The 229,569-nt window shown below is 71.1% G+C and carries 204 protein-coding genes, 1 tRNA gene, 1 other RNA gene and 5 riboswitches (2 of these 211 cut by a window edge); of the genes, 85 read left to right on the top strand and 121 right to left on the bottom strand.

Annotation, left to right across the window (positions count from 1 at the left end):
* The 23 genes from CK206_RS03735 to CK206_RS03845 form a co-directional block, all read right to left on the bottom strand.
* Positions 1-872 carry the 5' end (the start) of a cation-translocating P-type ATPase gene (locus tag CK206_RS03735; protein WP_096905580.1) on the bottom strand. Its footprint begins 1,876 nt before the window's first position, so only the first 872 of its 2,748 coding nucleotides appear in the window; it begins with the start codon at positions 870-872; the stop codon falls past the left edge of the window.
* A 51-nt stretch (positions 873-923) separates the two neighbouring features.
* Positions 924-1,583, bottom strand: a complete 660-nt coding sequence (locus CK206_RS03740; RefSeq protein ID WP_172812117.1) for an MBL fold metallo-hydrolase — start codon at positions 1,581-1,583, stop codon at positions 924-926.
* Positions 1,580-2,665 carry an S-(hydroxymethyl)mycothiol dehydrogenase gene (locus tag CK206_RS03745; RefSeq protein ID WP_067713998.1) on the bottom strand — a complete coding sequence of 362 codons (1,086 nt, stop codon included), beginning with the start codon at positions 2,663-2,665 and terminating at the stop codon, positions 1,580-1,582. Before CK206_RS03745 ends, CK206_RS03740 begins: the two co-directional genes overlap by 4 nt.
* A 140-nt stretch (positions 2,666-2,805) precedes the next feature.
* A complete protein-coding gene (locus tag CK206_RS03750) occupies positions 2,806-3,519 on the bottom strand; it encodes a M23 family metallopeptidase (protein WP_096905581.1) in 714 nt (237 codons plus the stop codon).
* 173 nt (positions 3,520-3,692) lie between these two features.
* Positions 3,693-5,111: a pyruvate kinase gene (pyk, locus tag CK206_RS03755; RefSeq protein WP_096905582.1), complete on the bottom strand. Its 1,419-nt coding sequence runs from the start codon at positions 5,109-5,111 to the stop codon at positions 3,693-3,695.
* A gap of 46 nt (positions 5,112-5,157) precedes the next feature.
* Positions 5,158-6,066 carry a prolipoprotein diacylglyceryl transferase gene (gene lgt, locus CK206_RS03760; RefSeq protein ID WP_067713993.1) on the bottom strand — a complete coding sequence of 303 codons (909 nt, stop codon included), beginning with the start codon at positions 6,064-6,066 and terminating at the stop codon, positions 5,158-5,160.
* On the bottom strand, positions 6,063-6,854 hold the full coding sequence (gene trpA, locus CK206_RS03765; protein WP_096905583.1) for a tryptophan synthase subunit alpha: 792 nt from the start codon (positions 6,852-6,854) through the stop codon (positions 6,063-6,065). Before trpA ends, lgt begins: the two co-directional genes overlap by 4 nt.
* Entirely contained in the window at positions 6,851-8,146 is a 1,296-nt protein-coding gene (gene trpB / locus CK206_RS03770; RefSeq protein ID WP_096905584.1) for a tryptophan synthase subunit beta, read from the bottom strand. The genes trpA and trpB overlap by 4 nt, the downstream gene beginning before the upstream one ends.
* A 66-nt stretch (positions 8,147-8,212) precedes the next feature.
* Positions 8,213-9,025 (bottom strand): indole-3-glycerol phosphate synthase TrpC, encoded by an 813-nt coding sequence (gene trpC, locus CK206_RS03775; protein ID WP_096905585.1) that lies wholly within the window; start codon positions 9,023-9,025, stop codon positions 8,213-8,215.
* 97 nt (positions 9,026-9,122) lie between these two features.
* Positions 9,123-9,770, bottom strand: a complete 648-nt coding sequence (locus CK206_RS03780; RefSeq protein WP_067713985.1) for a TIGR02234 family membrane protein — start codon at positions 9,768-9,770, stop codon at positions 9,123-9,125.
* Positions 9,767-11,308 (bottom strand): anthranilate synthase component I, encoded by a 1,542-nt coding sequence (locus CK206_RS03785; RefSeq protein WP_096905586.1) that lies wholly within the window; start codon positions 11,306-11,308, stop codon positions 9,767-9,769. The genes CK206_RS03780 and CK206_RS03785 overlap by 4 nt, the downstream gene beginning before the upstream one ends.
* Positions 11,305-11,484: a tautomerase family protein gene (locus CK206_RS03790; protein WP_067713978.1), complete on the bottom strand. Its 180-nt coding sequence runs from the start codon at positions 11,482-11,484 to the stop codon at positions 11,305-11,307. The genes CK206_RS03785 and CK206_RS03790 overlap by 4 nt, the downstream gene beginning before the upstream one ends.
* Before the next feature lie 5 nt (positions 11,485-11,489).
* On the bottom strand, positions 11,490-11,843 hold the full coding sequence (gene hisI / locus CK206_RS03795; protein ID WP_067713976.1) for a phosphoribosyl-AMP cyclohydrolase: 354 nt from the start codon (positions 11,841-11,843) through the stop codon (positions 11,490-11,492).
* On the bottom strand, positions 11,840-12,613 hold the full coding sequence (gene hisF, locus CK206_RS03800) for an imidazole glycerol phosphate synthase subunit HisF (RefSeq protein WP_096905587.1): 774 nt from the start codon (positions 12,611-12,613) through the stop codon (positions 11,840-11,842). Before hisF ends, hisI begins: the two co-directional genes overlap by 4 nt.
* Before the next feature lie 7 nt (positions 12,614-12,620).
* A complete protein-coding gene (locus CK206_RS03805; protein WP_096905588.1) occupies positions 12,621-13,535 on the bottom strand; it encodes an inositol monophosphatase family protein in 915 nt (304 codons plus the stop codon).
* A gap of 65 nt (positions 13,536-13,600) precedes the next feature.
* Positions 13,601-14,356, bottom strand: coding sequence for a bifunctional 1-(5-phosphoribosyl)-5-((5-phosphoribosylamino)methylideneamino)imidazole-4-carboxamide isomerase/phosphoribosylanthranilate isomerase PriA (priA, locus tag CK206_RS03810; RefSeq protein ID WP_067713969.1), 756 nt, complete (start codon positions 14,354-14,356; stop codon positions 13,601-13,603).
* A complete protein-coding gene (locus tag CK206_RS03815) occupies positions 14,356-14,607 on the bottom strand; it encodes a hypothetical protein (protein ID WP_067713966.1) in 252 nt (83 codons plus the stop codon). The genes priA and CK206_RS03815 overlap by 1 nt, the downstream gene beginning before the upstream one ends.
* Before the next feature lie 22 nt (positions 14,608-14,629).
* On the bottom strand, positions 14,630-15,295 hold the full coding sequence (gene hisH / locus CK206_RS03820) for an imidazole glycerol phosphate synthase subunit HisH (protein WP_096905589.1): 666 nt from the start codon (positions 15,293-15,295) through the stop codon (positions 14,630-14,632).
* On the bottom strand, positions 15,292-16,539 hold the full coding sequence (locus CK206_RS03825) for an MFS transporter (protein WP_096905590.1): 1,248 nt from the start codon (positions 16,537-16,539) through the stop codon (positions 15,292-15,294). Before CK206_RS03825 ends, hisH begins: the two co-directional genes overlap by 4 nt.
* 7 nt (positions 16,540-16,546) lie before the next feature.
* Positions 16,547-17,170, bottom strand: a complete 624-nt coding sequence (hisB, locus tag CK206_RS03830) for an imidazoleglycerol-phosphate dehydratase HisB (protein WP_096905591.1) — start codon at positions 17,168-17,170, stop codon at positions 16,547-16,549.
* On the bottom strand, positions 17,167-18,306 hold the full coding sequence (locus CK206_RS03835; protein ID WP_096905592.1) for a histidinol-phosphate transaminase: 1,140 nt from the start codon (positions 18,304-18,306) through the stop codon (positions 17,167-17,169). The genes hisB and CK206_RS03835 overlap by 4 nt, the downstream gene beginning before the upstream one ends.
* Positions 18,303-19,643 (bottom strand): histidinol dehydrogenase, encoded by a 1,341-nt coding sequence (gene hisD, locus CK206_RS03840; RefSeq protein WP_096905593.1) that lies wholly within the window; start codon positions 19,641-19,643, stop codon positions 18,303-18,305. Before hisD ends, CK206_RS03835 begins: the two co-directional genes overlap by 4 nt.
* A 325-nt stretch (positions 19,644-19,968) precedes the next feature.
* Complete coding sequence (locus CK206_RS03845) at positions 19,969-20,304, bottom strand: hypothetical protein (protein ID WP_143337689.1); 336 nt, start codon at positions 20,302-20,304, stop codon at positions 19,969-19,971.
* Positions 20,305-20,616: 312 nt separating this feature from the next.
* Between CK206_RS03845 and CK206_RS03850 the strand changes: the two genes are divergently transcribed.
* Positions 20,617-21,075, top strand: coding sequence for an Hsp20/alpha crystallin family protein (locus CK206_RS03850; protein WP_067713942.1), 459 nt, complete (start codon positions 20,617-20,619; stop codon positions 21,073-21,075).
* A gap of 74 nt (positions 21,076-21,149) precedes the next feature.
* Here CK206_RS03850 and CK206_RS03855 read toward each other — a convergent pair whose 3' ends face one another.
* From CK206_RS03855 to CK206_RS03865, 3 genes are read right to left on the bottom strand one after another with little or no spacing between them, the layout of a single operon-like run.
* On the bottom strand, positions 21,150-22,760 hold the full coding sequence (locus CK206_RS03855) for an NERD domain-containing protein (RefSeq protein ID WP_096905595.1): 1,611 nt from the start codon (positions 22,758-22,760) through the stop codon (positions 21,150-21,152).
* A 59-nt stretch (positions 22,761-22,819) separates the two neighbouring features.
* Complete coding sequence (locus CK206_RS03860; protein ID WP_096905596.1) at positions 22,820-23,509, bottom strand: bifunctional 2-polyprenyl-6-hydroxyphenol methylase/3-demethylubiquinol 3-O-methyltransferase UbiG; 690 nt, start codon at positions 23,507-23,509, stop codon at positions 22,820-22,822.
* Positions 23,493-24,446, bottom strand: coding sequence for an NAD(P)/FAD-dependent oxidoreductase (locus CK206_RS03865; RefSeq protein WP_096905597.1), 954 nt, complete (start codon positions 24,444-24,446; stop codon positions 23,493-23,495). Before CK206_RS03865 ends, CK206_RS03860 begins: the two co-directional genes overlap by 17 nt.
* 109 nt (positions 24,447-24,555) lie before the next feature.
* On the opposite strand from CK206_RS03865, the gene CK206_RS03870 reads away from it, so the two are divergent.
* Positions 24,556-25,140 carry a helix-turn-helix domain-containing protein gene (locus CK206_RS03870; protein ID WP_067713933.1) on the top strand — a complete coding sequence of 195 codons (585 nt, stop codon included), beginning with the start codon at positions 24,556-24,558 and terminating at the stop codon, positions 25,138-25,140.
* A gap of 100 nt (positions 25,141-25,240) precedes the next feature.
* Here the strand turns inward: CK206_RS03870 and CK206_RS03875 are convergent, their stop codons facing one another.
* Positions 25,241-26,500 carry a hypothetical protein gene (locus CK206_RS03875; RefSeq protein ID WP_096905598.1) on the bottom strand — a complete coding sequence of 420 codons (1,260 nt, stop codon included), beginning with the start codon at positions 26,498-26,500 and terminating at the stop codon, positions 25,241-25,243.
* Positions 26,501-26,665: 165 nt separating this feature from the next.
* Here CK206_RS03875 and CK206_RS03880 point away from each other — a divergent pair, with 165 nt between their 5' ends.
* The 8 genes from CK206_RS03880 (at position 26,666) to CK206_RS03915 (ending at position 36,073) form a co-directional block, all read left to right on the top strand.
* Positions 26,666-27,253 (top strand): biotin transporter BioY, encoded by a 588-nt coding sequence (locus CK206_RS03880; protein ID WP_067713928.1) that lies wholly within the window; start codon positions 26,666-26,668, stop codon positions 27,251-27,253.
* On the top strand, positions 27,250-27,954 hold the full coding sequence (locus CK206_RS03885; protein ID WP_096905599.1) for an energy-coupling factor ABC transporter ATP-binding protein: 705 nt from the start codon (positions 27,250-27,252) through the stop codon (positions 27,952-27,954). The genes CK206_RS03880 and CK206_RS03885 overlap by 4 nt, the downstream gene beginning before the upstream one ends.
* The gene (locus CK206_RS03890; RefSeq protein WP_096905600.1) at positions 27,955-28,554 is read left to right on the top strand and encodes an energy-coupling factor transporter transmembrane protein EcfT; all 600 of its coding nucleotides are present in this window, start codon (positions 27,955-27,957) and stop codon (positions 28,552-28,554) included. It abuts the gene before it with no gap.
* Positions 28,555-28,612: 58 nt separating this feature from the next.
* Positions 28,613-30,100, top strand: coding sequence for a DUF3375 domain-containing protein (locus CK206_RS03895; protein WP_096905601.1), 1,488 nt, complete (start codon positions 28,613-28,615; stop codon positions 30,098-30,100).
* Positions 30,100-30,789 (top strand): DUF4194 domain-containing protein, encoded by a 690-nt coding sequence (locus CK206_RS03900; RefSeq protein ID WP_096905602.1) that lies wholly within the window; start codon positions 30,100-30,102, stop codon positions 30,787-30,789. The genes CK206_RS03895 and CK206_RS03900 overlap by 1 nt, the downstream gene beginning before the upstream one ends.
* Positions 30,786-34,106, top strand: coding sequence for an ATP-binding protein (locus CK206_RS03905; RefSeq protein WP_096905603.1), 3,321 nt, complete (start codon positions 30,786-30,788; stop codon positions 34,104-34,106). The genes CK206_RS03900 and CK206_RS03905 overlap by 4 nt, the downstream gene beginning before the upstream one ends.
* A 1-nt stretch (position 34,107) precedes the next feature.
* Complete coding sequence (locus CK206_RS03910) at positions 34,108-35,313, top strand: Wadjet anti-phage system protein JetD domain-containing protein (protein ID WP_096905604.1); 1,206 nt, start codon at positions 34,108-34,110, stop codon at positions 35,311-35,313.
* A 103-nt stretch (positions 35,314-35,416) separates the two neighbouring features.
* Complete coding sequence (locus tag CK206_RS03915; protein WP_227022252.1) at positions 35,417-36,073, top strand: phosphodiesterase; 657 nt, start codon at positions 35,417-35,419, stop codon at positions 36,071-36,073.
* Between the two features lie 6 nt (positions 36,074-36,079).
* On the opposite strand, the gene CK206_RS03920 is transcribed toward CK206_RS03915, so the two are convergent.
* From CK206_RS03920 to CK206_RS03940, 5 genes are read right to left on the bottom strand one after another with little or no spacing between them, the layout of a single operon-like run.
* A complete protein-coding gene (locus CK206_RS03920) occupies positions 36,080-37,018 on the bottom strand; it encodes a siderophore-interacting protein (RefSeq protein ID WP_096905605.1) in 939 nt (312 codons plus the stop codon).
* Positions 37,015-37,896 (bottom strand): ABC transporter ATP-binding protein, encoded by an 882-nt coding sequence (locus CK206_RS03925; protein WP_096905606.1) that lies wholly within the window; start codon positions 37,894-37,896, stop codon positions 37,015-37,017. Before CK206_RS03925 ends, CK206_RS03920 begins: the two co-directional genes overlap by 4 nt.
* The gene (locus CK206_RS03930) at positions 37,896-38,987 is read right to left on the bottom strand and encodes an iron chelate uptake ABC transporter family permease subunit (protein WP_254050466.1); all 1,092 of its coding nucleotides are present in this window, start codon (positions 38,985-38,987) and stop codon (positions 37,896-37,898) included. The genes CK206_RS03925 and CK206_RS03930 overlap by 1 nt, the downstream gene beginning before the upstream one ends.
* On the bottom strand, positions 38,984-40,120 hold the full coding sequence (locus CK206_RS03935) for an iron ABC transporter permease (protein ID WP_096905607.1): 1,137 nt from the start codon (positions 40,118-40,120) through the stop codon (positions 38,984-38,986). The genes CK206_RS03930 and CK206_RS03935 overlap by 4 nt, the downstream gene beginning before the upstream one ends.
* A gap of 5 nt (positions 40,121-40,125) precedes the next feature.
* The gene (locus tag CK206_RS03940; protein WP_096905608.1) at positions 40,126-41,232 is read right to left on the bottom strand and encodes an iron-siderophore ABC transporter substrate-binding protein; all 1,107 of its coding nucleotides are present in this window, start codon (positions 41,230-41,232) and stop codon (positions 40,126-40,128) included.
* Positions 41,233-41,485: 253 nt separating this feature from the next.
* On the opposite strand from CK206_RS03940, the gene CK206_RS03945 reads away from it, so the two are divergent.
* From CK206_RS03945 to CK206_RS03960, 4 genes are read left to right on the top strand one after another with little or no spacing between them, the layout of a single operon-like run.
* Complete coding sequence (locus CK206_RS03945) at positions 41,486-43,027, top strand: pyridoxal-dependent decarboxylase (RefSeq protein WP_096905609.1); 1,542 nt, start codon at positions 41,486-41,488, stop codon at positions 43,025-43,027.
* Positions 43,024-44,403, top strand: coding sequence for a lysine N(6)-hydroxylase/L-ornithine N(5)-oxygenase family protein (locus tag CK206_RS03950; RefSeq protein WP_096905610.1), 1,380 nt, complete (start codon positions 43,024-43,026; stop codon positions 44,401-44,403). The genes CK206_RS03945 and CK206_RS03950 overlap by 4 nt, the downstream gene beginning before the upstream one ends.
* Positions 44,400-46,973 (top strand): GNAT family N-acetyltransferase, encoded by a 2,574-nt coding sequence (locus tag CK206_RS03955; RefSeq protein WP_096905611.1) that lies wholly within the window; start codon positions 44,400-44,402, stop codon positions 46,971-46,973. The genes CK206_RS03950 and CK206_RS03955 overlap by 4 nt, the downstream gene beginning before the upstream one ends.
* Positions 46,970-47,356, top strand: coding sequence for an MmcQ/YjbR family DNA-binding protein (locus tag CK206_RS03960; RefSeq protein WP_096905612.1), 387 nt, complete (start codon positions 46,970-46,972; stop codon positions 47,354-47,356). Before CK206_RS03955 ends, CK206_RS03960 begins: the two co-directional genes overlap by 4 nt.
* Positions 47,357-47,450: 94 nt before the next feature.
* Here the strand turns inward: CK206_RS03960 and CK206_RS03965 are convergent, their stop codons facing one another.
* Positions 47,451-47,969: a hypothetical protein gene (locus CK206_RS03965; RefSeq protein ID WP_096905613.1), complete on the bottom strand. Its 519-nt coding sequence runs from the start codon at positions 47,967-47,969 to the stop codon at positions 47,451-47,453.
* A gap of 366 nt (positions 47,970-48,335) precedes the next feature.
* Here CK206_RS03965 and CK206_RS03970 point away from each other — a divergent pair, with 366 nt between their 5' ends.
* On the top strand, positions 48,336-50,069 hold the full coding sequence (locus tag CK206_RS03970) for an HNH endonuclease signature motif containing protein (protein WP_254050467.1): 1,734 nt from the start codon (positions 48,336-48,338) through the stop codon (positions 50,067-50,069).
* An 88-nt stretch (positions 50,070-50,157) separates the two neighbouring features.
* Positions 50,158-51,303 (top strand): alkaline phosphatase family protein, encoded by a 1,146-nt coding sequence (locus CK206_RS03975; protein ID WP_096905615.1) that lies wholly within the window; start codon positions 50,158-50,160, stop codon positions 51,301-51,303.
* 29 nt (positions 51,304-51,332) lie between these two features.
* Here the strand turns inward: CK206_RS03975 and CK206_RS20240 are convergent, their stop codons facing one another.
* Entirely contained in the window at positions 51,333-52,292 is a 960-nt protein-coding gene (locus CK206_RS20240; RefSeq protein ID WP_254050468.1) for a hypothetical protein, read from the bottom strand.
* Between the two features lie 196 nt (positions 52,293-52,488).
* Between CK206_RS20240 and CK206_RS03985 the strand changes: the two genes are divergently transcribed.
* The 6 genes from CK206_RS03985 to CK206_RS04010 are packed head-to-tail and all read left to right on the top strand — an operon-like array spanning position 52,489 to position 57,519.
* Positions 52,489-53,670, top strand: coding sequence for a zinc-dependent alcohol dehydrogenase (locus CK206_RS03985; RefSeq protein ID WP_096905616.1), 1,182 nt, complete (start codon positions 52,489-52,491; stop codon positions 53,668-53,670).
* Positions 53,667-54,491, top strand: coding sequence for a histidine phosphatase family protein (locus tag CK206_RS03990; RefSeq protein WP_096905617.1), 825 nt, complete (start codon positions 53,667-53,669; stop codon positions 54,489-54,491). The genes CK206_RS03985 and CK206_RS03990 overlap by 4 nt, the downstream gene beginning before the upstream one ends.
* Complete coding sequence (locus CK206_RS03995) at positions 54,488-55,378, top strand: NAD(P)H-hydrate dehydratase (protein WP_096905618.1); 891 nt, start codon at positions 54,488-54,490, stop codon at positions 55,376-55,378. The genes CK206_RS03990 and CK206_RS03995 overlap by 4 nt, the downstream gene beginning before the upstream one ends.
* Before the next feature lie 24 nt (positions 55,379-55,402).
* A complete protein-coding gene (locus CK206_RS04000; protein ID WP_254050469.1) occupies positions 55,403-55,942 on the top strand; it encodes a transporter substrate-binding domain-containing protein in 540 nt (179 codons plus the stop codon).
* A complete protein-coding gene (locus tag CK206_RS04005; RefSeq protein WP_254050470.1) occupies positions 55,939-56,955 on the top strand; it encodes a cation diffusion facilitator family transporter in 1,017 nt (338 codons plus the stop codon). The genes CK206_RS04000 and CK206_RS04005 overlap by 4 nt, the downstream gene beginning before the upstream one ends.
* 39 nt (positions 56,956-56,994) lie before the next feature.
* Positions 56,995-57,519, top strand: a complete 525-nt coding sequence (locus CK206_RS04010; protein WP_096905620.1) for a hypothetical protein — start codon at positions 56,995-56,997, stop codon at positions 57,517-57,519.
* Between the two features lie 36 nt (positions 57,520-57,555).
* Here CK206_RS04010 and CK206_RS04015 read toward each other — a convergent pair whose 3' ends face one another.
* The 3 genes from CK206_RS04015 to nadA form a co-directional block, all read right to left on the bottom strand.
* Entirely contained in the window at positions 57,556-58,080 is a 525-nt protein-coding gene (locus tag CK206_RS04015; RefSeq protein WP_096905621.1) for a hypothetical protein, read from the bottom strand.
* A gap of 64 nt (positions 58,081-58,144) precedes the next feature.
* Positions 58,145-59,050 (bottom strand): carboxylating nicotinate-nucleotide diphosphorylase, encoded by a 906-nt coding sequence (nadC, locus tag CK206_RS04020; protein WP_067713848.1) that lies wholly within the window; start codon positions 59,048-59,050, stop codon positions 58,145-58,147.
* On the bottom strand, positions 59,047-60,132 hold the full coding sequence (gene nadA / locus CK206_RS04025) for a quinolinate synthase NadA (RefSeq protein ID WP_096905622.1): 1,086 nt from the start codon (positions 60,130-60,132) through the stop codon (positions 59,047-59,049). Before nadA ends, nadC begins: the two co-directional genes overlap by 4 nt.
* A gap of 72 nt (positions 60,133-60,204) precedes the next feature.
* Here nadA and CK206_RS04030 point away from each other — a divergent pair, with 72 nt between their 5' ends.
* The gene (locus tag CK206_RS04030; protein WP_069389992.1) at positions 60,205-60,909 is read left to right on the top strand and encodes an NUDIX domain-containing protein; all 705 of its coding nucleotides are present in this window, start codon (positions 60,205-60,207) and stop codon (positions 60,907-60,909) included.
* Here CK206_RS04030 and CK206_RS04035 read toward each other — a convergent pair.
* Positions 60,878-61,516, bottom strand: a complete 639-nt coding sequence (locus CK206_RS04035) for a hypothetical protein (protein ID WP_216824116.1) — start codon at positions 61,514-61,516, stop codon at positions 60,878-60,880. The genes CK206_RS04030 and CK206_RS04035 overlap by 32 nt on opposite strands.
* A 190-nt stretch (positions 61,517-61,706) precedes the next feature.
* Here CK206_RS04035 and CK206_RS04040 point away from each other — a divergent pair, with 190 nt between their 5' ends.
* From CK206_RS04040 to treY, 3 genes are all read left to right on the top strand, one after another.
* Positions 61,707-63,818, top strand: a complete 2,112-nt coding sequence (locus CK206_RS04040; RefSeq protein WP_096905623.1) for an acyltransferase family protein — start codon at positions 61,707-61,709, stop codon at positions 63,816-63,818.
* Between the two features lie 116 nt (positions 63,819-63,934).
* Positions 63,935-66,079 carry a glycogen debranching protein GlgX gene (gene glgX, locus CK206_RS04045; protein ID WP_096905624.1) on the top strand — a complete coding sequence of 715 codons (2,145 nt, stop codon included), beginning with the start codon at positions 63,935-63,937 and terminating at the stop codon, positions 66,077-66,079.
* Between the two features lie 2 nt (positions 66,080-66,081).
* On the top strand, positions 66,082-68,532 hold the full coding sequence (gene treY / locus CK206_RS04050) for a malto-oligosyltrehalose synthase (RefSeq protein ID WP_096905625.1): 2,451 nt from the start codon (positions 66,082-66,084) through the stop codon (positions 68,530-68,532).
* 29 nt (positions 68,533-68,561) lie between these two features.
* Here treY and CK206_RS04055 read toward each other — a convergent pair whose 3' ends face one another.
* Both CK206_RS04055 and CK206_RS04060 read right to left on the bottom strand, forming a co-directional pair.
* Positions 68,562-68,927 carry an RNA-binding S4 domain-containing protein gene (locus CK206_RS04055; protein ID WP_096905626.1) on the bottom strand — a complete coding sequence of 122 codons (366 nt, stop codon included), beginning with the start codon at positions 68,925-68,927 and terminating at the stop codon, positions 68,562-68,564.
* A gap of 196 nt (positions 68,928-69,123) precedes the next feature.
* On the bottom strand, positions 69,124-70,053 hold the full coding sequence (locus CK206_RS04060; protein WP_227022245.1) for a type IV toxin-antitoxin system AbiEi family antitoxin domain-containing protein: 930 nt from the start codon (positions 70,051-70,053) through the stop codon (positions 69,124-69,126).
* Between the two features lie 413 nt (positions 70,054-70,466).
* Here CK206_RS04060 and CK206_RS04065 point away from each other — a divergent pair, with 413 nt between their 5' ends.
* Positions 70,467-71,159, top strand: a complete 693-nt coding sequence (locus CK206_RS04065; protein ID WP_096905627.1) for a nitroreductase — start codon at positions 70,467-70,469, stop codon at positions 71,157-71,159.
* Positions 71,160-71,176: 17 nt separating this feature from the next.
* Here the strand turns inward: CK206_RS04065 and CK206_RS04070 are convergent, their stop codons facing one another.
* Both CK206_RS04070 and CK206_RS04075 read right to left on the bottom strand, forming a co-directional pair.
* Positions 71,177-71,416: a hypothetical protein gene (locus tag CK206_RS04070; RefSeq protein WP_096905628.1), complete on the bottom strand. Its 240-nt coding sequence runs from the start codon at positions 71,414-71,416 to the stop codon at positions 71,177-71,179.
* Positions 71,417-71,420: 4 nt separating this feature from the next.
* Positions 71,421-72,098 carry a YigZ family protein gene (locus CK206_RS04075; RefSeq protein WP_096905629.1) on the bottom strand — a complete coding sequence of 226 codons (678 nt, stop codon included), beginning with the start codon at positions 72,096-72,098 and terminating at the stop codon, positions 71,421-71,423.
* Positions 72,099-72,196: 98 nt separating this feature from the next.
* Between CK206_RS04075 and treZ the strand changes: the two genes are divergently transcribed.
* Entirely contained in the window at positions 72,197-74,026 is a 1,830-nt protein-coding gene (gene treZ, locus CK206_RS04080) for a malto-oligosyltrehalose trehalohydrolase (protein ID WP_096905630.1), read from the top strand.
* 40 nt (positions 74,027-74,066) lie between these two features.
* On the opposite strand, the gene ilvA is transcribed toward treZ, so the two are convergent.
* The 6 genes from ilvA to lspA all read right to left on the bottom strand — a co-directional run bounded on the left by ilvA (position 74,067) and on the right by lspA (position 82,372).
* Entirely contained in the window at positions 74,067-75,341 is a 1,275-nt protein-coding gene (gene ilvA / locus CK206_RS04085) for a threonine ammonia-lyase IlvA (protein ID WP_096905631.1), read from the bottom strand.
* Between the two features lie 43 nt (positions 75,342-75,384).
* A complete protein-coding gene (gene dnaE, locus CK206_RS04090; protein ID WP_096905632.1) occupies positions 75,385-78,933 on the bottom strand; it encodes a DNA polymerase III subunit alpha in 3,549 nt (1,182 codons plus the stop codon).
* A gap of 12 nt (positions 78,934-78,945) precedes the next feature.
* Positions 78,946-79,851: an EamA family transporter RarD gene (gene rarD / locus CK206_RS04095; protein ID WP_096907265.1), complete on the bottom strand. Its 906-nt coding sequence runs from the start codon at positions 79,849-79,851 to the stop codon at positions 78,946-78,948.
* Positions 79,852-79,996: 145 nt separating this feature from the next.
* Positions 79,997-80,785 (bottom strand): hypothetical protein, encoded by a 789-nt coding sequence (locus CK206_RS04100; protein WP_254050471.1) that lies wholly within the window; start codon positions 80,783-80,785, stop codon positions 79,997-79,999.
* Positions 80,782-81,708 (bottom strand): RluA family pseudouridine synthase, encoded by a 927-nt coding sequence (locus CK206_RS04105; RefSeq protein WP_096905633.1) that lies wholly within the window; start codon positions 81,706-81,708, stop codon positions 80,782-80,784. Before CK206_RS04105 ends, CK206_RS04100 begins: the two co-directional genes overlap by 4 nt.
* Positions 81,701-82,372 (bottom strand): signal peptidase II, encoded by a 672-nt coding sequence (gene lspA, locus CK206_RS04110; protein ID WP_096905634.1) that lies wholly within the window; start codon positions 82,370-82,372, stop codon positions 81,701-81,703. The genes CK206_RS04105 and lspA overlap by 8 nt, the downstream gene beginning before the upstream one ends.
* 70 nt (positions 82,373-82,442) lie before the next feature.
* Here lspA and CK206_RS04115 point away from each other — a divergent pair, with 70 nt between their 5' ends.
* Complete coding sequence (locus CK206_RS04115) at positions 82,443-83,453, top strand: hypothetical protein (RefSeq protein ID WP_254050472.1); 1,011 nt, start codon at positions 82,443-82,445, stop codon at positions 83,451-83,453.
* 52 nt (positions 83,454-83,505) lie between these two features.
* Here the strand turns inward: CK206_RS04115 and CK206_RS04120 are convergent, their stop codons facing one another.
* Positions 83,506-84,009, bottom strand: a complete 504-nt coding sequence (locus CK206_RS04120) for a hypothetical protein (RefSeq protein WP_096905635.1) — start codon at positions 84,007-84,009, stop codon at positions 83,506-83,508.
* Positions 84,010-84,171: 162 nt separating this feature from the next.
* On the opposite strand from CK206_RS04120, the gene CK206_RS04125 reads away from it, so the two are divergent.
* Positions 84,172-85,215, top strand: coding sequence for an asparaginase (locus CK206_RS04125; RefSeq protein WP_254050473.1), 1,044 nt, complete (start codon positions 84,172-84,174; stop codon positions 85,213-85,215).
* 293 nt (positions 85,216-85,508) lie between these two features.
* Here CK206_RS04125 and CK206_RS04130 read toward each other — a convergent pair whose 3' ends face one another.
* The 23 genes from CK206_RS04130 to CK206_RS04240 all read right to left on the bottom strand — a co-directional run bounded on the left by CK206_RS04130 (position 85,509) and on the right by CK206_RS04240 (position 113,021).
* Positions 85,509-86,963 (bottom strand): DNA polymerase IV, encoded by a 1,455-nt coding sequence (locus CK206_RS04130; RefSeq protein WP_096905637.1) that lies wholly within the window; start codon positions 86,961-86,963, stop codon positions 85,509-85,511.
* 13 nt (positions 86,964-86,976) lie between these two features.
* Positions 86,977-90,186, bottom strand: a complete 3,210-nt coding sequence (ileS, locus tag CK206_RS04135) for an isoleucine--tRNA ligase (RefSeq protein ID WP_173674761.1) — start codon at positions 90,184-90,186, stop codon at positions 86,977-86,979.
* A gap of 284 nt (positions 90,187-90,470) precedes the next feature.
* Positions 90,471-90,683 carry a hypothetical protein gene (locus CK206_RS04140; protein ID WP_069389112.1) on the bottom strand — a complete coding sequence of 71 codons (213 nt, stop codon included), beginning with the start codon at positions 90,681-90,683 and terminating at the stop codon, positions 90,471-90,473.
* Between the two features lie 180 nt (positions 90,684-90,863).
* On the bottom strand, positions 90,864-91,886 hold the full coding sequence (locus CK206_RS04145) for a DivIVA domain-containing protein (protein ID WP_096905638.1): 1,023 nt from the start codon (positions 91,884-91,886) through the stop codon (positions 90,864-90,866).
* Between the two features lie 132 nt (positions 91,887-92,018).
* Positions 92,019-92,318, bottom strand: a complete 300-nt coding sequence (locus tag CK206_RS04150; RefSeq protein WP_082923774.1) for a YggT family protein — start codon at positions 92,316-92,318, stop codon at positions 92,019-92,021.
* A gap of 72 nt (positions 92,319-92,390) precedes the next feature.
* The gene (locus CK206_RS04155; RefSeq protein WP_096905639.1) at positions 92,391-93,086 is read right to left on the bottom strand and encodes a cell division protein SepF; all 696 of its coding nucleotides are present in this window, start codon (positions 93,084-93,086) and stop codon (positions 92,391-92,393) included.
* Positions 93,087-93,163: 77 nt separating this feature from the next.
* On the bottom strand, positions 93,164-93,892 hold the full coding sequence (locus CK206_RS04160) for a YggS family pyridoxal phosphate-dependent enzyme (RefSeq protein ID WP_096905640.1): 729 nt from the start codon (positions 93,890-93,892) through the stop codon (positions 93,164-93,166).
* Positions 93,893-93,939: 47 nt separating this feature from the next.
* Entirely contained in the window at positions 93,940-94,662 is a 723-nt protein-coding gene (gene pgeF, locus CK206_RS04165) for a peptidoglycan editing factor PgeF (protein ID WP_096905641.1), read from the bottom strand.
* 11 nt (positions 94,663-94,673) lie between these two features.
* Positions 94,674-95,882 (bottom strand): cell division protein FtsZ, encoded by a 1,209-nt coding sequence (gene ftsZ, locus CK206_RS04170; RefSeq protein WP_067713786.1) that lies wholly within the window; start codon positions 95,880-95,882, stop codon positions 94,674-94,676.
* Between the two features lie 206 nt (positions 95,883-96,088).
* Positions 96,089-96,991 carry a cell division protein FtsQ/DivIB gene (locus CK206_RS04175; RefSeq protein ID WP_254050474.1) on the bottom strand — a complete coding sequence of 301 codons (903 nt, stop codon included), beginning with the start codon at positions 96,989-96,991 and terminating at the stop codon, positions 96,089-96,091.
* A 13-nt stretch (positions 96,992-97,004) separates the two neighbouring features.
* The gene (gene murC, locus CK206_RS04180; RefSeq protein ID WP_096907270.1) at positions 97,005-98,456 is read right to left on the bottom strand and encodes a UDP-N-acetylmuramate--L-alanine ligase; all 1,452 of its coding nucleotides are present in this window, start codon (positions 98,454-98,456) and stop codon (positions 97,005-97,007) included.
* A gap of 110 nt (positions 98,457-98,566) precedes the next feature.
* Positions 98,567-99,709, bottom strand: a complete 1,143-nt coding sequence (murG, locus tag CK206_RS04185; protein ID WP_096905642.1) for an undecaprenyldiphospho-muramoylpentapeptide beta-N-acetylglucosaminyltransferase — start codon at positions 99,707-99,709, stop codon at positions 98,567-98,569.
* Positions 99,706-101,421, bottom strand: coding sequence for a putative lipid II flippase FtsW (ftsW, locus tag CK206_RS04190; protein ID WP_096905643.1), 1,716 nt, complete (start codon positions 101,419-101,421; stop codon positions 99,706-99,708). Before ftsW ends, murG begins: the two co-directional genes overlap by 4 nt.
* A gap of 4 nt (positions 101,422-101,425) precedes the next feature.
* Positions 101,426-102,931, bottom strand: a complete 1,506-nt coding sequence (gene murD, locus CK206_RS04195; RefSeq protein WP_096907271.1) for a UDP-N-acetylmuramoyl-L-alanine--D-glutamate ligase — start codon at positions 102,929-102,931, stop codon at positions 101,426-101,428.
* A 5-nt stretch (positions 102,932-102,936) separates the two neighbouring features.
* Positions 102,937-104,031, bottom strand: coding sequence for a phospho-N-acetylmuramoyl-pentapeptide-transferase (gene mraY / locus CK206_RS04200; protein ID WP_067713775.1), 1,095 nt, complete (start codon positions 104,029-104,031; stop codon positions 102,937-102,939).
* Positions 104,028-105,533, bottom strand: a complete 1,506-nt coding sequence (murF, locus tag CK206_RS04205) for a UDP-N-acetylmuramoyl-tripeptide--D-alanyl-D-alanine ligase (protein ID WP_096905644.1) — start codon at positions 105,531-105,533, stop codon at positions 104,028-104,030. The genes mraY and murF overlap by 4 nt, the downstream gene beginning before the upstream one ends.
* Positions 105,530-107,089: a UDP-N-acetylmuramoyl-L-alanyl-D-glutamate--2,6-diaminopimelate ligase gene (locus CK206_RS04210; protein WP_096905645.1), complete on the bottom strand. Its 1,560-nt coding sequence runs from the start codon at positions 107,087-107,089 to the stop codon at positions 105,530-105,532. Before CK206_RS04210 ends, murF begins: the two co-directional genes overlap by 4 nt.
* Before the next feature lie 75 nt (positions 107,090-107,164).
* Positions 107,165-109,063, bottom strand: a complete 1,899-nt coding sequence (locus CK206_RS04215; RefSeq protein ID WP_096905646.1) for a penicillin-binding protein 2 — start codon at positions 109,061-109,063, stop codon at positions 107,165-107,167.
* 29 nt (positions 109,064-109,092) lie between these two features.
* Positions 109,093-109,896, bottom strand: a complete 804-nt coding sequence (locus CK206_RS04220) for a hypothetical protein (protein WP_096905647.1) — start codon at positions 109,894-109,896, stop codon at positions 109,093-109,095.
* On the bottom strand, positions 109,893-110,915 hold the full coding sequence (gene rsmH, locus CK206_RS04225) for a 16S rRNA (cytosine(1402)-N(4))-methyltransferase RsmH (protein ID WP_096905648.1): 1,023 nt from the start codon (positions 110,913-110,915) through the stop codon (positions 109,893-109,895). Before rsmH ends, CK206_RS04220 begins: the two co-directional genes overlap by 4 nt.
* A 170-nt stretch (positions 110,916-111,085) precedes the next feature.
* Entirely contained in the window at positions 111,086-111,562 is a 477-nt protein-coding gene (mraZ, locus tag CK206_RS04230; RefSeq protein ID WP_096905649.1) for a division/cell wall cluster transcriptional repressor MraZ, read from the bottom strand.
* Between the two features lie 460 nt (positions 111,563-112,022).
* Complete coding sequence (locus CK206_RS04235) at positions 112,023-112,439, bottom strand: DUF3040 domain-containing protein (RefSeq protein ID WP_096905650.1); 417 nt, start codon at positions 112,437-112,439, stop codon at positions 112,023-112,025.
* Positions 112,440-112,616: 177 nt separating this feature from the next.
* Complete coding sequence (locus CK206_RS04240) at positions 112,617-113,021, bottom strand: SAV_6107 family HEPN domain-containing protein (protein WP_067713753.1); 405 nt, start codon at positions 113,019-113,021, stop codon at positions 112,617-112,619.
* A gap of 92 nt (positions 113,022-113,113) precedes the next feature.
* On the opposite strand from CK206_RS04240, the gene CK206_RS04245 reads away from it, so the two are divergent.
* Genes CK206_RS04245 through CK206_RS04255 form a run of 3 tightly spaced genes read left to right on the top strand, consistent with a single transcriptional unit; the run spans position 113,114 to position 116,009 of the window.
* Positions 113,114-113,701 (top strand): N-acetyltransferase, encoded by a 588-nt coding sequence (locus tag CK206_RS04245; RefSeq protein WP_096907272.1) that lies wholly within the window; start codon positions 113,114-113,116, stop codon positions 113,699-113,701.
* Positions 113,698-115,284 (top strand): NAD(P)/FAD-dependent oxidoreductase, encoded by a 1,587-nt coding sequence (locus CK206_RS04250; protein WP_096905651.1) that lies wholly within the window; start codon positions 113,698-113,700, stop codon positions 115,282-115,284. The genes CK206_RS04245 and CK206_RS04250 overlap by 4 nt, the downstream gene beginning before the upstream one ends.
* Entirely contained in the window at positions 115,281-116,009 is a 729-nt protein-coding gene (locus CK206_RS04255) for a DUF3153 domain-containing protein (protein WP_096905652.1), read from the top strand. Before CK206_RS04250 ends, CK206_RS04255 begins: the two co-directional genes overlap by 4 nt.
* 27 nt (positions 116,010-116,036) lie before the next feature.
* Here the strand turns inward: CK206_RS04255 and metF are convergent, their stop codons facing one another.
* Entirely contained in the window at positions 116,037-117,014 is a 978-nt protein-coding gene (gene metF, locus CK206_RS04260) for a methylenetetrahydrofolate reductase [NAD(P)H] (protein WP_096905653.1), read from the bottom strand.
* A 96-nt stretch (positions 117,015-117,110) separates the two neighbouring features.
* On the opposite strand from metF, the gene CK206_RS04265 reads away from it, so the two are divergent.
* Both CK206_RS04265 and mptB read left to right on the top strand, forming a co-directional pair.
* The gene (locus CK206_RS04265) at positions 117,111-118,190 is read left to right on the top strand and encodes a polyprenyl synthetase family protein (protein WP_096905654.1); all 1,080 of its coding nucleotides are present in this window, start codon (positions 117,111-117,113) and stop codon (positions 118,188-118,190) included.
* A gap of 3 nt (positions 118,191-118,193) precedes the next feature.
* Entirely contained in the window at positions 118,194-119,765 is a 1,572-nt protein-coding gene (gene mptB / locus CK206_RS04270) for a polyprenol phosphomannose-dependent alpha 1,6 mannosyltransferase MptB (RefSeq protein ID WP_254050475.1), read from the top strand.
* Here the strand turns inward: mptB and CK206_RS04275 are convergent.
* Positions 119,734-120,102 carry an Rv2175c family DNA-binding protein gene (locus CK206_RS04275; protein ID WP_067713740.1) on the bottom strand — a complete coding sequence of 123 codons (369 nt, stop codon included), beginning with the start codon at positions 120,100-120,102 and terminating at the stop codon, positions 119,734-119,736. The two genes, mptB and CK206_RS04275, sit on opposite strands and share 32 nt — an antisense overlap.
* Positions 120,103-120,233: 131 nt before the next feature.
* Between CK206_RS04275 and pknB the strand changes: the two genes are divergently transcribed.
* Entirely contained in the window at positions 120,234-122,456 is a 2,223-nt protein-coding gene (pknB, locus tag CK206_RS04280) for a Stk1 family PASTA domain-containing Ser/Thr kinase (protein ID WP_240341428.1), read from the top strand.
* A gap of 63 nt (positions 122,457-122,519) precedes the next feature.
* Here the strand turns inward: pknB and CK206_RS04285 are convergent, their stop codons facing one another.
* The 5 genes from CK206_RS04285 to CK206_RS04305 are packed head-to-tail and all read right to left on the bottom strand — an operon-like array spanning position 122,520 to position 126,597.
* Positions 122,520-123,926 (bottom strand): class II 3-deoxy-7-phosphoheptulonate synthase, encoded by a 1,407-nt coding sequence (locus CK206_RS04285; protein WP_067713735.1) that lies wholly within the window; start codon positions 123,924-123,926, stop codon positions 122,520-122,522.
* Between the two features lie 36 nt (positions 123,927-123,962).
* Complete coding sequence (locus CK206_RS04290) at positions 123,963-124,460, bottom strand: polyadenylate-specific 3'-exoribonuclease AS (protein WP_067713732.1); 498 nt, start codon at positions 124,458-124,460, stop codon at positions 123,963-123,965.
* 6 nt (positions 124,461-124,466) lie between these two features.
* Positions 124,467-125,207 (bottom strand): 1-acyl-sn-glycerol-3-phosphate acyltransferase, encoded by a 741-nt coding sequence (locus CK206_RS04295; protein ID WP_096907274.1) that lies wholly within the window; start codon positions 125,205-125,207, stop codon positions 124,467-124,469.
* 44 nt (positions 125,208-125,251) lie between these two features.
* Positions 125,252-126,139 carry a hypothetical protein gene (locus CK206_RS04300; protein ID WP_096905656.1) on the bottom strand — a complete coding sequence of 296 codons (888 nt, stop codon included), beginning with the start codon at positions 126,137-126,139 and terminating at the stop codon, positions 125,252-125,254.
* Positions 126,136-126,597 (bottom strand): SRPBCC family protein, encoded by a 462-nt coding sequence (locus tag CK206_RS04305; RefSeq protein ID WP_096905657.1) that lies wholly within the window; start codon positions 126,595-126,597, stop codon positions 126,136-126,138. Before CK206_RS04305 ends, CK206_RS04300 begins: the two co-directional genes overlap by 4 nt.
* Positions 126,598-126,738: 141 nt before the next feature.
* Between CK206_RS04305 and CK206_RS04310 the strand changes: the two genes are divergently transcribed.
* The gene (locus tag CK206_RS04310; RefSeq protein ID WP_096905658.1) at positions 126,739-128,538 is read left to right on the top strand and encodes a long-chain fatty acid--CoA ligase; all 1,800 of its coding nucleotides are present in this window, start codon (positions 126,739-126,741) and stop codon (positions 128,536-128,538) included.
* Between the two features lie 34 nt (positions 128,539-128,572).
* Here the strand turns inward: CK206_RS04310 and CK206_RS04315 are convergent, their stop codons facing one another.
* From CK206_RS04315 to CK206_RS04330, 4 genes are all read right to left on the bottom strand, one after another.
* Positions 128,573-129,706 carry a glycosyltransferase family 4 protein gene (locus CK206_RS04315; protein WP_067713719.1) on the bottom strand — a complete coding sequence of 378 codons (1,134 nt, stop codon included), beginning with the start codon at positions 129,704-129,706 and terminating at the stop codon, positions 128,573-128,575.
* A gap of 136 nt (positions 129,707-129,842) precedes the next feature.
* Positions 129,843-130,766 carry an NlpC/P60 family protein gene (locus CK206_RS04320; RefSeq protein WP_227022238.1) on the bottom strand — a complete coding sequence of 308 codons (924 nt, stop codon included), beginning with the start codon at positions 130,764-130,766 and terminating at the stop codon, positions 129,843-129,845.
* A gap of 432 nt (positions 130,767-131,198) precedes the next feature.
* Positions 131,199-131,810 carry a C40 family peptidase gene (locus CK206_RS04325; protein ID WP_096905660.1) on the bottom strand — a complete coding sequence of 204 codons (612 nt, stop codon included), beginning with the start codon at positions 131,808-131,810 and terminating at the stop codon, positions 131,199-131,201.
* A gap of 12 nt (positions 131,811-131,822) precedes the next feature.
* A riboswitch (cyclic di-AMP (ydaO/yuaA leader) is annotated at positions 131,823-131,971 on the bottom strand.
* Between the two features lie 79 nt (positions 131,972-132,050).
* Positions 132,051-132,269, bottom strand: a complete 219-nt coding sequence (locus CK206_RS04330; RefSeq protein WP_096905661.1) for a hypothetical protein — start codon at positions 132,267-132,269, stop codon at positions 132,051-132,053.
* A 154-nt stretch (positions 132,270-132,423) separates the two neighbouring features.
* On the opposite strand from CK206_RS04330, the gene CK206_RS20650 reads away from it, so the two are divergent.
* On the top strand, positions 132,424-134,055 hold the full coding sequence (locus CK206_RS20650; RefSeq protein WP_268091943.1) for a DEDD exonuclease domain-containing protein: 1,632 nt from the start codon (positions 132,424-132,426) through the stop codon (positions 134,053-134,055).
* On the opposite strand, the gene trpD is transcribed toward CK206_RS20650, so the two are convergent.
* Positions 134,042-135,100, bottom strand: coding sequence for an anthranilate phosphoribosyltransferase (gene trpD / locus CK206_RS04340; RefSeq protein ID WP_096905663.1), 1,059 nt, complete (start codon positions 135,098-135,100; stop codon positions 134,042-134,044). The two genes, CK206_RS20650 and trpD, sit on opposite strands and share 14 nt — an antisense overlap.
* Before the next feature lie 291 nt (positions 135,101-135,391).
* On the opposite strand from trpD, the gene CK206_RS04345 reads away from it, so the two are divergent.
* The 5 genes from CK206_RS04345 to CK206_RS04365 all read left to right on the top strand — a co-directional run bounded on the left by CK206_RS04345 (position 135,392) and on the right by CK206_RS04365 (position 142,314).
* Positions 135,392-136,003: a heme-copper oxidase subunit III gene (locus CK206_RS04345; RefSeq protein ID WP_067713706.1), complete on the top strand. Its 612-nt coding sequence runs from the start codon at positions 135,392-135,394 to the stop codon at positions 136,001-136,003.
* 56 nt (positions 136,004-136,059) lie between these two features.
* A complete protein-coding gene (locus CK206_RS04350; protein ID WP_096905664.1) occupies positions 136,060-136,944 on the top strand; it encodes a c-type cytochrome in 885 nt (294 codons plus the stop codon).
* Positions 136,941-138,131 carry a ubiquinol-cytochrome c reductase iron-sulfur subunit gene (locus tag CK206_RS04355; RefSeq protein WP_096905665.1) on the top strand — a complete coding sequence of 397 codons (1,191 nt, stop codon included), beginning with the start codon at positions 136,941-136,943 and terminating at the stop codon, positions 138,129-138,131. Before CK206_RS04350 ends, CK206_RS04355 begins: the two co-directional genes overlap by 4 nt.
* On the top strand, positions 138,128-139,750 hold the full coding sequence (locus CK206_RS04360; RefSeq protein ID WP_096905666.1) for a cytochrome bc complex cytochrome b subunit: 1,623 nt from the start codon (positions 138,128-138,130) through the stop codon (positions 139,748-139,750). Before CK206_RS04355 ends, CK206_RS04360 begins: the two co-directional genes overlap by 4 nt.
* A 95-nt stretch (positions 139,751-139,845) precedes the next feature.
* Complete coding sequence (locus CK206_RS04365; protein WP_216824117.1) at positions 139,846-142,314, top strand: AAA family ATPase; 2,469 nt, start codon at positions 139,846-139,848, stop codon at positions 142,312-142,314.
* Between the two features lie 34 nt (positions 142,315-142,348).
* Here CK206_RS04365 and CK206_RS04370 read toward each other — a convergent pair whose 3' ends face one another.
* Positions 142,349-143,917 carry an FAD-dependent oxidoreductase gene (locus CK206_RS04370; RefSeq protein WP_096905667.1) on the bottom strand — a complete coding sequence of 523 codons (1,569 nt, stop codon included), beginning with the start codon at positions 143,915-143,917 and terminating at the stop codon, positions 142,349-142,351.
* Between the two features lie 135 nt (positions 143,918-144,052).
* Here CK206_RS04370 and CK206_RS04375 point away from each other — a divergent pair, with 135 nt between their 5' ends.
* Both CK206_RS04375 and CK206_RS04380 read left to right on the top strand, forming a co-directional pair.
* Entirely contained in the window at positions 144,053-144,577 is a 525-nt protein-coding gene (locus CK206_RS04375) for a DUF3253 domain-containing protein (protein ID WP_254050476.1), read from the top strand.
* Between the two features lie 148 nt (positions 144,578-144,725).
* The gene (locus tag CK206_RS04380) at positions 144,726-145,883 is read left to right on the top strand and encodes an acyl-CoA dehydrogenase family protein (protein WP_067713690.1); all 1,158 of its coding nucleotides are present in this window, start codon (positions 144,726-144,728) and stop codon (positions 145,881-145,883) included.
* An 83-nt stretch (positions 145,884-145,966) separates the two neighbouring features.
* On the opposite strand, the gene CK206_RS04385 is transcribed toward CK206_RS04380, so the two are convergent.
* The gene (locus tag CK206_RS04385) at positions 145,967-146,539 is read right to left on the bottom strand and encodes a DUF6512 family protein (protein WP_216824118.1); all 573 of its coding nucleotides are present in this window, start codon (positions 146,537-146,539) and stop codon (positions 145,967-145,969) included.
* 140 nt (positions 146,540-146,679) lie between these two features.
* Between CK206_RS04385 and CK206_RS04390 the strand changes: the two genes are divergently transcribed.
* Positions 146,680-148,314, top strand: a complete 1,635-nt coding sequence (locus CK206_RS04390; RefSeq protein ID WP_096907278.1) for an HNH endonuclease signature motif containing protein — start codon at positions 146,680-146,682, stop codon at positions 148,312-148,314.
* Positions 148,315-148,415: 101 nt separating this feature from the next.
* On the opposite strand, the gene CK206_RS04395 is transcribed toward CK206_RS04390, so the two are convergent.
* A complete protein-coding gene (locus CK206_RS04395; protein ID WP_067714151.1) occupies positions 148,416-148,832 on the bottom strand; it encodes a cytochrome c oxidase subunit 4 in 417 nt (138 codons plus the stop codon).
* Between the two features lie 36 nt (positions 148,833-148,868).
* Positions 148,869-149,936 (bottom strand): cytochrome c oxidase subunit II, encoded by a 1,068-nt coding sequence (locus CK206_RS04400; RefSeq protein WP_096907279.1) that lies wholly within the window; start codon positions 149,934-149,936, stop codon positions 148,869-148,871.
* A gap of 280 nt (positions 149,937-150,216) precedes the next feature.
* Here CK206_RS04400 and asnB point away from each other — a divergent pair, with 280 nt between their 5' ends.
* Positions 150,217-152,142 carry an asparagine synthase (glutamine-hydrolyzing) gene (gene asnB / locus CK206_RS04405; protein ID WP_067714154.1) on the top strand — a complete coding sequence of 642 codons (1,926 nt, stop codon included), beginning with the start codon at positions 150,217-150,219 and terminating at the stop codon, positions 152,140-152,142.
* 18 nt (positions 152,143-152,160) lie between these two features.
* Here asnB and CK206_RS04410 read toward each other — a convergent pair whose 3' ends face one another.
* Both CK206_RS04410 and CK206_RS04415 read right to left on the bottom strand, forming a co-directional pair.
* Entirely contained in the window at positions 152,161-153,138 is a 978-nt protein-coding gene (locus tag CK206_RS04410) for a carbohydrate kinase family protein (protein WP_096905668.1), read from the bottom strand.
* Positions 153,139-153,211: 73 nt separating this feature from the next.
* Complete coding sequence (locus tag CK206_RS04415) at positions 153,212-153,559, bottom strand: iron-sulfur cluster assembly accessory protein (RefSeq protein ID WP_067714160.1); 348 nt, start codon at positions 153,557-153,559, stop codon at positions 153,212-153,214.
* A gap of 166 nt (positions 153,560-153,725) precedes the next feature.
* Between CK206_RS04415 and CK206_RS04420 the strand changes: the two genes are divergently transcribed.
* Genes CK206_RS04420 through CK206_RS04430 form a run of 3 tightly spaced genes read left to right on the top strand, consistent with a single transcriptional unit; the run spans position 153,726 to position 157,008 of the window.
* Entirely contained in the window at positions 153,726-154,427 is a 702-nt protein-coding gene (locus tag CK206_RS04420; protein WP_096905669.1) for a DUF3043 domain-containing protein, read from the top strand.
* A 40-nt stretch (positions 154,428-154,467) separates the two neighbouring features.
* Positions 154,468-156,225, top strand: a complete 1,758-nt coding sequence (gene cobT, locus CK206_RS04425) for a nicotinate-nucleotide--dimethylbenzimidazole phosphoribosyltransferase (protein ID WP_096905670.1) — start codon at positions 154,468-154,470, stop codon at positions 156,223-156,225.
* A gap of 6 nt (positions 156,226-156,231) precedes the next feature.
* On the top strand, positions 156,232-157,008 hold the full coding sequence (locus CK206_RS04430; protein WP_096905671.1) for an adenosylcobinamide-GDP ribazoletransferase: 777 nt from the start codon (positions 156,232-156,234) through the stop codon (positions 157,006-157,008).
* An 11-nt stretch (positions 157,009-157,019) separates the two neighbouring features.
* Here CK206_RS04430 and CK206_RS04435 read toward each other — a convergent pair whose 3' ends face one another.
* Complete coding sequence (locus CK206_RS04435) at positions 157,020-158,111, bottom strand: branched-chain amino acid aminotransferase (RefSeq protein WP_096905672.1); 1,092 nt, start codon at positions 158,109-158,111, stop codon at positions 157,020-157,022.
* A gap of 32 nt (positions 158,112-158,143) precedes the next feature.
* Positions 158,144-159,256 carry a glycine cleavage system aminomethyltransferase GcvT gene (gcvT, locus tag CK206_RS04440; protein ID WP_061229909.1) on the bottom strand — a complete coding sequence of 371 codons (1,113 nt, stop codon included), beginning with the start codon at positions 159,254-159,256 and terminating at the stop codon, positions 158,144-158,146.
* A gap of 142 nt (positions 159,257-159,398) precedes the next feature.
* Here gcvT and CK206_RS04445 point away from each other — a divergent pair, with 142 nt between their 5' ends.
* Positions 159,399-160,910, top strand: a complete 1,512-nt coding sequence (locus CK206_RS04445) for a leucyl aminopeptidase (protein ID WP_096905673.1) — start codon at positions 159,399-159,401, stop codon at positions 160,908-160,910.
* Between the two features lie 29 nt (positions 160,911-160,939).
* Here the strand turns inward: CK206_RS04445 and CK206_RS04450 are convergent, their stop codons facing one another.
* The gene (locus CK206_RS04450) at positions 160,940-161,305 is read right to left on the bottom strand and encodes an oxidoreductase (RefSeq protein WP_096905674.1); all 366 of its coding nucleotides are present in this window, start codon (positions 161,303-161,305) and stop codon (positions 160,940-160,942) included.
* 312 nt (positions 161,306-161,617) lie between these two features.
* On the opposite strand from CK206_RS04450, the gene sucB reads away from it, so the two are divergent.
* From sucB to CK206_RS04470, 4 genes are all read left to right on the top strand, one after another.
* Complete coding sequence (sucB, locus tag CK206_RS04455; protein WP_096905675.1) at positions 161,618-163,945, top strand: 2-oxoglutarate dehydrogenase, E2 component, dihydrolipoamide succinyltransferase; 2,328 nt, start codon at positions 161,618-161,620, stop codon at positions 163,943-163,945.
* A 104-nt stretch (positions 163,946-164,049) separates the two neighbouring features.
* A complete protein-coding gene (gene lipB, locus CK206_RS04460) occupies positions 164,050-164,727 on the top strand; it encodes a lipoyl(octanoyl) transferase LipB (RefSeq protein WP_067714178.1) in 678 nt (225 codons plus the stop codon).
* A gap of 21 nt (positions 164,728-164,748) precedes the next feature.
* A complete protein-coding gene (lipA, locus tag CK206_RS04465; protein WP_096905676.1) occupies positions 164,749-165,765 on the top strand; it encodes a lipoyl synthase in 1,017 nt (338 codons plus the stop codon).
* A gap of 85 nt (positions 165,766-165,850) precedes the next feature.
* Complete coding sequence (locus CK206_RS04470) at positions 165,851-166,606, top strand: DUF4191 domain-containing protein (RefSeq protein WP_096907280.1); 756 nt, start codon at positions 165,851-165,853, stop codon at positions 166,604-166,606.
* 91 nt (positions 166,607-166,697) lie between these two features.
* Here CK206_RS04470 and CK206_RS04475 read toward each other — a convergent pair whose 3' ends face one another.
* On the bottom strand, positions 166,698-167,183 hold the full coding sequence (locus CK206_RS04475) for an RDD family protein (RefSeq protein WP_069389424.1): 486 nt from the start codon (positions 167,181-167,183) through the stop codon (positions 166,698-166,700).
* A gap of 219 nt (positions 167,184-167,402) precedes the next feature.
* Between CK206_RS04475 and glnA (CK206_RS04480) the strand changes: the two genes are divergently transcribed.
* The gene (gene glnA / locus CK206_RS04480) at positions 167,403-168,836 is read left to right on the top strand and encodes a type I glutamate--ammonia ligase (RefSeq protein WP_096905677.1); all 1,434 of its coding nucleotides are present in this window, start codon (positions 167,403-167,405) and stop codon (positions 168,834-168,836) included.
* A gap of 117 nt (positions 168,837-168,953) precedes the next feature.
* Here the strand turns inward: glnA (CK206_RS04480) and CK206_RS04485 are convergent, their stop codons facing one another.
* Positions 168,954-169,358 carry a hypothetical protein gene (locus CK206_RS04485; protein ID WP_096905678.1) on the bottom strand — a complete coding sequence of 135 codons (405 nt, stop codon included), beginning with the start codon at positions 169,356-169,358 and terminating at the stop codon, positions 168,954-168,956.
* A 189-nt stretch (positions 169,359-169,547) separates the two neighbouring features.
* On the opposite strand from CK206_RS04485, the gene CK206_RS04490 reads away from it, so the two are divergent.
* Both CK206_RS04490 and CK206_RS04495 read left to right on the top strand, forming a co-directional pair.
* Positions 169,548-169,964, top strand: a complete 417-nt coding sequence (locus CK206_RS04490) for a hypothetical protein (RefSeq protein WP_067714187.1) — start codon at positions 169,548-169,550, stop codon at positions 169,962-169,964.
* 45 nt (positions 169,965-170,009) lie between these two features.
* Positions 170,010-170,819, top strand: a complete 810-nt coding sequence (locus CK206_RS04495; protein ID WP_069389422.1) for a DUF1206 domain-containing protein — start codon at positions 170,010-170,012, stop codon at positions 170,817-170,819.
* Between the two features lie 46 nt (positions 170,820-170,865).
* Here CK206_RS04495 and CK206_RS04500 read toward each other — a convergent pair whose 3' ends face one another.
* The 5 genes from CK206_RS04500 to glnA (CK206_RS04520) form a co-directional block, all read right to left on the bottom strand.
* Positions 170,866-171,414, bottom strand: coding sequence for a DUF732 domain-containing protein (locus tag CK206_RS04500; RefSeq protein ID WP_096907281.1), 549 nt, complete (start codon positions 171,412-171,414; stop codon positions 170,866-170,868).
* A 15-nt stretch (positions 171,415-171,429) separates the two neighbouring features.
* Entirely contained in the window at positions 171,430-172,395 is a 966-nt protein-coding gene (locus CK206_RS04505; RefSeq protein WP_096905679.1) for an endonuclease/exonuclease/phosphatase family protein, read from the bottom strand.
* Positions 172,392-172,763, bottom strand: a complete 372-nt coding sequence (locus CK206_RS04510) for a hypothetical protein (RefSeq protein ID WP_254050477.1) — start codon at positions 172,761-172,763, stop codon at positions 172,392-172,394. The genes CK206_RS04505 and CK206_RS04510 overlap by 4 nt, the downstream gene beginning before the upstream one ends.
* A gap of 82 nt (positions 172,764-172,845) precedes the next feature.
* Complete coding sequence (locus CK206_RS04515; RefSeq protein ID WP_096907282.1) at positions 172,846-175,935, bottom strand: bifunctional [glutamine synthetase] adenylyltransferase/[glutamine synthetase]-adenylyl-L-tyrosine phosphorylase; 3,090 nt, start codon at positions 175,933-175,935, stop codon at positions 172,846-172,848.
* Positions 175,936-175,946: 11 nt separating this feature from the next.
* Positions 175,947-177,287 carry a type I glutamate--ammonia ligase gene (gene glnA, locus CK206_RS04520; protein ID WP_067714196.1) on the bottom strand — a complete coding sequence of 447 codons (1,341 nt, stop codon included), beginning with the start codon at positions 177,285-177,287 and terminating at the stop codon, positions 175,947-175,949.
* Positions 177,288-177,486: 199 nt separating this feature from the next.
* Here glnA (CK206_RS04520) and panB point away from each other — a divergent pair, with 199 nt between their 5' ends.
* On the top strand, positions 177,487-178,365 hold the full coding sequence (gene panB, locus CK206_RS04525) for a 3-methyl-2-oxobutanoate hydroxymethyltransferase (RefSeq protein WP_067714199.1): 879 nt from the start codon (positions 177,487-177,489) through the stop codon (positions 178,363-178,365).
* Between the two features lie 5 nt (positions 178,366-178,370).
* The gene (gene pip, locus CK206_RS04530) at positions 178,371-179,381 is read left to right on the top strand and encodes a prolyl aminopeptidase (RefSeq protein ID WP_096907283.1); all 1,011 of its coding nucleotides are present in this window, start codon (positions 178,371-178,373) and stop codon (positions 179,379-179,381) included.
* Positions 179,382-179,408: 27 nt separating this feature from the next.
* Here pip and CK206_RS04535 read toward each other — a convergent pair whose 3' ends face one another.
* Positions 179,409-180,227 (bottom strand): SDR family oxidoreductase, encoded by an 819-nt coding sequence (locus CK206_RS04535; RefSeq protein WP_067714319.1) that lies wholly within the window; start codon positions 180,225-180,227, stop codon positions 179,409-179,411.
* A gap of 62 nt (positions 180,228-180,289) precedes the next feature.
* A complete protein-coding gene (locus CK206_RS04540) occupies positions 180,290-181,798 on the bottom strand; it encodes an NAD(P)/FAD-dependent oxidoreductase (RefSeq protein ID WP_096905681.1) in 1,509 nt (502 codons plus the stop codon).
* A gap of 113 nt (positions 181,799-181,911) precedes the next feature.
* On the opposite strand from CK206_RS04540, the gene CK206_RS04545 reads away from it, so the two are divergent.
* Complete coding sequence (locus tag CK206_RS04545) at positions 181,912-183,582, top strand: CYTH and CHAD domain-containing protein (RefSeq protein WP_096905682.1); 1,671 nt, start codon at positions 181,912-181,914, stop codon at positions 183,580-183,582.
* A gap of 30 nt (positions 183,583-183,612) precedes the next feature.
* On the opposite strand, the gene CK206_RS04550 is transcribed toward CK206_RS04545, so the two are convergent.
* The 6 genes from CK206_RS04550 to cobC all read right to left on the bottom strand — a co-directional run bounded on the left by CK206_RS04550 (position 183,613) and on the right by cobC (position 188,044).
* A complete protein-coding gene (locus tag CK206_RS04550; RefSeq protein ID WP_096905683.1) occupies positions 183,613-183,780 on the bottom strand; it encodes a hypothetical protein in 168 nt (55 codons plus the stop codon).
* A 104-nt stretch (positions 183,781-183,884) separates the two neighbouring features.
* Positions 183,885-184,311: RNase P RNA component class A (rnpB, locus tag CK206_RS04555), an RNA gene on the bottom strand.
* A gap of 49 nt (positions 184,312-184,360) precedes the next feature.
* Positions 184,361-185,026: a histidine phosphatase family protein gene (locus CK206_RS04560; protein ID WP_096905684.1), complete on the bottom strand. Its 666-nt coding sequence runs from the start codon at positions 185,024-185,026 to the stop codon at positions 184,361-184,363.
* Positions 185,023-185,754: a zinc ribbon domain-containing protein gene (locus CK206_RS04565; RefSeq protein ID WP_096905685.1), complete on the bottom strand. Its 732-nt coding sequence runs from the start codon at positions 185,752-185,754 to the stop codon at positions 185,023-185,025. Before CK206_RS04565 ends, CK206_RS04560 begins: the two co-directional genes overlap by 4 nt.
* A gap of 11 nt (positions 185,755-185,765) precedes the next feature.
* Positions 185,766-186,923 (bottom strand): Nif3-like dinuclear metal center hexameric protein, encoded by a 1,158-nt coding sequence (locus CK206_RS04570; protein ID WP_096905686.1) that lies wholly within the window; start codon positions 186,921-186,923, stop codon positions 185,766-185,768.
* Positions 186,924-186,925: 2 nt separating this feature from the next.
* On the bottom strand, positions 186,926-188,044 hold the full coding sequence (gene cobC / locus CK206_RS04575) for an Rv2231c family pyridoxal phosphate-dependent protein CobC (RefSeq protein ID WP_096905687.1): 1,119 nt from the start codon (positions 188,042-188,044) through the stop codon (positions 186,926-186,928).
* 86 nt (positions 188,045-188,130) lie between these two features.
* Between cobC and CK206_RS04580 the strand changes: the two genes are divergently transcribed.
* Genes CK206_RS04580 through CK206_RS04590 form a run of 3 tightly spaced genes read left to right on the top strand, consistent with a single transcriptional unit; the run spans position 188,131 to position 190,372 of the window.
* Positions 188,131-188,799, top strand: coding sequence for an HAD hydrolase-like protein (locus CK206_RS04580; RefSeq protein WP_096905688.1), 669 nt, complete (start codon positions 188,131-188,133; stop codon positions 188,797-188,799).
* Positions 188,789-189,280 carry a low molecular weight protein-tyrosine-phosphatase gene (locus CK206_RS04585; protein WP_096905689.1) on the top strand — a complete coding sequence of 164 codons (492 nt, stop codon included), beginning with the start codon at positions 188,789-188,791 and terminating at the stop codon, positions 189,278-189,280. Before CK206_RS04580 ends, CK206_RS04585 begins: the two co-directional genes overlap by 11 nt.
* Positions 189,281-189,331: 51 nt before the next feature.
* Positions 189,332-190,372, top strand: a complete 1,041-nt coding sequence (locus CK206_RS04590) for an SURF1 family protein (protein ID WP_096905690.1) — start codon at positions 189,332-189,334, stop codon at positions 190,370-190,372.
* Between the two features lie 89 nt (positions 190,373-190,461).
* On the opposite strand, the gene CK206_RS04595 is transcribed toward CK206_RS04590, so the two are convergent.
* Positions 190,462-190,534: transfer RNA gene (locus CK206_RS04595), tRNA-Val, on the bottom strand.
* Positions 190,535-190,631: 97 nt separating this feature from the next.
* Positions 190,632-191,066, bottom strand: coding sequence for a DUF3052 domain-containing protein (locus CK206_RS04600; protein ID WP_096905691.1), 435 nt, complete (start codon positions 191,064-191,066; stop codon positions 190,632-190,634).
* A gap of 306 nt (positions 191,067-191,372) precedes the next feature.
* On the opposite strand from CK206_RS04600, the gene aceE reads away from it, so the two are divergent.
* The 5 genes from aceE (at position 191,373) to CK206_RS04625 (ending at position 198,546) form a co-directional block, all read left to right on the top strand.
* Positions 191,373-194,168 carry a pyruvate dehydrogenase (acetyl-transferring), homodimeric type gene (gene aceE / locus CK206_RS04605; protein WP_096905692.1) on the top strand — a complete coding sequence of 932 codons (2,796 nt, stop codon included), beginning with the start codon at positions 191,373-191,375 and terminating at the stop codon, positions 194,166-194,168.
* Positions 194,169-194,173: 5 nt separating this feature from the next.
* On the top strand, positions 194,174-195,418 hold the full coding sequence (locus tag CK206_RS04610) for a CdaR family transcriptional regulator (protein ID WP_096905693.1): 1,245 nt from the start codon (positions 194,174-194,176) through the stop codon (positions 195,416-195,418).
* Positions 195,419-195,573: 155 nt separating this feature from the next.
* Complete coding sequence (locus tag CK206_RS04615) at positions 195,574-196,500, top strand: ACP S-malonyltransferase (RefSeq protein ID WP_096905694.1); 927 nt, start codon at positions 195,574-195,576, stop codon at positions 196,498-196,500.
* Positions 196,501-196,602: 102 nt separating this feature from the next.
* Positions 196,603-196,854, top strand: coding sequence for a meromycolate extension acyl carrier protein AcpM (acpM, locus tag CK206_RS04620; RefSeq protein WP_067714230.1), 252 nt, complete (start codon positions 196,603-196,605; stop codon positions 196,852-196,854).
* A gap of 255 nt (positions 196,855-197,109) precedes the next feature.
* Positions 197,110-198,546 (top strand): acyl-CoA carboxylase subunit beta, encoded by a 1,437-nt coding sequence (locus CK206_RS04625; protein WP_096905695.1) that lies wholly within the window; start codon positions 197,110-197,112, stop codon positions 198,544-198,546.
* 254 nt (positions 198,547-198,800) lie between these two features.
* Here the strand turns inward: CK206_RS04625 and CK206_RS04630 are convergent, their stop codons facing one another.
* The 4 genes from CK206_RS04630 to CK206_RS04645 all read right to left on the bottom strand — a co-directional run bounded on the left by CK206_RS04630 (position 198,801) and on the right by CK206_RS04645 (position 203,031).
* Positions 198,801-199,310, bottom strand: a complete 510-nt coding sequence (locus tag CK206_RS04630; protein WP_096905696.1) for a DUF3145 domain-containing protein — start codon at positions 199,308-199,310, stop codon at positions 198,801-198,803.
* Positions 199,311-199,512: 202 nt separating this feature from the next.
* Complete coding sequence (locus CK206_RS04635) at positions 199,513-200,388, bottom strand: serine hydrolase (RefSeq protein ID WP_096905697.1); 876 nt, start codon at positions 200,386-200,388, stop codon at positions 199,513-199,515.
* Positions 200,389-200,500: 112 nt separating this feature from the next.
* Positions 200,501-202,081: an ABC transporter permease gene (locus tag CK206_RS04640; RefSeq protein WP_096905698.1), complete on the bottom strand. Its 1,581-nt coding sequence runs from the start codon at positions 202,079-202,081 to the stop codon at positions 200,501-200,503.
* Entirely contained in the window at positions 202,078-203,031 is a 954-nt protein-coding gene (locus CK206_RS04645; protein ID WP_096905699.1) for an ABC transporter ATP-binding protein, read from the bottom strand. Before CK206_RS04645 ends, CK206_RS04640 begins: the two co-directional genes overlap by 4 nt.
* A 59-nt stretch (positions 203,032-203,090) precedes the next feature.
* Here CK206_RS04645 and CK206_RS04650 point away from each other — a divergent pair, with 59 nt between their 5' ends.
* The 9 genes from CK206_RS04650 to CK206_RS04690 all read left to right on the top strand — a co-directional run bounded on the left by CK206_RS04650 (position 203,091) and on the right by CK206_RS04690 (position 212,293).
* Complete coding sequence (locus tag CK206_RS04650; RefSeq protein ID WP_254050478.1) at positions 203,091-204,185, top strand: alpha/beta hydrolase; 1,095 nt, start codon at positions 203,091-203,093, stop codon at positions 204,183-204,185.
* Between the two features lie 12 nt (positions 204,186-204,197).
* Positions 204,198-204,376, top strand: a riboswitch (cobalamin riboswitch).
* Between the two features lie 54 nt (positions 204,377-204,430).
* Positions 204,431-205,471, top strand: a complete 1,041-nt coding sequence (locus CK206_RS04655) for an ABC transporter substrate-binding protein (RefSeq protein WP_096905701.1) — start codon at positions 204,431-204,433, stop codon at positions 205,469-205,471.
* A 4-nt stretch (positions 205,472-205,475) separates the two neighbouring features.
* On the top strand, positions 205,476-206,561 hold the full coding sequence (locus CK206_RS04660; protein ID WP_096905702.1) for an iron ABC transporter permease: 1,086 nt from the start codon (positions 205,476-205,478) through the stop codon (positions 206,559-206,561).
* Positions 206,558-207,331, top strand: coding sequence for an ABC transporter ATP-binding protein (locus CK206_RS04665; protein ID WP_096905703.1), 774 nt, complete (start codon positions 206,558-206,560; stop codon positions 207,329-207,331). Before CK206_RS04660 ends, CK206_RS04665 begins: the two co-directional genes overlap by 4 nt.
* A complete protein-coding gene (locus tag CK206_RS04670) occupies positions 207,309-208,397 on the top strand; it encodes a cobalamin biosynthesis protein (RefSeq protein WP_173674766.1) in 1,089 nt (362 codons plus the stop codon). Before CK206_RS04665 ends, CK206_RS04670 begins: the two co-directional genes overlap by 23 nt.
* A riboswitch (cobalamin riboswitch) is annotated at positions 208,367-208,509 on the top strand. It overlaps the preceding gene by 31 nt.
* Positions 208,510-208,629: 120 nt before the next feature.
* Complete coding sequence (locus tag CK206_RS04675) at positions 208,630-209,628, top strand: ABC transporter substrate-binding protein (protein ID WP_096905704.1); 999 nt, start codon at positions 208,630-208,632, stop codon at positions 209,626-209,628.
* 1 nt (position 209,629) lies between these two features.
* Positions 209,630-210,763 (top strand): FecCD family ABC transporter permease, encoded by a 1,134-nt coding sequence (locus tag CK206_RS04680; protein ID WP_371606846.1) that lies wholly within the window; start codon positions 209,630-209,632, stop codon positions 210,761-210,763.
* A complete protein-coding gene (locus CK206_RS04685) occupies positions 210,760-211,542 on the top strand; it encodes an ABC transporter ATP-binding protein (RefSeq protein WP_096905705.1) in 783 nt (260 codons plus the stop codon). The genes CK206_RS04680 and CK206_RS04685 overlap by 4 nt, the downstream gene beginning before the upstream one ends.
* Entirely contained in the window at positions 211,535-212,293 is a 759-nt protein-coding gene (locus tag CK206_RS04690; RefSeq protein WP_096905706.1) for a (2Fe-2S)-binding protein, read from the top strand. The genes CK206_RS04685 and CK206_RS04690 overlap by 8 nt, the downstream gene beginning before the upstream one ends.
* 54 nt (positions 212,294-212,347) lie before the next feature.
* Here CK206_RS04690 and cobA read toward each other — a convergent pair whose 3' ends face one another.
* From cobA to CK206_RS04710, 4 genes are all read right to left on the bottom strand, one after another.
* The gene (cobA, locus tag CK206_RS04695) at positions 212,348-213,184 is read right to left on the bottom strand and encodes a uroporphyrinogen-III C-methyltransferase (protein ID WP_254050479.1); all 837 of its coding nucleotides are present in this window, start codon (positions 213,182-213,184) and stop codon (positions 212,348-212,350) included.
* Complete coding sequence (gene cobF / locus CK206_RS04700) at positions 213,181-213,969, bottom strand: precorrin-6A synthase (deacetylating) (protein WP_096905707.1); 789 nt, start codon at positions 213,967-213,969, stop codon at positions 213,181-213,183. Before cobF ends, cobA begins: the two co-directional genes overlap by 4 nt.
* Complete coding sequence (gene cobN / locus CK206_RS04705) at positions 213,962-217,738, bottom strand: cobaltochelatase subunit CobN (RefSeq protein ID WP_096907286.1); 3,777 nt, start codon at positions 217,736-217,738, stop codon at positions 213,962-213,964. The genes cobF and cobN overlap by 8 nt, the downstream gene beginning before the upstream one ends.
* 17 nt (positions 217,739-217,755) lie before the next feature.
* Positions 217,756-217,950: riboswitch (cobalamin riboswitch) on the bottom strand.
* A gap of 95 nt (positions 217,951-218,045) precedes the next feature.
* Positions 218,046-219,371 carry a M23 family metallopeptidase gene (locus CK206_RS04710; RefSeq protein WP_254050480.1) on the bottom strand — a complete coding sequence of 442 codons (1,326 nt, stop codon included), beginning with the start codon at positions 219,369-219,371 and terminating at the stop codon, positions 218,046-218,048.
* A 91-nt stretch (positions 219,372-219,462) separates the two neighbouring features.
* On the opposite strand from CK206_RS04710, the gene CK206_RS04715 reads away from it, so the two are divergent.
* From CK206_RS04715 to CK206_RS04730, 4 genes are all read left to right on the top strand, one after another.
* The gene (locus CK206_RS04715; RefSeq protein WP_096905709.1) at positions 219,463-220,356 is read left to right on the top strand and encodes a nitrite reductase; all 894 of its coding nucleotides are present in this window, start codon (positions 219,463-219,465) and stop codon (positions 220,354-220,356) included.
* Positions 220,357-220,376: 20 nt separating this feature from the next.
* A riboswitch (cobalamin riboswitch) is annotated at positions 220,377-220,451 on the top strand.
* Positions 220,452-220,524: 73 nt separating this feature from the next.
* Positions 220,525-221,190 (top strand): precorrin-8X methylmutase, encoded by a 666-nt coding sequence (locus tag CK206_RS04720; RefSeq protein ID WP_096905710.1) that lies wholly within the window; start codon positions 220,525-220,527, stop codon positions 221,188-221,190.
* Positions 221,187-222,749 (top strand): precorrin-2 C(20)-methyltransferase, encoded by a 1,563-nt coding sequence (locus CK206_RS04725; RefSeq protein WP_096905711.1) that lies wholly within the window; start codon positions 221,187-221,189, stop codon positions 222,747-222,749. The genes CK206_RS04720 and CK206_RS04725 overlap by 4 nt, the downstream gene beginning before the upstream one ends.
* A gap of 119 nt (positions 222,750-222,868) precedes the next feature.
* Positions 222,869-223,330 carry a MaoC/PaaZ C-terminal domain-containing protein gene (locus tag CK206_RS04730; RefSeq protein WP_096905712.1) on the top strand — a complete coding sequence of 154 codons (462 nt, stop codon included), beginning with the start codon at positions 222,869-222,871 and terminating at the stop codon, positions 223,328-223,330.
* Positions 223,331-223,468: 138 nt separating this feature from the next.
* Here CK206_RS04730 and CK206_RS04735 read toward each other — a convergent pair whose 3' ends face one another.
* Together CK206_RS04735 and CK206_RS04740 are read right to left on the bottom strand one after the other, a co-directional pair.
* Positions 223,469-224,551 carry a cell wall metabolism sensor histidine kinase WalK gene (locus CK206_RS04735; RefSeq protein WP_096905713.1) on the bottom strand — a complete coding sequence of 361 codons (1,083 nt, stop codon included), beginning with the start codon at positions 224,549-224,551 and terminating at the stop codon, positions 223,469-223,471.
* Between the two features lie 92 nt (positions 224,552-224,643).
* Positions 224,644-225,336 (bottom strand): response regulator transcription factor, encoded by a 693-nt coding sequence (locus CK206_RS04740; RefSeq protein ID WP_096907287.1) that lies wholly within the window; start codon positions 225,334-225,336, stop codon positions 224,644-224,646.
* Positions 225,337-225,649: 313 nt separating this feature from the next.
* Between CK206_RS04740 and CK206_RS04745 the strand changes: the two genes are divergently transcribed.
* A complete protein-coding gene (locus tag CK206_RS04745; protein WP_096905714.1) occupies positions 225,650-227,152 on the top strand; it encodes a multicopper oxidase family protein in 1,503 nt (500 codons plus the stop codon).
* A gap of 60 nt (positions 227,153-227,212) precedes the next feature.
* A complete protein-coding gene (locus tag CK206_RS04750; RefSeq protein ID WP_096905715.1) occupies positions 227,213-227,851 on the top strand; it encodes a DUF305 domain-containing protein in 639 nt (212 codons plus the stop codon).
* A gap of 216 nt (positions 227,852-228,067) precedes the next feature.
* Here the strand turns inward: CK206_RS04750 and CK206_RS20705 are convergent, their stop codons facing one another.
* Positions 228,068-228,280 (bottom strand): hypothetical protein, encoded by a 213-nt coding sequence (locus CK206_RS20705; protein WP_143337690.1) that lies wholly within the window; start codon positions 228,278-228,280, stop codon positions 228,068-228,070.
* Positions 228,281-228,319: 39 nt separating this feature from the next.
* Here CK206_RS20705 and CK206_RS04760 point away from each other — a divergent pair, with 39 nt between their 5' ends.
* Positions 228,320-229,569: the 5' portion of a heavy metal translocating P-type ATPase gene (locus tag CK206_RS04760; protein WP_096905717.1), read on the top strand. Its footprint extends 691 nt past the window's final position; only the first 1,250 of its 1,941 coding nucleotides appear in the window; its start codon is at positions 228,320-228,322; its stop codon lies beyond the right edge, outside the window.

Genomic DNA, 229,569 nt, shown 5'->3' on the forward strand with positions numbered 1-229,569 from the left:
GCCAGGGAGACCGCGGACAGGAGCATGTCCTCCCAGGACTGACCGCGCACGAGCCCGATCACGAGGACCAGTCCCACCACGGTCAGCGCGATCCCGGTGAGGACGCGGGCGAGCGTACCGATCCGTTTCTGCAGCGGCGTCGGACCGGCGCCCGCACCGCCCAGCAGGTCCGCGATAGCGCCCATCTCGGTGTGTTCACCGGTACCGGTCACCACGATGCGCGCCCGGCCCCGGGTGACCTCCGTGTTCATGAAGACCATGCCAGCGCGGTCTCCGAGAGGCGCGTCGACGTCCTGTACCGCTCCCGCGGCCTTGTCCACCGGGGCCGACTCCCCGGTCAACGTCGCCTCGGCCACCTGCAACCGGGATCCGGAGAGCATCCGGCCGTCGGCGGGGACCCTGTCTCCGGACTCCACCACCACGATGTCGCCCGGGACGAGCCCACTGCTGTCGATCTCGGCCTCCACGCCGTCCCGCACCACCCGGCTGTGCGGGACCGACATATCGCGTAGGGCTGCGAGACCGGCCTCGGCACGGGTCTCCTGGACGTAGTTGAGGATCGTGTTCAGTGCGACCACCAGCAGGATGACCACGGGGGTCTCCCATTCCCGGGACACCCCCGCGCTCACCGCAGCCGCGACCGCGAGCACGAGGATCATCGGATCCGCCAACAGCCTCGCCACCCGCCGCCACGCGGGCACCCGCTCGGCCTCGGGCAAGGTGTTGGGCCCGTGCCGGACGAGACGGGCGCCCGCCTCGGCGCTGGTGAGCCCGTCCGGGCCCGCACCGAGGCGGGACAACACCTCCGCGGGCGCGAGGGTGTGCCACGGAGTGGGAGGACCGGACTCTGCGGGCGTCCTCGTCGTCGTCATCTCCCCGGCCCCTCCCCCGCGTCAGTCCTCCCCGCGCCCACGGCGGCGGTCTCAGTGCCCTCGGGCGATCCATTCCTCGAGGTGCGGGGATTCGTCCCCGACCTTCGTCCCGTCACCGTGACCGGTGTGCACCAGCGTCTCCGCGGGCAGCGTGAGGATGCGCTCGCGGATGGAGGTGATGATGGTCGGGAAATCCGAGTACGAGCGGCCCGTGGCCCCCGGTCCGCCGGAGAACAGGGTGTCGCCAGAGAACAACACGCCCGCCTCGGGAACGTGGAACACACACGATCCCGGTGAGTGCCCGGGCGTGTTCATCACGTCGATGCGGGTACCCGCGATCTCCAGACGCTGCCCGTCGGAGAGCTCGCCGTGGGAGACGGTGGGATGGGTCTCGTCCCACAGCATCTGGTCACCCGGGTGCACCAGGATCGGCGCATCCAGCTTCTCCGACAGTTCCGGCGCCACGGTGATGTGGTCATTGTGGGCGTGCGAACACAGGATGCCCTTGACCCGGCGGCCCGCCACCGCGTCGATGATCGGCTGGGCAGTGTGCGCGGCGTCGATCACGTACACCTCGGAGTCGTCCCCGAGGATCCAGATGTTGTTGTCGACCTCCCACTCGCCGCCGTCGAGCGCGAAGATGCCGCTCGTGACGACCTTCTCGATACGCAGACCGCCGGCGTGCCCGGCGCTGGTGTGGATCTCGCTCACATCGTCACCACCGATCGGAGGACTGAACCGGACTTCATCGCGTCGAACGCCGCCTCGACGGCCCCGATGCCGATCCGCTCGGAGACGAACTTCTCGAGCGGGAGCCGACCCTGCAGATGCAGATCCACGAGCATCGGGAAATCGCGCTCGGGCAGACAGTCGCCGTACCAGGACGACTTGAGCGAGCCACCACGGCCGAAGAAGTCCAGCAGCGGCAACTCCAACCGCATCTCCGGCGTGGGCACGCCCACCAGGACCACGGTCCCGGCGAGATCACGCGCGTAGAAGGCCTGCTCGTACGTCTCCGGCCGACCGACGGCGTCGATCACGACGTCGGCGCCGAAGCCGTCCGTGAGCTCCTGAATAGCGGCCACCGGATCGGTCGAGGTCGAATTGACCGCGTGGGTCGCACCGAAGTCCTTGGCCCACTCGAGCTTGGTGTCGTCGATATCGACCGCGATGATCGTCGAGGCGCCCGCAAGTCGGGCGCCCACGACCGCGGCGACACCGACTCCACCGCACCCGATGACGGCGACGGACTGGCCACGGCTGACCTGGCCGGTGTTGACGGCCGCGCCGATGCCGGCCATGACACCGCATCCGAGCAGTCCGGCGACCGCCGGGTCCGCCGCCGGGTCGACCTTGGTGCACTGCCCCTCGTGGACGAGGGTCTTGTCGATGAACGCGCCGATGCCGAGCGCGGGGGTGAGCTCGGTGCCGTCGCTCAGCGTCATCTTCTGCGAGGCGTTGTGGGTGGCGAAGCAGTACTGCTGCTGGCCCCTCTTGCAGGCCCGGCACTCACCGCACACCGCGCGCCAGTTGAGGACGACGTAGTCGCCCTCGGCGACATGGGTGACCCGGTCACCGACGGTCTCGACGATGCCCGCGGCCTCGTGGCCCAACAGGAACGGGTACTCGTCGTTGATCCCGCCGTCCCGGTACGCCAGGTCCGTGTGGCAGACGCCGCACGCCTGCACCCGCACGATGACATCGTTCGGTCCGGGATCGGGGACGACGACGTCGACCAACTCGACCTCGGCCCCCTTGCTACGGGCAATGACGCCCTTGACGGTCTGCGACATGGATCGCCTCTCGACTGGTGGTGGACTCTCTCGCCCCACTGTGTCAGAAAGGCCCGACACGTGGCCCGTCAACGCGGTCGCGCCCCGCCTCCTCGAGGGGAGACGGGGCGCGACGGGTGCGTGTCGGGGGCGTCGATCGATCAGACGGCGACGCCGTTGGCGCGGAGCCACGGCACCGGGTCGATCCACTGGCCGGCCGGGTTGCGCACGCCGAAGTGCAGGTGCGGCCCGGTGGAGTAGCCGCGGTTTCCGACCGTTCCGATGACCTGCCCGGCGTTGACCCGCTGGCCGACCGAGACGTGGTTCTGGTCGTTGTGTCCGTACTCGAGCAGGTGGCCGTCGTCGGTCTGGATCCGGATCCACAGTCCGTACCCCGAGGCCGGGCCGGCAGCCACGACGGTGCCGGACTTGGCGGCGAACATCGGGGTCCCGATCGGTGCACCGAAGTCCGTGCCGTTGTGGAACGTTCCCCAACGGGGGCCGAAGCCGGAGGTGATCGGACCGTAGGTCGGGGCGTGGGCGCCACCGACCGAGGGGACACCGAGCGAGCCGAACACAGCCGGGTCGATCGCGTACTCCCGAAGCTGGTCCTCGGTGAGGCCGATGCCCTGGATGACGCCCTGCGCCATCTCAATCAGCTGGTCGGCGTTGATCTCGGCGGACTGGGCGGAGGCTGCGGGGGCGGCGGCCATGGCCATGCCGCCGGAGAGGGCGGCGCCGGCGACGGTGCCGGCAACGAGGCGGCCCATGTTGGACGAGCGGGCGGCGCGGTGGCGCCCGGCGGTCGCGCCGGTGCCCTCGACGCCGAGTCGATCGGCGAGCTCGGCGTAGGAAATGCGAGTGGCGTCGGACATCAGGGAACCTCGGAGACTGGAGCGGGTGAAGCAGGGACGTGACCGGCTTCCCAGTCGACTCCAAGAAGGTAACAGAAGTGTCTCGACTCTGTCACGTCAAAGGCACGAACACAGACGAAAGTGCCGGTGAGCGGCTTGCTCACCGGCGCCTGTCGGTTGTTATCCGATGGTGATCAGTGGTCGACCTCGCCCATCCGGTGGACGAGGATGAAGTTGGTTGACCCCTCGACGCCCGGCACGTTCCCCGCGACGAGCACGATCAGGTCGTCCTCGTTGTACCCGTCGAGCGGGAGCAGCATCTCGTCGGTGACCTTGACGATCTCCGCCGTGTCGTTGACGCGGTCGGTGAGGAAGGTCTCGGTCCCCCACGTCAGCGCCAGCTGGCTGCGGATGCGGGGGTCGCTGGTGATGGCGATGAGCGGCAGGTGGCTGTGCAGACGGGCGAGCCGCCGCACCGTATCCCCCGTCGAGGTGACCGCGACGAGCGCCTTCGCCCCCAGCCGCTCACCGATCTCGCGGGCGGAGTAGGAGATGACACCGCGCTTGGTCCGTGGGATGTGCACCAGATCCGGCGCGGCCGTGGAGTCCGACTCCACCGCGAGTGCGATGGACGACATCGTGCGTACGGTCTCGATCGGGTACTTGCCGACGGAGGTCTCCCCCGAGAGCATCACCGCGTCCGCCCCGTCGAGGACGGCGTTCGCCACGTCGGACGCCTCGGCCCGGGTGGGCCGGGAGTTCGTGATCATCGACTCGAGCATCTGGGTGGCCACGATGACGGGCTTGGCGTTCTCGCGCGCGATCTGGATGGCACGCTTCTGGACCAGCGGCACCTCCTGCAGCGGCAACTCCACGCCGAGGTCGCCCCGGGCCACCATGATGGCGTCGAATGCCAGGACGATGGACTCGAGATTCTTGACGGCTTCCGGCTTCTCCAGCTTGGCGATGATGGGAACGTGGATGCCCACCTCGTCCATCACCTCGTGCACGAGGTCGACGTCCGCCGGCGACCGCACGAACGACAGGGCGATGAAGTCCGCCCCCAGGCCGAGGGCGAACCGGAGGTCGGCGATGTCCTTCTCGCTCAACGCGGGGACCGAGACGTTCATGCCCGGCAGGGACACGCCCTTGTTGTTGGAGACGGTACCGCCCTCGGTCACGACGCACTGGACGTCGTCACCGTCGACGTTTTCGACGGTCAGTCCGATGTTGCCGTCGTCGACGAGGAGGCGGTCTCCCGGGCGGGCGTCGTTCGCCAGCCCCTTGTAGGTGGTCGAGACGCGATCCTTGGTGCCCTCCACCTCGGCGACGGTGATGACGACACGGTCGCCCTCCTCCCACTCGTGCCGGCCCTCGAGGAAGCGGCCGAGTCGGATCTTGGGGCCCTGCAGGTCCGCGAGGACACCGACGGCCCGGCCGGACTTGTCGGAGGCCTTGCGGACCCATCGGTAGTTGGCCTCGTGGTCGGAGTGCTCTCCGTGGCTGAAGTTGAGGCGGGCGACATCCATGCCCGCGTCGACCAGCTCTCGGATTCCTTCCTCCGACGCGACGGCGGGACCCAGGGTGCAGACGATCTTGGTACGACGATTCACTCGTACCAATCTAGTCCCCTCGACCGGCCACCCGGTTAACCCGAGGTCAACGACCGGCCAACGGGGGTGCGTCGCCCGCGGGACCACCCTCCGCCGGGTCGTCCCCGACGTCGTCCGGCGCCCGCAGGTCGGAGGCCTCCTCCCGGCCGCGGCGGGCCCGCCAGAGATACACCAGCGCGGCGAGCATCACCACGAGGGAGACGATGGTGTTGATGCGCAGTCCGAACACCTCCGTGGCGGCGTCCGCGCGCAGCAGTTCCACCCAGAAGCGACCGAAGCAGTACAACGCCACATAGAGGGCGAAGAGCCGACCGTGGCCCAGGCGGAACCGCCGGTCGATCAGCACCAGGGCGATCGCCACGAGAACGTTCCACAGCAGTTCGTAGAGGAATGTCGGGTGAACGGTCGCCAGCACCTGTCCGGTCGACCGCCCGATCGTCTCCGAGTACCCGTAGGACTCGTCGTAGCGCTGGTAGATCTCCAGCGCCCAGGGCACATCGGTCTCGCGGCCGTAGAGCTCCTGGTTGAAGTAGTTGCCCAGTCGGCCGATCCCCTGTGCCAACACGATGCCGGGGGCGATCGAATCGCCCAGCGCCCCCAGCGCCCGGATGCCCTGTTGGCGCAGACCGATGTAGGCGCCGAGAGCGCCGAACGCGACCGCCCCCCAGATGCCCAGGCCGCCATCCCAGATCTTCAACGCGTCGACGGGATCGCGGCCCTCTCCGAAGTAGCGGTACCAATCGGTGGCCACGTGGTAGATCCGTCCGCCGATCAGGCCGAAGGGGATCGCCCACAGCGCCGTGTCGATCACGACCCCGGCCCGGCCGCCACGGGCGACCCAGCGCTTCTCGCCCCACCAGATGGCGACGACGATGCCGAGGATGATCCACAGGGCATACGCACGCAGGGGGAACGGACCGATCTCCCAGACGCCCTGGGGAGGGCTGGGGATCACGACGCTGCTCCGGTTCGATGGACGCCCTCGGCCAACTCGGCGGTCAGCCTCCCGAGGGCGTCGAGCCCCTCGGTCGCCGCCGTGATGAGTGCCGACCCGACGATCACGCCGTCGGCGTACGAGGCGATCTCGGCCGCCTGCTCACCGTTGCGCACCCCCAGCCCGACCCCACAGGCGAGGCCGGAGATCTCACGGACCCGCGCGGTGAGGGTCCGGGGCGCGTCCGAGACGACGTCCCGGGCGCCGGTGACACCCATGACGGCCTGGACGTAGACGAAACCGCCCGTGTGGGAGAGCGTCATCGCGAGTCGCTCGGGGGTCGACGACGGCGCGACGAGGAACACCCGGTCGATTCCGTGGGCGTCCGACGCGGCGATCCAGTCGTCGGCCTCGTCGGGGATGAGGTCGGGCGTGATGACGCCGGTACCGCCGGCGGCGGCGAGGTCGGCAGCGAAACGGTCGACACCGTACTGGAGCACCGGGTTCCAATAGGTCATGACCACGGGGACCGCACCGGCCGCGGCGACCGCGCGGACCACCCCGAAGGTGTCCGCCACGCGGAACCCGGCCTCGATCGCGGTGTCGGCGGCGGCCTGGATGGTCGGCCCGTCCATCATGGGATCGGAGTACGGGATGCCGACCTCGACGATGTCGCATCCGCCCTCGACCATCGTGCGCACGGCGTCGATCGACCCCTCGAGAGTCGGGTAACCCGCCGGGTAGTAGCCGATGAGCGCGGCCCGGTCCTCGCTCCGGCACCGCTCGAACACGTCACTGAGAACGCTCATCCCTCGACTCCTCCGTCCGCGAACTCGCCCGCGCCGTCGTCGGCGCCCTGGCTCGAATCCACCCCGGCCTCGGGCGGGGTCCCCCCGTCCAACAGGCCGAACCACCGGGCGGCGGTGTCGACGTCCTTGTCGCCGCGACCGGAGACGTTGACCAGGATGAGGTCCACGCCCTCCGCGGCGAGCTGCGCGGCACCGGCGATCGCGTGCGCCGACTCGATGGCGGGGATGATGCCCTCGGTGCGGCACAACTGAGCGAACGCGTCCATGGCCTGGGTATCCGTGATCGGGCGGTACTCGGCCCGCCCGATCTCCGCCAGGCGCGAATGCTCGGGCCCGACACCCGGGTAGTCCAGGCCCGCCGAGATCGAATGGGACTCGATCGTCTGCCCGTCGGAGTCCTGCATGAGATGGGCGTACGAACCCTGGAAGACCCCGGGCGTCCCCGCGTTGACGGTCGCCGCGGTGCGTCCGGACCCCACGCCGTCACCCCCGGCCTCGCACCCGACCAGACGAACCGAGTCGTCGTCGATGAACGAATGGAACAACCCGATCGCGTTGGAACCACCGCCGACGCACGCCACGGCGGCGTCCGGCAGCCGACCGGCCTGATCGAGGATCTGCACCCGGGCCTCGGCGCCGACGACGCGCTGGAAGTCGCGGACCATCGTCGGGAAGGGGTGCGGCCCGGCCGCGGTACCGAACGCGTAATAGGTGTCGTCCGCGTGGGCGACCCAGTCCCGCATCGCCTCGTTGATCGCGTCCTTCAACGTGGCCGAACCGATCTCCACGGCCTCGACCTCGGCACCGAGCAACCGCATCCGCGCCACGTTGAGCGCCTGCCTGCGCACGTCCACCGCGCCCATGTAGACCTTGCACTCGAGGCCGAGGAGGGCACACGCCGTCGCCGTGGCCACCCCGTGCTGACCGGCGCCGGTCTCCGCGATCACCCGCTTCTTGCCCATCCGCTGCGCGAGCAGCGCCTGGCCGAGGACGTTGTTGATCTTGTGGGAACCCGTGTGGTTGAGGTCCTCGCGCTTGAGGAACACCCGCGCACCGATCTCCGCACCGAACCGCGTCGCCTCGTACAACGGCGACGGCCTACCCGAGTAGTGGAGCTGCAACCGGTCGAGCTCGTCGAGGTACTCGTCGTCCGCCCGGGCCTTGGCGTAGGCGTCGGTCACCTCGTCGACCACCGCCATCAGCGCCTCGGGGACGTAACGGCCGCCGAACGGCCCCCAGTGGCCCCGCTGGTCGGGCTCATGTCCGGTGGTGGACCGGAGCACCTCTCCCATGGTGGGCAGTGACGGAAAATCCTTGGAGTTCACGTCCCCAGTCTGCCTGAAGCCGGCGGCACCGGACTAGCGGGGTCCCTGCGGGCAGGACGGGTGGGCACCGGCCGTGGCCAGGGCGTTGCAGGCCGCCCGCGGGTCGCCCTGCGTCACCAGTCCCTCGCCCACGAGCACGGCGTCCGCCCCGACGCTGGCGTACGCCAGGAGGTCCGAGGCGTCCCGGACCCCGGACTCGGCGATCTTGACGACGTCGGACGGGAGCCCGGGCGCGATCCTGGAGAACACGTCCCTGTCGACCTCGAGTGTCTTGAGGTTGCGGGCGTTGACACCGATGACCGTGGCTCCGGCCTCCAGCGCGCGGTCGGCCTCCTCCTCGGTGTGGACCTCCACCAACGCCGTCATACCCAGCGACTCGGTGCGATCGAGGAGCGACACCAGGGCGTCCTGCTCGAGCGCGGCCACGATGAGCAGGATCAGATCCGCGCCGTGCGACCGCGCCTCGTGGATCTGGTACGGCCCCACCACGAAGTCCTTCCGCAGAACCGGGATGTCGACCGCGCGGCGGACCGCGTCGAGATCGGCCAGGCTGCCGTTGAAACGGCGCTCCTCGGTGAGGCAGGAGATGACGCGCGCCCCGCCCTCCTCGTACATCCGGGCCAGGACGGCGGGGTCGGGGATCTCGGCCAGGGCGCCCTTGGACGGGCTGGCTCGCTTGACCTCGGCGATGACGCCCACCCCGGGATCGCGCAACGCCTTGAGCGCGTCGAGCGGGTCCGGCGCCGACTGGGCCGCCTTCTTCACGGCCGCCATATCGATGACGGCCTCACGGGCCGCGACGTCCTCACGGACCCCGTCGAGAATCGAGTCGAGCACGGTACCCACCGTGACCTCCCTCTGCAGTCGTAGGGCGGAAAGTGTGATCGAGATCGACAATAGAGGTCCCGGCCGGGGTTCCCGAATCGGGACCACCCTGACCCGGTCAGCCGGTCGGATCCCGTCCGTCGTCCAACTCCTGCCACAGATCCCGCCCGGCGTCGTCCTCCGTGTCCGGTCCGGTCGCCGCACCCTCCCGCCGGGCCGCCGGGGTCACGTACCGGTCGTCACGGCGCACCGGGCGGGCCGGACTGGCCAGGACGACGATCCCCGCCGCCAACAGGGCGACGGCGCCCGCGCCGGTGATCACGGGTCCCGCGGGCCGGGTCGACAACTCGGTGATCTCCGACCACTGCGGGATCGCCTCCGCGCCCTCGGAACCCGGCCCGGCATCGGTCCGGGCCAGGCCCTCGTCACTCGTGATCACCGAGTGGACCCGGTCGGCGTCGACCTCCCCCACCGACATCGCCATGAGGCCCCCGGCGGCCACGCCGAGCAGCGCGATGACGGCGCCCACCGCTCGCGCGGCAGTACCTCGGACCAGGGCCACAGCGGCGATCGCCGCCAGCGCGCCCAGTGCGAGCGGGACGAGGGCGGGTTGCCAGTCCGCTCCGGTCAGGGCCCGTCGGCCCTCTCCCGACTGGTCGTTGAAGGCCACCACGTCGAGCCACACCATCCGCGAGGCGACCCACAGCAGCGCCGCCCCCACCACCAACAGCACGACGGGGACCAGCAGACGGGCGCGGTGGGTCACCGGCCCTCCCCGGCGTCGCGCAGTGTCTCCGCGGCTGCGACGGCCCGCAGGACCGCCATCGCCTTGTTGCGGCACTCCGCATCCTCCGAGGCGGCAACCGAATCGGCGACGATGCCGGCACCCGCCTGGACGTAGGCCGTGCCGTCCTTGATCACGGCCGACCGGATCGCGATGGCCTGATCGGTGTTGCCGGCGAAATCGACGTAGCCGACCACGCCCCCGTACACACCGCGTCGCGTGTCCTCGAGGTCCTCGATGATCTGCAGTGCGCGGGGCTTGGGCGAACCGGACAGCGTGCCGGCCGGGAAACAGGCGGTCACGGCGTCGATGCCCGTCTGCCCGTCGGCCAGGCGCCCGGTCACCGTGGACACGAGGTGCATCACATGGCTGTAGCGCTCGACCTGGCGGAACTCGGTCACCTCCACCGTGCCCGGCACGCAGACCCGGCCGAGGTCGTTGCGACCGAGATCGACCAACATCAGGTGTTCGGCGTTCTCCTTGGCGTCATCCACCAGGTCCTTGGCGAGCAGGACGTCGTGCTCCTCGTCGTCGCCCCTCGGTCTGGTCCCCGCGATCGGATGGGTCGTCGCCGCCCCGTCCTGGACGGTCACCAACGCCTCCGGGCTCGATCCCACGATGGTGAAGGCGGTATCGCCGAACCCGTCCTCCCCGCTACCGTCCGGGATCGTCATGAGGAACATGTAGGGGCTCGGGTTGGTGGTGCGCAGAATCCGGTAGACGTCGCGCGGCGAGGCGGCGGTGTCGACCTCGAACCGCTGACTGAGCACCACCTGGAAGGCCTCGCCCGAGTAGATCTGCTCGATGATGTCGGCGACCCGCGCGTGGTACGTCGACTCGTCGGTGCAGCGACGCACATCGGGGGCGGGAGTGTCGAACACGCTCACGCCGCCCGTCCCCGGGTCGGCTAGCCGCGCCGTCATCGAGTCGACCCGGGCCACCGCGTCCGCGTAGGCCTGCTCGACCCGCTCGTCGCTGCCGTCCCAGTTGACCGCGTTGGCGATGAGATGGATGCGACCCTCGTGGTGATCGAACGCCGCCAGATCCGTGGCCAGCAACTGGACCATCTCCGGCAACTGCAGGTCGTCGACGGTGTCGGGCCGGATCCGCTCGAGCCGGCGCACGATGTCGTACCCGAGGTAACCGACCATCCCCGACGTCAACGGGGGAAGTCCCGGGATCTGATCGGTGCGCAACAGGTCGAGTGTCCTCCGGAGCGCGTCCAGCGGGTCACCGCCGGTGGGCGCGCCCGCGGGCACGTTGCCCCACCACGTCGCCTCGCCCGAGCCGTCGACGGTCAACGCGGCGGCCGCCCCACAGCCGATGAACGACCACCGCGACCACGAGCGCCCGTGCTCCGCCGACTCCAGCAGGAACGTCCCCGGTCGGTCGCCGGCGAGCTTGACGTACGCGGACAACGGGGTCTCGGAATCCGCCAACACCGTGCGCACCACCGGCACGACCCGGTGGCCCGCGGCGAGCGCGCGGAACTGTTCGAACGTGGTCGTCTCGGTGCTCATCCGAAGGCCTTGCCGGCGATCCCGAAGGAATCGTGCGGCATGTCGTGGACGTGGACCCACACCTTCGCCGGGTCCTTGCCCGAGGCCTCGGCGTACGCGGCCGTGACCGCCTCGATGACGCGGGCCTTGTCCGCCGCGGCCATCCCGTCGAGTTGGTTGATCTGGATGAAGGGCACGCCGTTCAGTCCTCTCCGAGCAGGGTTGCGGTGTCGAAACAGCTGGTGGTGCCCCGGTGGCAGGCCGCGCCGGTCTGGTCGACATGGAGCAGGACGGTGTCTCCGTCGCAGTCGATCTCCACGCGACGCACGTGTTGCACGTGGCCGGAGGTATCCCCCTTGACCCACCGTTGCCCACGCGAGCGGGAGTAGTACACACCCCGCCGGGTCGCCAGCGTCTCCGCCAGCGCGGCGTCATCCATCCACGCCATCATGAGCACCCTGCCCGACGTCGCGTCCTGCACGACCGCGGCGACGAGGCCGTCGGCGTTGCGCGACAGCCTCTCGGCGATCGACCGATCCAGGACGTGGGCGCTCATCGGACCGTGATCCCCTCTGCCGCGAGCGCGTCCTTCACGTCGCCAATGGTCATCTCCCCGAAGTGGAAGACACTGGCCGCGAGGACGGCGTCGGCCCCGGCGTGGACCGCCGGAGCGAAGTGCTCGACCGCACCGGCACCGCCCGAGGCGATGACGGGTATCGACACCGCCTCGCGGACCGCCTTCACCATCGCCAGGTCGAAACCCGCCTTGGTGCCGTCGGCGTCCATCGAGTTGAGCAGGATCTCGCCCACGCCGAGCTCCTGCCCGCGCCGCGCCCACTCGACGGCGTCGATGCCGGTACCGCGGCGACCACCGTGCGTGGTGACCTCCCATCCCGACGGGGTCTGCTCGGACCCCTCGGGTACGGTCCGCGCGTCCACGGACAGGACGATGCACTGCGAGCCGAATCGTCGACTGAGCTCGCCGAGCAGCTCGGGGCGGGCGATGGCGGCGGTGTTGACGCTCACCTTGTCCGCGCCGGCCCGCAGCAACTGGTTGACGTCCTCCTCGGTACGCACGCCTCCTCCCACGGTGAGGGGGATGAAGATCTGCTCGGCGGTGCGCTTGACCACGTCGATCATGGTCCCGCGACCCGACGACGACGCGGTCACGTCGAGGAAGGTCAGCTCGTCGGCGCCCTGCTCGTCATAGGCGGCGGCCAACTCCACGGGATCACCCGCGTCGCGGAGGTCGAGGAAGTTGACGCCCTTGACCACGCGCCCGGCGTCCACGTCGAGGCACGGGATGACCCTGGTGGCGAGTGTCATGATCCGGTCACCGCCCGCTCTGTAGCCACGGACGGGGGCTCTCGGGTTCCGGAGTGGCGCGCCGTCGCCCGGCCTCGAAGAAGTTGCTCGGCTCGCCGAGTTGACGGATCGTGTCGAGGACCTCCGCGTGGGCTCGCGGGCCCGCGGCGAGGATGGACTGGGAGTCGGTGGACCAGGGCTCCCCCGTGAGGTCGGTGACCACACCACCCGCTGCGCGGACATGGGAGGCGCCGGCCGCGTTGTCCCACGCGAAGTTGCCGAAGCTGACCGCCGCCGACAGTCGCCCCGACGCGACGAAAGACAGGTCCACCCCGGTGGAGCCGAACTTGCGGGTCCGGGCCGCGTCGAGCGTGAGCTGCTCGAAGACCTCGCGGCGATACGCCGGAGGGTAGGTCGTGCGGGCACCGGTGTTGAGGGAACCCAGCCCCAGTGCGACGTCGCGGATGGAGACGTCGGAGATCTGCGAGACCTCCGCGCCGTTCTCCTTGAGCGGTCCCCCCGCGATCGAGGTGAACGTTATCCCTAGCAGGGGCAACCAGGTCAGCCCCAGCACCGGCTGACGCTCGTGGACCAACGAGACCAGGATGCCGGCGGTCGGGATGCCCAACGAGTAGTTGGCCGTGCCGTCGACGGGGTCCACCACCCAGAGGGTGCCCTCGTTGACGGGCGGACCGCCGTACTCCTCACCGTGCACCTCGAGCCCTGTCCCCTCCCTCAGGGCCTCCGAGATACGGCGTTCCAACTCGAGGTCCAGTTCGGTCGCGAAGTCGTTGCGCGATCCCTTGTTCTGGATGCCCTTCGCGCCGACCCCCTCGACGAAGCGAGGAGTCACCTCGTCGAGCACGCGCGTCGCCAGTGCGAGCGCCTCGGCCGGGTCGACGGGGAGGTCCGTCGGCAGGGCATTTCCGGTCTGATCGTCCATCTCGGGCCTCCTGCTCGAGGTCATGCGGGGTCGGGAAGCTACCTGGCGGTCACGAGGCCGCGTGGTCAGCGTCGGCTGACGGCGGCGAGCGCCTCGGGAAGGGTGAACCGGCCCGCGTAGAGCGCCTTGCCGACGATCGCGCCCTCCACACCCTGCGGAACCAGCGTGGCGATGGCCTCGAGGTCCGCGACCGAGGAGACACCGCCCGACGCCACGACAGGGGCATCGGTGGCCGCGCACACCTGCGAGAGCATCTCGAGGTTGGGCCCGTTCAGCATGCCGTCCTTGGACACGTCGGTGACGATGTACCGGGCGCAGCCGTCCGTGTCCAGACGCTCGAGAACCTCCCAGAGGTTGCCGCCGTCGGAGACCCATCCGCGACCACGCAGCCTGGGCTCGCCGTCGACCACTCGCACGTCGAGTCCCACCGCGATCCGATCGCCGTGCCGGGCGATGGCCGAGGCACACCACTCCGGGTTCTCCAACGCGGCCGTACCGAGGTTCACGCGCGCACAGCCGGTGGCCAGGGCGGCCTCGAGCGAATCGTCATCGCGGATGCCACCGGACATCTCGACCTTGACGTCGAGCGCCCCCACGACCTCGGCGAGGAGATCGCGATTCGAGCCCCGGCCGAACGCGGCATCGAGGTCCACGAGGTGAACCCATTCCGCACCGTCACGCTGCCACTGCAGCGCCGCGTCGAGCGGCGCCCCGTACGAGGTCTCGGTCCCGGCCTCCCCCTGTACGAGACGGACGGCCTGACCGTCTGCGACGTCGACGGCGGGCAGGAGTTCGAGATAATTGGCGTTGGTCACGGCCATCAGCCTAGTCCGTCGTCACCGGGGCGCTCCGCCTGCCCGCCGGGCTCCTCGCCGTACTCGGCGCGGATCGCGCGATCGGTGATGCGGTTGGACACCAGACCCATCGCCGCGACCGCGAGGATCAGCCCGACCAGTGCGACGACGGCCTTGCCGACCGGCGGCACGGGGAGCACGGCCACCGCGATCGCGGTCAGCGCGAGGCCGAGGACTCCCGCCCCGGCCACGCCCAGCGCGAGCACGGCGAAGGACACCGGGGCCCGGTCCCCTTCACCCCTATCGGACAGAACGGATCCAGTTCTCGAGGAGCTGCAGTCCCGCGTCGCCCGATTTCTCGGGGTGGAACTGAGTGGCCGACAGCGGCCCGTTCTCCACAGCCGCGATGAACCTGGTGCCGTGCTCGGCCCAGGTGACGTCGGGGGCTCGGAGGTGATCCGACGGCTCCATCTCCCAGCGCTGCACGCCGTAGGAGTGGACGAAGTAGAACCGCTCGTCGGCGGGCATGCCGGCGAACAGGACGCTGTTCGCCGGCGCCTCGACGGTGTTCCAGCCCATGTGCGGCAGCACGGGTGCGTGCAGCTTCTCCACCACGCCGGGCCACTCACCGCACCCGGGGACCCCCGGGGAGTCCTCGTGCTCCCCGTCCGAGAACTCGGTGCCTCGCTCGAACATGACCTGCATGCCGACGCAGATACCCAGGACGGGCCGACTGCCGGCGAGACGCTCACCGATGATCCGGGGGCCCTTGACCGCTTCGAGGCCCTTCATGCAGGCGGCGAACGCGCCGACCCCCGGCACGACCAACGCCTCCGCCTCGGTGGCGACGCGGGGATCCGAGGTGAGCTCGACCTCGGCGCCGACCCGCTCGAGCGCACGGTGCGCGGACCGCAGGTTTCCCGAGCCGTAGTCCAGGAGTGCTACCCGTGTGGCGGAAGTCGTCATTGGTTCACCTTATCGCCGGTGTCGGTCAGGGTCAGATCGCGCGTGGGCCTGGTGCGTCGGGCGCCCACCGCCGCCGGGCCGCCCACCGCGAGGACGACCCCGGCCGCCACGGTGAACAGCACGACGTAGCCGAAGCCGGCGAACCCGCCCATGACGACGGATCCGAGACCGGTACCGGCGTCGAAGGAGATGTTCCACGACGCGGACGCCGTCCCCAGACGCGAGCGCGGCATCCGTTCGAACGATGCGACCAGGGCTTCGTTCTGAACGGCTCCGAACCCGAGACCGAAGACGACGGTCGGGACGAGGAACCACCAGGGGTTCACCTCCATGGTCAACAACCCCGCGATGCCGAGCATTCCGAGTGCCGCCACCCCGAGACCCGGCCAGACCAGTGCCCCGGGTCCACGTCGGTCCGAGATGAGCCCGGCGACGGTGCGGCCGACGATGACACCGGCGCCCAATAGTCCGAGTCCCACGCCGGCGACGACCGCGCCGCTTCCGGAGACTATGGAATCCAACGCGGGTGACAGGAACGATGCCGCTGCTCCGTAGGGCAGGGTCACCGCCACCATGACCAGGAACGGCCCGGCCAGGAGGAGAACGACCTTCCTGGCGCCGAGCGCCGACTGGTCCGACTCCCCCGGGGGGCTCGGGAACACGTGAGGCAGGCGGGCGGCGGCGACCAGGCCCACGACGCCGAACCCGGTGGCCGCCCAGGCCACCGTGGGCAGGCCGAAGAGGTCGAGCAGCCACAGGCCGACCGGCAGGAAGATGGCTTCGGAGATGCCGACGGCGAGGCCGATCAGTGACGTCGCCCGACCGAGCATGCCGGGTGGCGCGAGTTCTGCCACCAGAGCCGAGCCGGCGACGGTCATCATGCCGAAGCCTGCGCCTCGCACTCCACTGATCGCCAATACCGCGAACGGGCCGTCGAACAGGGCGAGCAGCCCCGAGGGGAGACCGAGCAGCGCGCTGCCGATCCCCAGTACCCAGCGATAGCCGATCGCGGCCGTGACTCTCGGGGTGGCGAGCTGGAACAGGACGGTCACGGTCATGAACACACCGGTGGTGGCGCCCGCGACGAACTCACTCCCGCCGCCACGGACCACGGCGAGCGGCACCACGGGCAGCAGCAGGGAGAACCCCCCGAAGGCGAGCAGGACCAGGACGAACGCGGCCGGGACCCCGGGGGTACGCGCCAGCTTCGAGAACGCCCCCGGGGTGTGGACGCGCGGGGTCACGCCGGCATCACAGCGCGCCCTTGGTCGAGGGGATGCCGGTGATCCGCGGGTCCGGCTCGACGGCTGCGCGCAGAGCACGCGCGACCGCCTTGTACTCGGCCTCGGTGATGTGGTGCGGATCGCGGCCGTAGTGCACGCGGACGTGCAACGCGATCCGGGCGTTGTAGGCGAGGGTCTCGAACACGTGCCGGTTGAGCACCGTTCCGTAGGGCGCGCTGTCGTGACCGATCACGACGTAGCCGACCATCATCTCGGGCTCACCGGTGTGGACGAAGTAGGGCCGTCCGGAGACGTCGACGATCGCCTCGGCGAGCGTCTCGTCCATGGGCAGGGAACACTGACCGAAGCGGCGGATGCCGCGCTTGTCGCCGAGGGCCTGCGCGAGCGCCTGTCCCAGGACGATCGCGGTGTCCTCCACCGTGTGGTGCGCTTCGATCTCGCTGTCACCGGTCGCGCGCACGGTGAGATCGAAGGCGCCGTGCTGGCCGAAGGCCGTCAGCATGTGGTCGAAGAACGGCACCCCGGTCGAGATGTCGGACCGGCCCGTCCCGTCGAGGTCGATCTCCACGACGATCGACGACTCCCTGGTCGACCTCTCGACACGACCCCGCCGCGCGGTCTGTTCACTCATCGCTTCTCCTCGGTTCGGGTCTCGATCTCGTCGACCGCCAATTCGGCGCTCACCCGCAGCAGCCGATCATTCTCGTGCTCGAGCCCGATGGTCGCACGAAGTCGACCCGGGATGCCCACGTCGCGGATCAGCACGCCAGCGTCCAGATAACGCCGCCACGCGCGCGTCGCGTCCACGAACGGCCCGTAGAGCACGAAGTTGGCCTCGCTGGGAAGCACCTCGAAGCCCTGCTCCTCCAGCCCGGCGGTGACGCGCTTGCGTTCCCCGGCGAGCAGCGCGACGGAGGCCAACGTCTCGTCGGCGTGACGAAGCGCCGCACGGGCAGCGGCCTGCGCGATCATCGACAGGTGGTAGGGCAACCGTACGAGCAGTACGGCCTCGACGAAGGACGGGTCGGCCGCGAAGTAGCCGAGCCTGCCACCCGCGAAGGCGAACGCCTTGCTCATGGTCCGCGACACGACGAGCTTGGTCGGATAGTCGGCGAGCAGGGTGCAGGCGCTCGGGGACGGCGAGAACTCCGCGTACGCCTCGTCCACCACCACGATGCCGGGGGCCATGTCGAGCAGGCGTCGCAGGTCGTCGAGGTCGACCACGTGCCCCGTGGGGTTGTTGGGCGTGGTGACGAACACCACGTCCGGCCGGTGCTCCTCGATCGCCGCCACCGCAGCGGCGATATCGATGGACAGGTCGGACCCGCGATCCACCGGGATCCACTCGGTATCGGTTCCGGCCGCGAGGATCGGGTGCATCGAGTAACTGGGGACGAAGCCCATGGCGCTGCGCCCGGGCCCGCCGAACGCCTGCAGCAGCTGCTGCAGGATCTCGTTGGAACCGTTGGCGGCCCAGACCATGTCCACGTCCAGATCGACGCCGGTCTGGCGGGTCAGGTACGAGGCCAGGTCGGTGCGCAGTGCGACGGCGTCGCGGTCGGGATAGCGGTTGAGGTCTTCGGCGGCTGCGGCGACGGCGCCGGCGATGTCGGCGACCAGTTCCGCGCTGGGCGGGTGTGGGTTCTCGTTGGTGTTGAGCTGTACGGGGACCTCGAGCTGCGGGGCCCCGTAGGCGCTCTGTCCGCGGAGATTCTCTCGCAGCGGGAGGGCGCCGAGCCCGACTCCGGGACGTGGGGAATCGGTCATCGTCCGTCCTCTCCCGCGCCGAGGTCCTCAAATCGGGCCCGTACGGCCTCACCGTGCGCGGGCAGCCGCTCGGCGTCCGCGAGTGCGACCACGGTCGGCGCGATCTCCTTGAGGGCGGCCTGGTCGTAGTCGACGACATGGATCCCCCGGAGGAAGGTCTGCACGCTCAACCCCGACGAGTGTCGCGCCGTACCGGACGTGGGCAGGACGTGGTTGGACCCCGCCGCGTAGTCCCCGAGCGGGACGGGCGAGTAGGCGCCCACGAAGATCGCGCCGGCATTGCGCACGCGGGCGGCGTCGGCTGCGGAATTGCGGGTCTGGACCTCGAGGTGCTCGGCTGCGTAGGCGTCGACCACCCGCAGACCGGCCTCGATATCGTCCACCAGGACGATGCCCGACTGCGGACCCTCGAGCGCCTCGCGCACCCGGTCCGAGTTGAGGGTCACCTCGTAGCGCGACTCGATCTCGCGGTCCACGGCGTCCGCCAACGTCTCGGAGTGGGTGACCAGGACGCTCGCGGCGTTCGGGTCGTGCTCCGCCTGGCTGATGAGGTCGTACGCGACGTGGACCGGGTCGGCGGTGTCATCCGCGAGGATGGCGATCTCGGTGGGGCCCGCCTCGGAGTCGATGCCCACGACGCTGCGGCACAGGCGCTTGGCGGCGGTGACGTACACGTTGCCGGGCCCGGTGACCATGTCGACGGGCTCGAGAACGGAGTCATCCGTGTCCTGACCGCCGTACGCGAGCAACGCCACGGCCTGGGCGCCGCCCACCGCCCAGACCTCCTCGACCCCGAGCAGTGAGCACGCGGCGAGAATGGTCGGGTGCGGCCAGCCACCGGAATCCGCCTGGGGCGGAGAGGCCACTGCCAGCGACCCGACCCCGGCGACCTGCGCCGGTACGACGTTCATGATGACGCTGGAGGGGTAAACGGCTTTGCCGCCGGGAACGTAGAGGCCCACGCGTTCGACCGGTACCCACCGCTCGGTGACGAACCCCCCGGGGGCGACCTCGGTGACGGTGTCACCGCGGCGCTGCGCTGAGTGGACGATGCGGGCACGACGGATCGCCTCGGACAGCGCGGCTCGGACGTCAGGGTCCAACTCGTCGACCGCCCGGGCGATGACCTCGGCCGGGACCCGCACCGACGCCGGACGGACCGAATCGAACTTCTCGCCGTACTCGAGTGCGGCCGGGGCCCCGTGCTCGCGGATCGCCTCGACCACCGGGCGGACGGTGTCGACGACCGAGTCGACGTCGGCGGCGCCGCGCGGGAGTGTGCGCCGCAACTCGGCCGTGCCGAGTGAGCGACCGCGCAGGTCGATGCGGGAGAGCATAGTGTGGCCTTTCAGTGGGGTGCCGGGACGGCACGAACGGGCCCGCGAGCACCGCGTTCCGGAGAACGCGGTACTGCGGACGCCGCACGCGACGACCTTTCACCAGTCTAGTAGCGGCCGCGAGCACCGCGATCCGGGCCACCTGCGCGGGTGGATCCCGGGGATCCGGCGCGCGCACCCGCGCCCTGGGGCGGGTCCGGCGTGGAGTCGCCGATCCCGGGCTTCGTCAGCGTCGAAACCCGCCGGGACGAGCGCTTTCCCCGGGAACCTCGTCCGGGAGTAAGGGAGAGCCACGGCGAAGAACGACCAGCCGTGCGACAACGTTTCACGACTCCACGGGGTGGGGACTGTCCCGCCGGTCCCGACGGACGCGGTTCCCGCGCCACTCGCGGACAGTGAAATACAGAATGTAGGCGGTGAACGCCCCCGGCAGGATCGCTCCCAGCGCCCACTCGGACGCCGCGATGAGTGCGAGCGTCGTGGTGGACGTCGCGCCGTACACGATGATCAGTCCCGCCACCGCGGCACGAGTCCTCATGATGGTTCGTTCACTCCACTTCAGATGCCAGAGAAGAATTGCCCCCGTCAGATCGGCCGCGACGAAGAACATCACGCTGAAGGTCAGGAGGACGAACACCTCAGGGGAATCGGACCCCCGCATCGTCTGACCTTCGAACGCGAGGGCTCTCCACCAGGCCATAGCCGAGGCACCCGCCCCGATGTCCGCACACTGTGGACGCCCGTTCTCGGTGGGCGCCCGAGCCTCTCCTACTCGGGGTGACGGCGCGAGGTACCCTCCGGTTCCACCGAAGCCGGCCTTCCCGTGAACCACGTCGGCCTCCGGGCTGAGCGGAGCGGACTCAACCGAAAAATGTCGACCTGAGTCGGGAATACTCAACTCCGCTCGAGGGTTGAACCGTGTGCGACCCCGGAGATACCGGGCGCACACCGATCAGCCCAGAAGGAGACCATCATGGCCACCAGCACCCGTTTCGATCCGTTCCGTGAGCTCGATCGCCTCCTGGGCGAGGGGCTCCGCAGCGCCACCGCCTCGACTTCCCTGCCGATGGACCTCTACAAGGAGGGCGATCGCTTCGTCGGGCTCATCGATATGCCAGGGGTCGACCCCTCCACCATCGACATCGACGTGGAGGACCGCACCCTCACTGTCCGCGCCGAGCGGCGGGCGCCTGCCGAGGGTGACGCGCAGTGGCTCATGCACGAGCGGCAGTCGGGGACCTTCGCCCGGCAGCTCGCCATGGGCAAGGGCCTGGCGACCGACAAGATCGAGGCCGACTACACCGACGGCGTCCTGCGCCTGGTGATCCCGGTGGCCGAAGAGGCCCAGCCGCGCAAGATCGCCGTCTCGCACGGCAACCAGAGGGCCGAGCAAGCCGAGCTCGTCGAGGGCGAGACCGACCTCGGGAGCTGATCCACCACTCCGTCGCGCCCCGGCCGCCCCGGCCTCCCCTCGAGGCCGGGGCGGCCGGTGTCGTCCGCGAGAGCTCAGGTGTCGATCTCCCCCACCACCACGAGTACGTCCGTCGCCCGTGACAGTCCCACGTAGATGCGCTCGCGGAGGCGGTCGATGCCCGCGTAGCTGTTGCACACCAGGACCACGGCACGTCGTTCGAGACCCTTGAAGCCGAGGACGTGACCGTAGAAGATGTCCTCGCCGTCCCAGAACGTCTCCCAGTAGGCGTCGTTGCCGTCCTCCTGGAGCTCGACCTGCATGGGGTGACGCGAGCCGATGGTCAACAGCGCCACATCGCGGGGCTCCCACCCCTCGTCGAGCAGCCGCATCGCCTCGTCGTCACCCACCGCGACGGGATCGGCGCCCTCCGGCACCTCCACGTACCGGACGGCGGGACCTGTGCCGCCGCGCAACTCCATGCGCTGACCCACCAGCGGCATGAACGCGCTGGCGATCTGCCGCGTATTGCGCAGGTTGTGGTCCAGCACGAGCGGCACGAGGTCCACGGGCGGACGGCCGGCACGCTCGAACACACTCTGGCCCGCGTCGCCGACGATCATGAGCCGACCGTTCTCCCTGTCACGCAGCGCTCCGACGACCGGCTGCCACCAACTGTCGGCGAAGTCCTGGGCCTCGTCGACGATCACGGCGTCGAATCGCTTGCCGTCGGGCAGTTCGTCCGCGAGGTCGGACATCAACCGGGGCAGATCCTCCTCCCACCACCGCACCGTCTCGGTGGACCGAATTCGCTCATCCGGCCCCACCGGCGCGCCCCAGTCGACGCCCAGGGCGTGGAACTCACCGACGTACGCGGGCCTCTCCCGGCGCTTCCATCCGCTGGTGACCCGCTTGAGGTAGCTGGCCAGCCCGTGCGAGTAGCAGATCAGTGCGACCCGCTGCCCGTCCCTTGACAACCGTCGTGCCTGTTCCAGGGCCAGATAGGTCTTACCGCTACCGGCGCCGCCCCGGATCTCCACCCGCGGCAGGGCGTCGACCGCCCGCAGGAGCACCGACTGTTCACGGGTGAGCGCGTCGGCGATGTCGGCGTTCTCGGCCGCGCGGGCCACCACGTCGCGCTGGGGTAGCCCCCGACCTCCGAGGATCTCGGACAGCCGGTCGACGGTGTCCGCGGACAGGAACGGACGGTCAGCCGCGCCCGAGTCCCGGGCCAACCGGAAGGCGATCATCGCGAGGTCGTCGAGCTGATCGCGGTCCACGATCCGGTCTCGCGGGATCTCCGGCATCGCGAAGTCCGCGGGGATCGAGGCGTTCGGGAACACCAGCATGTGGGTCCAGCGCTGGAGCTGATCCGGCCACCGCGGATCCTCACTGACGTACCCGCGCAACGCGTAGAGGGCGTCGCGGCACTGGGCGACCGGGTCGATGGTGACCTTCTTGGTGCCGCTGCCCTGAACCCACCGGCCGTCCTCGATCGCGATCTGCCCGGCCTTGACCTCGATCGCCACGATCCCCGCGCCGGGCATCGCCACGAGGATGTCGACCTCGTGATCCTTCTCGTATGTGGACACCCGCTGACCCACGACGATCAGGCTGTCGTCGGAGAGCTGGTCGCGGAGGAGGTCGACCACCTTCTCCTCGGTGGGATGTCCGTAGACGGGGTGAGCGGGGATGACACGGGCCATGTATAAGAACTACCTTCGCCACCGTCGCGCGGGTCGGCCACACGCCGCGACCCACCGCCTCAGGGCCTCCTGGTGGCTGTGACGACGACGTCGTGGACCGTCACGGGCGCGCCGCCGTGGCCCGGCATCTCGCGCGAGGTTTCCTCGGCCGCGACGATCTCCCACCGGTCGGCCTCGAGCCGCGCGGTGACGGACGCCGCGGTGACACCGGCCTCTGCCGGCGGATGGGCGCCGCGATCGTGCCCGGCGTGGGTCACGTGCCCGCCGTGCCGCCCATGCCCGGCGTCGTTCAGGTGCCCGACGATGAGCAGCGTGCCGCGAGGGGCGACCCAGCCGGCGAGCCGCTCGTAGAAGTCCAGCTGCGGAATCGCCGGGTGGGCATAATGGGTGGTGACCAGGTCGTACCGCGCCGGAGGCTCCCAGACGGCGAGGTCTGCCTCGACCCACGACACCCGGCCGGACAGTCCGAGCTCCGCCGAGCGCCGGGCGGCGATCGTCAACGCCTCCGCGGCGATGTCCGCCCCGGTGACCTGCCAGCCCTGCGAGGCCAGCCAGAGCGCTTCGGTCCCGGCGCCGCAGCCCGCCTCGAGCGCGGTCCCGGGGACAAGACGGGAGGCCTCCCGGATCAGGTATGGGTTCGGGGGGTTCGCGGCCATCGCGGCCGGGCGGTCACCGTCGTCGTCTCCGACGCTGCCGCCGGCACCCGCCCAGATGTCGTCCCAGTAGGCGCGGTCAAACTCGTGTGCCATCGCGCACCTCGATCGCCTTCTCGAGGTCGGCCATGATCAGCGAGGCGTTGATCTGCTGCGCGGCGCGGGCCCCATGGGCGGCGGCGGCTCCGACCTGCGCCATGAGATCGGCGCAGTTGCCCGCGGCCCACACCCCCGGCACCGGGGTGGCGCCCATCTCGTCGGTCGGGATGACCGTGCCGACCGGGTGATCGACCGCCTCCAGACCGATGGCCGCGTACGGCTCGACCCCGACCGTCAACCGGGTGGCCACCACCACGGCGTCCAGATCGATCACTTCGTCGTCGTCGACCTCCACGCCGACCACCCGCCCACCGTCGGCCACCACGCCCGAGATCCCCCGCTCCTCGATCGGGATGCCCGGGGCGGCCAGGGCGACCCGATCCTGCTCGTCGATCGGGCGACCGCCGCTGAAGAACGTGATGTCCCGGCTCCACTGGTGGAACAGCATGGCCTGGTGCGCGGACATCGGGTGGATCCCCAGGATGCCGATCCGCTGGTCGCGCACCTCCCAACCGTGGCAATACGGGCAGTGCAGGACGCCGCGCCCCCACTGCTCGCGGACCCCGGGGATGTCGGGGAGTTCATCGCTCACCCCGGTCGCGATGAGCAGTGTGCGGGTGGGCAGCACCGAACCGTCGCGCAGGATGACGTCGAAGCCGTGCCCGGCCGTGAGTGTGTCCACGACCTCGCCGTCGATGACCTCGCCGTCGTACCCCCTGACCTCCGCGCGGCCTCGCGCGAGCAGGTCCGACGGGCTCACGCCGTCCAGGGCGAGCAGCCCGTGGACCCCCTCGGCGGGAGCGTTGCGCGGCTCGCCGGCGTCCACCACCGTCACCCGACGGCGGGCGCGGGCCGACGTCAGCGCGGCGCTCAGGCCGGCCGCCCCGCCACCGACCACCACCACATCCCGCAGTTCCCGATCGTCCGAGTCCATCTGTCGACCTCCGCTCTCCGGGCCACCGGTTCCGGGCCTCGTCCCCCTCGACGATGGTCCCTTCACCCGGATGTCGCAACTAACCTTGCCAGTCTGGCAAACTCGGCGCATGACCGATCCGACCGCCCGCACCCTCGACGCCGTGGGTTCGCGGCTGAGGGCCCTCCGGCAACGCCGCGACCTCACACTGACCGCCCTGGCGGAGTCCACCGGGATCTCCACCAGCACGCTGTCGCGACTCGAGTCCGGGCAGCGCCGACCCACCCTCGAACTGCTGCTGCCGCTGGCGCGGGCGCACGGCGTCACCCTGGATCAGCTCGTCGACGCCCCGCCGACCGGTGACCCGCGGGTGACGCTGCAGCCGATCGCCACCGACCACGGCGCGACCGTGATCCCGTTGTCGCGCCGACCGGGCGGGATCCAGGCGTTCAAGTTCGTGCTCCCCACCGGGAGTGACGACGACGAGCCCCACCTCCACGTCCACGAGGGCTACGACTGGGTGTTCGTCCTGGACGGCAGGCTCCGACTGGTCCTCGGCGAGCACGATCTCGTCCTCACGCCGGGCGAGGCGGCCGAGTTCGACACCCGCACCCCGCACTGGTTTGGCGCCACGAGCGCCGGCCCGGTGGAGTTCCTCAGCCTGGTGGGTCGGCAGGGCGAGCGGGCGCACATCCGGGCGGCACCGGCCCGGTGATCTTCGCGACACGATGTCAGCATCGTGTCGGGCACGAGGGCGAGGGGCGGTTCCGAGCAGGCGAGCCGGTCGCCCTGCCGGGAGTTGTGATCGTCCTCCCCTACCGCCCCGGGACGACCGCCCACCCCGTGGTCATCTGACCGGCGAACTCCGGAAGACGCACCAGGATCCGGTTCTGCTCCGCGCGGGGACGGAATCCCACGTCGAGATACTGCGGCGCCTCGTCGGGGCGGTCGCGGACGAGCGATCGGTACGCGGGCACCAGGTCCTGTTCGATGTACTCCCACCGTGGTTCGCGGTCGGCCCAGTTGAAGGCCGGGAGCGGCGTGTGGGCGACCACCGGCTGACCGCCGACCTCGGCGCGGACCGAGAGTGGTCGGAACTGCCCCAGCGTGCGTGCGCCAGGAATGTCGGGGGCACCGCCGACGGTGGTGATGTAGGTGAGCACCCTGCCGAGGTCGCCGCGGCCGGCGGCGGTGGCGTCCCACTGGTCGGCGATGATCTGGTTCTGCTCCCGGGACGCCATCCGCAGCAGGGCCTCGGACAGGCCGTCGGGGGATCCCGCGTCGAGCATCCGCCAGGACTCCAGCGCGTAGTCGTCGTACGCTCCTCCCGCGGCGAGTTCCTCGACCGCGGACAATCCCCCTGCGGCGTAGGCCTCGTGCACCGGGATCATGTCCGTGAAGATGTGGCGCTGCATGACGAGTAGCCGGTGCATGTACCAGTCGACATCCGGCCGCCGCAGGGTCGGACCGGCCGTGGCCAGCAGGTGCACGTCGCGCGGCATCTCGCGTGCCACCTCCCACGGCACGCCGGCCATCGCCCCTCCGACCCCGAGTCCCACCTCGTGCACGCCCGGCACGGTGAGCAGCCCGCCGACCTCGTCGAGGTCCCAGAATCCGGCGGCGAACGACATCCCCGCGAGCCCGGCCATCCCGGTCCACCAGTACCCGTCGTGGGAGTTGTACAGGCGCAGGTAGTTGACGTACACCTTGTCGACCGTGTCGAGGTTCGCCGCCAACCCCCGGGCGGGCTCCCACTGCCCCAGGTCGATGCCGGCCTTCTCCGCTCCCACTGCCAACCAATACTGGCGCGCCAGGGTCGAGTACCTCTCCGGGGCGACACGGGCGGCCCTCACCACGTCGAGCGCGTCCCGGAGCTCCGCCACGTCGGTGGTCATCCCGGTCGAGACGCCGCCCGCCAGTTCACCGTCGGCGTTGTCGGCCGGGACATCGAGGTAGACCGAATACGGCGCGGCACCGGCGGTCGTCGGCGAGTGGACGACGGACACCACCGCGAGCACCAGAGCGGCGAGCAGTGCGACGATGGGTGTTCCGAGTCCGTCTCGTGCTCGACCCATGACGCACCGCCCCCGCTCGCCCTACTGTGACCTGGATCACTTTATGCGGCATCCCTCCGGCCGGCGACCGCACGCGCCGGAGCCCGATGAGGCCATCCGACGTGACACGCGCGACAATGGACCGGATCAGGCTGTCGAGCAGCACCCGCGGAGCCAAGGAGTCCAGTGAGCACCACCGTCGACCGGGCCCCGGCCCGTAGCGCCACCCGAGACCTCGCCCAGATCGCGGTGTTCGCCGCTCTCATCGTGGTGCTGGGCCTGCCCGGCCAGATCAGCATCGGTTCGGCGGGTGTGCCCATCACCCTGCAGACGCTCGGCGTGATGCTCGCCGGCTCACTGCTCGGCTGGCGCAAGGGCGCCCTGTCGGTGCTCGCGGTCATGGTCATCGGTCTCGCGCTGCCCGTCCTCGCGGGCGGCCGCACGACCCTGACCTCGCTGGCCGGCCCCACCGCGGGCTTCCTCATCGGCTGGATCCCGGCGGTGATCGTGATCGGCCTGCTCACCGCGTGGATCATGCCGCGCTACCGGCTCGTCCCGGGACTGCTCATCAACATCCTCGGCGGCATCGTCGTCATCTATGCCGTCGGGGTGGCCGGCATGCTGCTCCGCACCGAACTGACGCTCGGCGGTGCGATCGCCGCCAACACGGTGTTCCTGCCGGGTGACCTCGTCAAGGCGGTCGTCACGGCGATCGTCGCGACGCAGGTCCACAAGGCACGTCCCGGCCTGATCGCGCCGCTGCGCCGGAAGTGACCAGCACGGAGATCCGCTTCGACGGGGTCGGCCACGCCTACGGTGACCGGACCGTCCTCGCCGACGTCGACCTGACCCTCACCGAGCGACGCATCGGGATCGTCGGCGTCAACGGCGGCGGCAAGTCGACGCTCGCTCGGATGATCAACGGTCTCGTGGTCCCCACCACCGGGACGGTCACCGTCGGCGGCCTCGACACCCGCCGCAAGGGCGCGGCGATCCGCCGCCGTGTGGGCTTCTGCTTCACCGATCCGGACACCCAGATCGTCATGCCGACCGTGGAGGAGGACGTCGACTTCTCCCTGCGCCGGTCGGGTCTGAACCGGGAGGAGCGACGACGACGAGTCGCGCAGGTGCTCGAGACCTACGGCCTGGCCGGCCATGCCGAACATCCGTGCCACCTCCTCTCCGGGGGCCAGAAGCAGTTGCTGGCCCTGGCCGCGGTGTTGGTGATCGAACCCGCCGTGGTGGTCGCCGACGAGCCCACGACCCTGCTGGATCTGCGCAACCGGGCGCTGGTCGCCGAGACGTTCGCCGGGTTGGAGCAGCAGCTCGTGGTGGTGACGCACGACCTGGACCTCGTCGCCGACTTCGACCGCGTGCTGGTCGTCGACGGTGGTCGCGTCGTGATCGACGACGCCCCCCGCCCCGCGCTGGCGGGCTACCGGCGGATCGCGCTGGATTCGGGGCCGGGGGCCTAGGTGTTCGCCACCTATCAACCGGGGAACTCGCTCCTGCACCGACTGCCGGCGGGGTGGAAGATCCTGCTGGTGTGCGTGCTCATCCTCGTCGCCACCCTGGCGATACGCGAGCCCTGGCACGTGCTGCCCGCCCTGGGGGTGACCGCGGTCCTCTACGCGATCGGACGGATCCGTCCGCGAGCGGCGTGGGACCAGGTCCGCCCGGTGCTGCCGATGCTTGTCGCGATTCTGGCACTCCAGTGGATCGTCGCCGACCTCGACACCGCCCTGCGGGTGTGCGGCGCCCTGCTCGTCGCGATCACCGTGGCGGGCCTCGTCGCCCTGACCACCCGCGTCTCGGACATGCTCGACGCCGTCACGCGGGCCGCCCAGCCGCTGCGGCACGTCGGTGTCTCACCGGACCGGATCGCGCTGGTGTTGGTACTGACCATCCGCGCCATCCCCCTGCTCGCGCGTCGGCTTCGCCAGGTCACCGAGGCCCGCAAGGCCCGCGGCCTGGGCATGTCGATCCGCGCGCTCGTGGTGCCGACCGTGCTCGGCGCGCTCACCACCGCCGACCAGTTGGGCGACGCGTTGGCCGCCCGGGGCGTGGACGACTGATCACCTCCGGCGCCACCTCAGGACGAGTGGTGTCGGTGTCGCGTGCCACCATGAACTCGTGTCCGCACTCGCGCGCTACCTCGCGTTCTCCCGCCTCGGCGCCGAGTCGCCTGCTCTGGCGCTGCTGCGGAGCCAGCTGTGGCCGTTGATCGTCGCGGTACTGAGTGAGGTGTTCGAGGGATCGTCCAGGCGTGTCCCCTCGTCCGAGTTCTACGAGTTCCTGGACCGGACACTGACCGCCGTACGCGATGTCGGCACGGAGGCCCCCGGCACTGCGCAGTCCTATGTGCGTACCTGGGTGGACGCCGGATGGATGCTCCGCCGGCCGGGGACTGCCGCGACGGGTGAGACGCTCGAGCCCACCCAGGCCGCGCTGGTGGTGATGGACTTCCTGGACGGCTTGCAGACGCCACGGCGCGGGCTGACCGTGTCCCGGGTGGAGACACTCACCCGGCAGTTGGAGGATCTCGCCCGCGAGACCGATCCTTCGGTCCAGGGCAGATTGGCCGCCCTCCACCGCGAACGGGACCGTATCGATGCCGCCATCGCCCGTGTGGAGGAGGGTGAGGTGGATCTCGCGGGCCCGGAACGGGTCGCGGAGAAGGTGTCGGAGATCCTTCGGGGGGCGGACGACATCCCCGCGGACTTCGCCCGCGTCCGCGCTGAATTCGACTCACTCAACCAGGATCTTCGACGTCGTCTCCTCGACCAGGACGGTGCCCGCGGCGACGTCCTCGACGCAGTCTTCGGCGGGGTCGACCTCATCGGTGACTCCGAGGCCGGCCGTAGCTTCTCGTCCTTCTACTCGGTACTGCTCGATCCCGAGCGCTCCGCCTCCGTCGACACCTGGATCGACGACATCCTGAGTCGGCAGCAGGTCACGGGCCTTCCGGCGCCCGCCCGACGCGGCCTCCGCGGACTGTTCGATGAGATGGAGACCGCTGGCGCCGAAGTCAACGGGGTGCTCACCTCTCTGTCACGCAGCCTGCGACACTTCGTCACGACCGACGCCTACGTGGAGCACCGGCGGATGCTGGCCCTCATCCGGTCCGCTCGCGCCTCCGCGGCCGAGGCCAGCACCGCACGGGCCGTACGGCCGAACACTAGGATGTCCGTGCCGCTGCGCCGGATCGGCATGTCGGTCCGCTCGGTCGGGGCGCTTCGCCTGCGGAACCCGGGCGAGGAACGAGTTGCCACGGAGGTCACGCACCACGACGAGGGGTCGGCGGACCTCGGAGCGCTCACCGCTCTCGTACGCGCCTCGGAGATCGACGAGACCGAGCTTCGCGCGCACGTGCGCGACGTGGTGACGAGGCGTGGCCCGTCATCGATTGCCACGATTCTGAGCGAACACCCGGCCACCCAGGGAGTCGCCAGTATCGTCGGGCTGGTGAATCTGGCCATGGCCAGACGGTCCACGGCCCCTCCCGGTGAGGCGGCTGCGACCGAAACCGTCAGGTGGACTAGTGGCTCCGATGCCGTCCGCAGCGCCCGGATCCCCACACTGGTCTTCACGGCCGATCACGTACTGGAGGACGACCTGTGATGACCCCCGACGTGGGCGGCTCCGACCTTCCACCCGACATCGAACAGGTCGAGCAGGGATTGTGGCCCGGCGATACCGGGACGCTGTCCTTCGCCTCCCGACGAGCGCTGGCCAGGCTGCTCACCGGCCCGCTGGTCCACGCCCACCGCCAACCGGAGATCTGGGCGGCAGTGATCTCCGACGAGCCCGCCCTCCGGTCGCGGCTGGCGGACGTGTTCCTCGACCTCGTGCTGGACCACGACGCCGGGATCGCGTTCACCCGGCAGGTCGACACCGGCGGCCGGGTCGAGGTTCCCGCTGTGCTGCGAACGGAGACTCTGTCCCACATGGACACCGTCCTGCTCCTGCACCTGCGGTCCGAATTGTCGGTGGCGCAGCCGGGCGAGCGGGTGATCGTGGATCGAGAGGACGTCGCCGAACAGATCGACGTCTATCGCTCGGTCATCGACTCGGACCGGACCCGGTACACGCGCAAGTTCGACGCCTCCTGGAATCGGCTCAAGTCCTACTCGCTGCTGTCCGACACCGAAACCGAGAACCGCGCGGAGGTCTCCCCCGTGCTCCGTCACCTGTTCGACGCCGACGTGGTCGCAGGGATCCGCGAAGAGTACCGTGCCCTGATCGAGGCGCGCGACGGGTCTGACGACCAGGGCGAGACGTTGTTCGACGACGACGAGGGGCATCAATGATGACTGAGGCTCTGCGGCTGCCCGGCGCGCCCGAACACCCCGCCCAGATGCGGCTGTCGCGGATCCAGGTGTGCAACTGGGGAACTCTCGACGGCTACCACGACGTGAAGGTGCCCAGGAAAGGATTCCTCGTCACCGGCGGGTCCGGCTCCGGCAAGTCCACCCTCATCGACGCCGTCTCCGCCGTACTCGTGCCGCCGGCGAACCTGCGGTTCAACGCCGCCGCCCAAGAGGAAGCCGGGCGGGGCTCGGGACGGACCCTGGTGTCCTATATCCGCGGTGCCTGGCGGCGGGGTGCCGACGCCGAGTCGGGTGACCTCGCGTCGGTCTACCTGCGGCCCAAGGCCACGTTCTCTGCGATCGCCCTGACCTACTCGGACGGCACGGGGCACAGCGTCACCCTGCTTCTGATGCTCTACCTCCGCTCCGGAGACAACTCCGCGACCGGGGTCAAGCGTCTGCACGGGATCGGCGAACACCCGTACGACCAGCCGCTCGAGCTCCCGGACCTGTTCGGCTACCTCCGCAGCGGTATCGACAAGCGCGCGCTGAAACGCGAGATGTCGCACGTGCGGTTCCACGACAGCTACTCCGCGTTCGCGTCAGCGTTCCGGCGCCGCCTCGGCATCGCCTCCGAGTCGGCCCAGCTCCTACTGCACCGGACCCTGTCCGCGAAGTCCCTGTCCAGCCTCGACCAGCTCTTCCGCGACTTCATGCTGGACGTCCCGGGCACCTTCGCCGTCGCGGACCGCGCGGTGGAGCAGTTCGCGGAGCTTCGCCAGGCGCACCGGTCGGTCGTCGACGTACGCGACCAGATCGCGCACCTCAGTCCGCTGGCGGATCTCAAGGTGTCGAGAGACCGGTTCCGAGACCGGGCCGCCGAGCTGCACGCCGAGAGCGAGTCCTTCCCCGCGGTCCAGGCCGCCGTCACGACGGAGCTGGTCGAGGAGGAACTCCGCGCAGCCCGTGGGGCACTGGTGGCCGCGGAGGCCACCGTGGCGTCCGCCCGCGACCGTCTCGACGCGGAGCGGCTGATGACCGAGGATCTCCGCGCCCGGCTCAGGGGCAGCGCCGGCGCTGGCCGCGACGAGCTCGCCCGAGAGCTGGGCCACGCCCGCGACCGCGCCGCCGACATCTCGGCACGGCGCGAGCGGGCCGCGGCGGACCTCGGGCGCCTCGGAGCGTCTCTCCCGTCAACCGCCGAGGACTTCGCGGAATTGCTCGCGGATCTCGAGCGGGAGGAGGCGGACCAGGAGGCCGAGCGGGAACGCGACCGAGCGACCCTGCGCGACGTGGCCGGTTCTCTCAACGAAGAGCAACGCTCGCTGGACCTGGCGCAGGCGCAGCTGACCGCTCTCCTCCGTCACCGGTCGAACATCGACTCCCGGTTGTTGGCCGCCCGGGAGCTCATCTGCGAGGCCGCGGGCGTCAGCGCCCGCGAGCTACCCTTCGCGGGCGAGCTCCTCGACGTGCCGCCCGAGCATTCCCGCTGGCGGCCCGCCATCGAGCGGGTCCTGTCCGGATTCGCCCGCACGATGCTCGTCCCCGATCACCTGTACGTCCGGGTCGCCGCCGCAGTCGACTCGATCCACCTCGGGGCACGTCTGGTGTACGAGGTGGTCGACCACGGCGACGACTCCGCGGCGCGGCGCAGCGGGCCGGACAGTCTGGTCCGGAAGGTCCGGCCGGCCCGCGGGCCGTTTCTTCACTGGCTCAACCGCCGGGTCGCCACAGAGTTCGACGTCGCCTGCGTACAGACCGCGGCCGAGCTACAGGAACACCCCAGGGCCGTCACTCTGAACGGCCTGATCCGGCGCGGCGCCAGGTACGAGAAGGACGACCGGCGGCGGATCGACGACCCGGCGGCCTTCCAGCTGGGCAGCATGGACGATGCCAAGGTCGAGGCCCTCACCGCGCTCCGCGACGAGATCTCGGCACGTATCGAGGCTCATGAGCGCCGGTGGAGCACGCTCGACACCCGCGACGCCGAACGTCGCGCCCGCGGTCGCGCGGCCTCCGCACTCATGGGGCTGCAGTGGGAGGACATCGACTCGACGACCGCGCAGCAGCGCGCCGAGGCCGCCCACGATCGTCTGGAGCGGTGGCGTCAGGAGCACCCCGAGGTCGCCGAGATGGAACGTGCACTGCGTACTGCCGAGGAGGACCAGACGCGCGCCCAGGACCACTACGACTCCGCTACCGGCCACCGTGCCGTGGCCGCGAGTATCGTGGCTGCCCTGGAGAACCGGCTCGCCGAGCTCGCCCGTCAGGCCATATCCGAGCTCGACGAGGCGGCGGCCCGCCGGATCCGCGAACGGCTGTCGGCCGCGACCCGCCGCCTGAACGCGGACAACGTCCAGGACATCTGCCAGCTCACCGAGCGCGCGATCGCCACCGAGCAGGCGTCCACTGCGGCGGATCTGCAACGTGTCACGCGACGGATCGACACGATCCTCGCCTCGTACCTGGAACTCTGGCCGGCGAAGAAGTCGGACCTCAGGCCGGATTCGGAGTTCGTCGGCGAAGCCGTCGAGTGGCTCGTCCAGCTGCGGCGCGACCGACTGGCCGAGTTCGAGGACCGCTTCCTGGGGCTCATCGGAGACATGCAGACCCGCAACCTGGGTGAGCTCGCCCGCCGCATCCGCCGCGCACGCTCGGAGATCGAGACCAAGATCGGGCCCGTCAACGACTCCCTGCGACGGTCCGAGTTCCAATCCGGCCGGTGGCTGCAGATCCAGGTACGGGATCGACGCTCCGAGACCGTCACGGACTTCCTCGGTGATCTCGAGAAGTCGGTGTCCGGTGCCCTCGACAAGCGAACCGTCGACGCCGCCGAGGCCGGTTTCGCGGTCATGTCCAGGATCCTGGACCGACTCGGTTCGGCCGAGGCGGGCGACCAGCACTGGAGGAAGACGGTGCTCGACACCAGGCGGCACGTGGGCTTCATCGGCGTCGAGGTCGACGAGTCCGGGGCAGCCACCAACTACCACGACTCGTCCTCGGGGCTCTCGGGCGGACAGGCCCAGAAGCTGGTGTTCTTCTGCCTCGCCGCCGCGCTGCGGTTCCAGCTAGCGGAGGTCGACGATGACGTGCCCCGCTACGGGACCGTCGTGCTGGACGAGGCGTTCGACCGGGCCGACCCCGACTACACCCGGCGCGCGATGGACGTGTTCACCGACTTCGGGTTCCACATGGTCCTGGCGACCCCGCTCAAGCTGCTCCAGACCCTGGAGCCATATATCGGGGGCCTGGTAGTGGTGGGGAACGAGGACGGCAGTCGGTCCCGGATCGAACGAGTCACCTGGGACCGGGGCTGAAATGACCGCCCGGACGTCGCCACGTTCACCCGACGACCTCGTACGTGCCTGCGCCACCCGATTCAACCGCCGCTACCGCGATTGGATCGCGCACCCTGGTGAGGGAACCGCCGACGTCGTTCGCGTCACCACCGCGGCCCCGACCGCGACGCGAGCCGCCGAGGACCCCTCCCGCACCTCGGAGTGGATCGAGAGGTGGCGGGACGTCGAATCCGGCTGCGACGGTCCCGATGTGCGCGTCACCTGGGCGGACCGCCGACTGCCCGGGTTCGGGCTGGTCGCCCTCCCCCAGAGCGCCGAGGTCCGAGGCGCCGACGCGATCGCTCGGATCGCCGGGCAGTCCGACCGATGGAAGGAATTACGCCGCCGGGCCGGAGACGTGCTGAAGCTCGGTCCGGACCCCGAAGCGCTCGGGCGTGCCGCGGCCACCACGGCCCCCCTCTGGGAGAAGCTTGCCGACCGGGACATGGAGCGACTGCTCGCCGTGTGTCGATGGGTGCTCGAGCATCCCACCGAGGGGCTGCGAGCTCGCGAAGTCGCGGTTCCCGGCGTCGACACCAAGTGGATCGAAACCCGCATCAGTCTGGTCGAGCAGCTCGTCGACGCCGCCCGGTCGGGTCGCGACAGCGCAGCGCACGACGAATCGACGATCGTCTCCGGGCTGGGACTCAAACGCTCCGACCTCCGCGTCCGGATGCGGATCCTCGACCCCGCGATCCCCTTTCCGCTGCGCGATGTGGAGAGCCCGGTCGATCAGCTGGCCGAGCTCTGGAACGACGGAACGGGACCGCAACACCTCGTCGTCGTCGAGAATCTCACCACGTTCCTCGCCCTCCCGCCTCTACCCGGCGCCGTCGCATTGTTCGGGCGGGGATTCGCAGTCGACGCTGTCGCAGCGCTGCCCTGGGCCCTGACCGCCCGCATCATCTACTGGGGCGACCTCGATTCGCACGGGTTCGCGATCCTCGACCGACTCAGACACCACGCCCCCGACGCGATTAGTGCACTCATGGATGTCGACACGTTCTCCGCCTGGCGACAGTTCGCCGTGGCCGACCCCAGGCCCACCCGTGCTGCGCCCACGCGGCTCACCCCGGACGAATCCGCTGCGCTCGAGGAATTGACAATCGCCGGGGACCTCCGACTCGAGCAGGAACGAATCCCCTGGGACTGGGCCATATCGCATCTCCGCGCAGCCTGGGAGTGACCCGTATCGTGGGGCCATGTCCCGACGCACCCGGAATGCCGGCCGCGACGACGCCGCAGCGAGCTCTCCAGCCGAGCCTTCTTCCCCCCGGTCCTCCGCTCTCGTGCCCACCACGACGGAGTCGAAGGAGGTCGCGCTGCGCTCGGCCCCGCTCTCCAGCCTGGCCGGGTCCGCGTTCGGCGCCGTGGCCGCGGTGGCGCGACTCGCGCGCCCGAAGGCGCTGCACCCCAAGGGTGTGATCGCCGAGGCCACGCTGAGCGTGACCGGGGTCGGTCGCACGGGGTCGTCCCTGCTGGACGTGACGGGCCGCTGGCCGGCGACGATCCGGTTCTCCCGCGCGGTGGGGCTGCCGGACGCGGTGCCCGATATCGGCGGGATGGCCGTCCGCATCCACGCCGAGAGGCCGGTGGACATCCTGCTGGCCAGCACCGGCACGGGCCCGCTGAGCCGATACGTCCTCACCACGGGCTGGCGCACGATGGGCCGCACCATGACGTCCATGTTCCCGGTGCTCATCGCCGGTCGCCCGCTCCTCCTGGCCGCGATCCCCACCGGCGACGGCGGCACGTGGACCCTGCAGCACGCCACACCGCTCGGCAAGTGGAAGACGCTGGGCCGGATCACGGTGGACTCGTGGGAGGACGACGACGAGAACCTCCACTTCGATCCGATCGGGAACCGTCTGCCCGGGTCGCGCTACCCGAATGTCCTCAGGGCGCTGCGGGACCCGTCGTACCCGCCCGCCGACCGCGGCGCCTAGGGCCGATCAGCACTCCGCGGCGCCGCGCCGCCAGTACCCCATGAACGCCACGGCCTCCTTGGGCACCCCGGCGGCGTCCACGGCGAGGCGGCGCATGGCACGGACGAGCCCCGCCTCTCCGGCGAGGAATACATACGGCTGGCCGGCGGAGACGGCGGTCGCCGGCTGCCACTCGCGCTCCGCGGGTCGGCGCCCACCCAGGACGGTCCGCACGCACTCGTCGCCGAGGTCCAGCACGCCCGCCAGCCGACGGGCCACCGCGGTGCCGGGCTCCCCCTCCCTCGGCAGCACCGTGACGAAGTCGGGAGCACTCTCTGCCAATGCCACGGCATCGCGGTGGGTGGGCACCTCAACGATGATCTGTACCCGACGCCGCGTCACCGAGCCGGCTGTGGCCCGTTCCGCGGCGAGTTCCTCGGCGATCGCCAGCAGCGCCGGCGCGGCGGTCTCGTCACCGGCGCACACGACACGCTCGGCGCGGCCGGGCGCCCAGGCCGCCCACGGCGCGTGCCCGCGCCCGGGTCCGGCGATGTGCACGGTGTCGCCCGGACGTACGGACCGCGCCCAGGCGGATCCCGGCCCCTCGTCGCCCCCGGGGTGGACAACCATGTCCACCGTCAGTGCGGGAACATGTTCCCCGTCCAGTTCGACGGTGTCCGCGCGGCGGACGGTGTAGGTGCGCATCCAGCCACGTTCGGCCTCGGGCAGAGCGAGCCAGTCGCGGATCGCGTCGGCGTCGGGGATCGCTCCGCCGCCACCCGGCGGGGGCACGATGACCTTGATGTAGGCATCCCGGACGGTGCCCGGGTCCACCACGTCGGCGGACCACCGCAACAGGCCGGGCCCGGCCACCACGAGGCGGACGAACGACTCCCCCAGCAGACGGGCGTCGATGACGCGGGTCTCCGAGACGACGATCGGTGCCTCTACGGCTATAGCGGTCATGTGGTCCCCTTTCGTCGTCCCCGGGGCAGCACCACGGGGTGGCCGGTGGCCGGATCGGTGATGATGTCGGCGTCCAGGTCGAACACGCGACGCAAGGTCTCCTGGGTGATCACCTGATCGGGCGGGCCCGCGGCGACCACGCCGCCTTCGGCGACCGCCACCAGGTGATCGGCCACCCGCGCGGCCAGGCTGAGTTCGTGCAGCACCGCCACCACGGTGCGGCGGCCGGTGCCGTGGTCGCGGTGGCCGGCCGGCAGCGGCAGGTCGCGTACGAGATCCAGGACGTCGAGCTGGTGCGCCAGGTCGAGGAACGAGCACGGTTCGTCGAGCAGGAGGGTGGGAGTGGCCTGGGCCAGCACGAGTGCGACCCAGACGCGTTGCCGTTGGCCGCCGGACAGCTCGTCGACCCGCCGGTGGGCGAATTCGGCGGTGCCGGTCATCGCCAGCGCCTCGGCGACGGCCGTGTCGTCGTCGTCGCCCCCTCCCCACCACCGACGGTGTGGGTGCCGGCCGCGCGCGACGAGCTCGGCCACGGTGAGTCCCTCCGGCACCAGCGGGGACTGCGGCAGGAACGCCACGGACCGCGCGTGCTCGCGGGCACGGACCTCGGACAACAGATGGCCGTCGGTCTCGATCGACCCGGACAGCGGGCGCAGCTGACGCCCCAGGGCCCGCAGGATCGTGGACTTGCCACAGCCGTTGGCACCGATGAGCACGGTGGTCCGTCCGGCGGGGAGGTCGAGGTCGAGGTCGCGGATAACCGGGGCGGCACCGTAGCCCAGGGTCAGGCCGCGCAGGCGGAAGGCCGGTTCGGGTTCGGGGCCGAGGTCCATGGGCAGGGCCGGGGTCACGGACGCGACGGGCGCGGGGATGCTCATCAGGCCGCCTTTCTCGAACGCAGGAGGATCCACAGCATGGCGGGGGCGCCCAGTGCGCCGGTCACCACGCCGGTGGGCAGGTCGACCGTCCCCAACGCCTCTGAGGCCACGATGTCCGCGGCCACGACGATCACGGCCCCGGTCAACGCGGCCGCCCCGATGCGCGGGCGTCCGCGGCCGAGCGCGGCGGCGACGGGAGTGGACAGCAGGGCGACGAAGGCGAGCGGGCCGGCCACCGCCGTCGCGGCGGCGGCGAGCAGACTCCCCACCCCCAGAGCGGCAGCACGGGTGGGGACCGGGCGGGACCCGAGGCCGACGGCGAGCTCGGGCCCCAGCTCGGCGGGCCGGAGCGCGGCGTGCAGCCACATCCCCGGCGGGAGCAGGACCACCAGCGCGACGGCGAGCCAGGCGATGCGCTCCCCCGACGCCCCGGACAGCGACCCGACGGTCCACACGGCCGCTTCCTGGGCTCCGGTCAGCGGAAGTCGGGCGATGAGCTGGGTGACCACCGCGGTGCCGAGGGCGGCGACGGCCACACCGCCGAGCAGGAAGCGTTGGCCGACGATCCCGGTGCGCCGGCCGGCGGAGGCCGCCAGGACGATCGCGAGCGCGACCGCGGATCCCACCAACGCGGCGGGTACGACCCCCACGCCGCGCAGCCCCCACAGCGCCATCCCGGCCACGGCCCCGGCGGAGGCGCCGTGGGAGATCCCGAGAATGTCGGGGCTGGCCAGGGGATTGCCGAGGACGCGTCGGAACAGCGCGCCGGACGCGCCGAACGCCAGGCCGGCGAGCGCACCGAGGACCGCACGCGGCAGCTTGTCCTCCATCACCACGAACGTGGCGCCGGGGATCGTCGCCCCGCCGAGGATGGCGATGAAGTCGGGGATGGTCACCGTGTAGCGACCCAGCAGCACGCGAACCGCCATCACCGTCACCAGCACGACCGCGAGGCCGACGACGACGAGGCCCGCATGCCTGCGGCGGCGGGACGACAGGTGGCGGACGATCTGCTCGGTCTCGGCGAGCTCGGTGTGGGTCGAGGCGCCGCTGGCGGGGCCGGCCGTTCGGTCGAGGACGTCGGGGCTCACGAGCCGCCCACCCCCCGGTTCGCGCGGAGCAGGGCGATGAGGAACGGCACACCGATCGCCACGGTCATCACCCCGACGGCGATCTCCCCGGGCGGGGCGACCACACGCCCGACCGTGTCCGCGAACAGCAGGACCACCGGCCCCACGATCACTGACAGGCCCAGGACGACGCGGTTGCCCACCCCCACCAGCCGCCGCAGCAGGTGCGGCACGAGCAGTCCGAGGAAGGCGATGGGGCCGGCGAGCGCGGTAGCGACCCCGGACAGGATCACCACACCTGCCAGAACCACGGCGCGCCCGACGACGGGTCCCACTCCCAGCCCGCGGGCCAGGTCGTCGCCGAGCGCGAGGGCGTCGAGGGTGGCCGCGCCGGCCAGGACGAGGACGAGCCCCAGCAGGATGAACGGCGCGGCGGCACCGATCTCGGGTGCGGACGCGCGGGCCACCGAGCCCAGGCCCCAGAAGCGGAACCGGTCCAGGACTCCGGGAAGGGCGATGACCAGCGAGGAGGTCACCGCGGTACACCCCGCGGTGACGGCGGCCCCGGCGAGGACGAGTCCGGTGCCGGAGTCGGCGCCGAGTCGACCGGCGCCGACCACCACCATGCCCGCGGCCAGGGAGCCGGCGACCGCGAACAACGCGACGGCGGACGGGCCGGCGGCCGGCGCGAGGGCCAGCCCCAGCACCACGCCGAGCGCGGCGCCCGCGGTGAGCCCGAGCAGGCCCGGGTCGCCGAGCGGATTGCGGGTGGCGCCCTGGAGCCCGGCGCCCGCCACCGCGAGCGCGGCGCCCACGAGGATCGCGGTGATCGTGCGGGGAACCCGGGCGGCCACCACCACCTCGTCCATCCCGGTGCCCGACCCGGGGGCGAGGGTGGCCGTGAGGTCACCGGCGAACACCTGCGACGGGAGCGCCGCCAACACCGACCACACCACCGTCGGGTCGACGGATCGCGCTCCCACGAACAGCGAGAGTGCCACGCCCGCGACGAGCAACGTCGACGAGGCCACCGTGCCGATCACGACACGGTGGCGCCGCTGCACGGTCGGTACGGCCGGCACCGCCGACCCACCCGCCGACCCGCCCGCCGGGAGGGCGGGCGGGTCGGCGGTGCTCGTCGCTGGGGTGGTCACGCGCGTCAGGCCTGCTGTGCTGCCGCGATGATGTCGGGCACGACGTTCTCCAGCGCCCACGGCAGGCTCAGGGGCGAGGAGGCGGAGATCGAGAGGACCTGCTGCTCGTCGGTCTGCACGACCATCCGCCCGGCCTCGACGGCGGGGATGCGCCCGAGCAGCGGGTCGGACTCGATGGCCTCGCGGACCTCGGGGGAGGCGGCGTAGGTGACGAGGATGTCGGAGACCAGCTCGTCGGCGCGCTCGGGTGACCAGGTCACCGCGAACTCCTCGGGCGAGCCGCTCGACGCCTCGGCGACGACCGGCGCCTGGACCATCCCGAGCTGCTCGAGGAAGCGGGGGCGGTTGTCGACGTCGGTGAAGGCGTAGATCTTCTCCGCCGCGTCGGGGTCGACGGTGCCGTAGATGAAGGTCGTGTCGCGGATTCCCGGGTTGCCCGAGGCGACCTGATCGATCTGCCCCTCGACGTCCGTGATGAGCTCCTCGGCGGCCTCGGAACGGCCGAGGGCCTCGCCGATCAGCCGGGTCGAGTCCTGCCAGGCGGTGCCGAACGCGACATCGCCCTCCGGCATCGCGATGGTGGGGGCGATCTTCGAGAGGGTCTCGTACTCCTCTGCGGTCATCCCGGAGTAGACACCCAGGATGAGGTCCGGCTCAAGGGCGGCGATCGCCTCGGTGTTGATTCCGTCGGTCTCGGAGTACAGCGTCGGCATGTCACCGCCGACCTCCTCCAACTCCGCGTCGAACCAATCGGTGGACCCGTTCGCATTGGCGCCGAACGAGTTGCGGGGCATCCCCACCGGAACCACACCCAGCGCCAGGGAGACGTCGGCGTTGACCCAGGAGATGGTGGCCACCCGCTGGGGCGCCTCAGGGATCTCGGTCTCGCCGTAGGCGTGCGAGATGGTGCGGGGGAACTCGCCCTGCCGCTCGACCTCGCCTCCCGCGCCGGCGTCGCCGCTGCCGTCGACGGCGCCGGTCGAGCACCCGGCCAGCACGGCCAGGAGCGCCAGAAAAGCCGCGAGGGCCACGAGGACCGCCCGGGCCCGCGGACGCGCCGGGTCATCTGGTCCGTCGAGCGTCAGCCGGGATCGTGTAGCGGGTGCGGTCATGGGGTCTCCGTCTGGTGTGGAACGTCGCCCGCCCGGAACCGACCCAGGCGACTTAGGCTTGGCTTACCTTGGTGGGCGTCACCGTAGCGGGATCCGAACCCCCAACGCAACAGTTACGTCAAAGATTTCCGCTTCACCTGTCCCACAACGTGATTCATGTCACTCTATTGTTGTTTAGGTAAGCCTACCCTGCATAGCGTTCGGTCGTGCCACTGTCCCCGAGTAGGTCGGAGTACCCGTGAACGATCCATTGTTGAGCAGCCGGAACCGGGAGGCCCACGCCGCCGCCCTGGCTGCCGCGACCGCCGAGGTGAGCCGGTATCTCGACGGTCGGACCACGCCGCGCTCGTCCGCGTCGCCCTCGACGTTGGCAGCGCAGACCGCCGCCGTCGATCTCGCCGCACCGCTGGGCACGCTGGACAGGGCACTCGAGGAGGTCCGGGCACTCTACCTCGACCACGCCGTCGGCTACCACCACCCGCGCTACCTCGCCCACCTCAACTGCCCGATCACCATCCCGGCGGTCGCCGCCGAGGCACTCGCGACATCGGTCAATACGGCTGTAGAAACCTGGGACCAGGGCACGTCGGCGTGTCTGATCGAACAGAGGCTCATCGACTGGGTCACCGGGCTCATCGGTTTCGACGCCAGTGATCTCGACGCCAGTGTTCTCGACGCCACCCCCCGCCCGGACGGCGTCTTCACCACCGGCGGTACCGCCTCCAACCTGCAGGGCCTGTTCACCGCCCGCGAGGACCGTCTCGCCCGACCGGCCCCCGGGCGCCGGGGTGCGGGGCGGGACGCGGACCGCGGCGCCCGACTGTCCCGCCTGCGCATCGTCACGGGCGAACACGCCCACCTCAGCGTGGTCAAGGCGGCCCGCCTACTGGGACTCTCGCCGGATGCGGTCATCACCCTGCCCGGAGACGGCGACCGGATGGACCCCGCGACCCTGGACCGCACCCTGTCCGCGCTGGCCGACGCCGGGGACGAGGTCGCGGCCGTCGTCGCGCTGGCCGGCACCACCGACCACGGCGCGATCGACCCGCTGCGGGCGGTCGGTGGGGTCTGTCGCGACCACGACGTCTGGCTACACGTGGACGCCGCGTACGGCGGCGGGCTCCTGGTCTCCCCGACGCGCCGGGACCTGCTCGACGGGATCGAGCTCGCCGACTCGGTGACCGTGGACTTCCACAAGACGTTCTTCCTGCCGGTGGCCGCCTCGGCGCTGCTGCTGCGCGACGGTTCGGGCTTCCGCCACTCCACCGTGAGCGCCGACTACCTCAACCCCGCCGACGGCGACGACCACGCCGTGGACAAGTCCCTGCAGACCACCCGCCGTTTCGACGCCCTCAAACTGTGGATGACGCTCCGCGTGCTGGGCGCTGACGGAATCGGCCGTCTGCTCGACGAGGCGATCGACGTGGCCGCCCGGATCGGCCGGACGATCGAGGCCGACCCGGAATTCGAGTTGGTGCGGCGCCCCGCCCTGTCGACGGTGCTCTTCCGGCCCCGGCCCGCGGTGACCGCGCCCGACCGTCCCGTCACCGACAGCGCACTCACTGACGACGAGGCCGACGCCCTCGTGCGCCCCGTCCGCGACGCGCTGTTCGCGGAGGGACGCTCGCTCGTCGCGTCGACGGTCGTGGACGGCCGGCCCTGTCTCAAGCTGACGGTCCTCGATCCGAACCTCGAAGACGAGGACGTGGCCGTCGTGCTGACGGACGTCCGCGACGCCGCTCGCTACCTCGCCGAGGGGATACGCGAGGCCACGACCGCGGGGGTGCTGACGTGAGCACTGACCTGGGCTCCTCCCGTGTGCACGACCTGCTCGGCGTCGGTATCGGCCCGTTCAACCTGGGCCTGGCGTGCCTGGCCGAGCCGCTGGGTCTGGACGCGGTGTTCCTCGATTCCCGCGACGGTTTCGCCTGGCACCACGGACTCATGTTCGACGACGCGACCATCCAGGTGCCGTTCCTCGCCGACCTGGTCACGTTGGCGGACCCGACCTCGCCGTATTCGTTCCTCGCCTACCTCAAGCAGGTCGGGCGTCTGTACCCGTTCTACATCCGTGAGAATTTCCAGCCGCTGCGCGCCGAGTACGACGCCTACTGCCGGTGGGCTGCCGAGCGGGTGCGCGGCCTGCGCTGGGGGCGGGAGGTGGTCGACGTCCGACGGGAAGACCAGGGACGAGAGGGACCGGGCGACGACGACGAGGCCCCCGTCTACCGTGTCACCGCCCTCACCCGCGAGGGCACCGAGACCTATCGCGCCCGCCACCTGGTGCTGGGGATCGGCACGACCCCGTGGTCGCCGATCGACACGGGACTGCTCGACGGTGGCGGCACGGTGGCTCTCCATGCCTCCGACTACCTGCACCGGCGGGAGGAACTGCTCTCGCTGGGGTCGGTGACCGTGGTGGGCAGCGGCCAATCGGCCGCGGAGATCTACCACGACCTGCTCTCCGCCGCCGCCGGCGTCGGCCCGCGCGTCGACTGGGTGACACGCTCGCCACGGTTCTTCCCGATGGAGTACACCAAGCTCACACTCGAGATGACCTCACCGGAGTACGTCGACCACTTCCACGACCTGCCCCCTGACCAGCGCGACCGGATGCTGCGCGAGCAGCGTTCGTTGTACAAGGGCATCGACGCCGAGTTGATCAACCAGATCCATGATCTGCTCTACCGCCGTTCAGTCCAGGGCCTGGACACCGGGCTGCTGGCCGCCGCCACGGCCCTCGACCGTGCCCGCCGGGAGGCCGACCCCGCCACCGCCACCGCCACCGCCTCTGCCCTGCGCCTGGACCTGCACTGCACCGACACCGGCAGGAAGTGGACCCATCACACGGAGGGACTCGTCCTCGCGACGGGTTACTCCCCCACGCCGCCGCGGTTCCTCGACGGGATCGCCGAGGAGATCGACAGGGACGGCCGCGGGCGCTACCGGGTGGCCCGTGATCACACCGTCGACCGCGCACACTCCTTCATCCATGTCCAGAACGCGGAGGAACACACCCACGGGCTCACCGCCCCGGACCTGGGCATGGGAGCGATGCGCAACAGCATCATCCTGCGCGGGATCTGCGGCCGCGAGGTCTACCCGATCGAGTCGTCGATCGCGTTCCAGCAGTTCGGCGCCCCCACCGCCCGGCACCAGGAGGCACGATGAACACCAGCACAGTCCACACCAGCACCGTCCACACGCCCGCCGGGGTGGTCACCCTGGAACCACTGGCCCTCGACCACGACACCGTCCGCACCCTGCACGCGTGGCTCGACCATCCCGGTTCCGCCTACTGGGGTATGCGGGGTACCACCCCGGCGCAGGTCGAGGAGTTCCTCACCGACTGGTCGGCGAGCCCGCACCGGTCGGTGCACATGGTGCGCATCGACGGTCTACGTGTGGGCCTGGCCGTGTTCTACGACCCGGACGTCGTCGAACTCGACGGCCGGTACCCGCACGAGCCGGGCGACCTCGGGATGCACCTGCTCGTCGCGCCCACCCGCACGCCGGTCCCCGGCACGTCCGCGGCCGTGATGGGGGCCATCTGCTCGACCGCGTTCGAGGTGCCGCTGTTCGGCGCCCCGGCCCGCCGGGTGGTGGTGGAGCCGGACATCCGGAACACCGCCGTGCACCGGCTCAACGCCCGCGCCGGCTTCCGCGAGGAAGACCCCGTCGACCTGCCCGACAAGACGGCGCTGCTCTCCATCTGTCGTGCCGAGGCGTTCCGCGAGTCGGAGATCGGCCGGACGTCGATGCCGGTCTCGTCGTCGTCACCCCCGGTCACACCGCCACCCCACGCCCACCTCACCGGTCACGCCATGCGCCGCGCGCACCGCCACCTCTGCGCCAAGGCGCTGGCCGAGTTCTCCCACGAGCGGCTCCTCGCGCCCACCCGCTCCACTCACACCGACGCCGGCCCCGACACCTACGAAATACGCGCCGGCGACGAGCGGTGGACCTTCCGCGCGCGGGTGCTGCCGCTGAAGCACTGGGCCATCGACGAGGCCACGCTGCACCGCGAGGTCGACGGCGTCCCGGTCGAGCCGGACGCGCAGGAGTTGATCCTCACCCTCGCGCCGTACCTGGGGATCCCCGGGTCGCTCGTGGGGACCTACCTGGAGGAGATCGCGGCCACGCTCGGCTCGGCGGCGTTCTGCCTGCATCACCGCGATCGCCCCGCACAACAGCTGGCGGAGGCGGGCCTGCAGGAGGTCGAGGGCGCGATGACCGAGGGGCATCCCGGGTTCGTCGCCAACAACGGCCGTATCGGCCTGGGGCTGGACGACCGTCACCGGTACACCCCGGAGGCACTGTCGACCGTCCGCCTGGTGTGGCTGGCAGCCCGCCGCGGCCTGAGCCACCTGGCCACCGTCACGGGCCTCGACGAGCGCGACCACTACGCGCGCGAGTTCGGCACCGAGGCGCTAATGCGGTGCGACCACCAGCTGCGCTCGCTGGGCCTCGACCCCGCCGACTACCGCATCCTGCCCGTGCACCCGTGGCAGTGGCAGCACGAGGTCGCGGTGGCGTTCGCCCCCGATCTCGCGCGCCACGACCTGGTCCACCTGGGCGAATCCGACAGCGAGTACCGGCCACAGCAGTCCGTTCGCACCTTCTTCGACGTGACCCACCCCGAGCGCGGCTACGTCAAGACCGCCCTCGCCGTGCAGAACATGGGGTTCACCCGCGGCCTGTCGCCGAAGTACATGCGCGACACCCCGGCCGTCAACGACTGGGTGGCCGGGGTCGTCGCCTCGGATCCGGTGTTGCGCGCGCTGGATTTCCAGATCCTGCGGGAGGTCGCCGCCGTGGGCTACACCGGCGACGCCTACCACCGGGCGTCCGCGGCCGGGATCTCGGACGAGGGGCCGCACACCAAGATGATCGCGGCCCTGTGGCGCGAGAGCCCCGTTTCGCGGCTGGCCCCCGGCGAACGTGCCGTCACGCTGACCTCGATGCTGCACGTGGACCTGCACGGGCGGTCCCTCGCCGTCGAGCACCTCGAGCGGTCGGGCCTGGACGCCCGCACCTGGCTCCGGGCGCTGCTCGACGCCTACGTGCTGCCCGTCGCGAGGTGCCTGCTCGTGCACGGGCTGGTCTTCATGCCGCACGGTGAGAACGTGATCGTGGTGATGGGCCCCGACCACACCGTGCGCCGGGCGCTGTTCAAGGACATCGGCGAGGAGGTCGCCGTGGTGCGTGACCGGCCTCTGCCCTCTGGGCTCGAGCGGATCCGCCACGTGGTGGACGCGGAGACAGCCGCACTGAGCGTCCACACCGACGTCATGGACGGGGTGCTGCGCCACCTCGCCTCGATCCTCGACGTCGCCGGGGTGCTCGAGGCGGATCAGTTCTGGGACGAGACGCGGCAGTGCCTGGAGACCCTGGCTCCCGGCGGCGGTCGCGGCGGCGAGGGTCGCGGCGGCGAGGGGCACAACGGCGAGGACCACGACGGCGGGGACTACGACGGCCGGGTGCACGACGGCGAGGTGCACCGTCCCACCTGGGAGGCGCTGTTCGCTCCGCGGTTCAAGCACTCGTGTCTCAACCGCCTGCAGTTGCGTAATACGCGGCAGATGGTCGACCTGACCGATCAGGCCGGGTCATTGCAGTTCGCGGGGACGCTCGCCAACCCGCTCGTCTCCCGGCTGGTCCGGGACGACGACACGCCGGGCGAACCGCAGCGTCCCGCCCGCCCGGGCGCGGAGCCGGCGACGGTAGCGTCGACGGCATGAACGGACGGGAACTCCAGAAGTGCGCGGCGATGCGCGCCCGCGAACTGCCCGCGTCGACTCTGGAGTTCCCGTTCGGGCCGGACTTCGATGTGTTCAAGGTCCGCGGGAAGATGTTCATGTTCCACGCGGTCGTCAACGGCGAGCGTCAGGTGATCCTCAAGGCACTGCCGTCGGACTCGATGGCCCTGCGCGATGCGCACGCCGACATCACGCCCGGGTACCACATGAACAAGCGGCATTGGATCTCGCTGCACCCCGGCGGCACGCTGACCGCGGACATGGTTTCCGAGCTGGTCACCGAGTCCTACCGACTCGTGGTGTCGGGCCTACCCCGGGCACAGCAGCCCGTCGAACCGCACGCCTTCGGGCGCCAGCAGCGTTAGGTAGGCCGACGCCCACCACCCGGATCGACCCCGCCCCTTAGCCAGGGCCTTGGGGTTGGAGTCCGGGCGCGGGGCGCGGGGCGCGGAAGCCGCCTCAGTTCGCCGGAGTCAGCGCGGCTTCGGAGACAGAACCCAGTCGATCACCCACGGACCCCTCCACCGACTCGGTGGCGGACCCGGTGTCAATCTGATCCTCGAGCGACGCGCCGACCAGCGGCACACCGGACACCACCGCGCCGACGGAACCCTGGACGTCTCCCTCGAGCAGCGCATCCGCCGACTCGGCGACCGGGTTGAGGACCATGCAGATGACTCCCACCGGAACCTGCAACGGCACGCCCATCAGGTTGGCGGCAGCGCCGGCCGCCGAACCGAGATTGCACACGAGGGTGGCGGTGGAACCCAGCGGTCCGGAGGCGTAACCGGGCAGAGAACCTGTAACGGAACCGGGCAGCAGCTCGCCAGCCTCGCCGAGATAGCCCCCCTCGGTCTCCGATGCTCCCGGGAGGGAGTCGGAGCCGGTGGCTTCCGAAGTCTGGGCGGCGGCGGCCCCCGTAGAGAAGACGAGGAGCGCGGCGGCCACGGCTCCGGCACAGGTGATGGTCTTGGTCATGGAACGCCTCCGAGTTTGGGTCTACGGGGCATCCACCCCAAGCAATCAAGAAGAGTGGATCATACATTTCGCTGAAATGGGCGATCGGTGATTGCAATTCAATGGATAGGCCAGAAGCGGAACAAACCCTTGCCTGTTCGAATGTGTGTGCGTATTATAGAACACAGATTCGATACCTGGTAGGCGGCGCACGGGCAGGGGGTGGGGCACATGGGCGGTAACGCAGACGCCGCGGCCGGTGGCCCGTCCCCATCCCCGTCCGGTGGCCCCTCCTCGGCCGGTGGTCCGTCCCCGTCTGGTGGCGGCTCCGGTTCCGCGGCGCCCGTGTCGCTGTCGGGGTTGCGGGCGGCGGCGCGGGAGGGGTGGATGGGCGAGAATCGTGCGGCGGCGCGCCGGTTCGTGGCCTGTTACGAGTTGTTTGTCGAATGCCAGCGCCGGGAGGAGTCCGGTGCGGGCGGCGGTGAGTGTCGGCCCGGTCATGCGGTACTCGATCCGATCGATGTCGCGGCCGGGTACGTGGTGTCGGCGATGGCGATCTCGACGGGCCGGGCCGAACGGATGATCACCTTCGCCCTCGATCTGCACCTGCGGTATCCGGCGATCCTGTCCGCGATGACGCAGGGGCGGCTGGATCTGCAGGCCGCGAATATCCTGGCCTCGCAGATGGCCACCGTCCACGTCGATGTGCTCGAGGCGGTGCAGCGGCAGGTCGTCGAGGAGTATCTCGCCGCGATCGAGGGCGGGGTGCGCATGGGCGAGAAAGCCATCCGCAGCAACGTCGACGCGATCATCGCCCGCTACGACGCGAACGGCATCCGCCTGCGCCGTCAGGAAGCGGCCCGCACCCGCGGGGTGCGGTTCCACAAGGGCGTCGACGGCATGTCCAGCGTCTCGGCGATCCTGGCCACCGAGGAAGCAGCCGTCCTGGCCGAGGCCCTCGACCAACGCGTGAAAGACCACAAGTACGCCGACGCCCAAGCCGCCGCCAACACCCAAGCCGACACCGCCAACCCCGGCACCAACACCGGCACCGGCGGCTCTGGCGAGGTCGAGGACTACTCGATCGCCGAGCGTCGCGCCGACGCCCTGATGTCCCTGGTGTGCGGCGACGCCGCCCCGGCCGGCACCCCCGCCCGCCCCGGCCGGCCCGGTGCGCCTGGTGCCGGGGTGGCGTTGCGGCCGAAGGTCACCGTCATCGTCACCGGCAACACCGCCCGCGACGCCGGCGGCGCCCGAGTGGAGTTCACCCGCACCGGCCAGGCCGCCCTGCAGGCCCTGCTCGACATGCTCGCCACCAGCGACGGAGCCACCTTCGAACCCATCGACCCGCGCATCGGGGCCGCCGATGACGCCCGCGCCGCCCTGCAGTACCGGCCCAGCGCCCAGTTGGCCCGCCGGATCCGGCTGCGCGATGGCACCTGCCGCCACCCCGGCTGTGCGATCCCGGCCGAGGCCTGTGATCTGGATCATGTGGTGCCGTTCGATCAGGCCGACCCCCAGCGGGGCGGGCACACCATCGAGGCCAACCTCGCGGCGATGTGCCGGCGCCATCACCGGTTCAAGACCTTCTCGGACTGGATCTACGACCTGCAGCCCGACGGCACCCTGCTGGTGCGCACCCCGGACGGTTCGACCATGCTCACCCGACCCTCCGGCCCACTCGCTGAGTACCGGCGTGATCAGGCCCACGCCGAGACCGAGGCGTGGACCCGGCAGCAACGTCGCAGCCCCGGGCCCACCGGTGAGGAGCAGGCCGACGCGGAGCCGACGTTCTGGTCGCGCCGCGCGGCCCGCCACCGCACCGAACGCCGCAACGCCGAACGCCGCAAGGCCGAACGCACCCGCACCTTTGACCCCACCCCACCCGCCCCCGGCACCGGGACGGGCACCGGGAACGGCACGAGCACAGGCGGCGCCGGTTCCAGCGCCGCCGCGGCCGAGGACGCCACGCCCGAGAAAGCCACCCCCGCCAGCGCCACCCCCGAGAGCGCCAGCCGCTGGTGGGCCCGCAACAAACCCCACCACAGCGACATCGAAAAAGGCATCCGCGCCCTACTCCACGAACGCCTCGACGAACTTATCGACCCACCACCCTTCTGACACCACGAGGGCCGCACCGAGTGAACCGAACCTCCTGGGGGCACGGATTTCCCCCACTCCGAGCGGGTCTTTGGGGGATGGTGAGGAGATGAGCGCGATCCCCGCCAACCCGTCTGACGGTTCACTGGCCGACGTCATGCCGTCAGTTGCTGCGGCCCTGGGGCTTGACCTTCGCAACCCCCTGCACCTACCGCCGGCTCGGGACGCAGTACTCGTACTCATCGACGGGCTTGGTGCGGAGCTCATCCGCCAGCACGCCGAGGAGGCCCCCACCCTCGCCGCGATGACCAGCCGCATGATTTCCGCAGGTTTTCCCTCGACAACTGCGACCAGCCTGACCAGCCTCGCGGTGGGTGCCCCGTGTTCCAAACACGGCATCGTGGGATACAGCTTCCGGATCTCCGGCGAGTCCGGCGGTCCGCCAGCGTCGTTCAATCCATTGCGGTGGACGGTCGAATCGTCGAGCGGCCCCTCGGCGATGGATCGCTTCCCGCCCCGACAGGTTCAACAACAGCCGAGCATTCTAGAGCTGCTTGCCGCTGACGGGGTCGATGTCACCTACGTCATGCGAGAGGATTTCCGCGAGTCGGGACTGACCCGCGCAGCGTTCCGGGCGGGGGGCGACTATCGGGCGGCGAGCACCCTTGACGAAGTCCGCCAGGGAATACTCGACACCTTCAGTCAGCCATCTCGCGCTCGACGGTTCGCTTACGCCTACTTCGGCGACCTCGATCTCATCGGCCATGTCCACGGGCCAGGGTCTCCCGAGTGGCTGCAGTCCCTGCGCGCAGTGGACAGGTGCGTCGCGGACCTCGCGACTGACCTGCCCCGCGACTGCAGGCTCATCTTGACGGCAGACCACGGGATGGTCACTGCTGAAACCGTTGTCGACATAGACGCGGCGCCGACGCTGCTCGCCGACGTCGAGACCGTTGCCGGCGAGCCCCGAGTGCGCCACGTCTACGCGCGACCGGGATCGGCCGACGATGTCCTGGACACGTGGCGATCAGAGTTGGCCGGGCGAGCCCGGGTGATCAGTCGTGAGCAGGCACTCGACGAGCACCTCTTCGGACCCGACCGAGACCACGCCGATCGTCTGGGCGACGTCATCGGCATCGCCGCCGGAGGAGTGATTCTCGCGCGTACACAGCTCGAGAAGATGGAGTCATCCCTGCTCGGCCACCACGGGGCCAACACCACTGATGAACAACACATTCCGCTGCTCATTCGTTGACCCCGTCCCCGACCCGGCCGACCTCCGGGTCAGCAGGTGACGAGCTCGGTCGGGTCGCTCGTGGTGTCCAGCCACCGGCCGTACGCGGGCGGACCCACCGCTCGCACATCGCTGCACAATTCCCCACGCGTGTACCCCGACGGCCGGTAGACCGCGTAGATGACATTGCCGTTCTCATCGCGAGAACGCAGGGACGGGCACGCCATGTCGGTACGGAGGTAGGACGCCCCCGGGTGCCTCGACAGCGCGGAAGAGATCTCCTCCGAGTAGGCCCCCGGCGTGACAGCCGAATACAGGACCACGATTCCCCGGCCATCGCAGGCCGGCCTCGACATCGGTGTGGCCAGGCCCAGATCCCCCGCCGCGCCCTCAGATCGCGGGCACTCGTTCAGGAACGCGGCCAGTTCGGCGGGCATCCCGTCACCCTCCGCATCATCCGAGCAGATCCCCGAAGGAATGCCGGTATAGCGACTCCAGGTTCCGTCGGCGCGACCGAGGATGTACTGCGTGTCCCCGGCCGGTTCGCCGGCCGGAACGTCCACATGAGCGAGAGCCCAGTCGCCCAGGCACCGATCGATGTTCACATCCCGGCGGGTGATACCCGCTTCTGCCGCAATCTCGTCCGGGTCGCACGGCCCCACCCCCGCCACTCCTGCGCGCGTGCCGTTCCCTGTCGAGGCCGAGGGGGCGCCCTGCCTCGTCGTCCACGCTTCGGAGGGGGTCGTCGTGGGTGCGAAAGCCGCGCCCGGCTGGTCGTCGTCGGACGCGAGCAGGTACCCGACAGTGCCTGCGAGGGCGATCAGCAACACGACGATGAGCGCGCCGAGCGCCCAGACCACCGGAGAGCGACGCGCATCCTGCGGAGGCTCTCCGTACGAGGCGTGCCCCCACCCCTCGTTACCCCAGCCGGGTCCGTTGGGCGGACTACTCATGGTCACCACCAGCGACGGGGTCGGGTAACCGACCGATCCGATCTGAATGACGATCACTTTATCCGGTATCGCGAAGCGAGAGCCCCGGTTCGCCGACGGTCTCCCGAACGCGATGATGTCCCGACCACACTGCGCTGTCCTGAGCGTCCTGCGACCCGCGGCCCCCGGTTACCGGATGCGGACGCTGCCCTCCGTTACTACCGTCGGAGGCATGCGTGAACGCGCATGGCACGACCAGAGAGGAGCCCCGCGCATGAAGGCAGTCACCTGGCACGGCAAGCGCGACGTCCGCGTCGAGGACGTTCCTGATCCGAAGATCCAGGAGCCCACCGACGCGATCGTCAAGATCACGAGCACCAACATCTGCGGATCGGATCTACACCTGTACGAGGTGCTGGGTCCTTTCATGAACGAGGGCGACATCCTCGGCCACGAGCCCATGGGAATCGTCGAGGAGGTCGGCGCCGAGGTGACCGGGCTCAAGCCCGGGGACCGCGTGGTGATGCCCTTCCAGATCTCCTGCGGCCACTGCTACATGTGCGACAAGGGCCTGAACACCCAGTGTGAGACCACCCAGGTCCGAGACCAGGGTATGGGCGCCGCGCTGTTCGGCTATTCGGAGTTGTACGGCAGCGTCTCCGGCGGTCAGGCCGAGTACCTGCGCGTGCCGCAGGCCCAGAACACCCACATCAAGGTGCCGCACGAGCACTCCGATGACCGCTACCTCTACCTGTCCGACGTCCTGCCCACCGCGTGGCAGGCCGTGGAGTACGCCCAGATCCCCGACGGCGGCACGGTCGTCGTACTGGGCCTCGGGCCAATCGGGGACATGGCCGCGCGGATCGCCGCCCACCGCGGTCACCGTGTGATCGGCGTGGACCCGGTGGCCGAGCGCCGGGCCCGTCAGGCCCACCGTGGGGTGGAGGTCCTCGATCCGACCGACGTTCCCGGCGAGATCGGCGGTGCGATCCGCGACATGACCGATGGCCGCGGGCCCGACTCCGTGATCGACGCGGTGGGGATGGAGGCGCATGGCTCGCCGATCGCCAGCGCTGCGCACGCCGCCGTCGGGCTGATGCCGAAGTTCTTCGGCAAGAAGATGATGGAGAACGCGGGGGTGGACCGCCTCGGGGCGTTCTACGGGGCGATCGACATCGTGCGCCGCGGTGGGACCATCTCGCTCTCGGGCGTGTACGGCGGCACCGCCGATCCCATTCCGATGCTGACGTTGTTCGACAAGCAGATCACCCTGAAGATGGGCCAGGCCAACGTCAAGCGCTGGGTTCCGGAGATCATGCCGCTGCTCACCGACGACGACCCGCTGGGCGTCGACGACTTCGCCACGCACAGGCTCCCACTGGCCGATGCGCCCCGCGCGTACGAGATGTTCCAGAAGAAGGAGGACGGCGCCGTGAAGGTGGTCCTCGAGCCGTGACGGAACTCGCCGGACTCCTCCTGGTCCGCCACGGCCAGAGCGTGGGCAACGTCGCCGACGACAACGCCCGTGCCGCCGGCGCCCACCGTCTCGACCTGGACCACCGTGATGCCGACACCCCGCTGTCGGAGTCGGGAGTGGGGCAGGCTCGGGCAGTAGGCGCCTGGCTCGGCGGATTGCCCGAGGACGCCCGGCCGACGGTGTGGCTGACCTCGCCCTATCGCCGTGCGGCGGACACCGCCACGGCTGCGCTCGAGGCGGCCGGCGACACCGAACCGGGCGGCGGGGCGGGTGGCCCCGGGCTGCTCACCGACGAGCGACTACGGGAGCGCGACCTGGGGATCCTCGACGGGTTCACCGGCCGCGGCATCCGGGAGCGGTACCCGGAGGAGGCAGAGCGACGGGACCGGATCGGCAAGTTCTACTACCGCCCGCCGGGTGGTGAGAGCTGGACCGACGTGTTGCTGCGCGTGCGGTATCTGCTGACGGACCTCCGGCAGCAGTACGCGGGCGAGCGGGTCTGCGTCTTCAGCCACCAGGCCGTGATCATGTGTTTCCGGGTTGCCTTGGAGCAGTTGGCTGAGGAGGAGGTCCTCCGGGTCGACCGCGAGGACCCGCTGCCCAACTGCTCGGTGACGATCTATCGCCAGCGGCAGCTCGCACCGAGGCAGCACCGCCCGGGGCGGCACGAATCGGTGGGGCACCACCCCGGCAGCGCTGGGCTCGAGCTGCATAGCTATGCCGACACGACGGCCGTGGAGCGCGGCCATGCGCCCACCACGCGGGAGTCGCCTTCAGGGAACGAGGAGGCGGCGAGATGACCGGCGAGGTGAGCAGCGAGTCGGTCCTCACGCACCATGCGCTGCGGGACTGGGCGCTCCCCTCCCCCGGTGGTGGAAAGGAGGGCCGCGGGCGGGTGCTGGTCGTCGGTGGCAGCAGGTCCACCCCGGGCGCTGTGCTGCTGGCCGCCGAGGCGACGCTGCGGTGCGGGGCCGGCAAACTACAGATCGCCACCGCCGGGTCGGTGTCGTCGTCGCTGGCGATCCACATTCCCGAGTCGAAGTCGATCGGTCTGCCCGAGGACGACGCCGGTGAACTCACCGCCGCGGGGGCGGACACGATCGTCGAGCTCGCCGAGGGGTGTGACGCCGTGGTGCTGGGCCCCGGGATCTGCGAGAAGGTCGCAGCGGTGGACTTGCTCTCGGACGTCGTGCCCCGGCTGGACACCACCCTCGTGCTTGACGGGCTGGGGATGGCCTACGTCACCGAGAACCCCGGCGGACTCGCCCACCTCGACGGCCGCGCGGTCCTCAGCCCCAACCCCAAAGAGCTCGCCCGGACCCTCGACGTGCCGGAGGACGACGTGGAGGCCGACACCCCGGGACACGCCGTGGCGCTGGCCGAGCGCGCGGGGGCCGTGGTGGTGACCGGCACCGCGACGTCGTGGATCGCCGGCCCGGACGGCCGACTCTGGCGGGACGAGACCGGTTCGTTCGGGCTGGGGATCTCGGGATCGGGTGACGTCAAGGCCGGGCTCATCGGCGGGCTGCTCGCCCGGGGCGCCGAACCCGCCCAGGCCGCCGCGTGGGCGACCCACAGCCACGGGCGGGCAGGGGAACGATTGTCCGCCCGGATCGGTGCGACCGGCTTCCTCGCCCGCGAACTGCTGGCCGAGATCCCCGGCGTCCTGGTGGAACTCTCGTCCTGAACTGCTCCACGCGGAGGGGGAATCGTGCAGGTCCGAAGCCTACTCGTCGTGCGTCGTCCCTCCCGCAGCCCGGTGTCGACGACCGCCCGCAGCGTCGTCGCCGTTGTTCTCACCTCCGCCGTCACCACCCTCGCGGCCGCATGCGGCGGACCCATACCCAAGGACACCGACGGCAGCCTCGCGCGCATCACCGACGGCGTGCTCCGAGTGGGCGTGTCGGAGAACCCACCGTGGACCGAGGTATACGACGACGGCCGCGTCGCCGGTCGGGAGGTCGACCTCGTCACCGGCTTCGCCGGAGCCCACGCTGCGGACGTCGAGTGGACGCCGGGCGCGGAGAGCGAACTGGCAATGGCGATGGCCCGCGGTGACCTCGATGTGGTCGTGGGTGGGCTGACCTCCGACTCGCCGTGGGAGAAGGAGGTCGCACTGACGAGGCCGTACACCGAGGAGGTCACCCCGGACGGGGACACCGAGAAGATGGTGATGGCCACTCCGCTCGGGGAGAACGCGCTGCTGGTGGCGTTGGAGACCTACCTCGCCGAGGCCGGGGGTGCATCGTGAGTGACGAGAGGGACAGGGGCCGGGGCGAACACGCGGTGGCGGGCGTGGCCTCGGGGCTCGGTCGCGACGACCTGCCCGTCGAGCAGCGGGCAGCGCTGCGCCGGGCGATCCGCCTGGAGTGGGCCACCCTCGCGGTGATGACCGTGACCGTCGCCGCGGTGTACGCGGTGTCGGGTCAGTCGCAGGCGATGAAGGCCGCGTGGATCGAGGACTCGCTGTCGCTGCTCCCGCCGACCGCTTTCCTCGTGGCGATCCGGGTCTCCCGCATGCCGCCGACCACCCGCTTCCCCTACGGCAGGCACCGCTCCGTCGGGATCGGGCACCTCGTCGCGGGGGTGGCGTTGCTCGCGATGGGGGCGTTCCTCGTCGTCGACTCCGGAACGTCTCTGGTGACCCGCGAACGCCCACCGATGGGGGTCGTGGTGATCGGCGGGCAGTTGATCTGGTCCGGGTGGCTGATGATCGCGGTGATGGCACTGTCCGTCGTCGGGCCGCTCATCCTCGGTCGCATGAAGACCGGTCCCGCCGAGGCGCTGCACGACAAGGTGCTCTACGCCGACGCCGACATGAACCGCGCCGACTGGAAGACCGGACTGGCCACCATCGTCGGTGTGCTGGGAATCTCGCTCGGCCTGTGGTGGGCGGACGCGGTGGCAGCGCTCGTGGTGAGTGCCTCCATCGTCCGGGACGGGTGGTCAAACCTGCGCGGGGCGATCGAGGGACTCGCCGATGCGCGACCCACCCGGTTCGACGGCACGGACCCGCACCCGCTCGTGTACCGGATCGACGAACTGCTGGCGGGCGTCGACTGGGCGGATGACCACGGCGCGCGGGTACGCGACGAGGGGCACGTCTTCCACGTCGAGGCGTTCCTCGTCCCGGCCCGCGGCCGGGAGATCACCGTCGAGCGGCTCGCGGACGTGCGCCGGAGGCTGGCGGAGCTGAGCTGGAAGATCGAGGACGTGGTGGTGACGGTGGTATCGGAGGTACACGACGCCCACCGGCCCTGCTGACCGGCTGCACGTCGTCGCCCGGGCTGGCAGGCTCGGGGTATGACCTCACTCGAGACCATCCGAACCGCCATCGACACCGCGACCGAGCCCGAGGCGCCGGCGCTGGAGCGTGCCCGCATGATCATCGTGGACAAGCTCGGCGAGCGGGACAGCCTGGCGCTCGACGAGCTCGTCGAATCCGTCTGCGAGGCGTACGAGGCGCCATCGGGCGAGCCGCTGCGGCTGGTCGACGTGGATCCGTCCGCGCCCGACTCCGACACCCCGGCCCTACGGAACCTGCGCTACGCCCGGGCCGCGCGCACGGCCATCATCGACCTGCTGGACGAGGGGACGATCGTGGCCGTCGATCCCCTGCCCGGCGACGGCGAGATGGTCCGCGCCACCGGCGAGGGGGACCCTGCCGGTGGTAACCACGACGACGGCAATGACAACAACGACGACGACGAGGTCACCGCCGCCAAGGAGACCACCGACGCGGCGGCCGCGAAGGCGGGAGCCGAGGAGATCGTCCTCGCGACGGGCCCGCAGCCCGAGGGGCGGCGGTTCGCGCTCGGGGACCGCTGACCCCCGGCCGGCGGGGTCGGGGCGCGAAAGGGACGACTACAGGGTGAGCGTCTCGTCCGGGTGGTCGGTGTCCTTGAGCGGCTTCTGGGCCCCGCCGGACAGGGTGGTCTCACCGATCCGGGCCTCCCGGTAGCGCTCCGCCTGGGCCTGCGTGATGGGCTCGCGGGCGCCGTCCTTGGCGTAGCAGACGGGCAGCCAGGCGCCCTCGTTGTCCAGGCGGGCGACGATGCGCTGCCGGAGCCGGAACGGCTGGATCGAGTCGGACCAGGCGACCAAGAGGTCGAGGTTCGCGCCGCGGGCGTCGGGCGTCGAGTCGCTGCTGCAGAAGTGCTGGACGCTGCGCCACACCGCGAACTGCGCGCCGGTCACCGCGAGCGGATCGACGGTCGGGGCCTTGGCCGTGCGGGCGGACCGAGTCGGCCGGGTGCTCCTGGCGGGTGCGGGCGGAGGCGGCGGCGAGGTGTTCTCCCCGGCCTCCACGCGGCGGCGGGCTTCCTCCATCCGCTGCAATCGTCGTTCCGATGCCGTGCTCTTCTCGCCTGAGTCCCAGAACCCCGTCATGGTCCTCGACTTTACGCGGACAGCGGCCCGTCGCCCGAGCCCGAAGGCGGCGGTGGGGCGGACCTCACATGTCCAGCCCCAGATCGAGCACCGCGACGGAGTGGGTCAGGCCCCCCACGGCCAGGAACTCCACCCCGCAGCGGGCGTAGTCGGCGGCCGCGTCGAGGGTCAGCCCGCCGCTGGACTCCAGGCGGGTGCCCGGTGCGACCGTGTCGCGGCGCTGGACCGCGATCTGGGTCTGCCAGACGGGGAAGTTGTCCAGCAGGACCAGGTCCACGCCCGCGTCCAACATCTGGTCGAGCTGCTCCAGGGAGTCCACCTCGACCTCGCAGGGCAGGTCGGGGAAGCGCTCGCGGACCGCGGCCAACGCCGGGAGCACCCCGCCGGCGGCCACCACGTGGTTGTCCTTGACCAGCACCGCGTCGCCGAGGCCCAGTCGGTGGTTGACCCCGCCGCCGCAGCGCACCGCGTACTTCTGCAGCAGTCGCATGCCGGGCATGGTCTTGCGGGTGTCGCGGACGGCGCAGTCCGTGCCGGCGAGCTCGTCGGCCCACGCCCGGGTCGCGGTCGCCACCCCCGACAGGTGACAGACGAGGTTGAGCAGGGTCCGCTCGGCGGTGAGCAGACCGAGAGTCGGGGCGCTGATCTCGGCCACCACGTCGCCGGCCGAGACGCGGTCTCCGTCGCGGGCGTGGCGCGTCACCGAGAAATCCGCCCGCCCCGGCTCGGCCCGGCCGAGCACCTCGGCCAGGACCATCTCGATCAGTGGCAGCCCGGCCACGACGCCGTCGGATCGGGTCGCGAGGCGGGCCGTGGCACGGGCGTCCGCGGGCACCGTCGCCAGCGACGTGGCATCCGGGCCGTATCGCAGGTCCTCCTCGAGGGCACGACGGACCGCGATCAGGGCGTCCGCACGGGTGTCGGGATCGAAGAGCTCGTCGTCGTCGGCCCCGGGTGCAGCGCCGCTCACTCCCCCGACCCCGGGTTGCCGATGGCGATCATCCGCTCGACGGACCCGCGCGCGGCCTCGGCCGTAGCGGGATCGACGTGCACCTCGTCGGCACCCTCGACGAGGGCGCGCAGGAGCGCGGCCGGGGTGATCATCTTCATGTAGGGGCAGCTGGCCTGGTCGTTGACCGGCAGGAAGTCGATCTCGGGCGCGGCCTTGCGCAGCTGGTGGATCATCCCGATCTCGGTGGCCACGAGGACCTCGCTGGCCCCCGAGGCGCGGGCGGCGTCGACCATCCCTCCGGTGGACAGGATCTTGACCTGATCGGCGGGGACCGCACCCTCGGTGGCCAGGTGCAGGGCGCTCGTCGCGCAGCCGCACTCGGGGTGGACGAACAGCTCGGCACCCGGGTGGGCCTCCGACTTGGCGGTGAGCTGGTCACCGTTGATCGCCGCGTGGACGTGGCACTCGCCCGCCCACACGAGGACGTTCTCGCGGCCCGTCTTGCGCCGGACGTGCGCACCGAGGAACTGGTCGGGAAGGAACAGCACCTCGCGGCCCGGGTCGATCGACTCGACGACCTCGACCGCATTGGAGCTCGTGCAGCAGATGTCGGTGAGGGCCTTCACCGCGGCGGTGGTGTTGACGTAGGAGACCACCACGGCGTCCGGGTGCTCGGACTTCCACTCGGCCAACTGCTCGGCGGTGATGGAATCGGCCAGTGAGCAGCCCGCGGCCTCGTCGGGGATGAGGACGGTCTTGTCCGGGGAGAGGATCTTGGCGGTCTCCGCCATGAAGTGGACGCCGCAGAAGATGATGGTCGACTGCTCGGCCTCCGCGGCGATGCGCGACAGGGCCAGGGAGTCCCCCACGTGGTGGGCGATGTCCTGGATGGCGGGGACCTCGTAGTTGTGGGCGAGGATCACCGCGTCGCGCTCGGCGGCGAGGCGGCGGATCTCGGCGGCCCACTCCGAGTCGGGCTCGACGCCCGTGTACACCGAGCCGTCATGGCGGATCCTCGCGGCCAGGGGCGAGTCGAGCCGCCCGACGGTGGTGTCCGGCCGCGGCGCGACCGTCGTGCCGTGTCCTGTGGCAGTGCTCATCGCTGCCCCCTCCCGGGTCGTTTCTCCGGGCCGATACGCCACCGGCCCCGTTTTCGACTTACAATCGAAAACATGATGCAGTGTAACACCGGTCACGAGGTGCTCGTCGTGGTGACCCAGGTCCGGCCGACTCCCGGCTCCACCGCACCGGCGCTCCACGTGATGCTGTGGCAGCACTCGCTCGGGCCGGCCGCCGGCCGGTGGGCGCTACCCGGCGGCGAGGTCCGCGACGACGAGGACCTGCCCGCCTCCGCCACGCGGCAGCTCGCCGAGAAGGTCGACGTACGCTCGCTCAGCCACCTGGAATCGGTCGCGGAATTCTCGGACCCCGCCCGCATACCCGGCCGGCGCGTGTTCGCTTCCGGCTTCCTCGGTGTCCTGCCCAGCGATGCGGATCCCGCCATCCCCGACGACACCGCCTGGTTCCGGGTCGACCATCTCCCCGACACCGTCTACGACCACGCCGAGATCGTCGCCCGCGCCCGCGCCCGCCTCGCCGCCAAGCTCTCGTATTCCACCCTGGGGTTCGCCCTGGCGCCCGTGGAGTTCACGCTGTCGCACCTCGCGCAGCTCTACGGCGCCGCCCTCGGCCACCCGGTGGACCCGACCAACCTCCAGCGCGTTCTGACGCGCCGCGGTGAGCTCGTGCGGTGCGGACGCAGCGCTCCCCCCGGGCCTACGGGCGGCCGGCCGGCGGCGCTGTACACGTTCGCCGAACGGCGCCTCCGGATCACCGACCAGTTCGCTACGCTGCGGCCGCCGGCGGGGGTGGGCTGACGGGTGCCTCGGGGTCGCCGAGGTACGCCAGCACCGCCACCGTGAACGCCGCGATCATCACCCCGAACACCATCCAGTCGAGCCCCGGCGGGAACCAGTCCCATGACGGGCCGGACGTGCCGAAGACCATGCGGTCGAAGAACAGACTCCCGACCGCCGGAGCCTGCCGGACCACCTCGCCGTAGGGGACGTCATCCGGGGGCGCCGCGACCACGTCTGCCAGAGGCGTCGCGGCCGCAGCCGCGATCGCGCAGGCCACACCCGGCAGCAGCACGAGCGCCGGGACGCCATCCGGCCGCCGCAGGTGCGTGTGACGCCGCCACAGGACCATGACCGCACACACGGTCGCGAACCCCGACAGGACGATGAACACGAGCAGCTGACTGCCACCGTCCACCCCCGAGTCCGGTAGCCGGAGTCCCCGGCCGTCACCGACCGACAACAGCTCCGCCCGGGGCGCCGCGACGATCCACAGCAGCAGCGCGACCACGAACGGGCCCACCACGCCGAGCAGCGTCGACGCCGCGAATCGGGCCGCACCGCCGCGGTGCGGGGCCGTGGTCGACGACGGCGGGGGCGACGATGTCGACGACGACGGGCTGGTCATGCGCACGGACTGTACCAACGCCGGTGGTGCCGACCCGTTGTGGTGTAATCGGACCCGGCTCCGCCGGTGTACGGCACGGTGCCCGGACGCCGGGCCGGGCCCCTACCGACCCACCGGACGACACGTCAGGAAGTACCCGCCAGTGGCCACCATCTCTCCTCCCGCGCCCGCTGGGCGGCGCCGCGGGAAGATGGCCTACCGACACGACATCGACGGGTTGCGTGGCCTCGCGATCGCGCTGGTGGTGGTCTTCCACATCTGGATGGGCCGCGTCTCCGGCGGCGTGGACGTCTTCCTCACCCTGTCCGGCTTCTTCTTCCTCGGCTCGCTCCTGCGCGGCGCCGGCGACCCCGGCACGCCGCTCTCCCCGCTTCCCCACCTGAAGCGGCTGGTCCGCAGGCTGTACCCGGCGCTGGTGGTGACGATCGCCGCCACGGTGCTGGGCACGGTGCTCATCAAGCCGCCCACCCAATGGTCGACGATCTTCGAGCAGACCGTCGCCTCGCTGCTGTACTACCAGAACTGGGAACTGGCGCTGACCGCGTCCGACTACGCCGCCGCCGACGCGACCATCTCCCCGCTGCAGCACCTGTGGTCCATGTCCGTGCAGGGCCAGTTCTATGTGGTCGCCCTGGCGGTGATCCTGGGCGGGACCGCCCTCTGGCGCCTGATCGTCCGCAGGGGCACTCCGAAATGGCTTCTCGTGGGTATCGTCGCCGCGGGCACCGCCGCCTCGGTGTGGTGGGCCGTCCTCGGACAGGCCGACAACCAGGCGTGGAACTACTACGACACCGGCGCCCGCATGTGGGAACTGCTCATCGGTGGCCTGGTGGCCATCCTGCTGGCCGGGATCGTCCTGCCATGGCCCCTGCGGCTGCTCACCACCGTCGCCGGACTCTTCCTGGTGGTGAGCACCGGCTTCTTCTTCGACGGCGCCGCCCACTTCCCCGGCCCGCTCGCCTGGTACCCCATCGGCGGCGCCCTGCTCATCATCCTCGGCGGCAACCTCCCGGTCGGGCAGCGCGCCACCCCGGCCAAGGACCCCGTCACCTGGCTCCTGTCCGGACGGGTGTTCCGGCGGCTCGGCGACATCTCCTACTCGCTGTACCTGTGGCACTGGCCGCTGCTCATCCTGTGGCTGTCCCACGACCGCGAAGCCGAGATCACGCTGGTCTCCGGCCTGACCATCATCGTCGTCTCGCTCGTGCTGGCGCTCCTCACCGAGAAGTACGTCGAGCGCCCGCTCCGCATGGCCAGCCGGGCGCGGGGACGCACCACCCCGGCGGCGGCGGCACGCGACCGGCAGCGGGGCGGCCCGGCCCGTTCGGCCCGTGAGCAGAAGCGATTCGTGGGGGCGAGCGTCGTCGTCGTCGTCGCCGTCGTCGCCAGCCTGGGGACCGTCGGCTGGTGGAGCGCCACCTCCGGCTCCCGTTCGTCCGTCCCGTACGTCGACTCCCTCACCGACCCGGGCCACCCCGGAGCGCGGGCGTTCTTCGAGGGCGTCCCCGCACCCGACGACGCCCCCTACGTACCCTCCCTGCTCCAGGTCGGCAACGACCTCCCCGCCAGCACCATGGACGGCTGCATCTCGACCTTCGAGTCGACGGAGGTCGAGATGTGCGTGTACGGCGACGTCACCTCCCCCCGCACCATCGCGCTCACGGGCGGGTCGCACGCCGAACACTGGATCAGCGGCCTCGACGAGGTCGGCCGGCATTACGGCTTCCGGGTGGTCACCGTCCTCAAGATGGGCTGCCCCCTCACGCTCGACGCCTCGGTCTCCGACGGCGATGAACCGCTGTACGAGAGCTGCGCGGAGTGGACCCCGGAGGCACTCGCCGCCCTCGTCGGACTGGATCCCGACTTCGTGTTCACCACGGCCACCCGCCCGGTCGGGGTCGTGGGCCCCGACGTCACGCCGCGCCAATACGTCGACCTGTGGCGCGCGCTCGGCGAGCAGGGCATCGGCGTCATCGCCATCCGCGACACCCCGTGGCTCAACCAGGGACGCGGACCCATCCGCGCCAGCGACTGCCTCGGCGCCGGCGGCACCCCGGAAGAGTGCGGCATGCCGCGGGAGCGCTCCATCTCCCCCATCAACCCCGCCGCGATCGCTGCCGCGGGCCTCGACTCGGTTCGGCTGCTCGACCTCACCGACGGCCTGTGCGACCCCGAGGACTGCCCCGCCGTGGTCGGCAACGTGATCGTCTACCACGACTCCCACCACCTCTCGGGTTCGTGGGTCCGGTCCGCCTCCGGGGAGCTGGCGCGTCAGCTGGGGCCCGCGACCGGCTGGTGGTGAACGGCAGGCGGTGACCTGCTGGTGGTGACCCGCTGGTGGGTGGCAGACGGAGCCCACGACCCGCCTCCGCCTGCACGGCGACGTCCGGACGGCCCTCAGGCACTACCCTGGGTCGGGTGACCCAAGACGACGAGACGCAGTCCGCCCCGGAGCTCATCCGAGCCTGGCCCGGTACCCCCTACCCGCTCGGGGCCACCTACGACGGCACCGGCACGAACTTCTCCCTGTTCTCAGAGGTCGCCGAGCGCGTGGAGCTCTGCCTGATCGACGACGACGGCGGCGAACAGCGTATCGAGCTCGTCGAGGTCGACTACCACATCTGGCACTGCTACCTGTTCGGCGTGACGCCCGGTCAGCGGTACGGGTTCCGGGTCCACGGTCCGTACGAACCCTCCGACGGGCTGCGGTGTGACGCGTCCAAGCTGCTCATGGACCCGTACGGCAAGGCCTTCGACGGCTCCTTCGACGGGGACCCGAGTTTGCACAGTTACGACCTCGACAACCCGGACGAGCGCAACACCGACGACTCCCTCGGGCACACCATGACCACCGTCGTGATCAACCCGTACTTCGACTGGGGCAACGACCGCGCCCCCGGGCACGAGTACCACAACACGGTGATCTACGAGGCGCACGTCAAGGGCATGACCGCGACGCACCCGGACATCCCCGCCGAGATGCGCGGCACCTACGCGGGGATGGCCCACCCGGCGATCATCGACTACCTCACCGACCTGGGCGTCACCGCGATCGAGCTCATGCCGGTGCACCAGTTCATGCAGGACCAACGACTCATCGACATGGGCCTGCGCAACTACTGGGGCTACAACAGCTTCGGGTTCCTGGCGCCCCACAACGAGTACGCGTTCTCCGACCGGCCCGGCGACGCGGTCAGCGAGTTCAAGGCCATGGTCAAGGCCTTCCACGAAGCCGATATCGAGGTGATCCTCGATGTGGTCTACAACCACACCGCCGAGGGCAACCACATGGGCCCCACCATCGGCTTCCGCGGTATCGACAACCAGGCCTACTACCGGCTGGTCGAGGGCGACGAGCAGCACTACATGGACTACACGGGCACCGGGAACACGCTCAACGTCCGGCACCCGCACTCCCTGCAGCTCATCATGGACTCGCTGCGCTACTGGATCCTCGACATGCACGTCGACGGTTTCCGCTTCGACCTCGCCTCCGCCCTGGCCCGCGGCCTGCACGACGTCGACCGGCTGTCCTCGTTCTTCGACCTCGTTCAGCAGGACCCCATCGTCAGCCAGGTCAAGCTCATCGCCGAACCCTGGGACGTCGGCGAGGGCGGCTACCAGGTGGGCAACTTCCCACCGCTGTGGACCGAGTGGAACGGCCAGTTCCGCGACACGGTGCGCGACTTCTGGCGCGGCGAGCCCGCGACCCTGGGCGAGTTCGCCTCGCGACTGACCGGGTCCTCGGACCTGTACGAGCACACCGGTCGTCGTCCCAACGCGTCGATCAACTTCGTCACCGCCCACGACGGGTTCACGCTCAACGACCTGGTGAGCTACAACGAGAAGCACAACGACGCCAACGGTGAGGACGGCAACGACGGCGAGAGCCACAACCGCTCCTGGAACTGCGGGGTCGAGGGCCCCACCGACGACCCCGAGATCATCCAGCTGCGCCACCGCCAGCGGCGCAACCTCCTCACCACGTTGATCCTGTCGCAGGGCACGCCGATGATCGCCCACGGCGACGAGATCGCCCGCACCCAGGGCGGCAACAACAACGTCTACTGCCAGGACAACGAGATCTCCTGGATGGACTGGGACCTCGACGAGGAGAAGCAGGACCTCCTGGAGTTCACCCGGAACCTGGTCCAGCTGCGCAAGGACCACCCCGTGTTCCGTCGCCGCCGGTTCTTCGGCTCCCCGCTGCGTGGCGAGGAGGAACCGCAGGACATCGGGTGGTTCACCCCGGAGGGCTCGGAGATGACCAGCAAGGACTGGGATTCCGGGTTCGGCAAGTCCATGGCCGTGTACCTCAACGGCGAGGGGATCCACGAGCCGGACGTACGCGGTCAGCGGATCGTCGACGACTCGTTCCTCATGCTGTTCAACGCCCACCACGAGCCCATCGAGTTCTCCCTCCTCGGCGCCGACTACGCCGAGAAGTGGGAGGTCGTCCTGGACACCGCCGACCATCTCGAGGAGCGCGCGGACGAGTTGAGCTCGGACGGCACCATCACCGTGGCCGACCGCGGCACGATCGTGCTGCGCAAGGTCAGCTGAGCATGGCCGCCGAGGACGAGACAGGGACCGGGGCCGGGCCGAGCCGGGGCGCCGCGCTGGCGAGCACCTACCGCCTCCAGCTGCGCACCCCCGCCTCGGACCCCGACGGCCGAGGCTTCACCCTGGCCGACGCCGAGGAGCTCGTGCCCTACCTGGCCGACCTCGGCGTGGGCGCGGTGTACCTCTCGCCCGTCATGACCGCCACTCCCGGCTCCACCCACGGCTACGACGTCGTCGACCCCACCACCGTCTCGGCCGAACTCGGCGGGATCGACGCACTGCGCTCCCTTCGCGCGGCGTGCCGGGCCCACGAGCTGGGCCTGGTGGTGGACATCGTCCCGAACCACCTCGGTGTGGACGAGCCGGCCGCCAACCCGTGGTGGTGGGACTCGCTGAGGCGGGGCCCCGACTCGCCGCACTTCTCGTTCTTCGACTTCGACACCGAGGAGGCGAACGGGGCCGACGGCAGGATCGCGATCCCCGTCCTGGGGACACCGGACGATGTGGCGGACCTCGTCGTCGTCGCCCCCGGAGACTCGCCCTCCGGCGAGGCCGAGCTGCACTTCTACGACCACCGGTTCCCGGTGGCCCCCGGCACCGGGGACGGCACCGCCCGCGAGGTCCACGACCGCCAGCACTACCGGCTCGTCCACTGGCGCGAGCCGCTGCTGGGCTACCGGCGGTTCTTCACCGTCACCGGGCTCGCCGGGCTGCGCCAGGAGGACCCCGAGGTCTTCGAGGCCACACACGCCGAGGTGCGGCGCTGGTGCGAGGAGGACCTCGTCGACGCCATCCGCGTAGACCACCCCGACGGACTGTCCGACCCGGTCGGGTACGCGCGACGGCTGCGGGCACTCGCCGGCGACGACCGCGTCCTGCTGGTCGAGAAGATCCTCGCGCCCGGTACCGAATCGACCCCACCCGAGGTCCTCGAACCCGCCATGCCCGTCGACGGCACCACCGGCTACGACGCCCTGCGGTTCATCGATCAGCTGCTCGTCGACGCCTCCGGCGAGGCCCGGCTGTCCGAGCTCGCCCGGCGCTACACCGGCGACCCCGGTGACGAGGAGCAGGTGCACGCGCAGTCCGCCGAGCTCAAACGGCAGATCGTGGCGGAGGACCTGGCTCCCGAGCTCGCGAGGTTGGCGCGCGCGGTTCGTCGCGAGGTGGCGGTCGGGCTGGACGGCCCGGCGAGCGACGACGTCGACGAGGCCGCCCTCCGGGAGACGCTGATCTCCGTCGTCGCGCGCACGCCGTACTACCGGGCCGACTACCCCGTTTTGCGCGGCACCCTGCCCACGATCCTGGGGGGACTGCGCCGCGACCGGCCCGAACTCGCGCCCGCCCTCGGGCTCGTCGCCGGAGCACTGGCCCGCGGCGGCGAGGCCACGACCCGGCTCGCGCAGGTCACCGGCGCCGCCACCGCCAAGGCCGAGGAGGACCGGCTGTTCTACCGGCTCGCGCGCCTGGTCTCGCTCAACGAGGTCGGCGGCTCGCCCGGCCGGATGGGGATGCCCGTCGAGGCGTTCCACCTCGCCATGGCCGAACGGGCCCGCTCCACCCCGCTGGCGATGACGGCGCTGAGCACCCACGACACCAAGCGCGGAGAGGACGTCCGCGCCCGGATCTCGGTGCTCTCGCAGATCCCCGACGAGTGGGCCGACCTCGTCACGCGCGTGTTCGACGAGTTCCCGCCGCCCGCCGAGGACGCGGGCTACTTCCTCTTCCAGGTGATCGTGGGCGTCTGGCCCGAGCTGGGCGGGCCCACAGACGACCTGCGGTCGCGCCTGCACGACTACGCCGACAAGGCCCTGCGTGAGGCCGCCGTGCACACCACCTGGACCGATCAGGACGCCGACTTCGAGTCCGGTGTGCACCGGTGGATCGACACGCTGATCGACTCCGGCGGCGGGCTGCTGGGGCCGTTCGTCGAGCGCATCGCCCCGGCCGGCCGCGACAACTCGCTGGTCGCCAAGGCCGTGCAGTTGCTCGGCCCCGGCATCCCGGACGTCTACCAGGGCACGGAGGTGTGGGAGGACTCCCTCGTCGACCCGGACAACCGCCGGTTCGTGGACTACGGGCCACTGCGCTCCGGCGCCGTCGCCCGTGCGGGACACCCCAAATTCGTGCTGGTGCGCGAGCTGCTGCGGTTGCGGCGGGCGCATCCGGAGGCCCTGACCGGCGGGGCGTACGTGCCGCTGCCCGTGCAGGGGCCCGCCGCCTCGGACGTGGTGGCGTTCACCCGGTCAGTCGACGGACGGCCGGCGGTCGGCATGATCGCGCGGCGGCGTACCGCGGTGCTGCCCGCCGAGGAGTTCACCGGGACCGTGGTGCTGCTACCGCAGGGGACCTGGGCGGTCCGCCCGGCCGGGACGCCGCTCTCGGGCCGCGTCGATCTCGGCGAGCTGCTGAGTGAGTCGGCGGTCGTGGTGATCGTCCGCGAGGGCGGCTGACCGGCGGGGGCGGCTGACCGGTGGGGGCCTCAGTCGCGGCCCAGCAGTCGGTCGGTCTCGCGGCGCTCCCGCTTGGTGGGCCGCCCGGCTCCCCGCTCCCGCCGCGGCTGGGAGGCCAGGACCTCCTTGGGCGGCGGCGGGGGCGAGCGATCGATGTAGCAGGTCGCGGCCACCGGCGCACCGACCCGCTTGTTGATGGTCGTCACCACCTCGAGGATGCGGACCCGCCCCAGTGCGCCGGTGACCTGCACGCGGTCGCCGGGAACGACGGGCTTCGACGGCTGCACCGCCTCGCCGTTGACCTTGATGTGCCCACCGCGGCAGGCGGCCGCCGCCTTGGTCCGCGACGGGAACAACCGCACCGACCACGTCCACGCGTCCACCCGAACACTCATGGCCCGAGGATAACCGCGACGTGCCCGCAACCTGACCTGTCGGATTCCGACTCACCTGCGGGGCCCCACGGGTCAGGCAGAAGCACACAGGTCAGTCGGGATGGCTTGTCGCGAAGGGCCGGGCGGGTGAGACGGGTGCGGCTGGCCGAGGCAGGACCGTTCCGTGATTCCCCGGTTCACTCCGCGTGTCCTCGGCTCACGCGGCGGCCGGGTAGAGGACTCTCCGAATCCGCTCGGCGAGAAGGCGCGGTTGCTCGAGATCCGCCCATCGCCAGTGCAGGACCCGATAGCCGAGGGCCAGCAACTCGGCGTCGCGGTCTTTCTCGCGCGCGAGTCGGCGTCTGAGTTCGGGCCCGTCCGCACCGTCGAAGTACTTGCCGAAACCATCGCATTCCCCGATCACCCCGAACTCACGCCACAAGAAGTCCACCCGGGCGATGCGATTGCCGTGGGTGTCGAATATGTTCGCCTGGGTCTCCGGCGTGGGCAGCCCGTGATCGAGGAACGTCAGACGGCTCAGCGTCTCCGCCACGCTCTCACTCCGACTGTCGACCAGGTTCAACGCCGCCCGAGCTCTCTTGACCCCCATTCGTCCCGAGGCCTGCTGCAACGCGAGTTCCACATCCGGGTCGGTGACAAGTCCACGGTGCCCGGCGGCGTCCGCGACCGACACCGCAGCGTCCCTTCCCGTCGACAGCGCGACATCCACCAGAGTCCTCGGCGCGTTCGTCACATGCAGCCCGTCGATTCTGGTGACGTCCTCGTCGTCGAGCCTTCCCGTGTGGTGCGTGACCAGACGCGACGTACGGCTGCGGCCCTTGTCACCCGGAGCCGAGGTGGTGACCCGCCGCAGTGGCAGACCCCATCCAGGCAACCCGTGCACCAGAGCGGCAGACGAGTGGGAGAACACGGGCGAGTCCAGGGCGGCATCCGCCGCCAACACCGCCAGCAGGTGACGGGACTCCCGGGGCAGCTCCTTGGCGGTGCCCTCCACATAGAACCCGGGGCGCAGCCTGACCAGTTCTCCGGAGGCCACCGATCGGCTGAGCGACTGGCTGGAGATGCCCCGGCCGAGTAATTCGTCGGTCGTCATCACCATCTGACGGAGTTCGCTGATCTCGTGCACACGCTGATGATCACCGAGTCACCGCGCTGGACCGGGGTCCGGACGCCTGATTCCTGCTCGCCTGTGGAGGCGGCAGCGGTTGTGGATAACGGGCACCACCGCTCCCGTTGGACCCCCGCCCTGCGAGCGGCGCCTTTCGAGAGCGCGGGCGACGCATCTTGACCTGTCCGATTCCGTCTCACCTGCGGGATCCCTCGGGTCCGGCAGAATCACACAGGTCAGTCGATGGTCCCCTGGTCCCTGGCTCTGGTTGTGCTCGGCGGCGGCGGGGAGGTGCGGGTGCGGGTGCCGGTGGGGCTGGCGGGGCGGCGGTGGCAGCGCTGGCGGTTACAGCCCCTGCCAAGCCCGCCCGGGGCCCGTGCGAGACTGGGATCACATCGCGCCTCGCGCCCCGCCGCCCACCTGGAGGACCCATGACCGACGCCGCCGCCACGATCGACGCCGCCGCCACGCTGGAGCAACTCCTCGACGACCGCTACAGCTGCCGGGGATTCACCTCCGAGCCGGTCCCGGAGGAGACGATCGACCGGATCTTCCGCATGGCCCAGCGCACCGCATCGTGGTGCAACTCGCAGGCCTGGCAGGTGGAGCTGGTGACGGGACGGGCCACGGCGGCGTTCGGCAAGCATCTCACCGACCATGTGCTCTCCAACGACATGCGCTCGGATTTTCCCGCCCCGGAGCGGTATGACGGTGTGTATGGCGACCGCCGCCGGGCGAGCGGCTTCGGGCTCTACTCGGCGCTCGGCATCGAGCGGTCGGACACGGACGCCCGGCTGCGTCAGATGCTGGAGAACTACCGCTTCTTCGGCGCCCCGCACGTCGCGGTGATCACCTCGGACGCGGGCCTCGGCACGTACGGGGCGGTGGACTGCGGTGGTTACGTGTCGACGTTCCTGGCGGCCGCCACGTCGCTGGGCGTCGCCACATGCGCCCAGGCAGCGATCGCTTTGTACTCGGATGCGGTCCGCGAGCACCTGCAGATCCCCGAGGACCGCCTCATCGTCTGTGGGATCGCATTCGGCTTCGCCGACGCGGACCACCCTGCCAACACGTTCCGGGCCGAGCGCGCCGACCTGTCCGACGTGGTGCGCCGCCACGGTTGATCCGGGCTCGGCTGGCGTCAGTACAGCTCGCGCTTCTGATCGGGCTTGCCGGAGATGGCCTTGCGGACCTTGTTGCCGTTGTAGATCGCCACGATGGCGGCGAGGACCGCCACCACGGTGAAGAACGAGCTCGCGAACAGCGCGATCGGCAGCGACACGGCCGTCACGCCCAGAGCGATAGCGGTGGTGCGCGCATCCTTGCGGACCTGCTGCTTCTGCTGCTCGATCGAGTTCGGCTGGTAGGGCTGCATGCTCATGTAGTCAGGATTCCATATCCCGGCGAACTGCCGCGTTCTCGGTGGTGGCCACCCCTGCGGTCTCCCACTCGACCCCGCCGGAGGTGCGGGCGGCCAGGATCGGCCCGACCACGTCCAGTTCGCCGGCGACGGTCAACCGCACGCGCCGGCCGTAGTCGACATCCATCACCCGGGCCCCGGCGGAGCGCAGCGCCCCCTCAAGGCCACCGGCCACGGAATGGTCGACCTCGGCGGTCCACGCGGGGGTGCGGGTCACCTCCGACACGCGACCGTCCCGCCACGCGGCGTCGACCGCCTCGGACACCGCCGCCGAGTAGGCCCGCGCCAGCCCGCCGGTGCCCAGCTTGGTGCCGCCGAACCACCGGACCACGACCGCGCACACCCCGGTGAGGCCACTTCCCCGCAACACGTCCAGCATGGGGGTGCCGGCGGTGCCGGAGGGTTCACCGTCGTCGCTTGACCGCTCGATTCGGCTGGCCCCGGGAACGTCCACGATGAAGGCACTGCAGTGGTGGCGAGCCGACGGGTGCGCCGCCCGGAGTTCGGCGATCAGGGCGCGGGCGTCCTCCTCGTCGTCGCACCGTCTCAGCACGGCCACGAACCTGGAGCGTTTCTCCTCGTACTCCCCCGTCACGTCCGGTCCGGCGGTGAGCCGGAGCACGCGGGGCGGGGACTCTGTCATGGCCCCAGTATCGCCGTCGGTCGTTGATGCGCGCAGTTCGGCCTGCGGGTGTCGTTCGCCCCTCCCCGCGGCGGCGCGTTTTCCCTACGCTGGGCGGTGTGACCTCACCGAGCCAAGCGACCCCGCCCGACACGAGCGCGACCGCCACGACCGTCCCCGCCGGCGCCGACCCGCGCGACGAGATGTTCTCCGTCTGGGCGCCCGGGGCCCGGGCGGTGGGGGTGGTGCTGGACTCCCCCGACGCCGACCCGGTCCCGATGCGCCGCGCCCCGGGCGGCTGGTGGACGTCCGGCATCCCCCGGGAGCAGGGCAGGGACTACGGGTTCGTGGTGACCGGCGACGACGACGAGGTCAGCCCGCCGCGGCCCGACCCGCGGTCGCCGCGTCAGCCGAACGGGGTCCACGGGCTGTCTCGGGTACACCGCCTCGAGGAGTCCCGCTGGACGGACCAGGCGTGGACGGGACGGCAGCTGGCCGGATCGGTGATCTACGAGATGCACGTGGGCACGTTCTCGGCCGGCGGGACGCTGACCAGCGCGATCGAGCACCTCGATGAGCTGGTCGAACTGGGCGTGGACATGGTCGAGGTGATGCCGCTCAATGCGTTCAACGGCGAGTACGGCTGGGGCTACGACGGGGTGGCGTGGTTCGCGGTGCACGAGCCGTACGGCGGGCCGGGCGCGTTCCAGCAGTTCGTCGACGCCTGCCACGCTCGAGGGCTCGCGGTGTGTCTGGACGTGGTCTACAACCACCTGGGCCCGTCCGGGAACTACCTGCCGGAGTTCGGGCCGTACCTGTCGGCCGCGGACGGTCCGTGGGGGTCGGGGCTCAACCTGGATGGTGAGCACTCGGGCGAGGTGCGGCGCCACATCATCGACAACGCGCTGCGCTGGTTCGACGAGTTCCACGTGGACGCGCTGCGGCTGGATGCGGTGCACGCGTTGCACGACGCCTCGGCCGTGCATCTGCTGGAGCAGTTGACGGTGGAGGTGGAGTCGCTGGCCACCCATCTCGGGCGGCCGCTCTCGCTCATCGCCGAGTCGGATCAGAACGATCCGCGGACGGTCACCGCGCGTGAGGGTGGCGGCCTCGGACTGGACGGGCAGTGGGACGACGACGTGCACCACGCCGTCCACGCCGCCGTCTCGGGGGAACGGCAGGGCTACTACGCGGACTTCGGGTCGCTCGAGTCGCTGCGACAGGTGCTCACGGGTGCGTTCCTGCACGCGGGGACGTTCTCGACGTTCCGCGGGCGCGTGCACGGGCGGCCGCTGGACGTGGGCCGGGTGCCGGGGTCGCGGTTCGTGGCCTACACGCTGACGCACGACCAGGTGGGCAATCGCGCGGCCGGCGACCGGCCGTCGATGAACCTCACGCCGCAGCAGCAGCTGGCGAAAGCGGCGATCATCCTGTGCTCGCCGTTCACCCCGATGCTGTTCCAGGGCGAGGAGTGGGGCGCGCGGACGCCGTTCTGCTTCTTCACCTCGCATCCCGAGCCGGAGCTGGCCGAGGCTGTGCGTGAGGGTCGGACCCGCGAGTTCGCGGCGATGGGCTGGGATCCGGACACGGTGGCGGACCCGCAGGATCCGGAGACGTTCCGTCGCTCGGTGCTCGACCGCACGGAGCAGGCGGCCGATGAGCACGCCGAGATTCTGCGGACCTACCGGGCGCTGATCGCCCTGCGGAAGTCCGAGCCGGAGCTCAGCGACCCGTGGCTGGGCTCGGTCCGGGTGGACTGCGGCGTGGAGGCCGACGACAACCGCTGGCTCGTGGTCCACCGCGGGGCGCTGGCGCTGGTGGTGAACCTGGGCACCGAGCCGTCGCGGGTCCCGCTGACCGGCGAGGCGGTGTTCGCCTCGGGGGCGGTCGCCGACGACGACTCGGTGTTCTGCCAGGCGTTCGGCTTCGCGGTGCTGCGGACGCGCTGAGACGACGTCACGGTGGACGCCGCCCGCGCGTGAAATCAGGTCAGGTCAGGTACTCGTACGCCGCGGTGCCCGGCTCGAGGCGCTCACAGTCGATGCGGGAGGCGTCCATGCGCTCGAGCAGCGAGTGCAGGCCGGTGGCCGAGCCCAGCTCGATGCCTACGAGCGCGGCGCCGTACTCGCGGTTGTTGCGCTTGAGGTACTCGAACTGCGTGATGTCGTCCTCGGGCCCCAGCACCTCGTCGAGGAAGCGGCGCAGCTGGCCCGGCTCCTGCGGGAACTTCACCAGGAAGTAGTGCTTGAGCCCCTTGTGGACCAGGGAGCGTTCGATGATCTCGCTGTACCGCGAGACGTCGTTGTTGCCACCGGAGACCAGGCAGACGACGGTGGCACCCTCGTCGATCTCGAGCTGCTCCAGCGCGGTCACCGCCAGTGCCCCGGCGGGCTCCGCGATGATCCCCTCGTTCTGGTACAGCTCCAGCATCTCGGTGCACACCGCGCCCTCGTCGACGGTGAGGACCTGGATCCGCTCGGTCATCGAGGAGATGACCCCGAACGGGAACTCCCCCAGCCGTGCGACGGAGGCGCCGTCCACGAAGGTGTCGACGGTGTCGAGGGTGACCGGCTCCCCCGCCTCGAGCGCCCGGGTCAGGGACGGGGCCCCGGTGGGCTCGACGGCGATGATCTTGCAGTCCGGCGCGTATTCGGCGAGGTAGGTCGCCAGCCCACCGACCAGCCCGCCACCGCCGACGGGGACCACCACGGCGTCGGGCGTCTCGTCGAGCTGGGCGAGGATCTCGGCGGCGATGGTGCCCTGCCCCGCCATGGTGTCGGGGTGGTCGAACGGCGGCACCATGGTCGCCCCGGTGCGCACGGCGTCGGCTCGGGCGGCGGTCTGGGCGGCGTCGAAGTTCGTCCCCGTCACCACGAGCTCGACCGAATTGCGACCGTGGGCGAGGATCCGGTCCCGCTTCTGTTTGGGCGTGTTGGTCGGCACGTAGATCCGCCCGTTGATGCCCAGCACCCGGCAGGCGAAGGCCACGCCCTGGGCGTGGTTGCCGGCGCTGGCCGTCACGACGCCGGCACTGCGCTCGTCGCTGTTCAGCTGCGCCATGAGGTTGTAGGCGCCGCGGATCTTGTACGAGCGGACGTCCTGCTGGTCCTCCCGCTTGAGCAGGATGTGCGCGCCGGTCTGCTCGCTCAGCCGCTCACTGACCTGGAGGTCGGTGCACCGGACCACGTCACCGATCCGGCGGGCGGCGGCGTCGATGTCGTCGGGGGTGACGACCTGGGTCGTGGCGGAATCGGTGACGGTCACAGCCACCAGTGTCCCACCGCGCCCACGATCACCGTCAACCCGGTCAGCCCGTGAGGCAGCCGGGGCCGAGCAGCGCCTTGAGATCACCCATCAGCGAGGACGAGGTCTCGACCCGCAGGTGGTCATCAAGTCGCAGGACGGTCGACGAACTGCCGTTGACCAACCGCAGGTGCACGTCCGACGGTCCGGGATGCCGCCCCAGGACCTGCTTGAGCGCCGTGACGGTCTCGATGGTGCACATCCGCGTCGGCAGCGTGAGCGCCAGCGGCGCCCCGTTGCCACCGACGACCAGGTCGGGCACCTCGAGGGTGTCGCCGAACACCGAGACACGGTCCTCACGGATGTTGATGCGCGCCTTGACCAGCACCACCGCGTCCTCGGCGATGTCCATCGCCGCGAGACGGTACGTCTTGGGGAAGAACAGCACCTCGACACTGCCGTTGAAGTCCTCGATGGTGACGATCGCCCACGGCTCGCCGTTCTTGTTGACCCGCCGGTCGACGCCCGAGATGATCCCGCCGATCGTCACGGCGGTGCCGTGCGCGAGTTCGCCCTCGTGGATCGTGGCGATGGTGGTGTCGGTCTTGGCCTCCAGGGCGGCCTCGAGCCCGTCGAGCGGGTGCCCGGACACGTACAGCCCCAGCATCTCGCGTTCCAGGGCGAGCTTCTGCTTGATGTCCCATTCCTCGTCGGGGACCCGGACGGCGAAGACGTCGCCAAAGCCCGAGTCGGCCTCGGCGTCATCTCCCCCGCCGAACAGGTCGAACTGCCCCACGGCCTCGGCCTTCTTGGTGGACATCACCGATTCCACCGCGTCGGCGTGGACCAGGAACAGGCCCTTGCGCGGGTGGCCGAGCGAGTCGAAGGCGCCGGCCTTGACGAGCGACTCGGTGACCTTCTTGGTGCAGGCGGTCTGGTCGATCTTGGCCAGGTAGTCCGAGAAGTCGCCGAACTCGCCCTTCGCCTCGCGGGCCGCGACGATCGAATCCACCACCTGGGCGCCGACGTTGCGCACCGCGCCCAGCCCGAAGCGGATGTCCGTGCCCACCGAGAGGAAATTGGTCCGCGACTCGTTGACCGACGGTGGCAAGACCTTGATGCCCATCTGTCGGCAGTTGGACAGGTACAGGGCGGCCTTGTCCTTGTCGTCGCCGACGGAGGTGAGCAGCGCCGCCATGTACTCGGCCGGGTAGTTGGCCTTGAGGTAGCCGGTCCAGAAGGACACCAGACCGTAGCCAGCCGCGTGCGACTTGTTGAACGCGTACGAGGCGAAGGGCTCGATGGTGCCCCACAGTGCGTCGACGGCGTCCTTGGAGAAGCCGCGCTCGAACATGCCGCCGGAGAACTTCTCGTACTCGGCGGCCAGCACCTCGGCCTTCTTCTTACCCATGGCCTTACGGAAGCCGTCGGCCTCACCGGCCGTGTATCCCGCGAGCTCGCGGGAGATGGCCATGATCTGCTCCTGGTACACGATCAGACCGTGGGTCTCACCGAGGATCTCCTTGAGGGGCTCCTCGAGCTCCGGGTGGATGGGCACCAGTTCCTGCTTGCCGTTCTTGCGGTCGGCGTAGTTCCAGTGCGTCCCCATGCCCATCGGGCCGGGTCGGTACAGGGCGAGGGCGGCCACGATGTCGTTGAAGCCGGTGGGCTTCATCCGCTTGAGCAGCTCGCGCATGCCGCCGGAGTCGAGCTGAAACACGCCCAGGGTGTCACCGCGGGCGAGCAGTTCGTAGGTGGGGAGGTCGTCGGTGCTCAGGGTGTCGAGGTCGATGTCCTCGCCACGGTTGAGCTTGATGTTCTCCAGGCAGTCGCCGATCACCGTGAGGTTGCGCAGGCCCAGGAAGTCCATCTTGAGCAGGCCGATGTCCTCACACGACGGGTAGTCCCAGCCGGTGATGATGGCGCCGTCCTGGGCGCGCTTCCACATGGGGATCACGTCCAGCAGCGGCTCGGAGGACATGATCACCGCGCAGGCGTGCACGCCGGCCTGGCGGACCATGCCCTCGAGCCCGCGGGCCGTGTCGTAGATCCGCTTGACGTCGGGGTCCGTCTCGATGAGCTGACGGACCTCGGCGGCTTCGCCGAAGCGCTCGTGCTTGGAGTCGGTGATGCCGGACAGCGGGATGTCCTTGGCCATGATCGGCGGCGGCAGCGCCTTGGTGATCCGGTCGGCGATGGCGTACCCGGGCTGGCCGAAGTTCACGCGCGCGGCGTCCTTGATGGCGGCCTTGGTCTTGATGGTGCCGAACGTTATGACCTGGGCGATCTTGTCGGCGCCCCATTTGTCGGAGGCGTAGCGGATCATCTCGCCGCGGCGGCGGTCGTCGAAGTCGATATCGATATCCGGTGCGGACGGACGCTCGGGGTTGAGGAACCTCTCGAACAGCAGCCCGTGCTCGATCGGGTCGATGTTGGTGATCTTCAGCGCGTACGCGACCAGGGCGCCGGCGGCCGAGCCTCGGCCGGGTCCGACCTTGATGCCGATGGAGCGGGCGTGCTCGATGAGGTCACCGACCACGAGGAAGTAGCCGGGGTAGCCCTTGCCCTTGATGACCTCGAGTTCGAACGCCGCGCGGTCGAGGTACTCCTGCGGGACGCCGTCCGGGAACCGCCACTCCAGCCCCTTCTGGACCTCCCTGGCCAGCCAGGTGTCCTCGGTCTCGCCGTCCGGGACGGGGAACTTGGGCATCCGGTCCTTGGGCGCCCAGATGTCGTCGTACGGCTGGACGCGCTCGGCGATCCACAGGGTGTTGTCGCAGCCGCCGGGGACCTCGGTGTCCCACTGGGCGCGCATCTCGTCGGCGGACTTGAGGAAGTAGCCGTCACCGTCGAACTTGAAGCGGTTCTCGTCGGCGAGGGTCTTTCCGGTCTGCACGCAGAGCATGGCCTCGTGGTAGTGGGCCTGCTCGCGGGTGACGTAGTGGCAGTCGTTGGTCACCAGTGGCGGCATCCCCAGGTCTTTGCCGAGCGTGAGGAGGTCCTCGCGGACCCTGCGCTCGATGTCGATCCCGTGGTCCATCAACTCGAGGAAGAAGTTGTCCTTGCCGAAGATGGACTGCCACTTCTCCGCGGCCTCGTAGGCCTCCTTCCTGTGGCCCAGGCGCAGCCGCGTCTGGATCTCACCGGAGGGGCAGCCGGAGGTGGCGATGATCCCCTCGGAGTGCTCGGCGAGGATCTCAGCGTCCATCCGCGCCCACTTGCCCAGCTGCCCCTCGTACGAGGCCAGCGAGGACAGGCGGAACAGGTTGCGCAGGCCGGTCGCGTTCTCGGCGACCATCGTCATGTGGGTGTACGCGCCGGAGCCCGCGACGTCGTCGCTCTTCTGGTTCTTCTCGCCCCACAGCACGCGCTTCTTGTTGAACCGCGACTCGGGAGCGACGTACGCCTCGATCCCGATGATCGGCTTGATGCCGGTCTTGACGGCCTGCTTGTAGAAGTCCGACGAGCCGTACATGTTGCCGTGGTCGGTCATCCCGACCGCCGGCATGCCGAGCCTGGAGGCCTCCGCGAACAGCGGGTCGATCTGCGCCATCCCGTCGAGCATCGAGAACTCGGTGTGATTGTGCAGATGCACGAACTGGGATCCGCCCACGCAGCATTCCTCCTACGACTCGTCCGGCCCAGTGTAGGTCGGATCCCCGACAGTCCCCGAAACCCCAGCGCGGGCCGAGCGTGGCTGCCTGCCGGCCAGCGTGAACGCGATCACCGCGACCCAGATGAGCGCGAACCCGACCCACTGCACGGCGTCGAGCCGCTCGCCCACGACGAGCAGTCCCCAGGCCATCTGCAGCACCGGGACGATGTACTGCAGCATGCCCACGGTCGCCAGCGGGATGCGCTGCGCGGCCACGGCGAACAGCAGCAGCGGCACCACGGTGACGAGCCCGGCGGTGGCCAGCAGCACCGCATGCCCGGCACCCCCGGTGGTGAACGTGCCCGCGCCGGTCGCACCCAGCCACAGCAGCAGGGCCAGGGCGAACGGCGCGATCACCAGCACCTCGCCCGTCATCCCGATCACCGGGTCCACGCGCAGCTTCTTCTTGAGCACGCCGTACATGCCGAAGCTCATCGCGAGGATCACCGAGAGGTACGGGAAGTGGCCGTATCCGACGGTGAGGACCCCGACGGCGACGACGGCGAGGGCCACCGCGAGCCACTGTGGGCGATTGAGTCGTTCGCGGAACAACAGGACGCCCAGCAGGACACTGACCAGCGGGTTGATCGTGTACCCGAGGGCGGCCTCGGTGACGCGCTCGGAGTTGACCGCATACACGTACACGCCCCAATTGGCGGTGATGAAGACGGCGGCCCCGCCGACCCGGGCCCACGAGACGCGGTCGATGGCCCACAGGTCGCGCCAGCGCCGCAGCACGGTGAGCACGACGGCCATGACGACGAGCGACCACACGATCCGGTGGCCGACGATCTCGACGGCGCCGGCGGGCTCGAGCAGCGGGAAGAACGCGGGGAAGAACCCCCAGAGGGTGTACGCGGCGATGCCGGCGACCATCCCGCCGGCCACCGACTTCTCGCTGTTGCTCACCCGCCGGCTCGGCCCCTCGCTGCTCACCGGCGCAACCCTAGCCAGGCCCCGGATCGGCCCCGCACATCGAGCCCTTTCGGGGGTGGGGGCCAGTCAGACGGGCGGGGACCGGTCAGGCGGCCGGGACGGGGCCGCCGTCGGGCAGCGGGTACGCCGCGTCGACCTGCTGCGGCTGCAGCGGGCGGACGGCGAAGCGTTCCCATACCGCGTCCGGCGGCAGGGCCTCGACCGCGCGGACCCACGGTTGGTCGGCCACCGCGCGCAACTGCTCGGTGGTGCCGCGGGCGAGCAGCCCGATGATCGCCGGCTCACCGGCACGGATCCGCGAGACGGTGAGGGCGGCGGTGGCGGCTGCCCGCCCGGCGTCGGGCGGCTGCGGCACCCCGGGCCCGGACGGAGGTCCGGCGTCGAGCCGCCGGGCCACCTGCTCGAGGCCGCGGTGGAAGACGGGCTCGCGCCCCGACTCCCCCGCCACCGGCTCGGCCAGGGTCACCCCGGTGACGGGCATCGCGACCCCCTCGACCGGCACCTGCACGTACAGACCCGAGACGCGCGGCAGTTCCCGGACCACGCCGACCGCCTCGGGGACCGTCCACGCCCAGCCTGCGGTCACGAGGGCCCAGCGACGGGCGTCGGGGTCGGAGGCGAGGGCCTCGTCGTCGTCGTCATCTCCGTCGGAACCCTGTGCGGCCTCTTCCCCGCCGCCCGCGGTGACCAGTGAGTCGGCCGCGCGGGCGAGGTAGTCCTCGACGCGTTCGCCGTCCTCGGGTCCCAGGGCGTCGGTCATCACGCCAGGGCTGCGGGGCGGGTCGGTGCGCAGCGCGGTGAGGATCGCGACCAACGCCACCACGATCACGACCCCCACGCCGGCGATCTTCAGCACCCGCGCGGCGAGGGTCATGCCGAGCGCAGGACGTCGATCGCGTGCTGGAGGTCGTCGGGGTAGGTGCTGGTGAAGTCGACGCGCGAGCCGGCGCCCGGGTGCTCGAAGCCCAGCCCCACCGCGTGCAGCCACTGCCGCTCGAGGCCGAGCCGCCTGGCCAGGACCGGGTCGGCGCCGTAGGTGAGGTCGCCCGCGCACGGGTGATGCAGCGCGGAGAAGTGCACGCGGATCTGGTGGGTGCGGCCGGTCTCGAGCTTGACCTCCACCAGCGTCGCGGCCTGGTGCGCCTCGAGGGTGTCGTAGTGGGTGATCGAGTGCTTGCCGTCGGAGGTGACGGCGAAACGCCAGTCCGACGACGTGTGCCGGCCGATCGGCGCGTCGATGGTCCCCGACAGCGGATCGGGGTGGCCCTGCACCAGCGCGTGGTAGGTCTTGTCCACGGTCCGGTCACGGAACGCCCGCTTGAGCAGCGTGTACGCCCGCTCGGACGCCGCCACCACCATGAGGCCGGAGGTGCCCACGTCGAGCCGGTGGACGATCCCCTTGCGCTCCGGCGGGCCGGAGGTGGAGATGCGGTACCCGGCGGCGGCCAGGCCGCCGATCACCGTGGGGCCGGTCCAGCCGACCGACGCGTGCGCGGCGACGCCGACCGGTTTGTCGACGACGACGATGTCCGCGTCCGAGTACAGGACCGCCATCCCCTCGACCGGCTCGGCGACCACGGCGGGCTCGGCCCGCGGCTCGGGCATCTCGACCTCGATCCAGGACATCCCGGTGAGCTTGTCGGACTTGCCCACGGTGTGCCCGTCGAGCAGGACCTTGCCCTCGCCGGCGAGGTCGGCGACCGCGGTCCGCGAGATACCCAGAAGGCGGGAGACCCCGGCGTCGACGCGCATGCCGTCGAGCCCGTCGGGGACGGGGAAGGTGCGGACCTCACCCATCGGCGGGGTCCTTCCCGCTCGCGGGGGCGGCGGGGTCGGCGGGGTCCCTCTCGTCGGCGGCGAGCGCCTCGGATACCCGCGAGCCGTCGAAGTCGACGTTGCGGAACACGGCCACGGCCACCACGATCACTCCGGTGACCAGGCTGGCGTCGGCCACGTTGAACACGGGCCACCAGCCGACGGACATGTAGTCCACGACGTGGCCCTGCAGGATGCCGGGCGCGCGGAAGTAGCGGTCCACCAGGTTGCCGGCGGCGCCGCCCAGGATCAGTCCGAGGCCCCACGCCCACCACCGGGAGTGGACCCTGCGGGAGAACCACAGCAGGCCCGCCACCACGACCGTGGCGACGATGCTCAGCACCACCGTGAACTCGGTGCCCATGGAGAACGCGGCGCCCGGGTTGCGTAGCAGGACCAGACGAACCGTGTCGCCGATGAGCTCGATGGGCCTCGAGTCCTCCAGGTTCGCCACGGCCAGGACCTTGGCGATCTGGTCGACGGCGACGATCAGCGCGGCGATCACCACCATGACCACCGGCCCGTGCCGGAAGTAGTGCGGCGCGGGGTCGTGGGGCGCGGTGCTCGCGGGTGAGTCACCCTGTGGCGCCGCGCTGCCGGGCGTGGGCCCCGACGCGTCGGGTGGCGTCCCGTTGGTCTCCGTCATGGGCTCCAGTATCCCTGATCCGGCCGCGGGCCCGACGGCGCCGGGTCGGCGACCCTCTAGGCTCGGAGCCGTGGACCCGCGATCGACCGTCTCCCCCGGCCCCTCCCGCACCGCTCGTCGCGGTCACCGTCTCCTCGCGGCGGCGCTGGCCGTGACGCTCGTGGCCGGCACCTCCGCGTGCGCCGGGGACGATGCCGCGGACCCCGCCGACGGCGGCCCGGGTTCGTCTGCCGCAGAGGGGACGGATGCCCTCGAGCCCGAGGTGACCGTCGACCCCGGTCCCGCCCCGGTCGTCGACCTCATCGACGCCGGCGAGGGCGAGCGGCGGGTCCTGGCCTATGCCCCCTCGCGCGAAGGGTCGGTGGTCGCGATCACCCGCTCGGCCACCTCGCGGACCGAGGTCCCGGGAGCCGAGCCGCGCACCGACGACACCCCGGCGCAGACCCTCACCGTGGAGGGGCGATCGGAGCCCGACGTCGACGGCGCGCAGCGGGCGACCGTGACCGCGCGGGAGTTCACGTCCGTGGACGAACTCCGCAACGCCCAGTTCTCCACCGCCCCCGGGTTCACCGTGACCTGGACCCGCAGCGCCGACGGCATCGTCCGGGAACTGTCGCTGGCGGCCCCCTCGGGGGCCACAGACGCCGCCCGAGCCGGAGTGGAGATCACCGCGAACGCGGTCTCGGACGCGACAGTGGCGTTCCCCACCGAAGAGATCGGCGTCGGCGCCCGGTGGACCGTCACCCGCCGGGTCGACGACGCCGTGGCCCCGACGAGGGTCACCACCTACGAACTGGTCGACCTCGACGGCGACGTCGCCACCGTCCGGTCGAGCACCACCGCTCCCGACCCGGCGGGCACCCTGGCCGCCCCGGCCCCCGACGGCGGGCCGGGCGTGACCCTCGACGTGGAGTCCTACGAGGTCTCCGGCTCGGGCGAGCTCACGGTGGACCTACGCGCCCCGGTGCCGGTGGGCGGAGCGACCGAGTCCTCGACGCGGGCCGTCTACGTCGATCCCGATTCGGGACGACGCACGACCTACGACGAGGACTCGGTCCTGCAGTTCCGCAGCGTGGACTGACGCGTGGTCAGGCCTCGCTGTCAGTCCGGGCCGACGGCGCGCTGACGTGCGGTCAGGCCGCGGCGCACGTGGCCGGCGGCTCCAGCCCGGCGTTGGTGATGAGCGCGCAGGCGAACGCCTTCTGCAGCTGCCACTGACCACCCTGGTTGATGAACTGGGCCTGGACGTTGATGTCCTCCTGGCCCGGCTGCGAGATCACCGCGTTGGCGATGAGCGTGCCGGGGATGTCCCCCTCCGCTGCGCCGGTGATCGTCACGTCGGCGCCCTGCTCGGCCTTGAGGGCGGCGATCTGGTCGAAGATCTCGGGCGCCTCCGCGCCACCCTCCACCAGGTCGACCTTCTCCTCCACCGGCACGGCGGGGTCGGAGGCCCGGTCGAGCAGCTGGGTCAGCTCCTCGGCGGTGGGCACGGCGGCGGTCTCCTGCGCGCTCGTGGTGGGCGCGGGGGCTGCTGTGCCCCGGGGCCCGGGGCCGTCGTCGTCACTTCCGCAGGCGGCGAGGCCGCCCAGTGCGAAGGCGGACAGGGAGACTGCGGCGATGGTCCGTCGAAGACTCACGCGGGGTCCTTTCGTCGAGATGTGCGGCACCGGGCATGCGGTACCGAGCCGGGCATGGCTCCGGGCCGGGTCACCGGCCCAACGAACATCGGTGAGCCATTGTTCCATCGTCAGCGGCCGGGATGGTTGACGCCGGGCCGCCCGCACACCACTGTGGAGCGGGTGACCAGCGCCGAGACCAGCACCGATACCCCCCACATCGTGATCTGCACCACGGGAGGCACGATCACCGCCTCGACCACGCCGGAGGGAGCGGTCGTGGCCGGGGACTCCGACCCCGCGACGCAGGCCATGCTCGACGGCCTGCGGGCGGTGCTGCCGGGCCAGATCACCGTGAGCGCGCGCACCGTGCTCGACGCCGACTCCTCCACGTTCGGCCCGGCCGAGTGGGACCTGCTGGTCGACGCGGTGGGTGACGTGCTGTCCGATCCGGCGGTGTCGGGGGTCGTGGTGACCCACGGGACCGACACCCTCGAGGAGACCGCCATCGCCCTCGATCTGCACCACGACGACCCGCGGCCCGTCGCGCTCACCGGGGCCCAGCTCCCGGCCGACCATCCCGGGGCCGACGGGCCCGCCAATCTCCTGGACGCCGTCCTGCTGGCCGCCGACCCCGTCTCCCGCGACCTGGGGGTGCTGGTGGTCCTGGGCCGGGCCATCCTGCAGGCCCGCGGCGTGCGCAAGTGGCACACGACCGATCCCGTCGCCTTCGCCCGCAACTCGCCCGAGCATCCGGTCGAGGACCTGCCCCCGGAGCTCGAACGCCCCACCCTCCCCGGCCGGGCCCGGTTCGCCGACACCCGCGTCGACGTCGTGGCGTGCCCGCCCGGCGCGGACGCGGTCGCGGTGCACGCGTGTGTCGAGGCCGGGGCGCGCGGACTGGTCCTGGAGGGGTCGGGATCCGGCAACCTGCCCCCGCTCGTCGCGGACGCGGTCGCACGGTTGGCGGACGACCGGCCGGACATCGTGGTGGTGGCGTCCAGCCGGGTGCCGCGGGGTGAGGCGACCTCGACCTACGGCGGCCCGGGCGGTGGCGCGGAGCTCGCCGCTCGTGGCGTGCTGAGCTGCGGATACCTGCGATCCGGGCAGGCCCGGGTCCTGCTCGCCGCGCTGCTGTCCACCGCGGGCAGTGCAGACGGCGCCGGCGGCGACGGTGCGGCCGCAGAGGTGCGCCGAAAGTGGGGGCGCTACCACCTCTACAGCTGACGAGCAGACGTCGCCGGTTGCGGGGCCGGCGGTTGCGGGGCTGGCGGGGCGCCGGCGGGCGTTCACGCAGCGCAGGGCAGAGAGGCAGCGCGGTCAGCCGGGGGTGTGCTGGCGCCCTGCCCGCCCCGCCGCAGCCGCACGCGCCCATGGCGTCTCGCGTGCCCCGCGGCGGGGGCGAGGCGCCATCTCGAGGAGCGGCTGCAGCAGGGCCGGGCGTCGGCGGGGGCGAGGCGCCATCCCGAGGAGCGGCTGCAGTAGGGCCGGGCGTCGGCGGGCGGCGGGGGGCCGCCGGGTCACCACCCCAGGGAGTCCAGCGGGTCCGCGGGCTCGAGGTCCGGATCGTCCTCGGCGAACGTGCGCATCCGACCGGGGCCCGTCGCCGCCGTCTCGAACCGCACCGACACCCGGCCGTGGCCCGATCCCTGCACCCAGCCGTGCCCGAATTCCGGGTGTCGCACATCCGCACCCGTCTCGAAACGCCGGTGCCCGGCCTGCCGCCACGCCCCGATCGCCGGGAGTCCCCCCGCCGCCCGTCCGTCGGCCGCCCCCTCGTCCGCGGGTCCGGTCCCGTCGTCGCCCGGTTCGGACTCGTCGGTGGTGACGGTGGTGCCCACCCCCACGATGTCGGGCAGGTCCTCGTCGTCGTCGTGTCCCGACCGGTCCACGGGGACGAACTCCTGCTCGAACAGCGCGTCCTGGTAGTGATCGGTGAGGCCGGACACCCCCACGCCCAGCAGGCGGATCGCCCCGAAGTCGACCGGGTCCGGGGCGAGCGAGCGCGCCACCCCGATGATCGTCTCCAGCGACGTGGTGCCCACCGGCAACGTGTACGAGCGGGTGATCGAGGTGAAGTCCGAGCGCTTGACCTTGACCGTCACCGTCCGCGCCGCACGGCCGTCGGAGAGCAGCCTGCGATGCGCCGCCTCGGCCGCCCGCCGCACCGCGGCCGCGACCTGACCCGACGTCGTGAGATCGGCGGCGAACGTGCTCTCGGCGCTGATCTGCTTGGCCTCGGCCCGCTCGTGCACCGGCCGGTCGTCGTACCCCCGCGCGATCCGGGCGATCGCCGGGCCGACCGTCTTGCCGAGCGCGTGGGCCACGTCGTCGTCGTCCATCGCCGCGAGGTCACCGATGGTCGCCACCCCGAACTGCGCCAGCCGCTCCCCCGCCACCGGGCCCACACCCCACAGGCTCCGTACCGGCAACGGGAACATCACCTCGGCGTGGTCGCGGCGCGGCACCACCACCACACCGTCCGGCTTGGCCAGCTCCGAGGCGATCTTGGCGTACTGCTTGCCCGCCCCCGCCCCCACCGACGCCGGGAGCCCGGTCGCCGCACGGATGGCGGCACGCAACTCCTGCGCCCACTGTCGGGTGCGGTCGGCGTCGGCGCCCCGCAGCTCCGGCGGCTCGAGGAAGGCCTCGTCCACGGAGATCTGCTCCACGACCGGCGCGTGCTCGGCGAACACCTCGAACACCCGGCGGCTCAGAACCCGGTAGACCGGCATCCGCGGCGAGACGAACACCGCGCCCGGCCCCACCAATCGACGCGCCTGGTGTGAGGGCATGGCCGAGCGGGCACCCTTCGCTCGCGCCTCGTAGGAACACCCCGCCACCACACCGCGGCCGCCCTGACCGCCCACGAGCACCGGCCGACCCCGCAGGGTCGGCCGGGTCAGCTGCTCGCAGGACGCGAAGAACGCGTCCATGTCCACGTGCAGGACCCAGCGGTCCTGCCCGCCACCCATGACGAGCCGCCGGTCAGACCCGAGCCAGCGTCATCCGGACGCCCTCGGCGAGCTCGACCGGGTCCCCGTCTGCCGGGTCCAGTGCGTCGACCACGGCGAAGTCGGTGGCCAGCACCTCGCCGGCGATGAGCTGCGCGTGACGGTCCGCCCACTCACGGCGGGCGGCCGGCACCTCCATGCGCACCCGGATGCGGTCGGAGATGTCGAAACCGGCACCGCGGCGGGCCTCCTGGATCTCGCGGATCCGGTCCTTTGCCCAGCCCTCGGCCTCGAGCTCCTCCGTGACCGTCAGATCCAGCACCACCAGGCCGGCACCGCCGGGCAGCGCCGCCGTGGACTCGGGATCGGCGGCCACGAGCCGGTGCTCGTACTCGCCCTCCTGCAGCTCCACACCACCGGCGACCACGACGCCGTCGGTCTCGGTCCAGTCACCGGACTTGGCGGCCTTGATGCAGGCCTGGACCTGCTTGCCCAGCCGCGGGCCGGCGGCGCGGGCGTTGACCGCCAGCTCCATCCGGCCGTGGGCGGCCACGTCGCTGGTGAGGCGAACCTCGCGGACGTTGACCTCGTCGGCGATGAGACCGGTGAATGGCTGGAGCCGCTCTGCGTCGGGCATCGCCACCGTGAGCGAGCTGAGCGGCAGGCGCACCCGCAGCTGCTTGGCTTTGCGGATCGAGGACACGGTCGAGCACACGTCGCGCACGGCCTCCATCGCCTCGACCAGTCCGTCGTCTCCCGGCAGTTCGTCGGCGGTCGGCCAGTCCACCAGGTGCACCGACTCCTCACCGGTGAGCCCGGTCCACACGACCTCGCTCATCAGCGGCAGGAGCGGGGCGGCGAGGCGCATGGTGGTCTCGAGCACCGTGTAGAGGGTGTCGAAGGCGTCGCGGGAATCCTGGCCGCTGTCCTCGCCGGCCCAGAACCGGGAGCGCGACCGGCGGACGTACCAGTTGGTCAGGGCGTCGGCGAACAGGCGCAGCTCGTCGCAGGCCGCGGCGATGTCCGTCGCGTCCAGCGCCTCGGTCATGGCGTCGCGCGTGGACGCCAGGCGGGACAGGATGTAGCGGTCCAGCACGTGCTCCGAGTCCGTGCGCCAGGTGGCCCGGCGGGAGGCGTACAGCTGGAAGAAGCTGTAGGAGTTCCACAGCGGCAGCATGGCCTGGCGGACGCCCTCGCGGATGCCTTGCTCGGTGACCACGAGGTTGCCGCCCCGCAGGATCGGCGAGCTCATGAGGAACCAGCGCATGGCGTCCGAGCCGTCGCGGGAGAACACCTCGTTGACGTCCGGGTAGTTGCCCTTGGACTTGCTCATCTTGAGACCGTCGTTGCCCAGGACGATCCCGTGGGCGGCGACATGGGTGAACGCCGGCCGGTCGAACAGCGCGGTGGCCAGCACGTGAAGTGTGTAGAACCAGCCGCGGGTCTGGCCGTTGTACTCGACGATGAAGTCACCCGGGTTGTGCGTCTCGAACCACTCCTTGTTCTCGAAGGGGTAGTGGACCTGGGCGAACGGCATCGACCCGGACTCGAACCAGCAGTCGAACACGTCCGGGATGCGGCGCATCGTGGACTTGCCGGTCGGGTCGTCCGGGTTGGGCCGGGTCAGCTCGTCGATGTACGGGCGGTGCAGGTCGGTGGGCCGGACGCCGAAGTCGGCCTCCAGCTCGTCGAGGGACCCGTAGACGTCGACCCGCGGGTAGGCGGGGTCGTCGGACTCCCACACCGGGATCGGGGCGCCCCAGTAGCGGTTGCGGTTGATGTTCCAGTCGCGGGCGCCCTCGAGCCACTTGCCGAACTGGCCGTCGCGCACGTGCTCCGGCATCCAGGTGATGTGCTCGCGATTGAGCTCGACCATGCGGTCCCGGAACGCGGTGACCTTGACGAACCACGCGGGCAGCGCCATGTAGATGAGCGGCTGGCCGGAGCGCCAGGAGTGCGGGTAGGAGTGCTCGATGGTCTCGTGGCGGATCAGCCTGCCATCGGCCCGAAGGTCGCGGGAGATCGGGGCGTTGGCGTCGAAGACGAGCTGCCCGGCGTACGGCGGAACCTCGGCGGTGAACTTGCCGTCCGGGCCCACCGGGATGACGAGCTCGATCCCGGCGGCGTCACAGGCGTCCTTGTCCTCCTCACCGAAGGCGGGCGCGAGGTGGACGACGCCGGTACCGGACTCGGTGGTGACATAGTCGGCCGAGAGCACCACGTGGGCACCCGCGTGACCGGCGAAGAAGTCGAACGGCGGGGTGTACCGCAGGCCCACCAACTCGGAGCCCTTGACGGTCGTCACGACCTCCGCGTCCTCACCGAACTCCGCGGCGTAGACGCCGCGGCGGGCCTCGGCGAGGACGAAGGTCCGCCCGGCGAACTCACCGGAGTTGACCCGGACCACCGAGTAGTCGATCTCGGGGTGGACGGCGGCGGCGAGGTTGGAGGGCAGGGTCCACGGCGTGGTGGTCCACACCAGTGCCTCGGCGCCGTGGAACGGGCTGTCCTGAGGGGCCTCCAGGGGCAGCCCGACGGTGACGGCCGGATCCTGACGCATCTTGTAGGCGTCGTCCAGGCGGGTCTCCTGGTTGGACAGTGGCGTCTGCTCGTACCAGGAGTACGGCAGCACGCGGAAGCCCTTGTAGATCAGCCCCTTGTCGTAGAGCCGCTTGAAGGCCCACAGCACGGACTCGGTGAAGTCGATGTCGAGGGTCTTGTAGTCGTTCTCGAAGTCCACCCAGCGGGCCTGGCGGTGGACGTACTTCTCCCACTCGTCGGTGTACTGCAGCACCGACATCTCGCAGGCGTTGTTGAACTCGGCCAGGCCCATATCGAGGATCTGGGACTTCTCGGTGATGCCGAGCTGCTTCTCGGCCTCGAGCTCGGCGGGCAGGCCGTGGCAGTCCCAGCCGAACCGGCGCTCGACCCTGTACCCACGCATGGTGCGGTAGCGCGGGACGACATCCTTGACGTACCCGGTGAGCAGGTGGCCGTAGTGTGGCAGGCCGTTGGCGAACGGGGGCCCGTCGTAGAAGACGTACTCCTGCGCGTCCGCACGGTTACGGATGGACTCGCGGAACGTGTCGCGCTCGTCCCACCGCTGCAGGACCGTCTCCTCGAGGGCGGGGAACGACGGCGTCTGGGACGTGGCGCCCCCGGCGAGGTCGAGCACGGGGTACGCGCTGCCGGTGGCAGCGGGCTCGCCGTCGGCGCGCTCGGTCGCTACGGGTTCGGTGCTCATCTGGGCGGACTCCTCGCGTACGGGGCCCGCACGAGTTCGCATCCGTGGGGCCGTCAGGCCTGCGCTCGGGGACGAACCGGATCGCGTCTGGCGCGTTCCGTCCGCGGTACCACCCCGTTTGGCGACGACGTGCGACGCCCACTCGTGGGTCGGGCTGTGACGGGCTCCCCCGTTCGGTTCTACTGAGCGGTCCCCGCCGTGCGGGGTCCCACCGTTCTTCCGAGCACTCCCCGGTGATGGCCGGATCTCCGCGCGTCCGGCTCCCGGCCGGACAGGTTCCGATATTACCCGTCGGCGCGGGCGTCCGCCTCTTCCGAGGTCGCCCGCGGCTCACGGTCGCGCTCGGCGCGCCCCCGGACCAGGTCGACCAGCAGCAGGACCAGCCCCAGGGCCCCGACGAGGATGCACGCCCACGCCCACCCGATCTGACCTGTCGCGACGGCGGCCACGAGGAAGGCGAAACCGAGGATCGTCAGTCCTAGCGCGGCGACGAGCATCCGTGCCTCCTGGTGCTGTGCGAATCCTGGTGCTGGTCGAATCTTAGGTGCTGCGCGAATCATAGGTGCCGTGCGATGGACAAAGGGGGTCGCACCGTCGGTGGCCCCGTCCCCCCGAATATACGTCGGTCCCCGCACCCTTGGGCAGGGGCGGGGACCGCATCGGTCACGCGGGGTGGATCACTCGGCGCGGTGACCGCCGTCCTTCTTGGCCGACTGGTCGGAGGAGCCGGGGGCGCCGGCACTGCCGGTACCCTCGCCGGGCGCGGACGAGGCCGCCGGGCCGCCCGGGGTGGACGGGGCCGCAGGGGCCGCCGGGGCGGCCGATCCGGTCTTGCCGAGCTCGGAGAGCTGGTTCTCCAGGTAGCTGGTGAGGCGGCTGCGGTAGTCCTTCTCGAACGTCCGCAGCTGGTCGATCCGGCTCTCGAGCACGCCACGCTGCTGGTTGATGGTGGCCATGATCTCGGTGTGCTTGCGCTCGGCGTCGGCCTGCAGGGCGTCGGCCTTGGCCTGCGCCTCCTTGACCTGCTGCTCGGACCGGGCCTGGGCGTCCTTGACGATGCCGTCGGACTTGCTCTTGGCCTCGGTGAGGATCTTGTCGGCCTCCTTGCGGGCGTCGCCGACCATCTTCTCGGACTGGGACTTGGCGTCGCCGACCAGGCGATCAGACTGGGACTTGGCGTCGCCCACCAGCCGGTCGGACTCGCTGCGGGCCTTGGCCATGAGTCCGTCGGACTCCTTCTTGGCCTCGCCGGTGAGCCGGTCGGCCATCTCCTGGGCCATGGCCAGGACGCGGGCGGCGCGCAGGTGGGTCTCGTTGTTGGCGGCGCCGTCGTCCTCGCTCTTGCCCAGCGACGGGGTCGCGGCGGCGGGAGTCGGGGTGATCGGCGCGGCGGCCGCGGCAGGTGCGGGCGCGGGGGTCGGCGCGGGCGCCGGGGCGGCCGGCTGCTGTGCCGTACCCGAGCCGCCGGTGGCGGCGCCGGAGGACTTGCCGGACTCGTCGGCGGCCTTGCGCGCCTTCTCGAGATCCTTGGTGAGCTCCTCCACCCGCTGGCGGAGGTCCTCGTTGTCCGAGACGAGTTCCGCGAGCTCCGTCTCGACCAGGTCGAGGAACTGGTCGACCTCGTCCTCGTTGTAGCCCCGCTTGCCGATCGGCGGCTTGGAGAACGCGACGTTGTGCACATCGGCTGGAGTCAACGGCATGGGATACCCCTCGTGGTCGTCTCGGGTGCCGGCCCGGCGTTGTCGCACCGGACCCGCGACTTCATTACTACCTTAACGGTGGCCAATCTAGTCACAATCGGCCCGCGCGTCACCAGCGGCCGCAACGGGGCCTCACGCCACGCTCATCATGAGGCCACGCAGGATCACCTGGATGACGATGATGATGACGAAGAGCACCAGCACCGACAGGTCCAGCGAGATCTGTCCCAGGCGCACGGGCTTGATGACCTTGCGCAGCGCCTTGACCGGCGGGTCGGTGACGGTGAACAGCCACTCCAGTACCACGGCGAGGACGCCACGGGGGCTCCACCCGCGGGAGAACGAGGCGATCATCTCGACCACGATCCTGGCGAGGAGCATGTACCAGAAGATCTGGGTGATGATGTAGAGGACCAGCAGGATTTCACGCACGGCTCAACCCTACTGGCCCGCGACGTCGCGCCGTCACCGGCGTCCTGTCGGCTGTGGTCAACGGGGTCGGTGTCAGCGCCGGAAGGCGCCGTTGACGGCGTCGCGGACCTCGGCCTCGGTGAGGTCCATACCGGCCGGCTGCAGGAGGAAGGTGCGCTCACGGTCGGCGACCTTCTCCATGCGGCCGTCGAGGCCGAAGACGAGTCCGGCGGCGAAGTCCACCATCCGGCGCGCATCGCCGGAGGCCATGGTGGACAGGTCCAGGACGACGGCGCGGCCGGCGCGGAAGTGCTCGCCGAGGCTCTTGCCGTCGCCGAAGCCGCGGGGGCGCTCCACAACGGTCTCGGGCACGGTCACCAGTCCGTCCTCCACGAAGTCCTCCTCGGGCGCGAGCGCGACGGCGCCGCGGGTGGCGGGAACGCCGCGCAGGGTGGCGCGGGCCCCGGCCTCGGCGGCGTGGTAGCGGCGCGGGCGGGGGGCCGGCTCGTCGATGTCACCGCGGCGCGGGGCGACCGGGCGCTCGTCGACCGGGTCGAGGTCGGCGATCCGGGTTCGGGGGGCGGGCTCCTCCAGGTACCGGTCGGCGGCGTAGCCGTAGTCGTCCCGACGGTCGCGGGCGACCGGGCCGAGGTCGTCCGTCTCGTGGATGCCGCGGGGGGCACGCACGTCGTGGTGGACGGGCCGGTCGTAGTCGTCGAGGTACTCGTCGTCGTACGCCGCGACGGGCGCCATTCCGAAGTACTCCTTGAACCGGGCGATTGCGCTCATCTTCCGGGACCTTCCTGGTAACGGGGTCGTCGCGGGCGTGTGTTCTTCGCGGGCGGGTGTCCCCGCGAGGCTGGCTCTCAAACTACTGGTCGGGGGCCGAGGATGGCCGTTCCGACACGCACGCAGGTCGAACCCGCGGCGACCGCCTCCTCGATGTCCCCGGACATCCCGGCGGAGAACTCCACCGCGTCGGGGTGATCGCGGCGCAGCGCGGCCGCGACCTCGGCGGCGTCGGCGAAGTGGGCGCTCGCCTCGCCCTCGAGCGGGGGGACGACCATGAGCCCGGCCAGGCGCAGGTGGCCGAGACCGGCCACGTGGTCGGCGAGGCCGGGCAGGTCCTCACGAGCGATTCCGCCGCGCGAGGTGTCACCGTCCAGGCTCAGCTGGATCAGGACGGGCAGCGGGGTGACGTCGTCGCGCTCCCCGGCGGCGCGGGCGCGGCCCTTCTCGAGGCCGTCGGCGACCTTGGCCGAGCCGACGGAGTGGACGCGGTCGGCCCACCCGGCCACCGCAGCGGCCTTGTTGGACTGGATGTGACCCACCATGTTCCAGCGCACCGCCGCGGCCAGCTCGGCGTCGGCGGCGGCCAGATCGGAGACCTTCGCCGCGGCCTCCTGGACGCGGTTCTCCCCGACGTCGCGCACCCCGAGGCGGGCGAGCCGGACGACGTCGGTGACGGGGTGGAATTTGGTGACGACGACGAGGTCGACCTCATCGGTCCGTCCCGCGGCCGCCCGCGCCGCGTCCAGACGTTGCCGGGTCGCGGCGAGCCTGGTGGCGAGTTCGTCCGCCCTGGGATCGGTCATGTCCGCTCTTCCTCCTCCCGGCCGGCGGGTGCGCCGGCCCCGGGTCTCTACTGCTGCCGCCAGATCACGCTGGCCTGGCGCCCGGTCCGCCCCTGTCGACGATAGGAGAACAGTGACTCCTCGGCGATCGTGCAGCGCGGGTCGGAGTCGACGCGGGTGACGCCGAGCCCGGCGAGTTGGCGCGTGATGCCCCGACGCAGGTCCACCCCGGGGGTCCCCGCGACGGTCCGGGCGCGGCTGCCGGGCAGGGCGGCCTCGACCTCGTCCACCATCGCGGGGGGCAACTCGTAGTGCTCCCCCGCCGCGGCGGGTCCGAGGAGCACGGTGATGCGCTCGGCCCGGGCGCCCAGGGAGGTCATGGCCCCGATGAGCGACGGGACGATCCCGCCGACGGCGCCGACCCGGCCCGCGTGCACGGCCCCGATCACCCCGGCCTCGGAGTCCGCGGCCAGGACCGGGACGCAGTCGGCGGTGAGTACCGCCAGCGCCAGGCCCGGCCGGTCGGTCACCAGGCCGTCGGTGGCCGGGACCGGGCCGCCCGTCGGGCGGGTGACGCGGGCGATACGGTTGCCGTGGACCTGGTCCATCCACACGACGTCGGTCGCGGGCAGGCCGAGTCGACGGGCGAGCCGCGCCCGGTTGGCTGCCACCGCCGCCGGGGCGTCCCCGACGTGGTCACCGAGGTTGAACGAGTCGAAATCTCCGGTCGACGCGCCGCCGCGGCGGTCGGTGACCACCCGGCGTACGCGCCCCGAGCCGTCGGGTGCCATGGATCGGACCGTCAGTGCCGCATGAACGGCGGCACGTCGATGTCGTCGTCCTCGTCGCGGCGGCGGGAGGAGGACCCTCCCGCCGGAGCCGGGTTGCCGGCCGAGGCGGCGGGACCCGGGTAGGCCGACTCCTCGCGGCGGCGGCTGTCGAGGGGGGTCGAGCCGAGTTCGGAGGCACCGCCGGTGTCGCCGGAGGCGCCGGGGACCGACTCGTCGTCGTCGAGGTGGTGGCGGCCGCGACGCGACTGTCCCGCGCCCGCGGTGACCGGACGGGACCCGCCGTCGAACCCGGCGGCGATGACGGTCACACGGACCTCGTCGCCGAGCGAGTCGTCCACGACGGTGCCGAAGATGATGTTGGCGTCCGGGTGCGCCTCCTCCTGCACGAGCGTGGCGGCCTCGTTGATCTCGAACAGCCCCAGGTCGCTGCCGCCGGCGATGGACATGAGGACGCCCTTGGCGCCCTCCATCGTGGTCTCGAGCAGCGGGGAGTTGATGGCGGCCTCGGCGGCCTTGAACGCGCGTCCCTCCCCGCGGGAGGAGCCGATGCCCATGAGGGCGCTGCCCGCCCCGGACATGACGCCCTTGACGTCGGCGAAGTCGACGTTGATCACGCCGGGCGTGGTGATGAGGTCGGTGATGCCCTGGACGCCGTTGAGCAGGACCTCGTCCGCGGTCTTGAAGGCCTCCATCATCGACACACCCGCGTCGCCGAGCTGGAGCAGGCGGTCGTTGGGGATCACGATGAGCGTGTCGCAGGCCTCGCGGAGCTGGTCGATGCCGGTGTCGGCCTGGCCTCCGCGACGCTTGCCCTCGAACGAGAACGGGCGGGTGACCACACCGACCGTCAGGGCGCCGAGCTTGCGGGCGATCGCGGCCACGACGGGCGCGCCGCCGGTGCCGGTCCCGCCACCCTCGCCGGCGGTGACGAAGACCATGTCGGCCCCCTTGAGGACCTCCTCGATCTCGTCCTTGTGGTCCTCGGCGGCCTTGCGACCGACCTCGGGGTCCGCGCCGGCGCCCAGCCCGCGGGTGAGCTCGCGGCCGACGTCCAGCTTGACGTCGGCGTCCGACATGAGGAGGGCCTGTGCGTCGGTGTTCACGGCGATGAACTCGACGCCCTTGAGCCCCTCGTCGATCATCCGGTTGACCGCGTTGACGCCGCCGCCGCCGATCCCGACGACCTTGATGACTGCGAGGTAGTTGTGCGGTGAGCTCATCGAGGCCCGGCCTTCCTATGGGGGTGTCGTGCTCGGTTGCATGCTGTCTCGACGAAAGTTCCGCGAGCCTAAAGTCTCACCCTCTAGTTGAGGGTTAAACTTGCTGGTCAGAGGCCTTTTCCGCCGTCTGCACACACGGTAGGTCCAGCAGCCCCGCGCGTCCACGAGGCTCGCGGGCGTGTCGTGTCCACCGGCTCCCGACCGGGCTACCGCGAGGCCGGCAGGGCGGGGTTCGACACGTTCCAGATCTGGCCCGGTTGCTCGAGCACCATCTGCAGGGCGACGGCCTTCTCGTGATCCCGCCCCGCCGCGCCCCATTCCACGATCCGCCCGTCGGCGAGTGTGAGGACGATGGACGCGGGGGTCTCCACCTCGACCGAGGCGATCTCCTGACCCGCCGTGCCGCGCACCTCGGCGAACACGGTCGCCAGATCGCGGACGATCGACGGCAGGTCAGCGCCGGCCGCGTCCCCGACGGTGAGCAGGGGCGTGCCGGGCGGGGGCTCACCGGGGCCGAAGTCGATGCCTTGGGCGTCCACGAGGTGCTGGGTCCCGTCGACCTCCACGACCACCAGGGCGGTGCGCTCGATCAACTCGATCCGCAGCCCCGAGGGATAGTCGCGCTTGACGGTCACCTGGTCGACCCGCGGGAGTCCGGCCACCCGCCGCGCGACGGCGTGCGTGTCCACCTGGAGGAGCGGGGTCCCGGGGACCACGGCGGCGCGCTCGGTCACCACCTCGGACGGGATCGTCCGGGTGCCCTCGACGCTGACCTCGCGGACCGAGAACACCGGCAGGAAGTACAGGGCGATGTAGCCGAGGAGCAGCACCACCAGTGCCACCCCGAGTCCGGCGTAGATGCGGTTGGTGCGTCGGCGGCGCCGCCGCAGCCGCGCGCGGACGGCCGGGTCGGAGTGCCGGACCCGCTCGTCGGAGCTGCGGACGGTGGCCGCGGCGAGCCGGCGGTCCGGGTCATCCGTGGACGTGGCCTCCGGGCCGCCCTCGGACGCCCGGTCCCCCGCTCCCCCGTCGGCGGTCGGGTGGTCCGGCGTGTCGTCCGGCTCGTCGACGGGCTCGTCGATCGGACGGTCCCCGGGTACGTCGGTCACCGCGCGGCCCTCCTCACGAACCCTGGCCCGACGGACCCCGGCCGGCGACGATCCGCGGACCGAGAGTGGTGATGTCCCCCGCGCCGAGGGTGAACACCACGTCATCGGCCTCGAGCAGCCCAAACACGGCCCCGAGCGCGGAGTCCAGGTCGGGCACGTGCTGCACGGGGACCGTCACGTGCCGCGCGACGGAACCGCCGTCGATGCCGGGTTCGGGCTGCTCGCGGGCGCCGTAGACGTCGAGCACCACGACCCGGTCGGCGAGCGAGAGCGCCCGGCCGAACTCCTCGGCGAAGATGCGGGTCCGCGAGTACAGGTGCGGCTGGAAGACGGCGACCAGTCGACCGCCGTCCGTCTCGACGATCTCCCTCGCCGCGCCGAGGACCGCCGCGACCTCGGTCGGGTGGTGCGCATAGTCGTCGTAGACACGCGCGCGCCCGCCTCCGACGACGGCCTCCCCCTTGGGTTCGAATCGTCGTCCCACTCCCCCGAACCCGGACAGGCCGGCGAGGAACCCGTCGGTCTCGAACCCGGAGGCGCCGATGCCGCTGGCGGCGATCCCGTCGGCGGCGGTCACCTCGCGCGCGGCGAGCAGGGCGGCGAGGGCGTTGAGCGCCATGTGTTCGCCGGGGGTCCCGACGTGCAGTTCGCCGTGGGGGACGCCGTCGAGCATGAGGTCGGCGCGGGTGCCGGCGGAGTCGACGACGATCTCCGAGAGTTCACCCGACACCGGCAGATCGGAGACCGGCCCGTCGGAGGTCCGGTATCCCAGCACGCGGACGCCCGCCGCCGCGGCCCGCCGGGCGCGCTCGGCGGCGCCCTCGTCGTCCAGGCACACCACCAGCGCGCCGATGGCGGGGATACGGGCGAGGAAGGTGTCGAACACCTCGTAGTAGGCCTCGGCGGTGCCGAAGTGGTCGAGGTGGTCGGGCTCGGCGTTGGTGAGGATGACCACGTCGGGGTCGTAGTGGACGAGCGAGCCGTCGGACTCGTCGGCCTCGGCGACGAACACCGGGTCGCTGCCGCCGCGGGCGTTGGTCCCGAACTGCAGGACGGTGCCGCCCACCGCGAAGGACGGGTCCGAGCCGGCGGCGAGCATGCCGGCGATGAGCATCGACGTCGTCGAGGTCTTGCCGTGCGTGCCACAGACCATGATCGAGCGGCCCGACCGTGCCAGGTGTCCCAGCACCTGTGACCGCGTGACGACGGGAATCCCCGCGGCCCTCGCGGCCGCGAGCTCGGGGTTGTCGGCGGGGATCGCGGCCTTGGAGATCACGACGATCTCCGGCGGTGCGCCGTGGGCTCCGAGCGCCTCGGCACTGTGCCCCACCCGCACGATCGAGCCCCGATCGGCCAGGGCCCGCAGGTCGGCCGAGTCGCGGGCATCGCTGCCCGAGACCGCGACGCCGTGATCGAGCAGGATCCGGGCGACCCCGGACATGCCGGCGCCGCCGATCCCGATCATGTGGACGCGGGTGAGGGTGGCGGGGACGTCATCGACGGACGCCGTGGTCGGCGGGGCCGGCGGGACGGACGGGGTCGGCGGGGTCTGGTCGGTCTGCGGGGTCTGGTCGGTCAACGAGGGGCCTTTCCGGCGGCGTCGAGCGCGATCCGCGCCACGACCTCCGCCGCGTCTCGGGAGCCGCCGCTGACTGCGGCGTCGGACATCGAGTCCAGGCGGCCGCGGTCCAGCAGCAGCGGCAGGACCTCGGTCCGCAGGTAGTCGGTGGTGAGTGCCCCGTCCTCCACGAGGAGTGCGGCCCCGCCGGCGACCAGGTCGCGGGCGTTGAGGGCCTGCTCACCGTTGCCGTGCGGGAGCGGGACGAACACCGCGGGCAGTCCGACGGCGGAGACCTCGGCGACGGTGATGGCTCCGGACCGACACAGGATGAGGTCCGCGGCCGCGTAGGCCAGGTCCATCCGGTCGAGGTAGGGCACGGTCACGTACGGGGTGGCGTCGGCGGGCACCCGGGCGGCGTCCACGACGTTCTTGGGGCCCACGGCGTGGAGGACGCCGACGCCGGCGCGGGAGAACTCCTCGGCGACGCCCGCCATCGCGGTGTTGAGCGAGCGCGCGCCCTGCGAGCCGCCCACCACGAGCAGGGTGGGGGCGTCGGGGTCGAGGCCGAAGGCGGCGCGTGCCTCCGCGCGGAGTGCCGCGCGGTCGAGCGTGGCCACCGAACGCCGGACGGGATTGCCCACGACGCGGGCGTCGAGGCCCGAGCCGGTGACGGCGGCCAGCGTGGCGACGGCGAACCGGGCGCCGAGCTTGTTGGCGATGCCGGCGCGGGAGTTGGCCTCGTGGACGATGATCGGGATCCGACGTCGCCCGCCGGCGCCCGTCCGGCCCAGGGGGGCCGCCGCCGCGAGGTAGACCGGCACGCACGCGTAGCCGCCGAACCCGACGACGACGTCCGCCTCGGTGCGACGCAGGACGTCCCGCGCGCCCCGTACCGCCCGGAGCAGTCGGGTGGGCAGTCGGAACAGGTCGCCGCCGATGCTGCGCGGCAGCGGGACGGGGTCCACGAGTTCGAGTGGGACGCCCCGGCGCGGGACCAGCTCGGTCTCGAGCCCGCGCGGCGTGCCCACCGCGGTGACCCGCGCGGTGGGATCGAGGGCGGTGACGGCCTCGCCGACGGCGAGCGCCGGCTCGATGTGACCGGCGGTGCCGCCGCCGACCACCAGGACGGAGGGCCCGCCGGATCGTGGGGCGCTCATCGCTCCCGTCCCCGGTGGATCGGGCTCGGGCGACCCGCGCCGGGGCTCTGTCGGGAGCCGGCGTCAGGGGCCGGGCGACGCGGCTGGCGACGCTCGGCCTCCCGTCCGCGCACGGGCCGGGCGGTGCGGCCGGTCATCGCGGTGGCGCCGCGACGACGGTCCCGCGCGGCCTCGGCGGGGATGGGCATCGTCTCGTACGCCGGCGGCCTCGGGGTCCCCCGGGGCGGCCGCGGGACGGGGGCGGGCTGGGCCGTACGGCGGGCGCCCGCGGACCTGTCGCGTGGGGCGGGACCGCCGGTCCGCGGCGGCTGCGGCCTGGTCACCGGGTCCCCGAACCGGCGGGTGCCGGCGCTGGACCGTCCGGGCGTGGCGGAGGCCGGGACCGGCCGCTCGGGCGTGTAGGGCCGCGGGTCGGGCAGCGCGAGCCAGCTGCGCCGGCGCCGCGACGGGGAGCTGAGGATCGCGGAGATGGCCTCCGGCTCGTGGCGGGCACAGTTGGCGAGCAGCCCGAGCGAGGTCAGGGTGACGACCGCCGACGTGCCGCCGTTGGAGATCAGGGGCAGCTGCAGACCCGTCACCGGCAGCAGGCCGACCACATACCCGATGTTGATGAAGGCCTGGATGACGATCGTCGCGGTGACGGTGCCGGCGAGCAGGCGCCGGAACGGGTCGACCGACCGCAGCGCGACGCGCATGCCGACCCACCCGAGGGTGAGGTAGAGCGACACCACGACCGCGGCCCCGAACCAGCCCAGTTCCTCGCCGATGATCGCGAAGATGAAGTCGTTGGTGGCCTCGGGCAGGTAGAACCACTTGGCGCTGGACTGCCCCAGCCCGACGCCGAACAATCCGCCGTCGGCCAGCGAGAGCATGCCCTGGTACGACTGGTAGGCCGCGCCCTGGGGGTTGGAGAAATCGCCCCGGAAGGTGTCGAAGTAGGTCCGGATCCGCTCGAAGCGGTAGGCGAACGCCACGGCGAGTACGCCGAACACCACGACGCCGACCGCGATGACCCACACGAAGTGCCGGGTGGGGTACCCGGAGAACCACAGCACACACAGGAAGGCGATGGTCACCGCAGTGGCCATGCCCAGGTCGGGGGCGACGACGACGAGGACCGCCACAACGAGGTAGCCGACCACGGCCGGGAAGAGCAGATCGAGCCAGTACCCCGTGCGCATCCGCTTGGCGACCACCGAGCACGCCCAGAGGATGAAGGCGAACTTGGCGATCTCCGCGGGCTGGATCGAGAACAGCCCCAGGTCGATCCAACCCTTCGACCCGTTGATCTCGGACCCGACCCCGGGGATCAGCACGGCCACGAGCAGTCCGATCGCGACCAGCAGCAGCGGAAACGCCGCGGCCCGGACCAGCTCGATGCGGACGCGCAGCGCGGTGACGAAGCCGACCCAGCCGATGAGGACGAAGAGCGCCTGGCGCAGGAAGATGTCGAACGGCGTGCCGCCGCCGGAGAAGGCGAGCACGTTGGAGCTGGACAGCACCATGCCCAATCCGATGACGGTGAGCAGGGCGGTGACCACCATGACCACGTGGTACGAGGTCAGGGGCGCGCGATTGATGGCGGCCAGGGGTGCGGCGATCCGCCCGAGCAGGTCCGGTCGCGTCTCGGTGGCCGCGCGCTCGTGCTGTGTCTTCTCACGCACCGGCTTCTCACGCGCCGGCTTCTGGCGCGCTGCCTTGTCGGTTGCCATTGCCCTACCTCCCGGCCACGCGGCCCACGGCGAGGACGAAGCTGCGCCCGCGGTGACCGTAGTCGGTGAACATGTCCATCGACGCGGCCGCGGGGGCGAGCAACACGGTGTCGCCTCCGGTGGCCATCCGTGCGGCCTCGGCGACCGCCCGGTCCATCGTCTGCTGCGGCTCGTCGGGACCCGCGGCATCGTCATCGTCTCCCGAGGCCAGCTCCACAACGGGCACCGCCGGCGCGTGTCGGGCCAATGCCTCGGCGATCCGCCCACGGTCGCGGCCGATGAGGACCACGCCGCGCAGCACGCCCGAGACCTCGGCGACCAGCGGCTCCACGTCGGCGCCCTTGAGCAGGCCCCCGGCGATCCACACCATCGTCCCGCCCGCGAGCAGCGAGGTCCGGGCGGCGTGGGGGTTGGTGGCCTTCGAGTCGTCCACGTAGGCGACCCCGTCGATCGTGTCGACCGGCTCCGCGCGATGGGCGCCCACGGTGAAGCCCCGCAGGGCCTCGGCCACGTGCTCGGGTCGCGCGCCCACGGAGAGGGCGACGGCCGAGGCGGCGAGCGCGTCGAGCACGCCCGCGGGCCCGGCCGGGCGGACGTCCGCTGCGGGCAGCAGCGCCACCTCGTCGTCGTCCTCGTCACCACCGCCGATCCGCGCGGTGAGAACGCCGTCGACGACGCCACACTCCCCCGGACCGGGCGAACCGAGGCGCACCCCGATCGCGGTCGGGGCGGGCGCGGCGGCGAGCAGGCGCGCGGCGATCTCGTCGTCGGCGCCGGCCACGGCCACGCGGCCGGTGAGGACACGGGCCTTGGCCTCGGCGTAGGCCTGCATGGAGCCGTGCCAGTCGAGGTGGTCCTCGGCGACGTTGAGCACCACCCCGACGTCCGGGCGGCAACTCGGCGCCCAGTGCAGTTGGAAGCTGGACAGCTCGGCCGCCAGCACGTCGACGCGGGGCTCGGCCAGCAGGACGTCCGTCACCGGCAGCCCGATGTTCCCGCAGGCGCGCGCGGCCATCCCGGCCTCCAGGCAGATGGCCTCGAGCATCGAGGTGGTGGTGGTCTTGCCGTTGGTGCCGGTCACCGCGAGCCAGGTGCGTCGCGGCCCGAACAGTTCGGCGGCGTCGGCCCGCCAGGCCAGTTCGACATCACCCCACGCCGGCACCCCGGCGTCGGCGGCGGCCAGCAGCAGCGGCGAGTGCGGCCGCCAGCCCGGGCTCGTGATGACGAGGTCGACACGGCCCGGACCATCGGATCCGTCGAGGAGCTCGGCTGCGCGGTCGAGGTCGACGCCCGCACACCCGATGTCGTCGGGCAGCGCCTCTCGGAGTCGTGAGATGGCCTCGGGACGGGAGTCCGCGACGACCGGCTCGGCGCCCAGCGCGTGGAGGATGCGGACCGCGCCCGGGCCGGACACGCCCGCGCCCAGGACCAGCACGCGGGAGCCGGTCAGCTCGCGCACGTCGGGACCGGCGTCGGCCGCCGTGCCGGCGGTACCTGCGGTGTGGGTCATGTCGGTCATCCCGTCGAGCTCGCGAGCCAGTCGCCGTAGAACAGGGCGATCGCCAGACCACAGGAGATCGCGACGAGCAGCCAGAACCGGATGGTCACCGTGGTCTCGGCCCAGCCGCCGTTCTCGAAGTGGTGGTGGATGGGGGTCATGCGGAACGGCCGACGCCCGGTGGTGCGGAAGGCGGCCACCTGGATGAGCACCGAGACGAACTCGATGACGAACACGGCGCCCACGACCACCATGAGCAGCTCGGTGCGAGAGACCACGGACACGCCCGCGACGATGCCGCCGAGGAACATCGACCCGGTGTCCCCCATGAAGATCTTGGCCGGGGCCGCGTTCCACCACAGGAAGCCCAGGCAGGCGCCGAGCGCCGCCGAGCAGACCACCGCGATGTCGAGGGGGTCACGGACCTGGTAGCAGCCCGACAGGTCGACGCCCTCCGCGGTGGAGAAGCAGGAGTAGCGGAACTGCCAGAAGGTGAACACCACGTAGGTGCCCATCACCATCGCCATGGAGCCGGCGGCGAGGCCGTCCAGGCCGTCGGTGAAGTTGACCGCGTTGGACCAGCCGTAGACGAGGACGACGATGAAGACGAGGAAGACGACGACGGGGAAGCTCACCGCGACGAAGTCCCGCACGTAGCTCAACGACGTGCTGGCGGGGGTGAGCCCGTCGTTGTTGCGGAACTGCAGCACGAGGATGCCGAACGCGAGGGCCGCGAGGACCTGGCCGGCGGTCTTGGACAGGATGCCCAGGCCCTTGTTGTGGCGCTTGAAGACCTTGAGGCCGTCGTCGACCATCCCCACCACCGCCAGCGCGGTGGCCAGACCGAGCACGAGCACGCCCGAGGCGGTGAACCCGCCCCCGCCGACCGTGACCTGGCCGATCACCCCGGCGACGATGTACCCGAGCCACACGGCGGTGAGGATCGCGACACCACCCATGTTGGGCGTGCCGCGCTTGCTCATGTGGGACTGCGGTCCCTCGAGACGGATCTCCTGGCCGTAGCCCTTGCGCCGGAAGTAGATGATGAGCAGGGGTGTGAGGAAGATGCTCACGACGAAGGCGACGATGCCTGCGATCATGATCTGGGTCATGACTGGTTCTCCTCACCACGCGACGCGAGCAGGTGCTCGGCGACGCTCCACAAACCGACGGCAGCAGAGGCCTTGACCAGGACGATGTCGCCCGGCTCCACGCGTTCGTCCAGGATCGCCACGGCCTCCTCGGCGGTGGCGACGTGCTCCGCCTCGGAACCCCACGAGCCCTCCTGGATCGCGCCCTGGAACAGCGCACGCTGGGGGCGGCCCAGGCCCACGACCACGAGCTGGGACACGTCCAGGCGGACGAGGAAACGCCCGAGCAGGTCGTGCTCGGTGACCGCGTCCTCGCCGAGTTCGGCCATCTCCCCCAGCACCGCCCAGGTCCGCCGGTGGCCGCCGCCGGAGCGGGCCATGACGGCCAGGGACTTCAGCGCGGCCCGCATCGAATCGGGGTTGGCGTTGTACGAGTCGTTGACGACGGTGACGCCGTCGGCGGTCATCCGTACGTCCATCCGGCGTACGGAGGCGGCCTCCGCGGTCCCCAGGGCGGCGGCCACCTGCTCGACCGACATCCCGCACGCGAGACCCACCGCGGCCGCCGACAGGGCGTTGCCCACCTGGTGCTCCCCGTGCACACGGAGCGCCACATCGGCCTCACCCCGCGGGGTGACCAGGCGGAAGGAGGCGCGTACCTCGTCGTCGAGCCGTACCCGCTCCGCACGGACGTCCGCGGATCCCTCGACCCCCACGGAGACCACCTCCGCGGCGGTGCGTCCGGCCATGGTCCGGACCCGCTCGTCGTCGGCGTTGAGGACGGCCACCCCGCCGTGGGCGGCGTCCGGGAGCGCCTCGACGAGTTCGCCCTTGGTGTCGGCGATGACCTCTCGCGAGCCGAACTCGCCGAGGTGTGCGGTGCCGACGTTGAGCACGACGCCGATCCGGGGCGGTGCCAGGGCCGCCAGCTCGCGGATGTTCCCGGGCGCACGGGCACTGAGTTCCAGGACGAGGAAGTCGGTGCCGGAGTCGGCGCGCAGCGCGGTCCAGGGATGCCCGATCTCGTTGTTGAACGATCCGGGTGGCGCGACGACAGTGCCGGCTTCGGACAGCACGGCGCCGATGAGGTCCTTGGTGCTGGTCTTGCCGGACGAACCGGTCACCCCCACCACGACCAGACCGTGGTCGGCGACCAGCCGGTCGACACTCGCGCGGGCGAGGGCGCCGAGCGCGGCGAGCACCGACGCGCCGGACCCGTCCGTGTCCGCGGCGAGCGCCATGGCGTTGGTCTGCCTCCGGTCGACCGCGGGCACGACGATCTGCGCGCCGTCCGCCCCGTCCACCTCGTGGGCGACGAGTGCCGCGGCGGCCCCGGCGTCGAGGGCGCGGGCGACGTAGTCGTGACCGTCGACGCGCTCCCCGGGCAGGGCCAGGAACAGCCCGCCCTCCCCGATCCGGCGGGAGTCGAACTCCACGGAACCGGTGACGGCCGACGCGGGGTCTCCACCGACCAACCGACCGCCGACTATCCCGGCGATCTCGCCGAGGGTGAGGTCGATCATGGTGCGTTGTCCTCCGTCTCGCCCGTGGGGGCGGCGTATCCGAGTCGTCTGATGAGTTCTTCGGCGGCTCTGGTGCGGTCGTCGAACGGGAACACGGTCCCGTTCCTCTCCTGACCGGTCTCATGGCCCTTGCCGGCGATCACGACGACGTCCCCGGTGCGGGCCCAGTCGATCGCCGTCGCGATCGCCGCTCCCCGGTCACCGACCTCCTCGATCAGGGTGTCGTCACCGGCGGTGGACTCGGTGCCCGCGAGGACCGCCGCGCGGATCTCGGCCGGGTCCTCGCTGCGCGGGTTGTCGTCGGTGACCACGACCAGGTCGGCGACCTCGGCGGCGGCGGCGCCCATGAGCGGGCGCTTGCCCGGATCGCGGTCGCCACCGGCACCGAGGACCACGGCGATGCGGCCCTCGGTCTGCGCGCGGACCGACCGGAGCACCGCCGCGACCGCGCCGGGCTTGTGGGCGTAGTCGACGAGCACCCGGAAGTCCTGGCCCCGCACGACGGGCTCGAGCCGGCCGGGGACCCGGACGCGCGCCAGACCGGCCGCCGCGCCTGCCACGTCCGAGCCGAGGGCATCGACGACGGCCAGTGCGACAAGAGCGTTGGCGACGTTGAACCGGCCGAGCAGCGGTAGTTCGACGTCGGCGGTCAGCCCGCGGGGGCCGTGCACGGTAAAGGTCTGGGTGCCGCGATCGGTGGTCGCGGACTCCCCCGCCGTCCAGTCCGCGTCGGCCCCGGGTTCGGCGGAGACCGTGACCGCGTCCGGCCGCATCCCGAGCAGTCTCCGGCCCCAGTCGTCGTCCACCACGACGACGGCCCGCTCGGCGGGGCGGACCGCGGACCCCGGGTCGGCCTCGGCGTCGAACAGACGGCACTTGGCACGGAAGTAGTCGTCCATGCTCGGATGGAAATCCAGGTGGTCCTGGGTCAGGTTGAGAAAGGCACCCACGGCGAACCTGGTGCCGTCCACGCGCCCGAGCCGCAGGGCGTGGCTGGAGACCTCGGCCGCGACCGCGCGGGCCCCCTCATCCCTCATCCGGGCCAGGAGGGCCTGGAACTCGGGGGCCTCGGGGGTCGTGAGGCGACTCGGCAGCGCCCGACCGTCGACCCGGCTCCCGGTGGTGCCGATGAGGCCCGCGACATGGCCGCCGCCTTCGAGCGCGGCTTCGACGAGGTAGGAGGTGGTGGTCTTGCCGGACGTCCCGGTGATCCCCACGACGTCGAGTGCGGCGGAGGGGTCTCCCGCGACCGCCGCGGACACCGCGCCGAGGACGGATCGGGGGTCCGGATGCACGAGGACGGGGACCCGGTCGGCCACGGCGGCCATCATCTCGAGACCCTCGGGGTCGGTGAGCACGGCGTCGGCGCCCGCCTCGATCGCGGTGGCGCCGAACGAGGCGCCGTGGACCCGCGTGCCGGGCAGTGCCGCGAAGAGGATCCCGGGGCCGCAGTCCTGTGCGCGGATCGTTGCACCCACGAGGTCGTCACCACCCCGGGTCCTGTCGCCGAGAAGGGTGGCCCGCACCGCGTCTGCCAGCTCTCGCGCTGTCGTCATCGCCTGTCCTCGCCCCGCCTTCCTTGCTCGCTACCCTCCCGTGAACCCGCTACACGCTACCCTGCCGGACGCTGATCACCGCGCCTGCAGGACCAGTTCCGGCGCGGGGGCGGACGGCGGGATGTTGTCGCGATTGACCAGCCACGATGCGATGTCGTGGAAGAGCGGGGCCGCGGAGGCCCCGAGCACGCCGCGCGAGGGGGCGTCGAGCATGATCGCGATCACATACCGCGGGTCGTCGGCGGGCAGGATGCCGGAGAAGGTGATCCAGTAGCGCGAGTTGGAGTAACAGGAGCACCCGGGGTCGATCTGCTGCGCGGTGCCGGTCTTACCACTGATCTGGTAGCCGGCGACCGCGGCCTGCGGGCCGGTGCCCTCGGACTGCACGACGGAGCGGAACATGTCCCGCACCGTGCGGGCGGTCTCGGTGCTGATGACCCGCTCACCTTCGGGACGCTCGGTCTCGGTGCGCTCGCCGTCGGGGCCGACGCGCTCGGCGACGATCCGCGGCGGCACGCGGACACCGTCGTTGGCGATGGTCTGGTAGATGCCCGCCATCTGCAGGGTGGTCATGGACAGGCCCTGCCCGATGGGCAGGTTGGCGAAGGTGCCGCCCTGCCAGTTCTGCAGGTCGGGCACCAGACCCTCGGACTCCCCGGCGAGTTCGATCCCCGAGCGCTGGCCGAGGCCGAACTTGTCGAGGTACTCGGAGAACGGCTCCTTGCCCACCCGCTGGGCGAGCATGAGTGTGCCGACGTTGGAGGACTTCCCGAAGATGCCGGTGGTGGTGTACGGGGTGGGGCCGTGCTGCCACGCGTCGGAGACGGTGACACCTTCCATGCGGATGCTGCCGTCCACGGAGTGGACCTCGTTCGGATCGGTCAGCCCCGCCTCGATCGCGGCGGCGGCGGTGATGATCTTCTGCACGGAGCCCGGTTCGAACGGCGAGGTGATCGCCGGGTTGCCCAGGTCCGCCCCCCGCTCGAGCTCGGCAGCGACCCCGACGGCCGGGTTGAACGTGTTGTCGTTGGCCATCGCGCGGACCTCACCGGTGCGCGCATCGAGCACGACGGCGGACGCGGTCTCGGCTCCGGAGGTGTCCTTGGCGGTCTGGATGGCCTTCTGCACGTGCCACTGCAGGTCCGCGTCCAGGGTGAGGCGGATGGTGTCGCCGTCGCGCGGCTCGGTCACGTTGCGCAGGGTGCCCGGGATGACGGTGTTGTCCTGGGCCCGGTCGAACGTCTGCCGCCCGTCCTCCCCGTCCAGTTCGTCGTTGAAGTGTGCCTCGATGCCCTGGAGCCCGATCAGCTTGCCCTCGTCGCTCTTCGTCGTCGCACCGACGACGTTCGCGGCGAGCGCGCCCCCCGGGTACTCACGGATGTCGACCCGCTCGGCCCCGATCATGGGGTAATCGCGGGTGATGGCGTTGGCCAGCGTGACGTCGACGTTGCGGACGAGATAGGTGAAGCCACCCTCCGAGGTGAGTTTGGCCTCGATCTCGTCGCGGTCGACGGCGTCACCGAGCACGGTCTCGAACTCGTCGGCGATCTCCTCGACCAGTTCGTCCCAGGTGGGCTTGGTGCTGTCGAGCTCCCGTCGCACCTCGGCGTTGCGCTGTTCGACCAGCGGCTGGATCGACAGATCGCGGGCCTCGCGGGTGAACGCGATGGGGTCGCCGTTGAGGTCGACGATCGCTCCCCGCGTGGCGGGCAGGACCTCGTGGACCTGGCGTTGGCTCTCGGCGCGGGCCGCGAGCTCCGTTCCCCCGAGGGTCTGCACCCAGAAGAGCTTGACGAGCGCGATGACCATGATCATCGCGAAGGCGGAGCGCATGAAGGTGAAGCGTCGCTCGGTCGCCGAGGCGGTGAGGACCCTGCCGAACCGGTTCGGTGGCCGTCCGGCTCCCGGCGCGGTGCCGCGCGGGGCGCCCGAGGGGACCCGGGCGCCCGTTCCCGGGCTGCGTCGTTCGGTCATCTCCAGCGGGCCTTTCGGGGTTCGGGTGTCTAGAAGAGCGGTCCGGGCACCGGGGCGAGGGTCGCGGCGTCCTCACCGGGCGGTGCCGGAGCCGGCGGGACGAGGTCGGGCGCGGGGTCCGCCTGTGGGGCGGGAGCCGGTGGGGCGGACTCGACCATGGCGGGCGGTGGGGTGACCGGGGACGGAGGGGCTGCGAGGGGCGGATAGGGAACGGGGGCGACCCCGCGGGGCGTGCGGTCCTGGGGCGCCTGCGCGGGCGGGGCGTCGAATCCGTCCCGGTCGGACGACCTCGACGGTCCGGACGCTACCGGAGCGGGCTGCAGAGGTTTGATCGGCGCGCCGAGCTTCGCCTCGGGCTCGCCGACGATCTCGAGCACGCCGTCCGATCCCCTGGTCAGGATGGGTGCGCTGGCGACTCCGACCATGCCGAGCTTCTCCGCGCGCTGCGCCAGCACCTCGGCGGACCGGGCGCGTTCGTTGGACGCCTGCAGAGCTTCCATCCGTTCCACCAACTCCACATTGGCGTCGCGGGCGTTCTTGAGGTCGTAGGTGTCCTGGGTGGTCTGCGCGGACAGCAGGAGGGTGCCGCCCACCCCCGCGCCGATGAGAAGGAGGAGGACGACGACGAAGGGAACCCTCGCGGCGAGCTCGGCGGGACTCAGACGTTCCGCCGGGACGACCACGGTCCGGCGGCCGCGAACCGAGCGGGTGACGGGCTTGCGTCGGAGGCCGACGGGCCGTCCCGCGGGTGCGGGCGCGTCGGCACCCGGTGTCGTCGCCGGGCGGGTGTCGAGCCCGCCGGCGGTGCCGGGCGTGTCGATCGTGCTCGTCATGGGGTTCTCCCGTCGATACGCCGGACACACCGCACCCGCACCGAGGCCGAGCGCGGGTTGTGGTCGATCTCCTCCTGTGAGGCCTTCTCCGCTCCCCGGGTGATCGCCTCGAACTCGGGGCCGTGACCGGGGAGCTCCACGGGCAGGCCCGCCGGAGTCCGCGATGCGGTCCGCGTGGCCAGCTCGCGTTTGACGATCTTGTCCTCGAGGGAGTGGTAGGACATGAACACCGCACGGCCGCCGAGGCGGAGCAGGTCCAGGTATCCGGGCACCGCGTTCTCCACGGCCTCCAGCTCGGCGTTGACCTCGATGCGCAGGGCCTGGAACACGCGTTTGCCCGGGTGTCCGCCGGTCCGGCGGGCACCTTGCGGGATGGTGTCGTAGAGCAGCTCGACGAGTTGGGAGCTGGTCACGACGGGGTCGGTGTCCCGGCGGCGGACGATCGCTGCGGCGATCTGTCGCGCGAATCGCTCCTCGCCGTAGACGCGCAGGACGCGGGCGAGGTCGTCACGCGGGTACTCGGCCAGGATGTCGGCCGCGGTGGGGCCGGTGGTGGGGTCCATCCTCATGTCGAGCGGGGAGTCGACGGAGTACGCGAAACCTCGCTCGGCCACATCGAGCTGCATGGAGGAGACACCGAAGTCGAGCAGGATCCCGTCGATCGCGGGGCCCGCCTCGTCCCGGGACTCCCCGGGGAGGGCCGCCACGACGCGGTCGAAATCGTCGAAGCGGGCGTGAACCGGCGTGAACCGGTCGCGGTAGGCCGTGAGGCGACGGGTCGCCATCTCGAGGGCCTCGGGGTCACGGTCGACGCCGAGGATGCGCAGCTCACCGAACTCGGCCAGCAGGTGGGAGGAATGCCCCCCGAGCCCGAGGGTCCCGTCCACGATCACGGGGACGCGGCCGTCCTGCGCGGCCGCCTCGACGACGGGCCGGAAGAACTCGATGGTCCGCTCGAGGAAGACGGGTATGTGCCCGGAGCGCGTGGCGTCGCGGTCGGCGTCGGACTCGTCTGCCATCTCGCCTCCTCGCGTCCGGAAGTCGTCGGTGCTCCGGTTGTGGTGGAGCCCCCTGGTCCCCGTCCGGTACCCACCTGGCGTTGGGGAAGTACGTCAGGGTGGTGCCGGGCAGGGGCCGGGGGGCTCCGTCCGTCGTGCTCTCGCTTGCTCGTGTCCGTCCTCTCCCCGGATCAGAATTCGATCCCGAGCGAGGTGCCCTCCATCTCGGAGAACACGGGTAGGTTCTCCTCGCTGTAGCGGTCCCACGCCTCGGCGTCCCAGACCTCGAGACGCTCCCCGAGGCCGTTGACGACGCAGTCCTTGTCCAGACCCGCGTAGCTCCGCTGACTCGCCGGGATGGAGATCCGTCCCTGCGAGTCCAGTTGTTGGACTTCCGCGCCGCTCACCAGGAGCCGGAAGAACGCCATGTGCCTCTCGCTGAGGTTGGCGGTCGGCCGGACCTTTCTGACCAGCGCGTCGAACTCGTCCTCAGGGAAAACCGAGAGCGTGTTGGTGAACCACCCACACACCACCACCCCGTCCGCCAGGCCTGGCCTGAATCTGGCGGGGATCGTCAGCCGCCCCTTGTCGTCGAGCTTGGGACGGTGTGTCCCGTACCCGACGAAGGCTCGTTCACGTCCGGAGTCGACGAGATCGGTGTCGGTCACCCGCCACCTCCTGGGGTCCAGGCCCATCGAGCTCCTTGCGTGCCCCACTCTACCCCACAACGCCCCACAAACAAGGCCTGCGCCCCACTTCGCCCCACCGCCTCGCGTCACCGCAGTTCAGTGGCCATAGGGACCCTGCCGTCGCCGTCCCGACACCGGATCAACAGCCCGGAGGGAGCCCACTTCCGCGAGTCTTTTGGGACTCATGTGACTCGAGACGACTCACGTGGCAGCCGAGCCGGCCCCTGTGGGGAGATGTGGGGAGGAGGGGTGGGGCGTGGTGGGGAGCACGGGTGGGGCGTGGTGGGGAGGAAGGACGGAGCGCCGGCATCTCGGCGGGGACGGACGTTCCGGGTCGCGATGGGCTCTGGGCTGCCGGCCCGAGAGCGTCAGACAAATGGACGAAGGGGTGAGCGCGTGTGCGCTCACCCCTTCGTCGAAAGGCCGTGGGACGGGCCGGTCAGGGCTCCTGGTCGAACCGTCGGCGGAAGCGGTCCTCCATGCGGGAGGAGTAGTTCCGCCCGTCGGCGGGCTTGGCCGATGTCCGCCCGGTGCCGGGGACCCGGGGTCCGCCGGTGCCCTTGGCGCCGGCGGCGCCGTGCGACGGCGTGGACCGCAGCGCGAGGACACCCGCCGCGAACATCACCAGGAACCCGACGAGACTCAGTACCGGGAAGCCGCCGGGCTTGAAGTCGAGGGCGAGCCCGCCGATCAGAAGCGCCACACCGAGGATCGCCAGCGCGACCACCAGGCCCGCCGGACGACGAGCACCGGTCGCACCGGTCTTTCGGACAGACGACGCGAACTTCGGGTCGTCGGCGTAGAGCGCGCTCTCGATTTCCTTGAGCATGCGCTGCTCGTGCTCGGACAGGGGCACTTCGACCTCCTTCAGATGCTCGTGACGAACGAGCGCGGCCGGCTCGGTCGGTTCGCACCAACCGTGGATGGGGATCAGCCGGTCAGGGTTCCCCCCATCATACGAGGGCAACGCGGCGGGTACCACCGGGATTCCCCTCTGACACCTGAGGATTCCCCCGTCTCACCGCCCGGCTCCTCAGGCGGCGGGGCCGAGGACCCCCAACCGCTCGTCCACCAGGTCGAGAAACCGTCCCACCGCCCACAGGAAATCGTCCGCCATCCGATCCGAGACCGTACGCGGGAGCCCGTCCTCGACCGCCGCCGCCAGAGCGGAGTACCCACTGAAGGCGGTCGCCCACCGCTCCAGCTCCGGCACCTCCGCCGCGAGCCGGTGCCAGACGTCCGCGGGACCGCGCCGCCGCGGCCCGGGGGCCAGCAGGGCCCCGGCCGCGTACCTCGCGGCGCGGTACGACTCGAGGAACCGCTCGGAGGGAGCAGCGGCGGCGATCGCGCGCCCACGGTGCAGCTCCGCACGGCTCGCCCGTCCGAGGGTTCCCACCGCTCCCCCGCCGGCCGTCCGCATCCTGTTCCTGGTGTCCATCTCTCCTGCACCTCCCCTTCTGCGCGCACGGTATCGCCGGGGTACGACACATCCGGACGCCCCGTATCCGCGCCCGTGATCAAATGGGGTGGATGGACACCGTGATCACCCGGCTCGACGCAGCCGACTTCCGAGACCGACTGCCCGAGGCTCTGGGGGTCTACGTCGACGCCATGGGCTACCCGCCGCAGGTGGTCCGCTCCCGGGCCGCGGCGTGGATGGAGCACAGCTACCGGGACGGCTGGTCGGGTGTGGCCGCGTTCGAGGCCCCGCGCCGACGCCTGCTCGGTCAGACCCGGGGGCAGCTCGTCGCCATCTGCTACGGCTATCACGGCGCTCCCGGGCAGTGGTGGTACGACCAGGTCTCCCGGGGACTGCGGGACCGGGACCGTGAGCTCCCGCCCGACTACGTGGAACTGACCGAGCTGCACGTCTCGCCGGGACTGCAGGGGCGCGGCATCGGCGCGACCCTCGTCAGGACGTTCCTGGCCGACCGGCCGGAGAGCACGGTGCTGCTGTCGACCCCGGAGGTCGACGGCGAGGACAACGCGGCCTGGCGCCTGTACCGGTCGTTGGGGTTCACCGATGTGCTGCGTTCGTATCGGTTCCAGGGGGACGCGAGACCGTTCGCCGTCCTGGCCCGATCGCTACCGCTCGCCGGGAACGGAGATCGGACGTGACCCCCCGGCATGACGTGGTGGTGGTCGGCTCCGGCCACAACGGACTGGTGTGCGCCGCCTATCTCGCCCGCGCCGGGCTCGACGTGCACGTGGTCGAACGGGACACGGTGATCGGCGGCGCCACGTCGACGGTCGAACGGTACCCGGGCCACCGCACCGACCGCGGGTCCTCGGCACATCTGATGATCCGCCACACCGGGATCCCGGAAGAGCTCGGGCTGGAGGCCCACGGACTGCGCTACGTGGACTGCGACCCGTGGGGCTTCGCGCCCGCCCCGCCGAGATCCGACGCGCCACCGATCGTCTTCCACCGTGACCTCGACGCCACGTGCGCCAGCATCGCCGCGGCCTGCGGTGAGGCCGACGCCGGCGCGTACCGGGAGTTCGTCCGCCGGTGGGACGTCCTGGCGGGACGGATGATGAAGGGGTTCGCGGTCCGCCCCACCGCCCCGGGTCTCGGTTCGGCGTTCCTCGGGGCCGACGACCTGCGCGATCCGTTCGGCGCGGTCCAGACCTTCCTGTCCTCCGGTGACGCGCTGCTGGACGCGATGTTCACCTCGGAGCGCCTCAAGGCGGCACTGTCGTGGTTCGGCGCGCAGTCGGGACCGCCGATGTCCCACCCCGCCACAGCCCCCATGATCGGGTTCGCCGCCCTGATGCACCGGATCCCGCCGGGGCGCGCGATCGGCGGTTCGGGCGCGCTCGCGGAGTCCCTCTCGGCCGCCGTCCGGGCGCACGGGGGGACGGTCACCGCAGGTGCCGGGGCCACCTCGATCCGGCGCTCCGGTTCGGGGTGGCGCGTCGACACCGAGGGCGGACGATCCCTGTACTGCTCGGCCGTCGTCGCCGCCTGCCACGTCCACACGACCCTGGACCTCCTCGCCGGCGAACTCCCGGCGGCGACGCTGGACGGGTGGCGGCGGCGGATCAGGCCCGGTTTCGGACTGGGGATGGCCGTCAGACTCGGGACCGATGCACTGCCCACGTATCCCGGCGTACCCACGAGCACCAGCGCCCACGGCCTGCAACTGCTCGTCACGGACCGACGGCACCTCGATCGCCGCTACGGCGTCGCCGCCGCGGGCGGCCTCGACGCCGATCCCGCCGTCCTGGCGATGAGCTTCAGCGCGCTCGACCCCTCGCTGGCTCCGGAGGGCCGCCACGAGCTGACACTGTGGTCACAGTGGCACCCGCGCCACCTGGCCGACGGCCGTGGCTGGTCGGAGGAGGGCGCCGCGGAGGCCGACCGGATCATCGCCGTCGCGGACCGCTTCGCGCCGGGGTTGGCCGACTCGATCGTCCACCGTCACGTCCAGACCCCCGAGGACCTGGAGACCGAACTCGGGCTGATCGGCGGGAACGTCATGCACGTGGAGATGTCCCTCGACCAGATGCTGCCGATGCGTCCCCACCCCGATCTGCGCGGTCACGCCGTGCCCGGGGCCGACGGCGTGTTCCTGGCGGGGGCCTCGACCCACCCCGGTGGCGGTGTGATCGGGACCAGCGGCAGGACGGTGGCGCGGCTCGTGACCCGCCGACTCGGCAGGTCGGCGCGGCGACGGCGGGGATCACGGGCACAATGACCGCCGTGACCCCGCCCCATCCGACAGCGAACGCCCCCACGAGCAGTGGCCGCTCCCGACTGCCCCGGCGACTGGCGGGCCTCACGGCCCTGGCCACCCTCCTGGTGCTCCTGTCCGGGTGCCTCCAGCTGAACGCCCAGATGAGCGTCCGCAAGGACGACACCGTCTCCGGCCGGATCCTCGTGGCGGGTGACCAGCCCGCTCAGGCGGCCGCGCTCGACCGGATCACCACGCCGTCCGGGCTCGAGCAGAAGGTGCGCATCACCCCCTACTCAGCGGACGGTTTCACCGGCCGCGAGATCTACTTCACCCAGTTGACGTTCGCGGAGGTCGACACCCTCACCCTCGCGATCGACATCGAGGGGGCACGGCCGTACAGCCTGGGCTTCCGCCGCAGCGGCGACACGGTGTCGTTCAGCGGATCGGTGGACCTGTCCCTGCTGCCCGCCGACCGCGCCGAGACGGCGACCACCCGGGTCGACCTGACCTTCCCCAACCGCATCAAGGAGACCAACGGCACCATCGGGGCCGGCAACTCCGTCAGCTGGTCCCCGGCTCCGGGGTCCATCACGCGGATGCAGGCCTCGTCGTCGTATCCCGACCCGGCCGCACGTGGGTTCGCGGTGTGGATGATCGTCGGGATCGGCGCCGCCCTGCTGGTGTCCATCGGGACGATCCTGGCCGCCCGGACGTCCAGGGCCCGTGCCGACCGGCTGGTGCGCTGACCCGAGCCGCACCCCCACCGGGGCGGATCAGATCCTGCCGGCCGCCACCCCGGGGGCGGGGGCCATCGACAGGTTGGTGAGGACCTCGTGGGTGGCCTTGGAGAAGTTCAGGGTGTTGAAGTGCAGGCACGGGACACCCTCGGCGATCAGTCGCTCGCACATGCGGGTGGTGAGATCGATCCCGACCTCACGGACCGCCGCCCGGTTCTCCTCGGGCCCGTCCCCGGCCGCGGTCCGGAGCCGCTCGGCCAGGTCGTCGGGCAGGGCGCAGCCCGAGAGCTCGACCATCCGCTGGACCTGCCGCAGACTCGTGACCGGCATGAGTCCGGGGATGATGGGCTTGGCGCCCTGCTCCGGGTCGGCGGCGACGGCGCGATCCCTCAGGCGCAGGTAGTGCTCCACGTCCCAGAACATCTGGGTGATCGAGTACTCGGCGCCGGCCCGGAGCTTGTTCACCAGGATCTCGGAGTCGTGCTCGAGGTCCCGGGCCCGGTAGTGCCCCTCGGGGAAGGACGCCACCCCGACGTGGAAGCCCCCCACCTCGTGGATCAGACGGACGAGCTCCTCGGCGTAGTGCAGCCCCTCCGGGTGAGCCGTCCACTCGCCCAGCGGGTCCCCGGGCGGGTCCCCGCGCAGGGCGAGGATGTTGGACACCCCGACCTCGCCGTACATGCGGATCATGTCGGTGAGTTCGGCGACCGTGTGGTCCACCGCCGTCAGGTGCGCGATCGGCAGCAGGTCGGTCTCACGGACGAGCCGCTCGACGACCCGGACGGTCCGGTCCCGCGTGGATCCGCCGGCCCCGTAGGTGACCGAGACGAACGCCGCCCCGAGGTCGGAGAACACGGTGGCGGCGCGCCAGAGTCGGTCCTCGGCGGCCTCGTCTCGCGGCGGGTAGAACTCGACGGAGAACGGAACCCTCGGGGTGGTCGACGTCGCGATCCGCTCCACGATGCTCGGGTGCCGGCCGCCGTCCGTCGGGTCGGAGTCGGGTAGCTGGGTCACCCGACCAGGGTAGCCCGACGCGCACCACGTCCGGCCGCCGCCCGACGACTAGGATCGTCGGCGACGAGGGCGGCCGGACACCGGCGCCCGGAAGGGATGGTGCCCGTGGTCTCGGCGACTCGCCCCGACGACGGAGAACGCGTCCTCGACGCGCTCCGCCGACTCATCGACGAACGGCGCACGGTCGTGGCGGGGATAGACGAGCGGGTCGACCGCCTGGCCGGCCTGCTCTCCGACTTCGTCCTCGACGGCGGCAAACGGATGCGACCGCGGTTCGCCCTGGCCGGCTGGGCCGCCGCGAGCGACACGGACGCTCCCGCCCCGGACGAGGTCGTCACCGCCTGCGCCGCCCTCGAGCTGATCCAGGCCTGTGCGCTGGTCCACGACGACATCGTGGACGCCTCGGACACCCGGCGAGGCCGCCCCACCGTCCACCGGACGATCGAGGCCGCGCACTGCAACGAGGGTTGGGACGGGGACGCGGCCCGCTACGGCGTCTCCCAGGCCATCCTCGTGGGCGACCTGGCCCTGACGTGGGCCGACGAGATGTTCGTGACCTCCGGGGTACCCCCCGAGGCCCTGGCCCGCGCGCTGGGTCCCTGGTACGCCATGAAGACAGAGGTCCTGTCGGGGCAGATGCTCGACATCCTCGCCGAGGCCTCGGGCGCCACCGACGAGCTCACCCCGGCCCGGGTGAACCGCTTCAAGACCGCGGCCTACACGGTGGAGCGGCCACTGCACATCGGCGCCGAGCTGGCGGGTGCCGGGGCGGAGACCGTCTCGGCCCTGCGGGAGTTCGGGGTGGCCGTGGGCCAGGCGTTCCAGTTGCGGGACGACATGCTGGGCGTGTTCGGCGACCCGGAGGTCACCGGCAAGCCCTCCGGGGACGATCTGCGGGAGGGCAAGCGCACCCTGCTGCTCGCCCGTGCGACCGCCCTCGCCCCCCGCCGGGACGCCGAGTTCCTCCTCGGAGTTCTCGGGACGCAACCCGACGCGGCCACGCTCGAACGCGCGCGCAGCATCCTCGTGGAGTCCGGTGCGGTGGTCTCGGTGGAGGCCGAGATCGACGCGTTGACCACCCGCGCCCTGGACGCCGTGGCCTCCGATGCGATCAGCGACCACGGGCGGGACACACTGCGCGCACTGGCGGAGGCCGCGACCCGCAGGCGGGCCTGATCCGTGCTCGGAGCGTCCGCCCCCCGGCCGGAGGCGACCACCTCGTCGTCGTCGCCATTGTCGTCATCACCATCGTCGCGGATCCGCCGGGCGACCACCGCGACGACCGCCTCGGCCCGCGCCGCCCTGACCGGTCCCTCCGGTCCGGCGCTGTGGCGCGGCGTCCTCGGCTCGGTCCTGCTCACCATCGCCGGTTTCGGCGCGGGCGCCCTGCCCGTGGACGGCGGCGTCGCGGTCGCGGTGGGGCTGCCCGGGTACACGTTCGGCCACGGTGAGGTCCTCGCCCTCATCCTCTGCTGGGCGGGCGTCGCGCTGCTGGTCACCTCGTGGCTCGCGCTCGGCCCCCGGGCGGTCTCGGGCCGCCTCCCCACCCGGGACGCCGTGTGGGCCACGGCCCTGTGGTCGGCGCCGATGCTGCCCGCGGTCCCCCTGTTCAGCCGCGACGCCTGGTCCTACCTGGCGCAGGGCGCCATGAGCGCCGCGGGAGTGGACCCGTACCACCACGGACCGGAGGCCAACCCCGGCCCCTTCACCGACGAGGTCAGCCCGGACTGGCAGTCCACCGCGACCCCGTACGGCCCGCTGCACCTGCTGCTCATGCGCGTCGTCGTGGCGCTGTCCGGCGGCCACCCGGCGGTGGGGATCGTCATCCTCGGGGTGGTGGTACTCGCCGCACTGGCCGGGCTCGTCGCGCTCGTGGTCGCCCTGGCCCGCCGCGCCGGGGTGGACGCCGGCGCCGCGGTGTGGATGGCGGGCGCCTCCCCGCTGTCCGTGATCCACTTCGCGGGCGGGCTGCACAACGAGATCTTCCCGCTGGTGGCATGCGTCGGCGCCGTGGTCCTCACGCTCGACCGGCGCTACGCGTGGGCCGGGGCGGCGATCGGGATCGCGGTGGCGTTCAAGGCCACCGCCGTGATCGTGGCGCCGTTCCTGCTGTGGATCGCCCTGGACCGACGGCGGACGTCGATCGGGGCGCGCCGCCCCCTCGTCGGCGCCCTCGTCGACACCGGGGCCGCGGCGGGGGCCGCCGCCGTCGCGTTCGCCCTGGCGACCCTCGCCTCGGGCACCGGGTTCGGCTGGCTGGACGCGATCTCCGTCTCCGACCGGGTCATCAACTACCTCAGCGCGCCCACCGCCGCGGCGCACCTGGTCCACGCCGTGGTCGACACCCCCGGATTCGAGGACGTCCTGGCGGTCGCCCGCCGCGTCGGACGCGTGGTCCTGGGGGTCACCCTCGTCGTGGTGTGGTGGCTCCACCGGCGTGACACCCGCTCGGCGCTCCGCGGCATCATGGTCGCGCTGCTGGCCTTCGTCATCCTCAACTCGCTGGCCTGGCCCTGGTATTACGTGTGGGTGGCGGCGTTCTGGGTCGCCGCCCGACCCGGTCGACGCGCCACCACAGCCGTCGTTGCGGTGACCGTCTTCCTCGTGATGGCGATCGGACCCAACGGGTCGACCAGCCTCTACAGCCCCGCGCTCGTCGGGGCGGCCCTCGCGGCAGCCCTCGCCGCGGTCTGGTGGTGGCGGCGCGCCACCGCCGGGGTCAGAACGCCATCGCCTGGGCGCGCCGCATGACCTCGCGGGCGCGGTGACCGTGTAGCGCGTCGGCCGGCCGGCCGGGCAGGCTGTCGTCCTCGGCGAACAGCCACCGCAGGATCTCCTCGTCCCGGTAGCCGCCGTCCCGCAGGACCGCGACCAGCCCGGGCAGGAAGCGCACGACCTCGTCGTCGTCATCCAGGAAGGTCGCCGGCACCACCACGATGCCCGCTCGCCGCACGGCGAGCAGGGTCCCGTCGCGCAGGAGATCGTGCACGCGGGTCACGGGGATGCCCAGGCGCTCGGACACCGCGGGGAGGTTGATGGTCTCGACGTCGGCGGGCAGGACGTCGTCGGCGTGCGGAACAGTACTCACGCCACCCAGGTTAGTCCCACGGGCGCACCCGGGCCCCACCGGCGGTGCCGGCGCGGCCGACGGCGTCGGGCTACGGACCCCGTCCGCTCGGGACGTACCGCGGACGGGACGGGAGGGGCAGAATGGACGACATGAGCACTTACGACGGGAAGCCCCCCGGCCCAGGAACACTGCTCGACGGGCGATACCGGCTCGACGCCGTCATCGCCCGCGGCGGGATGTCCACCGTCCACCTGGCCACCGACGAGCGGTTGGACCGCCACGTCGCCGTCAAGCTGCTCGATCCGACCCTCGCCGGGGACAAGGCGTTCGTGGACCGCTTCACCCTCGAGGCCAGGTCGGTGGCCCGCCTGTCGGATTCCGGCATCGTCCAGGTGTTCGACCAGGGCGTCGAGGCCGACACCGCGTTCCTCGTGATGGAACTCGTGCCCGGTGGCACGTTGCGGGAACTGCTCGACGAGCGCGGCCCCATGCCCCCGTACGCCGCGGCCGCCGTCCTGCGTCCGCTCCTCGGCGCCCTGCGGGAGGCCCACCAGGCCGGGCTGGTGCACCGCGACATCAAGCCCGAGAACGTGTTGATCTCCGGCAGCGGCGCGGTCAAACTCGCCGACTTCGGCCTGGTCCGGGCGGTGGCCGAGTCCCGCGCCACCTCGAGCAGCGTGGTGATGGGCACGGCGGCCTACCTGTCCCCCGAACAGATCTCCGGCGCCGACACCGACGCCCGGTCCGACCTGTACTCCCTCGGCGTTCTCGCCTACGAGATGCTCACCGGGGAGCCACCGTTCAGCGGTGACAACAACATCGCCGTGGCCTACCGTCGCCTCGACACCGACGTGCCGGCCCCGTCCGACCAGTCCGACACCGTGGCCGAGGACCTCGACCACCTGATCCTGCGCGCCACGCGACGCAGCCGTGAGGACCGCTACGCCGACGCCGGCGAGATGCTGCGGGACCTGGACCAGGCCGCCAGGATCGGCCGGTTCCCCGACTATGTCGTCCCGGCACCACGGCAGTCCTCGTGGTCGCGGGCGCGGGCCAACGCCGCGCGGGCCACCCCGGGCGGGGAGTCCGAGTTCGACGCCGCCGACCGTGAGAGCGGGGAGGCGCTGCGCCGGGGCGACGGGCCGACGCCGACGCGGGTGGACACCATGGTGGCCCCGGCGGCGGCGGGTCCCGGGGCGGGAGCGGGGGCCGGCCCTGCTCCTGCGCACTGGCACGGCGCGGGATCGGGCCACTATCCCCCCGGCGGCATCGAGCCCGCGCCCGACCGGGACGTCATCCGGCCCCGCCGCCAGCGCGGCATGCTGTGGCTCATCGTGGTGCTCGCCGCCGCGATCGGCCTGGCCGTGGCCGGCTGGTGGCTGGGTTCCGGCCGGTTCGTGGAGGTGCCGTCGGTTCAGGGTATGTCGGCGGGGCAGGCGACCGAGGCGGTCAACGCCGTCGGGTTGGCCGCCGCGACCCGCGACGCCTTCAGCAACGACGTCCCCCCGTCCGCGCTGGTGGGCACCGACCCCGCGGCGGGCGAGCGGGTGCCGCGCGGCGACACCGTCGATGTGTTGGTGTCCGTCGGTCGCCCCGTGGTGCCCGAGGTCGGCGCCGACAGGTCGGTGGACGCCGTGTCCGCAGCGCTGCGGGAGAACTCACTGGAACCGGTCCGGGGCGGGAACGAGTACTCGGACTCGGTACCCGTCGGCCAGGTGGTCTCGCTCCAGCCGGGCGCGGGCACGACCGTCGACGTGGGCACCCGGGTGGCCATGGTGACCAGTTCCGGCCCCGCACCCGTCGCCGTCCCCGAGGTCGTGGGCCTGGAGGAGGACCAGGCGCGGGCGGCCCTGGAGGGCGCGGGCCTCACCGTGTCACAGGTCAGACGGGTCTACGACGACGAGGTGGACGGCGGCGCGGCCGTGGGCACCGACCCGGACAGCGGAACCGACGTGTCCCGCGGGGACGGGGTCGTCCTGCTCGTCTCCAATGCACTGACCGTGCCGGACCTCCGGGATGTGCCCCTCGACGAGGCGACCGGGATCCTCGAGGACGAGGGGTTCACGATCGTCCGCGAATCGCCCGTGACCGATCGTCAGATCTCCGACGGCCGCGTGGTGCGCACCGATCCGCCCGCCGGGACCCGGCTCGACCCGACGAACGCGGTGCTGCGGGTCGTCCCGTCGGACGCGGTGACCGTCCCGGTGGTGCTGGGTTCGCGGGCCTCCGACGCGCGCCGGACGCTGCAGGACGCCGGGCTCGAGGCCACCATCGACTCGGGAACGTCGAGGGGGATCGTCTACGGCCAGACCCCGCTGCCCGGCCGGGTGGTGGCCAGGGGCAGCGAGGTCGAGATCGACGCGCTCGGCTAGGACCGGCCGCGTCTCCGGCGCGGCCGGCCGTGCCTCCGGGGCGCGAGGCCGGCCCCTACGGCGTCAGCTGCGCAGCATCTCCGCCACGAGGTAGGCGAGCTCGAGCGACTGCTGGGTGTTGAGGCGCGGGTCGCAGGCGGTCTCGTAGCGACCGGCCAGATCGATGTCCGAGATGTCCTGGGCTCCGCCGAGGCACTCGGTGACGTCCTCACCGGTGAGCTCGATGTGGATGCCACCCGGGTGGGAACCGAGAGCGTGGTGGACCTCGAAGAAGCCCTGTACCTCGTCGATGATCCGGTCGAAATGGCGGGTCTTGTACCCGTTGGACGTCGAGTGCGTGTTGCCGTGCATGGGGTCGCACTGCCAGATGACCTTGTGGCCGGTCGCCTCGACGGCCTGGACGATCGGCGGCAGCGCGTCGCGGACCTTGTCGTTGCCCATCCGGGAGACGAGCGTCAGTCGACCCGGCCGGTTGTGGGGGTCGAGCTTCTCCACGTACTCGACCGCCAACTCGGGCGTGGTGGTGGGACCGATCTTCAGGCCGATCGGGTTCTGGATGAGCGAGGCGAACGCCACGTGGGCGTCGTCGATGCCGCGGGTCCGCTCCCCGATCCACAGGAAGTGCGCCGACAGGTCGTACAACCCCTGCTCGGCGTCGCCGGTCAGGCCCGTGCCGTCGTCGGCCAGGCGCAACATGGCCCGCTCGTAGTCCAGGACGAGCGCCTCGTGGGAGGAGAAGATGTCGGCCGAGCGCAGGTTCTGGTCCGAGACCCCGCACGCGTCCATGAAGCGCAGGCCACGATCCACCTCGGCGGCGAGGGCCTCGTAGCGGGCACCAGCGGGCGAGCCCGCGACGAACTCCATGTTCCATTCGTGGACGCGATGCAGGTCCGCGGTGCCCGACGCCGTGAGGGAACGGACCAGGTTCATCGCCGCGGCCGCGTTGGCGTAGGCACGGACGAGCCGGGAGGCGTCGTGCTCACGGGCCGCCTCGTCCGGCTCGAGCGCGTTGACCATGTCGCCGCGGTAGGACAGCAACCCGGTTCCGTCGCGGTCCGCCGAGCGGGGCTTGGCGTACTGGCCGGCGATCCGGCCGACCTTGACCACGGGCATCGACGCACCGTAGGTCAGCACGACCGACATCTGCAGCAGGGTGCGGATCACGCCCTTGATGTGCGGCTCGGTGTTCGCCTCGAACGTCTCGGCGCAGTCACCGCCCTGGAGCAGGAACGCACGCCCGTGCGCCACGTCGGCGAGGCGATCGGAGAGGTGCTCGACCTCGGAGGCGACGCAGATCGGCGGCACGCTCTCCAACACTTTGCGCATCGCCGCGGCGTGACCGGGATCCCACGACGGCTGCTGAAGGGCGGGCCGCGAGAGGGCGTCCGCCAGCTGCCGATCCAGGTCCGCGGAGAGCGGCGGGAGGTCGGGGAGTTGCGCGATGTCGACGTCGACTGTCCAGTTGCTCACCCCGGCGACGATACGCCACCACCGGCGGAGCGGGCCTCAGAGACCCAGGTGGGGCGACTTCGCCGCGATGGCGCGGAAGCGCATCGCGGCGTGGCGGGCGTCGGCGAGGGCGTCGTGTTCCCCTCCCGGGTGTGCGGGCAGGTCGGGCTTGCCGGCGGTCTCCCAGAGCTGGCGGACGTCGCGCGTGAACCGGGGCATGGCGGCGGGAAGGGCTGTCATGTCGCCCCACAGCTGGCAGACGGCCACGTGGTCGTACGCCCCGATCCACGCCCACATCTCGACCCCGCCGGTGGGCGGCGCGGTGACGAACTCGTAGAGCTCGTCCCGGATGCGGCTCCGGGACATCCACGCGGACGACGACGGGTTGGGCAGCTTCGGAAGGACGTTGCGCCGCACCCACGGCCCGGCCGCCGAGGCGTCGAAGTCGGTGGACACGGCGTAGAACTCCCGGCCGTCCTCGGCGACGATCCCCACGGAGACCAACTCGATCGTCGTGCCGTCCTCGATGAACTCGCAGTCGTAGAAGTAGCGCACCGGCGATCAGCGCTGTCCCTCGACGGGGTGGTCGAGCAGGTTCCGCCCGGCCTTGCGCACCGCCTCGTAGCGCTTCTTCATCTCGGCGCCATACGTGTCGTGGACGTACTCCTGATTGGTCAGCGCCTGGATCCGCCGCATGAGCTCGTCGGTGATCTCGCGCTCAGCGTCCCGGTCCCCCTCGCGCCCGGCCCACGGGGACAGATCGAGCGGCTCGCCGAGCATGACCCGGATCTCGGTGCGCCGCCCGGGGCGGAACCGGGAGATCCGGCGTACGTACTCGGGGGTCCCGGTCACGCCCACCGGGATGATGGGCACCCCGGCGCGGAGTGCGAGGCGGGCGGGCCCGGTCTTCCCGCGGTACAGACGACCGTCCGGCGAGCGCGTCCCCTCCGGGTAGATGCACAGGATCTCCCCCGATGAGAGGACCTCGAGCCCGGCGTCGAGGGCGGCCTGCGCGGCGTCGGCGTTGGTGCGGTCGATCGGGTGCTGGCCCGAGCCGGCGAAGAACCACCGGCTGAGTATGCCGCGGACACCGGTTCCGGTGAAGTAGTCGCTCTTGGCCAGGAAGGTGACCCGGCGGGGCATGAGCAGAGCGGTGAACAACCAGTCCGCGACGGACTGGTGGTTGCCGACCAGCAGGGCGCCACCGCGCTCGGGGAAGTGCTCGCGTCCCGTGACGACCCGACGACTCGTCAGACGTAGGAACGGGCCGATGAGCACGTATTTGAACAGGTAGTACAGCAACGGGTCACCGGTCCTCTTGTGATGGCTGTCGACGAATGCGGATACTACCCGGCGCGGTCCGCGGATCCGGACGGTACGAGGTTCGGGGGCCACAGATCCGGGTCGGGCAGGAAGCTGATCACCAGTCGACCCGCGTCGCGCTCGAAGACGGACTGCGTGAGCACACACCGGCGCAGCAGCGGCGGCAGCGCCACCACCGCCCGGAACCCGTCGAACTCCAGGCGGAGCCGGTCCCCCTCGACCGAGACCGGCGCGGACGGGCGGGTCGGGGCCGGGTACTCGACCCGGTATCCGCCCTCGCCGTCGGGCGCCACCACCGGGGTGACGGCGCCGCGGGCCAGAGTCGCCATGGCAGCCGTGGAGCCGGCCGGGGACCCCACCACGATGGTCTCGATCCTCCCGGCGAGGAAGCCGGCCACGTCACCGGCGAGCAGCGCGAGTCTGTGCGCTTCCCGCACCCGCACGTCGGCGCGTCCGCCCGCCGCCATGGAGGCGAAGCGCACATTGGCGGGCCAACGTGATTCCACGAACGCGGCCAGTTCCCCGGCCGCCGCGAGCCGGCGCACCGCGGTCAGGTCCCCGTCGAGCTCGACCACGACGACGTCCCAGTACTCGGACGACGCGGCCCGTCGCGCGTACTCCCACCCGAGCACCGCGGCCAGTGGGGCGTCCCCTCCGGCGGCGAGCGCCGCGAGTACGTCGTCGTCCGGATCGGCGGCGCCGGACCGGTAGGTCTCGAGCCTCGCCGTCGGGTCGTCGACCCGGACCTCGACGGGCCCGTCCTCCGAGACGTCGAGACGGGGGTCGACGGCATCGGGATGGCCGGTCAGGATCAACGCCGTGCAGCCGGGGTCCGCGAGCAGGTCGGCGGTGACGCCCGCGCGGTCCTCGGGATCTCCCCCGAGGACGACGACGACACGAGTTCTGCTCACCGCGACTCCGCCCGGCGTTTGAGTTCCTTCAGTGCGTCGCCCAGGATCCGGCGCTCGGCGCGGCTGCGCAGGCTCCCGATCACCGGGACCGTGAGCTCGATCTCGAGTTCGTAGTCCACACGCGTGCCGCCCGCCACCGGTTCGAGCCGGTAGTAGCCCCGTTGGGCCCTCTGCAACGCCGAGCTCTCGAGCCGCCACTCCAGACCGCGGTCGTCCGCCGACCAGGAGTAGACGAGGACGTACTCGTCGACGATCGCGCCCGCCTCGAGCTCGAACCGCACCCGGTCCGGACGGCCGTCCTGACCGCTGGAGAGCACTTCGGCCGCGCGGATCGACGCGGACCACTCCGGGTACGCGGCGAAGTCGGAGATGACCGCCATGACGTCCTCCACCGGTGCGTCGACCACCGTGGAGTCTCTGGTCGGCCACACCTCGGGGGCGCCGTCGTGCTCGCTCATACCCACAAGCTTCACATATCCCGCTCCGCGATGCGCCCCACCCGCGGCGCCCGGAAGGCAGGCGACGTGACCACCGTGTGGTCCCGGCGATAGTGTGTGTGGTCACCGACATACTCTGAACGTCTCCACCGGGAGGACCCTTTGCGCGAATACGTCGCGGTACCCGCCAACTTCACCGTCCCTGACGACTGGTCCTGCGTTCAGTCGGCATACGACCGCGCGGAGAACACCCCGGAGAACGTGGCGTTCCAGAAGCCCGTCGACGGTCGGTGGACGGACGTCACCAACCGCGAGTTCGCCGAGGAGGTCCGGACGATCGCCCGCGGACTGGTGGCGCTCGGTGTCCGGGCGGGCGATCGGGTCGCCCTGCTGAGCTCCACCCGGTACGAGTGGAATCTCATCGACTTCGCGATCTGGGCCGTCGGCGCGGTCACCGTTCCCGTGTACGACAGCTCCAGCGCCGACCAGATCCACTGGATCATGGAGGACTCCGCGGCCCGGTTGATCATCGTCGAGAACGACATCCACGCCACCACCGCCCGAGAGGGCGTGCAGGGCCTGGAGGTCGCCGACGTCCTGGTGATCGACGGCGCGACCCCGGTCCTCGAGACCCTCGCCTCCGAGGGGGCCACGGTCGACGTCTCGGTGCTCGACGAGCGCCGGGCCTCGGTCCGCGCCGACTCCCCCGCGACGCTGATCTACACCTCGGGGACCACGGGCCGCCCCAAGGGCGTCATGCTCAGCCACCGCAACTTCATGTCCGAGACGCTCGCCGTGCTCGAGACGCCGTTCAGCGGGATCCTGCGGGACGACGCCACCTCGGTGATGTTCCTGCCCCTGGCCCACGTGTTGGCCCGCGCCATCACCTACGCCGGCTTCCACGCCGGCGTGACCATCGCGCATTCCTCCGACCTGACCAACCTGGTCGAGACGTTCGGCGAGATGAAGCCGCACTACATCCTGGCCGTCCCCCGCGTGTTCCAGAAGGTTTTCAACAAGGCCCAGGCGACCGCGCAGGACGGCGGCACGGTCAAGGCGTGGATGTTCGACAAGGCCGCGGACACCGCGGTCGCGTACTCCAAGGCCAACCGGGGTGACGGCCGGGTGGGTCCGCTGCTCGGGCTGCGCCACGCGATCTTCTCGAAGCTGGTCTACGGCAAACTCGTCAACGCGCTCGGTGGGCGTTGCGAGGTCGCCATCTCCGGCGGCGCGGCCCTGGGTGACCGTCTGACCCACTTCTTCGACGGCATCGGGGTCAACATCTTCGAGGGTTACGGCCTGACGGAGACCTGTGCGGCGATCACGGTCAACACCCCGGGGCGGATGCGGATCGGCAGCGTCGGCCAGCCGCTGCCCGGCTGCGCGGTCCGGATCGCGCAGGACGGTGAAGTCGAGGTCAGCGGACCCGTCGTCGCCTCCGGCTACTGGCAGAACGAGGAGGCGACCGCCGAGTCCTTCAGCGACGGCTGGTTCCGCACCGGTGACCTGGGTTCGCTGGACGAGGACGGGTACCTGTCGATCACCGGCCGCAAGAAGGAGATCATCGTGACGGCCGGCGGGAAGAACGTGGCGCCCAACCAGCTCGAGGACGCGCTGCGTGCGGACCCGCTCGTGGCGGAGGCGGTGTGCGTGGGCGACGGCAAGCCGTTCGTCTCGGCCCTGCTGACCCTCGACCCGGAGGCCGTTGAACGGTGGAAGACCCACCACGACAAGTCCGGCTCGTTGTACGAGTTGCTCAAGGACGCCGATCTGATCGAGCACCTGGACCAGGCGCTGGTGCGGGCGAACCGGAGCGTGTCGCACTCCGAGTCGATCAAGAAGTACCACGTCCTCCCGGACCAGTTCACCGAGGAGACCGGTGAGCTCACCGCGTCCCTGAAGGTCAAGCGCAACGTCGTGCACCAGAAGTACGCCCAGCAGATCGAGTCGCTCTACGCCTGATCGGACCGCGCGTCGGAACGCGTGCTCTCGCGGGTCACTCCCCCGAGAGCACGCGTTCCATGTCCCGGGCCAGGTCCTCCCAGCGCCAGTTCTCCAGCACCCAGGTGCGGCCGCGGACCCCCATGGCCGACGCCCTGGGCCGGTCCTCGAGCAGGCCGGCGACGGCGTCGGCGACCTCGCCCTGTGACGTCCCGTCGACCACGAGACCGGTCCGGCCGTCGCGCACCGTCTCCGGGGCACCGCCGCTCCGGCCCGCCACGACCGGCACCCCGCACGCGGACGCCTCCAGGTAGACGATTCCCAGCCCCTCGACGTCCAGCCCTCCCCCTCGGGTCCTGCACGGCATCGCGAAGACGTCCGCGAGTCGGTGGTGGTCGACGATCTCGTCCGCGGGGACGCGGCCGGTGAAGACGACCCGGTCGGCCACCCCGAGGCGGCGTGCCAGTCCTTCCAGCGTGCGCCGATAGGGCCCACCGCCGACGACGACGAGGACCGCCCCGGGCACCCGCCGGGCGATCTCCGGCATCGCCCGGATGAGCATGTCCTGGCCCTTCCGCGGCACGAGGCGGGACAGACACACGATCACGTCGCGGTCCGCGAGTCCGTAACGGTCGCGGATCGCCCTTCGCCGTGCGGGATCCGGCCGGAACCTCTCCGTATCGACGCCACCCGGCTGGTGCACCAGGCGGGCGCGGGGGCCGAACGCCGCCGCGAACCGCCTCCGTGTGTAGTCGCTCACGTAGGTGACCGCGTCGGTGGACTCGCCGATCAGTCGCAGGATCTGGCGCGAGCCCGGCAGCATCGACCAGCCGACCTCGTGTCCGTGTGTGCTCGCGATGATGCGGTCCACGGGGCCCTGCCGTAGCACCGGCGCCATGGCGGCGAGGGGGGCGGCGGCCCCGAACCAGATCGTCGTCGCGCCGAAGTCCGAGGCGAGCCTTCGTGCGCGTGCCGCGAGGTCGGGCGTGGGGAGCAACACCTCGGTGGGCACCCTCTCCACCAGATAGGGCTTGGCGGCGTCGTACTCCGCCGATTCGCCACCCCGGAACGTCGAGGCGAGCACCGCGACGTCCGTCGGGTCCAGGTGGCTCAGATACGTCTCCAGGTACGACTGGATCCCGCCCGGGCGCGGCGGGTAGTCGTTGGTGATCAACAGCGTCTTGGTCATCGGCTCCGAGCCTGCCACACAACCCGGCCCGCCTCGGCCCCGCCCGGTGCGTCGTCCTCGTCGGGAAGGGGCGGAGCGCGATCGGGGACGGCCGGTGTCTGCGCGGGGCGGCCGTGCTTGGCCGGGTCGGCCGGGGTCAGTAGCGGCGGATCCCGTGAATCGGCATCGCGTCGACCTGCTCGAGGCGGACCGGCACACCGTAGGTCGGGGCGTGCAGGACCAGACCGTCGCCGGCGTACATCCCGACGTGGGTGGCGCCGGGGAAGTAGATGACAAGGTCACCGGGCCGGATGTCGTTCATCGCCACCGGGGCGCCCGCGACCGCCTGCGCCTGGCTCGCCCGGGGCAGCGCCTTGCCCTCCTGCGCGTACGACCACACCATGAGACCGGAGCAGTCGAACTCGGACGGGCCCGTCGCGCCCCACGAGTAGGGCGCGCCCAGCCGGGAGAGTGCGACTCGGAGCGCCGCGGAATTGACGTCGTCCACCGGCGGGGCAACGTACCCCTCCGGCACCACCGGTCCGCCGATCCAGAGATCGCGTTGTGCGTCCGACAGTGCGTCGACCCGGCGACGGACCTCATCCATCCGTACCCGCATCTCCTCGGTTCGGCGGGCGAGCGCGTCGGTTCGCTCCTGCGCGACGCGGGCCGCGTCCCGGGCCTCGGCCGCGGAACGCGCGGCCTCTTCCCTGAGCTGCACCGCATCCCGGGACGCAGCTCTGGAGGCGTCCAGTGCACTCGTGGTGGCCCCGGACAGTCGGCGCAGCGTGTCGAGCCTGTCGACCAGGTCCCGGGGGCTCTCGGCGAGCACTGCCGCCCGTGTGGCGCCGGTGTCCCCGCCCCGGTACCGCATGGTCGCGAGGTGATCGACGATGGACTGGTCCCGGCGCGCGGTGCCGTCCGCGAGGGCGGACCGTCCGGCTGCGACCCCGGCGGCCCGTTCGAGGCGGACGCGCTCCCCGTTGGCGCGGTCCAGTTCCCCGCGCGCGAGGTGGAGCTGCTCCCCCAATGCTCCCGCCTCCTCGGACAACCGGGCCAGCTCCGCCAGGTCCTCGCTCATCTCGCCGGGCACCGCTGTGGCGGACGGCGTGGTGGACGGTGCAGTCTGCGACGGAGCGGGGGAAGACGGAGCGGTCGACGACGGAGCGGGAGAAGTCGAAACCTGATCAGGCGGGGTAACCGGACCCGGGACAGGCGCCGTGGTCGCGGTTGGCGACGACCGGTCCGGGGTGGTGGTCTGCGCTCCGGCCGGCGCGGGACCGAGGGTCAACGAGGTGGTCACGGTCGCTGCGATCGCGAGCACGCTGAGGCTGCGGGTCATCTGGTGTCGTCGAACTCTCGGATCCGGGTCACGCAGGGCGCGGGCGCCCAGCCGACGCCTACGGTGGAATCGGGTACCCGAGAGGGGATGTTACAGACGACAGACCCCGCCGGTGACCGGTTCGAGACCGGACGCCGACGGGGTCTGCGGAGGTTCGGGGAGCGACCCGACTCAGTAGTAGCGTGTCGCACCGTAGAACGGCATGGAGTCCACCGGCGCGTAGCTCACCGAGGTGCCCGAGTACGGGGCGTGGACGACCTGGCCGTTGCCGGCGTAGATCCCGACGTGGCTGGCGCCACTGTAGAAGGCGACGATGTCGCCGGGCTGCAGGTCGGCCTTGGAGACCTGGGTGCCGCCGCCGATCTGGGCCTGGCTGGTGCGCGGGATGGAGATCCCCGCCTCCTTGTAGGCCCACGAGGTCAGACCGGAGCAGTCGAACGAGTTGGGGCCGGTAGCGCCCCAGACGTAGGGCGAGCCGACCCGGGTGGTGGCGGCGTCGAGGATGCGCTGGCCGGTCGAGACCACCGGCGCGGGGGCGGCGAACTCGACGGGCGCCGCCTGTGCCTGGGCCTGGGCCAGGCCGGCCGGGAGCTCGATGCCCTCCGGTAGGTCGAACGAGACCTGGTTCGGCACGCCGGGCAGCCGCAGCTCGACGGGGACGTCGACGGTGACGGGTGCGGCGGCGACGGTTCCGGAACCGGCGACAGCGGCTCCGGCTGCGAGCAGGCCGGCGGCGGCGACACGGCGGCCGGTCGAGCTGGTCTTGATGCTGTGGGCTCCCACGAAGACTGTTCCTCTTTCTTCCTGCGGCACCGACCGGGTTAGCTGACGGGTTCGGACACGGAAGTCTGTCCTACGCTTCGGACCTGTAGGCCCTCGTGCGATTCACCCCAGTGGATCTTGGTTCCCCGGTGCGCCCTTCGGCGCTTAGGTGTGACCCCGGCTCCCCGCCGGCAGGCGGGCGATGACTTCCGAGGTCTCGAAAAGGTTACGAAACCGTCTCGTCGAAGTCCAGTTCATCGCTCACGCGGCGACGTCAGCCCCCAGAATCTCGACCGTGGAGACCATTCCGACCTCGCGCAGGACGTCGATCGCCTCGCGGACCTCCGGGTCCAGAACATAGCCGCACGACTCCGGAGATAGCTCGTCCACCTGCGGTTTTCCGGCGTCGAGAACGGCGATGATGCACCCGTCACATGCGGCGGGTCCTGCGGGACACCGCACGCAGTCCATCGTGAACATGATCTACCTCACACTTCGTCCTGGGCGTGTTGCCCGTTCGTTATCGAGCCGCGATCCGGGCCCGGGGTGGTCGTACTGCGGGGCACCCTAGGGACAAGGTCCGACAACCACGGCGGGGCCGGCGGTGTCGGAGGGCGGGGCTACCGTCTCCGCCATGCCCCGATCCCCCTCCCCCGTCTCGACCGGGGTGCAGGCAGCCTTCGACGATCTCGAGCCTCTGCTGTCCGACGTCACGTTCGTCGTGGTCGACCTGGAGACGACGGGCACCCGGACCGGAAGCGACGAGATCACCGAGATCGGCGCGGTACGCGTCCGGGGCGGCGAGGTGCAGGCGGAACTGTCGACGTTCGTCTCGATCGACGGTGCCCTGCCCCGCCACATCAGCAGACTGACGGGGATAGCTCCGGACGACCTCGTCGGTGCCCCGAGTCTCGGCGAGGTGATGTCGACGTTTCTCGAATTCTCCCGCGGGGCCGTCCTCGTCGCCCACAACGCGCGGTTCGACCTGGGCTTCCTGCGGGCCGCCGCCGCGTCGACCGGGCGCCCGTGGCCCGATCCCCCGTCGCTCTGCACCCTGGCTCTCGCGAGGCGGGTGCTGCACCGCGGGGAGACACGAGGCCATCGGTTGGGAGTCCTCGCCGCGCACCTGGGGGCCACCGTGGAGCCCAATCACCGGGCCCTGCAGGACGCCCGCGCCACGGTCGACGTGCTCCACGCACTGATCTCGCGGGTCGGCGACTGCGGGGTCTCGACCCTGTCGGAGCTACGGGCCTACGACGGTCGTCTCTCCCCGGAGGTGAGGCGGCGGGCCGCCATGACCGGCTCGCTGACCGAGGGGCCCGGTGTCTACGTGTTCCGGGATGACGCCGGTGGCGCCCTGTACGTCGGCTCGTCCGGCGCGGTCCGCAGACGGGCCCGGTCCTACTACTCCGGCGGTGACACGCGCGGACGGATGCGCACCATGGTCGGGCTGGCCGACTCGATCGACTCGGTCGCGTGCGCCCACCTCCTCGAGGCGTGGACCGTCGAGGAACAGCTCATCGACTCGCTTCAACCCCCGTTCAACACCCGGTCGCGGAGCCCGCGCCGCGGCTGGTGGCTCACGCCCCCCACCGGCCGCGCCACCCGCCCGAAGGTCGTGCGAACGCCGGACGACCCCGCCGCCATCGGGCCCTTCCGGCGCGCCGAGGACGCCCGGGCCGCCCGGGAGGACCTCCTCGGCGTGTTCGGCACCGCCCCGGGATCCGATCGCTGGGCGGCGCTGGCGGAGGGACGGGACTCCGGCCCCCTGCGGGATCTGGTCGACCGCGTGGAGGTACTCGCGGCCGAGGGCGCGTTCGAACGCGCGGCCAGGCTCCGCGACAGGACCGCAGCTCTCGTGCGGGTCCTCTCCCGACGGCAGGAACTCGCCGCCACGGCCTCGCTGCCCGAGATCGTTCTCGCACAGCCGGCGCCGCGCCGGACGTGGGCGGTCGCGGTGGTGCGCCACGGTCGACTCGCCGGATCCGGGGTCGTCCCGCCGGGAGCGGCACCGATGCCGGTCATCGACGGACTCCGGGCCGCCGCGACCACCGTGCAGCCCGGCCCCGGCCCCTTCGCCGGTGCCACCGCCGCCCAGATCCGGAACGTCCACCGGTGGATCGACTCGACCAGGACACGCATCGTCTCGGTCGAGGGTTGCTGGACGCTCCCCCTTGACGGGGCGCACACGCTGACCGGCTGGGCGGCCCTGGCCGAGAGCGCCGCCGCCGAGCACCGCGGGACGGGACTCGTCAGCGCACGCTGAACCCGGCCCACTTCTCGAGCAGCCGCCCCGCCTCGCCGTCGTCGATCGCCGCCGCGGCCCGGTCCACCGCGGCCCGCATGGCAGGTACCAGGTCGGAACCACGCTCGAGACCGTCGAAGGCCACCAGCGCGGCCGCGGAGTTGAGCAATACCGCATCGCGGACCGGGCCCCGCGCTCCCGCGAGGAGATCGCGGGCGACCCCGGCGTTGTGGACGCCGTCCCCACCCCGTAGTTCCTCGATCGAGCAGGCGCTCATCCCGAAGTCGGCGGGCTCGACCTGATCCTCGTCCACATGACCGCCCGAGACCCGCAGGACCCGGGTGGGACCGGTCATGGTGATCTCGTCGAGACCATCCGACCCACGCACCACGAGCGCCGACTTACCGCGCAACGCGAACACCTCCGCCATCACCGTCATCAGCCCCTCGAAGGCGCAGCCGATGAGGTTCGCGGCGGGTGCCGCGGGATTCGTGAGAGGCCCGAGGATGTTGAAGACGGTCGGGATCCCGATCTCACGCCGGGGAGTCGCGGCGAAACGCAGCGCGGGATGGAACACGGGCGCGAAGCAGAAGGCCACGCCCACCTCGTCGAGGCACCGCCCGACGTCCTCCGGGCCGAGGTCGATCGCCACCCCGAGCGCCTCGAGCACATCGGCACCGCCGCTCTTGGACGACGCCGCCCGGTTGCCGTGCTTGACCACGGGCACCCCGCAGGCGCTCACCACGAGAGAGGACATCGTGGAGATGTTCACCGTGCCCTGGCGGTCGCCACCGGTACCGACGATGTCCACGCAGGGACGATCAGTGGGCACCCGACGGGAGTAGTCGAGCATGGTCGAGGCCAGCGCGTCGAGCTCCGGACCCGTGACGCCCTTCATTTTCAGGGCAACGCCGAAGGCTGCGATCTGAGCGTCGGTGGCGACACCCTCCATGATCCGGGACATCGCCCACCCGGCCTCCGCCGGATCGAGGTCCCCGCCCGCGGTGAGGGTACCGAGAACCCCGGGCCACGACCGGCCCCCGTCGAACGCTGCCGAACTGCCCACGTGTCCCGACCTCCTCTGGTGTCATGGAAACGGACACGCCCCACAGGGCGCCGCCCGCACGTCGTCAATCGTGCCACTGTTCCGACCCGGCCCGTGCGCTGACACCCTGCACTCCGGCGGCGGCGAGCGGCCGGTGCTCGCCTGAGAGTGCCCTGATAGCCCCTGCAAGGGGGACCAATACCGACCCTTGCCCTGAGAGTTTCCGAAGCGACCTGCGGAAACGCTGGACAGACACGCCGATTTCGGGGGTCCGTGCAGACTCGTCCCTCCTCAGGGGTCATACTTGGCCACGTGACGAGCGCAGTAGATAACTCAGGATCGGCCATGGCCCAGCGTGTTCATTCGCTGAATCGGCCGAACATGGTCAGTGTGGGCACCATTGTCTGGCTGTCCCAGGAGCTGATGTTCTTCGCGGGCCTGTTCGCGATGTACTTCGTCTCCAAGGCGAACTCGGGAGGTGACTGGCCTTCCTATCCCGTACACCTCAATGTGCCGTACGCCCTGACGATCACCGTCATCCTGGTGGCGTCGTCGTTCACCTGCCAGATGGGCGTCTTCGCCGCCGAGCAGGGTGACGTCTTCGGACTCCGCAGGTGGTACATGATCTCCGCCTTGATGGGAACAGTGTTCCTCATCGGACAGACGTACGAGTACGTGATGCTCTACCTCGAGGGCGTCACGATCTCGTCGAGCGTCTACGGGTCGGTATTCTTCATTACCACCGGTTTCCATGGGCTTCACGTGTTGGCGGGCGTCCTGGCGTTCGTCGTACTGGTCATGCGGACCACGATGTCGCGATTCACGCCGGCGCAGGCCACAGCCGCCATCGTCGTGTCGTATTACTGGCACTTTGTCGACGTGGTCTGGATCGGACTTTTCGTCACCATCTACTTCATTCAGTAGTCAGCTGGCCGCAGGACGCTGTGTCCAGCGGGTCCCAACTCCAAAGGGAACTCACAATGAACTCTCCTCTCCCACCCGCTGCCGATACGCCGTCGCCGGACCCCGTTGTGGCTCCAGCGCGCCCAGTGTCCACGAAGCGTCGCCGGAAGGCAGTCGGCGCGCTAGTCATCGCGGGCGGCCTCGTCGGGGCGGGCGCTGTCGCCACGGCTGTCATTCCCGAGCCACAGGTCGCGACGGCTCAACAGGACCAGGCCGCGCTCATCGCCGACGGAAAGCAGCTCTACGAGGTCTCCTGTGTCACCTGCCACGGGATAAATCTCCAAGGCGTCAAGGACCGCGGTCCATCCTTGGTCGGCACGGGCGCGGGAGCGACGTACTTCCAGGTGAACTCCGGCCGCATGCCGGCGGCGGACAACGAGGCCCAGGCGGAGCGCAAGAAGCCCCGCTACAGCGAGCACCAGATCATCGCGCTCGCAGCGTATGTCGACCTCTACGGTGGCGGCCCCGAGGTCGTCACCGACCCGGACGGCACCATCGCCCAGGAGTCGCTGCGCGGTGCCTCCGGTCAGGCCCGCGCCGAGGAGATCGCACGCGGTTCAGAGCTCTTCCGCCTCAACTGTGCGTCCTGCCACAACTTCACCGGTCGCGGCGGCGCTCTGTCGTCGGGCAAATACGCCCCCACTCTCGACCCTGCCAATGAGCAGGAGATCTACCAGGCCATGCTCACCGGACCCCAGAACATGCCCAAATTCTCGGACCGTCAACTCACCCCTGACGAGAAGAAGGACATCATCGCGTTCGTCAAGGACTCGGATTCCAAGGTCTCGCCCGGAGGCTACGGCCTCGGCGGCCTCGGTCCCGTGACCGAGGGTGTGGCCATGTGGCTTGTCGGCATCGTCGCCCTCATCGGCGCGACCCTGTGGATCGGATCCCGTTCATGAGTGAGACCCCGAAGAACCCGTCCCCTGCGGATCTCGACCGGATGAGCGATGCCGAGCTCGTGCGCATGGGCACCGAACTCGACGAGGTCGACGTCCGGTTCCGCGAGGCCCGTTTCCCGGAGGGCACCACCACCCGCGCCGAGAAGCGCGCGGCGCTGACCGTCACCACCTGGTTCGCGCTGTCGGCACTGTTCGGCCTCGCCTTCGCCGTCGTCTACATCTTCTGGCCGTGGGAGTACCGCGGCGAGGGTGAGGACGGCTACTGGTTGTACATGACCTACACGCCACTGCTCGGCCTGACGATCGGGCTGTCGATCCTGTTCCTGGGCTTCGGCGCGGTGCAGTTCACCAAGAAGTTCATCCCCGAGGAGATCTCGGTCCAGACCCGCCACGACGGCGCCTCGGACGATCTCGACCGGCGCACCTTCGTCGCCGAGCTCAACGACTCGTGGAAGACCTCCACCCTCGGCCGCCGCAAGGTCATGGGCGGCTTCCTCGGCGCGGGTGTGGGGCTCATCGGCCTCTCCGCGATCCTGCCGCTCGGCGGCATGATCAAGAACCCGTGGAAGCGCGGGGAGATGACCCTCGCCGGTGACGGCACGCTGCACACCACCGGGTGGACCCTGGCGTCCGACACCCGTCCCGACGGCCTCCCGCCGGAGAAGGTCTACCTCGGCCGCGACACCGGCAAGGTCTACCCCGACGGGCACCCGCCGGCCGGCGAGGGTCGCCTCGAGCGCATCCGTGTGGACGACCTGTCCGCCGGTGGCCTCGAGTCCGTCTTCCCCCTCCCCGCCAGCGCCCTGGGCAACTTCGAGGAGCACATGCACTCGATCCACGGCTCACGCAACGCGGTCATGCTGATCCGTTTCCGTCCCGAGGACGCGGCCCGCGTGACCAAGCGCAAGGGCCAGGAGAACTTCAACTACGGCGACCTGTACGCCTACTCGAAGATCTGCACCCACCTCGGCTGCCCCACGTCGCTGTACGAGCAGCAGACCCATCGATTCCTCTGCCCGTGCCACCAGTCGCAGTTCGACGCGCTCGAGTACGCAAAGCCGATCTTCGGCCCCGCCGCCCGTGCACTGCCGCAGCTGCCCATCGCCGCCGACAGCGAGGGTTACCTCGTTGCCAACGGTGACTTCATCGAGCCGGTCGGACCTGCCTTCTGGGAGCGTCGTTCATGAGCAACAACACGAGACTCGCGGCACTGGGCGACGGCCTCGACGCGCGGTACACCATGGCCAAGGGTCTGCGCCGGCAGATCAACAAGGTCTTCCCGACCCACTGGTCCTTCCTGCTGGGCGAGATCGCCCTGTACAGCTTCATCATCCTGCTGATCTCGGGTGTCTACCTCACCCTGTTCTTCGACCCCTCCATGTCGAAGGTGATCTACCAGGGTGCGTACGCGCCGCTCAACGGAATCGAGATGTCTCGTGCCTACGAGACCGCGCTGGACATCTCGTTCGAGGTCCGTGGCGGACTCTTCGTGCGGCAGATCCACCACTGGGCGGCCCTGCTGTTCGTGGCGTCGATGGTCGTCCACATGATCCGCATCTTCTTCACCGGTGCGTTCCGCCGCCCGCGTGAGGCCAACTGGACCATCGGTTGCGTGCTGCTGCTCCTGGGCATCGTCGAGGGCTTCCTCGGCTACGGTCTGCCGGACGACGTGCTCTCGGGCACCGGCCTCCGCATCACCTCCGGGATCATCGTGGGTCTGCCCGTGATCGGAACCTGGATGCACTGGATGATCTTCGGCGGGGACTTCCCCGGCGAGATCATGATCCCGCGCTTCTACGTCCTGCACGTGCTGATCATCCCGGCCATCATCCTCGCGCTGATCGCCGCTCACCTCGCGCTGGTGTGGTACCAGAAACACACGCAGTTCCCCGGGCCCGGCCGCACGGAGAAGAACGTCGTCGGCGTCCGGATCCTCCCGGTCTTCGCCGTCAAGTCGATCGCGTTCGGTGCCATCACCGTCGGCATGCTCATGCTCTTCGCGGGCCTGTTCACGATCAACGCGATATGGAACCTCGGGCCATACAACCCGTCGCACATCTCCGCCGGTTCGCAGCCCGACTGGTACATGCTGTGGACCGAGGGCGGCGCCCGTGTGATGCCGGCCTGGGAGCTCTACCTCGGCCCGTACACGATCCCGGCGACCACCTGGGTGGCCGTCATGCTCGGTGCCATGGTCGTGCTGATGTTCCTGTACCCGCAGATCGAGGCCAAGATCACGGGGGACAAGGCGCACCACAACCTGCTCCAGCGTCCGCGCGACGTGCCGGTCCGTACCGCCTCGGGCATGATGGCGATCACTTTCTACGTGATCCTGGTCCTGATGGGTTCCAACGACCTCATCGCGTACCACTTCGCCATCTCGCTCAACGCGACGACGTGGGCCGGTCGCATCGGGCTCATCCTGCTGCCGCCGCTGGTGTACTTCGCCACCTACCGCCTGTGCCTGGGTCTCCAGCGCGCGGACCGCGAGGTGTTGGAGCACGGCATCGAGACCGGCATCATCATGCGGATGCCGCAGGGCGAGTTCATCGAGGTGCACCAGCCGCTCGGCGAGATGGACGAGCACGGCCATGCCGTTCCGCTCGCCTACGCCGGCGCCAAGGTGCCCACCAAGATGAACCAGCTCGGTGTGGCCGGCCGTCCCCCGCGGGGCGCTCTCAAGGCCGATCCGGTCGAGGAGGCCCGTCTGCTCGAGGACGCCGACCACGACAAGCACCACCGCGAGCACTCGATGCTCACCACGTTGCAGGAGGAGAACCGGACTCGTCGCCACGACGGGCACTGATTCCCCGACAGCACCCGACCGCGGGCCGGATCTCCACCTGGAGGTCCGGCCCGCGGTCGTCGGAAGCCAGCCGTCGCGGCCGAGGGGAGGCACAGATGAGCGACGATCGGATGCCGGTGGGCCCCGGACGCGGAGGACTCGTGCTCACCGACGAGGTCGACCGCGCACTCGACCTTCTGCACTCGGGACACGATCTCTTTCTCACCGGTAGGGCCGGAACCGGAAAGTCGACCCTGATCCGCCGGTTCCTCGCCGAGACCGACCACCCCACCCTCGTCGCCGCGCCCACCGGGATCGCAGCCCTCACCGTGGGCGGCTACACCATCCACCGGCTGTTCGGCTTCCACCCCGACCACACGGTCGACCACGTGCGCAGCAGCGCCTACCGTCCCGGGCGATTCACCCAGGCCCTCGCCGGCGCCCACACGCTCGTCATCGACGAGGTGTCGATGTTGCGGGCCGACGTCTTCGACATGGTCGCCATCGCGCTCGAGAGGTTCGGCCCGGACCCGACGATGCCGTTCGGGGGCGTCCGGCTCGTCCTCGTCGGTGACCTCTTCCAGCTACCGCCGGTGGTGACGGCCTCCGAGAGATCGTCCTTCGAGGCGACCTACCCGACGCCGTACTTCTTCTCGGCCGAGCGCTACCACCCCGAGCACTTCCCCACCGTCGACCTCACCCATGTCTTCCGGCAGTCCGGTGACCCGGAGCTCACCGCGATCCTCAACTCGATCCGCGAGGGCGCTCTCGTCGGCCCGGCGCGCGAACGGCTCAACTCCCGCACCGACCCGGACTTCGATCCGCCGGACGCCGAGTTCTGGCTGACGCTCACCACCACCAACCGCAGGGCCGCGAGCCACAACCAACACCGCCTCGATCGGCTGTCCGGGTCGGAACTGGCGATGGAGGCGACGCTCACCGGCGATCTCACCGGGTTCGAGCTCCCCACCCGGGAGGTGCTGGGGTTCAAGGTCGGCGCGCAGGTCATGATGCTCACCAATGACCCGGCGGACCGTTGGGTGAACGGATCCATCGGACGGGTGCTCGATGTGACCCTCGGGCGACGGGGCGACCGCGGAGAGCGAGGGCCCGTCGTCGTCGTCGCCTTCATCGGCGGTGAGGCCGCCGAGGTCGCGCTCCACACCTGGGACGTCACCCGACCGGTGACGGACGGCGGCGGTATGCGACACGAGGTGGTCGGGTCCTTCACTCAGTTCCCGTTCACCCTCGCCTGGGCGGTGACCATCCACAAGAGCCAGGGACAGACCCTGGACAGGGTCGTCGTGGACCTCGGCGGCGGCACGTTCGTGGCGGGGCAGCTCTACGTGGCGTTGAGCCGCTGTCGGTCGCTGGGAGGCCTCGTCCTCACCCGGCCGGTGCTGCCCGGGGACCTCAAGACCGACCGGCGGATCATCCGATTCCTGCGGGCGCCGGACGGTGGGCCCTCGGCCCGCCGCTGCTGTGCTGTCGCGGTGGTGTCCGTCGGCGAGGACGGGCCCCGGTCCCGGCCCCGGCCGGTGGAGCTCGCCATCGCCTTCCCCGACGGCACCGCGGTGACGACGCTGGTCAATCCCCAGCGCGACCTGGCCCGGGCGCGGACGGACTACGGCATCACCGTCTCCGATGTCCTTCTCGCCCCCACGCTCCTCGAGGCGTGGTCGATGGTCGCCCCACTGGTGGACGGGCACACCCCGGTCGGCGTGGACCTCGACGTCACTCTCGGTCGACTGGACGCCGAGTTCGCGCGCCTGGGAGGCACGGTGCCGTTGCCGGTCGGGGTCGACATCCCCACCGACGCCCTCACCCCGGGTGAGCGGGCACGTGGCCGCTCCGGATCGGCCCTCGCGCGTGCGCGGGTGGCGCTCGAGGCCCACGGGCGGCTGCACCTGGATGACGCGGCGGCCGGCACGTTCGACGCCGACCTCGTCGACGAGGCCGCGGTCGGCTACCTGCTCAGCCGCGACGCCGACGTCCGCCCACCGACCTCCGAGGTACTCCCCCAACTGTCGGCGATGCTCGGTATCAGCGCCGAGGTCGGGGCCGCTCTGTTGGGGCGCCCCCGCCGCGGTGGGCGCCCGGGGGCCGAGGTCGACGACGACGACGACGACGACGACGACGAGATCGTCACCCCGGGCGACCGCGATCTCCGGGCAGGCGCGCGCGGACTCGTCGCCGGGCAGATCCGACGCGCCGCGAAGCGGGTGCCGATGACCGCCGACGTGCTGGAGCGGCTCCGGCTGGCCTCCGAGATCGTGGGCTCGGACCTGACGCCGGGGCTGGAGGCTCCGCCGGAGGCGGGCGCGGCGGACGTCCTGCGGCCCGGGACGCGGGTGTGTTTCTCCGGCAGCGCCCTGGACCGCAGCGGCGTCCTCGTGTCCCGGGACGAGATGGAGGCCCTCGCCCTCGGCCGTGGCCTGGTTCCCGTCGGTGCGGTCACCAAGAGTCGCTGCGACGCCCTGGTGGTCGCGGAGCCGGGCAGCCAGTCGACCAAGGCGAGGGCGGCCCACAAGTGGAGCACGCCGGTCATCGCGGCCGCGGACTTCCTCGCATGGGCCGGCCGCTGACCGGGGTGGTTCGTCGCCGGCGCCGGCGCCGTGCTCAGGGAGCGATCGGGAGGGCCTGTCCGGCCATGTCGGCCACCGCCCGGTACGCCATGGTCATCCCGGACCCCAGGGGCACCCCCGGCCCCGGGTAGGCCTCACCGGAGACCGACGCGGACGAGTTGCCGGCGGCGTAGAGACCCGGGATGGGGCGACCGTCCGCGTCGACCGCGGCGCCGTTCGCGTCGATGACCGCACCGCCCTTGGTGCCGAGGTCGCCGAGGACGAGTCGGACGGCGTGGAGCTGGTCGCCGCCGACGGGCCGCAGGCACTGATCGGCCGTGGCGGCACCCAGGAAGAACCGCCCGTACGGGTCCTCGCCGCGGGCGAAGTCGGCGTCGCGCCCCTGCTCGGCGAAGCCGTTGAACCGGTCCACGCTCTCGCGCAACGCGGCGGGATCGAGCCCGGTGGCCTCGGCCAGTTCCTCGACGGATCCCGCGGTGTGCCACAGGCCGGCCCCGCGCAACGCGTCGGGCTCGGGTGCGGGGATACAGATCGCCGGGTAGCCGCCGGCCTCGGCGTCGTCGAACACCAACCAGAACTCGTCACCGGCCCCGTCGGCCATGCGGGCGTGCATCTTGCGCCCCATCTGGTCGTACGGCAGCAGTTCGTTGGCGAATCGCCGGCCGGTGCCGTCGACGATGATCCCGGAGCGGAAGCCCAGGGTGAACGCGGCGTGCCCGTTGGGGAACAGCGTGGCGGGGCACCACCAGGACTGGTCGAGCAGGTCCAGCTCCGCGCCGACCTGCTCGAACATGCGGACGGCGTCGCCCGAGCCCGTGGCGGGGTGGGACGAGGACCAGTCGGCGGTGGGCATGTCCTGCCAGCGGCGGCGGAGGTCCGCCGACCGTTCGAAACCGCCGGCGGCGACCAGTACCCCACGGCGTGCGCCCAGCACCTGCCGGCCGGAGACACCGTTCACGACCACCCCGACGACACGTCCGTCGTCGTCACGGACCAGTTCCTCGGCGGCGGTGTTCAGTCGGGTCTCCGCGGTGCCCATCGCGTCGAGTGCGAGTACGAGTCGCGCCACCCAGGCCCTGCCGCCCTCGAGCTTGGCGGTGTCCTCGTCCGCGCCGAACTGGTCAGCCGGAACCGGCGGACGGATGTCGGTCGCCCGGTCGCCGACCTCCTCGCCCTTGATGGGCTTGGGGTAGATGCTCCGGCCGAGTTCCTGGCGCCCCGGGGCGTCGAAGTAGTCGGGGAAGGCCTGGAAGCGGGTCGGGATGCCCAGCTCGTCCTGCAGGAACTCGACGACCTGCGGCCCGGTGTTGAGGAACGCGTCCTGGACGTCGGCGGCGGTGCGGTCCCCCACCACGGCGCGGAAGTAGGTGCGCCCCCGCTCGACGGAGTCCTCGACCCCGTCCCGGGCGAGGACGGAGTTGCCAGGGAGCCACACGGCGCCGCCGGAGTACGCAGAGGTCCCCCCGAAGCGGTCGGTCTTCTCGATCAGGCAGGTCGACAGACCCCGGGCGGCGGCGGCCGCGGCACCGAAGAGGGCTGCCACCCCCGACCCCACGACCACCACGTCGAATTCCGCGTCGAATGTGTTGTCCTGCGCCGTCACGGCAGCCCCTCATCGTCATCCAGCTCTGGTGGAACACGTTCCAGTTTCTGCCGTGACCCTAACACCGGCCCGGTGTGCGACACCCTCGATCGGCGATCGGTGGGGAACGAGGGGGAGGCGGGGCAGGATCTGGGTGTGACCGATCGAGACGACAGCACCGGCGCCGGCGTGGAGCACACCGAGGACGGTCGACACATCGCGGTCGGGGGCCCGCGGTGGCGCGCGACGGATCCGTCCATCCCCGAGAAGCTCCGCTCGGAGCTCGTCCGGGCACTGATGACCGGTCGCCGGCTGGTCAAGACCGAAGGCGATGCCGCCCGGGTGATGGTGCACGACGCCAAGGTCGCGCTCGGTGAGCGCGGCGACCCGTGGTGGGCACCCACCCGGGAGGGGACACGCGATCGACTGGCCGCGACGATCAGGACGCTCCTGCGCTCGCGCGGCCAGGGGTCGATCTGCCCGTCGGATGCGGCCCGGGTGGCGGGTGGGGATCATTGGCGCGACCTCATGCCCGTCGCCCGAGAGGTCGCGTTCGACCTCCGCGAGGAGGGCGTGGTGGCGGTGACCCAGCGTGGCGAGCGGGTCACCGGACGTGAGGTGACCGGGCCGATCAGGCTGATCGCCGACGACGGCCTGGAATTCACTCCGCCGACGGGGTGACGTCGCGGCGTCGGACGGGCCGGCGGACGGGTCAGAGAGTTCGAATTCTTGTAGGCTACTCACCAGTAGGAGTACACCAACCTGACGCTCCGCTCCCCTCCACGGTGGCCTGCCACCGGAGCAGAACGTCCAACGGAAAGGCACGCACTTGCGCCGCACTGTGTTCAACGAAGACCACGAGGCCTTCCGCCAGACCCTCCGTGACTTCATCGAGTCCGAGGTGACCCCCCACTTCCAGGAGTGGTTCGAGGCCGGCATCGTCCCGCGTGAGTTCTACTACAAGCTCGCCGACCTCGGCCTGTTCGGCATCAACGTCGACGAGGAGTACGGCGGCGCGGGGATCAATTCCCACAAGTTCGAGGCCATCCAGTCCGAGGAGACCGCCCGCGCCGGCGTGAACTTCGGCGGCTCGGGTGTCCACGTACTGCTCGGGCTCCCCTACATCAAGGCCCTGGCGACCGAGGAGCAGAAGCAGCGCTACCTGCCCAAGTTCGTCTCCGGCGAGGAGATGTGGGCGCTGGCGATGACCGAGCCCGGCACCGGGTCCGACCTGGCAGGCATGAAGAGCACCGCCAAACTCTCGGCTGACGGCACCCACTACGTCCTCAACGGTGCCAAGACGTTCATCACCGGCGGCGTCCACGCCGACCGCGTGATCGTGGCCTGCCGTACCGCTCCCCCGCGTGAGGACGACCGCCGCTTCGGCATCTCGCTGCTCGCCGTCGACACCAAGCTCGAGGGCTACGCGGTGGGCCGCAAGCTCGACAAGGTCGGACTCAAGACCTCCGACACGGCCGAGCTGTCCTTCACCGACGTCAAGGTCCCGGTCGAAGACCTGCTCGGCGAGGAGAACCGCGGCTTCTACTACCTCGGGCAGAACCTGCCGTCCGAGCGCTGGGGCATCGCCTACGGTGCGTATGCCCAGGCCGCGGCCGCCGTGCGGTTCGCCAAGGAGTACACGCAGCAGCGCACGGTCTTCGGCAAGGAGGTGGCCTCGTTCCAGAACACCAAGTTCGAGCTGGCCGCGTGCCAGGCCAAGGTCGACGCCGCGCAGGCCGTCGCGGACCGCGCCCTCGAGGCGCTGGACGAGGGCGAGCTCACCGCCGCCGAGGCGGCCTCGGCCAAGCTGTTCTGCACCGAGGTCGCCGCCGAGGTCATCGACCGTTGCCTCCAGCTGCACGGCGGCTACGGCTTCATGAACGAGTATCCGATCGCCCGCCTGTACTCGGACAACCGCGTCAACCGCATCTACGGTGGCACCAACGAGGTCATGAAGTCCATCATCGCCAAGGACATGGGCCTGTAGGTCCCACGACCCCCTGGCTCCGTCGGGCCCCGTCCGCTCCCCGCGGACGGGGCCCGAGTCGTCCGACGGACTCCCTCTGCCCGTCAGTCCCCGGGTGCGGCCTCGTAGTCGGCGTGCCCCTCGACCCCGTATCTGTATGTGATGGGGTCGATAAAGACGTCGGGTTCGGCGGGGGGCCTCAGGGTGAACACCACGTAGGCGGCGACGATGCCCACCAGGTAGAAAACCGAGAGGACGACGACGAGGACGTCCGCCTCCAGTCCGCTGAGCAGGCACACGAAGATCACCTGGGCGAGCGTAATGCACAGGCCGAACACGGCGATGTCCACCCACAGCACATTGCGACCTGCGACGGCCTTGTAGACGAAGACCACCCCGATCATCGTCACCGGGATCGAATAGAGGGCGACAGTGGCCGCGGGCACGAAGGACGGCTGCGAGGCGCCGCCGAGCACGAAGAGGGCCGCGTACAGCACCATGGTCGGCCAGGCGGCGATCTTGATGTGCTCCCAGTAACTCTCGTTGACCGCGGCGAACACGGCCACGACCCGGTTGTGCCCGTTCCAGTCGTAGGCGAAGTGGAGCACCGAGCCGACGACGATGAGCGGGATGATCGCCCACCAACTCACCGAGACGACGGCACCCGTGTCCAACACGGTCTCATCCTCCCACCGACCGGCGCAGTCCGCCGGTCTTCCCAGGTCAGAGCCGTGTGTCGGACCTGCTTGCTAGTGTTTCCCCAATCGAACACACGAGCGATACGGGGTGCGGCACTCGCCCGCCCGAGGGGGTGCACATGCGGGAGACGACTACCGGGGATGATGCCGGAGCGGTGGCCGGCAGTCCCGCCGTCACCGCCGCCAGCTCCGCAGCCCTGGCGGCACTGCACGCCGAGAATCGCGCGGCCGCCGCCCGGCTGCGCGCCTGCCACGACCTGTGGGCCACCTGCCGCGAGGAACAGGAACTACGCGACATCGCCGCCGGCTACGGCCCCGGCCTGGACCAACGCCCCGAACACGCCGTCATCGACCCACTGACCATCGCCACAAGTGAGATCGTCGCCGCCTACGGCGTGCACCACAACCGCGCCCGCAGCCTGCTCACCCTGGCCATCACCCTGGTCACCAAGTTCCCCTGTCTCGTCGAGGCCATGGACACCGGCCACCTCGACGAAGCCACCGCCACCCTGCTCGCACGCCACATGCGCACCGTGGACTCCCTGCACCGCGACGCCGTCCACCGCGAGGTCATCGACTGGCTCCTGGCCGCCCTCGCCGCCGGCAGGCGCCCCGGACGCGACGCGATCCTGTCCCACACCGACCGCATCATCGCCGCCCACGACCCCGACGGCGTACGCCTGCGCCGCACCGCCGCGGTCCGCGAACGCCGCGTCACCCTGCGCCGCGGCCCAGACGGCATGGCCGACCTGACCGCCCACCTCACCGCCACCGAAGCCTCCGCCATCCACACTCTCCTGCAGACGATGGCCACCGACCAACGCCACCGCGACACCCGCACCCGCGTTGAGAACACCCGCCGCCACGGCGCCGACGCCCTCGACACCGACACCATCCGCAGCATGGACGAACTACGCGCCGACGCCCTCGTCACCGCCCTCCTCGGCCACCCCAGCACCGACACCGACGCAGGCACGGGTACGAGCGCGGGCGCAGGCACTGCCGCGGGTGCGGCTCACCGCCCGCCGGCCACCCAGATCCGCCCCACCATCACCGTGCTCGCACCCCCCGGCCCCGACGGCGAACCCGAGGTCTACCTCCCCCGAGGCGGCCCGGCCACCATCGACGCCCTCATCGAACTACTCACCCGCAGCACCGGCGCCACCATCACCGTGCCCGACACCGCACCCGGCGCCGCAGACACCCCCCACCACGCCCACCGCTACCGCATCAGCGACCGACTGGCCCACCGCATCCGCCTACGCGACGGCACCTGCCGCCACCCCGGCTGCTCCGTCCCCGCCGACGCCTGCGACATCGACCACGTCCGCCCCTTCAACCACACAGACCCCACCGCCGGCGGCCCGACCCTCGAGAACAACCTCGCCGCCCTGTGCCGCAACCACCACCGCTTCAAAACCTTCCACAACTGGCACTACCAACTCGCCCCCGACGGCACCCTGACCATCACCACCGACACCGGACACACCCTCACCACCCACCCCGACGGACCCCTCGCCCGCTGGCGCCACCACACCACCGACACCGACACCGGGGCTGACACCGGCACCGACGCCGGCGCCGAGAGCGACATCCCACCCCCACGCCGACCCTGGCTCAACCCCCGACCCCAGAGCACCCACTGGTACCGACGCGCCCTACGCCTGGCCGCCGAACGCAAAGCCAACACCATGGCCCCACCACCAGACACCACACCCGACCACCACCACGACCCCGACCCACCACCCTTCTGACCGGCGCGCGGCGAGCCCGGGCCGACACCCTGGTGGCGACAGCACAAAGGCCCGGTGTCGCAGCGTGCGACACCGGGCCCCGGTGGAAGACGGTCAGACGGTCAGTGCTTCTCGCGACCCCAGTGGTACTCGAAGACCAGGCCGCAGGCGGTGATGACCAGCGCGACGGCGCCGCCGATGAGCACCCACCAGTTCCAGAAGGCCGCTCCGTAGCCGATGATGAAGACCGAGAAGGCCACCAGCACGGGCCAGTAGCTGTGCGGGCTGAAGAAGCCGAGCTCGCCGGCGCCGTCGGAGACCTCGGCCTCCTCGAAGTCCTCGGGCAGGGTGCTGATGCGCCGCGCCACGAAGCGGAGGTAACCACCGATCAGCAGGCTCAGGCCGGCCGAGAGCACGAAGGCCGTGGCGCCGACCCACTCGACGCCCGTCCGAGACGTACCGGTGAGGTACGCGTACGCGATACCCATGACGGCCAGGAAGATAAACAGGGCGTCGAAAATTCGTACTGTTGCGTTCATCGTTCAGGAATCCTTCGCGTGATACCGGGAGAACCGTCAGTTGCCCGACGCGGTCTCGATGATGTTGTTCTGGTCACGGGTATCGCTGCGTCCGGTCTTGAACGGTGCGGTGGAGGTCGAGTACGGGTCCTGGCCGATCGACTCCAGCGCCTCCGCGTTGGACGCGGTCGGGTTGTCCTGACGGAACTGGATGTACTGGGCGAAGGCCTCCGGCGATACCGCGCGCAGCTCGAAGTTCATCATCGCGTGGTAGACACCGCACATCTCGGCACAGCGTCCGACGAACGCACCCTCGCGATCGATCTCCTCGATCTGGAACATGCTCAACTGCTGGTTCTTGCCCGGGTGCGGCATGACGTCGAGCTTGTAGATGAACTCGGGGATCCAGAACGAGTGGACCACGTCGGCCGACGCGAGGCGGAACTCGATGCGCGTGTCGGTCGGCAGAACCAGGACCGGAACCTCCTCGGAGGTACCGACGGTCTCGATGTTGTTGTAGTGGAGGTACGACTTGTCCTCGGCGAGACGACCGTGGATCGGGCCGCCGGCCGCCGGCTCACCCTGCTGACCCAGGGCCTCACGGACCTCGTCGGAGAGCACACCGGCCTCCTCGGCCGCGCGCTGCGCCTCGACGTTGGTGCCGTCCTCGATGCTGGCCCCCGCGACGTCGACCTTGTTGTAGCCGAACTTCCAGTTCCACTGGTAGGCGGTGACGTCGACCTTGACGCCGACCTCCTCCTGCGGACGGAGATCGAGCACCTTGTTCTGCGTGACCACGGTGAAGTAGAAGAGCACGGAGATGATCACGAACGGCGCAGCCGTGTAGATGAGCTCCAGGGGCACGTTGTACGCGGTCTGGCGCGGGAACTCGCCGTCGTCGTTCTTCCGCTTGCGGTGGAACGCCATCGACCAGAAGATCAGGCCCCACACGAAGAAGCCGACGATGAGCGACGTGATGACTGTGCCCGTCCAGAACTCGCGGATCGCGACGCCCTCCGGGGTGATCCCGGTCGGGAAGCCGAAGTTCATCGTCTGGTTCCACCACTTGTTGTCGGTCTGGAGGCTACAACCGGACAACAGCAAGCCCACTGTGCCGAGAGACATCGCGAGTGTCGCCCTGCGCGTCCGACGACGCCCGTCACGCTGTTCCACCATCACGCCTTCCTGATCAGCGGCACCGACCACGTGGCCGGGACACCTTAAAAGAGTAGACCACGGCTCTCAGAATGGAAGCCGCGGGTCCGGCAATTCACCCGCCCGCTCCCCCACGCCGTCGGCGGGGGGCCGGAGGGGTTCCGCCGACCAGTAGTATTCGATCGCGTCGCGACCCGCTCGGGCGGGTCACCGCTGACGCCCCGACGACGATGGACGAGGTACCCGACGCATGTGTGGCCTGCTTGGTCTGATCACCCCCGACGGCTCCGCCCGTACCCACGAGGCGCGGGTCCTCGGCGCCATGGGGTGCCAGCGCCACCGCGGCCCCGACGAGGTGGGCACCTGGGTCGACGGCGACATGGCCTTCGGGTTCAACCGCCTGTCGATCATCGACATCGCGCACTCTCACCAGCCGCTCCGCTGGGGTCCGCCCGAGCAGCCGGACCGTTACGCGCTGGTGTTCAACGGGGAGATCTACAACTACCTCGAACTCCGCGAGGAGCTGCAGCGCGAGCACGGTGCCGTGTTCGCCACCGAGGGTGACGGCGAGCCGATCGTCGTGGCGTTCCACCACTGGGGCCCCTCGGCCGTCCGCCGGCTCCGCGGAATGTTCGCCTTCGCGATCTGGGACACCGTCGAGCGTTCGCTGTTCGTCGCCCGGGACCCCTTCGGCATCAAGCCCCTGTACATGGCGACCGGACCCGGCGGAACCGTGTTCGCGAGCGAGAAGAAGTCGGTCACCGAACTGATCGACCTCGTCGTCGTCGACACCTCCCTCGACACCCGCGCCCTCCAGCACTACGTCACCCTCCAGTACGTCCCGGAGGACGAGACCCTCACCCGGGGCGTCCGGCGCCTGGAGTCGGGATGCCATGCCACGGTCACCCCCGGCACCGAGCCCGTGATCCAGCGCTACTTCGAGCCCACGTTCCCCGTCGTGCCCGTCGCCGACGGCGACGCCGAGCGCCGCTACGACGAGATCGCCGCCGCACTCGAGGACTCGGTCGCCAAGCACATGCGCGCCGACGTCACCGTCGGCTCGTTCCTCTCGGGGGGCATCGATTCCACCGCCATCGCCGCCCTCGCGCGACGCCACAACGAGAACCTCCTGACGTTCACCACCGGTTTCGAGCGCGAGGGGTACTCGGAGATCGACGTCGCCGCCGAGTCGGCCGCCGCGATCGGCGTGGAGCACATCGTCAAGGTGGTCTCGCCCGAGGAGTTCGCCGCCGCGATCCCCGAGATCATCTGGTACCTCGACGAACCGGTGGCCGACCCGGCGTTGGTCCCGCTGTACTTCGTCGCCCGCGAGGCGCGTAAGCACGTCAAGGTCGTCCTCTCGGGTGAGGGCGCGGACGAGCTGTTCGGCGGCTACACCATCTATAAGGAGCCCCTGTCGCTGGCGCCGTTCGAGAAGGTCCCCGGTGGGATCCGTCGTGCGCTGGGCAGACTCAGCACCCGGATCCCGGAGGGCACCCGGGGCAAGAGCCTGCTGCACCGCGGCTCGATGAGCCTCGAGGACCGGTACTACGGCAACGCCCGCTCCTTCTCCGACGCGCAGGTGGAGGCGGTCCTCCGCGACTACCGACCGGAGTGGAGCCACCAGGACGTCACCGCGCCGATCTACGAGCGGTCCCGCGGATGGGACCCCGTCGCGAGGATGCAGCACCTGGACCTGTTCACGTGGCTGCGCGGCGACATCCTGGTCAAGGCCGACAAGGTCACCATGGCCAACTCCCTCGAGCTACGGGTGCCGTTCCTCGACCGTGAGGTCTACGAGGTCGCGTCGCGGCTCCCCCACACCGAGAAGGTCGCCCACGGCACCACCAAGTACGCACTGCGCAAGGCCCTCGAACGGATCGTTCCCGCCCACGTGCTGCACCGGAAGAAACTGGGATTCCCCGTCCCGACCCGTCACTGGCTGGCCGGGCCGGAGTTGCACGACTGGGCACGCGAGCACGTGGCGGCGTCCGGCACCGACGAGTTCGTGGACAAAGCCGCGGTACTGCGGATGCTCGACGAGCACCGCCGCGGCGAGTCCGATCACAGTCGTCGCATCTGGACCATGCTGTGCTTCATGATCTGGCACGGCATCTTCGTCGAGGGCCGGATCACCCCGGACATCGAGCAGCGCGAGTACCCCGTCCGCCTCTAGCAGGAGGCGGCGGGACGGTCAGGCGGGAAGGAGCGCCGACAGTTCCTCGGCGGCCTCGTCCCCGTAGGCATCGACGAGCCGGCGGCGGGCGGCGGCCGGGTCGATGGTCCACTCCTGCGTGCCCGTGGTCTCCAGGACGTGGGTGGCGATGAGGGCTCCGAACTGGGCGGAACGCTCCAGCGACAACCCGTCCAGGACACCGGAGAGGAAGCCCGCCCGGAACGCGTCGCCGACCCCCGTGGGATCCAGCAGGTTGTCCGACGGGACGATCCCGACCTCGATGGGCTCCGCGCCCTGCTCGACGATCACGACGCCCTTCCCACCCCGGGTGGTGACGCGAGTGCCGACCTTGGCGTCCAGCTCCTCGGCCGACCACCCGGTCTTGTTGAGCAGCAGCTCGTACTCGTATTCGTTGGTGAACAGGTACCGCGCCCCGTCGACCAGCTCACCGGCCGCGTCCCCGTCGAGGAACGCGAGCTGCTGGGAGGGATCGGCGGCGAAGTCCAGACCGAGCTCGCGGCACTCCATCGTGTGGGAGTGCATCGCCGTGGGGTCGTTGGCCCCGATGAGCACGATGTCCGGACGGCCGATCCGGTCGGCCAGGCGAGCCAGCGAGATCGTCGCCGCCTCCCCCATCGCGCCGGGGTAGAACGACGCGAGCTGCGCCATCTCCGAATCGGTCGTGCACACGAACCGCGCCGTGTGCAGCGCGGAGCTGATGTGGACCGCCGAGCAGTCGACACCGTGCCGCTCGAGCCAGTCGCGGTACTCGACGAAGTCCTCGCCCGCCGCCCCCACCAGATGGGGTCGCCGACCCAGGACGCCGAGCGCGAAGGCGATGTTGCCGCCGACCCCGCCCCGGCGGATCTGCAGCGAATCCACCAGGAAGCTCAGCGACACGTGCGCGAGCTGGTCCGGCAGCAACTGCTCGGAGAAGCGACCCGAGAAGGTCATGAGGTGGTCGGTGGCGATGGAACCTGTGATGACGACGGGCATGCCCCAGACAGTAGACGACCCGGACCGATCGGTGATCGGCCCGGGTCGCCCGGTCCTCAGCGCGACCGCGGCGTCAGTTGAACGAGTCGCCGCATGCGCAGGAGCCCGTGGCCTGCGGGTTGTCGATGGTGAAGCCCTGCTTCTCGATGCTGTCGACGAAGTCGATGGACGCACCGGTCAGGTACGGGACACTCATCCGGTCGACGGCGAGCTTGATGCCGCCGAAGTCGTCGACCACGTCACCGTCGAGCGAGCGGTCGTCGAAGAAGAGCTGGTAGCGCAGGCCCGCGCAGCCACCGGGCTGGACGGCGATGCGCAGCGAGAGGTCGTCACGACCCTCCTGGTCCAGCAGGGCCTTGGCCTTGGCGGCGGCTGCCTCGGTGAGCAGTACGCCGGTAGCGGTGTTCTCCGCAGTGGTCATGTCGGTTCTCCTTGCGATCGGAAGAGGGCTTCGGGGGCGTCGTGAAAGGTTCAACGCCCACCGGGGAGTCCTCTATTCCCCGGCACCCGTTCCCCCGCACACGATACGCCTGCTGTCGCCCATGGGTGAATGTCCGGCGCCGGTGTCGATCGCCTAGCCTGGGTGTGTGAAGTTGCGTGCATTCGGCTCCAGAGACGACGAGAGCGGCAAAGGCTCCCCCGCCCCCGAGGGGCGGCCCGCGTCCGCGTCCGCGGATGCGGCTGCCTCCGAGCCCTCCGGCGACCCGCGCCGCCCCGCGGGCAAGGGGAAGCCGACGCCCCGTCGTCGCGACCAGGAGCGCGCCCGCGGGGTGCGCCAGGGTCCGGTGACCGCGCCGGTCACCCGCAAAGAGGCCAAGGAGCGCAAGAAGGCCGCCCAGGCGACCATGACCAAGGACGAGCGTCGGGCCGCCAGGGCCGGCGAGCGCGCCGCGCGCGAGGAGCGCCGCCAGCTCATGATGGAGGGCGACGACCGTTACGTGCTCTCCCGTGACCGCGGAGAGGTCCGCCGGTTCGCGCGCGACTGGGTCGACACCCACCGGCGCCTCATCAACTGGTTCATGCCGCTCGCCCTGTTCGTGATCGTGTTCCAGCTCATCCCGAACCCGACCCTCATGGTCTACAGCCAGACCCTCTTCCTGGTGCTCATCATGGTCGTCGTCGTCGACGGCATCCTCCTCGGACGAACCGTGAACAAGGCGGTCCGCGAGAGGTTCCCGTCCACCGACGACACCGGTTTCGGCATGGGGTGGTACGCCGTCATGCGTGCGACGCAGCCCCGCATGCTCCGCACCCCCCGCCCCCGGGTCCGCCCGGGCGACGCCATCTGACCCGTCCAGAGCCACTGATCCCCGGAAGGGCCTGACCCCCATGCGCCTGCTCGTCCTCGGTGGTATCCGCTCGGGCAAGTCCGCCCACGCCGAGTCGGTGGCCGCGGCCACCGACGACGACGTCGTGTACGTCGCCACGGCCCGGCGCGACCCCGGGGACGACGAGATGGCCGCGCGGATCGAGACACACCGCGAGCGCCGGCCCACCCGGTGGGTGACCGAGGAGACGGAGGACATCGTCCGGGTCCTCGCCGACCACCCGACATCGACGATCCTCGTGGACGACCTCGGAGGCTGGTTGACGCGTCGGATGGACGCCACACTCGGGTGGACCGACGGGGGTGCCGCGGTCGCGGCGGACCTGGACGCCCTCGTCACCGCTGTCGCCGAGCACTCCGGCACCCTCGTCCTCGTCTCGCCCGAGGTCGGTCTGGGAGTCGTGCCGGACACGCTCTCCGGTCGGGTGTTCGCCGACGTGATCGGTTCGCTCAACCGGCGGCTGGCCGGGGTGTGCGACTCGGCGGTCCTCGTCGTCGCCGGTCGCCCCCTCCCCCTCGAGGCCGTGCACCCGACCGCCGGTAGCGTCGCGCGCACCCCCGCCGCGGCGACGGCGACGGTCACCGGTGCGACGACGGCCACCGGTACGACGATGGGTGCCGTCGGCGCGCCCGAGGCCGAGGCCGCGGCCGCGCCCCGGGACCTCGATACCGTCCCCCACGACTTCCCCGGCCTGGGCGACGTGTCGTACTACGACGACCCCGTCGCCTTCCCCCCGGTTCACCCGCCGTCCCACTCCGTCGCCGAGGAGGCCCGCGCCCGGCATCTCACGTTGACCAAGCCCGCGACGTCCCTCGGTCGGCTCGAGGAGCTGAGCGTGTGGGTCTCCTCGTGCCAGGAGGCGTGCCCGCCCCGCCCGCTCGACCGCGCCAGGGTGGTGGTGTTCGCCGGTGACCACGGCGTCGCCGAACACGGGGTGTCCGCGTTCCCGCGCGAGGTCACGCTGCAGATGGCCGACAACATCGTCGGCGGCGGCGCGGCGGTGTCCGTCCTCGCCCGCATGGCCGGCGCCACGGTCCGGGTGGCCGACATGGCGATGTCGGCCGAGCGTCCCGGAGGGCTCGACGACCACAAGATCCGCCGCTCCAGCGGGTCGATCGACAGGGAGGACGCCCTGACCCCCGAGGAGGTGCGGGCCGCGATCGCCGCCGGTCGTCGCATCGCCGACGAGGAGGTCGACTCCGGGGCGGACCTGCTCATCGCGGGCGACCTCGGCATCGGCAACACCACGCCGGCCACCGTGCTGACGTGTCTCGTCACCGGTCGCGAGCCGGTCGAGTTGGTCGGCCGCGGAACCGGGATCGACGACGAGGGCTGGATGCGCAAGACCGCCGCGATCCGGGACGCCATGTTCCGGGCGTCCGGCGACCTGCGGGACCCCGTGGCGATGTTGCGCAAGGTCTCCGGTGCGGACCTCGCCGCGATGGCCGGGTTCCTGGCCCAGGCCGCAGTTCGTAGGACGCCGTGCCTTCTCGACGGGTCCGTGGTCACCTCCGCCGCGCTCATGGCCGAGGCGATGGCACCCGGTTCCCGCCAGTGGTGGGCGGCCGGCCACCGCAGCGCGGAGCCCGCCCACACCGCCGCGCTGACGTACCTGTCCCTCGACCCGATCCTCGAACACTCGATGCGTCTGGGTGAGGGAAGCGGGGCCGTCGCCGCCCTGCCCGTCGTCCACAACGCCGTCGCGATCCTCACGCAGATGGCGACCTTCGCCGACGCCGGGGTCGCCGGCAAGGACTGACGACCCGTGCTCGCCGCGGTCCGACTCGCGTTGTCGTGGATGACGGTGCTGCCCGTGGGGCGACCGGGTGTCCCCGACTCCGCGGTGGCCGGCCGGGCGATGACGGCGATGCCCGTCGTCGGCCTGGTGTGCGGCGTCGTCGCGACCGCACTGGCCCACGGTGTGCACGCGATGGGGGCCGGCGCGCTGCTGTCCGGGGTGATCGGGGTGGCGGTCGTTCTGGCCCTCACCCGCGGGATGCACGTGGACGCGCTGGCCGACACCGCGGACGGACTCGGGTCGTACGCCGGCCCGGATCGCGCACTGGAGATCATGCGGTCCGGGTCCGTCGGGCCGATGGGGGCCGCCGTCCTGGTGTTGGTTCTGCTCGCCGAGGTGGCAGCGTTGGGCACCCTGGTCGACTCGGGGGCCTGGCTCGCCCCGGTCGCCGCCGTCGTCCTCTCGCGGTGCCTACCGGCCGTCCTGCTGCGCCGGGGCGTCCCCGCGGCGTCGCCGACCGGCTTCGGCGCGCTCGTCGCCGGCTCCCAGTCCCGCGTCGCCGTGGTGGTGACCGGACTGGTGTGTGCGGCCGCGGGCGCCGCGCTGGCGGGGTCAGGGTGGTCCGCCGCCACGTGGTGGGCCCCCGCGGCCGGCGCCGTGGCGGGCGTCGCCGCCTACGGCGCCGCGGCGGGCTTCGGCCGACACGCGGTCCGCCGGTTCGGCGGGATCAGCGGGGACGTCCTCGGAGCGGTGATCGAGACGGGCACCGCCGCCGCGCTGGTGGCGGCGGTGCTCCTGCTCTGACGGGGCGCGGCTCAGACCAGCGTCGTCATCCAGCCGAACGGGTCCTCCACGGACCCGCGCTGAATACCGGTGAGCGTCTCGCGCAGCCGCATGGTGATCGCCCCCGGCCCGCCGTCACCCACCGTGTAGCCGCCGCCGGAGTGCTGCACGGACCCGACGGGGGTGATGACGGCGGCGGTGCCACACGCGAACACCTCGGTGATCTCGCCGGAGGCCACGCCCGACTCCCACTCGTCCACCGAGACCTTGCGCTCGGTCACGGGGTAGCCGAGGTGGCGGGACAACTGCAGGAGACTGTCGCGGGTGACGCCCGGCAGCAACGAGCCGGACAGTTCGGGGGTCACGATCTCGGCGGAGTCGCCGGAGCCGAGGACGAAGAACAGGTTCATCCCGCCCATCTCCTCCACGTACTTCCGCTCGATCGCGTCGAGCCAGACCACCTGGTCGCATCCCTTGGCCGCGGCCTGCTCCTGGGCGCGCAGCGAGGCGGCGTAGTTGCCGCCGAACTTGGCGGCGCCGGTGCCGCCGGGGCTGGCGCGCACGTACTCGGTGCTCAGCCAGACGCTCACGGGGGCCACGCCGCGGGAGAAGTACGCGCCGGCCGGGGAAGCGATCACCGAGTAGAGGTATTCGTCGGCCGGCCGCACGCCGAGCCCGGTCTCGGTGGCGATCATGAAGGGCCGCAGGTAGAGCGCCTCCTCACCGCCGGCGGCGGGCACCCAGTCGCGGTCGATCGCCACGATCTGCCGCAACGACTCCATGAACAGCTCTTCGGGCAGCTGCGGCATGGCGAGGCGCTCCGCGGAGCGGTTGAAGCGGGCGGCGTTCTGCTCGGGTCGGAACGAGGCGATGGAGTCGTCGGCCTGCCGGTAGGCCTTGAGGCCCTCGAAGATCGTCTGCGCGTAGTGCAGGACCACGGCGGACGGGTCGATGGACAGGGGGGCGTACGCCTCCACGACCGGGGTGCCCCACTGCCCGTTCGAGTACGGGAGGGTAACCATGTGGTCGGTGAAGTGCTTGCCGAAGCCGGGGGCGGCGAGGATGGCCTCGCGCTCGGCGGTCGATCTCGGCGAGGCGGACGGACGGACGTCGAACTCGGACATTGCGGGTCTCGTTCCTGGAGGAAGGGGGCGGGTCAGCGGGTGCGGATCTCGATGAGCGGGGGTACCGCGAGGCGGCACGGTACCTCTCGTCCGCGTACGTCGACGACGACCTCGTCGCCTTTCTTCAGACCCGCGTCCAGCTCGATGAACGCGAGCGCGATCCCCGTCTTGAGGGTCGGTGAGAACGTGCCGGAGCTGGTGACGCCCACGTCGCGTCCACCGGCGCGCACGGTCTGTCCGGCGCGCGGGATCCCGCGTCCGGTGACCTCGAGCGCGTACATCCGGCGGGCGGGGCCGGCCTCCTTCTGACGCAGCAGTTCCTCGCGCCCCCAGAAGGCGGGCTTGTCCCAGCCGATGGCCCAGGCGCAGCGTGCCTCGAGCGGGCTGAGGTCCACGGACAGTTCGTTGCCGTGCAGCGGGTAGCCGGCCTCCGTGCGCAGCGAATCGCGGGCACCGAGACCGCACAGGGCGCCCTCACGGGACAGCACCTGCTCGGCGAGCGCATCCCAGATCGGGCCGGCCTCGTCCCAGGCGGGCAGCACCTCGAATCCGTACTCGCCGGTGTACCCGGTACGGCAGACCCGCACGGAGTGTCCGTTCCAGCCGGCGTCGACGTACGCCATGTAGTCGAGGTCGGTCGGCAGCCCCACCGCCTCGAGCACCTCTCCGGCGAGCGGGCCCTGGACCGCGATCACGGCGCGGGAACGGTGTTCGTCGGTGACGGTGACCCCGGGCGCCCGCTCGGCGGCGGCGGCCTGCATCCGCCGGACCACCTCGGCGGTGTTGGCGGCGTTGGGGATGAGGAAGATCTCGGAGTCGGAGACCCGGTAGGCGATGAGGTCGTCCACCACTCCCCCGGACTCGTCGCAGCACAGCGTGTACTGGGCGCTGCCGGCGGCGATCCGGTCGAGGTCGTTGGTGAAGCACGAGTTGACGAACTCCGCGGCGCCCGGGCCGGTCACGAGCGCCTTGCCGAGGTGGCTGACGTCGAACAGCCCGACGGCCGTGCGGGTGGCGGTGTGTTCGGCGACGGTGCCGGCGTACTGCACCGGCATCGACCAGCCGCCGAACGGGGCGAAGGTGGCGCCGGCCTCCACGTGGCGGGAGTGCAGTGGTCCCTCGTGAAGGTCCCCTGTGTCTGTCATGTGGCCACTCCTCGCGCTCTTCGGTCCGGCTGCCTGCCCACGTTAGTCGATAGACTATGGTGCCCTCGCCGTGGCGGTCCCGCCGCGTCGTCCGGGCATCACGACCCTTCCCGTACGTCCCGCCGACCCCCAGGAGCGCTTCATGCCGACCGCGCAGTCGATCCTCACCCACAGCCCTGATCTCGCCCCGATCGAGGCGGTCACGACGCCGGTGGACGCCGACGTCGTGGTGGTCGGTATCGCGGCCGATGCCGGGGCCGGAGAGGATGCGGCGCCCGTCGTCGTCGCCCCCGGCCTGGAGGGTGAGGCCACCGCGGCGCTCGCCGCGGTCGCGCGCTCGGTGGGCGCGTCCACCAAGGTCGCCTCCACCACCCGTGTCCCGGCGCCGGACGGTGTGTCGGCCGGGTCCGTGGTGCTGGTGGGGCTCGGATCCTCAGATGACGAGGTGTCCGACGAGTCCCTGCGCCGCGCGGCCGGCGCCGCCGCGCGCGCCTGCCGCGGACTCGGGACCGCCCTGGTGTTGCTGGACGCCGAGCGCGCGGAGCCGGTGGCCCTGGGAGCGGGACTGGGATCGTTCCGCCCGGCCAAGGTCACCTCCAAGAACGACGACGACGAGAACGGCGATTCGCTGAAGGTGTTCGTCGCCGAGGGCGGCGCCGACGCCGTGATCCGCGCCGCCACCGTCGCCGAGTGTGTCGGGCTGGCGCGCGATCTGGTCAACACCCCGCCCAACCTGCTGTTCCCCGGATCGTTTGCCGACCGGGCCGCCGAACTGGCCCGCGACGCCGGTCTGGAGGTCGAGGTGCTGGACGAGGAGGCGCTCACCGAGGGCGGCTACGGCGGCATCCTCGCGGTGGGCGGCGGCTCGTCCCGCGGCCCGCGCATGGTGCGGCTCACCCACCGGGGCGCCGAGGGGCGACCCACCGTGGCCCTGGTGGGCAAGGGCATCACCTTCGACACCGGCGGCATCTCCATCAAGCCGGCCGCCGGCATGGAGCAGATGACCATGGACATGGGTGGCGCCGCGGCCGTGGTGGCCACCGTCATCCTCGCCGCGCGGCTGGGCTTGGATCTCACCGTGGTGGCGACCGTGCCCATGGCGGAGAACATGCCGTCGTCGACGGCGTACCGGCCCGGCGACGTGTTGACCATGTACGGGGGCACGACCGTCGAGGTGAAGAACACCGACGCCGAGGGGCGGCTCATCCTGGCCGACGCGATCGTCCGCGCCTGCGAGGACTCCCCGTCCCATCTCATCGACACCGCCACCCTCACCGGTGCGCAGATGGTGGCGCTGGGCAAGAAGACCCCGGGTGTCATGGGAACCGAGGACTTCCGCGACCGGGTGGCCGACCTCAGCCGGTCGGTCGGCGAGGGCGGGTGGCCGATGCCACTGCCCGAGGAGTTGCGTGCCGGGCTGGATTCCGAGGTGGCCGACCTGACCCACGTCACCCCGCACCGGTGGGGCGGCATGCTCTCGGCCGGACTGTTCCTCTCCGAGTTCGTCGCGGACGGCGTCGAGTGGGCGCACATCGACGTGGCCGGCCCCGCCTACAACGACGGTGGCCCGGAGGGGTACCTGCCCAAGGGCGGAACCGGGGTGCCCGTGCGGACCATGCTCGCCGTCCTCGAGGACATCGCCGCCGGAGCCTGAGTCGGCCGCGGGCGGCGGGGTCAGCGCGGCTAGCCCCCCTCCGGTTCGCGCAGCCGGTCGCGGAGGCGCTCGGCCCGCTCGCGCCGCTCACGCTTAATGCGGACCTCCTCGTAGTCGCGCATCCGTTGGGGGTAGCCCTGGACGGCGGCGTCGAACAGGGGCAGCTTCAACTGCGCGGCGAGTTTGCGCGCGGTGGCCACGTCGCCGACCGGCCTGCGGGTCCATTCGCCGTCGAAGGCCACCAGGCACAGGCCGGGGACCGAGACGAGGGTTTCCGGCTCGAGATACGCCTCCACGCCCACGCGGGTGCGGCACCACCGGCGCAGGTGGTCGAGATCGGCCGGATCCGCCGGGACCCGAGGCCCACGACGCCCGAACAGGTCACGGATACCCACCGTCGGTCCTTCCGTCGGGCCCCCGTACGGGGTGAGGGCCGCCTATGGGACACGATCGTACCGACGCCCGACGCCCGTCACGCTGCGGGCGACCGGCGAATCGGGCACCGGCCGGGGTCGGGATCGGCACGTCCGCCGACGCCGAGAGGTGGCAGAGGGCACAATGGACGACGATCCTGGGTGGGGGCGCCACCGCGCATCCGGCCCCGGATCGACACGACGAACAGATAACTCACACCCACGACGCCGCTCACGCGGGCGCGGACCGCGCTTGCTGGCAGCGAATGAGAACTCTTGAGGAGTCACGACACCATGGCCTTCTCCGTACAGATGCCGGCTCTCGGTGAATCCGTCAGCGAGGGCACCGTTACCCGCTGGCTCAAGAAGGAGGGGGACACGGTCGAGGTCGACGAGCCGTTGCTCGAGGTCTCCACCGACAAGGTCGATACCGAGATCCCGTCGCCCGCCGCCGGCACGCTGAAGAAGATCGTCGCCGATGAGGACGAGACGGTCGAGATCGGCGGGGAGCTCGCCGTCATCGACGACGGCTCGGGCGGGTCCGACGACTCGGACGAGTCCGACGACGACTCCGGCTCCGGCTCCGCCGATGGTGCCGACGACTCTGACGACGAGGCCGACCAGGCCGACGATTCCGTGGACGACGAGCCCGCCGAGGAGTCCGCCCCGGCCAAGAAGTCCTCCGAAGGCGGGGGCGGCGGCAAGGGCACCGACGTCGTCATGCCCGAACTCGGCGAGTCCGTCACCGAGGGCACCATCACCAAGTGGCTCAAGTCCGTCGGCGACACCGTCGAGGTCGACGAGCCCCTGCTCGAGGTCTCCACCGACAAGGTCGACACCGAGATCCCCTCCCCCGTCGCCGGCACCCTGCAGAAGATCGTGGCCGATGAGGACGAGACCGTCGACGTCGGCGCCACCCTCGCCGTCATCGGCGACGGCGACGGCGACGCCGCGAGCGACTCCGACGACGACTCAGACGACTCCGACTCCGCCGATGAGGCCGACGACTCTGACGATCAGGCCGACGAGGCCGACGAGTCGGATGCCGCGGACGATTCCGCGGACGACGAGCCCGCCGAGGAGTCCGCCCCGGCCAAGAAGTCCTCCGAAGGCGGGGGCGGCGGCAAGGGCACGGACGTCGTCATGCCCGAACTCGGCGAGTCCGTCACCGAGGGCACCATCACCAAGTGGCTCAAGTCCGTCGGCGACACCGTCGAGGTCGACGAGCCCCTGCTCGAGGTCTCCACCGACAAGGTCGACACCGAGATCCCCTCCCCCGTCGCCGGCACCCTGCAGAAGATCGTGGCCGAGGAGGACGAGACCGTCGACGTCGGCGCCACTCTCGCTGTCATCGGCGACGGCGACGCCGCGAGCGACTCCGACGACGACTCCGGCGACTCCGGCTCTGACTCTGACTCCGACGAACAGTCGGCCGAGGAGCAGAACGCCACCGACGCCAAGGACGAGGGCGTGGACGCCTCCGACGAGGACGAGGTCCCCGAGGACACCCCCGAGACCGAGAAGAAGGCCGCCGCCAAGGCGGAGTCCGGGTCCGGGAAGAAGGCCGAGCAGAAGAGCGAGAAGAAGGCAGAGAAGCCGCGCGGGTCGGAGAAATCAGACGGCGGGTCCTCCGGCGACCTGCCCGAGCGCGCCGAGCCCGCGGCGGCCGCCAAGGCCGGGAGCTCGCCGTACGTCACCCCGCTCGTGCGCAAGCTCGCGCAGGAGCACGGCGTCGACCTGGACTCGGTCAAGGGCACCGGCATCGGCGGCCGGATCCGTAAGCAGGACGTCCTCGCGGCGGCCGAGGGCTCGGGTTCCGACTCCGGTTCCGAGGCCCCGGCCGAGGAGAAGGCGCCCAGCGGCGGCCCGTCGAAGGCCGGCGTCCGGCCCGAGCTCGCGGAGCTGCGCGGCACCACCAAGAAGGCCAACCGGATCCGCAAGATCACGGCGCAGAAGACCCGTGAGTCGCTGCAGCAGACCGCTCAGCTCACGCAGGTCTTCGAGGTGGACATGACCCGGGTGGCGCAGCTGCGCTCGCAGGTCAAGGAGCAGTTCGCCGACAAGCACGGCGCCAAGCTCTCGTACCTGCCGTTCTACGCCAAGGCGGTCGTCGAGGCCCTGGTGTCGCACCCGAACGTCAACGCGTCGTACGACGAGAAGACCAACGAGATCACCTACCACGGGTCGGTGAACCTCGGGATCGCCGTGGACACCGAGGCGGGGCTGCTCTCCCCGGTCATCCAGAACGCGCAGGACCTGGACATCCCGGGGCTGGCCAAGGCGATCATCGACCTGGCCGAGCGGGCGCGCGCGTCCAAGCTCACGCCGGACGACCTCCAGGGCGGCACGTTCACCATCACCAACATCGGCAGCGAGGGGGCCCTGTTCGACACCCCGATCCTCGTCCCGCCGCAGGCGGCGATGCTCGGCACCGGCGCGATCGTGCGGCGACCCGTGGTGGATGCCGACGCCGACGGCGAGTCGATCGCCATCCGGTCGATGGGCTTCATGCCGCTGACCTACGATCACCGCCTGATCGACGGTGCCGACGCCGGCCGCTTCCTCACCACGGTGAAGGACCGGTTGGAGAAGGCCGAGTTCGACGGTGACCTCGACCTGTGAAGCCGGCTGATCGGTAGGTTCCGCTGAACCCCGCGACGGGCGTCCTCCTTCACGGAGGGCGCCCGTCGTCGTCGTCGTCACACCCCTCGGCCTACCCTGGGGACATGTCGCACACCGGTCAGTCCCTCCGCCGTGACCCGGCGCCCCCGGAGATCCGTCGGCTCGGCACCGTCGAGTACAGCCCCACCTGGGAGCTCCAACGCGCCCTCGCCGAGGAGCGCGCCGACGGGCAGCGGGGCGACACGATCCTCCTCCTGGAGCACCCCGCCACCTACACCGCCGGCAAACGCACGGAGCCGTCCGACCGTCCCACCGACGGCACCCCGGTCGTCGACGTGGACCGCGGCGGCCGGATCACGTGGCACGGACCCGGCCAACTGGTGGGGTACCCGATCGTCGCGCTGACCGACCCCATCGACGTGGTCGAGTACGTCCGTCGTGTCGAGCAGGCCCTCATCTCCACCTGCGCGCGACTCGGCGTGGAGGCCGGGCGCGTCGACGGGCGCTCCGGGGTGTGGTGTGCGGCCTCGGACGGCAGGCCCGAGCGCAAGATCGCGGCCATCGGGATCCGTGTCCAGCGGGGCGTGACGATGCACGGGTTCTCCCTCAACTGCGACTGCGATCTGACCGCGTTCTCGCGGATCGTCCCCTGCGGGATCGTCGACGCCGGGGTCACCTCGCTCAGCGCCGAACTCGGTCGCGTGGTGCCGGTGTCGGAGGTTCTGGACCAGGTCACCTCCGACATGGTGGAGGCGCTGGACGGCCGACTGCCCGTGGCGTGATTCGCGCGTAGGCTTGCGGCCGTGACTGTGACTCCTGAAGGCCGCAAGCTCCTCCGTATCGAGGCCCGCAACGCCGAGACGCCGATCGAGCGCAAGCCGTCGTGGATCCGTACGAGGGCCACCATGGGTCCCGAGTACAAGGAACTCAAGACGCTGGTCAAGACCGGCGGCCTGCACACGGTGTGCGAGGAGGCCGGCTGCCCCAACATCTACGAGTGTTGGGAGGACCGGGAGGCCACGTTCCTCATCGGCGGCGAGCAGTGCACCCGCCGCTGCGACTTCTGCCAGATCGACACCGGCAAGCCCAGCGCCCTCGATCGTGACGAGCCGCGGCGCGTGGCCGAGTCCGTGCGCGAGATGGGTCTGCGCTACTCCACCATCACGGGCGTCGCGCGCGACGACCTGGAGGACGGCGGGGCCTGGCTCTACGCGGAGACCGTCCGCAAGATCCACGAGCTCAACCCCAACACGGGGGTCGAGAACCTCATCCCCGATTTCAACGGGGACCCGGACCAGCTGGCCGAGGTGTTCGAGTCGCGTCCCGAGGTGCTGGCGCACAACCTCGAGACCGTGCCGCGGATCTTCAAGCGGATCCGCCCGGCGTTCCGGTTCGACCGCTCCCTCGACGTGATCCGCGCCGCGCGCGACTTCGGCCTCGTCACCAAGTCCAACCTCATCCTGGGGATGGGCGAGACCACCGACGAGATCGTCGACGCGATGCGCGACCTGCACTCCGCCGGCTGCGACATCCTCACCATCACGCAGTACCTCCGGCCCAGCCCGCTGCACCACCCGATCGACCGCTGGGTCAAGCCCGAGGAGTTCGTCGAGCTGTCCGATCAGGCCCGTGAGATCGGTTTCGCCGGCGTCATGGCCGGACCGCTCGTCCGCTCGTCGTACCGAGCCGGCCGCCTCTACGTCCAGGCGCTGGAGCACCGCGGGCAGGCGGTTCCGGAGCACCTGCAGCAGCTGACGACAGGGGGTTCGGCGTCCCAGGAGGCGTCGAGCGTCCTGGACCGCGAGCGCGCCCGCGTCTGACCCGCCCACAGTCGGCCGGGGCGGGTCACCCCTCGGGTCAGCCGCGGTTCCCGGACCGCGGTGGTGGGCACGTATCCTGATGACCATGGCGAAGAGCGAGCTCACCAAGGCGGACAAGAAGGCGGCCCGGGCCGTCCGGCGGCAGGCGGGCAAGGAACAACGCGGCCAGATGTGGCAGGCGCTGAAGATCCAGTCCAAGCAGGACAAGCTCCTGTGGCCGCTGATGATCGGCGCGGTCGTCCTGTCGACGGTCGTGTTCTTCCTCCTCGGCATGCTGTGGGGCGGCGAGTGGTGGATGCTCCCCCTCGGTGTGCTCACCGGCCTCATGCTCGCGATGGTGATCTTCTCGCGCCGCGTGCAGAACACGGTGTACGGCAAGGCCGAGGGGCAGCCGGGCGCGGCCGCGTGGGCCCTGGACCAGTTGCGGTCCGGGTGGCGGGTCAGCCAGGCCGTCGCCGCCACGACGAGTTTCGACGCGGTCCACCGCGTGGTCGGCCGGTGCGGGATCGTGATCGTGGGCGAGGGCGAGCCGCGCCGGCTCAAGCCGCTCATGGCACAGGAGAAGAAGAAGGTCGCCCGGGTCGTCGGCGACACCCCGATCTACGAGTTGATCGTCGGCGAGGAGCAGGACGCGACCCCCGAGCAGGTGCCACTGCGCAAGCTGAACCGCCGGCTCACCCGATACCCGATGAACATCAGCCGGGCGAAGGTCGACGCCCTCGACACCCGGCTCCGCGCGCTGAGCACCAAGACCGGCATTCAGAACCAGATGCCCAAGGGCCCGGTCCCCCAGGGCGCGAAGGTGCGCAACATCCAGCGCAGCGCCCGCCGCCGCGGCTGAGCCGTCCGCCGTCAGGCTGTCGCAGCCACCGGGCTCACGACGCCCGCCGCCCGTCCCGGGCGGCGGGCGTCGTCTCGTCAGCGGGTACGGATCAACGGGTACGGATCAGAGTGGTGCCGGTGGCGCGGTCGTGCATGCCGCGTCCGTCCTCGTCCTGGATGAGCGGGGGCAGCAGGAAGAAGATGAACACCACGCGCACCAGCGCACGGACGAAACCCACCCGCTCCTCGGCGTCGACCCGTGCCGTGCCGATGCCGACCAGCGCCTGCCCCGGCGTCTGGGCGAACAGCCACACGCAGACCACGCCGCTCACGCCCCACAGCAGTGGCACGGCCCAGCTGGAGACGGCGGAGAACGAGTCGCCCCCCAGCGTCTCCGGGCCGAGCAGCATCACGATGACGGCGACCAGCCCGTAGGCGAGGAACCAGTCCACCGCCAGCGCGCCGACACGCACGCCCAGCGGGGCGATCGAGCCTGCGCCGGACGCCGGGAGACCGAGATTCTCACCCTTGTACTTCTGCTCCGGCCCACTGCCGGAGGTGGGGCCGGACAACCATGATCCCGCAACGTCACGCATACTGCCCAGGGTAGCCGGGCGACCTGCCGATCCCCATGTCGGCGATACCCCGCTTCGGGTGACTAAACTGACCCTATTGGGAGGGACCCACCCGGCCGGGGACGTAACACCAGCGAAACATTCGCTTGACGGCCGGGCAACACCTCGCCCATATCGTGAGGTCACCGCACGACGGGAGACACCGGTTTCCCGTCGCACTTCAGAGACGAGGAGCGAATCGTGGCATTCTCCACGCCGGACGAGGTCATCAAGTACGTCAAGGACGAGGGCGTCGAGTACGTCGACATCCGGTTCACCGACCTGCCGGGTAACGAGCAGCACTTCACGATCGCCGCAGCGGCGTTCGACGAGGACATGTTCGAAGACGGCCTGGCCTTCGACGGCTCCTCCATCCGGGGGTTCCAGTCGATCCACGAGTCCGACATGATGCTCCTGCCGGATGTCGCGACGGCCCGTCTCGACCCCTTCCGCAGGGCCAAGACGCTCAACATCAGCTGCTTCGTCCACGACCCCTTCACCCGTGAGGCCTACAGCCGCGACCCGCGCAACGTCGCCCGCAAGGCCGAGGAGTACCTGCTCTCCACCGGCATCGCCGACACGTGCTTCTTCGGGGCCGAGGCCGAGTTCTTCGTCTTCGACTCCGTCCGCTACGGCTCCGGGACGAATCACGGCTTCTACGAGGTCGATTCGAGCGCCGGCAACTGGAACACGGGCGCCGGCCAGGAGGCCGACGGCTCGCCCAACCTGGGCTACAAGGTCCGCGAGAAGGGCGGGTACTTCCCCGTCGCCCCGTACGATCACTTCGTCGACCTGCGCGACGAGATGTCCACCAACCTCACCAACGCCGGCTTCGAGCTCGAGCGTTTCCACCACGAGGTGGCCGGCGCCCAGCAGGAGATCAACTACAAGTTCAACACCCTGCTGCACGCTGCCGACGACGTCCAGCTGTTCAAGTACATCGTCAAGAACACTGCCTGGAAGAACGGCAAGTCGGCCACGTTCATGCCCAAGCCCCTCTTCGGTGACAACGGCTCGGGCATGCACGCCCACCAGTCGCTGTGGAAGGACGGCAAGCCGCTGTTCCACGACGAGTCCGGCTACGCGGGGCTGTCCGACATCGCCCGCTACTACATCGGCGGCATCCTGCACCACGCGCCGTCGCTGCTGGCGTTCACCAACCCCACCATCAACTCGTACCACCGGCTCGTCCCGGGCTACGAGGCCCCGATCAACCTCGTGTACTCACAGCGAAACCGCTCGGCGTGTGTCCGGATCCCGATCACCGGCAACAACCCCAAGGCCAAGCGCATCGAGTTCCGTTGCCCCGACTCGTCCGGCAACCCGTACTTCGCGTTCGCCGCGATGATGATGGCCGGCATCGACGGTGTGAAGAACAAGATCGAGCCGATGGCCCCGGTCGACAAGGACCTCTACGAGCTCCCGCCGGAGGAGGCCGCCGACATCCCGCAGGCGCCCACCTCACTGCCCGCCGTCATCGACCGCCTCGAGCAGGACCACGAGTACCTCACCGAGGGTGGCGTGTTCACCGAGGACCTCATCGAGAACTGGATCTCGTACAAGCGCGAGAAGGAGATCGCCCCGGTGAACCTCCGTCCGCACCCGCACGAGTTCGAGCTCTACTACGACTGCTGACCCTCATGCCCGCCCTGACCTGCCCCCGCGCAGGCCGGGGCGGGCATCGACCTCGGTCGTAGTGCCGGGCGCCGCCCGCGCGGTCATCACCTCGATGGCCGGGCGGGCGGCGCCTGTCTAGCTACTCGCGTGGCCGAAGGTCCACGCATCCACCGACGAGATCCGGACGCGCATGACCGGGATCGGAGCCTTCTCTCCCCTCTGCCAGGCGTCCGTGACGTGGATAAACGAGGCCACCCTGTCCTCCCCGTCCAGTGCCTCCTCGTACTTCGTGATGCCGATCTGCCGGAATGCACTGGCCTGGGCATCAGCCACCTGCTCGGACTTCTCATCACCCGTCAGCGCGTCGAAGGTGGCCGCCTGGATCCGCATGAACTCACCCTCGGTGGTGAGGTTCCCTTCCCAGGTGTTCCCGTTGATCACCAGGGTGATCGGGAAGTTCACGGGAGCCTGCTCGATGCCCTCTGCCATCTGGCGGAGCAGGTAGTCGAGGTCGGTTGCGCCTTCATTGCCGGTAGTCACAGCTCGAGTGTATCGGCGCCGGGCGGGCACACCGCCGGGACGCGGTCGTCCCGCACACCCCGCTACAGCTGCTGAGCCCCTCCGGAGCGCAAAAACCCTGAACCGCCCGGCCGTCCCGGCCGGTACGCCTACGGTGGTGGCAGGTAAACAGCCACTGCCGGGCAGGACGCCGGGAAGGAGCCGGACCATATGGACACCGACGAGTTCGACTTCCGGAGTTCCTCGCCCCGGGCCCGGCCGCTCAAGGTCGTCGCCGCAGCACTGGATCCCGGACACGACCCCGAGACCGACCGGCAGGGACAGGGGCAGGGCTATCCGGTCCTGCTCAAACTGTCGAGGGTGCTGGCCCCCGAGGAGGCGCGCCTGATCCTCGAGCGCAACCCCTTCCTCCACGCCGTGGCCGGTTCCCGGAAGCTCATCGCCATGGACACCTCGGTGGAGACGCTCCGTGAGCAGAAGGACCGACTCCAGCTCCTGCTCGCCGAGGTCGAGGCCGATGCCCTCGCCGAACAGGCGCGGATGCGGATGGAGGAGCACCGCGCGGCCGAACTGCGGCTGGCGGAACTGCGCCGTCGCAACGAGGTCCTCGGCGAGATCGAGTGGTGACAGGGTTCGAGTGGTGAATCCGCGGCGACGTGGGAGAGTTCACCCATGAACTCCCCGATACGTTCTGCCACCGTCTCCGGCGCCGCGCGCTCCGCCGCCGACCATCCCGCGCTCGAGTGGCTGGCCCGCGCCGGATACGTCATGAACGGCGTGCTCCATCTGCTCATCGGCTGGATCGCCGTCAGGATCGCACTCGGGTCGGGCGGCGGCGAGGCATCCAACTCGGGTGCGCTGGCGGAGATCGCGAGCGCACCGGGCGGTCAGGTCATGCTATGGGTCGGCGCCGTGGGCTTCCTCGCGCTGGGTCTGTGGCAGATCACCGAGCTGTTCCTCGGGTCCGAGGAGACCTCTGACCGGATCAAGGCCGCGGCCAAGGCGGCCGTGTACGTGGTCCTGGGACTGACCACCGCGCGGTTCGCCTCCGGGGGCGGGGGGTCCGATTCCGCGACCGCCTCCGGAGCCACGGCCGGGCTGCTCGGCTCCGGGGTGGGGAAGATGGCCCTGGTCGTCGCCGGGCTCGCCATCCTCGCGGTGGGCGGCTACCACGTCTACAAGGGGGCCACCACGAAGTTCGTCGAGGACCTCGAACGCACCGGGTCCGGGGAGGTCGGCCGGGCCATGATCATCACGGGCCGGGTGGGGTATGTCGCCAAGGGCATCGCGTTGGCGATCCTCGGGGGCCTGGTGATCGCGGCCGTCGTGACCGCGGATCCGGAGAAGGCCGGTGGGCTGGACGCCGCGCTACGGGCCGTCGGCGAGCAACCCTTCGGCCAGGTACTGCTGGTGCTCACCGGCGCGGGGATCGCCCTGTACGGCCTCTACTCGATCGGGCGGGCCCGGTACGGCCGGATGTGACCTGACCGAGAATTACCCAGCCGGGCGTGACCCGGCCGGGCGTGCCTCAGCCGAGCTTGGGGAAGTTCTCCGGGCAGTAGGTCCCCACCGCGGCGCCGAGGAAGAAGCCCTGGCCGTCCGCGTCGAGGCGGGCCCGCTCACCCAGCCATCCGGAGACCTCGTCCATCTGCTGCCCGCCGTCGAACCGGCCGCAGGCCTCGGTGGCCGTGGCGACCGGGTCCACGCCCTCGGGCAGGACGACACCCCGCCGCTCGAGCAGGGCGACGAAGTCCCCCGCACCCGGAGCCGGCGGCGCGGGCTCCGCGGGCGCGGGTTCCGGCTCGGGTCCGGGCGCGTCCTCGGGCGGAGGCAGTGGTTCGGGCTCCCCCGGCATCGGTTCGGGCGCCGGCGACTGCGGCGGAGGGGGCGCGACGGGACCGGTGGGTTTCTCCGGCCGCTCCTCGGCGAACGGCGACGACGAGGCGGCCGACGCGGCCGGGTCCGAGGACACCTCCGGGGCCTGACCGTCCACCGTCGCCCCGCCGCACCCCGCGAGGAGGGCCACCGCCGCGGCCGAGGTGACGCCGCTGGCGATCAGGCGGATGCGTGAACTCATGGTGCGCATGCTAGGTCACCGAGCCCGCGGCGCGGGCAGAAGCACCGTCGCGACCACGCCGCGATGGTCCGTCCTGGCCACCTCCACGGTGTCCGTGTCCCCCACCGCGACCGCCCCGCGGGCCAGCACGTGGTCGATCCCGATGAGCGGCGGGATCCGTCGACCCGCCGGCCAGGTGGGTACCCAGCCGTCACTCCCGCCGGAGACGGAGTCGGTGTACCCGAGGCCCCGCAGGTCACGGAACCGCACGTGATCCCAGGTGGCGTTGAAATCCCCGCCCACCACCACCGGCGCGGGCCCGGGAAGGCTGCCGAGGTACCAGCGCAGGCGATCGGCCTCCTCCACGGCGGCGGGGGCGTCGAACACCGGGGCCACCGGGTGCGCGGCCACCACCGTCACCGGGCCGCCCGGCCCCGCCATCTCGGTGCGTACCAGCCCGAGGCTGAAGCCCGGGACCCGCTCGGGCGGGGAGAGCGGGAACCGCGACCACACCGCGACCCCCTGCGTCGTGGGAGCGGTCGAGGCGGCCTCGTGCGGCAGCAGCCCCGTGAGACCCGCCGTGCGCAGCGCGTCCGCCGCCTCCGGGGTCGTCTCCACGGTCATGAGCAGATCGACCCCGCCGGTGCGGACGGCCCGGACCACGTCGTGTGGGGCGGCTCGGCCGAACTCGAGGTTCTGCACCATCACCCGCATCGGGATGCCCTCGTCGTCGTCGATCTGGCGTGGCGGTGCCACGAGTGGCCCGTACTGGACCACCCCGGCACCCACCAACACTACGGCGATGATCCCGAGCAGCACCGACCGCGCACGCAGTGCCGCGATCAGGGCCACCAGGGAGAACGCCCAGGCGGCGACCGCGAAGCTCGCGAGCACCGGTACGGCCGGGATCTCCGAGCGGGAGTGGTGTAGCGCCACACCCGCGCCGGCGACGAGCGCGGCGAGGACGGCGACAGCCCGGGCGACCGGGCGGCGAGGGCTCAACGCAGGAACTTGCGCAGGTCCCCCAGCGCGGCGATCACGCGGTCCAGGTCGTCGCCGTTACGCACCATCGAGCGCACCGTCTCGGCGACCGACGCCACGGTCGGTGAGGACGACGACGCAGCCCCGGGCGCGGCGGGACCTTCCAGCGGCTGGCCCACCAGCGCGCCGGAGGCCGCACGGGCCGATCCTGCCCGGCGGCGGTCCGGGCCGAGGTCCACCTCGAAGCGGTCGCCCTTGTCGTCGGAACCGAGGCAGCGGACCCGCTCGTCGGCCGGCACCCCGGCGGCGCGGACGGCGTCGACGAACTCGTACAGCTCGCCGTAGGTCACGCCGTCGAGGGTGAGGGTGAGGTTCATGGTCACAGGCATGGACCCAGGTTATCGGCGTGGGAGCACCTGCCGCATCAGGGACGACCCTGGTCCCGGACCCGGCTCACCCCCGGGGCCGGCGTCAGTCCTCGCCCCAGAACACGTGGTCGACCGCCTTGCGACCGAGACGGGTCACGCGCAGGTACTCGTTGAGGAACCCCGCGCCGTCGGCGGAACCGGTGCAGATCATCGCCACCGCCGCCAGGATCGAGCCCTGACCCGGCAGTTGGTCGACCGCCTTGCCGCGCGCCAGGACCAACGCGTTGCGGGCGTGGGCGGCCATGAGCCACGAGTCGACCAGTGCGTCGCGCTCGGACTCCGGCAGCAACTCGGCCGAGGCGGCGGCGTCGAGTGCCTCGAGTGTGGACGTCGTGTGCAGCCCGGGCACCCTGGCGGCGTGCTGCATCGTCAACAACTGGGCGCTCCACTCCACGTCGGCCAGGCCACCGCGGCCGAGTTTGGTGTGGGTGGCCGGATCCGCGCCACGCGGCAGGCGCTCCGAGTCGATCCGCGCCTTCATCCGGCGGATCTGCTGCACGACCTTCGGGGGCACGCCCTGCTCCGGGTAACGGAACTCGTCGATCATGTGGAGGAAATCCAGCCCGAGCTCGCGGTCCCCGGCGGCGAACGAGGCCCGCAGCAGCGCCTGCAACTCCCACGTCTCGGCCCACTTGGCGTAGTAGGCACGGTAGGAGGCCAGGGTGCGCACGAGTGGGCCGTTCCGGCCCTCCGGGCGTAGGTCGGCGTCCAGGTCCAGCGGGGGATCCGACGACGGCGAGGCCAGCAGCTTGCCCACCCGCTCGGCCACCTGCGTGGCCCACCGGACCGCCTCGTCCTCCTTGGCGCCCTCGACCGGGTCGCACACGATCATCACGTCCGCGTCGCTGCTGTAGGACAGCTCGTCCCCGCCGAGCCGCCCCATCCCGATGTACGCGAGGCGGGCCGGCTGCACACCGCCCTCGGGCATCATGTCGCGGACCACGGCGGCCAGGGACGCCTCGAGCACCGCCCGCCACACGGCCGACAGTCGCCGCCCGACGTCGGGTACCGAGATCATCTGCAGGACGTCAGCGGCCCCGATCCGGGCCAGCTCCGCGCGGCGAAGCGACCGCGCCGTGGCGATGACCCGCTCGGGAGTGGGGTGCCGGGCGGCGGAGGCGGTGAGCGCGGAGGCGATGTCGGAGACCTTGGAGGCCACGAGCACCGGGCCCTGCGCGCCGTCGGTGAGGTCGGGGATCACCTCGGGGTTGCGCATGAGCAGGCCCGCGACGAACGCCGAGGTCCCCAGCACCCGTACGAGGCGGCGGGCCACGATGCTGTCGTCCCGCAGGGTGCGCAGGAACCAGGTGATCTCCTCGTTCTGCTCGCACAGTCGCCGGTAGGCCAGCAGTCCCGCGTCCGGGTCCGCGGTGTCCGCGAGCCACTCCATGAACGTGGGCAGCAGCAGCGCCTGGATACGGCCGCGGCGACTGCTCTGTCCCGCCAACGCCCGCAGGTGACCCAAGGCATTGCGGGGCGCCGCGAAGCCGAGTGCGGCCAGCTGACGCTCCATCGCCTCCGTGCTGAGCGAGAGCGCCTCGGCGTCGTACGAGGCGATCGAGTCCAGTAGCGGGCGGTAGAACAGCTTGGAGTGCAGGCGGCGAACGCGGCGGCGCAGCTCGCGCAGACTCTGCCGCAGCACCTGCGCGGCGTCGTTGGGCCCGTCCGGCCGGATGTGCGCCGCGCGGGCCAGCCAGCGGTAGGCCTCCTCGTCGTCGTCCTCCGGTAGCAGGTGGGTGCGCTTGTAGCGCTGCAGTTGCAGGCGGTGCTCGAGCAGGCGGAGGAACTCGTAGGCGGCGAGCAGTTCCGCGCCGTCCTCACGAGCGATGTACCCGCCGTCGCGCAGCGCGCCGAGCGCATCGACGGTGCTGGTGACGCGGAGGTCCTCGTCGGTGCGGCCGTGGACCATCTGCAGCAGCTGCACGGCGAACTCGACATCGCGCAGACCCCCGCGTCCGAGCTTGAGTTCGCGCTCGCGCAGGGCCTCGGGCACGTTCTCCTCCACGCGCCGGCGCATCGCCTGCACGTCGTGCACGAAGTCGTCCCGCTCGGCGGCGGTCCACACCATCGGGTGGACGGTGTCGTGGTACTCCTCCGCCAGGGCCAGGTCGCCGGTCATGGGGCGCGCCTTGAGCTGGGCCTGGAACTCCCACGTCTTGGCCCAACGCTTGTAGTAGGCCGTGTGGGACTCGAGGGTGCGCACCAGTTCGCCCGACTTGCCCTCCGGGCGCAGCGCCGCGTCGACCTCGAAGAAGGCCATGGACCCGATGCGCATCAGCTCCCCCGCCACGCGACCGGTCCTGGCGTCGGCCGGCTCGGCCACGAAGATCACGTCGACGTCCGAGATGTAATTGAGTTCGCGCGCCCCGCCCTTGCCCATGGCCACCACGCCCAACCGCGCCGGCATCGGCGAGTCCGGGTGGACGGTGGCCACCGCGACCGCGAGAGCGGCGGTCAACGCGGCGTCCGCGAGGTCGGACAGGCGCCGGCCCACCTCGGTGAACGGCAGGACGGGCTCGTCGTCCTCGACCGACCCGGCCACGTCGTGCGCGGCGAGCAGCGCCACGTGGTCGCGGTAGGTCGAGCGCAGCACGCTGACGGCGGCGCCGCCGATGACCCCGGCGCGGTACGTCCCGACGCTGCGCAGGTCCTCCCTCTGGGACGGCGGCGGCGCGCCCTCCACCGCCTGCTCGGGCACGGCCTCGACCGCCCCGAGCATGTCGGCCAGAACGTCCTCGAACGTCGGCAGTCCTCCGCGCAGCAGCGCCCACCGAGTGGGCTCGGCGACGAGGTGGTCGCCCAACGCGCTCGAGGATCCGAGCAGCCCCAGCAGCCGCGCCCGGAGCCGCGAGTCGGATCGCAGCGCGTCGTCCAGCGCCGCGACGTCGGCACCGGCGCGGGCGCGGGCAGAGCCACTCTCATCGTGGGACCCGGCGGCGAGTGATTCGTGGAGCCGCACCAGGGCTCCCAGAGCGAGGTCGGGGTCCGGAGCCCGGGACAGCGACCACAGCACCGGGACCGCGTCGTCGTCGGTCCACCCCAGGTAGTCGAGCCAGTCCGCGGCCCGGTCGTCGAGCAGCCCGAGGCGACCCGGGCTCGGTAACCGAGGGCGCGAGGAGTCCCTGCTCACGATGCCGCCCCCGGTCACAAGTTGAGGTAGTGCCGCAGCTCGTACGGGGTCACGTCGTTGCGGTACTCGCGCCACTCGCGCCGCTTGTTGCGCAGGAAGAACTCGAACACGTGCTCGCCCAGCGCCTCGGCGACGAGCTCGGACTCCTCCATCGCGTCCAGCGCCTGCTCGAGGCTGCCCGGGAGGTCGGTGTATCCCATCGCCCGCCGCTCGCGCCGGCTCATGGTCCACACGTCGTCCTCGGACTCCGGCGGCAGCTCGTACCCCTCCTGGACGCCCTTGATCCCGGCGGCGAACATCACCGCGTAGGCCAGGTACGGGTTGCAGGCCGAGTCCGGGCTACGCACCTCGATGCGGCGCGAGGACGCCTTGTTGGGCGTGTACATGGGCACACGGACGAGCGCCGACCGGTTGGCCCGGCCCCAGGTGGCCGCGGTGGGGGCCTCGCCTCCGCCGATGAGTCGCTTGTAGGAGTTGACCCACTGGTTGGTCACCGCCGAGAACTCGGGCGCGTGGGTGAGGATGCCCGCCACGAACGACTTCGCGGTATCGGACAGCTGGTACTCGTCGTCCGGGTCGTGGAACGCGTTGGCGTCGCCTTCGAACAGGCTCATGTGGGTGTGCATGGCCGAGCCCGGGTGGTCACGCAGGGGCTTGGGCATGAACGACGCCCACACCCCGTTGTTCATGGCCACCTCCTTGACCACGTAGCGGAACGTCATGATGTTGTCCGCCATGCTCAGGGCGTCGGCGTAGCGGAGGTCGATCTCCTGCTGGCCCGGCGCGCCCTCGTGGTGGGAGAACTCCACCGAGATGCCCATCGCCTCGAGCGCCTCGATCGCGTGGCGCCGGAAGTGCGGGGCGGAGTCGTGCACGGCCTGGTCGAAGTAACCGCCGTTGTCGGTGGGCACCGGCTCCGCGCCGTCCGTGTCCAGGTCCTTGAACAGGAAGAACTCGATCTCGGGGTGCACGTAGCACGAGAACCCGAGGTCGGCGGCCTTGCTGAGCTGACGCCGCAGGACGTGCCGGGGGTCGGCCCAGCTGGGGCTGCCGTCCGGGTTGAAGATGTCGCAGAAGATGCGCGCGGAGTGCTGTTTGCCGTCGGCGTGGGCCCACGGGAGCACCTGGAAGGTCGACGGGTCGGGCTTGGCGACGGTGTCCGCCTCCGAGACCCGGGAGAAGCCCTCGATGGCGGAGCCGTCGAAGCCGATCCCCTCCCCGAAGGCGCCCTCGAGTTCGGCCGGCGCCACGGCGACCGACTTGAGGGTGCCGAGGACGTCGGTGAACCAGAGCCGGACGAACCGGATGTCGCGCTCTTCCAAGGTCCTGAGAACGTACTCCTGCTGGCGGTTCATGCGGTCCAACCTAGTGCCTGTCGTGTTACGAGCGTGTGACATCCGCCCGCCCCGACGCCCACCGGACCCCTCCGTGCCGGTCGTGGCAGACTCGTCCGCGACAGCGCACGGATCCCGCCGCGCACGTCACCGCCCCCTGTCCACCCGGGTACCGGCGCTCCAGCCGGCCTCGAGGTCACCGAAGGAAGGCCACACTCCCATGAGCGACACCCCCGACTCCCCGGTCTACGGCGCCGGCGGCGCACCGGACCAGACGCCGAAGGGCGACGGGCCGCAGGGCCTGACCCGGGTCACCCGTCTGCACCACCTCGCCGAGCTCAAGGCCGCCGGCGAGCCGTGGCCGATGCTCACCGCCTACGACTTCGTCTCCGCGCGGTTGTTCCAGGAGGCCGGGATCCCGGTGCTGCTCGTCGGCGACTCGGCCGCCAACGTGGTCTACGGCTACGACACGACGGTCCCGGTGACCGAGGACGAGATGATCCCGCTGGTGCGGGCCGTCACCCGCGGCGCCCCGAAGGCACTGGTCGTCGCGGACCTGGTGTTCGGCAGCTACGAGGCCTCGCCGACGCAGGCCGTGGCCGCGGCCACCCGCATGATGAAGGAGGGCGGAGCCCAGGCCGTCAAGCTCGAGGGCGGCGTGCGGATGGTCCCGCAGATCAAGGCGATCGTCGACGCCGGGATCCCCGTGATGGCGCACATCGGCTTCACGCCGCAGTCGGTCAACGGGCTGGGCGGGTTCCGGGTCCAGGGTCGCGGCGACGCGGCGGATCAGCTGCGCGCCGACGCCCGCGCCGTCCAGGAGGCCGGGGCGTTCTCCGTGGTGATGGAGATGGTGCCCGCCGACCTGGCGCGGGAGGTGACCGCGGAACTGGAGATCTCCACCGTGGGCATCGGGGCCGGCAACGGGTGCGACGCCCAGGTGCTGGTCTGGCAGGACATGGCCGGGCACAGCACGGGCCGCACCGCGAAGTTCGTCAAGCGGTACGCCGAGCTGGCCGACACGCTGCGTGACGCCGCCCGCGAGTACGGCACCGAGGTCCGCTCGCGCGCCTTCCCCGGCGCCGAACACTCCTTCTGACCGTGATGGCACCGACGACCGACAGCGGACACGGGGCCGCCCGCCGTGCCCCGTACCCGGCGATCGAGCCCCACGACAGCGGGATGCTCGACGTGGGCGACGGGCAGCACGTGTACTGGGAGTGCTCCGGCAACCCGGACGGCGCCCCCGTCCTGTTCGTCCACGGCGGACCCGGTGGCGGGACGACGCCCGAGCACCGACGCATGTTCGACCCGGCGGCCTACCGGATCATCCTTCTCGACCAGCGGGGGTGCGGGCGGAGCACCCCGCACGTCGCCGACGGCGCGGACCTGACGGTCAACACCACCTGGCACCTGGTCGACGATCTCGAGCGCCTGCGGGAGCACCTCGGGGTCGAGGAGTGGCTGGTCTTCGGCGGCTCGTGGGGCTCCACCCTGGCGTTGGCGTACGCCCAGGAGCATCCCTCCAGGGTCCGCGGTCTGATCCTGCGCGGCGTCTTCCTGTGCCGCCCGAGCGAGATCGACTGGTTCTACCGCGGTGGGGCCGCGCACCTGTTCCCGGACGTGTGGGAGGGCTACCTCGCGCCGTTGCTCGCCGCGGACGGCCCCGACGCCGTCCATCAGCCGGGCTACGACCACGTCGCGACCTACCACCGGCTCCTGCACTGCGGGGATCCGCAGGTCGAACTCGAGGCGGCCCGCGCGTGGACCACGTGGGAGACGTCCACCTCGACCCTGCTCCCCCGACCCGCCGGCACCGGCGGCGACCCCGATCGCTTCGCCCTGGCCTTTGCCCGGATCGAGAACCACTACTTCGTCCACGACGCGTTCCTGCGGGGCCGGGCGATCCTGGACCGCATGGACCGGATCGCCCACCTGCCCGCCGTGATCGTCCACGGCCGCTACGACGTGGTGTGCCCGGTCGCCAGCGCGTGGGAACTGCACGCGGCGTGGCCGGGTTCGGAGCTGCACATCGTCCCCGACGCGGGGCACGCGATGGCCGAACCCGGCACGACGCACCACCTGCTGGAGGCCACGGACCGCTTCCGGCCCTGAGGCGCCCGGGCCGGGCGCGCCCCCGTCTCAGACCACCCCGAAGCGGCGCGTCATCGCGACCGTTCCCTTCTGGTAGCCGGTCGGGAACAGCCGGACCAGGGCGTCGAGCAGGTGGGCGTCGACCCCCACCAGCACGCGCGCCCTACGTCGCTCGACGCCGTCGAGGATCACCCGCGCGGCCGTCGACGCCTCGGTGCGCGCGAACTTCGCGTCGAAGATCGCGGCGAAGTTCGCGCTGTCCAGCCCCTCGGCCGCGCCGGCGCTCCGGGCGACGGCGGTCTTGATCCCGCCCGGGTGGACGCAGGTGACGTCGACGGGGTGCCCGGCCGCCATCATCTCCATCCGCAGGGACTCGGTGAACTGCTGGACCGCCGCCTTGGCCGCGTTGTAGGCGTTCTGGGTGGGCACGGACAGGAACGCGAAGATGCTGGAGATGTTGACCAGGTGGCCGTCGCCGGAGGCGATGAGGTGCGGGAGGAACTCCTTGGTGCCGTGCACGACGCCCCAGTAGTCGACGTCCATCACGCGGGCGATGTCCTTGTAGCCGGACTGCTCGACCGCCCCGGTGAACGCGATGCCGGCGTTGTTGACGACCAGGTGGACCACGCCGAAGTGCTCGGCGACCGCCCCCGCGTACTCGGCGACCATCGCCTGTTCTGTGACGTCGAGACGCTGCGAGTGCACGTCGGTGGCGCCGTCACCGCGCGCGAGTTCGACGGTCCGGGCCAGTCCGTCTGCGTCGATGTCGCTCAGTGCCAACCGGGCGCCGCGCCGCGCGGCCTCGCGCGCCAGTTCGCGCCCGATCCCCGAGCCGGCGCCGGTGACGACGACGACCTTGCCGTCCATCCGCCAGCGGGGGCGGCGGGCCAGCGACCCGACCGAGCCGAACAGTCTGCCGATCGGGGCGCTCACCGGAGGGCCTCCTGCCCGGTACGCGTCGCGGCCGTGGCGTCGGCCGCGGTCCGCCGGTAGGCGCTCAGGTCGAACTCCCGGGTCTGGTTGCGGAAGGTGAAGGTGTAGTCCGGCCACACGGCCGGCGCGTTGCCCTTGTCGTCGAGGTACCAGCTCCTACAGCCGGTCACCCACACGGTCTCGCCGGTGCTGTCGCGCAGTTCGCGGTTGTACGCGTCCTGGACGGCCGCACGCACCTCGACGGTCTGCAGGCCGCGGTCGCGCATGGTGCGCAGCGCGTCCACGAGGTAGTTGAGCTGGGACTCGATCATGTAGATCATCGACGAGTGCCCGAGTCCGGTCGCGGGGCCCACCAGGACGAACAGGTTGGGGTAGCCGGCGACCGTGGTCCCCTTGTAGGCCTCCATCCCCTCGCTCTGCCACTTGTCCGCCAGGGTGCGCCCGTCCGTTCCGCGGACGCGCTCGAAGAACGGTGAATCAGTGACGTGGAAGCCGGTGGCCACCACCAGGACGTCGGCGGGGTGCTCGGTCCCGTCACCGGTGACGATCCCGCCCTCGGTGACGCGGGTGATCGGCTCGGTGACCACGTCGACGTTGTCCCGGGACAGTGCCGGGTACCAGGTGTTGGACAGCAGGATGCGCTTGCACCCGATCTCGAAGTGCGGGGTGAGCCGCGCGCGCAGGGCACGGTCGCGCACCTGCATCGCCAGGTGCGCACGTCCGAGCGCCTTGATGGGCGCCAGCGCGGCGCGGGTGCGGGTCAGGCCCACCACCTGGAACTCGCGGCTGGCGTACTGCAGGGCCCGCACCGCGCGCTGCAACCCGGGCACCCGGCGGTACAGCGACCGCTCGAACCGGGGGTACTGCCGGTCCATCCGGGGCAGGACCCAGGGCGCGGTGCGCTGGTAGACGTCGAGGTGCGCCACGGTCGGGGCGATGGACGGCACCACCTGGATCGCCGAGGCGCCCGTGCCGATCACCGCGACTCGCTTGTCGGCCAGCGTCACCGAGTGATCCCAGCGGGCGGTGTGGAAGACGGGCCCGGCGAAGTCGCCGACGCCGTCGATCTCCGGGAGCCTGGGCTCGCACAGTGCGCCGACGCCCAGCACCACCACGCGGGCGTCGTACTCCCCCTCGCTGGTGCGCACCGTCCACCGGCCGCGGGACTCGTCGTAGTCCACCGAGGTGACGTCGACGCCGAAGCGGATCTTCTCGCGCACCCCGGCCTCGTGCGTGACCTTCCGGATGTAGTCGTAGATCTCGCCCTGCGGCGAGAAGGCCCGTGACCAGTCGGGGTTGAGGGCGAACGAGTACGAGTACAGGTGGGACGGGACGTCGCACGCCGCGCCCGGATAGCTGTTGTCGCGCCACGTCCCGCCGACGTCGGGGCCGCGTTCGAGGACGACGAGGTCGTCGAAGCCCTCCTGCGCGAGCCGGATGGCGGCACCGAGTCCGGAGAACCCCGCCCCCACCACCAGGACGTCGACGATTTTCGGCTGATCCACAGTCTCTCCCTTACGACGAACGTGTGACCGTAGCCACTGACCTTACCCGCCGGTAAGTCCGGAAGGGGCGGCGCTCACTGCCGGTGTTCATCCTTTACTGATACAACCGGACCATGACGATCAACGAGACCGTCGAGGTCGAGAGCAAGTTCGAGGTCGACGAGCACACCCCGCTGCCCACTGTCGACGCCCTGGCGCCTCTCGTCGCGGACGTCCCGGTGGAGCACCAGCTCTCCGCCACCTACTACGACACCGCGGACCTCTCGCTCACCCGGCACAAGGTCACACTCCGGCGCCGCACCGGCGGGGACGACGAGGGTTGGCACCTCAAACTGCCCGACCGGGCGGGACGCGTCGAACTGCAGGCCCCGCTCGGCGACGGCGACCCCCGTGACGACGTCGTCCCCGCGGAGCTCGTCTCGGCCGTCGCCGGGCTGGTCCGCCGTCGGACCCTCGAGCCCGTCGCCCGCATCGACAACCGCCGGCAGGTCCTCACGCTGCGGGACCCCGACGGGGCCGCGGTGATCGAGTTCTGCGACGACCGTGTCTCCACCGAGTCGTTCGTCGCCGGCGGATCAACGGCGGGATGGCGGGAATGGGAGACCGAACTGGTCGATCCGGCGCGACCCGATGCACACGATCTCCTCGCGACCGTCGCCGCCGCCTGCGCGGACGCCGGGGCTCACGCCTCGTCGTCGTCGTCCAAACTCGCCCGCACCATCGGCCCACTCCCCGACCTCTACGAGCGCGGCGTCTCGCCCGTGCGCGACGCCCTTGTCCAGGACCTGCAGCAACTCCTCGACCACGATCCGGCGGCCCGGCGCGTCACCGTGGTGGGCGTCCACCAGATGCGCGTCGCGGTCCGTGGCCTGCGGAGCACCATCAGCTCGTACGCCGACGAGCTCGGGGCGGAGACCGCCGGCACCGACATCGACCCGGCCGCGCTCCTCGCCGAGCTCAAGGAGCTCGCCGCGGTGCTGGGCAAGGCCCGGGACATCCAGGTGGTCGACCAACGGCTCGGGGAGCTGGCAGCCGACTACCCCGAGGACGTGGTGACCGCGCGGACCCGGCATCTCCTGCGCACCGAGTTGGACTTCGAGGAGCAGCGCGCGGGCGAACGCGTCACCGCGGCGCTGCTCTCCGACCGGTACCTCGACGTGGTCGACCGACTCCACGAGCTGGTCCGCGTCGCCGGCACCGGCCCTGCCGCAGTGGGGGGCGGGGCGTCGTCGAAGGGCGGTGCTCCGTCGAAGGGCGGTAGGAAGCGGCGCGAGGCCGAGGAGACACTGCTGCGCGGGGTGGACCGGCAGTTCTCCAAGTTCACCAAGGTCCGCACTCGCACCGAGCGCGACCTGGACTCCCTCGATCTGACGCTGGCCCAGCGGGAGGAACTCACCCACGTCGTGCGCAAGCGCGCCAAGGCACTGCGCCGCAACGTCAGTGCGGTCCCGAACACGGAGGACCTCACGGTGGCCCCGCTGCGTACGGCCTGCGACCGGCTGCACACGGTGCTCGGGGAGGTCCAGGACAGCGTCACCACCCGGCAGTGGATCCGGCGCATCGCGCGGCGGGCCGAGTTCGCCGGTGAGTCGACGTTCGGCCTCGGCGTGCTCTTCGAGCACGAGCGGGCGTTCTCCGAGCGCACCCTCGAGGGGTTCGAGAGCGACGCCGCGGCGGTCACGGCCGCCTATCGCGAACTGTCCGAGTCACGGCGTGCGGCACGGCGGCGCCGGAAGAAGAAGGACAAGAAGAAGAGCGGCAAGAAGAAGGGCGGGAAGAAGTAGGACAGCCCGGCTCGACCTCCCGGGCTCGTACTAGTCGTCCTGGGCGTCCCAGGCCTCGTTGCGGGCCTTCGCCTTGACCAGCGCCGCCTCGGCCTCGCCGCGCGTGGCATAGGGGCCCATCCGGTTGTCCCAGTTGGTCACCTTGCCTTGCTGCGCCTGACCTGTGGCGATGTCGTAGTACCACTGTTCGTCCGACACGGTGGGCCTCCTCGGTTCGACGCGACGGGCTTGTCACCTCGGACCCTACTATCCGGGTCCGGACCCGCCACCGCGCGCCGCGGTGGCGCCTGCCGGGAACGGGGCGAACGAGCCGGCCTGTAAGCCGGATCCTGTGCCCTCCGCGGGCGGAGGGCGACGACCATCCATCTGGGCACTCCGTCACCGGGTACCTCGAGCGGTCCACCCGCGGACTCGGGCGAGCAGCCCTCCCGTGCATCGCTGCACACCATCCGCGCAGCCGCACCGCGAGCGGTGCGACCTTCGACCTTGCTCCGGGCGGGGTTTACCAAGCCGCCCCGGTCACCCGGGGCGCTGGTGCGCTCTTACCGCACCGTTTCACCCTTACCGCGCCCGCAGGCGCGGCGGTCTGTTTTCTGTGGCACTGTCCCGCGGGTCACCCCGGGTTGCCGTTAGCAACCGCCCTGCTCTGTGGAGTCCGGACTTTCCTCGGGCCGGGGCCTGGCCGCCGATAGCGCCGGTTCCCCTGTCCGCGGCCGTCCGGCCGACTCGTTCGCCCCAGGGAGTCTAGTCGCCCGCGCGGGCCGGTCGGGGTGCGGGCTCAGACGAGGTGGGAGGTGTCGTTGACCAGGTGCACCGAGGTGGGCCCGTCGGAGTAGAAACGCACGTCGGAGACGGAGGCGAGATCCAGGTGCAGCCGGAACAGCAGCTCGTCACCGGCGCCCAGGCCCGCCCGGATCGCCAGTTTGATGGGGGTGACGTGGCTGACGACGGCGACCACGCCGCCGGGGCGGTCGGCGACGATGCGCCGCAGTCCCCGCTCGACGCGCGCCCGCACCACGGCGAAGCTCTCGCCGCCCGGGGGCGCGACGGCGGTGTCGCTCAGCCACTGCGAGTGGAGGTCTGGATCCTGCTCGGCGGCCTCCCGGAAGGTGAGCCCCTCCCACCCCCCGAAGTCGGTCTCGATGAGGTCCTCGTCCACCACCAGGGGCACGCCGGTGGCGTCGGCGGCCCGCTCGGCGGTGCCCAGGCACCGGCGCAGCGGGGAGGAGACCACCGCGGCGAGATCCGGCAGTGCCGCGAGCCGGGCTGCGGTGCGCTCGGCCTGGGTGACGCCCAACTCGGTGAGCTCGGGGTCGCCCTGGCCCGAATAGCGCCGGTCCACCGACAGCGGGGTCTGGCCGTGACGGGCCAGGACGATCCGGGTGGGGCGCCCGGTGGCGCCGGTCCAGCCCGGCCCGCCGGTGGAGCCCGGTCCGCTGCTCACGAGTTGTCGGTGCGGACCACGATCACGCCGCACTCGGGGCAGTTCAGGACCTCGTCCGCGGGGGCGGACCGAAACGCCGAGACGGTGCTCCGGTCCAGGTCCATGGCGCAGGCCGAGCAGCGGCCTCCGTTGAGGATCGCCGCCCCTCGGCCCGCCTCCGCGGCGCTACGGGTGTAGTGATCGAGGAGGTCGGCGGGGACGGTCTCCGCGTCGCGGGCCCGTTCGGCCATCGTCTCGGTGACCGCGTCTTCGAGCTCGGCGAGGGCGGTGTCGCGCAGCGTCACGGCCATCCCGATCCGCGCGTCCAGGTCGGTGACGATCGCCCCGGAGTGGCGGACGTCGGCCTCCATGGCCTCGTGACGTTCGCCCAGCTCACCCAGCTCGCCCTCGAGGGCCTCCTGGCGGCGGGCCAGCGAACGCAGCTCGTAGTCCAGTTCGGTGGCCTGCCGCTCGGACAGGCCGCCCTTGGCCAGCAGATCGGAGTCGGCCGCCCGGCGCCGGCGCACGGCCTCCAGATCGGACCGCAGCTTGGCGAGTGCGCGGTCGAGATCCTCCAGGTGGATCCGGGCACGGGCGACGGACTCGGTGGCGGCCCGCCGCTCGGCCTCCAGCTCGTCCAGGGTCGTCTGCTCGGGTAGCTGCGACCGCCGGTGCTCGAGACTCGCCAGGCGCAGGTCGAGGTCGGCGATGTCGACGAGTCGACGCTGGTCGTGGGGATCGGCCTTCATGGGTGCCAAGACTACCGCTGCACGCGCCCTCCCCCGGCGGCCACCGTCCAGGGGTCCGTCCGTTGATCGCACACCGTCGCGGTGAGGTCCGCCCCCTCCTCGAGCAGGGCCGCGGCCTGGGCGCACCACGGGAACTCCAGCGCCCAGTGCGCGGCGTCGACGAGCAAGGGTCCGCCCGAGCGAAGGTGCTCGTCCACAACGTGATGGCGCAGGTCCCCGGTGAGGTAGACGTCGGCGCCCGCCGCGCGGGCCGCACCCAACAGTGAGTCGCCGGATCCGCCACACAGCGCGACGCGCCTGATCTCGGCGTCGGGGTCGCCCGCGGCGCGGACCCCCCACTCGGTGGTGGGCAGACGCTCGGCCACGAGCTCGGTGAACTGCGCAAGCGTCATCGGTGCGTCGAGTTCGCAGATCCGCCCGAGCCCGGTGTCCTCGGGCCCCGGCCCGGGTCCGGCGTGGTTGACGAACACGTCCATGGCGGGCACCTCGTAGGGGTGCCCGGCCAGGACGGCTCGCCGCACCGCGGACCGCAGCTCGGGCGGCGCCACGAACTCCACCCGCGTCTCGGAGACCCGCTCGGGCTCGCCGACGGTGCCGATCGTCGGGTCGGTGCCGACGCCGGGACGGAACCGCCCGGTGCCCTGGACGGAGAACGAGCACTCGGTGTAGCCGCTCATCCGTCCGGCCCCGGCGGCGAACACCGCGTTCAGCAGGTCGTCGAGGTCGTCGTCGGGCACGGTCACCACCCACCGGTCGACGGTGCCGTCACCGGTGGGGGCCAGGGGGCGGCCGGGGACCAGGCCGAGCACGTCGGCGAGGGCATCGTTGACGCCGGGCCGTGCGGAGTCGGCGTTGGTGTGCGCGGAGTACAGCGCGCACCCGCCGGCGATGAGCTTGTGCAGCAGCCGGCCCTTGGGGGTGTCGGCGGCCACGGAGTGCACGCCGCGCATGAGCGGCGGGTGGTGGACCAGCAGCAGGTCGGCGCCCTCGGCGAGCGCGTGGTCGACCACGGCGTCGGTGGCGTCCACCGCCACGACGACCCGTCCGACCTCGGCCGCCGGGTCCCCGGCGACCAGCCCCACGCGGTCCCACGACTCGGCCAGCCGCGGCGGGTAGGCGTGCTCCAACAGGTCGATGACGTCGGCCAGGGTGGGCCTGCCGGTGGTCATGGTCACTCCCCTTCCTGTTCACCCGCCGCAGCGGGACCTGTCCGTCCCGCGACCTGTCCGAGCCAGGCTCCGACGAGTTCGTCCACCATCGTGCCCGGCCGCACCGCCAGTCGCAGGTAGGTGGCGTCGAGGCCGGGGAACGTGTCGCAGCGGCGGGTGACGATCCCCCGGCGCACGAGCCCGGTCCGGAACGCGATCGGGTCGATCCCGGCCGGAGTGCGGACCAGGACGAACGGTGCGGACGGGGGCACCGCCACCTCGATCCCGGCGGCGTCGAGGGCGCGGACCATGGTGTCCCGCTCGGAGACGACCTGCGCCCGCGCGGCCTCGAGTTCCGGATCGGCCGCCGGACCGACGCACGCCCGGATGGCCTCCAGTTGGAGAGTGCCCAGGGGCCAGTGCGGACGGCGCGCGGCGAGATCGGCCAACACCGACGGGTCCCCGACGGCGTACCCCACGCGCAGGCCGGCCAGCGCCCACGTCTTGGTCAGCGACCGCAGCACCACGAGGCCCGGCAGGTCGGCACCGGCCAGGGTGTGGGCCGCCTCGTCCGCGAGGATGTCGCAGAACGCCTCGTCGACGACCGTCACCCGTCCGGGCCGGCACAGCGCCGCCACGGTGGACCGGGGGTGCGCCACCGAGGTGGGGTTGGTGGGATTGCCGACGACGACGAGGTCCGCCTCCTCGGGGACGAGGCCGGGGTCGAGGTCGAACGGAACCGGCAGGAGGACCCGCTCCACCGGCACGCCGGCCCGTCGCAGTTCGAGCTCCGGTTCGGTGAAGGACGGGTGCACCACCGCCGCTCGCAGCTGGTTCCGGGCCGCGTGGGCGGCGAGCAGGTGGAATCCCTCCGAGGCCCCGCCCAGCAGCAGGACGCGGTCGCGTCCGACCCCGTGACGGGCGGCCACGGCGGAGACGGCGGCCTCGTCGTCGTCGCCCCCGGGGTATCCCCCCAGGTCGGCGAGGCGGGCCGCCAACCTGTCGCGGAGCCACCCCGGCGGCCCCGATCCGCGCACGTTGACGGCGAAGTCCAGGGCGCCGGGGACCAGCTCGGCGTCACCGTGGTGTCGCAGCGCCGCCCACGACGCCTGGTCGGGACGCTCTCCGGGTTTCTCGCTCATTCCCGGAAGCGTAGGACGACCACGAACGGCGCGCGGCCGCGGACCGGCGGGGGAACCCGCGCGGCGGACTCTGGGAGGATGGCGGCATGACCGACCGCCCGATCCTCCTCGTGGACCTCGACGGCACCATCACCGACTCCCTCGACGGCATCGCCAAGTCCCTCCACCACGCGCTCGGCGTGGTGGGCGCGCGCTGGGACTCCGACCGCGACATCCGTTCCATCGCCGGCCCGCCCATGGTCGACACGTTGACCTCGCTCGGCCTCGCCGGGGCCGACCTGGACCGGGCGGTGGCGGCCTACCGCGAGCGCTACGACGAGGTGGGGTGGCTGGAGAACGCCGTCTTCACGGGGATGGACGCGCTGCTCGACCGACTCGCCGTCGACGGTTACCGGATGGCGGTCGCCACGAGCAAGGACCAGGTCGCCGCGCGCCGGATCCTCGGGCACTTCGACCTGGCCGCCCCCTTCGAGTTCATCGGTGGGGCGGACATCTCCGTCGGCCGGATGGCCAAGGCCGACGTCATCGCGCACTCCCTCTCCGCGATGGGTGTCGACCCCACGCCCGCCGACGGCGGCGGGACCGGGCAGGTACTCATGATCGGCGACCGCGAACACGACATCGAGGGCGCCGCCCGCTACGGCGTCCCGACCGCGATCGTGCGCTGGGGCTACGGGCGGCCCGACGAGTGGGACCGCGCCCACTGGTCGGCCGTCGACACCGCGGCGCTGGAGGAGATCATCCGTGGGTGGTGAGTCGCGGGTGCGGGTGGTGTTCGTCTGCACCGGGAACATCTGCCGCTCCCCCATGGCCGAGGTCATTGCCCGCCGGGCGTTCCACGACGCCGGGCTCGGCCACCGGGTGACCGTCTCCAGCGTCGGCACCGGCGACTGGCACGTCGGCAACGGCATGGACGCGCGCGCCGCCGCCGAACTCGCTGCCCACGGTTACGACACCGGGCACGTGGCCTCGCAGCTGTCCCCCGGCGACCACGACGCCGACCTGGTGGTGGCCCTCGACACCGGCCACCGCGACCACCTGCGCCGGGTGGGTGTCGACCCGGGCCGGATCCGGCTGCTGCGGTCCTACGACCCCCGCGCACACGAGCACGGCGCCGCCGGCGCGGACGTGGCCGACCCGTACTACGGAGACGACAGCGGCTTCACCCGCACCCGCCTGCAGATCACCGCGGCCCTGCCCGGGCTGGTCGCCGAGGTGCGCGAGCTCACGGGGTAGCGGGCACACCTGCCACGGGACCCGGCGGGCCGGGACGGATACCCTGGGAGCATGCGGATACTGCGGCGTTTCCTGACCCCGGGATGGGTGATCGGCGTCCTCGCCGCGACCCTGTTCGCGTGGGCGTGCTTCGCGCTGCTGGCCCCGTGGCAGCTGGGCAAGAGCGACGATCTCGACGCCCGCAACGCCCGGCTGGCCGAATCCGTCGAGGCCGAACCCGCGCCGCTGGCGCAGGTGGTGGACGGCCCGCAGGCCTACGCCGAGCGCGAATGGCGCCTGGTCACCCTCACCGGGGAGTGGCGACCGGACTCCGAGGCATTGCTGCGACTCCGGTCGGTGGACGGCGAGCTGGTCTACCAGGTTCTCACGGTGTTCGACCCCGTGGACGGCGCGGACATGCTGGTCAACCGCGGATACGTGCTCGTCGGGGAGAACAACGCGGTACCGGACTATCCCGCCGCCCCCGCCGGCGAGGTCGAGATCACCGCCCGGCTGCGGGTCACCGAGCCCGGCGAGGCCGAGCCCGTCCCGATGGCCGGACTGCCCGCCGTGCGCGTGGTGGACCCGGTCGTCATCGGCGACACCCTCGGACACGACCTCGTGTCGGAGGGCTACCTGCAGCTGGCCGGTGGCCAGCCCGGATCGCTCTCCCCCGCCCCGATCCCCGGCATCGAGAACGGCCCGTACCTGTCCTACGGACTGCAGTGGCTGGCCTTCGGCGTGCTCGCCCCGGCCGCGCTCATCTACTTCGCCTGGGCGGAGATCCGGGCCCGGCGGCGCGACGCCGAGGTCGCGGCCGCCGACGCCGATCAGGGGGCGGGGACACCGGATGACGGCACCACGCCCACCGCGGGGACCGACGCCCGGGGTGGCGACACCGATGACCTCGGCCGCGACGGCGGCGGCGATCCCGCGAACGGTGACGCGTCGGGCGGCGGCTCGGACGGCGGCGGCTCGGACGGCGGCGGCCGGGGAGCCACCGAGCTCGACGAGGCGTCCGCCCGTGAACGCGCGATGCGGGCCCGTTACGGCGACCGCAACGACGCCGAGCAGCGCAGGGCCTTCCGCCGAGCGGACCGCCTCCGGACCTGACCCGCGCCGAGCCCTCGGCACCGGGTGCGGCCGGTTGTCATAGGCCGGTTGTCATAGGCCGGTTGTCATCGGTCGGTCTTCGTCATCGGTGCGCGCGGAGGGAATCGAACCCCCGACCGCTGGTGTGTAAGACCAGAGCTCTAACCGCTGAGCTACGCGCGCGTGCGCACCGACGCGTCGATCGCGCCGGTGCGGTCAGATTATCCCACCCGGGACAGCGCCCCACCCCGGGGCGCACGAGGGGTCCGGGGTGCCGCGATCACTTGCGGGGCATGCTGTTCTTCCGCAGGGCGAGCCGGCTTCCGGCCCAGTCCCCGAGCGCGGCGGTGCGCGTCTGCAGCATCCCCGCGGTCTGGGCGGACTCCGCGATCACTGCGGGCACCACATGCCCGTCGAGCCCCGTCTTGGGGGTGAGGACCCACACCGAGCCGTCGTCCGCCAGGGGGGTCATGACGTCCATGAGTCGGTCGACCAGGTCGCCGTCACCGTCCCTCCACCAGAGCAGTACCGCGTCGACCACCTCATCGGTGTCCTCCTCCAGCAGCTCTGATCCGACGGCGTCCTCGACGGCCTCGCTGATCGACTCGTCACAGTCGGAATCCCATCCGACCTCCTGAACGAGCATGCCCTCCGTCAGTTCGAGCTGACCAGCTACCTGGTCCGCTCCGTCCTGCTGGTTCGCCGCGGCGACCACCGTGGTGTTCCTCCCTCTACTCCGTCGTGCTACTTCTCGGGTCTTTCGCTGACCAGGAACACTACCCGCGCACACCCGCCGGGGAAACGACTACCGCCCATTTGTCGGTGTGTCGGCTCAGGCGACGGTGTCGCGCGTCACGCTTTGGGGCACAATCGGAACCGGTGGGCCTACGGTGGCCCGCCCCGAGCCCGACGCGATCCGCCCACACCTGCGGGCCGCGGCCCGGGCCCGACGATGTACCACGACATGTGGTGGCCCCACCGGGCGGCCACGGTACGAATCACAGAAGTGAGGACGATACGCATGAGCGGAAACGAAGGCCCACGGGACGGGACCGCCCCCACCAACGTGCCGATTCTCCGGGAAGGGGTCGCCTCCTACCTGGCGGACTCCGACCCCGAGGAGACCCAGGAGTGGATGGACTCGCTCGACGGCCTGCTCGCCGAGGCCGGGCCCGAGCGCGCCCGTTACCTCATGCTGCGTCTCCTCGAGCGGGCCTCCAAGCAGCGTGTTCCGCTGCCCGCCCTTACGTCCACCGACTATGTCAACACCATCCCCACGAGCCTCGAGCCGGAGTTCCCCGGCGACGAGGCGGTGGAGCGGACCTACCGTCGATGGATCCGGTGGAACGCCGCCATCATGGTCCACCGCGCCCAGCGGCCCGGGATCGGCGTGGGCGGTCACATCTCCACCTACGCCGGGGCGGCCCCGCTCTACGAGGTGGGGTACAACCATTTCTTCCGCGGCAAGGACCATCCCGGCGGCGGCGACCACATCTACTTCCAGGGCCACGCCTCCCCGGGCATGTACGCCCGGGCCTACCTCGAGGGCCGGTTGCGGGAGCAGGACCTCGACGGGTTCCGGCAGGAGAAGAGCCATCCGGGGCGTTCACTCCCCTCCTACCCCCACCCCCGCTCGCTGCCCGAGTTCTGGGAGTTCCCCACGGTCTCGATGGGTCTGGGGCCGATCAACGCCATCTACCAGGCACGGTTCAACCGCTACCTCCACAACCGCGGCATCAAGGACACATCGCAGCAGCACGTGTGGGCGTTCCTCGGTGACGGTGAGATGGACGAGGTCGAGTCGCGCGGCGCGCTGCAGATCGCCGCGAACGACGCCCTCGACAACCTCACCTTCGTCATCAACTGCAACCTCCAGCGTCTCGACGGGCCGGTCCGAGGGAACGGCCAGATCGTCCAGGAGCTGGAGTCGTACTTCAGCGGCGCCGGCTGGAACGTCATCAAGGTGGTCTGGGGTCGCGAATGGGACGCCCTGTTCGACAAGGACACCGAGGGCGCGCTCGTCTCGCTGATGAACTCGGTCTCCGACGGCGACTACCAGACCTTCCGCGCCAACGACGGCGCCTGGATCCGCGAGCACTTCTTCGGCCGCGACCCCCGCACCGCCAAGCTCGTCGAGGACATGACGGACGACGAGATCTGGGCGCTGCGCCGCGGCGGTCACGACTACCGCAAGATCCACGCCGCGTACAAGGCATCGCTCGAGCACACCGGCCGGCCGACGGTCATCCTGGCCCACACCATCAAGGGCTTCGGACTGGGCCAGAACTTCGAGGGCCGCAACGCGACCCACCAGATGAAGAAGCTGACGCTCGACGACCTCAAACTGTTCCGCGACAAGCAGCAGATCCCCATCACCGACGAGGAGCTGGAGGCCGATCCGACCCAGCCGCCCTACTACAACCCGGGGCCGAACTCGCCGGAGATCCGCTACATGCTGGACCGCAGGTCCGCCCTCGGCGGGCACGTCCCCGAGCGGCGCCAGACCTTCACCCCCCTGGCCGTGCCGGGCATCGACGCCCTGAAGTCACTCCGCAAGGGGTCGGGTAAGCAGGCCGTCGCCACCACCATGGCGCTCGTGCGGACGGCCAAGGAGCTCATGCGCGACGAGTCCCTGCGCGACCGTTTCGTGCCGATCATCCCCGACGAGGCCCGCACCTTCGGCATGGACTCGTGGTTCCCCACCCTGAAGATCTACAACCCGCACGGGCAGAACTACACCTCGGTGGACCACGACCTCATGCTGAGCTACAAGGAGGCCAAGGACGGCCAGATCATGCACGAGGGCATCAGCGAGGCGGGGTCCGTCGCCGAGTTCACCGCCGCCGGGACCGCGTACGCGACCCACGGCCAGCCGATGATCCCTCTGTACATCTTCTATTCCATGTTCGGGTTCCAGCGCACCGGCGACGGCATCTGGGCCGCCGCCGACCAGCTCGCCCGCGGCTTCCTGCTGGGCGCCACCGCCGGCCGCACCACGCTCACCGGCGAGGGCCTTCAGCACATGGACGGCCACTCCCCGCTGTTGGCCGCGACCAACCCGGGGATCATCTCCTACGACCCGGCATGGGCGTACGAGGTCGCCCACATCATGCGCGCGGGCATCGAGCGCATGTACGGCCCCGGCGCGGCCCACGAGACCGAGACCGACGGCATCGACCGCAACGTGTCGTACTACATCACCCTGTACAACGAGCCCGTCCCGCAGCCCGCGGAGCCCGAGGACCTGGACGTCGACGCCCTCCTGCGCGGTCTGTACCGCTTCCGCGCGGCGGAGGCCGGGAGCCACAAGGCCTCCATCCTCGCGTCCGGCGTGGCGATGTATGCGGCGGTCGAGGCGCAGAAGATGCTCGCCGACAAGTGGGACGTCGCGGCCGACCTGTGGTCGGCGACCTCATGGACGGAGCTCGCCCGTGACGGGTTCGAGTGCGAACGCCACGAGCTCCGCCACCCCGATCAGCAGCCGCGCATCCCGTTCGTCACCGCGGCCCTGGCCTCGGCCGAGGGTCCGAAGGTCGCGGTGAGCGACTTCCAGAAGGCGGTCCCGGACCAGATCCGCGCCTGGGTCCCCGGTGACTTCACCGTGCTCGGATGTGACGGCTTCGGGTTCTCCGACACCCGGCCCGCGGCCCGCCGCTTCTTCAACACGGACGCCGAGTCGATCGTCGTGGCCGTGCTCGCGGGCCTGGCCCGTGAGGGTGCCATCGACAAGACCACCCTGCTCGAGGCGGCGCGTCTGTACCGGATCGACGACGTCATGGCCGCCCCCGAGCCGACGACGGACCCCGGAGTGGCGTGACAGACATGGCCGACCCCGGGACCGGAGAGAGGGACGCACATCCCGTCCGGCGGCGCTCCGCGACGCCGCCGGACGATCGTCCCGTCTCCGATGCCCTGCTCAAGCGCATCACCCGGTACTCGGGGACCCTGTCGACCGAGGCGGTCCGCGCGTTGGAACAGGATCTGGCGTTCTTCGCCGAGTTGTCCGCCGACCAGCGGGCCGAGATCCAGCTGATCATCCAGAGCGCGGTGCGCGACTTCGTCACCTGGATGCGCAACCCCGAGGCCCCGCACACGGACACCATCGCGGGGTTCAAGTTGCTCCCCAAGGGGCTCGGCCAGGGGCTGACCCTGCAGCAGACGGTCCAGCTCGTCCGGTCGACGTGTGAGTACTTCGAGCTGGTGATGCCACGGATCACCCACAACGAGCGCCAACGCGGACTCATGATCACCGCGGTGCTCAAGTTCGGCCGTGAACTCGGCTTCACCGCGGCGGCGGTCTACGCCGCCGCCGCGGAGAACCGGGGAGCCTGGGACACCCGAATGGAGGCGATGCTGGTCGACGCCGTGGTCCGCGGTGATCGTCATGCCGACCTCGCCTCCGGTGCCTCGGCCCTGAACTGGGACCCGACCACCGCGGCGACGGTGATCGTCGGCAGGCCCCGTGAGGAACTCGGACTGGCGTCGGTGCCCGCCGCGCACAAAGCCGCGGTCGCGGCCGGCCGCCACGCACTGGCCGTGGTGCAGGGCGCGCGCCTCGTCGTCATCCTCTCCGGGGAGCTCGAGTCCTCCTCCGCCGTCCCGGCCGAGGTCCTCGACTCCTTCTCACCCGACGCGCCGGTCGTCGTCGGGCACACGGTGAGCTCCCTCGCCGAGGCCCCGGACAGCGCGACCGAGGCGCTCTCCGGCGTGGCGGCGGTCTGTGGCTGGCCCGGCGCCCCCCGACCGGTCGCGGCGATCGACCTCCTGCCCGAGCGGGTCCTCGCCGGCGACCGGGGCGCGGCGACGATGTTGGTCGACCGGGTCGTCACACCGCTGAGGGGCGCAGACACCTCGGTCGAGAACACCCTCCGGGCCTATCTGGACTCCGGTGGGCACGTCGAGGCGTGTGCCCGCGAGTTGTACGTCCATCCCAACACCGTGCGGTACCGCCTCAAGAGAGTGAGTCAAATCACCAAATTCGACCCACTTAACGCGAGGGACGCTTTTGTCCTGAGAATCGCCCTCGTCCTCGGGAAGTTCGCCGACCGAAGCACTCAGGAGTCGTGATAAATCACTCCCGTAACAAGGTGTAACGAAACCGAACCGACCGGAGATGGACGACCAGCCAGCTCGTCATTTGTGGGAAGCGCACAAAATCCCGGCTGTGTTTCTGGCTTGGGGAACATCATCCTAAGAGGGGCGGGGCGTGTTCTCTGATACCCGTGCTTTGCCTTACTGCCCCTGGACAAGGGTCTCAGAAAGCCGGGATGCTCGCGCCCTGGCTCGAGTTGCCCGGTGCCTCGGACCGTCTCGACGAGTGGTCCGCATCGAGCGGACTCGACCTCGAGCGTCTCGGCACGACCGCGACCCTGCAGGAGATCACCGACACCGCGGTGACCCAGCCACTCGTCGTCGCCTCGGCCCTGCTCGGTGCCGCCGAGTTGCGCCGTCGCGGCCAGGTGCCCTGCGACACGATGGTGGCCGGCCATTCGATCGGCGAGATCGCCGCGCTGGCGATCGCCGGGGTGGTGTCGGAAGCCGACGCCCTGCGTCTGGCGTCCGTCCGCGGTGCCGCGATGTCCCGGGCGTGTGCCGAGCGCCCCACCGGCATGATCGCGGTGCTGGGCGGGGTCGAGGCCGATGTCCTGCTGTCGCTGGACACCGCCGGGCTGCAGCCGGCCAACCGTAACGGCGCGGGCCAGATCGTGGCCGCCGGCCCGCTCGAGGCCTGCGACGCCCTGGAGCAGAATCCACCGAGCCGGGCCCGCCTGCGTCGACTGGAGGTCGCCGGGGCGTTCCACACCCACCACATGGCCTCCGCCGTCGACGAGGTCCGCGACCTGGCCGACACGATAGAGGTCAACGACCCGGAGCTGACGCTGGTCTCCAACGCCGACGGCATGGTCGTCACCTCCGGTCGCGACGCCCTCGACAGGGTCGTCTCCCAGATCACTCATCCCGTCCGGTGGGACCTCTGTACGCAGACGATGCTCAAGTTGGGCGTCGATGCGTTCATCGAGCTGCCGCCCTCCGGCTCACTCGTCGGGTTGGCCAAGCGCATGATGCGTGACGTTCCCCGGTACGGCGTGACCACCCCCGAGGACCTCGAACTCGCCCTCGAGTCGGTCCCCGCACTCAGCGGCGCCTGACCGCTCCTCCCACCCCCGATCGTCGGCCCCGGCCGGCGATCGCGACCAGACCATCCGTCGCGCCCGCCGGGCACGGCACCACCCATCAGAAAGGGACACCACATGGCACGCACCGAGGCCGAGATCATCGCAGGACTGGCGGAGATCGTCGAGGAGGTCACCGGGATCGAACCCTCCGAGGTGACCCCGGAGAAGTCCTTCGTCGACGATCTCGACATCGATTCGCTCTCCATGGTGGAGATCGCCGTGCAGACCGAGGACCGCTACGGGGTTGAGATCCCCGACGAAGACCTCGCCAAGTTGCGTACTGTTCAGGATGCGGTCGACTACATCCAGAAGCTCGACCAGAGCTGACATCCGGCCCCGTGTGCCGGGGCGGGGACGCAGTCAGGGCCGAAGGTGCGGTCGGTGCACCACGTCGAGCCCGCGTCCCCGCCCCCACACAGGGCCCAACAATGATCACCCCGCTCACGGCGGGGTGCCGGGCGAGAGGTCCGGACCGGGACGGGGGTCCCGATCCGAACGCCGATCGCCCACAAGCCAGTCCGGGGGTCCATCGCAGGCGCGCTCTCCCTTCCAGGGACACGCGCCGAGGAAAGGACTGCACATATGACCATCACCAGCCCTGTTGACCAGAACACCCAGATCGACCCTCGAGATCCCGTCGTCCGGCTCGAGAACCTCTTCGACCCGGCTTCGCTCGAGTTCATCACCGAGCCCGACGCCTCCGGCGCCATGGCCGCGCGCGGCCTGATCGACGGCGAACCCACCATCGCGTACGCGACGGACGCCACCGTCATGGGTGGTGCCATGGGCCTGGACGGGTGCCGGCACATCGTGCGTGCCATCGACGTGGCGATCGACGAGCATCTGCCCGTCGTCGGCGTCTGGCACTCGGGTGGGGCGCGACTCGCGGAGGGCGTCGAGGCGCTGCACGCGGTCGGCCTCGTATTCGAGGCCATGGTCCGCGCGTCGGGCCACGTGCCCCAGATCTCCGTCGTGCTCGGGCCCGCCGCCGGCGGCGCCGCCTACGGCCCCGCGCTGACCGACGTCGTCATCATGGCGCCGGCCGGCAAGATCTTCGTCACCGGTCCCGACGTGGTCCGCTCCGTCACCGGCGAGCAGGTCGACATGGAGGGCCTGGGCGGCCAGGACGTGCACCACCGCAAGTCGGGGGTGTGTCACATCGCCGCGACCGACGAGCGTGATGCCCTGCACCGGGCGCGTCGTCTGGTGACCCTGCTGTCCGCGCAGGGCGAGTTCGACCCGCGTGCCCTCGAGGGCGATCACACCGATCTTGCGGGCCTGCTCCCCGACTCACCGAAGCGCGCGTATGACGTCCGTCCTCTCGTCCACGGGCTGCTCGACTCCTCGGAGCTCGATGGCAGCACCACCTTCGAGGAGCTGCAGGCCAAGTGGGCGCCCAGCATCGTGGTGGGCTTCGGCCGGATGTCCGGCCGCACCGTGGGTGTCATCGCCAACAATCCGCTGCGGTTGGGCGGTTGCCTCAACTCGGAGTCCGCGGAGAAGGCCTCGCGGTTCGTCCGGCTCTGCAACGCCTTCGGCGTGCCGCTGGTCGTGATCGTGGACGTCCCCGGTTACCTGCCCGGCGTCTCGCAGGAGTGGGACGGCGTGGTGCGCCGCGGCGCCAAGCTGCTGCACGCGTTCGCCGAGGCCTCGGTCGCCCGGGTCACGCTCGTCACCCGCAAGATCTACGGCGGTGCCTATATCGCGATGAACTCGCGCGCTCTCGGAGCCTCCGCCGTGTTCGCCTGGCCCGACGCCGAGGTCGCGGTGATGGGCGCCAAGGCCGCCGTCGGCATCCTCCACAAGCGCACCCTCGCGGCGGCTCCCGAGGACGAGCGGGAGGCCCTGCACGACCGTCTGGCCGATGAGCACGCGGCCATCGCCGGTGGCGTGGGTCGCGCGGTCTCCATCGGTGTGGTCGACGAGGTCATCGAGCCCACCGACACCCGCCGACGGATCGCCGAGGCGCTGGACGCGGCCGCGCACACCCGCGGCCAGCACAAGAACATCCCGCTGTGACCTGAATCCGGCCGGAATACCTCCGGCAGGATCCGCACCCGACGACTGCGCCCCCTCCCCGATCTGACGGGAGGGGGCGCAGTCGTGTCCCGGAAGGGCGCGGGGGCCACCCGCAGCCGGTGTCGGGTGCCGCATGCGTGCCGGGTGCCGGGTGCCGCCCGCCGCCAGCGTGTCGCGCACACGAGTCAGCGCCCGCCCCGAGAGCTGGGCGGGCGCTGTCCGGAGTGAGCGCGGGAGTGCGGAGGTCCGGCGGGTCAGCCGACCCGGGAGAGCCAGGTGACCTCGGCGGCGGCCGGGTGGCCGCGCAGCGGTTCGAGGGCGCGGTCCCATGCGGTGCCGAGCTCGTCCTCCACCGAAGCGTGGAAGGCGGCGGGCCCGGCCTTCATTAGATGGCGAAGACGGTTCTCGCTGAGCACCACGTCGCCGCTGGCGCCCGTCTGCCCCCGCCACATCCCGAGTTCGGGTGTGTGGGAGAAGCGTTCGCCGTCGACGAGGTCGCTCGGGTCCTCGGTGACCTCGAAAGACAGCATCGACCACTTGGCCAGCGAATCGGCCAGACGCGCGCCGGTGCCGACCGGGCCGATCCAGTCGACGATCGCTTTGCGAGCGCCCGGCTGGGCCGGCTGGTCTTCCCAGCGCATGGCTGAGTTGGCGTCGAGCGTGGCTGCGAGAGCCCACTCGACGTGAGGGCATAACGCGGTAGGCGCGGCATGGATGAACACCACGCCGGTCGTCGTATCCGCGAGATAGTTATGGTCAGACATCACTTCACTCCCGACTCACTGAGGGACGTCTTCCCCAACGACCTCACGAAATCGTGTGAATGATGTTGCTTCTGTTGCTTGTGGTTAACACTGTGCCTGAAGTGATCGAATTACACCAGCGACACTTCTCGACTCTCAGCAAAGTTACAGCACGGTGATTCCCGCGCCCGGCACGAGTGCGGGCGTGTCGCGGGTGGCGGACTCACCCCCCGAGCGAGTCCTCTTCGCGCGAACGCCGGGTTGCCGCATCGACCACCCTGTCGGACAGTTCCGGCCACAGCGGCTTGGCCCAGTCGCCGAAGTCGCGGTCGGTGAGCACGATCAGCGCCGTGGAGATCTCCGGTTCGACCCACAGCAGGGTCCCGGACTGCCCGAAGTGCCCGAAGGTCGCGGGCGAGTTGTGCTGCCCGGTCCAGTGGGGATGCTTGGCGTCGCGGAGTTCGAAGCCCAGCCCCCAGGGGCACGGCTTGTGCATGCCGTACCCGGGCACGATCCCGTCGAGGCCGCGGAACTGTTCGGTCACGGCCTCCTCGAGGGTCTCGGGCGCGAGCAGCCGCGGGGCCACGAGTTCGCGGGCGAACGCGATGAGGTCGGCCAGGCTGGCAGAGGCCCCGTGCCCGGCGGAGCCCTCGAGCGTGGTGGACTCCATGCCCAGCGGCAGACACACCGCCTCGTGGAGGTAGTCGCCGAAGGCGATCCCGGTGGCGTCGGCGATGTGGTCGGCCAGCACCTCGAACCCGGCCGAGGAGTAGATCCGCCGTTCCCCCGGCTCGGCGCGGACCTTGTCGCGGTCGGCGAAGTCCAGCCCCGAGGCGTGGGCGAGCAGGTGACGCACCGTGGACCCCTCGGGCCCTGCGGTGTCATCGAGGCCGATGGCCTCCTCCTCGACGGCCAGGAGCGCGGCCATCGCGACGAGGGGCTTGGTCACCGAGGCCAGGCGGTACACGCGGGTGTCGTCGCCGTGGACCGCGAGGGCGCCGTCGGGGCCGACCACCGCGGCCGAGACGGTGTCCACCGGCCAGTCCGTGACCACCGACAGCGCGGTGGAGAGCCTGTCTCGATCGAACTCGTCCGACATCGGTTCCTCCCTGGTTCGCGTGCGACCGGCGGCGCCGGTGTCCGTGACGGCCGCGCCGGTGAGGCGTGGCGGCCGTGCGAGCCAGTCTGTCAGGTCGGCTCGGGTGTCGCGGTCAGGTCCGCGGCACGTCGCGGCGCCGGAAGGTGGCCAGGCCCACCGCGATCAGCAGGACCGTCACCGTGAGGAGCGCGGCCACGCCGATCGCGTTGACGGGGCCGACGGGCGCGGTGCCCACCGCGCCGAACGGGGACAGGCGCATCTGGTCCTCGTCGAGCCGGAGCGTGGGTCCCATGAGGGTGACGACGACGGCGAGGGCGAACGGCGCCCAGCCCAGGACCTGCAGTCTCGGGGATGCGCCGAACAGACCGATCGAGATCGCGACGAACACCAGCGCGGCGGGGACGTACCACGCCCCGGCGCCGATGATGCGTCCCGCCAGGTCCGGGTCGTCGAGCACGGCGGCAGCGGAGATCCCGAACGCGGCGGCGCCGGCGAGGACCACGACGACGGTGCCGGCGGCGACGACCGCGGTGTGGGCGGCGAGCCACGACCACCGCGAGCGCCCCGTGGACAGTTCCATCTCGAGTCGCCCGGCGGTCTCCTCCCCGCGCAACCCGGAGAGGGTCTGCAACGCGAACCCGGCCCCGAGGAATCCGGTGAACGCCACCAGCATCTGCACGATGGAGTCGACCACGGTGCCCGAATCGCCGAGGAACACGGCGAGGTCGGGGTTGGACATCATCGTCTCGACCACCACGTTCATCAGCGCGCCGTACATGGCCATCAGTGCCACCACGCCGATCGTCCAACCCGTCAGTGCGCCCAGGTGCTGGTGTACGGCGGTCCCGGTCCGGGACGCCCGCCACCGGGACGCGGTGGCGGGGCCTGTCCGGGCGGGGACCATCCCCTGGCCCACGTCGCGGCGCGCGGCGAGCCACAGTGCGACCGCGGCGAGCCCGGCCGCGGCGACGACGGCGACGATCAGGGGCACCACGGAGGACTCGCCGAACGGCCGGGTCAGGCCGTGCCAGCCCAGCGGGGAGGTCCAGCTCAGCCAGTTGCGGTTGACGTCGCCGATCCCGCGTGTGATCAAGGTCAGTCCGGCCACGGTCATCGCCGCCGCCCACACGGTCCGGCTGTGCGCGAACACCTGCGCGAGCACGGCGGTGCCGGCCGCGTACACCCAGCCGGCGGCGACGATGGAGGCCACGTACAGCGCCGCGCCCGCGCGGTCGAGGTTGACGGTGAGGGTCGCCGCCCACAGCGCCAGGCCGAGGACGGTGAAGACCCCGGTGACGACGACGAGGGCGGCCGCCGTCGGGGCGAGCCGGCCGACCCGGCCCGCCAGGAGCAGTTCGGACCGTCCGGACTCCTCCTCCTTGCGGGTGGCGCGCGCGGTCAGGGCGATCGCCATGACGGGGATGCCGAAGGCGACCATGAACGAGTACTCGTTCATCATCACGCCGCCGAGGGTGTCGAGCCCGGCCACCCGGCCGGTGAGCATGATCATCGACTCGCCGACCGAGGCGCCGTACGTGGCGAGTTCCTGCGGGGTGTCGTACAGGGCTGCGATCGACAGCCCGGTGACGAGGTACAGCGCGGCCAGGCCGAGGACCCAGGCGGCCGCGGCCCGCCACCCGGTGCGCAGGGCGATGCGTGCCAGCAGGCCGGTGCCGGAGAACGGCGAGGTCATCGCCGGTCCCCTGTCCGGCCATCGTCTCCGGTCGCCGCACCGGCACCGGAGTAGGCGTTGAGGAACAGGTCGTCCAGGCTGGGCGGGGTCGCGGTGAGCGTGTGGATGCCGGCCGCGTGAAGGAGGCCGGTGACCTCCCCCAGCTGCGGGGCCGGCACATGGCAGCGGACCTCGAACCGACCGTCGGCGGCCTGCTCGATCCGCAGGCCGTCGACCCCCGTCACGCGCCCGAGTGAACCCGGATCGGCGTCGGTGACGGCGTGGACCTCGGTCGTCGTGTGACGCCGCAGATCGGCCAGCGTCCCCGAGGTGACGGTGCGGCCGTCGCGGATGATGCTCACGCGGTCGGCGAGGGTCTCGACCTCGCCCATGATGTGGCTGGACAGCAGTACGGTGGCGCCGCCGTCGACGGCCTCGCGGACGCACTCCTGGAACGTCTGCTCCATGAGCGGGTCCAGGCCGGACGTGGGCTCGTCCAGCACGAGCAGTTCGGCGTCGGAGGCCAGTGCGGCGATCAGCGACACCTTCTGTCGGTTGCCCTTAGAGTAGTCACGCGTGCGTTTGGTCGGGTCCAACCGGAAACGCTCGATCAGCTCGTCCCGACGGCCCGGGTCCAGTCCCCCGAGCGCCCGGCCGAGCAGGTCGATGCACTGGCCGCCCGTCAGCCGCGGCCACAGGGTCACCTCGCCGGGGACGTAGGCGAGCCGGGCGTGGAGTTCGACCGCGTCGCGCCACGGGTCGCCGCCGAACACCGTCGCCCGCCCGGAGTCGGCGCGCATGAGCCCGAGCAGGATTCGGATGGTGGTGGACTTGCCCGACCCGTTGGGTCCGAGGAACCCGTGGACCTCGCCGCGGCGCACGTCGAGGTCCAACTCGTCCAGGGCCCGGGCGCGGCCGAAGGTCTTGACCAGGCCCTCGACCCGCACCACGCTGTCGTGTTCTGAACGCATGATCAGCTCCTTCGTCCGATTACCCCGATCATCCCAGGGATCCGCGTCACAATGTGCCCATGCGCTCTCCCATGTCCGGCCACCGTGACTTTTCCCCGTCGATCCCGGATCGCCTGACCAAGGCCGTCATGACCGCTGCCGGGTTCCTGCCCGGCCCGCTCCTCCGACTCGTGGGCGGGACCCCGCGACGGATGGACGGCCAGGTCCTCGACCCGCACTTCCAGGCCGGGCTCCGGGTCATCTCGATGACATCCGAGGGCGAATACGAGGATCTGACCGTCGAGAAGGCACGTTCGGCCGTCGAGCGGTCGGCGTTCACCGTCTCGGGGAAGAAGATCGACCTCGCCGTCGTCACCGACATCGTCCTCCCGCTCGGCGGCACCGACCCGGACCGGGCCGACCTGCCCGCGCGCCTGTACTCGCCGGTCCACGGTGACGAAACGCTGCCCGCACTCGTGTTCTTCCACGGCGGCGGCTGGGTGCTCGGCAGCGTCGACTCGCACGACGCGACCTGCCGCTACATCGCCGAGACGGGCCGGCTCAAGGTGATCAGCGTGGACTACCGGCTGGCACCCGAGTTCCGGTTCCCCACCGCGGTCGAGGACGCGATCGCCGCGTTCCGGTACGTCCGCGACCACGCCGACGAACTCGGCGTGGACCCGACGCGCATCGCGGTGGGCGGTGACAGCGCCGGCGGCAACCTGGCGGCGGTGGTCTGCCAGCAGACGCGCGACGCCGGAGAGAAGATGCCGGACTTCCAACTGCTGTTCGTCCCCGCCACCAACATGTCCGCGCGGACCCGCTCGTACGAGCTGTTCGGCGACGGCTTCTTCCTCACCCGGGCCAACATGGACTGGTACGAGGAGACCTACATCCGGTCCGACGAGGACCGGCTCGACCCCCGCGCCTCCCCCCTGCTTGCGGAGGACTTCTCGGGACTGCCGCCCGCCCACGTGGCCACGGGCGGGTTCGACCCGCTGCGCGACGAGGGCGAGGCCTACGCCCGGAAGATGGCCGATGCCGGTGTCCCGGTCTCGCTGCGCCGCCACGAGACACTGGTCCACCCGTTCGTCAACGCCGTCGGGGCCACCCCGCTCGCGCGCTCGGCGCTGTCCGAGGCGGTGGGCGCGATGCGGATGGGGCTGGCGTACTGACCCTGGAGCGCGTGTTACCTTGTGATCGCCAGCGAGACCGATCGGTCGCGGGAATCCGGTGCGAATCCGGAACTGACGCGCAGCGGTGAGGGTGATGGCGGGGCACGATGCCACTGGGCCGCACGGTCTGGGAAGGCGCTCCGTCCAGGTGATCCCGAGTCCGAATACCGGCTGGCCCTCGCGGTGACAACCGCCAGGTCATCACCGGGCTTCGCGTTGCAGGCCCGCGACCTCGGAGCACACCCATGCGTTCGTCCACCCTGGTCGCCCTCGCCGGCGTCACCCTTCTCACCCTGACCTCCTGCACCGCCCACGACCCGGCCGCGATCGCCGGCCCGGGCACCGATCCGATCGAGAACTGCGGGGAGCAGGTGCAGCTCGACGCCCCGCCCGAACGGGTCGTCTCGCTCAACCAGGGCTCCACCGAGATCCTGTACGCCCTCGGCCTCGGCGACCGGATGGTCGGCACCGCCACCTGGACAGACCCGGTCCTACCCGAGTTCTCCGAGGTGAACAGGTCTGTCCCCCGCCTGGCCGACAACGCGCCGTCGATGGAGGCCGTCCTGGACGTGGAGCCGGACTTCGTCACCGCCTCCTTCGGCAGCACCCTCGGCGAGGGCGGGGTCGCCGCCCGCGAGCAGTTCCACGAACTCGGCGTGGGTACGTACCTCTCCCCCACCGACTGCGTGGGCAAGGTCGCCGACTCCGGGGACGGCGTCCGCGAGACCCCGCTCACCCCGGACCTGCTCTACCGCGAGATCACCGATCTCGCGACGATCTTCGACGTGGAGCAGGCCGGTGACGAGCTGGTGGCGGACCTGCAGCGCCGACTCGATGAGGCCGCCGAGAGCGTCGACGCCCGCGGGATCTCCGCGATGTACTGGTTCGCCAACTCCGAGTCCCCGTACCTGGCCGGCTGCTGCGGTGCCCCCGGCCTCATCTCGACCACCCTCGGCCTGGAGAACGTTTTCGACGACACCACCCAGGAGTGGCCGCAGATCAGCTGGGAGGTCGTGGCCGAGCGCGACCCGGACGTGATCGTCGTGGGCGACCTGACCCGCAAGAGCCAGACCGCCGAGACCGCGGAGGCCAAGATCGCCTACCTCGAGTCCAACCCCGTCACCCGGGAGATGGCGGCGGTCCGGGAGAAGCGGTTCATCGACATCACCGGTGCCGAGATGAACCCGTCGCTGCGCACGATCTACGGGGTGGAGACCGTCGCGGCGGGGCTCACCGCTCTTGGACTCACCACGCCGGGTCTCGCCGAGCCGGACCCGGCCAACTGACCCGATGACCCTCGCACCCGAGAGGACCACCGCCCCGGTGGTCCCGGCGCCACCGCGTCGGCGGCCGCCCCTGCGGCGACCGTCCGCGCTGGCCACCCTATGGCTCGGCGGCCTGGGGCTGCTGGCGGTGTCGACGGCGCTCGTCATCACCATCGGCCCGTCCGGACTCACCGCCGCCGACGTCGTCCAGTCCGCGCTGGCCCGCCTCACGGGAGCCGACTCCGGGCTCACGCGGATCCAGGAGGGGATCATCTGGAACCTGCGGCTGCCGCGCACCCTCATGGCGGCCCTGGCCGGGGCGGGGCTCGCACTGTGCGGCGTCATCCTGCAGTCGCTGCTGCGCAACCCGCTGGCCGACCCGTACATCCTCGGCATCTCCTCGGGCGCCTCCACCGGGGCGGTCCTCGTGGTGGTGCTCGGGGTCGGCGCGGGCGCGGTCGGGCTCACCACGGGGGCGTTCGTCGGGGCGCTCACCGCGTTCGGCTTCGTCCTGGTCCTGGCCTTCGCGTCCGGCGGCACCACCGACCGGGTGGTGCTGGCCGGGGTCGCGGCGACCCAGCTGTTCTCCGCGGTGACCTCGTTCGTCGTCTACATCGCCGCCGACGCGGAACAGACCCGCGGCGTGCTGTTCTGGCTGCTCGGCTCGCTGGCCTCCGTCCGCTGGTCGGACGTGGCGGTGTGCGGCGTCGTGGTCCTGCTCGGACTGGTGGCGTGCCTGCTGCACACCTCCAGCCTCGACGCGTTCACCTTCGGCCAGGACGCCGCGGCCGCCCTCGGCGTCAACGTGGCCCGCACGCGGCTGGTGCTCATGGTGGTGACGGCGCTCGTCACGGCCGTCATCGTGAGCACCTGCGGCGCGATCGGTTTCGTGGGGCTGGTACTCCCGCACGCCGCGCGGGCCCTGGTCGGGGGCCGGCACCGGGTCCTCGTCCCGACCGCGGCGTTAATGGGCGCCGTCTTCGTCGTGTGGATCGACGCCGTCTCCCGCACCGTGATCGCGCCCCAGGAGTTGCCGATCGGGGTGGCCACCGCGCTCATCGGCGTCCCGGCCTTCGTCGGGCTCCTCCTCCGCCGGGGACACGGCCGATGACCGCCGCCCCGTCGACCCTCGAGGCTCGAGGCGTCTCGTGGTCCGTGCGCGGCCGGACCATCCTCGACGACGTCACCGTAGCTCCCGCCCCCGGCACGATGGTCGGGGTGCTGGGGCCGAACGGATCCGGCAAGTCGACGCTCCTGCGCATCCTGACGGGCCTGCTCCGGCCCGACACCGGATCGGTGCACCTCGACGGCACGGACATCCGATCACTCCCCCGCAAACGCCTGTCCCGGCGCGTGGCCCTGGTGGCGCAGGAGGCGACCACCGACCAGAACCCCACGGTCCGGGAGGTCATCGAACTCGGCCGCATCCCCCATCGCGCGGCCTGGTCGGGTCCGGGTCCCGGGGACGACGGGGTGGTGCGGCGCGCGGCGGCCACGACCGGCCTCGGCGACCGCCTGGACCAGCGGTACGCGACGCTGTCCGGCGGCGAGCGGCAGCGGGTGCAGATCGCGCGGGCGCTGGCCCAGGAGCCCGGTGTGCTGGTCCTCGACGAACCGACCAACCACCTCGACATCCGCCACCAGCTCGACCTGCTGGCCCTGGTCCGCTCCACCGACACCACGGTGATCGCGGCCCTGCACGATCTCACCCTGGCGGCCACGTTCTGCGACCATCTGATCGTGTTGTCCGGCGGGCGGCTCGTGACCGGCGGCGCGCCCCACGAGGTGCTCACCGCCGACCTGATCCGGGAGGTGTACGGAGTGGAGGCCGAGGTGACCCATGACGGGCGGGGGGCGCATGTCCGCTATCTCGCGCGCTGACGGGACCGCACTCGCGACCCGCGCGGCAGGCATCGCGGCCGGGTTCGCCCTCGACCGCCTCGTCGGCGACCCGGGGCGGTTTCACCCCGTCGCGGGCTTCGGCCGGGTCGCGCTCGCCGTGGAGCCGCGCCTGCTGCGGCCCGGCCGGACGCCCAACGCGCAGCGGGCGGCGGGCCTGCTGTTCACCGGCGTCCTCGTGGGGGGCACGGCTGCGACGGTGACGGTCGTCTGCCGTCTGGCCGGGAGGAACCTCGCGGCGGCCGTGGTGTGGGACGCGGCCGTGGTGTGGTCGTGCCTGGGCGGGTCGTCGCTGCTCGAGGTCGCGCGGCGGCAGGGTGACCTGCTCGCCCGGGGCGATCACGAGGGTTCCCGGGACCTGTTGCCGTGGTTGTGCGGACGGGATCCGGCCGCGCTCGGCCCGGAGGATCTCGCGCGAGCGGTCGTCGAGTCGGTCGCGGAGAACACCTCCGATGCGGCGGTGGCGACGCTGTTCTGGGCCGCGGTGGCGGGTTCGCCCGGCGCCGCCGTCCACCGCGCGACCAACACGCTCGACGCGATGGTGGGTCACCGTTCGGAGCGGTACCGCCACTTCGGCACCGCTGCGGCGCGGCTCGACGATGTGCTGGGGTTCCTGCCGGCCCGGGGGGCCGGCGCGCTCGGGGTGGTCTGCGCCCCGACCGTGGGCGGGAGTCCCGCCGGGGCCCTGCGGGCGTGGCTCCGTGATGCGCGGGCGCACCCGAGCCCGAACGCCGGGGTCGTCGAGGCCGTGTGCGCGGGCGCGCTCGGGGTCAGGCTCGGCGGGCCCACGCCGTACCCGTACGGCGTGGAGGACCGGGCGGTCCTCGGTGACGGCCGGTCGGTCCGGGCCGACGACATCCGCCGCGCGGTTCTGCTGCACGACCGCGTCCAGCTGGCCACCGCCGCGCTGGCCGTGCTGGGTGTGGTCGTGCGTCGCGCCGTCCTCGGGCGTCGCCGGGCCACGAAGCGCGGGTGGTCGGCTCCGCCGAGCCGGGGTGCCTGCACCGCTCGCGGACGCGGTGTGCCTATCCTGAGGGCGTACTGCTGACATCCGGAACGAGCAGGGGAAGACCGGTGGGAATCCGGCGCTGACCCGCAACGGTGTGTGGCCACTTTGGTGACCGCGAGCCCGATTACCTGCCCGGATGTTCGCGACTCCGAGTACATCGCCGTGGTCTGCGATCCGGGGTCCTGTCAGGTGACGTGGTGTCGTCGTCGACTCCTACCCTCCTGCGGGTCTCACGTGTCGTCGACCGCACGACACGATCCGAGGACTGATCATGTTCCGTCGCCACCCCAGAATCACGCTCGCCACCCTGCTCGTCGCGGGGATCGCCCTCACCGGTTGCTCCCGCGGCGAGGCGCAGGAGGCCGCGGGCTCAACCGAACCCTTCGCCGACCCGGTGACCATCACCAACTGCGACCGCGAGGCCACCTACGACGCCCCACCCCAGCGCATCGTCTCGATGAACGACCACGTCACCGAGACCCTCATCCAGCTGGGTGCCGGCGACCGGATCGTGGGCATGGGATACGGCGAGCAGGACGACGTCCTGCCGGAGGTCGCCGACCAGTTCCACACCATCCCCTCGCTGGCCGAGGAGTACCCCACCTGGGAGCAGATCGTGGACCTCGAGCCGGACCTCGTGGTGGCCGGGATGCGCAGCGCCTTCGACGACAAGGAGGGCCGCAGCCGCGATGCCCTCGAGGCCGCGGGGATCAACACCTTCCTGTTCTCCGAGTATTGCGGAGAAGGCTTCGGTGACCTGTCGATGCTCGAGACCGACTTCTCCCAACTCGGCCGGATCCTCGACGTCGAGCCGGGGGCACGGGACCTGACGGACCGGATTACCGGCGAGATGAGGGAGGTCCGAGAGACACTCGATGCGTCGGGTGTCACCGGCACCCCCACGTTCTTCTACGACGGCGGCGAATCAGAACCGACGACGATCGGCGGCGTGGGAATCGGACAACTGATCGGCGAGTATGCGGGCGCGGACAACATCTTCTCCGAGGGCGACCGCCCCTATCTCACGTCCACATGGGAGATCCTGGGCGAGCGTCAGCCCGAGGCGATCGTGGTACTCGACTACGGCGCCACCAGCGCGGAGGACAAGATCGCCTACCTGCGCGCGCAGCCCATCATGTCCACGACGCCGGCGATCCGTGAGAACCGCATCGTGGTGGTCCCGCTGTCCGACTTCTTCGAGAGCTCGCGGATGACGACCTCCACCGAGACCATCGCCCGTGAGCTGCACCCGCACGCGTTCGGGCAGTGACATGACGACCGTCGCCGAGAAGGCCAGCGGGCGCGTTGACCGCGCCGGCACGGGCATCGATCCCCGCCCCGGCTCCGGGCGCATCGCCGATGCCCCGCCCACCGGGCGGCGGTCGCTGTGGCTCATCTGCCTCCCGCTCGTGGCGGTGCTCGCGATGACGATCGCGGCCGGGGTCTCCCTGGGCTCGGTGTCCATCCCGATCGGGGACGTGTGGGCGATCGTCGCGCACCGCCTGGCGCCGGGGGTCTTCGACCCGTGGTGGACCGACGCCCGCGAGGCGATCGTCCTCGAGTCGCGACTGCCCCGGGCGCTCATGGCGGCGGCCGTGGGCGCGTCGCTGGCCGTGGCGGGTGGCGTCGCCCAGGCGGTCACCCGAAATCCTCTCGCCGACCCGTATCTGCTCGGCGTCTCCTCGGGCGCGGGCTTCGGCGTCGTGGTGCTCACGGTCCTCAGCGTGGGCGCCGGGATGTGGGGCGTGTTCACCCTGCCGATCGCGGCGTTCCTCGGCGCGCTGCTCCCGCTGGCGGGCGTCGTCCTGGTGGCCCGCCGCGCCCATGACACGACCGCCATCGTGCTGGTCGGGGCGGCCATGACGATGGTGTTCGGTGCGCTCAACACGTTCACGTTGCTGGTCCTCGGCGACGACCACCAGCTGGGCACGGTCATGCGCTGGCTGGCGGGCGGGTTCGGTGACGCCGGGTGGACGATGCTGTGGGCGCCCGTGGCTATCCTCGCCGTCGCCGGCACGGTGGTGATCCTGTGCAGCCGCCACCTCGACCTGCTTCTCACCGGTGACGACGGCGCCACCGCGATGGGCGTGAACGTGCCCCGGTTCCGGGTACTCATGCTGCTGCTCGTCTCGTTGCTCACCGCGGGCGCGGTGGCGGTGTCGGGAACGATCGGCTTCGTCGGCCTGCTCATCCCCCACCTCGCGGGGTTCTTCACGGGCCGCACCGCGGCGCGCCTGCTTCCCGCGGCGGCCCTGCTCGGCGCGGTCGCGTTGGTGCTGGCCGACCTCGCCGCCCGCGCGGTGAGCGAGGGCACCGAGTTACCGGTGGGCGTGGTGACCGGCGTCGTGGGCGGCCCGGTGTTCCTGCTGATGTTGTGGCACCGCTACGGGAAGGCGTCGCGATGAGCAGCCTTACCGCGCACGGCGTCTCCGCCCACCTCGGCGGTCGGCGGATCCTCCACGGCGTGGACCTCACGGTCGCACCCGGACGGGTCACCGCACTCGTCGGCCCGAACGGCAGCGGCAAGACGACGCTGCTGCGCACCTGTTATCGCGCCCTGCCGGTGTCGGCGGGGATGGTGACGCTCGACGACGGCGACATCGCCGCGCTGCGCCGCCGCACGCTGGCCCGCGCGGTGGGGGCCAGTACGCAGGAACCGGTCTCGTTGGGCGGCATCACGGTCCGCGAATCGGTTCGCCTGGGCCGGACGGTCACACGGGGACTTCTCGAGCCCTTCGGCGCCGACGACTCGGCGGTCGTGGAGGATGTCCTCGCCCGGGTCGGGCTGACCGAGCTGGCCGAGCGAGACGTGGTGGCATTGTCCGGCGGCGAGAAGCAACGCGTGTCGATCGCGCGCACCCTCGCCCAGCGGCCCGAGGTGCTCCTGCTGGACGAGCCGACCAATCACCTCGACCTGCACCAGCAATTGTCGGTTCTCCTCCTGCTCCGCGAGTTGGCGGCCGACGGGCTGGCGGTGCTGCTCACGATCCACGATCTGCGGATGGCCACCGAGTACTGCGATGTCATCGCGGTCCTGCACCGCGGTCACCTCGTCGCGACCGGCGCGCCGGAGGAGGTCCTGGACGCCGCGGTGCTGCGGGAGGTGTTCGGGGTGCGTGGCGAGGTGCGGGCGGGGCCGGACGGCCGCCGCACGCTCGACGTGGCGGGGCTCGCCGATGAGTGACGGGACCGTGGGTGACGACGGCGACGACGACGAGCTCCGCGCCCCCGAGACCGTGACAGCCGCGTACTCGGGCGTCTCGGACCTCCTCGGCGACTTCGTCCGCACCATCGAACACGGCCCGGAGGTCCTGCCCGGATCGGTGCTGACGGACCCGCGGTGGCTGGCCCGGCGGGTGGAGAACACCGGCCGCCGCTGGAACCATGGCGATCCGCGGGTGAATGGCACGCTGTGGTGGTACTCGGCCAGCTCGACGCTGGTGGCCGCGCCGCTGGTCATGCTGCTCGCGATCGGCCGCGTGCCCGATCCCCGACCGCAGCGGCTCTCCGTCTCGCTGCAGCCGAACGGCTATCTCCACTCGGCGCTGTCGGAACACCTCCTGCCGTCGACCGCGGCCTACTCCGACGCGCTGCTGGAGGCCCACGGCGAGGTGATCGCCGCCCTCGCGGAGGTCTCGGGCGCGGCACCGCGGGCGCTGTGGGCGATCGCGACCGACTCCATCGCGAACCGTGCGCTCGAGGCGGGCCGCGCGGCGGGCGACCCGAATCGCGGCTCCGAGCTCGCACACGCCGTGTGCCGCCCGCCGCTGCTACCGGCTCGGTACATCGATGTGGAGGGCCCCGAGCGGACCCGCCGGTTCGTCCGCCGCAGCTCCTGCTGCCTCATCTATCTGGCCACCGACGGCGGCACGTGCGCGAGCTGCCCGCGCCGTGCCCCGGAGGACCGCCGAGCCGAGCTCGTCCGTCGGACGTAGTTTCGCGATCCGCGCATCCGCGACCACTCGTCGAGGGCGGACCCGGCCGGCCGACTACCCACAGCTCGCTCCGGCGGACAGCTGCCCTGCCAGCCCGGCGACCGCCCCGATAACCGTGATCGCGGGAGGCTCGACCTCCGCTTCGGCCGCCTGCCGCGCGATCGTCGCCAGCGTCCCACGCAGGACGCGCTGCGCCGGGGTGGAGCCGCTCTCGACCAGCACAGCCGGGGTGTCCCCGGGCATCCCCTCGGCCAGGAGTTCCGCAGTGATGGCGGGCAGGGTCGTGACCGCCATGAGCAACACCAGCGTGGTCCCGGACCTGGCGAGCGCGCCGTAGTCGAGGGTCGACTGCGGGTCGCCCGGCGGGACATGGCCGGAGATCACCGACACGCCCTGCGAGAGCCCGCGGTGGGTGGCCGGGACGCCCGCGAGGGTCGGCACCGACAGCGCCGAGGTGACGCCCGGGATCACGGTGACGGGCACCCCGGCCGCGGTGCACGCCAGGTGCTCCTCGCCGCCGCGGCCGAACAGGAAGCTGTCGCCGCCCTTGAGTCGGACGACGGTGCGCCCGCGCCGCGCGTGCTCGACGAGGATCCGGTTGATCTCCTCCTGCGGGGTCGCCGGACCGAAGGGCACCTTGCCCACGTCGATCACCTCGATGCCGGGGTCGAGCTCGTCGAGGATCGACACCGGTCCCAGGCGGTCGCTCACCACCACGTCGGCGGTGCGGACGGCGTCGAGGCCGGCCACGGTCATCAGCCCCGGGTTCCCCGGCCCGCCGCCGACCAGCACGACCCGGCCCGCGCAGTCCCGCGCGGCCGTGGCGCCGGCGCTGTCCTTCCCGCCGGTCGTCCCGGCCGTCGCCCCGGCGGTGTCCTTCTCAGCCGTCATCGGGCCGTGGTCCCTTCTCCGCGTCGCAGTAGATACACGTCCATCACCCAGCCGTGCTCGTCGCGCAGCCGCTCGCGGTGCGCGCGCAGGTCCGGCAGGACGTCGCCGACCCGGCCCGCCACGAGCGTTTCGCCAGCGTTACCGAGGTTGCCGCCCCACCAGATGTGCCAGTCGGCCAGGTCATCGAGCGGCAGGTCGGCGTTGAGCATCACCACCACGTTGTCGGCGCCGGCGGCCACGACCTCGCGCAGCCGGCGGCCGGTGGTCACGGTGACCGTGCCGCCGATCTCGTGCAGGACCAGACGGTGGCGCGCGGCCAGAACCTGGAGCGCGGAGATCCCGGGCACGACCTCCACCTCCAGGTCCAGCGCACCGCGCTCGGCGATCCGGTCGAGGATCCTCAGCGTGGAGTCGTAGAACGCCGGATCGCCCCACACGGGGATCGCCACGTCGCCGGGCCTCGCGGCCATCGCGCGCTCCCAGGCCAGGGAGCGGGCCTCGTGCCAGTCCGCCACCACGCCGCGATACCCGGCGTCGGAGGAGGTCGACGACGACGAGCGGTCCCGCTCCGGATCGGGCACACCCACCAACTCGACGCCCGGCGCGTGGCGGGCGAGCACCTGCGCGCGGAGATCGACCAACGGGTCGGCCGGGCCTTTCACCGCCGCGAGGGCGTAGCCGCTGGCGCGCAGGGCCCGGGCGGCCTCGACCGTGATCTGGTCGAGCCCGCCCGAGCCGATGCCCACGACCCGCACCCGCCTGCGGCCGGTGGGGAACTCAGTCACCGTGGGACTCCTCAAGATCGCCCTCCACGTCGAGGTAGATCTGCCGCATCCGGTCCATGATGCCCGCGTCGGGCTCGGCCCACATCCCGCGGTCGGCGGCCTCGGAGAGCCGCTCGATCATCCCGCGCAGCGCCCACGGGTTGGACCGGCGCAGGAACTCCTGGTTGGTCTCGTCCAGGACGTACTCGCGGGCGAGCGAGTCGTACATCCAGTCGTGGACCACGCCGGCGGTCGCATCGAACCCGAAGAGGTAGTCCACCGTGGCCGCCAGCTCGAACGCCCCCTTGTAGCCGTGCCGCTGCATGGCCGCGATCCACCGCGGGTTCACCACTCGCGCGCGGAACACCCGCGTGGTCTCCTCCGCCAGCGACCGGGTGCGGACGGCGTCGGGCGTGGTCGAGTCGCCCACATAGGCACGCGGCTCGGCGCCGGTGAGCGCGCGGACGGTGGCGATCATCCCGCCGTGGTACTGGAAGTAGTCGTCCGAGTCGGCGATGTCGTGCTCTCGCGTGTCGATGTTCTTGGCCGCCACCGCGATGCGCCGGTAGTTGGTGCGCATGTCGTCGGCCGCGGGGACTCCGTCGAGGTCGCGGCCGTAGGCGTACCCGCCCCAGCGGGTGTAGACCTCGGCCAGGTCTCGGTCGTCGCGCCAGTTGCCCGCCTCTATGGTCTGCAGGATCCCGGCGCCGTACGAGCCGGGTGCGGAGCCGAAGATGCGGGTGGTGGCCCGGCGGTGGTCGGAGTGCTCGGCCAGATCGGCACGCGTGTGGGCGGCGACGAAGTTGTGTTCGTCGGGCTCGTCCAGCTCGGCGACCATCCGCACGGCGTCGTCGAGCATCCCGATGACGTGCGGGAACGCATCGCGGAAGAAGCCCGAGATGCGCACGGTCACGTCGACGCGCGGGCGGCCCAGTTCCTCGGACGGGACCACCTCCAGGCCCGTGACCCGGCGGGAGGCCTCGTCCCACTCGGGGCGGACGCCCAGCAGGGCCAGGACCTCGGCGATGTCGTCCCCGGAGGTGCGCATGGCCGAGGTGCCCCAGATCGACAGCCCCACCGAGCTCGGGTACTCACCGGTCTCGGCGACGTGCCGGTCCAGCAGCGAGTCGGCCATGGCCTGACCGGTCTCCCACGCCAGCCGCGACGGGACGGCGCGCGGGTCCACCGTGTAGAAATTCCGGCCCGTGGGCAGCACGTTGACCAGACCCCGCAGCGGGGATCCCGAGGGCCCGGCCGGGATGAACCCGCCGTCCAGGGCGTGCATGACGGCGTCCAGCTCATCGACAGTGGCGGCCAGTCGCGGCACCACCTCGCGGGCGGCGAACTCGAGCACCTGCGCGACCTCGTCGTCGTCGCCCTCTGGCGCGCCGTCACCCGCGCCGCCGTCACCCGCCCCACCCGCGGTGAGGCCCGCGGCGGCGAGAACGTCGGGCACCGCGGCGACGTCCCACTCCCGCGCGTCCATGCCCTCGACCAGCGCCTTGGCCAGCGCCTCGACGCGGTCGACCTCCTCGGTCGGCGCGCCCTCGGCCAGCCCGAGTGCGCGGCGCAGGCCCGGAACCGCGCCTGACTCGCCGCCCCACACCTGCGAGGCCCGCAGGATCGCCAGCACCAGGTTGACGCGCGCCTCGCCCGCGGGCGCCTGGCCCAGGACGTGCAGGCCGTCGCGGATCTGGACGTCCTTGATCTCGCACAGCCAGCCGTCCACGTGGAGGAGGAAGTCGTCGAACTCCTCGTCGTCGGGGCGCTGCTCGAGTCCCAGGTCCTCGTGCATGTGCGCGGACTGCATGAGGGTCCAGATCTGCGCGCGGATGGCCGGGAGCTTGGCCGGGTCCATCGACGCGATGTTCCCGTACTCGTCGAGCAGCTGCTCCAGCCGGGCGATGTCTCCGTACGACTCCGCGCGGGCCATCGGCGGGACCAGGTGGTCGACGATCGTCGCGTGCGCGCGGCGCTTGGCCTGGGCGCCCTCGCCGGGGTCGTTGACGAGGAAGGGGTAGATCAGCGGAAGGTCGGCGATCGCCGCGTCGGTGGCGCAGTCCGCCGAGAGCGCGGCGTTCTTGCCCGGCAGCCATTCGAGCGAGCCGTGCTTGCCGATGTGCACCAGCGCGTGCGCGCCGAAGCCGCGGGCGAGCCAGCGGTAGGCGGCCAGGTAGTGATGGGACGGCGCGAGCTCGGGGTCGTGATAGATGGCGACCGGGTTCTCGCCGAACCCGCGGGGCGGCTGGATCAACAGGACGACGTTGCCGGCCTGGATGGTGGCCAGGACGATCTCTCCGGCGTCGTTGACGAACAGCTCGCCCGGCGCGGGCCCCCACGCCTCGACCATCTCCGCACGCAGCGCCTCGGGCAGGTCCGCGGTCCAGCGCAGGTAGTCGTCGGTGGAGATCCGGACGTGGCTGTCGGTGAGCTGGGCGCTGGTGAGCCACTCCTCGTCCTGCCCGCCCGCGGCGATGAGCGCGTGGATGAGGGCGTCGCCGGCGGCGGTGTCGTCGGGGAAACCGCCCTCCGCGACGGTGCCATCCGCCCCCGGCTCGGTGAGGTCGAGGCCCGGTCGATCGAGAAAGCGCGCGATGGGGCCGTCGTCCGGGCCCAGGTCGTAACCCTCGTCGCGCATCCGGCGCAGCAGGCGGATGGTCGAGACCGGGGTGTCCAGACCGACGGCGTTGCCGATGCGGGAGTGCTTGGTCGGATAGGCCGACAGGACCAGCGCGACCTTGCGGTCGGCGGGCGCCACATGGCGCAGCCGCGCGTGGGCCACGGCGATCCCGGCGACACGCGCGCACCGCTCGGGATCGGCCACGTAGCGGGGCAGTCCGTCGGCGTCGATCTCCTTGAACGAGAACGGCGCAGTGATGATCCGGCCGTCGAACTCGGGGATCGCGATCTGGTTGGCGGAGTCCAGCGGGTTGACGCCGTCGTCGGAGGCCGCCCAGTCCTCGCGGCTCCACGTCAGGCACAGGCCCTGCAATACGGGAATGTCGAGCGCGGCGATGCGCTCGACGTCCCACGTCTCGTCCTCGCCGCCCGCGCTCACCGTGCCGGGAGTGGTGCCGCCGGCGGCGAGAACCGTCACGACCAGCGCATCGAGAGTGCCAAGGGCGTCGAACAACTCGTCGGGGGCCGAGCGCAGGGAGCCGGCGAAGACCGGCACTCCCACCGCGCCAGCGGCGTCGATCGCGTCGGCCAGCGCGTGGGCGAACCCGGAGTTCCCGCTCACCTCGTGGGCGCGGTAGTAGAGCACGCCCACGCGGGGCAGGCCGGGGGCTTCCGTCGTGTCCGGCCGCGGCGGCATACCCCACACCGGCACGTTCTCCGGCGGCTCGAACCCGGCGCCGGTGAGCAACACGGTGTCGGCCAGGAACGCGTGCAGCTGCGCCAGGTTGCCCGGGCCGCCCTCGGCGAGATAGCGGTGTGCCTCGGCCGCGGTGCCGATCGGGACGGTGGACAGCTCCATAAGGTCGGCGTCGGGGGTCTGCTCGCCACCCAGGACCACCACCGGAACGCCCGCGCCGAGCACGGCGGCGAACCCGGCGTCCCACGATCGCCGCGAGCCGAGGATGCGGACCACCACCAGGTCGGCGCCGTCGAGCAGTTCGGGCAGATTCGCCTCGACGTCGAGTCGAGACGGGTTGCCGAGCGTGAACGCCGCGCCGGATTCGCGCGCGGAGAGCAGGTCCGTGTCGGAGGTGGACAACAGGGTGATGCGGGGCACGTCGTGCTGTGCCGAGGCGCCATCAGGGGACGCCAAACGCCGGGTGGGGCGCATGTTCTTCTCCAAACCCTCGTGGAACATGTCGCCGTGGCCGGTCTCCTGGCTTCCGCATCAACGCCGTGCGACCGACCTTCCCGGACCCGTGGATCCAGTGGTCTCCGACCCGTGAGGGACGGACGAGGGCCGCGTGACTCCGCGACTACAGTGGCGAGGGCCGCGCCGGCTTTTCCTCCGGCTTCCCGAACACCACGGCACCGGCGAGCCTATCCGGCGGACCCCGCCAGTGGCCGCCCGGCCGTCGCGCGAGGGTCAGGAGCGACTTACCTGGCTGCCTCGCGTCAGCCGGGGACGGCCGTCCCGGTCAGGGGAAGTCCACCACCGCGAGGTTGAGGGGCAGCTCGTTCATCCGCGGCTCCGGCGAGAGGGTCGCCCCGTCGACGAAGGTGCCGGACAGGAAGTCGTCGGCGTCGGCGATCCGCTGCGGCGGGACCTGCCCGGCGTAGTCGAACCCCTTCAGCTCGTACGGCAGCGAGTCGGCCTCGAGCAGGCTCGGCCCGTCCATGAGCTGGAAGTGCAGGTGCGAGGCGTTGGCGTTGCCGGTGTTCCCGAGCTTGCCCAGCACCTGGCCCTCGGTCACCGTGTCGCCGGGTTTCACCGTGACCGAGCCGGAGATCATGTGTGCGTACATCGCGTACACGCCGTCACCGAGGTCGAGCACCACGTGGTTGCCGTCCACGTTCTCGACGGTGAGCTTGGAGGCCAGTTCCGGGTTGCTCGCGGGCAGGACCCCCGGCGCGTTGGCGTCCATCCCGTCGAGGACCGAGACGACGGTGGCGTCGGCGACGGCGAGGATCTCGGCGCCGTAGTCCACGTAGCTCTCGTTGTGGTTCCTGTCGCCGGTATAGAACTCGCCCTGGTCGTTGGTGCGCTTCCAGTCGATCGCGAAGCGCTGGCTGTTGTTGAGCTTGCCGTTGACCGACATCACCGAGCTGCGGTGCGGGAACCCCGGTTCGCAACACCCGTTGAGGGCCACCCAGTTCTCGCCCCGCACGGGCGGTGCGATGACCGGAACGGTCCGGGTGGAGAAGACGACCGGTGTCGTGAGGTAGTCGATGGGCCCCGGCTCCCCGAACGCCGGCGAGGCGGCGCCGGTCCCGTAGAGGTGGTGCAGCACCGCGTCCGGGGCCTGGTCGAGCGAGTCGAGGGTGAAGTCGATGAACACGACCCGGCTCTCCTGCGGCGGGATCTGCGCGGTGTCGACGTACCCGGCGGGCAGGTCCCGCAGGCGGTTGCAGTCGCCGAAGACGCAGTCCGGATCCACCAGCTCGTTGGCGGAGAAGCTGGCGATGACCTTGGAGGGATCGGCGCCGTCCACCACATCGATCTTGTCCACGCTCGCCGGCACCTTGGTGGCGTTGGTGAGCTGCAGGTCGTAGGCCACGTGGTACTTGCCGTCGGTGCCCTTGAACGGCAGCGGCGGGCTCCCGATGGGGACCACGGTGATCGCGGTGAACGCGTCCGGGACGGTCACCCCAGCGACGGACCCGGCGGCCGGTGATGCCGTGGTGGTGGTGGCCGCTTCGGCGGCGGCGGGTTCGGTGGCGGCGTCCGACGAACACCCGGCCGCGACCAGTGCGACTGCGGTGAGGACGGAGGCGAGAAGGGTGGGTACGCGGCGAGGTGTCACGGTGGAGCTCCGTTTCTTCAGTTGTGAAGAGAAACTTACCACCGGGGATCGGGAAAATGAACGCGCGCGTCGGGCTGCCACAATGGCCCCCGTGAGCATCGCCGAACCCACCCGCCGGACCCGTGGCGAAATGTGCCCGGGCGTCCTGCGGCCGTGGCCGGCCTCCGACGGCGCCCTGGTCCGGCTGCGCGTGCCGGGCGGCCGCGTGTCACCGGCGGCACTGGCCGGCCTGCACGGGGTCGCCGTGAGATACGGCGACGACGACAACGTGCACGTCACGACACGCGCGAACCTGCAACTGCGGGCTCTGCCGATCGGTCCGGACGGGCAGCTGCCCGGCGAGGTGGTGGCGGCGATCGCGGAGACGGGCCTGCTCCCCGCGCCCGGGCACGAGCTGGTGCGCAACGTCCTCGTCTCGCCGCTGACGGGCCTGGGCGAGTCGTTCGGCGGGCAGGCCCGGGGCCGCGCGGACCTGCGGCCGGTGACCGAGGCGCTGGACGCCGGGCTGCTGGCCGATCCCGCGCTCGGCGGCTTGCCGGGCCGGTTCTTGTTCGTCCTGGACGACGGCCGCGGGGACCTGCTCGAGCGCTCCTGCGATCTGGGCCTGGTCGCCTTGGATGCCGACATCGCGCAGCTGCGGGTGGGTGAGCAGTGGTCGGACGTCGTGCCGCTGACTGACGCCGCCGAGCGGCTGGTCGAGCTGGCCCGCGAGTTCGTCGACGCCCGCGGCGTCGGGCCGGACGCCCCGTGGCACGTGCGGGAACTGCCAACCCCCCTCGTCGCGGCCCACCCCGTGGACGACCGGCTCCCGAGCCCGGCCCCGGCGCTGCCGTACGGGCCGGTCGCGGGGTCGGCGGGGCGGATCGAGCACGTCGCGGCGCCGGACGGGATCCTCGGCCGCACCCTCATCGCCCGGCTCACCGGCGGCGACGTCGCCGAGCTCATCGTGACCCCGTGGCGCGGGGTGCTGGTCGTCCGCGAGTAGGCTGCGGGCTGTCCCACGGCGAGGAACCCGGTGCAAGTCCGGGGCGGTTCCGCCACTGTGAGGCCCGTCGAGCCGATGGGCCCAGCCAGATACTCACCGGGGATCAGCGCGCTCCCACCGCGTCGCTGCGACTTCTCACACCGGGGCGAGAACCCCGAGGAGGACCCCATGAGTGCTGCCTTGAGGCCGCCGCGTCGCTACGACTACCTCGACGACGGGCCCGCCATCTACGTCGACTCCTTCGCGACCATCCGCCGCGAGACCGACCTGTCCCGCGTTCCGGCGGACGCCGAGCGACTCGCCGTGCGGATGGTGCACGGCACCGGTCAGACCGACCTGCCCCGTGACCTGCAGGTGCACCCCGGCCTGGTCAGCGCGGCCAGGTCCGCGCTCGACGCCGGCGCGCCGATCCTCTGCGACGCCCACATGGTCGCCTCCGGGATCACCCGGGCCCGGCTCCCCCGCGCCAACGACGTGGTGTGCACCCTGGCCGATCCCGGCGTCCGCGACCTGGCCGCGCGGATGGGCACGACCCGCTCCGCCGCCGCGCTGGCGTTGTGGGGCGATCGCCTCGACGGCGCCGTCGTCGCGATCGGCAACGCCCCCACCGCCCTGTTCCACCTGTTGGAGATGCTTCTCGACGGCGCTCCCCGACCCGCCGCGATCGTCGGCTGCCCCGTGGGTTTCATCGGAGCCGCCGAGTCCAAGGCAGCGCTCGCCGAGTTCGCCGACGACCACGGCATCGACATCCCCTTTGTCACAGTGCACGGGCGGCGCGGCGGGTCCGCGATGACCGCCTCTGCCGTAAACGCCCTGGCGCAGGAGGCGGAGTGACCGGCCGGCTGTACGGCGTCGGCGTGGGACCCGGCGATCCCGAGCTGCTCACCCTCAAGGCCGCCCGGCTCATCGGCGCGGCCGACGTCGTGGCCTTTCACGCCGGGCGCGGCAAGGAGTCCAACGCCCGCCGCATTGCCGCCGACCTCATCCCTTCTGGCGCGATCGAGGAGCGACTGGAGTACCCCGTGACCACGGGCGTCACCGACCACCCGGGCGGATACGCGGGCGCGATCGCGGACTTCTACGAGCGCAGCGCGCAGCGGCTGGCCGCACACCTCGCCGCCGGCCGCGACGTGGTGCTGCTGTCCGAGGGGGACCCGCTGTTCTACGGCTCCTTCATGTACATGCACGACAAGCTCGCCCCTCGGTTCGACACCGAGATCGTGCCGGGCATTCCCGCGTTCGCCGCCGCCACCGCCGCGGCCGCCACTCCCCTGGTCCGGCAAACCGACGTCCTCACCGTCCTGCCGGGCACTCTGCCCGAGCCCGAGCTCGCGCGGCGGCTTGCAGACACCGACGGCGCAATCATTATGAAGCTCGGCCGCAACTTCCCCGCCGTCCGGCGGGCCCTCGAGGCGGCTGGTCGGCTCGACGGCGCGGTCTATGTGGAGCGGGCGTCGACCGACGCGGAGGCACATCACCCGGTCAGCGAGGTCGACCCGGACTCCGTGCCGTACTTCTCGCTCATCGTCGTCCCCGGCGACTCTCAGCACTCCGACCCCACCGGCCGCCGGCCCGCGCAGCTCTCTGCACCCGGGGAGCCCTCCCCGGCGCTTACCGCCGGCTCGGCCAACTCTGCCGACGAGCAGTCCCCAGCATCGCGCGGCGTCGTGCACGTCGTCGGCCTGGGCCCGGGGCCGCAGGACTGGCTCACCCCGGAGGCCTCGCGGATCCTGTCCGAGGTCGACCACGTGGTGGGGTACGCCCCGTACGTCGACAGGGTTCCCCAGCGGCCCGGGCTGCGTCGCCATTGCTCGGGCAACACCGTCGAGGTCGACCGCGCAGCACTCGCCCTGGAGTTGGCCGGCGCGGGCGAGCAAGTGGCCGTGGTCTCCGGCGGCGACGCGGGCGTGTTCGGCATGGCCTCGGCGGTGTTCGAGGCCGCGGAGGATCCGCGCTTCACCGGCATCGACGTCCGCGTCGCTCCCGGCGTCTCGGCCGTGCAGGCGGTCGCCGCGCGCGCGGGCGCTCCCATCGGCGCCGACTTCGCAGTGATGAGCCTGTCGGACCGGCTCAAGCCGTGGGACGTGATCGACCAGCGGCTGGACGCGATCGCCGCCGCGGATCTGGTCCTGGCGGTCTACAACCCCGCCTCCCGCTCGCGCACCCACCAGGTCTCCGACGCCCGCGAGGTCCTACTCCGCCACCGCTGCCCGACGACGCCAGTGGTCGTGGGCCGTGATGTTGGGCGAACCGAGGAATCCCTCACCGTGACGACTCTCGCCGACCTCGACTGCGACTCCGTCGACATGAAGTGCCTGCTCATCGTGGGCGCCTCTGGGACCCGGGTCACGGAGTCGGGACGCGTGTGGAGTCCGAGGTTTGTGACGTCGTGAACTCTGATCACTCGGGCATCGGCTAGACCCGAAGCCAGTATTGGCTCGCCAAAGCTCGGAAGTCATGGAGGCCTCCCGCGATCTGAGGCCGGTTTGGGCCGACTACTTGGGAGGGCGACATGACCGACATCTACTACGCGGACGATCTCGAACCCGGCCAACTAATCCCACTCGGGAGCTACACCATCACCGAGGAGGAGATCGTCACCTACGCACGACAGTGGGATCCGGTGTTCATCCACACCGACCCGACCGCGGCCGCGACAACCCCGCTCGGTGGCGTCATCGCCAGTGGACTACACACCTTGGCGATCTACCAGCGCTTGGCCGTGCCCGCCTTCTGGTCCCGTTTCACGGGAGGGGTGGGACGCAGTTTCGAGATTCAGTTCCGTCGGCCGGTGCGGCCGGACACCACATTGACCGGACACCTGACAGTGCAAGTGATGACTCCACGACCCGAACGCGGCGATGCGAAAGTGACCATAACCGCAGAACTCGCCGACACCAGCGGCGAGACCGTTCTCGAGCTGACCAACCATTCCGTACTCCCGCTCCGCAGCGCCGCCGCAGGCTCAGCTTGATTGCTGCCACCACACCGGAGAATCGCTGTCCGCGGCCGCGAGACTGACACCCTGGGACTAGACCGACCACTCAAGCACTGACGTGCGCGGGGAGTGCAGCGGGGTTGGGCGGACAGATGACGGGGAGGTGCAAGTTTGCTAAAGCAGTTTCGTTCCTGGCGTCTCTGCCGTGCAGGGGAGTTCGAGGGTGAATTGTGCTCCGTGGCCTGTGCCGCGGCTGCTTACTCGGATTCGTCCTCCGTGTGCTTCGACCAGTGCTCGGGTGATCGCCAGGCCGATTCCGGTGCCGCCTGCGTTTCGGCCTCGGGCGGGATCGGCTCGGTAGAAGCGGTCGAAGAGATGATCTAGGTGCTGTGCGGCGATCCCTTCCCCGGTGTCGGAGACGGTGATCGCGGTTGTGTTCGTTCTCGAACGAACAGCGCTGAGGGTGACGGTCCCTCCGGTCGGTGTGTGTCGTAGGGCGTTGTCGAGGAGGTTTCCCAGTACCTGTCCTATTCGCTCGACGTCCACGGTGACGTCGGTTGGTTCGATCTCACCCATGTGCAGCTGGACACCTTTGTCCGAGTAGCGTTCGCGTGCTGCGTTGACTGCCGTTTCCACCAGGGCTTTAGTGGTGGTTCGGGCTGGTTGCAGTCGTGTGAGGTGTTCTTCTGCATCGGAGACGTCGACAATGTCCGACGCGAGGCGTTCGAGCCGCCGGGTGGCCGCCCACAACACCTGCCTTGTGGAGTCGTCGAAGGTACGGACTCCGTCGTCCACGGCCTCGAGGTAGGAGTCGATGGTGGCCAGCGGGGTGCGCAGCTCGTGGCCCAGATCCGCGAGCATCCTTCGCCTGGTGGCGTCTGTCGCATCGAGACGCCTGGCCAGTTCGTTGACGCTGGTCGCCAGATCGTCGAACTCCCGGCCAAGTTTCGGACTCGCCATCCGGGTCTCGTAGTGCCCACGCGCTATGTCTGCCGTCGAAGTGGTAACCATGGTGACCGAGCGCTGGACCCGGCGGGTGAGGTACCAACTGGTGAGCAAGGCCACCAGGACCGCGATGGCCACCGCCAGCCCCCAAGCAAGGACTATGGCGACCGTGAAGGCTTCTTCGACGTGGGCTGCTTCGTTCGAATCGTGGTCGATGCCGGCTTGACCGAGGTGGTCGTGGAAAATGCCCGGGGCCAGGGCGGAGGCGACGAGCCACGCGCTGACCGCGCACCCGACGACCACACTGGACATGGCCAGAAGCAGGCGGGTTCCGAAGCTGAACCCAGCGACGCGTCGGCTGGTGCGGGGCCGAGTTTCAGTCGCGTCCGGCGATGGTATGTCGTTCACTGGCCGGTTCCCATGCGGTAACCAACTCCTCTGACCGTGCGTACGAAACGGCCTCGGGAGGCATCGTCGCCCAGCTTGCGGCGAAGGTGACCGATGTGGACGTCTACCAAGTGGTCATCACCCACCCAGTTCGGGCCCCACACGGCGGCCATCAGCTGGGCTCGGCTGAAGACGACCCCAGGGTCGCGGGCGAGCGCGGCGAGGATGTCGAACTCGGTGCGGGTCAGCGCGACATCGGCGCCGCCGACGGTGACCTCTCGGCCCGCGGTGTCAATAGTCAGGTCGCCGACGGTCCGTACCTGCTCCGGCGACCTGCCGTGGTCGATTTCGGTGGCGCCGGTTCGAGGTCTGCGCATCATCGCCTGGATCCTGGCCGAGAGCTCGCGCGGGCTGAACGGTTTGGTCATGTAGTCATCCGCGCCGACGGACAGGCCGATCAGCGTGTCGACCTCCTCGGTCCGGGCCGTAAGCATGACGATGTAGGCGTCGGAGTGCGTCCTGACCTGACGGCATACCTCGATCCCGTCCAGCCCGGGCAGCCCCAGGTCGAGAACGATGACATCGGGATCGATTCGACGAGCCAGACCCACCGCCTCCTGTCCGTCCCCGGTGATCGTGACATCGAACCCGTCGCGCTCGAGATAGGACCCGACCAGGTCGGCGAGGGGCTCCTCGTCATCGACCACCAGCGCCCGCGGACCGGCGTGCTGCTGGGGATTCGAACGGCGAGCGCCAGAAACGGAAGGGGGCATGCAGGCCATCTTCGCCGCAACTCCTGGAAATCCTTCACCCGAGTGGGCGCCTTGACCGAATCTTCACACGATCTCCATCCAGAACGCTCGGGTGGCCGGTCACCATGGGCGGTCGAGTCGGACACGGGAGGTACCTCATGCTCGGATGGGTCGCATTGACCGTCGGCGCCGTGGTCGTCACCGCACTGTGGGCGTCAACCTTGCTCCTGGTCACTGCCCTGTTCGGGCCGTCGCCCTCGGAGGGCGACCGATGAAGGAGTTGTCGCGGCGGGCATTTCTCATCGGTTCGGTCCTGGCCGGCGCGGGTGCGGTGACCGCCTGCAGCGAGCCGGCGCCCTCGGGGGTGCCGGTGTCGGCGTCGGATCCGGCGATCCGGGACCTGGAGGCCGAGCGGCAGCGACCAGGCCAGCAGGTGGTGAACGCTCGGCTGTCCCCGCGCCCGGTGGAGGTCGATCTCGGTGGTCTCGTGGTGTCGACCTGGGCATTTGCTGACACTGTTCCGGGTCCGGTCCTGCGGGCCCGGGCAGGAGATCTGCTGCAAGTCGAGGTGGATAACCAGCTCGACCAGGAGACGAGCGTGCACTGGCACGGCATCGCCCTGCGCAACGATATGGACGGAGTGCCCGGTCTGACCCAGGACCCGATCCATCCGGGCGCCCGGTTCACCTACGACTTCACAGTCCCCCACGCCGGGACTCATTGGTACCACTCACACTCCGGGCTACAGCTCGACCGGGGCCTGTACGGTCCGCTGATCATCGACGATCCCGCCGACCCCGGGGACTATGACCACGAATGGATCGTCGTCCTCGACGACTGGATCGACGGCATCGACGGCACGCCCGAGGACGCCGCCGGGCGAGTGGGCATGGATGCCCCCGGCGCTCAGGGCCGGCCGATGGCCGGAATGGGGCACGGCCAGATGGGGGGCGCACGGTCCAGCAACCCGATGATGACCTCCCGGTTGCTCGGTGTCGCCGGGGACGTCCACTATCCGCACTACCTGGTCAACGGCCGAGTCCCGGCCGATCCGATCTCATGGACTGCCAGCCCGGGCCAACGCGCGAAGATCCGGATCATCAACGCCGGGGCGGACACGTTCTTCCGCGTCGCCCTCGGCGGACACACGATGACCGTCACCGACACCGACGGCTTTCCCACCGCTCCCCAGGAGACGGAGGCGATCCTGCTCGGGATGGGCGAGAGGGTCGACGCCGTGGTCACGCTGACAGACGGGGTGTTTCCCCTCTTCGCCGAAGCAGAAGGCAAGAACGGGTACGGGTACGCCCTCGTGCGCACCGGGGCCGGCGAGCTACCCGCCGACCCGCGCCCCGGCGAACTCGACGGACCGGTGCTGCTGGCCGCGGATCTGACCCCAGCGCCGGACTCACGATTGCCGGACCGGGGGCACGACCGCTACCTCAGCGTCGACATGGGCGGCAGCATGATGCCGTATCGCTGGACACTCAACGGGCAAACCCACCCCGACACCACGCCGTTGGAGGTCTCCCGCGACGACCGGGTCCGGATGCGGCTGCGCAACATGTCCGACATGGCCCACCCGATGCACCTTCACGGTCACACCTTCGCCCTCGCCGACAGCGGGCTGCGCAAAGACACCGTCACGATCCGCCCCATGCGGACTATCGAGATCGAGTTCGACGCGAACAACCCCGGCCAATGGGCCTTCCACTGCCACAACGCCTACCACCAGGAAGCCGGAATGATGACCACCTTGTCCTACCTCGCCTGACCACCACCCGATCGACACACCACCCGATCTTGACGCCGACCCGAAAGGACATCGACCACGATGACCCGCACCACTCTGCTCCTGCCCGCAGCCCTGACCGCCGTTGCCCTGACGCTGTCCGCCTGCACCGACAGCACCGACAGCACCGAAGCCTCGCCCGCCGCGCCCACCACCGCGGCCGGCGCCACCACACCCGTGGCCGGCACCGTTGCCTCTGGCCAGGACGAGGAGCATTCGCAGGCCGACGTGATGTTCGCGCAGATGATGCTCCCGCACCACCAGCAGGCGATCGAGATGAGCGACATCATCCTGGCCAAGGACGACATCCCCGCCGACGTCGCGGCGCTCGCCGAGGAGATCAAGGCTGCCCAGGGCCCCGAGATCGCGCAGCTGACCGACTGGCTGGAGCAGTGGGGCGAGGCGACCGAACCGCAGGATGGTCACGGCGGTCACGACATGTCCATGATGGAGGGAATGCTCTCCGACGACGAACTAGAACAGCTGTCCGACGCACAGGGAGCCGACGCCGCCCGGATGTTTTTGGAGCAGATGATCGCCCATCACCAGGGCGCCATCGCCATGGCCGAGGAGGAGGTCGAAGGTGGCCGCTACCAGCCTGCGGTCGAGTTGGCCCAGACCATCATCGACACCCAGCAGCAGGAGATCGACACCATGCGCGACCTGCTCACCTCGCTCTAACCACCCGATCGCCATGGGCCACACCGGCCCGGCACGACACCCGAGACACCACACCACGCGGAGAGGAAAATCCATGTTCTCCACAACGCGCTCTGCGCTCCCGCTCACGGCCGTCAAGGAAGCGTGTTCGTGCTGCTCCACGCCCACGGACCTAGAACGAATCGCCGCCACCGGCCGTCCGCAGGCTGACGATGACGCCGCCCTGGCCGCCGGCGCTCACACGAAAGTAGCCAAATGAGTCAGCCACACGATCACCACCACCATGATCGCCGCGGCGGACCCGGTGACGGTTCGGCCGGCCGCCCCGACGAGATGGCCACCTCGGTAGCCGAACATCATCACCCGGGCGCAGCTGACGACGCGGCGGGCCACGGCCACACCGGACAGCATCACTCCGGTCATGAAGACCACGGCGGTCATGCGGGGCACGCAGACCACGTCGGGCAGTTCCGGCGGCTGTTCTGGATCATGCTCGTTTTGGCAGTGCCGGTGGTCGGCTTCAATGACATGTTCGCCGACCTCATCGGCTACCAGCTGCCGGAGGCCGGCTGGGTGTGGTGGGTCTCCCCCGCCCTGGGCACGGTGATTTATCTCTGGGGCGGTCGGCCGTTCCTGACCGGCGCGCTGTCCGAGCTCCGCGCTCGCCAGCCCGGCATGATGCTCCTGATCGGCCTGGCGATCACGGTGGCGTTCATCGCCTCCTGGGGCGCTACCCTGCGCATCCTGGATCATGAGCTGAACTTCTGGTGGGAACTGGCCCTGCTGGTGGTGATCATGCTGCTGGGCCACTGGATCGAAATGCGCTCCCTGGCGCAGACCACCTCCGCGCTCGACTCCCTGGCGGCGCTGCTGCCGGATGAGGCCGAGAAGGTCGACGATGACGACGTCGTCATCGTCTCCCCGGCCGACCTGGTGGTCGGCGACGTGGTGATCGTCCGCCCCGGTGCTTCTGTGCCCGCCGACGGCACGATCATCGACGGCTCGGCCAGCATGGACGAATCCATGGTCACCGGCGAATCCAAGGCGGTCCGCCGCGGCATCGGCGAGCAGGTCGTCGCAGGCACCGTGGCCACTGACTCCGGCCTGCGCGTGAAGGTCTCGGCGACAGGGGACGACACCGCTCTGGCCGGAATTCAGAAGCTGGTGGCCGACGCACAGGCATCCTCCTCGCGGGCCCAGCGCATCGCCGACACCGCGGCCGGCTGGTTGTTCTGGTTCGCCCTCGCATCGGCCGTGATCACCGCGATCATCTGGAGCGCTCTCGGGTTGCCGGACGCGGGTGTGGTGCGCACGATCACCGTGCTGGTCATCGCCTGCCCCCACGCGCTGGGATTGGCGATCCCGCTGGTGGTCTCCATCGCCACCGAACGCGCCGCCCGCGGCGGCGTACTGATCAAGGACCGCCTCGCGCTCGAGTCGATGCGCACCGTCGACGCCGTCCTGTTCGACAAGACCGGCACCCTGACCAAGGGCGAACCCACCGTCACCGGAATCGAATCAATAGACGGGCACACCGCCAACGAGGTGCTTGCCCTGGCTGCAGCCGCCGAGTCCGACAGTGAGCACCCGCTGGCCAGAGCCGTGGTCGGGGCCGCACAGACCCGCGACCTGACCGTGTCGAAGGCGACCGACTTCTCCTCCTCCCCGGCCGTGGGCGTCAAGGCCACGGTGAACGGCACCGTGGTCGAAGTCGGCGGCCCCCACCTGCTCGATCAGCA

This window comes from Dietzia sp. WMMA184, from assembly GCF_002441635.1.
In the GTDB taxonomy this organism is placed as follows: domain Bacteria; phylum Actinomycetota; class Actinomycetes; order Mycobacteriales; family Mycobacteriaceae; genus Dietzia; species Dietzia kunjamensis.

What these genes read in the sequence shown, in the direction of transcription:
- murD (WP_096907271.1), bottom strand. Translation starts at nt 102,931, where the DNA reads ATGACCCACACCGCAGGTACCGCCGGCACGGCGGCCGACGCCGGTCCC.
- CK206_RS04130 (WP_096905637.1), bottom strand. Translation starts at nt 86,963, where the DNA reads ATGGGTGGCGGGCAGGACCGCTGGGTCCTGCACGTGGACATGGACGCG.
- CK206_RS04475 (WP_069389424.1), bottom strand. Translation starts at nt 167,183, where the DNA reads ATGCGTGACGTTGCGGGATCATGGTTGTCCGGCCCCACCTCCGGCAGT.
- CK206_RS04245 (WP_096907272.1), top strand. Translation starts at nt 113,114, where the DNA reads ATGGACACCGTGATCACCCGGCTCGACGCAGCCGACTTCCGAGACCGA.
- CK206_RS04655 (WP_096905701.1), top strand. Translation starts at nt 204,431, where the DNA reads ATGCGTTCGTCCACCCTGGTCGCCCTCGCCGGCGTCACCCTTCTCACC.
- pgeF (WP_096905641.1), bottom strand. Translation starts at nt 94,662, where the DNA reads ATGGCACCCGACGGCTCGGGGCGCGTACGCCGGGTGGTCACCGACCGC.
- CK206_RS03875 (WP_096905598.1), bottom strand. Translation starts at nt 26,500, where the DNA reads ATGGGTCGAGCACGAGACGGACTCGGAACACCCATCGTCGCACTGCTC.
- CK206_RS04140 (WP_069389112.1), bottom strand. Translation starts at nt 90,683, where the DNA reads ATGCTCGTCGCCGCGCTAGGACTGACGATCCTCGGTTTCGCCTTCCTC.
- CK206_RS03745 (WP_067713998.1), bottom strand. Translation starts at nt 2,665, where the DNA reads ATGTCGCAGACCGTCAAGGGCGTCATTGCCCGTAGCAAGGGGGCCGAG.
- CK206_RS04470 (WP_096907280.1), top strand. Translation starts at nt 165,851, where the DNA reads ATGGCGAAGAGCGAGCTCACCAAGGCGGACAAGAAGGCGGCCCGGGCC.
- CK206_RS04625 (WP_096905695.1), top strand. Translation starts at nt 197,110, where the DNA reads ATGACCATCACCAGCCCTGTTGACCAGAACACCCAGATCGACCCTCGA.
- lipB (WP_067714178.1), top strand. Translation starts at nt 164,050, where the DNA reads ATGTCGCACACCGGTCAGTCCCTCCGCCGTGACCCGGCGCCCCCGGAG.
- trpA (WP_096905583.1), bottom strand. Translation starts at nt 6,854, where the DNA reads ATGAGCGTTCTCAGTGACGTGTTCGAGCGGTGCCGGAGCGAGGACCGG.
- panB (WP_067714199.1), top strand. Translation starts at nt 177,487, where the DNA reads ATGAGCGACACCCCCGACTCCCCGGTCTACGGCGCCGGCGGCGCACCG.
- CK206_RS04410 (WP_096905668.1), bottom strand. Translation starts at nt 153,138, where the DNA reads ATGCCCGTCGTCATCACAGGTTCCATCGCCACCGACCACCTCATGACC.
- ileS (WP_173674761.1), bottom strand. Translation starts at nt 90,186, where the DNA reads ATGAGCACCGAACCCGTAGCGACCGAGCGCGCCGACGGCGAGCCCGCT.
- hisB (WP_096905591.1), bottom strand. Translation starts at nt 17,170, where the DNA reads ATGAGTGAACAGACCGCGCGGCGGGGTCGTGTCGAGAGGTCGACCAGG.
- hisF (WP_096905587.1), bottom strand. Translation starts at nt 12,613, where the DNA reads ATGACACTCGCCACCAGGGTCATCCCGTGCCTCGACGTGGACGCCGGG.
- CK206_RS04685 (WP_096905705.1), top strand. Translation starts at nt 210,760, where the DNA reads ATGAGCAGCCTTACCGCGCACGGCGTCTCCGCCCACCTCGGCGGTCGG.
- CK206_RS04215 (WP_096905646.1), bottom strand. Translation starts at nt 109,063, where the DNA reads ATGACCGAACGACGCAGCCCGGGAACGGGCGCCCGGGTCCCCTCGGGC.
- rarD (WP_096907265.1), bottom strand. Translation starts at nt 79,851, where the DNA reads ATGGTCGCCGGCATCGCCGCGTACACCCTCTGGGGGTTCTTCCCCGCG.
- CK206_RS04390 (WP_096907278.1), top strand. Translation starts at nt 146,680, where the DNA reads ATGCGGGAGACGACTACCGGGGATGATGCCGGAGCGGTGGCCGGCAGT.
- hisI (WP_067713976.1), bottom strand. Translation starts at nt 11,843, where the DNA reads ATGAGCGCCCACGTCCTGGATCGGTCGATCGCCGAGAGGCTGTCGCGC.
- CK206_RS03870 (WP_067713933.1), top strand. Translation starts at nt 24,556, where the DNA reads ATGACCGATCCGACCGCCCGCACCCTCGACGCCGTGGGTTCGCGGCTG.
- CK206_RS03900 (WP_096905602.1), top strand. Translation starts at nt 30,100, where the DNA reads ATGACCCCCGACGTGGGCGGCTCCGACCTTCCACCCGACATCGAACAG.
- CK206_RS04055 (WP_096905626.1), bottom strand. Translation starts at nt 68,927, where the DNA reads ATGAGTGTTCGGGTGGACGCGTGGACGTGGTCGGTGCGGTTGTTCCCG.
- CK206_RS04330 (WP_096905661.1), bottom strand. Translation starts at nt 132,269, where the DNA reads ATGTTCACGATGGACTGCGTGCGGTGTCCCGCAGGACCCGCCGCATGT.
- trpB (WP_096905584.1), bottom strand. Translation starts at nt 8,146, where the DNA reads ATGGGAGAGGTGCTCCGGTCCACCACCGGACATGAGCCCGACCAGCGG.
- pknB (WP_240341428.1), top strand. Translation starts at nt 120,234, where the DNA reads ATGAGCACTTACGACGGGAAGCCCCCCGGCCCAGGAACACTGCTCGAC.
- CK206_RS04065 (WP_096905627.1), top strand. Translation starts at nt 70,467, where the DNA reads ATGACCGACGCCGCCGCCACGATCGACGCCGCCGCCACGCTGGAGCAA.
- CK206_RS04670 (WP_173674766.1), top strand. Translation starts at nt 207,309, where the DNA reads ATGTCCGCTATCTCGCGCGCTGACGGGACCGCACTCGCGACCCGCGCG.
- CK206_RS03970 (WP_254050467.1), top strand. Translation starts at nt 48,336, where the DNA reads ATGGGCGAGAATCGTGCGGCGGCGCGCCGGTTCGTGGCCTGTTACGAG.
- CK206_RS04365 (WP_216824117.1), top strand. Translation starts at nt 139,846, where the DNA reads ATGAGCGACGATCGGATGCCGGTGGGCCCCGGACGCGGAGGACTCGTG.
- CK206_RS04690 (WP_096905706.1), top strand. Translation starts at nt 211,535, where the DNA reads ATGAGTGACGGGACCGTGGGTGACGACGGCGACGACGACGAGCTCCGC.
- CK206_RS03865 (WP_096905597.1), bottom strand. Translation starts at nt 24,446, where the DNA reads ATGGACTCGGACGATCGGGAACTGCGGGATGTGGTGGTGGTCGGTGGC.
- cobN (WP_096907286.1), bottom strand. Translation starts at nt 217,738, where the DNA reads ATGCGCCCCACCCGGCGTTTGGCGTCCCCTGATGGCGCCTCGGCACAG.
- nadA (WP_096905622.1), bottom strand. Translation starts at nt 60,132, where the DNA reads ATGAGCACTGCCACAGGACACGGCACGACGGTCGCGCCGCGGCCGGAC.
- CK206_RS20650 (WP_268091943.1), top strand. Translation starts at nt 132,424, where the DNA reads ATGCCCCGATCCCCCTCCCCCGTCTCGACCGGGGTGCAGGCAGCCTTC.
- CK206_RS03905 (WP_096905603.1), top strand. Translation starts at nt 30,786, where the DNA reads ATGATGACTGAGGCTCTGCGGCTGCCCGGCGCGCCCGAACACCCCGCC.
- CK206_RS04680 (WP_371606846.1), top strand. Translation starts at nt 209,630, where the DNA reads ATGACGACCGTCGCCGAGAAGGCCAGCGGGCGCGTTGACCGCGCCGGC.
- CK206_RS04315 (WP_067713719.1), bottom strand. Translation starts at nt 129,706, where the DNA reads ATGACCAAGACGCTGTTGATCACCAACGACTACCCGCCGCGCCCGGGC.
- treY (WP_096905625.1), top strand. Translation starts at nt 66,082, where the DNA reads ATGGCCGCCGAGGACGAGACAGGGACCGGGGCCGGGCCGAGCCGGGGC.
- asnB (WP_067714154.1), top strand. Translation starts at nt 150,217, where the DNA reads ATGTGTGGCCTGCTTGGTCTGATCACCCCCGACGGCTCCGCCCGTACC.
- CK206_RS04645 (WP_096905699.1), bottom strand. Translation starts at nt 203,031, where the DNA reads ATGCGTTCAGAACACGACAGCGTGGTGCGGGTCGAGGGCCTGGTCAAG.
- CK206_RS03985 (WP_096905616.1), top strand. Translation starts at nt 52,489, where the DNA reads ATGAAGGCAGTCACCTGGCACGGCAAGCGCGACGTCCGCGTCGAGGAC.
- CK206_RS04155 (WP_096905639.1), bottom strand. Translation starts at nt 93,086, where the DNA reads ATGAGCGCAATCGCCCGGTTCAAGGAGTACTTCGGAATGGCGCCCGTC.
- CK206_RS04360 (WP_096905666.1), top strand. Translation starts at nt 138,128, where the DNA reads ATGAGCAACAACACGAGACTCGCGGCACTGGGCGACGGCCTCGACGCG.
- CK206_RS03860 (WP_096905596.1), bottom strand. Translation starts at nt 23,509, where the DNA reads ATGGCACACGAGTTTGACCGCGCCTACTGGGACGACATCTGGGCGGGT.
- CK206_RS04675 (WP_096905704.1), top strand. Translation starts at nt 208,630, where the DNA reads ATGTTCCGTCGCCACCCCAGAATCACGCTCGCCACCCTGCTCGTCGCG.
- CK206_RS04240 (WP_067713753.1), bottom strand. Translation starts at nt 113,021, where the DNA reads ATGGACACCAGGAACAGGATGCGGACGGCCGGCGGGGGAGCGGTGGGA.
- CK206_RS03850 (WP_067713942.1), top strand. Translation starts at nt 20,617, where the DNA reads ATGGCCACCAGCACCCGTTTCGATCCGTTCCGTGAGCTCGATCGCCTC.
- sucB (WP_096905675.1), top strand. Translation starts at nt 161,618, where the DNA reads ATGGCCTTCTCCGTACAGATGCCGGCTCTCGGTGAATCCGTCAGCGAG.
- rsmH (WP_096905648.1), bottom strand. Translation starts at nt 110,915, where the DNA reads ATGGCAGACGAGTCCGACGCCGACCGCGACGCCACGCGCTCCGGGCAC.
- CK206_RS04105 (WP_096905633.1), bottom strand. Translation starts at nt 81,708, where the DNA reads ATGGGTGAGGTCCGCACCTTCCCCGTCCCCGACGGGCTCGACGGCATG.
- priA (WP_067713969.1), bottom strand. Translation starts at nt 14,356, where the DNA reads ATGGCCGTGACCAACGCCAATTATCTCGAACTCCTGCCCGCCGTCGAC.
- CK206_RS04735 (WP_096905713.1), bottom strand. Translation starts at nt 224,551, where the DNA reads ATGTCCAGTGTGGTCGTCGGGTGCGCGGTCAGCGCGTGGCTCGTCGCC.
- CK206_RS03750 (WP_096905581.1), bottom strand. Translation starts at nt 3,519, where the DNA reads ATGTCCGACGCCACTCGCATTTCCTACGCCGAGCTCGCCGATCGACTC.
- CK206_RS04750 (WP_096905715.1), top strand. Translation starts at nt 227,213, where the DNA reads ATGACCCGCACCACTCTGCTCCTGCCCGCAGCCCTGACCGCCGTTGCC.
- CK206_RS03995 (WP_096905618.1), top strand. Translation starts at nt 54,488, where the DNA reads ATGACCGGCGAGGTGAGCAGCGAGTCGGTCCTCACGCACCATGCGCTG.
- CK206_RS04545 (WP_096905682.1), top strand. Translation starts at nt 181,912, where the DNA reads ATGACGATCAACGAGACCGTCGAGGTCGAGAGCAAGTTCGAGGTCGAC.
- CK206_RS04400 (WP_096907279.1), bottom strand. Translation starts at nt 149,936, where the DNA reads ATGTCTCTCGGCACAGTGGGCTTGCTGTTGTCCGGTTGTAGCCTCCAG.
- gcvT (WP_061229909.1), bottom strand. Translation starts at nt 159,256, where the DNA reads ATGACAGACACAGGGGACCTTCACGAGGGACCACTGCACTCCCGCCAC.
- CK206_RS04435 (WP_096905672.1), bottom strand. Translation starts at nt 158,111, where the DNA reads ATGTCCGAGTTCGACGTCCGTCCGTCCGCCTCGCCGAGATCGACCGCC.
- CK206_RS04395 (WP_067714151.1), bottom strand. Translation starts at nt 148,832, where the DNA reads ATGAACGCAACAGTACGAATTTTCGACGCCCTGTTTATCTTCCTGGCC.
- CK206_RS04510 (WP_254050477.1), bottom strand. Translation starts at nt 172,763, where the DNA reads ATGCCTGTGACCATGAACCTCACCCTCACCCTCGACGGCGTGACCTAC.
- CK206_RS04070 (WP_096905628.1), bottom strand. Translation starts at nt 71,416, where the DNA reads ATGAGCATGCAGCCCTACCAGCCGAACTCGATCGAGCAGCAGAAGCAG.
- CK206_RS03835 (WP_096905592.1), bottom strand. Translation starts at nt 18,306, where the DNA reads ATGACCGATTCCCCACGTCCCGGAGTCGGGCTCGGCGCCCTCCCGCTG.
- murC (WP_096907270.1), bottom strand. Translation starts at nt 98,456, where the DNA reads ATGATCGGGATCGGCGGCGCCGGCATGTCCGGGGTCGCCCGGATCCTG.
- CK206_RS03960 (WP_096905612.1), top strand. Translation starts at nt 46,970, where the DNA reads ATGAACGGACGGGAACTCCAGAAGTGCGCGGCGATGCGCGCCCGCGAA.
- CK206_RS04650 (WP_254050478.1), top strand. Translation starts at nt 203,091, where the DNA reads ATGCGCTCTCCCATGTCCGGCCACCGTGACTTTTCCCCGTCGATCCCG.
- CK206_RS04265 (WP_096905654.1), top strand. Translation starts at nt 117,111, where the DNA reads ATGGTGCCCGTGGTCTCGGCGACTCGCCCCGACGACGGAGAACGCGTC.
- CK206_RS04635 (WP_096905697.1), bottom strand. Translation starts at nt 200,388, where the DNA reads ATGTCGGACGAGTTCGATCGAGACAGGCTCTCCACCGCGCTGTCGGTG.
- ftsW (WP_096905643.1), bottom strand. Translation starts at nt 101,421, where the DNA reads ATGGCAACCGACAAGGCAGCGCGCCAGAAGCCGGCGCGTGAGAAGCCG.
- CK206_RS04305 (WP_096905657.1), bottom strand. Translation starts at nt 126,597, where the DNA reads ATGAGCGAGCACGACGGCGCCCCCGAGGTGTGGCCGACCAGAGACTCC.
- CK206_RS04010 (WP_096905620.1), top strand. Translation starts at nt 56,995, where the DNA reads ATGACCTCACTCGAGACCATCCGAACCGCCATCGACACCGCGACCGAG.
- CK206_RS04255 (WP_096905652.1), top strand. Translation starts at nt 115,281, where the DNA reads ATGACCGCCGTGACCCCGCCCCATCCGACAGCGAACGCCCCCACGAGC.
- mraY (WP_067713775.1), bottom strand. Translation starts at nt 104,031, where the DNA reads ATGACCCAGATCATGATCGCAGGCATCGTCGCCTTCGTCGTGAGCATC.
- CK206_RS04535 (WP_067714319.1), bottom strand. Translation starts at nt 180,227, where the DNA reads ATGGACGGCAAGGTCGTCGTCGTCACCGGCGCCGGCTCGGGGATCGGG.
- CK206_RS04495 (WP_069389422.1), top strand. Translation starts at nt 170,010, where the DNA reads ATGAACTCCCCGATACGTTCTGCCACCGTCTCCGGCGCCGCGCGCTCC.
- CK206_RS04745 (WP_096905714.1), top strand. Translation starts at nt 225,650, where the DNA reads ATGAAGGAGTTGTCGCGGCGGGCATTTCTCATCGGTTCGGTCCTGGCC.
- CK206_RS03805 (WP_096905588.1), bottom strand. Translation starts at nt 13,535, where the DNA reads ATGGACGATCAGACCGGAAATGCCCTGCCGACGGACCTCCCCGTCGAC.
- CK206_RS04445 (WP_096905673.1), top strand. Translation starts at nt 159,399, where the DNA reads ATGCCGACCGCGCAGTCGATCCTCACCCACAGCCCTGATCTCGCCCCG.
- CK206_RS04040 (WP_096905623.1), top strand. Translation starts at nt 61,707, where the DNA reads ATGGCCTACCGACACGACATCGACGGGTTGCGTGGCCTCGCGATCGCG.
- CK206_RS04640 (WP_096905698.1), bottom strand. Translation starts at nt 202,081, where the DNA reads ATGACCTCGCCGTTCTCCGGCACCGGCCTGCTGGCACGCATCGCCCTG.
- CK206_RS04100 (WP_254050471.1), bottom strand. Translation starts at nt 80,785, where the DNA reads ATGACCCTCGCCGCGCGGGTGCTGAAGATCGCCGGCGTGGGGGTCGTG.
- lspA (WP_096905634.1), bottom strand. Translation starts at nt 82,372, where the DNA reads ATGACGGAGACCAACGGGACGCCACCCGACGCGTCGGGGCCCACGCCC.
- cobC (WP_096905687.1), bottom strand. Translation starts at nt 188,044, where the DNA reads ATGAGCGAGAAACCCGGAGAGCGTCCCGACCAGGCGTCGTGGGCGGCG.
- CK206_RS04500 (WP_096907281.1), bottom strand. Translation starts at nt 171,414, where the DNA reads ATGAGTTCACGCATCCGCCTGATCGCCAGCGGCGTCACCTCGGCCGCG.
- CK206_RS03955 (WP_096905611.1), top strand. Translation starts at nt 44,400, where the DNA reads ATGAACACCAGCACAGTCCACACCAGCACCGTCCACACGCCCGCCGGG.
- CK206_RS04355 (WP_096905665.1), top strand. Translation starts at nt 136,941, where the DNA reads ATGAGTGAGACCCCGAAGAACCCGTCCCCTGCGGATCTCGACCGGATG.
- CK206_RS04350 (WP_096905664.1), top strand. Translation starts at nt 136,060, where the DNA reads ATGAACTCTCCTCTCCCACCCGCTGCCGATACGCCGTCGCCGGACCCC.
- CK206_RS04015 (WP_096905621.1), bottom strand. Translation starts at nt 58,080, where the DNA reads ATGACGGGGTTCTGGGACTCAGGCGAGAAGAGCACGGCATCGGAACGA.
- CK206_RS03785 (WP_096905586.1), bottom strand. Translation starts at nt 11,308, where the DNA reads ATGAGCACCGAGACGACCACGTTCGAACAGTTCCGCGCGCTCGCCGCG.
- CK206_RS04415 (WP_067714160.1), bottom strand. Translation starts at nt 153,559, where the DNA reads ATGACCACTGCGGAGAACACCGCTACCGGCGTACTGCTCACCGAGGCA.
- CK206_RS04665 (WP_096905703.1), top strand. Translation starts at nt 206,558, where the DNA reads ATGACCGCCGCCCCGTCGACCCTCGAGGCTCGAGGCGTCTCGTGGTCC.
- glnA (WP_067714196.1), bottom strand. Translation starts at nt 177,287, where the DNA reads ATGAACCGCCAGCAGGAGTACGTTCTCAGGACCTTGGAAGAGCGCGAC.
- CK206_RS04720 (WP_096905710.1), top strand. Translation starts at nt 220,525, where the DNA reads ATGAGTGCTGCCTTGAGGCCGCCGCGTCGCTACGACTACCTCGACGAC.
- CK206_RS04660 (WP_096905702.1), top strand. Translation starts at nt 205,476, where the DNA reads ATGACCCTCGCACCCGAGAGGACCACCGCCCCGGTGGTCCCGGCGCCA.
- CK206_RS04320 (WP_227022238.1), bottom strand. Translation starts at nt 130,766, where the DNA reads ATGAGCGAGGACCTGGCGGAGCTGGCCCGGTTGTCCGAGGAGGCGGGA.
- CK206_RS04145 (WP_096905638.1), bottom strand. Translation starts at nt 91,886, where the DNA reads ATGCCGTTGACTCCAGCCGATGTGCACAACGTCGCGTTCTCCAAGCCG.
- pip (WP_096907283.1), top strand. Translation starts at nt 178,371, where the DNA reads ATGGCACCGACGACCGACAGCGGACACGGGGCCGCCCGCCGTGCCCCG.
- CK206_RS03940 (WP_096905608.1), bottom strand. Translation starts at nt 41,232, where the DNA reads ATGACCGCACCCGCTACACGATCCCGGCTGACGCTCGACGGACCAGAT.
- CK206_RS04565 (WP_096905685.1), bottom strand. Translation starts at nt 185,754, where the DNA reads ATGAAGGCCGATCCCCACGACCAGCGTCGACTCGTCGACATCGCCGAC.
- murF (WP_096905644.1), bottom strand. Translation starts at nt 105,533, where the DNA reads ATGATCGACCTCACCCTCGGCGAGATCGCCGGGATAGTCGGCGGTCGG.
- aceE (WP_096905692.1), top strand. Translation starts at nt 191,373, where the DNA reads ATGAGCGGAAACGAAGGCCCACGGGACGGGACCGCCCCCACCAACGTG.
- hisH (WP_096905589.1), bottom strand. Translation starts at nt 15,295, where the DNA reads ATGACGACTTCCGCCACACGGGTAGCACTCCTGGACTACGGCTCGGGA.
- murG (WP_096905642.1), bottom strand. Translation starts at nt 99,709, where the DNA reads ATGAGCGCCCCACGATCCGGCGGGCCCTCCGTCCTGGTGGTCGGCGGC.
- CK206_RS04580 (WP_096905688.1), top strand. Translation starts at nt 188,131, where the DNA reads ATGACCGACCGCCCGATCCTCCTCGTGGACCTCGACGGCACCATCACC.
- CK206_RS04160 (WP_096905640.1), bottom strand. Translation starts at nt 93,892, where the DNA reads ATGACCGATCCCAGGGCGGACGAACTCGCCACCAGGCTCGCCGCGACC.
- CK206_RS04730 (WP_096905712.1), top strand. Translation starts at nt 222,869, where the DNA reads ATGACCGACATCTACTACGCGGACGATCTCGAACCCGGCCAACTAATC.
- CK206_RS04035 (WP_216824116.1), bottom strand. Translation starts at nt 61,516, where the DNA reads ATGACCAGCCCGTCGTCGTCGACATCGTCGCCCCCGCCGTCGTCGACC.
- CK206_RS04610 (WP_096905693.1), top strand. Translation starts at nt 194,174, where the DNA reads ATGGCCGACCCCGGGACCGGAGAGAGGGACGCACATCCCGTCCGGCGG.
- CK206_RS04220 (WP_096905647.1), bottom strand. Translation starts at nt 109,896, where the DNA reads ATGACGAGCACGATCGACACGCCCGGCACCGCCGGCGGGCTCGACACC.
- CK206_RS04030 (WP_069389992.1), top strand. Translation starts at nt 60,205, where the DNA reads ATGATGCAGTGTAACACCGGTCACGAGGTGCTCGTCGTGGTGACCCAG.
- CK206_RS04630 (WP_096905696.1), bottom strand. Translation starts at nt 199,310, where the DNA reads ATGTCTGACCATAACTATCTCGCGGATACGACGACCGGCGTGGTGTTC.
- cobT (WP_096905670.1), top strand. Translation starts at nt 154,468, where the DNA reads ATGCGCCTGCTCGTCCTCGGTGGTATCCGCTCGGGCAAGTCCGCCCAC.
- CK206_RS04570 (WP_096905686.1), bottom strand. Translation starts at nt 186,923, where the DNA reads ATGACCACCGGCAGGCCCACCCTGGCCGACGTCATCGACCTGTTGGAG.
- CK206_RS03855 (WP_096905595.1), bottom strand. Translation starts at nt 22,760, where the DNA reads ATGGCCCGTGTCATCCCCGCTCACCCCGTCTACGGACATCCCACCGAG.
- CK206_RS03965 (WP_096905613.1), bottom strand. Translation starts at nt 47,969, where the DNA reads ATGACCAAGACCATCACCTGTGCCGGAGCCGTGGCCGCCGCGCTCCTC.
- hisD (WP_096905593.1), bottom strand. Translation starts at nt 19,643, where the DNA reads ATGCTCTCCCGCATCGACCTGCGCGGTCGCTCACTCGGCACGGCCGAG.
- acpM (WP_067714230.1), top strand. Translation starts at nt 196,603, where the DNA reads ATGGCACGCACCGAGGCCGAGATCATCGCAGGACTGGCGGAGATCGTC.
- CK206_RS04210 (WP_096905645.1), bottom strand. Translation starts at nt 107,089, where the DNA reads ATGACGACAGCGCGAGAGCTGGCAGACGCGGTGCGGGCCACCCTTCTC.
- CK206_RS03920 (WP_096905605.1), bottom strand. Translation starts at nt 37,018, where the DNA reads ATGACCGCTATAGCCGTAGAGGCACCGATCGTCGTCTCGGAGACCCGC.
- CK206_RS03925 (WP_096905606.1), bottom strand. Translation starts at nt 37,896, where the DNA reads ATGAGCATCCCCGCGCCCGTCGCGTCCGTGACCCCGGCCCTGCCCATG.
- cobA (WP_254050479.1), bottom strand. Translation starts at nt 213,184, where the DNA reads ATGACGGCTGAGAAGGACACCGCCGGGGCGACGGCCGGGACGACCGGC.
- CK206_RS03845 (WP_143337689.1), bottom strand. Translation starts at nt 20,304, where the DNA reads ATGCGGGGGTCCGATTCCCCTGAGGTGTTCGTCCTCCTGACCTTCAGC.
- CK206_RS04490 (WP_067714187.1), top strand. Translation starts at nt 169,548, where the DNA reads ATGGACACCGACGAGTTCGACTTCCGGAGTTCCTCGCCCCGGGCCCGG.
- CK206_RS03910 (WP_096905604.1), top strand. Translation starts at nt 34,108, where the DNA reads ATGACCGCCCGGACGTCGCCACGTTCACCCGACGACCTCGTACGTGCC.
- CK206_RS03975 (WP_096905615.1), top strand. Translation starts at nt 50,158, where the DNA reads ATGAGCGCGATCCCCGCCAACCCGTCTGACGGTTCACTGGCCGACGTC.
- ftsZ (WP_067713786.1), bottom strand. Translation starts at nt 95,882, where the DNA reads ATGAGCTCACCGCACAACTACCTCGCAGTCATCAAGGTCGTCGGGATC.
- CK206_RS04075 (WP_096905629.1), bottom strand. Translation starts at nt 72,098, where the DNA reads ATGACAGAGTCCCCGCCCCGCGTGCTCCGGCTCACCGCCGGACCGGAC.
- CK206_RS04590 (WP_096905690.1), top strand. Translation starts at nt 189,332, where the DNA reads ATGCGGATACTGCGGCGTTTCCTGACCCCGGGATGGGTGATCGGCGTC.